Source organism: Alteromonas sp. ABD4_190, from assembly GCF_056160105.1.
Genome location: NZ_JBSWWN010000001.1, coordinates 3,630,256 through 3,860,941, shown reverse-complemented (window position 1 = coordinate 3,860,941; position 230,686 = coordinate 3,630,256). Strand labels below are relative to the sequence as shown.

General features: G+C 43.7%; 194 protein-coding genes, 10 tRNA genes and 2 pseudogenes (2 of these 206 running past the window's edge). 111 read left to right on the top strand and 95 right to left on the bottom strand.

What is annotated here, in order from left to right:
• The 7 genes from ACXAFM_RS16885 to ACXAFM_RS16855 all read left to right on the top strand — a co-directional run.
• On the top strand, nt 1-241 hold the end of the coding sequence (locus tag ACXAFM_RS16885; RefSeq protein ID WP_474835412.1) for a sulfite exporter TauE/SafE family protein. The gene continues 578 nt to the left of window position 1, outside the view; 241 of the gene's 819 nt are visible here — the last part of the coding sequence; its start codon lies beyond the left edge, outside the window; the stop codon is at nt 239-241.
• A gap of 10 nt (nt 242-251) precedes the next feature.
• A complete protein-coding gene (locus ACXAFM_RS16880) occupies nt 252-1,520 on the top strand; it encodes a pyridoxal-phosphate-dependent aminotransferase family protein (RefSeq protein WP_474835410.1) in 1,269 nt (422 codons plus the stop codon).
• Nucleotides 1,513-2,757 (top strand): allantoate amidohydrolase, encoded by a 1,245-nt coding sequence (locus ACXAFM_RS16875; RefSeq protein WP_474835409.1) that lies wholly within the window; start codon nt 1,513-1,515, stop codon nt 2,755-2,757. The genes ACXAFM_RS16880 and ACXAFM_RS16875 overlap by 8 nt, the downstream gene beginning before the upstream one ends.
• A gap of 36 nt (nt 2,758-2,793) precedes the next feature.
• Entirely contained in the window at nt 2,794-3,159 is a 366-nt protein-coding gene (locus tag ACXAFM_RS16870; RefSeq protein ID WP_179983035.1) for an AraC family ligand binding domain-containing protein, read from the top strand.
• 218 nt (nt 3,160-3,377) lie between these two features.
• Nucleotides 3,378-4,931, top strand: coding sequence for a uracil-xanthine permease family protein (locus ACXAFM_RS16865; RefSeq protein ID WP_474835407.1), 1,554 nt, complete (start codon nt 3,378-3,380; stop codon nt 4,929-4,931).
• Between the two features lie 243 nt (nt 4,932-5,174).
• The gene (locus tag ACXAFM_RS16860) at nt 5,175-7,592 is read left to right on the top strand and encodes a TonB-dependent siderophore receptor (RefSeq protein ID WP_474835405.1); all 2,418 of its coding nucleotides are present in this window, start codon (nt 5,175-5,177) and stop codon (nt 7,590-7,592) included.
• A 128-nt stretch (nt 7,593-7,720) separates the two neighbouring features.
• Complete coding sequence (locus ACXAFM_RS16855) at nt 7,721-8,887, top strand: purine nucleoside permease (RefSeq protein WP_474835403.1); 1,167 nt, start codon at nt 7,721-7,723, stop codon at nt 8,885-8,887.
• A gap of 191 nt (nt 8,888-9,078) precedes the next feature.
• Here ACXAFM_RS16855 and ACXAFM_RS16850 read toward each other — a convergent pair whose 3' ends face one another.
• The 3 genes from ACXAFM_RS16850 to ACXAFM_RS16840 all read right to left on the bottom strand — a co-directional run bounded on the left by ACXAFM_RS16850 (nt 9,079) and on the right by ACXAFM_RS16840 (nt 14,466).
• Nucleotides 9,079-11,082 carry an ATP-binding protein gene (locus ACXAFM_RS16850; RefSeq protein WP_474835401.1) on the bottom strand — a complete coding sequence of 668 codons (2,004 nt, stop codon included), beginning with the start codon at nt 11,080-11,082 and terminating at the stop codon, nt 9,079-9,081.
• 154 nt (nt 11,083-11,236) lie between these two features.
• Entirely contained in the window at nt 11,237-12,157 is a 921-nt protein-coding gene (locus tag ACXAFM_RS16845) for a diguanylate cyclase (RefSeq protein WP_474807488.1), read from the bottom strand.
• Between the two features lie 203 nt (nt 12,158-12,360).
• Complete coding sequence (locus ACXAFM_RS16840) at nt 12,361-14,466, bottom strand: two-component system response regulator (protein ID WP_474835399.1); 2,106 nt, start codon at nt 14,464-14,466, stop codon at nt 12,361-12,363.
• Nucleotides 14,467-14,653: 187 nt separating this feature from the next.
• On the opposite strand from ACXAFM_RS16840, the gene ACXAFM_RS16835 reads away from it, so the two are divergent.
• Nucleotides 14,654-15,016 carry an Hpt domain-containing protein gene (locus ACXAFM_RS16835; RefSeq protein ID WP_474835397.1) on the top strand — a complete coding sequence of 121 codons (363 nt, stop codon included), beginning with the start codon at nt 14,654-14,656 and terminating at the stop codon, nt 15,014-15,016.
• Between the two features lie 61 nt (nt 15,017-15,077).
• Here ACXAFM_RS16835 and ACXAFM_RS16830 read toward each other — a convergent pair whose 3' ends face one another.
• On the bottom strand, nt 15,078-16,079 hold the full coding sequence (locus ACXAFM_RS16830) for an adenosine deaminase (RefSeq protein WP_474835396.1): 1,002 nt from the start codon (nt 16,077-16,079) through the stop codon (nt 15,078-15,080).
• 324 nt (nt 16,080-16,403) lie between these two features.
• On the opposite strand from ACXAFM_RS16830, the gene ACXAFM_RS16825 reads away from it, so the two are divergent.
• Nucleotides 16,404-17,735 carry an NCS2 family permease gene (locus tag ACXAFM_RS16825; protein WP_474831085.1) on the top strand — a complete coding sequence of 444 codons (1,332 nt, stop codon included), beginning with the start codon at nt 16,404-16,406 and terminating at the stop codon, nt 17,733-17,735.
• Nucleotides 17,736-17,857: 122 nt separating this feature from the next.
• On the opposite strand, the gene ACXAFM_RS16820 is transcribed toward ACXAFM_RS16825, so the two are convergent.
• From ACXAFM_RS16820 to ACXAFM_RS16810, 3 genes are all read right to left on the bottom strand, one after another.
• The gene (locus ACXAFM_RS16820; RefSeq protein ID WP_474835394.1) at nt 17,858-18,115 is read right to left on the bottom strand and encodes a DUF3862 domain-containing protein; all 258 of its coding nucleotides are present in this window, start codon (nt 18,113-18,115) and stop codon (nt 17,858-17,860) included.
• A 100-nt stretch (nt 18,116-18,215) separates the two neighbouring features.
• Nucleotides 18,216-19,145, bottom strand: a complete 930-nt coding sequence (gene puuE / locus ACXAFM_RS16815) for an allantoinase PuuE (RefSeq protein WP_474831080.1) — start codon at nt 19,143-19,145, stop codon at nt 18,216-18,218.
• 1 nt (nt 19,146) lies between these two features.
• Nucleotides 19,147-19,791 carry a TetR family transcriptional regulator C-terminal domain-containing protein gene (locus ACXAFM_RS16810; protein WP_474831078.1) on the bottom strand — a complete coding sequence of 215 codons (645 nt, stop codon included), beginning with the start codon at nt 19,789-19,791 and terminating at the stop codon, nt 19,147-19,149.
• A 416-nt stretch (nt 19,792-20,207) separates the two neighbouring features.
• Between ACXAFM_RS16810 and xdhA the strand changes: the two genes are divergently transcribed.
• From xdhA to ACXAFM_RS16775, 7 genes are all read left to right on the top strand, one after another.
• The gene (xdhA, locus tag ACXAFM_RS16805; RefSeq protein WP_474835392.1) at nt 20,208-21,653 is read left to right on the top strand and encodes a xanthine dehydrogenase small subunit; all 1,446 of its coding nucleotides are present in this window, start codon (nt 20,208-20,210) and stop codon (nt 21,651-21,653) included.
• The gene (gene xdhB / locus ACXAFM_RS16800; protein WP_474835390.1) at nt 21,646-24,012 is read left to right on the top strand and encodes a xanthine dehydrogenase molybdopterin binding subunit; all 2,367 of its coding nucleotides are present in this window, start codon (nt 21,646-21,648) and stop codon (nt 24,010-24,012) included. The genes xdhA and xdhB overlap by 8 nt, the downstream gene beginning before the upstream one ends.
• Nucleotides 24,009-24,881, top strand: a complete 873-nt coding sequence (gene xdhC / locus ACXAFM_RS16795) for a xanthine dehydrogenase accessory protein XdhC (RefSeq protein ID WP_474835388.1) — start codon at nt 24,009-24,011, stop codon at nt 24,879-24,881. The genes xdhB and xdhC overlap by 4 nt, the downstream gene beginning before the upstream one ends.
• 42 nt (nt 24,882-24,923) lie before the next feature.
• A complete protein-coding gene (uraD, locus tag ACXAFM_RS16790) occupies nt 24,924-25,427 on the top strand; it encodes a 2-oxo-4-hydroxy-4-carboxy-5-ureidoimidazoline decarboxylase (protein ID WP_474831070.1) in 504 nt (167 codons plus the stop codon).
• A 78-nt stretch (nt 25,428-25,505) separates the two neighbouring features.
• Complete coding sequence (gene uraH, locus ACXAFM_RS16785; RefSeq protein WP_474831068.1) at nt 25,506-25,832, top strand: hydroxyisourate hydrolase; 327 nt, start codon at nt 25,506-25,508, stop codon at nt 25,830-25,832.
• 5 nt (nt 25,833-25,837) lie between these two features.
• Nucleotides 25,838-27,133: a guanine deaminase gene (gene guaD / locus ACXAFM_RS16780; RefSeq protein ID WP_474835386.1), complete on the top strand. Its 1,296-nt coding sequence runs from the start codon at nt 25,838-25,840 to the stop codon at nt 27,131-27,133.
• Between the two features lie 44 nt (nt 27,134-27,177).
• Nucleotides 27,178-28,458 carry a urate hydroxylase PuuD gene (locus tag ACXAFM_RS16775; protein WP_474835384.1) on the top strand — a complete coding sequence of 427 codons (1,281 nt, stop codon included), beginning with the start codon at nt 27,178-27,180 and terminating at the stop codon, nt 28,456-28,458.
• Between the two features lie 45 nt (nt 28,459-28,503).
• Here ACXAFM_RS16775 and ACXAFM_RS16770 read toward each other — a convergent pair whose 3' ends face one another.
• Nucleotides 28,504-29,793: a diguanylate cyclase gene (locus tag ACXAFM_RS16770; protein WP_474835382.1), complete on the bottom strand. Its 1,290-nt coding sequence runs from the start codon at nt 29,791-29,793 to the stop codon at nt 28,504-28,506.
• Nucleotides 29,794-30,092: 299 nt separating this feature from the next.
• Between ACXAFM_RS16770 and ACXAFM_RS16765 the strand changes: the two genes are divergently transcribed.
• Nucleotides 30,093-30,368, top strand: a complete 276-nt coding sequence (locus ACXAFM_RS16765) for a putative quinol monooxygenase (protein WP_474835380.1) — start codon at nt 30,093-30,095, stop codon at nt 30,366-30,368.
• A 95-nt stretch (nt 30,369-30,463) separates the two neighbouring features.
• On the opposite strand, the gene ACXAFM_RS16760 is transcribed toward ACXAFM_RS16765, so the two are convergent.
• A complete protein-coding gene (locus ACXAFM_RS16760) occupies nt 30,464-30,823 on the bottom strand; it encodes a winged helix-turn-helix transcriptional regulator (protein WP_474831058.1) in 360 nt (119 codons plus the stop codon).
• 232 nt (nt 30,824-31,055) lie between these two features.
• Here ACXAFM_RS16760 and ACXAFM_RS16755 point away from each other — a divergent pair, with 232 nt between their 5' ends.
• Nucleotides 31,056-31,547, top strand: a complete 492-nt coding sequence (locus ACXAFM_RS16755; protein WP_474831056.1) for a (2Fe-2S)-binding protein — start codon at nt 31,056-31,058, stop codon at nt 31,545-31,547.
• Entirely contained in the window at nt 31,544-33,841 is a 2,298-nt protein-coding gene (locus ACXAFM_RS16750; RefSeq protein ID WP_474835378.1) for a xanthine dehydrogenase family protein molybdopterin-binding subunit, read from the top strand. Before ACXAFM_RS16755 ends, ACXAFM_RS16750 begins: the two co-directional genes overlap by 4 nt.
• Nucleotides 33,842-33,947: 106 nt before the next feature.
• On the opposite strand, the gene ACXAFM_RS16745 is transcribed toward ACXAFM_RS16750, so the two are convergent.
• Entirely contained in the window at nt 33,948-34,442 is a 495-nt protein-coding gene (locus ACXAFM_RS16745; RefSeq protein WP_474835376.1) for an acyloxyacyl hydrolase, read from the bottom strand.
• A 231-nt stretch (nt 34,443-34,673) separates the two neighbouring features.
• On the opposite strand from ACXAFM_RS16745, the gene ACXAFM_RS16740 reads away from it, so the two are divergent.
• The 6 genes from ACXAFM_RS16740 to ACXAFM_RS16715 all read left to right on the top strand — a co-directional run bounded on the left by ACXAFM_RS16740 (nt 34,674) and on the right by ACXAFM_RS16715 (nt 45,151).
• A complete protein-coding gene (locus ACXAFM_RS16740) occupies nt 34,674-35,312 on the top strand; it encodes an NAD(P)H-dependent oxidoreductase (protein WP_474831050.1) in 639 nt (212 codons plus the stop codon).
• Between the two features lies 1 nt (nt 35,313).
• On the top strand, nt 35,314-37,263 hold the full coding sequence (locus ACXAFM_RS16735) for a monovalent cation:proton antiporter-2 (CPA2) family protein (protein WP_474835374.1): 1,950 nt from the start codon (nt 35,314-35,316) through the stop codon (nt 37,261-37,263).
• Between the two features lie 260 nt (nt 37,264-37,523).
• The gene (locus ACXAFM_RS16730; RefSeq protein ID WP_474835372.1) at nt 37,524-38,657 is read left to right on the top strand and encodes an efflux RND transporter periplasmic adaptor subunit; all 1,134 of its coding nucleotides are present in this window, start codon (nt 37,524-37,526) and stop codon (nt 38,655-38,657) included.
• Between the two features lie 3 nt (nt 38,658-38,660).
• On the top strand, nt 38,661-41,708 hold the full coding sequence (locus ACXAFM_RS16725) for an efflux RND transporter permease subunit (protein WP_474835370.1): 3,048 nt from the start codon (nt 38,661-38,663) through the stop codon (nt 41,706-41,708).
• Nucleotides 41,709-41,951: 243 nt separating this feature from the next.
• Entirely contained in the window at nt 41,952-43,025 is a 1,074-nt protein-coding gene (locus ACXAFM_RS16720; RefSeq protein ID WP_474835368.1) for an MBL fold metallo-hydrolase, read from the top strand.
• Nucleotides 43,026-43,216: 191 nt separating this feature from the next.
• Nucleotides 43,217-45,151: an EAL domain-containing protein gene (locus ACXAFM_RS16715; RefSeq protein ID WP_474831039.1), complete on the top strand. Its 1,935-nt coding sequence runs from the start codon at nt 43,217-43,219 to the stop codon at nt 45,149-45,151.
• A 103-nt stretch (nt 45,152-45,254) separates the two neighbouring features.
• Here ACXAFM_RS16715 and ACXAFM_RS16710 read toward each other — a convergent pair whose 3' ends face one another.
• The gene (locus ACXAFM_RS16710) at nt 45,255-46,979 is read right to left on the bottom strand and encodes a sensor domain-containing protein (protein WP_474831037.1); all 1,725 of its coding nucleotides are present in this window, start codon (nt 46,977-46,979) and stop codon (nt 45,255-45,257) included.
• 616 nt (nt 46,980-47,595) lie between these two features.
• Here ACXAFM_RS16710 and ACXAFM_RS16705 point away from each other — a divergent pair.
• From ACXAFM_RS16705 to ACXAFM_RS16695, 3 genes are all read left to right on the top strand, one after another.
• A complete protein-coding gene (locus ACXAFM_RS16705; RefSeq protein WP_474831035.1) occupies nt 47,596-48,237 on the top strand; it encodes a response regulator in 642 nt (213 codons plus the stop codon).
• Between the two features lie 18 nt (nt 48,238-48,255).
• Nucleotides 48,256-49,875 (top strand): ATP-binding protein, encoded by a 1,620-nt coding sequence (locus ACXAFM_RS16700; RefSeq protein ID WP_474831033.1) that lies wholly within the window; start codon nt 48,256-48,258, stop codon nt 49,873-49,875.
• Between the two features lie 342 nt (nt 49,876-50,217).
• A complete protein-coding gene (locus ACXAFM_RS16695) occupies nt 50,218-52,503 on the top strand; it encodes a carboxypeptidase-like regulatory domain-containing protein (protein ID WP_474835366.1) in 2,286 nt (761 codons plus the stop codon).
• 231 nt (nt 52,504-52,734) lie between these two features.
• Here the strand turns inward: ACXAFM_RS16695 and ACXAFM_RS16690 are convergent.
• The 3 genes from ACXAFM_RS16690 to ACXAFM_RS16680 all read right to left on the bottom strand — a co-directional run bounded on the left by ACXAFM_RS16690 (nt 52,735) and on the right by ACXAFM_RS16680 (nt 54,693).
• A tRNA-Val gene (locus tag ACXAFM_RS16690) sits at nt 52,735-52,811 on the bottom strand.
• 158 nt (nt 52,812-52,969) lie between these two features.
• The gene (locus tag ACXAFM_RS16685) at nt 52,970-54,043 is read right to left on the bottom strand and encodes a patatin-like phospholipase family protein (protein ID WP_474831029.1); all 1,074 of its coding nucleotides are present in this window, start codon (nt 54,041-54,043) and stop codon (nt 52,970-52,972) included.
• Between the two features lie 221 nt (nt 54,044-54,264).
• Nucleotides 54,265-54,693 carry a MarR family winged helix-turn-helix transcriptional regulator gene (locus ACXAFM_RS16680; protein ID WP_474831027.1) on the bottom strand — a complete coding sequence of 143 codons (429 nt, stop codon included), beginning with the start codon at nt 54,691-54,693 and terminating at the stop codon, nt 54,265-54,267.
• A 221-nt stretch (nt 54,694-54,914) separates the two neighbouring features.
• On the opposite strand from ACXAFM_RS16680, the gene hmgA reads away from it, so the two are divergent.
• Nucleotides 54,915-56,210 carry a homogentisate 1,2-dioxygenase gene (gene hmgA, locus ACXAFM_RS16675; RefSeq protein WP_474831025.1) on the top strand — a complete coding sequence of 432 codons (1,296 nt, stop codon included), beginning with the start codon at nt 54,915-54,917 and terminating at the stop codon, nt 56,208-56,210.
• A 292-nt stretch (nt 56,211-56,502) separates the two neighbouring features.
• A complete protein-coding gene (hppD, locus tag ACXAFM_RS16670; RefSeq protein ID WP_474831023.1) occupies nt 56,503-57,576 on the top strand; it encodes a 4-hydroxyphenylpyruvate dioxygenase in 1,074 nt (357 codons plus the stop codon).
• Between the two features lie 186 nt (nt 57,577-57,762).
• On the opposite strand, the gene ACXAFM_RS16665 is transcribed toward hppD, so the two are convergent.
• Complete coding sequence (locus tag ACXAFM_RS16665) at nt 57,763-58,128, bottom strand: VOC family protein (protein ID WP_474831021.1); 366 nt, start codon at nt 58,126-58,128, stop codon at nt 57,763-57,765.
• Nucleotides 58,129-58,610: 482 nt separating this feature from the next.
• Here ACXAFM_RS16665 and ACXAFM_RS16660 point away from each other — a divergent pair, with 482 nt between their 5' ends.
• The 6 genes from ACXAFM_RS16660 (at nt 58,611) to ACXAFM_RS16635 (ending at nt 62,195) form a co-directional block, all read left to right on the top strand.
• Nucleotides 58,611-59,000, top strand: coding sequence for an ACT domain-containing protein (locus ACXAFM_RS16660; RefSeq protein WP_474831019.1), 390 nt, complete (start codon nt 58,611-58,613; stop codon nt 58,998-59,000).
• Nucleotides 59,001-59,004: 4 nt separating this feature from the next.
• Nucleotides 59,005-59,505, top strand: coding sequence for a PTS sugar transporter subunit IIA (locus tag ACXAFM_RS16655; RefSeq protein ID WP_474831017.1), 501 nt, complete (start codon nt 59,005-59,007; stop codon nt 59,503-59,505).
• A 238-nt stretch (nt 59,506-59,743) separates the two neighbouring features.
• The gene (locus tag ACXAFM_RS16650) at nt 59,744-60,091 is read left to right on the top strand and encodes an ArsC family reductase (protein WP_474831015.1); all 348 of its coding nucleotides are present in this window, start codon (nt 59,744-59,746) and stop codon (nt 60,089-60,091) included.
• Nucleotides 60,085-61,221, top strand: a complete 1,137-nt coding sequence (dapE, locus tag ACXAFM_RS16645) for a succinyl-diaminopimelate desuccinylase (RefSeq protein WP_474831013.1) — start codon at nt 60,085-60,087, stop codon at nt 61,219-61,221. Before ACXAFM_RS16650 ends, dapE begins: the two co-directional genes overlap by 7 nt.
• A 9-nt stretch (nt 61,222-61,230) precedes the next feature.
• A complete protein-coding gene (locus ACXAFM_RS16640) occupies nt 61,231-61,935 on the top strand; it encodes a M15 family metallopeptidase (RefSeq protein WP_474835569.1) in 705 nt (234 codons plus the stop codon).
• The gene (locus tag ACXAFM_RS16635) at nt 61,932-62,195 is read left to right on the top strand and encodes a DUF2897 family protein (RefSeq protein ID WP_474835364.1); all 264 of its coding nucleotides are present in this window, start codon (nt 61,932-61,934) and stop codon (nt 62,193-62,195) included. Before ACXAFM_RS16640 ends, ACXAFM_RS16635 begins: the two co-directional genes overlap by 4 nt.
• Nucleotides 62,196-62,292: 97 nt before the next feature.
• Here ACXAFM_RS16635 and ACXAFM_RS16630 read toward each other — a convergent pair whose 3' ends face one another.
• From ACXAFM_RS16630 to seqA, 7 genes are all read right to left on the bottom strand, one after another.
• Nucleotides 62,293-62,619 carry a heavy metal-binding domain-containing protein gene (locus tag ACXAFM_RS16630; RefSeq protein WP_014949040.1) on the bottom strand — a complete coding sequence of 109 codons (327 nt, stop codon included), beginning with the start codon at nt 62,617-62,619 and terminating at the stop codon, nt 62,293-62,295.
• Between the two features lie 56 nt (nt 62,620-62,675).
• Nucleotides 62,676-63,086, bottom strand: coding sequence for an HIT domain-containing protein (locus tag ACXAFM_RS16625; RefSeq protein ID WP_474835362.1), 411 nt, complete (start codon nt 63,084-63,086; stop codon nt 62,676-62,678).
• Nucleotides 63,079-64,110 (bottom strand): succinylglutamate desuccinylase, encoded by a 1,032-nt coding sequence (gene astE / locus ACXAFM_RS16620; RefSeq protein WP_474835360.1) that lies wholly within the window; start codon nt 64,108-64,110, stop codon nt 63,079-63,081. The genes ACXAFM_RS16625 and astE overlap by 8 nt, the downstream gene beginning before the upstream one ends.
• Nucleotides 64,111-64,396: 286 nt before the next feature.
• A complete protein-coding gene (locus ACXAFM_RS16615; protein WP_474835358.1) occupies nt 64,397-65,701 on the bottom strand; it encodes a putative bifunctional diguanylate cyclase/phosphodiesterase in 1,305 nt (434 codons plus the stop codon).
• Between the two features lie 308 nt (nt 65,702-66,009).
• Complete coding sequence (locus ACXAFM_RS16610; protein ID WP_474835356.1) at nt 66,010-68,487, bottom strand: glycogen/starch/alpha-glucan phosphorylase; 2,478 nt, start codon at nt 68,485-68,487, stop codon at nt 66,010-66,012.
• 218 nt (nt 68,488-68,705) lie between these two features.
• Nucleotides 68,706-70,358 (bottom strand): phosphoglucomutase (alpha-D-glucose-1,6-bisphosphate-dependent), encoded by a 1,653-nt coding sequence (gene pgm, locus ACXAFM_RS16605; RefSeq protein ID WP_474835354.1) that lies wholly within the window; start codon nt 70,356-70,358, stop codon nt 68,706-68,708.
• Between the two features lie 45 nt (nt 70,359-70,403).
• On the bottom strand, nt 70,404-71,213 hold the full coding sequence (gene seqA, locus ACXAFM_RS16600; protein ID WP_474830998.1) for a replication initiation negative regulator SeqA: 810 nt from the start codon (nt 71,211-71,213) through the stop codon (nt 70,404-70,406).
• Nucleotides 71,214-71,446: 233 nt separating this feature from the next.
• Here seqA and ACXAFM_RS16595 point away from each other — a divergent pair, with 233 nt between their 5' ends.
• From ACXAFM_RS16595 to cynS, 6 genes are all read left to right on the top strand, one after another.
• Nucleotides 71,447-72,394, top strand: a complete 948-nt coding sequence (locus tag ACXAFM_RS16595) for an AAA family ATPase (protein WP_474835352.1) — start codon at nt 71,447-71,449, stop codon at nt 72,392-72,394.
• A gap of 36 nt (nt 72,395-72,430) precedes the next feature.
• Nucleotides 72,431-73,555: a DUF58 domain-containing protein gene (locus ACXAFM_RS16590; protein WP_474835350.1), complete on the top strand. Its 1,125-nt coding sequence runs from the start codon at nt 72,431-72,433 to the stop codon at nt 73,553-73,555.
• Between the two features lies 1 nt (nt 73,556).
• A complete protein-coding gene (locus tag ACXAFM_RS16585; protein WP_474835348.1) occupies nt 73,557-75,623 on the top strand; it encodes a transglutaminase TgpA family protein in 2,067 nt (688 codons plus the stop codon).
• A 493-nt stretch (nt 75,624-76,116) separates the two neighbouring features.
• Nucleotides 76,117-76,965, top strand: a complete 849-nt coding sequence (locus ACXAFM_RS16580; protein ID WP_179982984.1) for a formate/nitrite transporter family protein — start codon at nt 76,117-76,119, stop codon at nt 76,963-76,965.
• Between the two features lie 169 nt (nt 76,966-77,134).
• On the top strand, nt 77,135-79,012 hold the full coding sequence (locus tag ACXAFM_RS16575; RefSeq protein ID WP_474835346.1) for a bifunctional protein-serine/threonine kinase/phosphatase: 1,878 nt from the start codon (nt 77,135-77,137) through the stop codon (nt 79,010-79,012).
• An 18-nt stretch (nt 79,013-79,030) separates the two neighbouring features.
• A complete protein-coding gene (gene cynS, locus ACXAFM_RS16570) occupies nt 79,031-79,480 on the top strand; it encodes a cyanase (RefSeq protein ID WP_474830986.1) in 450 nt (149 codons plus the stop codon).
• 115 nt (nt 79,481-79,595) lie between these two features.
• Here cynS and fusA read toward each other — a convergent pair whose 3' ends face one another.
• The 5 genes from fusA to ACXAFM_RS16545 form a co-directional block, all read right to left on the bottom strand.
• The gene (fusA, locus tag ACXAFM_RS16565) at nt 79,596-81,683 is read right to left on the bottom strand and encodes an elongation factor G (RefSeq protein ID WP_474830984.1); all 2,088 of its coding nucleotides are present in this window, start codon (nt 81,681-81,683) and stop codon (nt 79,596-79,598) included.
• A gap of 183 nt (nt 81,684-81,866) precedes the next feature.
• Complete coding sequence (rlmM, locus tag ACXAFM_RS16560) at nt 81,867-82,964, bottom strand: 23S rRNA (cytidine(2498)-2'-O)-methyltransferase RlmM (RefSeq protein ID WP_474830982.1); 1,098 nt, start codon at nt 82,962-82,964, stop codon at nt 81,867-81,869.
• Complete coding sequence (locus tag ACXAFM_RS16555; protein WP_474835344.1) at nt 82,957-83,469, bottom strand: DUF423 domain-containing protein; 513 nt, start codon at nt 83,467-83,469, stop codon at nt 82,957-82,959. Before ACXAFM_RS16555 ends, rlmM begins: the two co-directional genes overlap by 8 nt.
• A 42-nt stretch (nt 83,470-83,511) precedes the next feature.
• Nucleotides 83,512-84,162 (bottom strand): alpha/beta family hydrolase, encoded by a 651-nt coding sequence (locus tag ACXAFM_RS16550; RefSeq protein WP_474835568.1) that lies wholly within the window; start codon nt 84,160-84,162, stop codon nt 83,512-83,514.
• A gap of 70 nt (nt 84,163-84,232) precedes the next feature.
• The gene (locus ACXAFM_RS16545; protein WP_474830978.1) at nt 84,233-85,135 is read right to left on the bottom strand and encodes a transcriptional regulator GcvA; all 903 of its coding nucleotides are present in this window, start codon (nt 85,133-85,135) and stop codon (nt 84,233-84,235) included.
• A gap of 216 nt (nt 85,136-85,351) precedes the next feature.
• Between ACXAFM_RS16545 and ACXAFM_RS16540 the strand changes: the two genes are divergently transcribed.
• Nucleotides 85,352-85,630, top strand: a complete 279-nt coding sequence (locus ACXAFM_RS16540) for a hypothetical protein (RefSeq protein WP_136781123.1) — start codon at nt 85,352-85,354, stop codon at nt 85,628-85,630.
• Between the two features lie 61 nt (nt 85,631-85,691).
• Here the strand turns inward: ACXAFM_RS16540 and kdsA are convergent, their stop codons facing one another.
• The 6 genes from kdsA to hemA all read right to left on the bottom strand — a co-directional run bounded on the left by kdsA (nt 85,692) and on the right by hemA (nt 92,158).
• Nucleotides 85,692-86,546: a 3-deoxy-8-phosphooctulonate synthase gene (kdsA, locus tag ACXAFM_RS16535; RefSeq protein WP_474835342.1), complete on the bottom strand. Its 855-nt coding sequence runs from the start codon at nt 86,544-86,546 to the stop codon at nt 85,692-85,694.
• A gap of 20 nt (nt 86,547-86,566) precedes the next feature.
• Nucleotides 86,567-86,932 carry a SirB2 family protein gene (locus ACXAFM_RS16530; protein ID WP_474830973.1) on the bottom strand — a complete coding sequence of 122 codons (366 nt, stop codon included), beginning with the start codon at nt 86,930-86,932 and terminating at the stop codon, nt 86,567-86,569.
• Between the two features lie 257 nt (nt 86,933-87,189).
• Nucleotides 87,190-88,755 (bottom strand): DUF3369 domain-containing protein, encoded by a 1,566-nt coding sequence (locus ACXAFM_RS16525; protein WP_474835340.1) that lies wholly within the window; start codon nt 88,753-88,755, stop codon nt 87,190-87,192.
• Nucleotides 88,756-88,906: 151 nt separating this feature from the next.
• Complete coding sequence (prmC, locus tag ACXAFM_RS16520; protein WP_474835338.1) at nt 88,907-89,746, bottom strand: peptide chain release factor N(5)-glutamine methyltransferase; 840 nt, start codon at nt 89,744-89,746, stop codon at nt 88,907-88,909.
• A gap of 36 nt (nt 89,747-89,782) precedes the next feature.
• Nucleotides 89,783-90,868, bottom strand: a complete 1,086-nt coding sequence (prfA, locus tag ACXAFM_RS16515; protein ID WP_474835336.1) for a peptide chain release factor 1 — start codon at nt 90,866-90,868, stop codon at nt 89,783-89,785.
• A gap of 15 nt (nt 90,869-90,883) precedes the next feature.
• Entirely contained in the window at nt 90,884-92,158 is a 1,275-nt protein-coding gene (hemA, locus tag ACXAFM_RS16510) for a glutamyl-tRNA reductase (RefSeq protein ID WP_474830965.1), read from the bottom strand.
• A gap of 131 nt (nt 92,159-92,289) precedes the next feature.
• On the opposite strand from hemA, the gene lolB reads away from it, so the two are divergent.
• From lolB to ACXAFM_RS16490, 4 genes are all read left to right on the top strand, one after another.
• Nucleotides 92,290-92,916 (top strand): lipoprotein insertase outer membrane protein LolB, encoded by a 627-nt coding sequence (lolB, locus tag ACXAFM_RS16505; protein ID WP_474835567.1) that lies wholly within the window; start codon nt 92,290-92,292, stop codon nt 92,914-92,916.
• Nucleotides 92,916-93,782 (top strand): 4-(cytidine 5'-diphospho)-2-C-methyl-D-erythritol kinase, encoded by an 867-nt coding sequence (ispE, locus tag ACXAFM_RS16500; RefSeq protein WP_474830961.1) that lies wholly within the window; start codon nt 92,916-92,918, stop codon nt 93,780-93,782. The genes lolB and ispE overlap by 1 nt, the downstream gene beginning before the upstream one ends.
• Nucleotides 93,783-93,815: 33 nt before the next feature.
• A tRNA-Gln gene (locus ACXAFM_RS16495) sits at nt 93,816-93,891 on the top strand.
• A gap of 33 nt (nt 93,892-93,924) precedes the next feature.
• Nucleotides 93,925-94,872 (top strand): ribose-phosphate pyrophosphokinase, encoded by a 948-nt coding sequence (locus tag ACXAFM_RS16490; protein ID WP_012517998.1) that lies wholly within the window; start codon nt 93,925-93,927, stop codon nt 94,870-94,872.
• Between the two features lie 75 nt (nt 94,873-94,947).
• Here the strand turns inward: ACXAFM_RS16490 and ACXAFM_RS16485 are convergent, their stop codons facing one another.
• Nucleotides 94,948-95,253, bottom strand: a complete 306-nt coding sequence (locus ACXAFM_RS16485) for a hypothetical protein (protein ID WP_474835334.1) — start codon at nt 95,251-95,253, stop codon at nt 94,948-94,950.
• Between the two features lie 606 nt (nt 95,254-95,859).
• Here ACXAFM_RS16485 and ACXAFM_RS16480 point away from each other — a divergent pair.
• The 15 genes from ACXAFM_RS16480 to ACXAFM_RS16410 all read left to right on the top strand — a co-directional run bounded on the left by ACXAFM_RS16480 (nt 95,860) and on the right by ACXAFM_RS16410 (nt 103,993).
• Nucleotides 95,860-96,315 (top strand): ribose-phosphate pyrophosphokinase, encoded by a 456-nt coding sequence (locus tag ACXAFM_RS16480; protein ID WP_474835332.1) that lies wholly within the window; start codon nt 95,860-95,862, stop codon nt 96,313-96,315.
• Between the two features lie 129 nt (nt 96,316-96,444).
• Nucleotides 96,445-97,446, top strand: a complete 1,002-nt coding sequence (ahr, locus tag ACXAFM_RS16475) for an NADPH-dependent aldehyde reductase Ahr (protein ID WP_474835330.1) — start codon at nt 96,445-96,447, stop codon at nt 97,444-97,446.
• Nucleotides 97,447-97,780: 334 nt separating this feature from the next.
• Nucleotides 97,781-98,413 carry a 50S ribosomal protein L25/general stress protein Ctc gene (locus ACXAFM_RS16470; RefSeq protein ID WP_474830953.1) on the top strand — a complete coding sequence of 211 codons (633 nt, stop codon included), beginning with the start codon at nt 97,781-97,783 and terminating at the stop codon, nt 98,411-98,413.
• A 5-nt stretch (nt 98,414-98,418) separates the two neighbouring features.
• Complete coding sequence (gene pth, locus ACXAFM_RS16465) at nt 98,419-99,000, top strand: aminoacyl-tRNA hydrolase (protein ID WP_025254772.1); 582 nt, start codon at nt 98,419-98,421, stop codon at nt 98,998-99,000.
• A gap of 41 nt (nt 99,001-99,041) precedes the next feature.
• Nucleotides 99,042-100,133, top strand: a complete 1,092-nt coding sequence (ychF, locus tag ACXAFM_RS16460; protein WP_118489665.1) for a redox-regulated ATPase YchF — start codon at nt 99,042-99,044, stop codon at nt 100,131-100,133.
• 124 nt (nt 100,134-100,257) lie between these two features.
• Entirely contained in the window at nt 100,258-101,271 is a 1,014-nt protein-coding gene (locus tag ACXAFM_RS16455; protein ID WP_474835328.1) for a peptidylprolyl isomerase, read from the top strand.
• A 171-nt stretch (nt 101,272-101,442) separates the two neighbouring features.
• Nucleotides 101,443-101,519 (top strand) — tRNA-Met (locus ACXAFM_RS16450).
• Between the two features lie 35 nt (nt 101,520-101,554).
• A tRNA-Leu gene (locus ACXAFM_RS16445) sits at nt 101,555-101,639 on the top strand.
• A gap of 4 nt (nt 101,640-101,643) precedes the next feature.
• Nucleotides 101,644-101,719: transfer RNA gene (locus tag ACXAFM_RS16440), tRNA-Gln, on the top strand.
• 35 nt (nt 101,720-101,754) lie between these two features.
• Nucleotides 101,755-101,839: transfer RNA gene (locus ACXAFM_RS16435), tRNA-Leu, on the top strand.
• A 2-nt stretch (nt 101,840-101,841) separates the two neighbouring features.
• Nucleotides 101,842-101,917, top strand: a tRNA-Gln gene (locus ACXAFM_RS16430).
• Between the two features lie 52 nt (nt 101,918-101,969).
• Nucleotides 101,970-102,046: transfer RNA gene (locus tag ACXAFM_RS16425), tRNA-Met, on the top strand.
• A 32-nt stretch (nt 102,047-102,078) separates the two neighbouring features.
• Nucleotides 102,079-102,163: transfer RNA gene (locus ACXAFM_RS16420), tRNA-Leu, on the top strand.
• Between the two features lie 4 nt (nt 102,164-102,167).
• A tRNA-Gln gene (locus ACXAFM_RS16415) sits at nt 102,168-102,243 on the top strand.
• Between the two features lie 343 nt (nt 102,244-102,586).
• Nucleotides 102,587-103,993, top strand: coding sequence for an alanine/glycine:cation symporter family protein (locus ACXAFM_RS16410; RefSeq protein WP_474835326.1), 1,407 nt, complete (start codon nt 102,587-102,589; stop codon nt 103,991-103,993).
• A gap of 186 nt (nt 103,994-104,179) precedes the next feature.
• Here the strand turns inward: ACXAFM_RS16410 and ACXAFM_RS16405 are convergent, their stop codons facing one another.
• Both ACXAFM_RS16405 and ACXAFM_RS16400 read right to left on the bottom strand, forming a co-directional pair.
• Nucleotides 104,180-104,836 (bottom strand): cupin domain-containing protein, encoded by a 657-nt coding sequence (locus ACXAFM_RS16405; protein ID WP_474835324.1) that lies wholly within the window; start codon nt 104,834-104,836, stop codon nt 104,180-104,182.
• A gap of 49 nt (nt 104,837-104,885) precedes the next feature.
• Nucleotides 104,886-105,506, bottom strand: coding sequence for a flavin reductase family protein (locus ACXAFM_RS16400; RefSeq protein WP_474835322.1), 621 nt, complete (start codon nt 105,504-105,506; stop codon nt 104,886-104,888).
• Nucleotides 105,507-105,598: 92 nt separating this feature from the next.
• On the opposite strand from ACXAFM_RS16400, the gene ACXAFM_RS16395 reads away from it, so the two are divergent.
• Nucleotides 105,599-106,192, top strand: coding sequence for an acyl-CoA thioesterase (locus ACXAFM_RS16395; RefSeq protein WP_474835320.1), 594 nt, complete (start codon nt 105,599-105,601; stop codon nt 106,190-106,192).
• A gap of 114 nt (nt 106,193-106,306) precedes the next feature.
• On the opposite strand, the gene ACXAFM_RS16390 is transcribed toward ACXAFM_RS16395, so the two are convergent.
• On the bottom strand, nt 106,307-106,618 hold the full coding sequence (locus tag ACXAFM_RS16390) for an Lrp/AsnC ligand binding domain-containing protein (protein ID WP_474835318.1): 312 nt from the start codon (nt 106,616-106,618) through the stop codon (nt 106,307-106,309).
• A 39-nt stretch (nt 106,619-106,657) separates the two neighbouring features.
• Nucleotides 106,658-106,789: pseudogene (locus tag ACXAFM_RS16385) on the bottom strand (Lrp/AsnC family transcriptional regulator); the annotation flags it as partial.
• 152 nt (nt 106,790-106,941) lie between these two features.
• Here ACXAFM_RS16385 and ACXAFM_RS16380 point away from each other — a divergent pair.
• The 3 genes from ACXAFM_RS16380 (at nt 106,942) to ACXAFM_RS16370 (ending at nt 111,047) form a co-directional block, all read left to right on the top strand.
• A complete protein-coding gene (locus ACXAFM_RS16380; RefSeq protein ID WP_474835316.1) occupies nt 106,942-108,285 on the top strand; it encodes a purine-cytosine permease family protein in 1,344 nt (447 codons plus the stop codon).
• Nucleotides 108,286-108,358: 73 nt separating this feature from the next.
• Nucleotides 108,359-109,942, top strand: coding sequence for an ROK family protein (locus tag ACXAFM_RS16375; RefSeq protein WP_474835314.1), 1,584 nt, complete (start codon nt 108,359-108,361; stop codon nt 109,940-109,942).
• A gap of 1 nt (nt 109,943) precedes the next feature.
• Nucleotides 109,944-111,047: a DUF917 domain-containing protein gene (locus tag ACXAFM_RS16370; protein ID WP_474835312.1), complete on the top strand. Its 1,104-nt coding sequence runs from the start codon at nt 109,944-109,946 to the stop codon at nt 111,045-111,047.
• Between the two features lie 100 nt (nt 111,048-111,147).
• Here the strand turns inward: ACXAFM_RS16370 and ACXAFM_RS16365 are convergent, their stop codons facing one another.
• Nucleotides 111,148-113,706, bottom strand: a complete 2,559-nt coding sequence (locus ACXAFM_RS16365; RefSeq protein ID WP_474835310.1) for a TonB-dependent receptor plug domain-containing protein — start codon at nt 113,704-113,706, stop codon at nt 111,148-111,150.
• A 416-nt stretch (nt 113,707-114,122) separates the two neighbouring features.
• Between ACXAFM_RS16365 and ACXAFM_RS16360 the strand changes: the two genes are divergently transcribed.
• Entirely contained in the window at nt 114,123-114,335 is a 213-nt protein-coding gene (locus tag ACXAFM_RS16360; RefSeq protein WP_474835308.1) for a hypothetical protein, read from the top strand.
• Between the two features lie 230 nt (nt 114,336-114,565).
• Here the strand turns inward: ACXAFM_RS16360 and ACXAFM_RS16355 are convergent.
• A pseudogene (locus ACXAFM_RS16355) lies at nt 114,566-114,961 on the bottom strand (IS110 family transposase); the annotation flags it as partial.
• A 170-nt stretch (nt 114,962-115,131) separates the two neighbouring features.
• Between ACXAFM_RS16355 and ACXAFM_RS16350 the strand changes: the two are divergent.
• Nucleotides 115,132-116,193, top strand: a complete 1,062-nt coding sequence (locus tag ACXAFM_RS16350) for an acyltransferase family protein (RefSeq protein ID WP_474835306.1) — start codon at nt 115,132-115,134, stop codon at nt 116,191-116,193.
• Between the two features lie 200 nt (nt 116,194-116,393).
• Here ACXAFM_RS16350 and ACXAFM_RS16345 read toward each other — a convergent pair whose 3' ends face one another.
• Nucleotides 116,394-116,636: a hypothetical protein gene (locus tag ACXAFM_RS16345; protein ID WP_474835304.1), complete on the bottom strand. Its 243-nt coding sequence runs from the start codon at nt 116,634-116,636 to the stop codon at nt 116,394-116,396.
• A 450-nt stretch (nt 116,637-117,086) separates the two neighbouring features.
• Nucleotides 117,087-117,296: a hypothetical protein gene (locus ACXAFM_RS16340; protein ID WP_474835302.1), complete on the bottom strand. Its 210-nt coding sequence runs from the start codon at nt 117,294-117,296 to the stop codon at nt 117,087-117,089.
• 456 nt (nt 117,297-117,752) lie between these two features.
• On the opposite strand from ACXAFM_RS16340, the gene ACXAFM_RS16335 reads away from it, so the two are divergent.
• Nucleotides 117,753-118,751, top strand: coding sequence for an acyltransferase family protein (locus ACXAFM_RS16335; protein WP_474835300.1), 999 nt, complete (start codon nt 117,753-117,755; stop codon nt 118,749-118,751).
• A 632-nt stretch (nt 118,752-119,383) separates the two neighbouring features.
• Nucleotides 119,384-122,185 carry a hypothetical protein gene (locus ACXAFM_RS16330; RefSeq protein ID WP_474835299.1) on the top strand — a complete coding sequence of 934 codons (2,802 nt, stop codon included), beginning with the start codon at nt 119,384-119,386 and terminating at the stop codon, nt 122,183-122,185.
• Nucleotides 122,186-122,259: 74 nt separating this feature from the next.
• Here ACXAFM_RS16330 and ACXAFM_RS16325 read toward each other — a convergent pair whose 3' ends face one another.
• The 14 genes from ACXAFM_RS16325 to ACXAFM_RS16260 form a co-directional block, all read right to left on the bottom strand.
• Nucleotides 122,260-122,964, bottom strand: a complete 705-nt coding sequence (locus tag ACXAFM_RS16325) for a glycosyltransferase family 25 protein (RefSeq protein WP_474835297.1) — start codon at nt 122,962-122,964, stop codon at nt 122,260-122,262.
• 6 nt (nt 122,965-122,970) lie between these two features.
• Nucleotides 122,971-124,188 carry a glycosyltransferase family 2 protein gene (locus tag ACXAFM_RS16320; protein WP_474835295.1) on the bottom strand — a complete coding sequence of 406 codons (1,218 nt, stop codon included), beginning with the start codon at nt 124,186-124,188 and terminating at the stop codon, nt 122,971-122,973.
• Nucleotides 124,182-125,405, bottom strand: coding sequence for a glycosyltransferase family 4 protein (locus ACXAFM_RS16315; protein WP_474835293.1), 1,224 nt, complete (start codon nt 125,403-125,405; stop codon nt 124,182-124,184). Before ACXAFM_RS16315 ends, ACXAFM_RS16320 begins: the two co-directional genes overlap by 7 nt.
• A gap of 43 nt (nt 125,406-125,448) precedes the next feature.
• Complete coding sequence (locus ACXAFM_RS16310) at nt 125,449-126,045, bottom strand: WecB/TagA/CpsF family glycosyltransferase (RefSeq protein ID WP_474835291.1); 597 nt, start codon at nt 126,043-126,045, stop codon at nt 125,449-125,451.
• A gap of 274 nt (nt 126,046-126,319) precedes the next feature.
• Complete coding sequence (locus tag ACXAFM_RS16305) at nt 126,320-127,621, bottom strand: hypothetical protein (protein WP_474835290.1); 1,302 nt, start codon at nt 127,619-127,621, stop codon at nt 126,320-126,322.
• 12 nt (nt 127,622-127,633) lie between these two features.
• Entirely contained in the window at nt 127,634-128,617 is a 984-nt protein-coding gene (locus ACXAFM_RS16300) for a glycosyltransferase family 2 protein (protein ID WP_474835288.1), read from the bottom strand.
• Nucleotides 128,618-128,620: 3 nt separating this feature from the next.
• The gene (locus ACXAFM_RS16295; RefSeq protein WP_474835286.1) at nt 128,621-129,130 is read right to left on the bottom strand and encodes a serine O-acetyltransferase; all 510 of its coding nucleotides are present in this window, start codon (nt 129,128-129,130) and stop codon (nt 128,621-128,623) included.
• Nucleotides 129,127-130,131, bottom strand: coding sequence for a glycosyltransferase family 2 protein (locus ACXAFM_RS16290; protein WP_474835284.1), 1,005 nt, complete (start codon nt 130,129-130,131; stop codon nt 129,127-129,129). The genes ACXAFM_RS16295 and ACXAFM_RS16290 overlap by 4 nt, the downstream gene beginning before the upstream one ends.
• Nucleotides 130,132-131,496, bottom strand: coding sequence for an oligosaccharide flippase family protein (locus ACXAFM_RS16285; RefSeq protein ID WP_474835282.1), 1,365 nt, complete (start codon nt 131,494-131,496; stop codon nt 130,132-130,134).
• A gap of 9 nt (nt 131,497-131,505) precedes the next feature.
• On the bottom strand, nt 131,506-132,465 hold the full coding sequence (locus ACXAFM_RS16280; protein WP_474835281.1) for an endonuclease/exonuclease/phosphatase family protein: 960 nt from the start codon (nt 132,463-132,465) through the stop codon (nt 131,506-131,508).
• 38 nt (nt 132,466-132,503) lie between these two features.
• Complete coding sequence (locus tag ACXAFM_RS16275) at nt 132,504-133,169, bottom strand: hypothetical protein (protein ID WP_474835279.1); 666 nt, start codon at nt 133,167-133,169, stop codon at nt 132,504-132,506.
• 40 nt (nt 133,170-133,209) lie between these two features.
• On the bottom strand, nt 133,210-135,414 hold the full coding sequence (locus ACXAFM_RS16270) for a GumC family protein (protein ID WP_474835277.1): 2,205 nt from the start codon (nt 135,412-135,414) through the stop codon (nt 133,210-133,212).
• Nucleotides 135,415-135,438: 24 nt separating this feature from the next.
• Nucleotides 135,439-135,924, bottom strand: a complete 486-nt coding sequence (locus ACXAFM_RS16265; protein WP_474835276.1) for a polysaccharide biosynthesis/export family protein — start codon at nt 135,922-135,924, stop codon at nt 135,439-135,441.
• 44 nt (nt 135,925-135,968) lie between these two features.
• A complete protein-coding gene (locus ACXAFM_RS16260) occupies nt 135,969-137,162 on the bottom strand; it encodes an outer membrane beta-barrel protein (RefSeq protein ID WP_474835274.1) in 1,194 nt (397 codons plus the stop codon).
• A 258-nt stretch (nt 137,163-137,420) separates the two neighbouring features.
• Here ACXAFM_RS16260 and ACXAFM_RS16255 point away from each other — a divergent pair, with 258 nt between their 5' ends.
• From ACXAFM_RS16255 to ACXAFM_RS16240, 4 genes are all read left to right on the top strand, one after another.
• Nucleotides 137,421-138,065, top strand: coding sequence for a transglutaminase-like cysteine peptidase (locus tag ACXAFM_RS16255; protein ID WP_474835272.1), 645 nt, complete (start codon nt 137,421-137,423; stop codon nt 138,063-138,065).
• Nucleotides 138,066-138,462: 397 nt separating this feature from the next.
• Nucleotides 138,463-139,071 (top strand): MYXO-CTERM sorting domain-containing protein, encoded by a 609-nt coding sequence (locus ACXAFM_RS16250; RefSeq protein ID WP_474835271.1) that lies wholly within the window; start codon nt 138,463-138,465, stop codon nt 139,069-139,071.
• 33 nt (nt 139,072-139,104) lie between these two features.
• Nucleotides 139,105-139,581 carry a hypothetical protein gene (locus ACXAFM_RS16245; RefSeq protein ID WP_474835269.1) on the top strand — a complete coding sequence of 159 codons (477 nt, stop codon included), beginning with the start codon at nt 139,105-139,107 and terminating at the stop codon, nt 139,579-139,581.
• Nucleotides 139,582-139,631: 50 nt separating this feature from the next.
• Nucleotides 139,632-140,978 (top strand): O-antigen ligase family protein, encoded by a 1,347-nt coding sequence (locus ACXAFM_RS16240; RefSeq protein ID WP_474835267.1) that lies wholly within the window; start codon nt 139,632-139,634, stop codon nt 140,976-140,978.
• A 53-nt stretch (nt 140,979-141,031) separates the two neighbouring features.
• Here the strand turns inward: ACXAFM_RS16240 and ACXAFM_RS16235 are convergent, their stop codons facing one another.
• The 3 genes from ACXAFM_RS16235 to ACXAFM_RS16225 form a co-directional block, all read right to left on the bottom strand.
• Nucleotides 141,032-142,432: an undecaprenyl-phosphate glucose phosphotransferase gene (locus tag ACXAFM_RS16235; RefSeq protein WP_474830882.1), complete on the bottom strand. Its 1,401-nt coding sequence runs from the start codon at nt 142,430-142,432 to the stop codon at nt 141,032-141,034.
• A 496-nt stretch (nt 142,433-142,928) separates the two neighbouring features.
• Nucleotides 142,929-143,651 (bottom strand): tyrosine-protein phosphatase, encoded by a 723-nt coding sequence (locus ACXAFM_RS16230; protein WP_474835265.1) that lies wholly within the window; start codon nt 143,649-143,651, stop codon nt 142,929-142,931.
• Nucleotides 143,652-143,992: 341 nt separating this feature from the next.
• A complete protein-coding gene (locus ACXAFM_RS16225; protein WP_474835263.1) occupies nt 143,993-144,163 on the bottom strand; it encodes a hypothetical protein in 171 nt (56 codons plus the stop codon).
• Nucleotides 144,164-144,347: 184 nt separating this feature from the next.
• Here ACXAFM_RS16225 and ACXAFM_RS16220 point away from each other — a divergent pair, with 184 nt between their 5' ends.
• On the top strand, nt 144,348-144,530 hold the full coding sequence (locus tag ACXAFM_RS16220) for a hypothetical protein (protein ID WP_474835261.1): 183 nt from the start codon (nt 144,348-144,350) through the stop codon (nt 144,528-144,530).
• A gap of 14 nt (nt 144,531-144,544) precedes the next feature.
• Nucleotides 144,545-145,018, top strand: coding sequence for a hypothetical protein (locus ACXAFM_RS16215; RefSeq protein ID WP_474835259.1), 474 nt, complete (start codon nt 144,545-144,547; stop codon nt 145,016-145,018).
• A gap of 109 nt (nt 145,019-145,127) precedes the next feature.
• Here ACXAFM_RS16215 and ACXAFM_RS16210 read toward each other — a convergent pair whose 3' ends face one another.
• Entirely contained in the window at nt 145,128-145,679 is a 552-nt protein-coding gene (locus ACXAFM_RS16210; protein WP_474835257.1) for a carboxymuconolactone decarboxylase family protein, read from the bottom strand.
• A gap of 152 nt (nt 145,680-145,831) precedes the next feature.
• Between ACXAFM_RS16210 and ACXAFM_RS16205 the strand changes: the two genes are divergently transcribed.
• A complete protein-coding gene (locus ACXAFM_RS16205; RefSeq protein WP_474835255.1) occupies nt 145,832-146,425 on the top strand; it encodes a TetR/AcrR family transcriptional regulator in 594 nt (197 codons plus the stop codon).
• On the opposite strand, the gene ACXAFM_RS16200 is transcribed toward ACXAFM_RS16205, so the two are convergent.
• From ACXAFM_RS16200 to ACXAFM_RS16190, 3 genes are read right to left on the bottom strand one after another with little or no spacing between them, the layout of a single operon-like run.
• Nucleotides 146,422-147,441: an acyltransferase family protein gene (locus tag ACXAFM_RS16200; protein ID WP_474835254.1), complete on the bottom strand. Its 1,020-nt coding sequence runs from the start codon at nt 147,439-147,441 to the stop codon at nt 146,422-146,424. The genes ACXAFM_RS16205 and ACXAFM_RS16200 overlap by 4 nt on opposite strands.
• Before the next feature lie 55 nt (nt 147,442-147,496).
• A complete protein-coding gene (locus ACXAFM_RS16195; protein ID WP_474835252.1) occupies nt 147,497-147,673 on the bottom strand; it encodes a hypothetical protein in 177 nt (58 codons plus the stop codon).
• On the bottom strand, nt 147,673-148,872 hold the full coding sequence (locus ACXAFM_RS16190) for an FAD-dependent monooxygenase (RefSeq protein ID WP_474835250.1): 1,200 nt from the start codon (nt 148,870-148,872) through the stop codon (nt 147,673-147,675). Before ACXAFM_RS16190 ends, ACXAFM_RS16195 begins: the two co-directional genes overlap by 1 nt.
• A gap of 307 nt (nt 148,873-149,179) precedes the next feature.
• On the opposite strand from ACXAFM_RS16190, the gene miaB reads away from it, so the two are divergent.
• The 5 genes from miaB to lnt all read left to right on the top strand — a co-directional run bounded on the left by miaB (nt 149,180) and on the right by lnt (nt 154,788).
• Entirely contained in the window at nt 149,180-150,613 is a 1,434-nt protein-coding gene (gene miaB, locus ACXAFM_RS16185; protein ID WP_474835566.1) for a tRNA (N6-isopentenyl adenosine(37)-C2)-methylthiotransferase MiaB, read from the top strand.
• A gap of 29 nt (nt 150,614-150,642) precedes the next feature.
• Nucleotides 150,643-151,725, top strand: coding sequence for a PhoH family protein (locus ACXAFM_RS16180; protein WP_474835248.1), 1,083 nt, complete (start codon nt 150,643-150,645; stop codon nt 151,723-151,725).
• Nucleotides 151,722-152,198, top strand: coding sequence for an rRNA maturation RNase YbeY (gene ybeY / locus ACXAFM_RS16175; protein WP_474835246.1), 477 nt, complete (start codon nt 151,722-151,724; stop codon nt 152,196-152,198). Before ACXAFM_RS16180 ends, ybeY begins: the two co-directional genes overlap by 4 nt.
• A gap of 116 nt (nt 152,199-152,314) precedes the next feature.
• Nucleotides 152,315-153,172 (top strand): CNNM family magnesium/cobalt transport protein CorC, encoded by an 858-nt coding sequence (corC, locus tag ACXAFM_RS16170; RefSeq protein WP_334059216.1) that lies wholly within the window; start codon nt 152,315-152,317, stop codon nt 153,170-153,172.
• 101 nt (nt 153,173-153,273) lie between these two features.
• A complete protein-coding gene (gene lnt / locus ACXAFM_RS16165) occupies nt 153,274-154,788 on the top strand; it encodes an apolipoprotein N-acyltransferase (RefSeq protein ID WP_474835245.1) in 1,515 nt (504 codons plus the stop codon).
• An 81-nt stretch (nt 154,789-154,869) separates the two neighbouring features.
• Here lnt and pta read toward each other — a convergent pair whose 3' ends face one another.
• Both pta and ACXAFM_RS16155 read right to left on the bottom strand, forming a co-directional pair.
• Nucleotides 154,870-157,008, bottom strand: coding sequence for a phosphate acetyltransferase (gene pta, locus ACXAFM_RS16160; protein WP_474835243.1), 2,139 nt, complete (start codon nt 157,006-157,008; stop codon nt 154,870-154,872).
• A gap of 50 nt (nt 157,009-157,058) precedes the next feature.
• On the bottom strand, nt 157,059-158,240 hold the full coding sequence (locus ACXAFM_RS16155) for an acetate kinase (RefSeq protein WP_474835241.1): 1,182 nt from the start codon (nt 158,238-158,240) through the stop codon (nt 157,059-157,061).
• Nucleotides 158,241-158,629: 389 nt separating this feature from the next.
• Here ACXAFM_RS16155 and ACXAFM_RS16150 point away from each other — a divergent pair, with 389 nt between their 5' ends.
• Entirely contained in the window at nt 158,630-159,079 is a 450-nt protein-coding gene (locus ACXAFM_RS16150) for an Hsp20 family protein (RefSeq protein ID WP_474835239.1), read from the top strand.
• Nucleotides 159,080-159,204: 125 nt separating this feature from the next.
• Here ACXAFM_RS16150 and ACXAFM_RS16145 read toward each other — a convergent pair whose 3' ends face one another.
• The 9 genes from ACXAFM_RS16145 to dapB all read right to left on the bottom strand — a co-directional run bounded on the left by ACXAFM_RS16145 (nt 159,205) and on the right by dapB (nt 169,310).
• Nucleotides 159,205-159,597 carry a DUF3224 domain-containing protein gene (locus ACXAFM_RS16145; protein ID WP_474835565.1) on the bottom strand — a complete coding sequence of 131 codons (393 nt, stop codon included), beginning with the start codon at nt 159,595-159,597 and terminating at the stop codon, nt 159,205-159,207.
• 93 nt (nt 159,598-159,690) lie between these two features.
• Nucleotides 159,691-160,230 (bottom strand): NUDIX domain-containing protein, encoded by a 540-nt coding sequence (locus tag ACXAFM_RS16140; RefSeq protein ID WP_474835238.1) that lies wholly within the window; start codon nt 160,228-160,230, stop codon nt 159,691-159,693.
• 71 nt (nt 160,231-160,301) lie between these two features.
• Entirely contained in the window at nt 160,302-160,496 is a 195-nt protein-coding gene (locus ACXAFM_RS16135) for a hypothetical protein (RefSeq protein ID WP_474835236.1), read from the bottom strand.
• Between the two features lie 568 nt (nt 160,497-161,064).
• Nucleotides 161,065-162,063, bottom strand: a complete 999-nt coding sequence (locus ACXAFM_RS16130; RefSeq protein WP_474835234.1) for a hypothetical protein — start codon at nt 162,061-162,063, stop codon at nt 161,065-161,067.
• Nucleotides 162,060-163,022, bottom strand: coding sequence for a hypothetical protein (locus ACXAFM_RS16125; RefSeq protein ID WP_474835232.1), 963 nt, complete (start codon nt 163,020-163,022; stop codon nt 162,060-162,062). Before ACXAFM_RS16125 ends, ACXAFM_RS16130 begins: the two co-directional genes overlap by 4 nt.
• Before the next feature lie 152 nt (nt 163,023-163,174).
• The gene (greA, locus tag ACXAFM_RS16120; protein WP_474830845.1) at nt 163,175-163,651 is read right to left on the bottom strand and encodes a transcription elongation factor GreA; all 477 of its coding nucleotides are present in this window, start codon (nt 163,649-163,651) and stop codon (nt 163,175-163,177) included.
• Nucleotides 163,652-163,768: 117 nt separating this feature from the next.
• Nucleotides 163,769-166,990, bottom strand: coding sequence for a carbamoyl-phosphate synthase large subunit (gene carB / locus ACXAFM_RS16115; protein ID WP_474835230.1), 3,222 nt, complete (start codon nt 166,988-166,990; stop codon nt 163,769-163,771).
• Between the two features lie 13 nt (nt 166,991-167,003).
• Nucleotides 167,004-168,134, bottom strand: a complete 1,131-nt coding sequence (carA, locus tag ACXAFM_RS16110) for a glutamine-hydrolyzing carbamoyl-phosphate synthase small subunit (RefSeq protein WP_474835228.1) — start codon at nt 168,132-168,134, stop codon at nt 167,004-167,006.
• 372 nt (nt 168,135-168,506) lie between these two features.
• Nucleotides 168,507-169,310, bottom strand: a complete 804-nt coding sequence (dapB, locus tag ACXAFM_RS16105; protein WP_474835226.1) for a 4-hydroxy-tetrahydrodipicolinate reductase — start codon at nt 169,308-169,310, stop codon at nt 168,507-168,509.
• Nucleotides 169,311-169,702: 392 nt separating this feature from the next.
• On the opposite strand from dapB, the gene ACXAFM_RS16100 reads away from it, so the two are divergent.
• Nucleotides 169,703-170,398 (top strand): cytochrome b/b6 domain-containing protein, encoded by a 696-nt coding sequence (locus ACXAFM_RS16100; RefSeq protein WP_474835564.1) that lies wholly within the window; start codon nt 169,703-169,705, stop codon nt 170,396-170,398.
• Nucleotides 170,399-170,599: 201 nt separating this feature from the next.
• Here the strand turns inward: ACXAFM_RS16100 and ACXAFM_RS16095 are convergent, their stop codons facing one another.
• The 6 genes from ACXAFM_RS16095 to grpE all read right to left on the bottom strand — a co-directional run bounded on the left by ACXAFM_RS16095 (nt 170,600) and on the right by grpE (nt 180,700).
• Nucleotides 170,600-172,504 carry a propionyl-CoA synthetase gene (locus tag ACXAFM_RS16095; protein ID WP_474835224.1) on the bottom strand — a complete coding sequence of 635 codons (1,905 nt, stop codon included), beginning with the start codon at nt 172,502-172,504 and terminating at the stop codon, nt 170,600-170,602.
• 201 nt (nt 172,505-172,705) lie between these two features.
• Complete coding sequence (locus ACXAFM_RS16090) at nt 172,706-175,282, bottom strand: EAL domain-containing protein (RefSeq protein ID WP_474835222.1); 2,577 nt, start codon at nt 175,280-175,282, stop codon at nt 172,706-172,708.
• A 478-nt stretch (nt 175,283-175,760) separates the two neighbouring features.
• Nucleotides 175,761-176,243, bottom strand: a complete 483-nt coding sequence (locus tag ACXAFM_RS16085) for a c-type cytochrome (RefSeq protein ID WP_269916228.1) — start codon at nt 176,241-176,243, stop codon at nt 175,761-175,763.
• Between the two features lie 435 nt (nt 176,244-176,678).
• The gene (gene dnaJ / locus ACXAFM_RS16080; RefSeq protein WP_015066791.1) at nt 176,679-177,812 is read right to left on the bottom strand and encodes a molecular chaperone DnaJ; all 1,134 of its coding nucleotides are present in this window, start codon (nt 177,810-177,812) and stop codon (nt 176,679-176,681) included.
• A 219-nt stretch (nt 177,813-178,031) separates the two neighbouring features.
• Nucleotides 178,032-179,960, bottom strand: coding sequence for a molecular chaperone DnaK (dnaK, locus tag ACXAFM_RS16075; RefSeq protein ID WP_334059203.1), 1,929 nt, complete (start codon nt 179,958-179,960; stop codon nt 178,032-178,034).
• Between the two features lie 116 nt (nt 179,961-180,076).
• The gene (gene grpE / locus ACXAFM_RS16070) at nt 180,077-180,700 is read right to left on the bottom strand and encodes a nucleotide exchange factor GrpE (protein WP_474807685.1); all 624 of its coding nucleotides are present in this window, start codon (nt 180,698-180,700) and stop codon (nt 180,077-180,079) included.
• A 372-nt stretch (nt 180,701-181,072) separates the two neighbouring features.
• On the opposite strand from grpE, the gene ACXAFM_RS16065 reads away from it, so the two are divergent.
• Together ACXAFM_RS16065 and ACXAFM_RS16060 are read left to right on the top strand one after the other, a co-directional pair.
• Nucleotides 181,073-182,176 carry an L-dopachrome tautomerase-related protein gene (locus tag ACXAFM_RS16065; protein WP_474835220.1) on the top strand — a complete coding sequence of 368 codons (1,104 nt, stop codon included), beginning with the start codon at nt 181,073-181,075 and terminating at the stop codon, nt 182,174-182,176.
• 127 nt (nt 182,177-182,303) lie between these two features.
• Nucleotides 182,304-182,813 carry a cupin domain-containing protein gene (locus ACXAFM_RS16060; protein WP_474835218.1) on the top strand — a complete coding sequence of 170 codons (510 nt, stop codon included), beginning with the start codon at nt 182,304-182,306 and terminating at the stop codon, nt 182,811-182,813.
• 10 nt (nt 182,814-182,823) lie between these two features.
• Here the strand turns inward: ACXAFM_RS16060 and ACXAFM_RS16055 are convergent, their stop codons facing one another.
• On the bottom strand, nt 182,824-183,726 hold the full coding sequence (locus tag ACXAFM_RS16055) for a tetratricopeptide repeat protein (protein ID WP_474835216.1): 903 nt from the start codon (nt 183,724-183,726) through the stop codon (nt 182,824-182,826).
• Nucleotides 183,727-183,972: 246 nt separating this feature from the next.
• Between ACXAFM_RS16055 and ACXAFM_RS16050 the strand changes: the two genes are divergently transcribed.
• Entirely contained in the window at nt 183,973-187,497 is a 3,525-nt protein-coding gene (locus ACXAFM_RS16050) for a PAS domain-containing hybrid sensor histidine kinase/response regulator (protein WP_474835214.1), read from the top strand.
• A gap of 133 nt (nt 187,498-187,630) precedes the next feature.
• On the opposite strand, the gene ACXAFM_RS16045 is transcribed toward ACXAFM_RS16050, so the two are convergent.
• The 3 genes from ACXAFM_RS16045 to ACXAFM_RS16035 all read right to left on the bottom strand — a co-directional run bounded on the left by ACXAFM_RS16045 (nt 187,631) and on the right by ACXAFM_RS16035 (nt 192,034).
• Nucleotides 187,631-188,524, bottom strand: coding sequence for an aspartyl protease family protein (locus ACXAFM_RS16045; RefSeq protein ID WP_474830820.1), 894 nt, complete (start codon nt 188,522-188,524; stop codon nt 187,631-187,633).
• Nucleotides 188,525-188,740: 216 nt separating this feature from the next.
• On the bottom strand, nt 188,741-189,409 hold the full coding sequence (locus tag ACXAFM_RS16040) for a response regulator (RefSeq protein WP_474835212.1): 669 nt from the start codon (nt 189,407-189,409) through the stop codon (nt 188,741-188,743).
• 246 nt (nt 189,410-189,655) lie between these two features.
• The gene (locus tag ACXAFM_RS16035) at nt 189,656-192,034 is read right to left on the bottom strand and encodes a TonB-dependent receptor (protein ID WP_474835210.1); all 2,379 of its coding nucleotides are present in this window, start codon (nt 192,032-192,034) and stop codon (nt 189,656-189,658) included.
• Between the two features lie 321 nt (nt 192,035-192,355).
• On the opposite strand from ACXAFM_RS16035, the gene ACXAFM_RS16030 reads away from it, so the two are divergent.
• From ACXAFM_RS16030 to ACXAFM_RS16015, 4 genes are all read left to right on the top strand, one after another.
• Nucleotides 192,356-193,651, top strand: coding sequence for a GntP family permease (locus ACXAFM_RS16030; protein ID WP_474835208.1), 1,296 nt, complete (start codon nt 192,356-192,358; stop codon nt 193,649-193,651).
• A 104-nt stretch (nt 193,652-193,755) separates the two neighbouring features.
• Nucleotides 193,756-195,177 carry an E22 family MetX-like putative esterase gene (locus ACXAFM_RS16025; protein WP_474835206.1) on the top strand — a complete coding sequence of 474 codons (1,422 nt, stop codon included), beginning with the start codon at nt 193,756-193,758 and terminating at the stop codon, nt 195,175-195,177.
• Nucleotides 195,174-196,244 (top strand): extracellular catalytic domain type 2 short-chain-length polyhydroxyalkanoate depolymerase, encoded by a 1,071-nt coding sequence (locus tag ACXAFM_RS16020; RefSeq protein ID WP_474835204.1) that lies wholly within the window; start codon nt 195,174-195,176, stop codon nt 196,242-196,244. The genes ACXAFM_RS16025 and ACXAFM_RS16020 overlap by 4 nt, the downstream gene beginning before the upstream one ends.
• Nucleotides 196,237-197,004 (top strand): 3-hydroxybutyrate dehydrogenase, encoded by a 768-nt coding sequence (locus tag ACXAFM_RS16015; RefSeq protein ID WP_474835202.1) that lies wholly within the window; start codon nt 196,237-196,239, stop codon nt 197,002-197,004. The genes ACXAFM_RS16020 and ACXAFM_RS16015 overlap by 8 nt, the downstream gene beginning before the upstream one ends.
• A gap of 106 nt (nt 197,005-197,110) precedes the next feature.
• Here the strand turns inward: ACXAFM_RS16015 and ACXAFM_RS16010 are convergent, their stop codons facing one another.
• Nucleotides 197,111-198,271: an iron-containing alcohol dehydrogenase gene (locus tag ACXAFM_RS16010; RefSeq protein ID WP_474835200.1), complete on the bottom strand. Its 1,161-nt coding sequence runs from the start codon at nt 198,269-198,271 to the stop codon at nt 197,111-197,113.
• Between the two features lie 236 nt (nt 198,272-198,507).
• Between ACXAFM_RS16010 and ACXAFM_RS16005 the strand changes: the two genes are divergently transcribed.
• The 6 genes from ACXAFM_RS16005 (at nt 198,508) to tmpT (ending at nt 205,911) form a co-directional block, all read left to right on the top strand.
• Nucleotides 198,508-200,850, top strand: coding sequence for a fatty acid cis/trans isomerase (locus tag ACXAFM_RS16005; protein ID WP_474835563.1), 2,343 nt, complete (start codon nt 198,508-198,510; stop codon nt 200,848-200,850).
• A 90-nt stretch (nt 200,851-200,940) separates the two neighbouring features.
• Entirely contained in the window at nt 200,941-201,816 is an 876-nt protein-coding gene (nadK, locus tag ACXAFM_RS16000) for an NAD(+) kinase (protein ID WP_014948959.1), read from the top strand.
• A 259-nt stretch (nt 201,817-202,075) separates the two neighbouring features.
• The gene (gene dps, locus ACXAFM_RS15995) at nt 202,076-202,585 is read left to right on the top strand and encodes a DNA starvation/stationary phase protection protein Dps (protein WP_014976104.1); all 510 of its coding nucleotides are present in this window, start codon (nt 202,076-202,078) and stop codon (nt 202,583-202,585) included.
• A gap of 403 nt (nt 202,586-202,988) precedes the next feature.
• Nucleotides 202,989-204,674, top strand: a complete 1,686-nt coding sequence (gene recN / locus ACXAFM_RS15990) for a DNA repair protein RecN (protein WP_474830805.1) — start codon at nt 202,989-202,991, stop codon at nt 204,672-204,674.
• Nucleotides 204,675-204,798: 124 nt separating this feature from the next.
• The gene (locus tag ACXAFM_RS15985; protein ID WP_474830803.1) at nt 204,799-205,155 is read left to right on the top strand and encodes an outer membrane protein assembly factor BamE; all 357 of its coding nucleotides are present in this window, start codon (nt 204,799-204,801) and stop codon (nt 205,153-205,155) included.
• Nucleotides 205,156-205,257: 102 nt separating this feature from the next.
• Entirely contained in the window at nt 205,258-205,911 is a 654-nt protein-coding gene (gene tmpT, locus ACXAFM_RS15980) for a thiopurine S-methyltransferase (protein ID WP_474835198.1), read from the top strand.
• A gap of 133 nt (nt 205,912-206,044) precedes the next feature.
• Here tmpT and ACXAFM_RS15975 read toward each other — a convergent pair whose 3' ends face one another.
• Both ACXAFM_RS15975 and ACXAFM_RS15970 read right to left on the bottom strand, forming a co-directional pair.
• Nucleotides 206,045-207,331 carry a DUF445 domain-containing protein gene (locus tag ACXAFM_RS15975; protein ID WP_474830799.1) on the bottom strand — a complete coding sequence of 429 codons (1,287 nt, stop codon included), beginning with the start codon at nt 207,329-207,331 and terminating at the stop codon, nt 206,045-206,047.
• A 12-nt stretch (nt 207,332-207,343) separates the two neighbouring features.
• Nucleotides 207,344-207,838 (bottom strand): arsenate reductase family protein, encoded by a 495-nt coding sequence (locus ACXAFM_RS15970; RefSeq protein ID WP_474830797.1) that lies wholly within the window; start codon nt 207,836-207,838, stop codon nt 207,344-207,346.
• A gap of 613 nt (nt 207,839-208,451) precedes the next feature.
• On the opposite strand from ACXAFM_RS15970, the gene ACXAFM_RS15965 reads away from it, so the two are divergent.
• Both ACXAFM_RS15965 and ACXAFM_RS15960 read left to right on the top strand, forming a co-directional pair.
• Nucleotides 208,452-209,123: a hypothetical protein gene (locus ACXAFM_RS15965; protein ID WP_474835196.1), complete on the top strand. Its 672-nt coding sequence runs from the start codon at nt 208,452-208,454 to the stop codon at nt 209,121-209,123.
• 41 nt (nt 209,124-209,164) lie between these two features.
• On the top strand, nt 209,165-209,737 hold the full coding sequence (locus ACXAFM_RS15960; protein ID WP_474835195.1) for a sugar O-acetyltransferase: 573 nt from the start codon (nt 209,165-209,167) through the stop codon (nt 209,735-209,737).
• A 311-nt stretch (nt 209,738-210,048) separates the two neighbouring features.
• Here ACXAFM_RS15960 and dkgB read toward each other — a convergent pair whose 3' ends face one another.
• The 6 genes from dkgB to ACXAFM_RS15930 form a co-directional block, all read right to left on the bottom strand.
• Nucleotides 210,049-210,852: a 2,5-didehydrogluconate reductase DkgB gene (dkgB, locus tag ACXAFM_RS15955; RefSeq protein WP_474830791.1), complete on the bottom strand. Its 804-nt coding sequence runs from the start codon at nt 210,850-210,852 to the stop codon at nt 210,049-210,051.
• Nucleotides 210,853-211,066: 214 nt separating this feature from the next.
• Nucleotides 211,067-211,963 (bottom strand): 23S rRNA pseudouridine(2605) synthase RluB, encoded by an 897-nt coding sequence (gene rluB, locus ACXAFM_RS15950; protein ID WP_136781075.1) that lies wholly within the window; start codon nt 211,961-211,963, stop codon nt 211,067-211,069.
• Nucleotides 211,964-212,003: 40 nt separating this feature from the next.
• The gene (scpB, locus tag ACXAFM_RS15945; protein ID WP_474807721.1) at nt 212,004-212,597 is read right to left on the bottom strand and encodes an SMC-Scp complex subunit ScpB; all 594 of its coding nucleotides are present in this window, start codon (nt 212,595-212,597) and stop codon (nt 212,004-212,006) included.
• Nucleotides 212,584-213,447 carry a segregation and condensation protein A gene (locus tag ACXAFM_RS15940; RefSeq protein ID WP_474835193.1) on the bottom strand — a complete coding sequence of 288 codons (864 nt, stop codon included), beginning with the start codon at nt 213,445-213,447 and terminating at the stop codon, nt 212,584-212,586. Before ACXAFM_RS15940 ends, scpB begins: the two co-directional genes overlap by 14 nt.
• A 221-nt stretch (nt 213,448-213,668) precedes the next feature.
• A complete protein-coding gene (locus ACXAFM_RS15935) occupies nt 213,669-214,289 on the bottom strand; it encodes an L-threonylcarbamoyladenylate synthase (protein WP_014948946.1) in 621 nt (206 codons plus the stop codon).
• Between the two features lie 240 nt (nt 214,290-214,529).
• A complete protein-coding gene (locus ACXAFM_RS15930; protein WP_474835191.1) occupies nt 214,530-215,387 on the bottom strand; it encodes a PHP domain-containing protein in 858 nt (285 codons plus the stop codon).
• Nucleotides 215,388-215,665: 278 nt separating this feature from the next.
• Between ACXAFM_RS15930 and ACXAFM_RS15925 the strand changes: the two genes are divergently transcribed.
• The 10 genes from ACXAFM_RS15925 to ACXAFM_RS15880 all read left to right on the top strand — a co-directional run bounded on the left by ACXAFM_RS15925 (nt 215,666) and on the right by ACXAFM_RS15880 (nt 225,491).
• Nucleotides 215,666-217,402: an anthranilate synthase component 1 gene (locus ACXAFM_RS15925; protein ID WP_474835189.1), complete on the top strand. Its 1,737-nt coding sequence runs from the start codon at nt 215,666-215,668 to the stop codon at nt 217,400-217,402.
• Nucleotides 217,399-218,031 (top strand): aminodeoxychorismate/anthranilate synthase component II, encoded by a 633-nt coding sequence (locus tag ACXAFM_RS15920; protein WP_474835187.1) that lies wholly within the window; start codon nt 217,399-217,401, stop codon nt 218,029-218,031. The genes ACXAFM_RS15925 and ACXAFM_RS15920 overlap by 4 nt, the downstream gene beginning before the upstream one ends.
• A complete protein-coding gene (gene trpD, locus ACXAFM_RS15915; protein WP_474835185.1) occupies nt 218,024-219,055 on the top strand; it encodes an anthranilate phosphoribosyltransferase in 1,032 nt (343 codons plus the stop codon). Before ACXAFM_RS15920 ends, trpD begins: the two co-directional genes overlap by 8 nt.
• Nucleotides 219,048-220,457, top strand: coding sequence for a bifunctional indole-3-glycerol-phosphate synthase TrpC/phosphoribosylanthranilate isomerase TrpF (gene trpCF / locus ACXAFM_RS15910; RefSeq protein ID WP_474830781.1), 1,410 nt, complete (start codon nt 219,048-219,050; stop codon nt 220,455-220,457). The genes trpD and trpCF overlap by 8 nt, the downstream gene beginning before the upstream one ends.
• Nucleotides 220,458-220,477: 20 nt before the next feature.
• Nucleotides 220,478-221,659 (top strand): tryptophan synthase subunit beta, encoded by a 1,182-nt coding sequence (gene trpB / locus ACXAFM_RS15905; protein WP_014976090.1) that lies wholly within the window; start codon nt 220,478-220,480, stop codon nt 221,657-221,659.
• Nucleotides 221,659-222,468, top strand: coding sequence for a tryptophan synthase subunit alpha (trpA, locus tag ACXAFM_RS15900; RefSeq protein ID WP_474830779.1), 810 nt, complete (start codon nt 221,659-221,661; stop codon nt 222,466-222,468). Before trpB ends, trpA begins: the two co-directional genes overlap by 1 nt.
• Before the next feature lie 4 nt (nt 222,469-222,472).
• Nucleotides 222,473-222,772, top strand: a complete 300-nt coding sequence (locus ACXAFM_RS15895) for a YciI family protein (protein WP_474830777.1) — start codon at nt 222,473-222,475, stop codon at nt 222,770-222,772.
• 445 nt (nt 222,773-223,217) lie between these two features.
• Nucleotides 223,218-223,487 carry a PepSY domain-containing protein gene (locus ACXAFM_RS15890; RefSeq protein ID WP_474830775.1) on the top strand — a complete coding sequence of 90 codons (270 nt, stop codon included), beginning with the start codon at nt 223,218-223,220 and terminating at the stop codon, nt 223,485-223,487.
• Between the two features lies 1 nt (nt 223,488).
• Nucleotides 223,489-224,163 (top strand): response regulator transcription factor, encoded by a 675-nt coding sequence (locus tag ACXAFM_RS15885; RefSeq protein WP_118489726.1) that lies wholly within the window; start codon nt 223,489-223,491, stop codon nt 224,161-224,163.
• Nucleotides 224,160-225,491, top strand: a complete 1,332-nt coding sequence (locus tag ACXAFM_RS15880; RefSeq protein ID WP_474830772.1) for an ATP-binding protein — start codon at nt 224,160-224,162, stop codon at nt 225,489-225,491. Before ACXAFM_RS15885 ends, ACXAFM_RS15880 begins: the two co-directional genes overlap by 4 nt.
• A gap of 381 nt (nt 225,492-225,872) precedes the next feature.
• Here ACXAFM_RS15880 and ACXAFM_RS15875 read toward each other — a convergent pair whose 3' ends face one another.
• Nucleotides 225,873-226,913: an AI-2E family transporter gene (locus tag ACXAFM_RS15875; protein WP_474830770.1), complete on the bottom strand. Its 1,041-nt coding sequence runs from the start codon at nt 226,911-226,913 to the stop codon at nt 225,873-225,875.
• A 73-nt stretch (nt 226,914-226,986) separates the two neighbouring features.
• Here ACXAFM_RS15875 and folX point away from each other — a divergent pair, with 73 nt between their 5' ends.
• Nucleotides 226,987-227,355 (top strand): dihydroneopterin triphosphate 2'-epimerase, encoded by a 369-nt coding sequence (folX, locus tag ACXAFM_RS15870; RefSeq protein ID WP_118489729.1) that lies wholly within the window; start codon nt 226,987-226,989, stop codon nt 227,353-227,355.
• A gap of 22 nt (nt 227,356-227,377) precedes the next feature.
• Nucleotides 227,378-228,274 (top strand): TIGR01777 family oxidoreductase, encoded by an 897-nt coding sequence (locus ACXAFM_RS15865; protein WP_474830768.1) that lies wholly within the window; start codon nt 227,378-227,380, stop codon nt 228,272-228,274.
• Between the two features lie 130 nt (nt 228,275-228,404).
• Here the strand turns inward: ACXAFM_RS15865 and ACXAFM_RS15860 are convergent, their stop codons facing one another.
• On the bottom strand, nt 228,405-230,686 hold the 3' portion of the coding sequence (locus ACXAFM_RS15860; protein ID WP_474830766.1) for an ABC transporter permease. The gene runs 241 nt beyond the window's last position; the window shows 2,282 of its 2,523 coding nt (coding positions 242-2,523); the start codon falls outside the window, past its right edge — the gene reads right to left on this strand; its stop codon occupies nt 228,405-228,407.

Sequence of the window (230,686 nt, the reverse complement as noted above, 5' to 3'; positions counted from 1 at the left end):
TATTTCGCTACCTGCGGCACTTACGTTGTTATTCGTAGGAACCACACCTGCTGACGCCCCCTTCGCAACATACGGCTACGTAAACTTGTTAGGTTTTGCCTGCATTGTTCCGCTAACGGTCTTGTTTGCACCAGTGGGCGCGACCATTGCCAACAAGCTAGACGCAGGTTTACTTAAGAAAATCTTCGCTGTTGTTCTCATCATCACTGGCTTGCGCATGCTAGCGCAAGTGCTTATCTAGGAGTGCCCCAATGTATAAAGAAGCGTCTACAAGTACTTTTGCGCCACTTAATCCACCACCTCGCTTGCTAATGGGCCCGGGCCCAATTAACTGCTACCCACGCGTACTAAGTGCTATGTCTACCCAGTTAGTGGGCCAGTACGACCCGGTGATGACTGGCTATATGAATGAGACAATGCAGCTTTATCGCGATGTTTTTAATACCAAAAACCAGCAAACCTTTTTGGTCGACGGTACATCGCGCGCGGGTATTGAAGCGGTTTTAGTATCGGCAATAGAGCCAGGCGACAAAGTCCTTGTACCTATCTTCGGGCGCTTCGGACATTTACTAGCTGAAATTGCAGAACGTGCCGACGCTGACGTACACACCATTGAAGTACCTTGGGGTGAAGTATTTACGCCTGAGCAAATTGAAGCGGCGGTAAAAGAAGTAAAGCCCAAGCTGCTTGCCATAGTACAGGGCGATACCTCTACTACAATGCTTCAACCGCTTGAGCATATTGGCGCCATTTGTGAGGCGAACGACGTCTTGTTTTATTGCGATGCAACGGCGTCAGTAGGTGGAAATCCACTGGATGTTGATGCATGGAAGTTAGATGCAGTATCAGTTGGCCTTCAAAAGTGCTTGGGCGGTCCATCAGGCAGTGCGCCTATTACCCTTAGCGACAAGTTTGTGAAAACCGTGCGAACTCGCCATCACGTTGAAGCCGGTATTCGCGATGCCCATCACGAGGCGGCGCGCGGCCCAAAGATTCGCTCTAACTACTTCGATTTACCCATGATCATGGATTACTGGGGCGAAGAGCGCTTAAACCACCATACCGAGGCGGCCAGTATGCTTTACTGTGCGCGTGAATGTGCGCGCGTGCATTTAGAGGAAGGTCAGCAAAACGTAATCGCTCGTCATAAAGTGGCTGGTGACGCTATGCTTGCCGGTATACAGGCTATGGGGCTTGAACCATTCGGTGACCTTAAGCACAAAATGTACAACGTGGTAGGTGTTCATATTCCCGATGGTGTTCACGGCGAAGAAGTACGCGAAACCCTACTGCTGCGCTTTAATATTGAAATCGGCACCAGCTTTGGACCGTTAAAAGGTAAGATTTGGCGCATTGGTACTATGGGCTACAACGCTAGAGAAGATGCCGTACTGCATACACTCCAATCGCTTGAAACCGTACTTCGCATGCAAGGGTTTGCGCTACCTGCGGGCAAAGGAGTAGACGCTGCACTTAGCGTTTATGCTGAGGCTAAAGCAACGGGAGTTGCGAATGGGTGAATTCGTAGAATTTACTGAACTAGCGACCCAGGTAATGGCAAGGTGCGAAACGTTAGGCACCTTAAGCCAAGACCCAACTTGCCTAGACAGGCGCTATTTAACCGAGCAGCACAAGCTTGCCAATCAACTGGCGTCTGGCTGGATGATTGAGGCAGGCATGACCACGTGGCAAGATGCCGTTGGCAACATTTGGGGGCGCTATACCTCAGGTGTGCCTAATGCACCGCGATTAATTCTAGGAAGTCACCTGGACACCGTGCCTAACGGCGGAAAGTACGACGGAATGCTGGGCGTAGTTGCTGCTATCTCGATGGTTGCTATGTTTGACGGCACACAAACTAAGTTCCCTTTCCACATCGACATTGTGGGTTTTTGTGATGAAGAAGGCACGCGTTTTGGCACCACGCTATTAGGTAGCCGTGCGCTAACCGGCAAATGGCAAGAGCAATGGCGTCACTTAAAAGATGAAAACGGTGTAAGCCTAGAGCAAGCCATGGCTAACTTTGGGCTTAGTTTCGATGCGGTTAACAGCGCGGCTATTTCCCCCACTGGTGTTCTGGGCTACTTAGAGCTTCACATTGAACAAGGCCCTGTTTTAGAGCAAGAAAACCTGCCTGTGGGTGTAGTAAGTGCTATTGCAGGTGCTAAGCGCTTTAACTTTACGGTAGAAGGTATGGCTGGACACGCCGGTACTGTGCCCATGTCTATGCGTCGTGACGCCCTATGCGCAAGTGCAGAAATGTTACTAGCGGTAGAGAGCATTAGCTTGCAACGCCCCGGCGTAGTGGCCACCGTAGGTAAGATTGAGAATGCACCAAACGGCGTAAATGTGATATCTGGTCGCACGCGATTTTCTCTTGATATTAGAAGCGAAGATGATGATTTACGCGATTCAGTATTGGCAGAAATATTGCAAAAATTTGATGGCATTGCGCAAGCTAGGCAGTTAACACTTACCCGCGAGCAAACCCATAGTGCGCCTGCGGTACATTGCGATAGCCAGTTGAAAGAAGCGCTAGTTCGCGGTGTTGAAGAAAGCGGTATAGCACCGCGAATTCTTGCTTCAGGTGCTGGTCATGATGCCATGGCTATAGCAGATATTTGCCCAGTAGCCATGCTCTTCACGCGCTGTAAGGGTGGTATAAGCCATCACCCAGCTGAGTCTATTACCCATGAGGATGTGGCTGCCAGTTTGTCGGTGCTTTATAAAACCATAGGCAAACTCAAGCACGCGTAATGTTCAAATCAGTACAGTCTTAAACAAGGGTCGATAATGAAAATAACAAGGATTTACAACGATGAAGCGGGCAAAAGCCACTTTGGCGAGGTTGAAATAGCGCTAAAAGACGGTGGTCCAATCGGTATGCTTTCAGAGAAATTTGGTGCAGATAAAATAATCTTTCGCGAGACACCTGCCGACTATGATTTCAAATGGCACCCTGCGCCCGCACGACAACTACTTTTCATTATAAAAGGTCGTGCGGAATTTACAGTATCAAACGGAGAACGCCATGTATTTGGGGCGGGCGACGTGCTGTTACTGGAAGATACCGAAGGTGAAGGCCACTGCTCACGTGCCATGTACAATGAAGTACGTCACTCAATCTTTGTCACGCTAGATGAAGGCGTTACGCTTTAAATTAAGCCTTCGAATCTCTCTTGAAAAAATGCGCTAATTTAGCGCATTTTTTTGTTTAAGCACCAAATTGGGGCTTACCCATTCATCCTTTTTATCCATCAAGATATAGGAATTATAAATTCATTATTAAAAACAGTGTGATACAGCGGCAATTACGAGCAGACCAATTGGTCAATATCTTGCAACCAATGAGCAACTGTCATCAAGAAAAATTGCTCATGTCTTCAAATCACAGCGAATTACTTTACGACTTACATGATAGCCCGGCCTTTCTTCCCTCTCTTACCGCGGCGTTCCAGCACTTATTAGCCAGCTTTGTTGGCGTTATTACACCAACACTTATCGTCACATCAACATTAGGTCTTACCGAATATACGCCTTACCTTATCAGCATGGCGCTGTTTGTCAGCGGCCTTGGCACAGCAATTCAAACAAAACGTATTGGACCAGTAGGCAGTGGCTTGGTAGCCATTCAAGGTACCAGCTTTGCGTTTATTAGCGCGCTAATTCTGGCGGGAAATCAAGTTAAAGCAAATGGCGGTACGGCCGAAGATATCTTAGCATTGCTGTTTGGACTTACTATGGCAGGTGCGCTTGTTGAGGTAGTGTTCAGTCTATTTGTAGATAAACTTAAGCGTATCATTACCCCTTTAACTACGGGTATTGTGATCACGGCCATAGGGCTTAGCTTGATCAATGTAGGTATGACAGACCTTGCAGGAGGTTTTCACGCTGCAGACTTTGCGAGTACTGACAACCTAGCGGTAGGCCTTGGTGTTTTGCTTGTTATTGTATTTTTAAACGCCTCACACAATCATTGGCTACGCTTAAGTGCTATTTTCATTGGCATGGCAATAGGTGCTACCTATGTTGGGTTCACAAAAGGTCTTGATTTTAGCGGCCTTGCCTCTTTATCTATTGTTGCTATTCCTACGCCGTTTGCGTTCGGCATCTCATTCGATATCAACCTGTTTTTACCCATTGCGCTAATCTACTTATTCAGTGCTATAGAAACAGCGGGCGATCTCACGGCAAACAGCCTTTTCTGCAAGCAACCTGTAAGCGGCCCAGTTTATTTTGCGCGGGTGAAGGGCGGTATTTTAGGTGACGGCGTCAACTCTTTACTTGCCGGCATGTTCAACACGTTTCCAAACACCACATTTGGCCAAAATAATGGAGTTATTCAGCTAACTGGCATTGCTAGCCGTAAAGTGGGCTTCTTTGTTGCTGCGCTGTTTGTTCTTATTGGCTGCTTTCCAATTGTGGGTGGTGTGCTGCAGGCTATTCCTAAGCCTGTTTTAGGCGGCGCAACATTAGTGATGTTTGCCATGGTTGCAGTAGGCGGCCTCAAACTTCTTGCCAGCTACGCCTTGGATAGACGCAGCAGTTTAGTTACGGCATGCGCCCTTGGTATGGCAATTGGGGTAATGATGGTACCCGAAGCCTTAGCCGAACTCCCTAATTGGCTTAAAAATATTCTCCTTTCCCCTGTTACATCAGCAGGACTTACGGCGGTCATTTTAGATTTAATGCTTCCCGGGAAAAAAGCCGCAAATGAGAAGTCAGAAATTTTAGCCGCCACCGGCAATCAACTTTCAGAAGGTAATGCGAGTGAAGCTTTGGATAACTCGGTAAAACCCGCTTCTTTAGAGGTAAGAAAGCGTACTAAAGAGAATCGCAATAACTCAGCGACTTCACCCCGTAAAGCGATATTAGGTATAAAGCAGCGCCAAGTACTTCGCCCTGCTCTTTATAGTGCAAAACCACGATAGAAATCACTGCAAAGGTGCAAAAATAAGAAAAACCTCACTCGTTAACATAATAATAACAATATAAGAACAACATTATATTTTTAAATCCATATAATTCAGCAACTTAAGAGCAGGTTAAAAGTTGACCAACTGGTTAGGAAGTTGGCACCCATCCTGCTAAACCTCTTGTATACAGCAAGGCGCAATAGAAATAGTGCGTTGACAAAGCCCTAAAAAAGGGCAACTAAAAATAATGAGGAAACCATGAAAAACACTACATTCAAATTATCTCCTCTTGCAAAAGCGTTTGCGATGACCACTGCGGTCGCGCTTTCGTCACAAGCTTTTGCTCAGGAAGATACAGAGGTACAAGAAAAAGACGTTGAGAAGATCCAAGTAACAGGTTCGCTTGGCAGTCTTCCAGGCCAAGACGTAGAGTCAGTATTTGGCTTTGGTAAATCTATTCTTGAAACACCCCGTTCAGCATCTACTATTTCTCAAGAGCAAATGGAACGTTTTAACGTTTCTGATATTGATGAACTAGTAGCGTTTGCGCCAGGCACGTTCACCCAGTCTTTCTTTGGTGTTGCTGGTTCACTTGACGTACGTGGTACACCGGGTGAAACATACTTCCGTGGCGTTAAGCGCCTAGATAACCCAGGTAACTACCCTACGCCTATCGGTGCTTCAAGCCGTATCGACATTGTACGTGGCCCTGCATCACCTATTTATGGCCCATCTAAAATTGGTGGTTATCTAAACTTTAACCCTAAATCTGCACGCGCTTCTGGCGGCCAGTACCTAGATGCACCTACTGGCGCATTGTCTTACACTACTGGTTCTTGGGATAAAAGCATCTTAACCGCAGAGGTTGGCGGCCCGACTAGCGTCGCTGGCAAAGAAATGGGTTACTACATATACGGCGAGCTAGAAAATTCAGACAGCTATTACGACAATACGCAAACTGACCAAACGGTATTACAAGCATCATTTAACATTGATGTTACCGACAACCTTCGCTTCGAGTTTGGTGGTATGTACCACGACTACGACGGCAACCAAGTTGCTGGTTGGAACCGTCTAACCCAAGAACTAGTTGACGATGGTACTTATATTACTGGTACGGCACAGCCACTGGATACGGATGGCGACGGCCAAATTAGCCACGAAGAGTACGGTGCTGTAAACATTGCCGGTGAAAGCTTTTTCTACGTTCCAGCATCTAGCTTTACGGATGACGAAGCAACAGCGTTAATGCAATTGCAAAATGTGGGCACAACAACCCTTAGTGGAAACCAAGTGTTGGTAGCGCCTGATGATCAGCTTGGTAACGAAGCCATTACGCTGTATTTTGACACGATTTACTACACGGATAACTGGGAAATCCGCAATCAGTTCTTCTATGATGCATACGACAACATTAACGAAAATGCTTACGGTTTCTCACAGTTCCACGACAGTTGGGTTATTGAAGACAAGCTAATTTTCGCTACAGAGTATGAAAACGACGGGCTACTAGCACAATTTCAATTCTCTCCTTCTGTTCGTTACACTGATTTCGAGCACGGTGATGATTTCACTTACGAATACTTCAACCGTCGCGACCTGACTATGCCATCTTCAGCATTGGATCGTCGTTTGTTATCTACCCGCTCAGGTAAGAACTTTGATAACTATGACGTAGGTAACTATCTAGATCTAGGTGTTGCTGCAATGACAGATTTAACTTGGGACTGGGGATTAAATCTAGTACTAGGTTTGCGTTACGACACGATTGATATTGAAAGTACATCACGTACCGACCTTCTGTTAGGAGCTACAGGTGATGAAACGCCAGTTTACGCTGAAGAGACAGTAGACGGATGGTCATGGAACGCGAGCCTTTCATACGAGTTCGAGTTTGGCCTTATTCCTTATGTAACCGCCGCAGAGCAAGCCACACTTGTTGCAGGTCAAGGTGCAGAAATTGGCGTTGGTCAACTTGGCGACGGCAGTGCGTTCGATACGTCTGAGCTCATCGAGTTTGGTGTAAAGGGCTCGCTGTTAGAAGACACATTGTATTTTGCGCTTTCATCGTTTGAACAGGAACGTACCGATTTTAACGCGCAAAACACGGTAACTAATAATACCACCAACAACAAAGGTACTGAGTTTGAACTTCGTTGGGTAGTAAACGACAACCTTGTTGTATCTGCAGGTTACACCAACATTAAGGTAATTAACCTTACAGCACTTGAAAATGGTAACCAGTTTGGTTTCTTGGGTGCTGAAGACTTAGTGAACCTTGAAGATCCTTCATTGATCTTCGGTGGTAACGTGATTGGTCTTAACCTTATCGGTGAAGGCTTTAATAATACAGATGGACGTAAAGCAGGTATCCCTGAAAACATCTATACGCTAACAGCGACTTATGATTTCCAAAATGGTTATGCGGCTAACGTAAGCGTGGTAGATGTTGAAGAAGTAGCATCAGGTTTCTCTGCTGCAGTGACACTACCAGCTTACACGCTAGTGAATGCTGGCTTATCTTATCAGGCTGAAGACTGGTCATTTAACTTAACCGTTAAAAACCTAACTGATGAACGTTATTTCCGTTCTAACTTCCCTGATCTATTCGGTAGCCAAATCGTTCTTCCTGAACTACCGCGTCACTTTAATGCTAAAGTTACTTACTCATTCTAAGTATGCTTAGCGTATGAATGGCATTACGCTTCCTATAATTCTTGGAAGCGCGATATCATCGTTCATTCAAATTACGTTTAATAAAGAGCTCAGCTTTTATATCTGGGCTCTTTTTTTAGGAGTATTTTATGCCTCTACCCTATTTCATTCACCACGTTTCACAGCAGCCGCTATTGAGTATTGCTAAAAAAAGCCGCAATTCTGCTTTTCGTAGATCGACTATATTGGCTGCTTTCATAGGCTTAGTCATAAGTTGTTTATCTACTCATGCTTACGCTAATGGCGAAGAAAAGCCGATGGAAGTTAAAGTGGTAGTGGTGAGTATGTTTGAAATTGGCGCTGATGAAGGCGACGCACCCGGCGAATTTCAGTTGTGGAAAGCCCGTCAAAACCTCACAACAAAATACCCACTGCCCCATGGCTTTCACGATGTGTATGCAAACACTGAAACGGGCGTAATTGGCATAGTAACGGGTATGGGCATTGCGCGTGCTTCAGCGGCAATAATGGCGCTAGGGCTCGACCCTCGTTTCGACTTGTCAAAAGCCTATTGGCTAGTAGCAGGCATCGCGGGTGTCGACCCAGCCGACAATACTATTGGAAGTGCTATTTGGACCGATTACGTTGTAGATGGTGACCTTGCACATCACATTGATGCAAGAGAAATTCCTTCACAGTGGCCAACAGGTTACTTTCCTCTTTTTACTCATGAACCTTATGAAAACGCCGAGTTAGTTGACGTAAATAACAGCCCAAATGGTGAGGTTTACACGCTTAACCTACCATTGGCAAAATGGGCCTATTCTCTTACAAAAGACACCAAGCTTTTAAACAATGAAGCAATGGATATGCTAAGAGCAAAATATACTCTCTCACCCAATGCAAAAGCACTTCCTAGTGTGTCTATGGGAGCACATTTATCTGCGTCTACTTTCTGGCACGGGGAAAAACTTAATACTTGGGCTAACGAATGGGTAGCTTACTGGACGCAAGGCAAAGGTAACTTCGTCACATCAGGCATGGAAGACTCTGCTACACTTCAAAGCTTAACGTATTTAGATAATGCTGGCTTGGTAGATAAAGATCGTTTGATGATTTTAAGAACGGCAAGTAATTTTACCATGCAACCGCCTTCGTTAAGTGCTGCGCAAAACTTGAAACTTGAAAGCTCTGGTGAAGGCTACGCTGCAATGGGCGCAGCGATTGAAGCTGCGTACAATGTTGGCTCTGGTGTTGTTAATGCTATTGTTGAGAACTGGGAATCTGCAAAACACACTATTCCCGTTTCTGACTAACAGTCAGAACGATTGATTTAAGTACAATATCTTAGTTGAAGTTAAATGAGTTGAAATTAATTAAGGTGTTATTAATCAAACCGCCAAATCTTGCTTATTATTAGTACTGCTAGCGTTAACACGGGTGTTTAGTCACCTGATTATTAGGGGCTTTTAAAAGCACTTCAAAACATTAAATAGCTCCTAAGCCACTAAGCCACTACAGATTTTGCATCTAGCGCTAACTTAAGCTGTGAAGTAACATCATTTTGTACAACGGGTTTTGCCAGAAAGTCTTGCATGCCCGCTTCGCTGCAACTGGATTTATCTTCAGCTGTGGTATTAGCAGTAACCGCGATAATTCGCCCATGCTTAGGAATTAACTCTTCTTGTAGTATAATTTTCGTTGCGCTTACGCCATCAAGCACCGGCATCGCACAGTCCATGAAAATAATATCGTATTTCTTGGCCCTTGCCATTTGTACCGCTACTTCACCGTTTTCAGCTTCATCAGGTATGTAATTGAACTTTTCTAGCATAGACCCTAAAACCAGACGGTTTATGTCATTGTCATCAACAACCAAAATATTTAACGGCACACTTAAAAGTTCAGAAGAAAGCGTTATCTCACCATTAGACGTTTCGTTTAGTGTTGCCATTTCAACTGGAATGGCAATGTCAAAGCAGGTTCCTTTGCCTACCGTCGAGCGCACCTCAAGTTCACCACCCATTTTTTCAACGAGTTGGCTCACAATGGAAAGTCCTAATCCGTTTCCATTGAGCTCTTCACAAGCACTGTCGGTATCGTTTTGGAACGGTCGGAACACCCGCGACAAAATGTCGTTGCTCATGCCTACCCCGGTGTCTTCGACTGAAGCCAGCAGAATAGGAACGTCGCCTTGATGTTTAAGCGTAACCTGTACTGAAATGTAGCCTTTTGCAGTGAACTTTACGGCATTCGACAATAAGTTGGTTATTACCTGACTTATCCTGGCCGCGTCACTATGCACATAGGTCTTTTCATCAAAAGACAGCACAGCATAGAAACGTACGCCCTTTTCTGCACATTTTGTTTTGAACACATCGACAATGTCTTCGCATAAAGAGCGAACACAGAAATCACTGTGCTTTAACGTAAATTCACCGTTTATAATCGACGTGTAATCCAGTACATCGTTGATAAGAGATAACAAACGATCCGCACTGTGTAATGCAATGTCAGCTTTTCTAATTCGAACGTTATCTTTTGTTTCAAATTTTATGGCCTGAAGCATTCCTGTGATGCCGTTCAGCGGTGTTTTTAACTCGTGGCTTATACGTGAAAGCAACATTCCACGCTCTCTAGATGCAGCTTCTGCTTCTTTACGTCGCGCGTCCAACTCTAACCTAAGTTGAACCGATTTATTAACGTTTTGACAGGTTCCAAACAAGCGAATGCATTTACCATGCTTCATCTCTGCCATACCGTGGGTTTCTATCCATACCGAATTTCCTTTTGCGGTTGTAAGCTCGAGGGTTGAGCTCCAAGGCTCCCCCGTCTCGGTGGTATGAGAAACAATGCGGCTTATTTCATCTCTATCAAACCCTTCTTTGTAGAAGTTAATTGCCGTTTCTAACGAGGGCATGTAGCTATCGTCTACTTCATGGATTATGCGAGTTTGAGATGACCATGTTAGCTCATTGGTAATAAGGTCGACTTCCCACGTACCAACATTCGCAACACTTTGTAGTTTTTCATAAAGTGTGTTTTGAGTTGATTCAGCTTTTTCAATATGAAACTTTTCCAAAGTAACGGACAACCATTCATCGAGTAACGCCACTTTGTCCAAGTTACTTGGCTGGTCTGGGCATGAATTGATGAACACTAGGCAGACCTGCCCACCGTCGAGATTGTGAACTTTGCCTCTTATGTATTTTTCCGCGTTGAAATAGGTGCTAAACCACTGTTTAAATGCAGTCGAACACTTAGCACTACTTATTGGAAAACAATTGTCTACTGGTGAACAATTTGCGTAAGAAGGGATTGATTTAAAATTGGGTGGATAAGCTGATGATGCTTTTACAAGAACGTTGACCGTGTCCTGGTCAAGATGCAAAAGTAAGCCTTGGAAAATGCCTAAAGAGTCACAACCACGTTGCACTAACTGAGAAAGCGATGCTTTTAGCTGCTCTTCCAGCTTTACATTCAAACTCGATTGCTCGTCGAAATAAACCATTGCTCGTAACCTAAGCCTCAAACGTGTACTAGAGGGGTACCATCCACTGCCATCACAAATTTAGCGAATAGTATGTCATTACACTAGATGATAGCGTGCAAGCAACACTTTCGACATTAAACAATAGGCTAGTTTATACGGCCTTTAGCAATGTTTAACCTTTTGCTTGATTTCGGCCTAATTCCTTAGCTTCAAACAAGGATACGTCAGCGTCTTCAATTAAGGCTGCAAGGTTGTCTTGCACAACTTCCGTTGCCTTCCAAACCGCAAAGCCTGCGCTGATAGAAACACGATTTTCGATGCCTTTTCCATGAGGTATTTTCGCTTTGGCTACTGCATCTACAAGCTGATTTGCCACGAGCTTTGCCCCTTGACGGTCGATATAAGGCAGGATAATTAAAAACTCTTCACCGCCGAAACGTATCACAGCATCTTTGGGTCGTTTCACTGTATCAGAGACTATCTGCGCCACTTTTTGAAGGCACAAGTCACCTTCAAGGTGCCCATAGGTATCGTTAAAGAGTTTGAAGTAATCGATGTCGAGCATTATTGCCCCTACCGATCCCTTGTCTCTGGCTACCTGCTTTATCAATAAAGGAATTTCCTTGGTCAGGTACATTCTATTGTAAAGGCCAGTTAGCTGGTCGTGAAACGTCATCATTTCAAGAAACTCAGTACGCAGCTTGTTTTGAAGGTGTGTTTTCACTCGGTGGGTTAGCGTTGACGCATTCACTGGCTTCATTACAAAATCAGATGCACCTACTTCCCAGCACGCGTTTTCACTTTCAATATCCATGGTAGACGTGACGAATATAACTGGAATATCTTTGGTATCAGGGGATGCTTTTAATGTTGCACACACCTCCAACCCACTGATATCAGGCATGTTCATGTCGAGTAAAACTAGATCGGGCAGCGCTTTGGCACAGTGGGAAATGGCATCGCTGCCAGATTCGACCGTCGTGCAATGAAACTCAGCTTCAAGTATAGATTGTAATAGCAATCGGCTCATTGGCTCGTCGTCGACAATAAGTACATTGCACTGTGAGTAGGGTTTGATTTCTTTTCTGTCCATCGTTTATTCTAATGCGGCCTGCTAGCCATACAAGCGATTTCGCATTGTAACATAAAGCTTTTTTAATAATTATAGTATTGCTTTACAGTCTAACACCTTAAAGAAAGATGTATATTGAAAAGGTTGAATTTAGATACGCTATAGGTATTAGGAAAAACACCTAACGATTTGAGGATTTACTGAGATGAGATAGCAGCCTTCAATCAGGCGACTTCTTCACTACCGATAAACTGTGCGAAAAAATCGTTAATGGCTATGGGACGACACATAAAATAGCCTTGACCTTGATGACAGCCTAGAGCTTTTAATCCATTGAAGTGTGATTGGGTTTCAATGCCCTCTGCTACAATAGTCAGCTCCAAGCTTAAGGCTAGATGTACGATAGCGGTGACAATATCGTGAGCTTGCTGCTCCTTATCCATATCAATAACAAAGGACCTGTCTATTTTTAACACGTTCAGTGGAAACTGACGTAGATAAGATAAACTTGAATATCCCGTACCAAAGTCATCAAGGGCTATGGTAACGCCTAGCGAGGTCAGCTTGTTTAGAATATCACGTGTTTGCTCAAAGTCGTGCATTAGCGCCGACTCGGTGACCTCAAGCTCTATTGAACTAGCCTCGATACCCGTTAATTGGATAATTTCTGAAACTTCATCCGCAAACCCTGGGTTCGCTAATTGTTTGGCAGCCACGTTCACCGCCACTTTAAAGTGCTTGCCTTGTTCATTGCAACGAGCAATGAACTCACAACTTTTCTGAAGCACCTGTTTACCGAGCTGGTGTATAAGTCCGGTTTCTTCGGCGAGGGGAATGAATTCGTCTGGCCCGATTACATTGCCGTTTTCATCGAACATTCTAACTAAACTTTCAGCGCTGAATACTTCGCCGCTATTAAAGTCGTATTTCGGCTGCAGATAGATAGCTAAACTGTTATTTTCAATTGCTTGTCTTAGCTTAATCTCCATTTCGACCCTGTGATGCATTGCTTGCTGTAAGTCTTTTGAGAAAAAGCTGAACGTGTCCTTCCCTTTAGATTTCGACCGATACATTGCGGAATCAGCATGTCGCATCATCTCTTCTGCATTAACTGCATCCTGCGGGTACAAGCTTATTCCTATGCTTAAACTCAACCTATGAGACTTCCCATCTATCTCAATCGGCTCTCTACCCGCCTGAAGACAGGCCATAGCAATACTATCTGCACTGAATCCAGACCCTATATCCGATAAAAGGCAAGCAAACTCGTCTCCGCCTACTCGAGCGAGTGTGGCGCTTTGACCTAATGTGTTTGCAAGGCGTTTGGCTACGGTTGCTATAACGAAATCGCCGACCTGATGCCCCAGGCTATCGTTGAGATATTTAAAGTTATCGATATCAATTAACAGTAGCGCGATGCTTTGCTTACTCGTAAAACTTCGCGCTATAGCCTGGACGATGCGGTCGTGAAGTAACACACGGTTGGGCAAACCTGTAAGCTGATCATGGTTGGTTAAGTGCGTCATCTTCACCGCCATTTCTACGGCTTCAGAAACATCCTGAAACACCATGACGGCTCCGTTTATTTTGCCCTCATCGTCGATAATCGGTGATGCGGTATCTTCAACCCTAAAAATTTGCTTATGTTTACTGACAAGGGTTGCGTTATACGACATTGCCACCGGGCGTTTTACTTCTAGCGCGTAAAGCGCCGGGTTTAACAGTGGTTCATGGTTTGATGCATCGCGCAGGTTCATTACTTCATCAATAGGCTTGCCTAAGGCATCCTGCACACTATATCCGGTAAGCCTTTGTGCCACAGGATTTATGAATGTGATATCACCCGCAGCGTTAATCGAAATTACGCCATCAGCTATAGATTTCAATGTAATAGCGAGTTGCTTTTTTTCAGCCTCGAGTTCTTGGTTAACTTTTTTCAATAAGGCTTTTTGAGACTGAAACGTGAGATGATTTCTCACCCTCATCCGACACATTTCTATATCAACGGGCTTTGAGATAAAGTCTATCGCCCCAAGCGACAGCGCACGATGCTCGTTTTCAGTATCGCTGTGAGAAGTGACAAAAATAACAGGAATTGAAGCCGTGCTTGGACATACTTTAAGTTGCTGACATACATCAAAACCTGAAAGCTCAGGCATGCTGATGTCTAAGACTATCAAATCAGGCTGATGTGACTGTATGACAGAGAATGCTGTTGCACTTTGTGAAACCGTAACGACTTCTGCTAAAGATTCTACCGCATTTTCCAGTAGCAAGAGTGTTGTTGGTTCATCGTCAATGATGACTACTTTTTTCGTCTCATTTTCCATGAGAATTACCACACTACATTATAAACTTCTTGTGTAGTATCGTCCTACATACGCAAAAAAACATTAACCTTTAGTCTATATTGGTTATTTTAAGTACAAATTTTAGGGTAACTCATTGACTATAATGCTTTTGGTGGCGCACAATTAATATACTATTAAACTCTATTTTAACTGCTTGGTGATAAGAATGGATACGTTACACTCGCATAAGACGCTTCCAACAGAACAATTATGGAATAGAGACGCTGCGCTAAGCAGGCTCGGCGGCAACGAAGGGTTACTAAACCGTATCGTTGAGATGTTTCTAGCTCAAATAACACAAAAACAAGAAGCCTTGCAAAAGGCCGCAACTGAGTTAGACGTCGATGCAGTAAAGTTCACAAGTCATGCGATGAAGGGTGTATCAGGGGATGTAGGGGCTGATACTATTCGAGAAAAAGCGTCATCTATTGAAAATAAAGCCAAGCAAGGTGATTTAAGTGATATAGATACAGATATAGAAGAATTAAACAGCTTAATCGAGCAAACCCTTATTGTTATGCAATCTTAAGGCGAAGCGAGCTTATTGAGATTTCCATTAATAAGCTCGCGCTATTGCTTTTGCAAGTCGCTTACATAGCCCCCATTACTTGCTTAATAAATGCGTTTTTCTTTTCTTCTGGTAAGAAACTCGCCTTAAAACTGTTTGCGGCCAGCACGCGAATCGTATCCTCATCTATGTTTAGCGACGTGTGAAGCGCTTCAAAGTTTTCATTCAAAAAACCACCAAAGTAGGTGGGGTCATCAGAGTTAACCGTCACTAATAAGCCAGCATCTAGCAGTTGCACGATATTGTGCTCTTTCATATCGTCAATCACACATAGCTTTAAGTTACTCAGGGGGCATACGGTAAGCGGTATTTGTTTTTCTTTTAACAGCGCCATGAGCGCCTGGTCTTCTTGGCAGCGTACGCCATGATCAATGCGGTCCACGTCAAGCAGTTCAATCGCTTCCCAAATATAAGATGCCGGTCCTTCTTCCCCTGCATGGGCAACAATTTTAAAGCCAAGGGACTTCGCTTTTTTGAAAACCCTCTCAAATTTAGACGGCGGGTGCCCTAACTCAGAACTATCAAGGCCAACCGCTGTAATATGCTGATAGTAAGGTTTTGCCGCTTCCAGTGTTTCGAAAGCTTCACTTTCGGGCAAATGCCTTAAGAAAGACATGATTAGATAACTAGTTATACCAAATTCACTTTCTGCTTTTTGTATAGCACGTAAAAAGCCAGGCATAAACACATCGAAACCCATTCCCCGCTCAGTATGGGTTTGAGGGTCAAACATGATTTCGGTATGAACGATATTTTCTTCAGCGCACCGAGATAAGTATTCCCACATCAACGTAAAGAAATCTTCTTCATCTCTTAATACCCCAGCCCCTGCGTAATAGAGGTCCAGAAAGCTTTGTAAATCTTTGAAGTTATAAGCGGCTTCAATCTCTTCCACGCTTGCGTAAGGAAGTGATACACTGTGCTTTTCAGCTAGGCGCCACATGAGTTCAGGCGTTAAGCTACCTTCTATATGCAGATGCAGTTCGGCCTTTGGTATGTTTTTAATTATTGATGACAGCGACATGGCCCCTCACTTATTTGCACCATAATAATGCGATGGCATTTAATTGGTGCGTAATAGTTTATCTTTAATGCTATCTGTAAACGAGTTCTATTGCTCATTTAGGTTTTTGTTTGCGGTTTTTTTAACATCATCTATGTTGTTTACTAACCGTTTGGCTGGCTTTGTGCTGCCTGGCTAGTGACCTTGAGTCACGCAATGGTTGTTGTTCAATCATTGTACTGAAATGTAAGTTAGCACAAAACACACCAACAAGTTGACTAATTGGTCAGTTTATTGCTTTCAAACGCACAAAACACTACATAAAACACAAACAGAGAACTCTAGATGTCCAACAACGTTATTGAACGGCTATTTAAGCTGCAGGAGCACGGTACAACGGTAAGAACTGAGATCATTGCAGGTCTTACTACGTTTGCGGCTATGTCTTATATCCTCGTGGTGAACCCGGGTATTTTGGGCCTTAGCGGCATGCCGGTAGAAGGTCTAATTACAGTGACAGCAGTCGCGGCCTGCATTGGCACATTAATGATGGCGTTGATGACTAACTACCCTATAGCACTAGCACCGGGTATGGGTTTAAACGCTTTTTTTGCTTTCACTATCTGTCTTGGCCGTGAAATTCCATGGGAAGCTGCACTAGGCATTGTGTTTTGGAACGGTATTCTCTTTTTAATTCTTTCACTTACTGGTGTTCGAACCAAAATCGCCGAGTCTATCCCGCCCTCTCTCAAGATAGGCGTTCAGTGCGGTATAGGCTTATTTATTGCCTTTATCGGCCTTAAGAATGCAGGTCTTATTGTTGATAACCCTGCGACATTTGTTCAGCTTGGCGACCTTTCAGAGCCTGCAGTGATGCTTGCCCTCGTTGGTATTATTTTCACTATCGTTCTTATGGTTAAACGCGTTACCGGCGCTATATTAATTTCTATCGTTACCCTTACTTTAATCGGTGCTTTTATCCCTACCGAAAGTGGAATGTTAACTGCTACACCATCCGCTGTTGTAGGCATGCCGGAATCTATGTCTAACACCTTTATGGCAATGGACTTCTGGTACCCTATCGACCATATTGCCGAGACATGGGACCTTATTTTCGCGCTTATGTTCGTGAACATGTTCGACACTATAGGCACATTAATTGGTGTTTCTCGCAAAGCTAACTTGTTAGACTCAAAAGGCAAGCTACCGAAAATTGGCCCAGCCATGACCGCTGATGCATCAGCAAGCATTGCTGGTGCCTTCGTAGGTACTTCACCAGTAACTAGCTATGTGGAATCAGCTACGGGCGTATCAGCGGGAGGACGAACAGGGCTTACCGCCGTTGTGGTTTCTGTCTGTTTCCTGTTGTCGCTTTTCCTTACGCCATTGATGAAAGTTATTCCGCTAATGGCTACTACTCCGGCATTACTAATGGTAGGTATTTTAATGATGGAGTCGATTCGTCAGGTTGATTTCGACGACTTAGGCGCCTTGGCCACAGCCTCTGTTGCGCTCATCGCTATGCCCCTAACCTTTAGCATAAGCGAAGGTATTGCCCTTGGTTTTATAACCTATGTGGGAATTAAAGTAGGTACAGGAAAATTTAAGGAAGTAACCCCGCTGACTTATGCATTGGCTATTGTTTTCTTACTAAGATACTTGCTAGATTTAAAATAATTTATCGGTGCGTAGGTACAATGTGGGCACTATTGCGCACAAAACCTTGGTTTAGATACAAAAAAGGTGGCTTTTAAGGCCACCTTTCTTTTTTTAATCAGCTATATAAACGAACTAAATGATTATTTTAAACCGTCATAAGTGAAAGTAACCGCTTTATCACCCATAAACACAATTTTTACGTGTTTGCTGTCTTCGTTACCCCACGTGCACGCCATGGCGCCCATAGTTTTGCCACAGTTATCAGCTGAACCAATGATTCCTTCAACTTCGTCCTGAGTCATTCCCATTTCTAATTTATCATAGTTTTCTTTAGTCAGCTTTGAGCATGCAGTGAGCGCTAGCGCCCCAAAAGCAATAATAGCTAGTTTTGTTTTCATAGTTTTGTCCTTTATTAAGTGAAGGCGGCAGTGCATCCGTTGGTTCACTTTCGTCTCTTCACTTTACTGTGCTTCAAATATAGTAGGCGTAATGTAAACGCTATGAACACGCCTTGTCACTACCATCTTTAGAATGAGTGGCCAACCAGTGACGAGCAATCTGTTCTCGCGTGGCTAACCACACTTTGTCATGTGATTTCACGTACTCGATGAAACGCTTAAGCGCAGCAAGCCTTGCAGGTCGGCCTACAATACGGTTGTGAAGACCAATAGAAAGCATTTTAGGCGCCTCTTCCCCTTCCTCGTACAGCACGTCAAACGCGTCTTTTAAATAGGTAAAGAACTGTTCACCACTGTTAAAACCTTGCGGTGTGGCAAAGCGCATATCGTTTGTGTCTAACGTGTAAGGCACCATAAGCAGCGGCTTACTGTAGTGGCAGTCGTAATATGGCAAATCGTCAGCATAAGAGTCAGCGCAATATAAAATATCGTCGCGCTCCGCTATTAACTTCAATGTGTTGGGACTGGTTCTTCCTGTGTACCATCCTACAGGTTTACTACCCGTTAACTGCTCGTGAAGAATAATGGCTTCATCTATTTGCTTGCGCTCATCTTCCTCGCTCATATCTTGGTAATGCACCCAGCGCATGGCGTGGCTGGCTATTTCCCAACCTGACTCCATCATAGCTTTAACAGCGTCAGGATGGCGCTGCATTGCCATGGTAACACCAAATACAGTTACAGGTATGTCGTACTTATTAAGTAGTCGATGTAAACGCCAAAAACCTGCACGACTGCCGTATTCGTAAATCGACTCCATGCTAAGGTGACGGTCTTTATAGGCTTGTGCACCTATAATTTCCGATAAGAATATTTCCGACGCCTCGTCGCCATGAAGCACGCAGTTTTCGCCGCCTTCTTCGTAGTTCAAGACAAACTGAACAGCTATTTTTGCTTTATTTGGCCAATTCGCGTGCGGTACATGTTCACCGTACCCAATGAGATCGCGAGGATAAACAGATTCACTCATACTAAACCTCGAAACTTTCAGGAACAGCCAGCCCACAGCCGCCTAGCACAAGCTTAACCACTTGTTTTGTGGCATCTTCAAAATCTGCTTTTGCCATTTTTTTTCCGCGCAGTCGGGTAATTTGAGCTGAAAAATCAGCGTAATGCTGGGTGCTTGCCCATATAGTGTAAAGCAAGTACTCACCCTCAACCGGGGGAAGTTTACCTGTTTTTACCCACGCTTCGATAACCTCAAGACGCCCCTTCATCCAAAGCGCATGCTCTTCATCAAAGTAGCCACTGAGGTTTTGTGCACCATTAATGATTTCCATAGCAAAAATCTTCGAAGCCATGGGATGCGTTCGGGATACTTCCATTTTTTCAGCTATGTAATTGGCAAGTACTTCGGCGGGGTCATCTTCTACCGTTGCTTTGTCAAAGCGGGAATTCCACAATGAAAGCGTCTCTTCCAATACCGCTACGTAAAGCTCCTGTTTCGTTTTGAAATAATACAAAACATTGGTTTTAGGTAGTCCTGCTTCGTCAGCAATCTTCTGTACTGCCGTACCTTTAAAACCAAACTGCGCAAAACATTTTTCAGCGGCTTGGAGTATTTTTCTTCTGTTCATAGCGCCAACGCCAGCGTCAGCGCTCTTTACCTTTATCATTATTATCTAAATTCCTTTGCAATCTACTTTGCAAGCGTACAGGCAGGATAAATGCTGCGTGCCTTTTCGATAGGTTAGCATTTATTGCCAACATGTTTCTATGCTCTTAAATCTCAGAGTTACCCACTGTCTGTGCTTCTTGCCGATGAAATAGGCCATTCGATAACACTAATTCTGCAATTACCTCAAAACCTAGCACGAATCTTGCCTTGTTACTCTTATAACAAATGTATTGCTTAGCAAAAACGTTTGGAAAATCGCTCTTCCACTTTTCCGACTAAATTTGCACAAAATCATGGCCTTTTATAACTCGGCCATTTTTTATAAGCAATAAATTGACCAAATGGTCTACTTTTATGATAAAAATACAGCTATATTAATGAATACAAGAATGAATATAACAAGAAGGTGTGAGTATGATTCGCTTTCTAATAAATAACGATGTTGTTGAATTAAACGAAGCGCGAGCCGACCTCACCCTTCTGCAATTTATACGGGAACATCGCAAGAAAACAGGCACTAAGGAAGGCTGTGCAGCAGGCGACTGTGGCGCGTGCACCGTAGTGCTTGTAGAGCCAGCATCATCTGATAACGTGACGAAACTGAAATACCGTACAGTAAATAGCTGCATCACGCTTATGAGCGCTGTACACGGTAAACAGCTATTGTTCGTAGAACATTTAAGCGATGGTAAACACTTACACCCTGTACAGCAGGCCTTGGTTGATTATCACGGCTCGCAGTGTGGCTTCTGCACACCAGGGTTTATCATGTCGATGTTTGCTCTATACCACAGCAATTCGAAACCAAACCGTGACGATGTGCTTCATGCTTTATCTGGCAACTTGTGCCGGTGTACTGGCTATCGCCCTATAATTGATGCAACACTGGCGGTGTGCGAACAAACACCTGATGATCAGTTCACGGCGCGCCAAGATACTACCCTTGCCACGTTATTATCGCTATCTGGGGAGAAGCCATCGGGTACAGGCAATATATACACGCCTACATCGCGAGAAGAGTTGAAAGCACTTATTAAGGCACATCCTGACGCGCAACTGGTTGCGGGAAGTACCGATTTAAGTTTGCAGTTCACTCAACAGTTAAAAGATGTGCAAACGCTTATCAGCGTCACGCATATCGATGCACTAAAACAATGCACCAAAAACGAGCATTCTCTTATTATTGGTGCAGCAGTTCCGCTCAATGATGCGGCTCCCCTTTTACTAAACGCATTTCCACAAGTCGCTGAACTGGTAACGCGCTTTGCGTCCCTACCTATTCGCAACCAAGCAACGATTGGCGGTAACGTGGCTAACGCTTCGCCTATTGGAGATATGCCGCCGTTATTACTCGCATTAAATGCCGTTCTCCATTTAGATAACGGCGATAGCGTTCGTACGATCCCAATCAGCACATTTTTCAAGGGCTATCGCGAAACCACGTTGGCAAAAGATGAATGGATAAGCGCGATAGAAATCCCTTTTTCGAACCCTAATCAGTCACTTGGCGCTTATAAAATTTCTAAGCGATTTGAAGATGATATATCGGCCGTATGCGCCGTATTTAATGTCACACTCGACAACGGTAAGGTCGAAGCCATTACAAGTGGCTTTGGTGGTGTAGCTGCCGTTCCATCGACCTGTGAGGCGTTGGAAAGCGTTTTAAAAGGTAAGCAATTCGCTAGCAAAGAATGTTTAACGTTAGGTAAACAAGTTTTATTCGATGCTTTCTCACCTATTGACGACGTGCGCGCTACCGCTGAATACCGCAAAGCCGTTTTAGCCAACCTTTGGCATCGCTTCTGGTTAGAAAACCAAACAGTAAACCAAATTGAAACACGGGTGGTGCAGCATGCGTAAGTTAATTGATGCCCCTAATCCTTTAGAAACAAATGGCGAACAAGGTGTTGTTCACGTTTCTAAAAAACACGAAAGTGCGACACGCCAGGTACAAGGTAGCGCTAATTACGTTGACGATGTCACTGAACCTAAAGGCACACTTTACGCAGCAGTAGGTGTAAGCCAATGTGCAAAAGGTACGATTGAATCGATTAATCTTGACGCTGTTCGCCAAAGCGATGGCGTTGTGGATGTCGTTACCATTGATGACGTACCCGGCCATAAAGATATTGGCCCTGTGTTTGAAGGCGACCCACTACTTGCGAACGGCGAAATCAAGTTCTTCGGTCAACCGGTGTTTGCAGTACTTGCCACTTCAGTAAACCTTGCCCGACAAGCTGCACTAAAAGGCAAAATAGAAGTAGACGAAGTTACACCTGTACTTACCGCAAAAGCTGCTCACCAGCAGCAAACGTTCGTGCGTCCCCTACACAGGTTTGGCCAGCATGCTGACCGCGTTGAAAGTACATTTGAAAATGCGCCCCACCGAGCACATGGTTCGCTAAGCATTGGCGGTCAGGAGCACATGTACCTTGAAGGGCAAGTGAGCCTTGCGATCCCTGATGAAGAAGATCGCATGAAAATCTACACATCTAGCCAGCACCCCAGTGAGGTGCAGAAACTCGTTGCCGAGGTACTTGATGTAAAATTGCACCGTGTAATGGTAGACATGCGACGAATGGGCGGTGGCTTCGGAGGAAAAGAAACCCAAGCAGCACAATGGGCCTGTATCGCGGCTTTACTGGCCTCGCGCAACCAGTGTGCAGTTAAGCTTCGTTTGCCGCGCTTCACCGATATGCATGTTACGGGTAAACGCCACCCTTTTGAAAATGAATTTGATGTAGCATTCGACGAAACAGGCAAAATTGAAGCCACTCGCATGACCATAAATGGCATTTGTGGGCACTCCCCTGACTTGTCAGACGCTATTGTAGATAGGGCCATGTTCCACGCGGATAACGGCTACTTCCTAGGCGATAGCGATATTGTCGGTCATAGACTACAAACCAATATGGTATCGCATACCGCTTATCGAGGTTTTGGCGGCCCGCAAGGCATGATCATGGCTGAAGCTATGATTGATAAAATTGCCCGCGCTATCGGCAGCGACCCGCTATCGGTAAGAAAACGTAATTTATATGGTCCGACTACAGGTAGTCTGACCCCCTATGGCATGAAGGTAGAACACAACCTTTTGCCCGATATGATTGCCGAGCTTGAAGAATCCGCTCAGTATTGGCAGCGCCGTGAAGCTATTGCAGCGTTTAATCGCGAGAGCCCGGTAATTAAGAAAGGTCTGGCACTAACGCCCGTTAAATTTGGTATTTCATTCACTGCTAAGCACTTAAACCAAGCGGGCGCTTTGGTACACATATACACCGACGGCAGTATTCAGGTGAATCATGGTGGTACTGAAATGGGCCAAGGGCTACATACCAAAATAGGCCAAATTGCGGCCAATGAATTCGGCCTAGACCTAGATATGATTGAGGTTACCGCAACACGCACGGATAAAGTACCGAACACCTCACCAACAGCGGCATCAAGTGGTACTGACATGAACGGAAAAGCCGTACAAAACGCGTGTATTACATTAAAAACTCGTTTGGCTGAATGCTACGCCAAAAGCTTAGGGTTAGAAGGCCGTGCTGGTGATGTGCAGTTTATCAATCAGCATGTTGTACTAGACGATAACAGCATTTCCTTTGCTGAACTGGTTCAACAAGCCTATTTTGCACGCGTATCACTGTCTTCAAGCGGTTTCTACAAAACCCCTAAGTTGCAGTACAACCGCGACACAGGCGAAGGCCGCCCGTTTTTCTACTTTGCTTACGGTGTGTCAATGAGCGAAGTGTCGGTGGATACGCTGACCGGTGAATACACGGTAGATAAGGTTAACGTTATTCACGATGTGGGCAATAGCCTTAACCCTGCAATTGATATTGGCCAAATTGAAGGCGCATTCATTCAAGGTATGGGCTGGCTTACCACCGAAGACCTAAAATGGAATGAGGCAGGCAAGCTGATAAGTGAAAACATGGCAACCTATAAAATTCCTGCAATAGGTGACACGCCCAAGGAATTTAACGTGAAGCTTTTTGGTAAAGAAAACGCTGAAGACAGCATTTACCACTCAAAAGCCGTGGGTGAGCCACCGTTTATGCTAGCAATTTCAGTGTGGTGTGCCCTAAAAGATGCAATATCTAGCCTATCTGGCTACACGATTGATCCGCAGCTAGATACACCAGCCACACCAGAACGCGTGTTAAAAGCAGTGACAACTATGCAGCAGTCAAATAGTCGAGGCGGTGCTGTATGACATCTTCGGATTCAAACTCATTTCGCGCAACGCATTGGCATGAAGGAATAGCCGAATGCCAAGCGCGCAATGAAGGCTACGTGCTGGTTACAGTAGTTGGAACGGCAGGCTCTACACCGCGTGAGCCAGGCAGTAAAATGGTGGTTACTGCTTCACAAAGCATCGATACCATTGGTGGCGGACATCTTGAGTTTGATGCTATCGACCGCGCCCGTAAATTTCTTGCTAAAGGCGAAGTGCATACCGAAGTTCATAGCTACCCGTTGAGCAGTTCTTTAGGGCAGTGTTGTGGTGGTGCGGTAAAAGTATTGTTTGACGTGTGTAACGTTCATCAGCAGCATATCGCCATCTTTGGTGCAGGTCATGTTGCAAAAGCACTGGTGCCTATTTTGGCTCAGTTACCCCTGCGAATTTCGTGGATAGACAATCGCGAAGACCTGTTTCCTTCGTCACTTCCAGCCAACGTACAAAAAGTGGTGGAAGAAGCGCCAGAGAGCGAGGTAAGGCACCTAGATGAAAACAGTTGGCTGATAATACTCACTCACGATCATCAGTTGGACTATCGCATTACGGAGCAGGCGTTAAAGCAGCCTTCTCTGCCTTTCGTTGGGTTAATAGGATCAGATACTAAAGCGAAGCGTTTTATTACCAAGCTGACTCATCGAGGGTTTGACGACAATGCGCTGTCAAGGCTGTTCACCCCTATTGGCAATCGAGATATTCCTGGAAAGCGCCCTGTTGAAGTTGCTGTTTCTATATCAGCACAAATAATTGAACGCCTTCATGCGGACAATGCAGCAGCGGCTTCAGAGACAAGTACTGAAAAAAATACTGACGCACGTACGGGTGCACACAAAACAACCTGCTAAAGAGCTGTAAAAAAGTGCAGCAAATAGAAAAGGATAACAGCAGTGACACTGACTGAACTAAATACACTAAGCGCTGAAGACGCATTTTCTTACTTTGAGCAATGCTGCGCGGCAAAAGCATGGATCTACCAAATGGTTGAAGCCCGCCCTTACAGCGATCAAGACGCCCTGGTTAATCAAGCAAAAGATGCTTGGGCAAAATGTAGCGATGATGACTACCTAGAAGCCTTTACGGCGCATCCTATGATTGGCGACGTAGACTCTTTACGTAAAAAGTTTGCCAATACTAAAGCTATTGCTGCTGGCGAACAATCAGGTACAGCGAGTGCGTCTGAAGCCGTTTTGCATCAACTAAAAGAAGCTAATCAGGCTTATTTAGATAAGCATGGGTTTATTTTTATTATCTGTGCCACCGGGCTTTCTGCGCAAACTATGCTGGAAGCTCTACAGGAAAGGCTGCCAAATACCACGCAGCAAGAAATATCCAATGCAGCCGCACAGCAAATAAAGATAACGCTTTTACGTATTAATAAAGCATTAGATTAATGCGGAGCGTTGTTGGCCGACCCGAGCGCTATGCCGCATAACAATAATGCGAATTGAATAAATTTTAAGGACTACAGTATGAATACGCTTTCAAGTCACATACTAGACACCACTTTGGGTAAGCCTGCACAAGGCATTGAACTTACCCTTACACTACCTGACGGCAGCACCCTTTCTGGTGAAACAGACAGTGATGGGCGCTTTAAAAACTGGGGCGTTGAGGATGGTTTTGATGCTGGGGTTTATACCTTGCGCTTTCACTGCAAGCCATACCTAACACAAACTCATGGCAGCAGTTTCTATCCACACATTGATATTACGTTTGAACTTGTTGAGAATGGCGGTCACTATCACGTACCACTTCTTATTTCTCCATTCGGTTTCAGCAGCTACAGGGGCAGCTAATAAACATGCAGCTTTTTCGTGCAAGCATTGCGCACTTTCCTAAACAAACCACACAATTTGATAATGACATTGTCATTTTTAAAGACGGTGGTTTGCTGGTAGATAACAAAGAAATAAAAGACATTGGCCCGTTTAGTGACCTAGCTGAACGTTACCCTGCCGCCACTGTCACTGATTTTTCGGGCAAGTGGATTTTACCAGGCTTAATAGATAGCCACCTGCATTATCCGCAAACCCAAAGTATTGCCCACTATGGCGAGCAGCTTTTAAGTTGGCTAGAAAACTACACGTTTCCCACTGAAATGCAGTTTGCCGATAGCGAACACGCCGACACCATCGCTAAGGTATTTTTAAACCAACTGCTAAAAAACGGCACCACCACAGGTTTTGTTTTTACTACCGTTCATAAAAGCAGTAGCGATGCGTTATTTAGCGCAGCCAGTGAGATTGATATGGCGATTGTAGCGGGCAAAGTATGTATGGATAGAAATTGCCCTAGCGCACTCAATGACTGCCCGTCTACAGCACAGGCTGACAGCGCAGCATTAATTGAGACTTGGCACAACAAAGGCCGTAACCGCTACGCGCTAACCCCTCGTTTTGCCCCTACCAGTACAGACGCCCAACTTGCTGCATTAGGTGAACTTGCCCAGCAGTATCCGGACGTTTTCATTCAAACCCACCTGTCTGAAAATTTAGACGAGATTGCATGGGTGAAAAGCTTATTCCCTAACGCTGACGGCTATCTAGATGTTTACGACAGCTACAACCTAGTGCGCGAGCGTGCAGTGTTTGGCCACGGTATTCACCTTACGCCTAACGAATGGGCGCGCCTTGGCGAGAGCGGCGCTACGGTTGCGTTTTGCCCTACGTCTAACTTGTTTTTAGGCAGCGGGCTTTTTGATATGACCGCAGCGCGTGCTAATAAAGTACATGTTGCCATGGCTACCGATGTGGGCGCTGGTACCACGTTCAACATGTTCAAGACCTATGGTGATGCATACAAGGTCAGTCAGTTGCGCAATGAGCCCATTAGCCCGTTGGAGGGGTTTTATCTTATGACCCAAGGCGCAGCAGTGGCCCATGCGCTTGACCATGAAATTGGTAACTTAAACCCCGGTTCTACCGCAGACTTTATCGTTGTAGAGCCAAGGTTCGATGAATTAACACGGTTGAGAATAAAAGAAGATGCCGACTTCGACGATGTGTTTTTCGCGTTGAGCATTTTAGGTGATGACCGCGCTATTGAGCAGACGTGGATAAGCGGTAACTGCCGCTACATCAAAGAAGATAAAGAGTAACAAGCTACTATAGGGCCAGCCGGCCCTAAATAAGGAGAATAATAATGCCGTGGCTAGATTGGATAAGTTTATTTGTACGTTGGTTTCACGTTGTGGCCGGTGTAGCTTGGATTGGCGCGTCGTTCTACTTCATATGGCTAGACAACAACTTGCGAACGCCACCTAAGTGGAAACAAGATAAAGGCATTAAAGGGGATTTATGGGCCATTCATGGCGGTGGCTTCTACGAGGTAGCCAAATACGCCTACGGACCAGAGAAAATGCCTGAAACATTACATTGGTTCAAATGGGAAGCCTATACAACTTGGTTATCAGGCTTTGCCCTTTTGATTATTGTTTATTACTTCGGTGCCAGCGCTTACCTTATTGATCCATCTGTCAACGCCATGTCGCCAGCTACGGCAATATCGTTAGGTTTGGGGTTAATCTTTGGTGGGCTTGCCATATACGAATTTGCATGTCGTAGCCCATTGGCCAAATACCCTCTTGCTTTTGGTATTGGGTTAGTTGCTCTAGTGTGCGTCGTTAGCTATCTGTCTACCCAGTGGTTTAGCGGTCGTGGTGCCTATATTCACGTGGGAGCCCTTATTGGCACTATCATGGCGGGTAATGTGTTTTTCAATATTATGCCAAACCAGCGCAAAATGGTGGCTGCCGTGGCTGACAAGAAAGATATAGACCCTTCATGGGGCGCAAGTGCCAAACTTCGCTCGGTGCACAATAACTACTTCACGCTGCCCCTGCTGTTTATTATGATTTCAAATCACTACCCCATGACCTATCAGCACCCGCAAAATTGGCTTGTACTTATTGCCATTATGGCCGCTGCCGCTTGGATACGTCATTTCTTTAACTTACGTCATGTGGGCACTACTAAACCAAGTATATTAGTCTCTGGTGCTGTCGCCATGCTCGGTATAGCACTATGGGTATCTTGGCCACAAACTTCTTCAATTCGACCGGTAAGTCATGATGACGCACTATCTTCTTCAACTATGAATTCGCAGTCGGCGAACCAACCTGAATTAAGCGCACCGGCAAGCGGGATAGCAAACGAAACTTCATCGGTAGTTAGTGACGAACGTGTGGCAAGTTTAATCACAACTCACTGTGTAAGCTGCCACTCGCGCACCCCCACCGACGAGATTTTCAAAGTAGCCCCGTTAGGCGTAGTCTTAGATTCATGGGAGGATATTGAGAGGTTCGCGCCACAAGTGGTTCGAAGAACCTCTGTGACTAAAGACATGCCATTTTTGAACAAGACAAAAATGACTGAAGAGGAAAGGCAAGTTATAGCTATTTGGTTTGCCCAGCGACAGCAGTAAAATGCGTTTAGCGATGTAGCAGGAGTTTCAGTATTAGCAGTTTCGCTACATCGCTGTATCTAGTTCGCTATCTATCGCTGTTACAACTTGCCCACATTGCTTTTTTTCATACATTACCCCATCTGCTCGGTCTAACCATTCCTGAACGGTGTTGATGCCCTCGTTCCACTGCACCCACCCAACGCTAAAGCTGATAGGAACGACACCTTTACCATCGATATCAATTTCGAATTTACTGTTTTTTATTCTGTCAAAAAATAAAGCTGTTTCGCCCTCATTAGTACCGTAGAGCAAAATGACAAACTCATCGCCACCGATACGGCCAAACCGGTCGCTATCTCGCAAAAGCGAGCCCATTACCTTAGAGAATTCAACTAATACTTTATCGCCTATCTTATGCCCATATTTATCATTAACTTCTTTAAACTTATCTAGGTCGACATAAACAAGGGTAGACGCTGTTTGGCCTCGCTCCATGCGAGAAATCTCGTCACTTAACTGACTAAATATCTCTCTTCTGTTGGCAAGCCCAGTAAGCGAATCAGTTTTTGAAAGATGCTCTAATTTAGTAACAGCGCTCATCAGAGCCTGCTGCTGAGTTTTCTCTTTTGTTATATCGTCTGCGGTACCTAAAATAAGCGACTGCATCTCTCTGTCGTCATAAATTAAACTGCCTCGGTCATGAAGGTATTTCACCTCGCCTTTCGCATCATAAATACGGTATTGGATATCCCAATTTTGCAATGGGCGCTGACTAAACTGTTTTAACACCCGCGCTTTATCATCTTCATGGACATGGTCGATAAAGCTCATAGGATTACAGTAGAGTTCGTATTCGTTGCGACCGAGAATCTTCTCATATCCATCATTGACATATTTCAGCGTAGTTAAATCCGGCGTCGCTACCCAAATGAAAGTTCTTTCCGAAAATGCGCTTACGATCTTACTGAACAAAGCGTCGATCTGGAAAAGCTCAGATTGAATACACTTTTTCTCATCAATATCCTCGACCACAGAAATAAAGTAGTCTGGGTTACCCCGCTGGTCTCTGACGAGGGAAACCGTCAGTTGGGCCCATACCTGCTCGCCGTCGCGCCTTAGGTAGCGCTTTTCCAACGAGTAGTTTTCAATATCCCCTTTTAAAAGGCTTTCTAGATATTCAAGATCCTCGTTAAGATAGCCAGGTGCTGTTAATTCCTGAAACGTGAGTTTTGTAAGCTCTTCACTTGAGTAACCTAAAAAATCACACAGGCATTTATTCACACGAATGAAGTTGCCATCCACACTGACGTGAGCGAGCCCCACTGGACAAGAGTAAAAGGTTTTTTCAAACATAGGGCACCGCCCCGAAAAATAATTGCATTCCGTCGCCTCAAAAAAAGTGATGCTTAACCCACAACAAGCTCAATATATACTTTAGTATAGGCAAGTATAGATTGAATTTATTTATTAGCTAATGAATATAACTAAGAAAAAGGCTTAGAGAATGTTTATCAACGCTATTATGAGCACGGCTAAATACATCAAAGAAGGCAGCGTGCCTCTTATCTGATAAAAAGGGCAAATTGGCGCTTACGGCTAACACAATAATTCTAACTTACTTATGTTGAGCGCTTTAGTATTAGGAGTCCAATGTGATCGAATTTTCAGTCATTATCTTTTCTAAGCCTCATCATCAAAACGCGCTGTCAGAAGCTCTAGCGCCTTTGGTCAAAGCTAGCCGCGCAGAAAAAGGCGCCGTAATGTACGATCTGCATTCATGCGAAGACGGTGTTTTTGTCATTACTGAGAAATGGGAATCTCAAGAAGCGCTTGATGCCCACGAGGTGACAGCGCACTTTGAAGCCTTTCAGGAGAAAGCGGGGGCCCTTGTCGACAAGGTGCTTAGGTTACCGATTGTGAAAGTTTAGAACTGCAACTCTAAGCGGTTGTGTTTCAAAACGGTGAACTGTAACGCTCACCGTATTCGTTATTCTGCCGTTATTCTGCGTTTTTAGATGAGGAATTAATCGTCTGTGTGCTCTTCAGACCAGATTCTTAGCTGTTCAAGAATATCTAACGCTGAGCGCCCGAAAGCGGTGAGACTGTAAGCAACCGCAATTGGACGAGAGTCGATAACGTTGCGGATCACCATGCCATTGTTTTCCAGCTCTTTAAGGCGCTGATCAACCATTTTCCGGCTGGCGCCGCCAAGCATTCTGCACAAATCATTAAACCTTACAGGTTCATCTTTGAGATGATAAATAATAGAACCCGTCCATTTTCCACCAATTAGGCGCATTCCACGCTCTATAGCACACGGCTCTGTGCACGTATTTAAAACGGTTTTTCTACCCTTAGCGTCTGTTTTTATCTCTGTTTTCATTGATGTCCTTTGAAAAAGCACCTAGTAACCAAAAGTAAACTAATTGCTTAGTTGAACAAGGTAACTAAACTATACCACATAAACTATTTTGGCTTACAGTCGTATACCTGTAATCAATTAGTCTACTTTATAAGTTAAAGGTTCACAAAAGACCAGGCAAACCAGACCGTTCAAACCAAGTCTTTACCTTGGCGAGAGCTATTTAGACTCTAACTTCACGGTGATGATTACCATGATTGAATTTACGTTAAATGGAAAAAAAGTGCAGACGGATGCTGCCTCAGATACCCCACTCGTGTGGGTAATTCGCGATGAATTTGGACTTAAAGGCACCAAGTTTGGCTGTGGCGTTGCCATGTGTGGTGTATGTACTGTTCATATTGACGGCAATGCTATTCGCTCTTGCTCTTATCCTGTTTCTCTCGTTAATGGTAAACAGGTTAATACGATAGAAAGCCTTAACAACGAGCACCCCTTACAATCGGCGTGGGTGGAAGAACAAGTGCCCCAATGCGGTTACTGTCAGTCCGGTCAAATAATGCAAGCTGCCACACTGCTTGATAGTAATCCTAATCCAAGCGAGCAGGATATCGTAAATCACATGAATGGTAATTATTGCCGTTGTATGGCCTATACTAGAATCAAAAAAGCGATTAAACGTGCCGCAACTTCTACTGTACAGCATTTCGACCCGAAGGCTTCCTCAAAAGGTGAAAACGCATGAGCATAAAAGACCTTTCCAAAGAGAAAAAAGACACCATTAACTTGTCTCGTCGCTCATTTATGGCCGGTTCTGTTAAAACGTCGCTTTTCATGGCGTTTGGCGCTTCGGCAATTCCATCTATTCTGTCAGCTAAAGAAGCCATTGAAAATAAATCGTTTTCACCTAACGTCTGGTTTGAAATGGATACACACGGCCGTGTAACAGTGAATATTGCCAAGGCTGAAATGGGACAACATGTAGGTACTGCTTTAGCGCGTATCTTAGCGGACGAACTAGAGTGTGAATGGGACAAAGTAGCAATTGTGCACGTAGATACTGACCCTAAGTGGGGTTACATGGTAACAGGTGGTTCATGGTCGGTTTTCCAAACCTACAAACCTATGTCGCAAGCAGGTGCAGCTGGACGCCAAGTGCTTCTTAACGCCGGCGCTAAGTTACTGGGCGTGCCGGTATCAGATTGTGAAGCTAACGCGGGTTTTGTTGTATCTGGCACGAAAAAGATAAGTTACGGTGACATTGTTGCAAATGGCAACATCGATAAGGTTTATTCGGCCGACGAATTAGAAAGTCTACCAATTAAACCTGGGAACAAAAAACACCTCATTGGTTTGGGTAACGAATATAAAGCTTTGGATATTCCACCAAAAACCAACGGCACCGCAGTTTACGGTATAGATGTTGAAGTAGACAACATGCTGTATGCCCGCCCCATTCTTCCGCCTACGCGCTATGGTAGTAAAGTCACTAAGGTAGACGACAGTCAAGCGAAATCGCTCCCTGGATATAGAGGCTATAAGGTACTAAGTGATCCATCGAGTACGATAGAAGGCTGGGTTGCTGTACTGGCTTCTGATTACCCGACGGCAATTAAAGCCATCGATAAAGTGAAGGTTAGCTATAACGCAGGTAAGACGGTGAACGTTAACGAAGCTGACATTCAAAAAGAGGGCGAGCGAATCTGCCGCGACCGAAGTGAAGGCACATTATTTGTCAATGAAGGAAATATTTTAAATGCTGAAAAGCAGGCGGCTGAATCAATTGAAGCAATGTATACCACAGCAACGGCTAGCCATTTTCAACTAGAGCCGCTTAACGCAATTGCTGAATTTAAAGAGGGTAAGTGGCATATTCACACGGGTAATCAATGGCAAGGCCTAACCCTTCCCGCTGTAGCTAAAGCGGCAGAAGTGCCTGATTCCGACGTCGTTATTCACCAATACTATCTTGGTGGAGGCTTTGGCCGCCGTTTGTTTGGTGACTGGATAATTCCAGCAGTGCTTACCGCGAAAGCGGCCGGGCAACCGGTTAAAATGCTGTTCATGCGCCCTGACGATACCATGTTCGACCAACCTCGCTCGGCGTCAACGTCGTTGTTCAACGCCTATTTCGACGACTCTGGGAATTTCACTGGTATGGAGCACGCACTTGCTGCGGGCTGGCCAACGCTGGCAATGGCACCGAGCTTTATGCCTGACGGAGTAGATGGGAAAGGAAAAGTTGACCCGTTTTCAGCTTCAGGGGCAGACCATTGGTACACCATGCAGCATCACCAAGCCCGAGTGATAAACAACAAAGTGGCGCAGGATACCTTCACACCGGGCTGGCTTCGCTCGGTGGGTCAAGGTTGGATAGTGTGGGGATTAGAAAGCTTTATCGATGAAGTGGCACATAAAGCTAACCAAAACCCCGTGGACTTTAGGTTGTCTATGCTTGACGGCAAAGGTAAGCAAGCGGGCAAAGCGCCTGAAAGCGTTGGTGGTGCCACTCGCCTTGCTCACACCCTGAGAAAGCTCAAGGACAAGACAGCTAACGTTGAACTAGGTGAGAACGAAGGTATTGGGTTTAGTGTAACTGCAGGACAAGAACGTACTATGCCCGCATGGCTTGCTACCGCAGCACATGTTCACGTAGATAAAAACAGTGGAAAAATCACGCTTAAAAAGTTGTGGGTGGTCGCAGACGCGGGAATTATCGTTCACCCCGATGGCGCTATGGCGCAAATGGAAGGCGCGTTGCTTTGGGGAACTAGCCTTGCGTTATTTGAACACAACGAAATTAAAGACGGCTATGTGGCGAAGAAAAACTTAACTACGTACCAACCACTTAGAATGAACGACGTACCAGATATGGACATTGAGTACATTGAAAGTAATGAATTTCCAGTGGGGTTGGGCGAGCCAGGGGTTATTGGCGTGGCACCAGCAGTAGGTAACGCTGTTTATAATGCTGTTGGCGTCAGACTGCGCCACTTACCCATGCTATCTAGCGACGTAAAAAAAGCACTTAACGCTTAAACCGTTAAACCACAAAGCAGAAGCAAAATTAAAAACAACCCGCACTTTAGCGGGTTGTTTTTATTTAAAAGAAGCGCATTGTGAACACGTTGCAGATAAAACATTATTAAAAAAGATAGTGAGCACTTAAAACTAATGACTCTGACCCCGGGTTTGTATCCCCTAGCCCACCGTTAGAGATATGACCGATTTCAGCTTGTATCGAAAATGAATCAGTGAGCTTATATTGCCCAGCAAGTGATGAATAAAACTCTATCGTGTCACCTAAGTTTTCAGACTCATCGACAATGCCCGCATGAAACGCAACCCGTACGGAAAAGTCGTTGTACTCATAGATATCTTTTGCCACACCGGCTGCGAAATAATGTTGACCTTGGTCTGCATTCACTAAAAGTACGGTAGGACGTAATCCGTAAAATGGCTCAAGCGGTTTGTGTATGTAAGCCACGTGCAGTGCGTAACGGTCTGCGTCATCAAACAGATTCCAAACGGCAGCCCCTGCTTTTAGTTCACTACCTTGAGGCAGAGCATGGGTGGATAGCGGCGCAAAAAAAGAAAGTAATGATAGTGCAAGTACGCGTGTTTTTAGTGATGTTTTCATGGTTATATGGTTCTAAGCAAAGTAAAAAAATAGTGTTCCGTCATAGCAATAATCCGTTTTCAAGTTCATAATGGTAATTAGGTTACTTTTTTCAACCTGATAAACATTGGTAACCTTATAACTTTGAAGAAATATTAATTCTGATTTGCTCTAAGCGTTTATGTTGCTTTATAAAGTAGAGTGGCAAGAAAAATTCTTAGAGACACAGGCAGTAAAGCTGAGTAGAGAAGTATGACCAACCTAAACGCCATAGAAGACACAAAACGAAGTAAGAAAGTACTGGTTCTTTTCGCTCACCCTGCGCAAACGCACTCTGAAGTGAACGTGCCGCTTTTTCATGAAGCTCAACTAAATAAGCACGTGACCGCCGTTGATTTGTATGCAGAATATCCAGATTTTAATATTGATATTGAACGGGAGCAGCAGCGTTTAGTCGACCACGATGTCATTGTTTTCCTGTTTCCGCTGTACTGGTATTCCACACCTTCCATTTTGAAAGAATGGCAAGATTTAGTATTGGAATATGGGTTCGCCTACGGCCATGAAGGTACTGCACTTAAAGATAAACTGTTTCTTTGTGCGTTAAGTGCGGGTGGCAAAGAGGAAGCCTATCAAACTGACGGTTTCAACCACTACACCATCAGGCAACTTCTTCAGCCTTTAGAGCAAATGGCCCAAATCACAAATATGACCTACATTGCCCCGTTTGCAATATTCGGCTCGCGTACCGCCCAAGAAGAGCATCGCCTTGTTGAACACAGAGGCAAGTGGGTAACCCTGCTTAAAAAGTTAACCACTAACACTCTCGATTTAGAAAAAGCAAAACACATCGAGAACCTCGCCGACCTTTGTACGGCGAAAGGAGATTAATGTGACGGGCTATTTCTTATATGCATTTATCTATCTGGTCGCCGCAGTAATTGCAGTACCCATTGCGAAGCGCCTTGGCTTAGGATCTGTTCTAGGCTATTTAATAGCCGGGCTTGTCATAGGCCCAATTTTTGGCTTAGTCGGCGATGAAACCGTCGCTATCCAGCATTTTGCTGAATTCGGTGTGGTCATGATGCTGTTTTTGGTTGGGCTAGAACTAGAGCCCCGCTCGCTATGGGCAATGAAGTCAAAACTTATGGGGTTGGGCGGTCTTCAGTTAGCGCTAACCACAGCGCTTATCACCGGCGTAGCCTTATTGCTTGATCAGCCTTTTAGCATTGCGCTCACAATAGGTCTTATTTTCGCCCTTTCTTCAACCGCCATCGTTTTACAAACATTGCAAGAAAAAGGGCTTCAAAAAACGGAAGGGGGTAAAAGCGCCTTTTCAGTTTTGCTGTTTCAGGATATCGCTGTAATTCCCATGCTTGCGCTTATTCCCCTTCTTGCCATACCTGAGTTGGTACAAGCAGGTAACGCGCACGGCGGCGATACAGGATCTCACGATAGCTTTAATTTAGTGGAAGGACTTGCACCCTGGGCTTCTGGTCTTGTGATCATTAACTCAATTGCCTTTTTGACCATTGGAGGACACTACTTAAGTCGCCCCTTATTTAAGTTTGTTGCCGCATCCGGGTTACGAGAAATTTTTACCGCAACAGCGCTTATGCTAATTATCGGGATTGCGGCGTTAATGGGGCTTGTGGGGCTGTCTCCTGCGCTCGGCGCATTTTTAGCCGGCGTTGTTTTAGCAAACAGTGAATTCAGGCATGAACTTGAAGCCAATATTGAGCCATTTAAAGGATTACTGTTAGGTTTGTTTTTTATAACAGTAGGCGCTGGCATTAACTTTTCTGTGCTCTCTGAGAGCCCGCTGTTAATCGCTGGACTAACTATTGCTGTTATGCTGGTTAAAGCTGCAGTGCTGTTTGTTATTGCCCTTATTTTTAAGATAAAAGGCACTAACAAGTGGCTATTCACACTAAGCCTTGCACAGGCGGGTGAATTTGGCTTTGTGCTGTTAAGTTTTGCCTCGCAGAACTACGTGCTGCCCAGCGACGTTATTTCTATTCTTTCCCTTGTGGTAGCCATTTCCATGTTCTTAACGCCGGGGCTATTCATTCTTTTCGACAAAGCCATTATCCCCCACTATAAAAACGTGAAGTCACAGCGAGCGGAAGACGCCATTGACGAAAAAGGCACCGTGGTGATTGCTGGTATTGGGCGCTTTGGCCAAATCGTTAATCGCCTTTTAGTGGCCAACGATGTAAATACCGTGGTGCTTGATATTCGCGCTGAGCAGATAGACCTTATCAGACGAATTGGCACCAAAGCCTATTTTGGCGATGCGTCCAAACCTGATATCTTGCATACCGCTGGCGCCCACGAAGCCGCTTTGTTGGTTATTGCCATCGACGATAGGGAAACTGCTGCAGAAATGGTGAAATACGCAAAGCACGCGCTTCCTAACACCAAAGTGCTAGCCCGAGCCTTTGACCGTGGTCATGGCTATCGCTTGCGCCAGTTGGGCGCAGATTTTGTCGTATCTGAAACCTACCACAGTGCCCTGGAAATGGGTGCAGAAGCATTGCGTTCGCTGAATATTCACCCCTTTCACGTTGAGCGACAAAAAATGGCCTACAAAAATATTGAGACTCAGCAAAACGACGTGCTTTATCACGCCTGGGCAGATGACGCTAGCGGCGAACGCGTTGATAACAATTACCTGAAGCTATTTATTGAACTAGAGTCGCTAATCGAAAATGCCCTAAAAGCAGATTTACACGACAAACATTCAAAGATGCGTGGTTGGACTCCACCGCCTAAAGGCTATGCTGAAAGCCTTGCACCCGATGAAAACCCAAATAGAAACCCAGATAAAAACAATACTTGATCGTGCCGAGCTGAATGCATTTCTTTGCGGATTTATATTTCGCATCGAATAAATCGGCCGAAAACCAATGCTTGGCGCATGTAAATGTGAATAAAAATCTGATCGAAAACGACAAATAACGCTATAACCTGTAAGAAGATTCAACTTAGCGTTAATTGATATTTGACCACACTTTTGCCGGTGTGGACGCGCGCGTTACTAAATTACCCATTGCGAAAATACAAATGGGAAGAAGTGGTCTATTTAAATGGAGAGTTACCATGTTGTCTGAAAAAAACCTCTTTCACAGCTTAGCCCTGCGCACTGTGGTTGCTATTGCTTCACTCGCTGGATTAAGCGCCTGTGAAGACGCACCTACTCCACCTAAAGCTGTATCATCAACACCGGTAACGCTTTATAACGTGCAGCATTCAGACGAGACCATTGCTAAATTCCCAGGGCAAGTAGAGGCGGCTGAATATTCAAACCTTTCGTTTCGCATTGGCGGCAAACTGCAAGAACTCAAAGTAAAAGCGGGCGAGGAAGTGTCCGAGAACCAGCTTATCGCACGACTTGATGACAGAGACGCAAAAGCACAGCTCGCCACAGCTCAGTCTCAGTTTGATGTGTCCTCTGCCATGTTTGAACGTATGGAAGCATCGGTTGAAAAAGGCGCGGTAAGCCGCTCTACGTTTGATGAGGCGAAAGCTAATTATTTAGCCGCTAAGGCCAACCTGACCAATGCGCAAGATCAGCTAAGTTATACCGAGCTTCGTGCACCTTTTGCGGGGCTCATTGCATCTGTGCCCGTTGAAAATTACCAAGTCATTGTACCGCAGCAAACCATCGCCGAGCTTCATATGCCGGGCGCTATTGACGTAACGTTTCAGTTGCCAGAGCAAAAAATGCGCATGATTGACCGCTCTAGAGCACGCGAAAACCGTACCTCGGAAATGGCATGGGTTACTTTTTCTGGCATGCCAGAAAAACGTTACGCTGCCATGTACAAAGACCACGAAAGCACCACGCGCCAGGGTGAGCTTAGCTACGAAGTTACGATCACCCTACCTGAACCCGACGATATCAATGTGCTTTCAGGCATGAGCGCTACCGTACTACTTGATATGTCGAAGTTAATTGAGTCTGATGCAAAGCTTTGGCTAGTGCCTTTTGGTGCGGTAGTCACTGATAATGCCAAGCCAGAAAAAGCCATTGTGTGGCGCTTCAAACCTGACAACGACAATGCTAAAAAAGGCACAGTCGAAGCAGTAGAAGTCGTGATATCACGCGGTATTTCTAACGGCCTGCTAGTAGAAGGCCCGCTAAACGACGATGATAGAATTGTTGCTGCAGGTGCACATCTTGTAAAAGAAGGCCAAGCAGTTACTGAGTGGACGAAAGAAGGAGGCCTGTAAATTATGGTCGAGTATTTTTTTCGTCAAAAAGTAATAAGCTGGATGGTTGCCATCATTTTAGGTGTGGGCGGCATCGTTACCTTTCTTGGCTTAGGTCAGCTAGAATTTCCCGAATTCACCATTAGAAATGCACTAGTTATAACCCAATACCCAGGCGCAACACCTGAACAAGTTGAAGAAGAAGTTACGCTCCAGCTTGAAAAAGCAATTCAGCGTATACCCAACGTAAAACGCGTAAGCTCAGTAAACATGTTGGGGTTATCGCAAATTACGGTGGAGCTTAAAAGTAGTGTTCAGGCTAAAGACCTAGAACAATACTGGGACAACTTGCGCCGTAAAGTGGGTGACGCACAGGCATCGCTGCCCCCCGGTACCAGTACCTCTATTGTAAATGACGATTTCGGCGATGTATTTGGGCTGCTGCTTACCCTTAAAAGTGAAGACTATTCCCTTAAGCAAATGGAAGACTTCGCTGATTTAATGCAGCGAGAAATTCAGCTTGTTGAGGGTGTTAAGAAAGTATCTATCGCCGGCACGGTAAGCGAACAAATTATTGTGTCTTTAGATCACGATAAAATGAAAACCCTTAATGTGTCTGCAGAATCCATTGCTGGCCTTTTAACCGCGCAAAACGTGGTGGGCAACGCAGGGTCGATTAAGGTTCAGGGCAAGCGCCTATCCATTCAGCCCACTGGCGAATTTGATAACCTAGAGGCGTTAGGCCAAGTAGTCATTGGCTCACCGGCTAGCGGCCTTATTCGCTTAACAGATATCGCGACTATTGAGCGCAAGCTTAACGATACCCCTTCTATTCTTTATCACAGTTCTGGCACTCCAGCTCTGTCTATTGGCGTGTCCTTCGCATCGGCGGTAAATGTGGTTGATGTAGGTAAGCGACTTAATACAAAAATTGCCGAGCTAGAGCAGCGTATGCCCCTTGGCATGAGCCTCAACACCGTTTACAACCAACCTACCGTGGTCGACGATTCTGTTACCGGCTTCTTGATTAACCTAGCTGAAGCCGTGGCCATTGTTATTTTCGTACTTCTGCTGTTTATGGGCTGGCGCAGTGGCGTGCTAATGGGGCTTATTCTTGTGCTCACCATTCTTGGCACCTTTATCTTAATGTCGGTAAAAGGTATTGAGCTGCAAAAAATATCGCTAGGTGCTCTTATCATTGCTTTAGGTATGTTGGTCGACAACGCCATCGTAGTAACCGAAGGCATGTTGATTGGTGTTAGAAAAGGGCAAACTAAGCTTCAGGCAGCAAAAGACGTGGTGTCTCAAAACGGTCTCCCCCTTCTTGGCGCTACAGTAATTGCTATTACCGCCTTTGCGCCAATTGGCCTTTCGCCAGATGCCACAGGTGAATTCGTTGGCTCTCTCTTCTGGGTACTGTGCTTCTCGCTTTTCTTAAGTTGGATCACCGCGCTAACCATTACGCCCTTCTTTTTCGACTTGTTATTTAAAACTGAAAAAGAACGCGGCAATCGTGAGGAAGATGACGATCCGTACAAAGGCATTATTTTTACGGTTTACAAACGTGTGCTAACTGCAGCTATCAATCACAGGTACATTACGATAGTACTGGTACTTGTTGCGCTGGTTGGCAGCATGGCATCGGGTAAATTCGTGAAAAATGCGTTTTTCCCAGATTCATCCACACCGCTTTTCTTTGTAGATTTGTGGCTGCCCGAAGGAAGCGACATCTTAACGACAGAGCAAACTATACGGCGCTTAGAAAGCAACGTGTTAAGCATGGAGGATATCGCCAACGTGACCAGCGTTATAGGCGGTGGTGCACAGCGCCTTACCCTAACCTATGCGCCAGAAGACCGATACGCCAGTTATGGCCAGCTTATTGTTGAAACTAATACGGTTGAGTCTCGTGATGCTCGAATGCGAGAAATTATCGAGCTGGTGCGGCAAGACTTCCCCAATGTGCAATACAAAGTAAAAGCACTGCAAGTAGGCCCCTCTGCAAAAGCGGCGATAGAAGCGAGAATTTACGGGCCAGAGCCTGAAGTTTTGCGTGAGATCAGCAGCGACATAGAAGCCATATTTCAAGCAGAGGAAACCATGGACAGCGTGCGTTTGTCGTGGAGCAACAAAGTGCCATTTGTTGAACCTGTGTTTCTGGAGGAACAAGCCAGACGTATCGGCGTAACTCGAGATGCCGTTCACACCGCGTTTCTGCTTAACAACGAAGGGGAAACTGTTGGCCTTTACCGCGAAGGGAGCGATTTAATACCCATTGTCATGCGTAACGATCCAAACCAGCGCTATGACATAGACAACCTTGCCTCACTCAACGTGTGGAGCCAAGAGCAAGGTAAATACATAAGTATGGCTGATGTTATCAGCAATGTGGATGTATCGCTTGATAACCCTATCATCAAACGCCGCAACCGGGTACGTATGCTGGCGGTTTATGCTGAGCCCATGCCTTTATCCGGAGAAACGGCAGCGAGCGTGCAAGCGAAAGTTCGCCCTCTTGTAGAAGAGCTTAAATTGCCTGATGGCTATCGTATTGAATGGGGCGGCGAATACGAAACCTCAACCGAAGCGCAAAGCGCCCTCTTCGCCAGCATGCCTATTGGTATATTGGGTATGTTCATTATCACCGTATTGCTATTTGGCAAGCTTCGCCAAGCTTTAGCGATATGGGGCATAATACCACTTACTACCATCGGCATTATTGGTGGCTTGGTACTGGTTGGTGCACCTTTTACTTTTATGGCGCTGCTGGGCAGCTTAAGCCTTATCGGTATGGTGCTTAAAAACGGGATCGTATTGATGGAAGAAATAAACGTACAGGCAAAAGGTAATAGTGGCGCGTTTGAAGCGGTTGTTACCGCATCAGTATCTCGTGTACGTCCCGTTTCAATGGCAGCCATCACTACCATATTGGGTATGATCCCGCTGTTTTCTGACGCGTTCTTCGCGTCAATGGCGGTCGTCATTGTATTTGGTCTGACCGTCGCCACCGTGCTTACACTACTTATACTGCCTGTGCTGCACTGTACGTTCCACGGTATTAGGTCTGAATAAAAAAGTACGTACAACAAATTCGATTAGTTGTGCGCTAGTTCGTGTAGGTAGCACAAAAACGGTGAAGACCTAATATTGTTAATAGCCAGCATGAGGAGTATCTATTCATGCTGGCTGCACAATATCGCTTACCTGCAATCTATCCTTCTTAACAAATCTACACCCACCAGTTTACTTTTAACCAAATTAGTCTATTATTAGTAAACTACACTGTGCAGTATACTTTTAATTTAAGGTGAGCGCATGCCCGTTACTATTCGCAAACACTTTCTTGTTGGAGTTTTATTTATGACATCTTTCTGTGGTTCTTCAAACAGCCTTGCTGCGAGCGCGTCACAACCTGAAAAATTTACTAATACTCATATTGAATATAAAACGACGTGGCGAGACATGTGGAAAGTCACCAAGGCGTACTTTCGCGACAACAGAGATGCCGCAACACCAACGTTTGATATACCCGTGTCGACACTTACACCTCAAATGCTTGACGCAGTCGCAGAAGATAGCGTGATAAAGCTAGGCCACTCTACTACCCTACTGAAACTTTCTGAGCGCTATATATTGATCGATCCGGTTTTCAGTGAGCGCGCGTCTCCCGTTCAATGGGCGGGACCCAAACGTTTCCACCAAGCACCAATTTCACTGGAAGACCTTCCTAAATTAGATGCCGTTATCATAAGTCACGACCATTATGACCATTTAGATAAGGGCAGCATTGAAGTACTAAAAAACAAAGTCGACGTGTTTATTACACCGTTACGAGTAGGCAATCATTTACGTGACTGGGGCGTAGATGCAAACAAAATTGTTGAGTTGGATTGGTGGCAAAACACAGGGGTTAGAGATATTGAAATCATAGCGACCCCCTCCCAGCATTTCTCTGGGCGAGGTTTATTTGATAAAGATGAAACCCTTTGGGCAAGTTGGGTTATAAAATCGTCGAACACTAACATCTTTTACAGCGGTGACTCGGGCTATTTTGAAGGCTTCAAAGCAATAGGCGACAAGTACGGTCCGTTCGATTTATCTATGATTGAAACTGGCGCATACAACGAATTGTGGTCTGACATTCACATGCTGCCTGAAGAAAGCTTGCAAGCGCATATCGATATTCAAGCCAGTGTCATGATGCCTGTACACAACAGTACCTTTGATTTGGCGCTGCATAACTGGAATGAGCCTCTTATCAAAATAACGAAGCTTGCTGGCGCAAAAGAAGTCCCTGTAAGCATTCCTATTTTTGGCGAAATCGTGCCAATAAAGCAGTCAGGTGAAGTATCCAATAAGGTATGGTGGCTAGATGAAGATGATACTTAACGTTTAAAAAGTGTTCATTTCTGCTCGCTTAACTTCATGTTTTGCTATACATTTATGGATAGATTGTATAAATAGCACTCACACACTTTCTAGGCTACAATGCGCATGGGCGACACTTACCGCAATCAAGCTCGGATCAAACCATCAATGCGTAAATGTAATTTATCGGTTAAAGGAGTTAACTGTAAATAATGAAGCTATCTAGTCGGACTAATCTGGGTATTGTAACCCTTTTACTTTTAGCATTTACTGCCTTATCTGTTGTCGAGTTACGAGAACTACAAACTCGCACGGCTGAAGCAGTCTCGCTCTTGGCCGAAAGAAGCGCTGTAAGTTACAACAAGGCCGTTGATAACTTTTCTTACGAATCAACTCAAGCAGAAACATTAGTTTTTAACACTCTTTTAGAGAGCGCTGTAGCACAGCCATACATATCTGCTGCATCGATAACGAATGCAAACGGTGATGAAATAGCGAAAAAAGAAACAGTATCGAATACTGCACTCCCAGTTTGGTATTCACTGATAGATACAGAAGATAATTTTCATAAGCGGATATCGTTGGGAGATAGTGGCAACAAACTTTCATTAACTTCGAGTAAGCAAGAAATTGCCACTGAATTTTTTATTACATTGATAAAAAATGGCGCTTTATTTTTAGCGCTTTCGTTTCTTATCTCATTGTTCGTTGTTTTTATTAATAGAAAAGTAAAACAACCTGTCGAAGATACAACTAAAAAACTTAACGAAATTAGCAGCCTTAACTTTACGTCACCTGAAGTTAGCTTGACTAGTGAAGATTTTAGGCCCCTTGTAGAAGCAGCCAATTCTCTTGCGAATACTTTGGCCTCGCGATTTGAAGAGCTCAAGCGCCAATCTGAGCTCTACAAAAAAGAAGCAAGTAAGGACCCTCTTACTATGCTGGCGAATAGAGGTGCTTTTGAGCGCCATATGCGCGCCTTATTAAATGAAAACGCAAACTCTCAAGAAAAAGAACTCATCATTGTAAGGCTAGCCCAACTTGGCAGCATAAATACCAAATTAGGAATGGTAAATGGCGACAACTATGTAAAAGCAATAGCGCACATACTTGTTGAAGAAACCAAGAACAACCATAACATTCGCTTTGTCTTTAGGTTGTCTGGCGGCGACTTTGCGCTTGTAAGTGAGGCAATGGAGAACGACTCCCGAGAAGTTATCCTTACAAATATTCTTAAGCAATGTGCTAGCGCCTCTCCGATGAAGGATGGCACAAAAGCAGCGTACATGGGTATTGCACGATTCACAGGAAGTATGTCTATGCAGCAGGTAATGGAGAGCGTGGACAGCGCGCTTGTTGCTGCATCTAAAACTCAGCGCGGCTGGCAATTAGCTTCCGAAATATCAAAAGTTCACAGCAACGCTAAATGGCGTGAACAACTCAACTATATTTTGTCTAAGCAGTATGCCGACATTATGATTCAGCCTGTAATGGACTTAAGTCAAAATGTCTCTGCTTATTATGAAGCATCAGGAAGGTTCAAAGACAAAAACACGAGTGAAGTCATTCCGATGGCGCAGCTTATCCCCGCTTCTGAGCGACTGGATTTAATCCCGCAAATAGATAAGCTTGTTATAAGTATTGTATTGAAAAAGTTGGGCGCTACTTCTCAGCACGTGGCCATAAACATAAGCATGACCTCAATTGCCAACGCAGAATTCAGAGAGTGGTTAGTTTCAGAAGTTTCGAAACGCAAAGCGTTAAGCAATAGGTTGCTTTTTGAAGTAGAAGATGCTGCGTTAATTCAGCACAGAGAATCCGCAGAGTCACTCTGTCGACAGTTGATTAGCCATGGTAGTCGTATCACCATTGAGCGCTTTGGTGATAACTTTGCTTCTCTATCCGGCCTTCGAGCAATACAACCTCAGTTTGTCAAACTCTCTGGTCGATTGACTCAGGGCATTCACACAAATAAAGACAACCAGCTGTTTGTTTCAAGTCTTGTCAGTATAGCGAAAGGCTTGAATATAAAAGTGATAGCGGAAATGGTTGAGACTGAAGCAGAATCAGTGGCCCTGAACAAGTTAGGCGTTGCTCATCAGCAAGGGTATTATTTTGCGAAGCCAGCGATGTGGAACGTTTATTAACGCTAAGGCTGTTTTAAAATTTTTGGAAGAGGTATTTAGCGGAACACGAACTAACTCGCTAAATACCAAGTTGAAAGGAATATTACGCGTCGCTTCAAACCTTTCAATGTTGCGCTTTGTAAAGCATTTCCAGCACATTTGCACTTATCGGTTTTGAATACAAAAAACCTTGCACAAACTCTACGTTTAACGATTTACAGTAATTTGACTGACTTTCTGTTTCAACACCTTCTACAACAATCTTTAAATCAAGCTTTTGGCCAACGTTTACAATGGCTTCCATTAATGCACTATCGTACTCATTTTCCGGTGCACCCTTTAGAAAAGAACGGTCGATTTTTAGATGCGTTACTGGAAATTCTTTCAAATAACTCAACGACGAATAGCCTGTGCCAAAGTCGTCTAGGGAAATTTCTACGCCTAAGTCTCGTTGCCTTTTAAGGTTTGCTAATATAGTGCTGTCGGATTTAATTAGTACGTTTTCAGTAAGCTCTAAACCAATATCTTTAGGCAACAAATTGTATTCGTCGCGACAAGCAGCTAGGCACTCGAAATACGAGCTTTTTTCTAGTTCTTTGCCCGATACGTTTATATCGATACGAATTTCAATCCCCTTTTGCTTCCACGCCCGCGCCTGTTGGCATGCTTTTCTAAGCACGCATTTTCCTATATCGCCTATCAAGTCACTACGCTCTGCAATAGAAATAAAGACATCAGGGGGCGCAGCTTTGGTTTTATCTACTGGGCACCACCTAAGCAATGCTTCACATGAAGAAAACTTACCGGTCTTAACATCAACTTGAGGCTGAAATACTAGCTCAAATTCATCATTGCGCAGCGATTCCCTTAAATTCGCGGTAATGTTTCTTTGCTCTCGAAGCCGCTGACTTAAAGCATTGGTGAAAAAATGGTATCTGTTACGGCCTTCGGCCTTCGCCTGGTACATAGCTGCGTCGGCATGTTTTAGAAGGTCGTCAATCGTATCGCCATCACGGGGATACAAGCTAATGCCAATGCTAGAGGTAATATGAACATTTTCAGTACTTAGCGCAAAGCTCTCACGAAAACACGCGGACAGGGTTTTCGCGATTTCCTCACACCTATTTTCGCTGCTTACATCGATAGCCAAGTAAACGAACTCGTCTCCGCCAAACCGGGCTAGTACGCCATTAGCGTTGTCAATGCAGCCTGACAAGCGCTTGGCAACTGATTTTAGAAGTTCATCACCCCAAGTATGCCCTAGGGTATCGTTAACCTCTTTAAACATATCTAAGTCGATAAAGAACAACGCAAAACCTGTGTTAGAAGACTTTGCATCTTCAATAACAGAGGTTAAACACTGTTCTAACGCGCGTCTGTTGGGTAAATTCGTAAGTAAATCAGTGCACGCCATTCGTTCCAGTTCTTGGCGTATCTCGTGCTGTTCCGTTAAATCAATATCAACGCAGTACATCTCAGGCGAATCAGTACCTTGCTTCAACATTACGTGAGAAGAGAATACGTGGATGGGCTTCCCGCCCTTTTTCCTCAACACCAATTCATCCGAGGGAATAGGCTCGTCAAACTCAACCCAGCGCTTGTGAAGCTTGATAACCTCATCGCGCATAAAGTTTGGGATAATGAGATCTTCAAGCTTTTTACCCAGCGCCTCGGCTTCGCTGTAGCCATAGATAATTTCGCTTGATTTATTCCAGTAAATCACCTTTCGATGCTTGTCATACCCTTGCACAGACACTTTTGGAAGCGCACTGATAAGCTCGAGGAACCGCCTTTCGGCAGCACCGTGTTGTCCAAACAACAAGGGTCCTTCATATCTCTGCAAGCTCATCGTACTCCCGTAACCACTTCTTAAGTACTCAGCGTTCGAAAAAATTAACAGCACTATTTTAGTGTAGTCTAAAACCAACAATTAAATGGTCTTATATGACGAAATACCGAACACGGATGAATAAATAAATTGTGTAACTGCCAACACACCGCATCGCGCAATAGCACATGTAGGATAAGTCAAAGATTGTTACAATTTACCTCCCAATAGAAAAAAGTTCTGTTGAAAACTATGGTTATTTAACCTTAAGTTTCAGTTAATAACATTTCCTTGGTCCTTTCACATTCGACGAACGAAACGACCGAATTAAACTTAGCTGACATTACCTCAAATTACTTTTTATCAACGGCGACTAACTATAGTTAATTTTGGCATTAAAAGATAAGAGCAGCTCTTATCTGGTTTTACTTAGTAGCTGTATTAACTTTAAGAAATGGTGTTGCACACTGAATATGAAAAAGAGTAGCAAATTCAATAGCCATACATCACTGCTGCAGCGAAATATGTGGTAAAGGACCAGGAAAATACTTTGCTAATGTGGAACACTTGCATTAAACCGTAGTTCATAAACTTTTAACTCAGCGTAAATAATTGTAATCCACAAAAAGGAAGCTTCATGACCGTAATAAAAATAGCGCTCGTTGAAGACCATGAATTGGTTCGCGAAGGCTTTGAACATCTAATTTTGAGCGGAACAGGATTTGAGGTGGTATATTCAACAGGCAGCGCAGAGAAACTGCTCTCATCGCTTGAGAATTTACGTTTTGATTTATTAATATCCGATATCGCACTACCCGGTATTGACGGAATTGCACTTGCGAAAAAGGTTAGAAAATCACAGCCAGATGCCAAGATAATTTTACTGAGTATGTATGAATCCATTTATTATGTTGACCGTGCCAAGAGTAACGGTGTAGACGGTTATATACCAAAACGGCAAGCAGCTGGATTACTACTTGAGGCAATTAATTCTGTGATGCGTGGGGAAGTATTCTTCGATGAAGCACTTGAGGGAAACTCCTCTTATTCTAAAGAAGCATACAAAAAGTATGAGGCTTTAACTCAACGCGAAAAAGAAATATTTATCAACTTGGCTAAAGGAATACCAATTAAAAAAATCGCTGCGGGCTTTGGTATAGCACCCAAGACGGTGCATGCCCACAAAGCCAAATTATTTGAGAAGCTCGAAATATATGACGATTTCTCTACAACGCGGCTAGCACTTAAATTGGGCCTTATTGATGCTATTAATTTATAAGAGCCAAGTAATAGTAAGATGCATAAATTAATCCCTATCGCAAAAAATCTCTCAAAAATTTTAATGCTATGCATAATAAGCTTTGCGATAGCTTATTTCTCAATGGATTGGGTATTTGACTACACCTTATTCGAAGGGACAGCCGCTTGGTATTTTCCTATTGGGTTTCAATTATTAGCATTAGCACTAACGCCCCTCAGACACTGGTTGTTTATAATCATTTCAATGCAGGTCGGTTTATTTTTTCATGTTAGTGTTACAGATGGAAGTACCCTATGGGAGGCGTTCAATTTCAGAGATACTTTGTTCATCTGGACAATCCCAATTACTGGCTTGTTTTATATAAAAATCAAGAAAATACCTATTAGACTTGACTCTCTAAAGTCGGCTGTGGCGCTCCTTTTCGCTGGCTTACTAATGCGTCTCTCTCGGTTCGTATATTACTTTTACATTAACCATAGTAGCACTTTGTATGGAGATACTCCGGCAGAACATAAATTTGAACTATTTTCTATTCACATAACTAGCGGTTTTGTCGCAATATTTGTGGTGCTTATCATTGGATTTACCTTTTTACACTTCAGCGAGCATTGGCGTCGATATCAAAAGATGGAGAGGGTCAAAGTTTTCTTAGCAATTGCTTTTTTGGCTTTTGTGACCGTCCTATTATATGTATATCAACCAGCTTCATTGTATATACTTAAAATGGTCGCTTTTATACCTGTCGTATGGTTTGCCTATCGCTTTGGATGGCTTGGCACGATGCTCTGCACCAGCAGTCTTATAGCTATGATGTTGATTAAAGCCTATCAAGCTCCAGACGATATTTTATTGAGTTTTCAACCATACATTATCAGCTACGCTCTTGTCGCAATTTTTGTTGGTTGCCTTGTTGAGGAAAATCGTCAGTATAGACAATCTATCAACATTAAGAATGAGGAATTGACAGCTTCAAACAGGTCATTAGTGAAACTCAACGAGCGTCATTTAGAGCTTTTAAAGGAAGTGCAAAATGTTCAAGAAAAAGAAAGAAAAATGCTCGCTACTGCGCTGCACGATGAACTAGGTCAAAATATAACCGCATTTCAAGTCTCATTGCAAGCGTCTAAAAATAAGCTCAACAACATCGATACCCGTATATTCAAGACTTTGCAGAAAAGTTCAGAGACCATTTATAGCAGCATTTATGACTTGTTGCACTGGCTACACCCTCGCGTATTAAATGACCAAGGGTTGGAGCATGCTATTACTGGAGACTATTTTAAGCAAAAGCTTAGTGTGGCTGGGATAAACTATAGCGCAACTGTCTCTGGCGAGGTGGATAGGCTTGATGAAAGCCAGACGGTTGCCATATTCAGGATACTTCAAGAGGCCATCACGAATACAATAAAACACGCTAATGCAAGTAAAATGACTGTTAAACTGCGTGTTACGGATTCTGATGTTTTTCTCAAAGTTCAAGACGATGGTAAAGGATGCAGCCACACTAACAATACATTCCCGATTAGTGGTTTCGGGTTGTACGGAATCGCTGAGCGTGTCGAAGCACTCGGCGGTAGAGTAAGCTTCGAATCCAAAATTGGTTTTATCTTAAAAGTCGAATTTCCTAAGTATTCAAACAAATTCACTCAAACTTAGGCATGCTTATGCTTGAGTCAAATCGGGTTTTGTCGTCTATCAATACGCTGTATTTTGCTAAAAAGTGAACCATACGCTCTAAGTAACTATTTCGCTGACAACGCGAATTTTTACCTGATGGTGTTTAATGTTGTTATTTCCATTCCGCGATCTATCGTGGCTCTCCCCCAAAAAACTTCAGTATTCAAAAACTAGGAATTATTCCTATAAAACTATATCAAGAAACAAACTAACCTAGCGTTGAGTGGAGGATAGGCCCTTTAAATGCCTTCACAAGTAAAACCTTTTTACTTCTACCACTTAAAGCTTTGAATATTTATTGGAATGAACAAGGAATATTAAGTGTCACAACACATTTGTTATTTAACTGTTTTATTGTGTATTTTTATCGCTGGCTGTGGAGGCGGTGAAGCTAATTCACTTAGTGAAGATGCCAATCGAAATTCACCAAGTTCTCCCCAAGAAGGAGCTTACGATATACGCGGAACTGCAACGCTTGACAAAGAGCTTGTAGCTATTACCTTTAGCCCTATTCAGTCTCCCATCGAAAGCCTGATTAGAAACTCTCGGACACTTTCATTACATGCTGTCAACTCAGTTACGAACGCACTTATACCCACTGCACACGCAGACACTATGGTGCCGAACACAAAAACAAGTTTAAGAGAGATATTGTGCTATGAAAAATTTAACATCAAAGACATGGTTAGCGACATCGACATCGATGTTAACGGAATAGTTGATTCAAATATATCAGGTGACGACAACCTTCCTTTTAAAAACATCATCTCAAATAGCGCCGGAAAATCCGAAGCACAACTTATAGAAGAAGGCCAATTTGGGAACACTTTTCTGCTCGACCTACATAAAGGACTAGTATTAGACAAGCCAAGCAGCAATGGCGTAATCCTAAACCAATCCTCTATAGAGCGGATCGCTGTACATAATATAGACACTAACGGTGACGATATAGCGGACGTTAATGTTATAGACTTTCCTAAAAAGCAACCAAGTAATATAAAAGTTCTAAACTTTGACAGTGATTACGACGGCTTAGCAGATATAAATATTGATAGTAATGGTGATTACATTGCAGATACAAATATAGATGAAGATAACGACTGTAGTGCAGACTACTCGCTTCTAGACCTCTCTGGTAAAATACCAGCAGCTCTTGCCGAAGTATTAGTTCTCGATTCACAGACCCTGCTGCCCGTAGCAAGTACTGAAACTGATGAAGAAGGGATATATACATTGTCAGATTTAAAGCCTGGCCAATACTTTATTAAGATCATCGCAAGTTTTGGTGGTAAAAATTATGGCAATATAGAGTTTGTAAATTTAACAGAAGACACTGAAATTCCTGACTTACCGCTGACAATACACCCGAAATTAATAAAAAGCGAAGAACCTGATTTTTACAATTTAGAGACAGACGAAAAAGTAACGCTAACTTACAAGCAGTTCTTTTTTGAACCTAGCAGAAGAAACCTTTATATCAACTCACTACTTTCTCAGCAACCCGTTGATGTGGGCAACCCAGACACATTGTCCATTGCCCTACAACCGACAAGCGACCCCAGCATCCAGGTAATCGAATATGATCTCCATATAGAACAGGGCTCGTGTGAGTTAAGTCTAAATAATCTACCTTTTGGTTCGATTACTGCTCCTACGTGCCAACGTAGACGCCAAGAACTTGGCTTGCCGCAGAAAAATAACGAAATATACAGAATAAAGTTCTTTTATATTGTAACCAATGAAGATGGTCGTCATGGCTTCTTATATACAGGTGAAACAGATGACATCTTAAACGGCAGAGAAACGGAACATGATATTCGATTTGGTGTAAGCGCAACAAACTCGGGTTGGATTGAGCCAGATGGAGTTAATTTAGATAAGGTTGATTATATAGTCGTTAATGATTCAACGTTTCAATCAATTCAGTACCGCACTAATTTTATTACTTATGAATCAGAATCACCGGTAGCCCCTTTAGACATAACAATTTTTTTGAAAGACAAACTTAAGTCTGATGATGCTGTTGTTAAATACACGGTGCAAGATCCTCGTTCTTGCCCAGAATATACAAATGTCAACGACTTAGAGATGCTAAGTGATCAAAGCGTAAAATTGACCGTCCCACTCAAATGTTTTCCACCCGACTATTATGACTACAATGTAATACTTAGTTTATGCGAGAAAAATCCTTCGAGCAGTGACGACAGCGAATGCTTAGTCGCCACTACGGATGAGTTTGGTTTTACTTATAGACCTGAAAGAATTGAAAAGCCACCAATTCTTAAAGATGTATTTGTGAACGGTCTCAATGTATATAGCCCATCCGCAATTGTTAGGCCAAATGATAACGCCGCATTTTCAGTTGATGTTGATGATCCAAATAACTTATCAACCGAATGGAGAATATGCTTTGTTACTGAGGAAGGATGCACAGATTGGACGTCCACGGATCAGGAAATCTACTCTCTATTTACAGAAGATAATATTGGTGCGAAATCCTCGTTTTCCTTACAAATCAAGAATAATGACGGTGTTAAGTTCAGAAAATCCTACAATGAAGAAATTGACCTTATTGTCCGAAGATCAGTCAAGGTAAGTCAAATATAAAGTTATTGTTATGTCCGCTTTCCTCTGAACTGAGATAGAACCGTTAAGGCGGTTGTATTTGCTGGGAAGCGGGCACTTACCCAATGCAAGAAAACATGTTATTTGTAACTTCACTTTGCTAAAAGTTTATGGAAAAGCCACATAAAACCGATTAATTCAATGCTGACAATGAGTTAGGAAGCTTAGATATTTTTAGAATGGGGCTAAAAAAATTTTTAGAGGAGAAATAAGTGGTGCGTCTACCCTGATTCGAACAGGGGACCTCTACCATGTCAAGGTAGCGCTCTAACCAACTGAGCTATAGACGCATATAGAATTGTGTTGCACCTGATAGGTTGGCGAATGCCAAGCAACGGCGCGTATAATACTTAGCACGAGCGTTACCTGCAAGTAAAACTTATCAAATGATGATTCAAGTGACTAATTTGACAGCAATTAGCCACTTTACTCAACAATCCCGGTTAATTTAAACCATTTTAAATGGAAGCGGCTTAATAGCATCTACTAAGGTTCCGTCGCTTACTGCACGCATAAAATATTCACCCAACCTGTCGGTTTCTTTTAACACCGTTTGCCAATATTTAATGCGCGTTTCGGCATCGAGCACTTCAAAATCTTTTCTGTCTGGAATTTTGCTGTAAGGCAAGTTTGCTACAAAAGAAGCTGAAGGTACTAGCATTACAACGTTATCGTAGCTCGAACGGTGAGGAACCCTACCCTTCAAGCCTTTATCAAACCATCCCGGGATAGGCTTATCGTAAAAATGCGGGTACAGCACTAATCCGTCATCCGGTCCGAACGACAGATCAAAGTGGTAGTCGATAATACCACCATCGCGATACATACCTGCAGGCGCACCTTCAATTTCCGGTACGCCTTCTATCACAATAGGAATTGAACCCGATGCAAGTAATGCTGTGTATATATTTCCCTGTGTTAGCTCATGGTATTTGGTAGGAAGCTTGTAGGGGTCGTTAATGGCAAAGTCCGTATTCGGAGTGGAAAAGACATAACGTGTGTATAAGCGCGACAAATTTTTGCGATTGACCGTGTTAGCCGCTGCGCTCATAGCTAAGCCCGAAAGCTGCCTGAATTTACTTTCAAAGCGGGTAGCCCCCAAACACTTAGCAACGATAAGGTGGGCTTTGAAGCGAGAGTTAGACAGCACCTCTTGCTTGCCTACTTCATTTACCATTTCTTTCAACAAGTCTTCAGCTTTAGCAGTGATTTCTCTCGGTGTTGGTTTTTCACTGTACGTAGTTGTCGAGTAAGACGTCGCTAGGCGGTTTATGGCAGCCAACGGGTCGTCTTGAACAGCGCAAATTGCACGAAACGCACCTGCTGATGAGCCTATAACATGTACTTGATGGTCAATATTGGCAAACCATTCCGGAAATAGCACGCGGTCTAAGCCCGCAAGTGAAAACCATTTAGGGCCGCCAGAAGCCCCCAAAAAATAACTAAACAACTCTGGCGTAAACCCGTTTCTCATTATGGTTTCACGTGCTTTTTTACCTGCGTATATGTCTAGAGGTACCACTCAATTTCCTTGCTAAGTTTTTTGAATACAGCTTTATTGCAAGCTCTGACTAATAGCGATTGTTGAATATTTATAAAGCAATAAGCCATGATGAATAGACGTAAAAGCTGCACCGTTTGATTAGTTCAGAAGAATTTAACAGTTAAAGGGGTAAAAGTAACCTTTATGGCGATATCCTCATATCTGCTCAGACCAGATTTATCAAGGACTTAACCCGAGTTTTAAGGCCTGAGTGCTTCTATCACTTTTAGAAATATTTGGTACTCATCATCAGTGATATTTTCTAATCGTTTACTTTGCCAGCGCATGATTTTTGGTAACAAAGTTTGGTAAATTTGCTCCCCTTTTATTGACAGTGAAATAAAGGCGGCGCGTTTGTCATCTTCACAGGAACGTTTGTGGATAGCGTCTCGTTTCACCAGTCGCTCTAGTGCTCGTGAAACTTGAACCTTATCAAGGCGTGTTGCCATAGCGAGTTCTTTTGCCGTCATAGACGGCTCTCGCGCACTATCATTAGTAGCACCTAATGTGGCGAGGATACGCCACTCTGAATTGGTAAGCTTATATTCAGCATATTCGTTTGCTAGCGACTCACTTAGCTCGCTTGCTAGCATCGTCACCTTATAGGCAAGCATCTCTTCTAGCTTCATGTGCTATTTCCTTTTTATAAAAGTAAGCCAGTCAACGCCTATCATTAGCAGTGTAAAGTTAGCGTACCGGAGTCTGCTTTGCTCTTATCCCGCCCGCTTTATACCTATTATTGATTTACATTTCATTTACCACTAGCCTAAAACACATAGTTTCATTTGCAACTACTTTATTGTTGGTTTAGGAGCAGATCCCAACACTGGTCCCGCCTATTGGAGCGTATATGGATAACTTGACTTATTTAACGGGCTTTAACAACGAGCACGAAACAGAGGCGTTGCCTGGTGCCCTTCCTAAAGGCCAGTTCAGCCCACAAAAAGTGAATTATAAGCTTTACGCTGAACAGTTTAGCAGTACTGCATTTACTGCCCCACGAGCAGAAAACCGCCGCAGCTGGACGTATCGCCTGCGTCCATCTATCGCAATGGGCGACTTTGAAAAAATTGATAATGGCCTAGTGAGAACAGCCCCAGAGACTGATGTTCATTGCCCTCCGAATGTTCTTAGGTGGGACCCTGTGCCATTACCGGAGAAAGACATTGATTTTGTAGATTCGCTTATCACCATTGCCACTAACGGAGACGCCAAGAAGCAAGTGGGTATGGGCATTCACTGCTACAGTGCCAATACCAATATGCAAAATCGTGTTTTCTACTCATCCGACGGTGAAATGCTGATTGTCCCTCAGCTAGGTGACATGCTGCTCACCACTGAGTTTGGCAGGCTCAACCTTTCTGTAGGTGAAATAGCGGTTATTCCTCGTGGTGTTCGTTTTGCGGTTAATCCTACTAACGGGCCAATTCGCGGTTATATATGCGAAAACTACGGTCATCCTTTTGTGCTGCCAGAGCGCGGCCCGGTAGGCGCGAATGGCTACGCGAACCAACGTGACTTCTGCTACCCCACGGCTTGGTTTGAAGATAATGAGACGCCTCACACTTTGGTAAACAAATTCTGTGGAAATTTGTTCGAAGCAAAACTCGATCACTCTCCTTTTGATGTAGTGGCTTGGGTAGGCAATTCTGCGCCTTACAAATACGATCTTTCTCGTTTCAATGTAATGAATACTGTAAGTTTCGACCACCCTGACCCGTCGATATTTACCGTGCTTACCTCACCATCTGAACTGGAAGGTACGGCGAACGTTGACTTCGTTATTTTTCCTCCGAGGTGGATGGTTGCTGAAAATACCTTTCGCCCGCCGTATTACCACAGAAATATTATGAGTGAATTTATGGGGCTTATCGAAGGTACGTACGATGCAAAAGAACATGGCTTCGTGCCGGGCGGCATGAGTCTTCACAACTGTATGACGCCTCATGGACCTGAAGCTGAAGTTTTCGAAAAAGCGTCTAACGCTGAATTAGCCCCCCAGCGCTACGAAAACACATTGGCATTTATGCTCGAGTCTCGCTATGCCATTGCGCCAACGGAGTTCGCTTTAAACAGTGATATCCGTCAACGAGACTATCTGGCATGCTGGAAAGGTCTTAAAAAGTACTATGACGGTGAAAAATAAGCACCATGAGATTAGCAACGTTACGCGTACTCACACCTAAACGAGTACTTGTACCGATTTTTGAACACTACTGACAATCATCTCTTTTGCTTAATGGTATTTATTTTCAATAAGTTAGGGGAAGCAAGCTTTCCCTAACTCAGCTCAACATTCACAGGTGAAAATAAAACGTTACAGCTTTGCTTTCCATACCCAGAATCCTTGAACTCGACACCTATTGCTTGCTTTTTCACTGCGCCCTTACAATCAGGTAACAATTATAAAATACCATTTACGTTGAGGATGTATCGCTATGGCTGATTTGTTTGAAAACCCAATTGGTTTAGATGGGTTTGAATTCCTAGAGTTCACTGCGCCAGAAAAAGGCATACTAGAGCCTATCTTTGAAGCGATGGGCTTTACGCTTGTTGCACGCCACAAGTCAAAAGACGTTGAACTATGGCGTCAGGGCGACATCAACCTGTTGAGTAACTACGAGAAAAACTGCCATGCAGGCTACTATGCTGAAGAGCACGGTCCTTCTGCGTGTGGCATGGCTTTTCGCGTTAAAGATTCACAGCATGCTTATAAGGAAGTGCTTGCCCGCGGTGCACAGCCTATGGACACCCACACCGGCCCAATGGAGTTGAAACTCCCTGCAATAAAGGGCATTGGTGGCGCAATGCTGTACCTCATAGACCGTTATGAAGGCGAGAACACTATCTATGATATCGATTTCAACTGGATTGAAGGGGTAGATCGCCACCCTGAAGGCTGTGGATTCCATACTCTCGACCACCTTACCCATAATGTGTATCGCGGTCGCATGGATTTCTGGGCAGGATTTTACGAAAAGCTATTTAATTTCAGAGAAATCCGTTACTTCGATATTAAAGGTGAATATACCGGCCTACTATCGAAAGCCATGACGGCGCCAGACGGTAAAATTCGTATTCCGTTAAATGAAGAAGCGGTTGGTGGTGGCGGCCAAATTGAAGAATTCTTAATGAAATACAACGGTGAAGGTATCCAACATATCGCTTTCGCTTGTGACGATTTGGTAGCGTGCTTAGATAAGCTGAAAGCGAAAGGCATGAAGTTTATGACGCCTCCACCAAATACCTACTACGACATGCTTGAAGAGCGTCTTCCTGGGCACGGCGAAAACGTAGATGAGCTACAAAAACGTGGCATTCTATTAGACGGCACTACAGAAAATGGTGAGCCTCGACTACTACTTCAGATATTTTCTGAAACCGTTTTCGGCCCGGTATTCTTTGAATTTATTCAGCGCAAGCAGGATGAAGGCTTTGGAGAAGGTAACTTTAAAGCCCTGTTTGAATCTATTGAACGAGACCAAGTTAACCGCGGTGTGCTAAACAAGTAGCCCCGACACAAAAAAGTAACCCCAGGCGTACGAGCGCGTAACGCTTAGCAAGTAATCCCGTCGCGCTAGGTGAGCTAAATCGCTTAGTAGCCTATCGAAAAAAGCAGCGAGTAACGCTACACGCTGCTTTTTAATTTTTCGCTTTTAGAGCGCTATTTCTAATCGTGGTGATTTTTTAATCCCTGCTCAGCTTTGTGCTTTTTCATAAAGCGCACAAGCCGCACCACTTGGGTCAGTAATCACACAGAAGCTGTCTTTGCCATGGTGGCGTATGTCACCTACCTGCCTTCCACCCTTTTCAATAGCCGCATTTAAAGCTAACTCGAGATTTTCCACCGTGAAATAGTTAATCCACCCGCCTGGGTACTGCGCATTAACGCCCTTCTTATGACAAATACCGCCTACTGGTGTTCCGTCGGGTTTCATCATAACGTAATCATTGTAGCCGCCCATATCAATGGGTTCTTTCTTCCAGCCCATCACCGCTTCGTAAAAGCTGACAAGTTCGTCCGCATTTTCTACCGTTATATCGCACCATGAAGAATCTGACATAGTCTTTCCTTATCTCTTGTAATATTCAAGGGCTATTGATCTTTGTCAACAAAGGTCAAGGCTTGTTAATAACCGTTGCATAACCGACTGTGCCACCTTAATAAAGCTTTGTTAACTAGTAATTTACTTGTTACGCAAAAACTCAATCTTTGCATACGCACGATCTTGATCAGTTTAGTGATTTATTGATGGTGAATTTTTTCAAAAGACATCTATTGTCAAGCTAAGAAATTACAAAATTACCAAACATTTTTTATTTTAGTTGTAGACATGGCCTGTGGAAAATGCTTGTGAAATTGAGAATGTTATCCACTGAACATTGTTTGTACAGTTTATTTATTTCTTTATTTACAATGAGTTACAGCAAAGCCCCAAACTACTCAACAAACTTATCCACAGATTAAGTGGATAACACGTAGCACTTAATCACAGTTAATGGTTTAATGTGAATATCTTCGAAGTTATCTTTTTTTCGGTTTCTCATGCCCAAACAAACACTTTTAGTCAGAGAATCTTTATTTACAATTCACAGCCTGGATCCTGAAACCAATATCCCTGCATCTGTGCTAAATAGTCCCCTTTTTTTCTTAGGTAAAACAGAAGATGAATTATCTATTGTTGTGCCTGACTCGGTAGATGTAGCGTCACTGGATAGTGATGAAGGTTGGCGCGCACTTGAACTGTTAGGGCCTTTACACTTATCTATGGTAGGGATAATGGCCCAAATTGGAGAAGTGTTAGCATCAGCAAAAGTGGCCATATTCGTGGTATCAACCTTCGATACTGACTTCTTTTTAGTAAAAGACAACAAACTAAAAGATGCCATTAGTGCGCTTAAGAAAGCTGGCTACTCGGTAAGTGAGGACGTCTAATACCGTGAACGCTAAGCAACTACAGTACGCTCCAGATAGTTTTGCCAAGCAGTTTGCAACTGTAAGTCCGTTTTCAGGGCAAGTGGTTTCACTATCACACATTGACGATCCTTATTATAAAAGCGGCCTTATGGGGCCTGGGGCAGCGGTAAGCTCTACGTCAAATACAATAGTCTCGCCTTTTGCCGGAAGAGTACTAAGCGTTTCGCCGTTAGACTACGCTATCGATGTACAGTCTAGCGCGGGCCTCAAGTGCAAGATTAAATATGGTGGCGATACTAGTCATCTGCATGGTGCACAGTTCGTCTGTTCGCTAAAACGAGGCGATGAAATTAAGCCTAAGCAAGTACTTTTTACTGTGAATGCTGCATGGCTGAAACAACGTGGTGTAATCAACACATGTGCGCTAACCCTGCTTAACGCCCAAGCGCTTATCGGTGTATTGCCTACCCACCAAAAATTTGTAGAAGCCGGTGAGGATACACTTCTAACGCTATATCTATAACGTTATCCTCGACCTAAACACAGGCTTTCACCTTCAAAAATCATCGCAAGTGAGTTTATCAACGTATTAACAGCTTGTATGATGTAGCACATTGAAAAAAAAGATGTACAGGCGCACTCTTTTCGGGCTATTGCGGTTTTCTATTTCCTCTAGCTCTTCGAAACAGCGCCACATAATGGCACTGTTCTAACCAGCGTCAATAATTTACAAACAACAAAGTAGTACGGAATAAATCACCATGAGTACAATCCTTTATGGGATCCCAAACTGTGACACCATCAAAAAAGCGAAAAAATGGTTAGCAGATAACGATATCTCGTTCACCTTTCACGACTACCGTAAAGATGGTATCGACAACGATTTCCTTGTACGCGCTGAGTCTGAGCTTGGCTGGGAATCCATGTTAAATAAACGTGGAACCACCTACCGCCAGCTAGAAGAGCAGGAGAAAGCAAACTTAGATAAAGAAAAAGCGCTGGCCTTGTTAGAACTCCACCCAGCTATGGTTAAACGCCCTATTCTTTTTCACGACAATGCTTTTCACATCGGTTTTAAGCCTGCACAGTATGAGGAAATATTTTGTTAAACGATTCTGTTATTAAAATTGCTAAGCAACTCATAAACCGTCGCTCTGTAACGCCAGAAGATGCAGGCTGCCAAGAGGCCATGGGCGAGTTTTTAGGCGCACTGGGGTTTAATAATGAAACAATGGTGTTTGAAGACACCACTAACCTTTGGTCTCGCCGAGGTAAAGAAGGCCCCGTATTTTGTTTTGCTGGTCATACTGATGTGGTACCAAGCGGCCCAGAGTCGGCTTGGAAAACACCACCTTTCACTGCGACAGAAGTTGATGGCTATTTGCATGGTCGCGGCGCTGCCGACATGAAAGGCAGCCTTGCCGCTATGCTTGTAGCCACCCGTGAATTTGTGAACAAGTACCCAGATCACAAGGGAAGTATCGCCTACCTTATTACGAGCGACGAAGAAGGCCCGTTTATTAACGGTACTACTCGCGTTATCGACACCCTAGAAGCGCGAAATGAAAAGATTGACTGGTGTATTGTTGGTGAACCCTCTTCAACAGACGAAGTGGGTGATATTGTCAAAAATGGTCGTAGAGGCTCATTAACGGGTGATTTAGTTGTGAAGGGCGTTCAGGGCCATGTTGCCTACCCTCATCTAGCAAATAACCCTGTGCACAGCGCCATGGCGGCCCTTGATGAATTAGCAAAGTCACACTGGGATAACGGTAACGACTTCTTCCCGCCCACTAGCTTTCAGGTTTCAAATATTCACGCAGGTACAGGGGCAGGTAATGTAATACCAGGCGAACTTCACGTTTGCTTCAACTTCCGCTTTTCAACAGAAGTGACCGACCAACTTCTTATTGAACGTGTCACCGCTATTTTAGACGCCCACGACTTTGAGTACGAGATAAACTGGACCTTTAATGGACAACCATTTTTGACCGATACAGGCGCGCTATTAGAAGCAACCCAAGGTGCTATTGCTGCAGTTAAAGGCACACCTACGGTACTCTCTACCGCAGGCGGTACATCCGATGGCCGTTTTATTGCGCCTACGGGAGCACAAGTTATAGAGCTAGGCCCGGTTAATGCCACTATCCACAAAATTGACGAGTGCGTAAAAATGGCTGACCTTGAACAGCTTGCTGATATGTACTTCGGTATCTTAGAACGCTTATTGGCTAAATAGCCCTTATTGTTGTTCATGAATCAGATACCGCAACAAGCATGGCTAGGCCAGCACAACGACTACCTTGTAGATGCTGGCAATGGCCATAGGCTTCATCAAGACGTTATTTCGCCCTTTCTTGCTATGCAAGATGCGGCGCACAATGACGGTATAGACTTACATTTAGTCAGTAGTTTTCGAGATTTTGATAGGCAAACCGTCATTTTTAACCGTAAATGGACGGGGCAGGCGCAACTTCTTGATGTTAATGGCACAGCACTTCCTTTCGAAACACTAAGTGACGATGAAAAACTGCACGCTATTTTGACCTGGTCTGCGCTACCTGGCGGCAGTCGTCATCATTGGGGCACCGATATTGACGTTTATGACAGAGCTGCTGTACACAAGTGGGACGGCAACTTTAACCTTGTAGAAAGCGAATACCTTACAGGCGGCCCCTGCCACAACCTTTCCTGTTGGTTAGCTGATCATATGGAACAGTTCGGTTTCTACCGTCCTTTCTCAGTCAATAGTGGCGGCGTGGCCGTTGAACCTTGGCATTTGAGTTTTAAAAGCGCAGCAAGCACCTTTGAAAAAGCCAGAAACCTAGACGGTTTTACACAAGCCATTGAACAAAGCGATATAGAAGGTAAATCGTGTATTTTGCCGCAGCTACCTAGCTTGTATAATCGCTACGTATTGAACAAAGGGCTGTCGCCTACGGAATTTTTATGAGTACTACCTGGGTCATCATCGTTATTGTTTTAGTATTGGGCGTGGTTATAGGAAACATCACGCTACTTAAATACAGCGCTAAGTTTAAATTCCCTACCCCCTCTAAGCCTTATGATGATGACAAAAGCGGTGACGAGTACGTCACCCCCAATAGAGACACTAGCCACTCACATGCCGAGACTGAAACATCCGGCGACCATGCTTCGTCGACACAAGCACACAATGATAGTGGTGACAGCAACAAGAAAACCGTGAAATAGCTTTTTCATTTAAGTCCATTATCGCTAGTTTGCTCGATGTAGAACTGATGAACGTTAATTCACTAAAGTCTGTGCGCAAAAAAGCGCGCTTCTTAGCTTATAAAGGCGTCGTTTTTACTGCAGTACCGCTAATGCTCACCATTAGCATGCTGCCTTTATCACCAATGACTTGATAGTCTAGGTCTATTCCAACTACAGCGTTTGCGCCCATGCTTCTTGCTTCATGTTCTAGTTCGGTAAACGCTAACTTGCGCGCAGTGGTAAGCTCTTCTTCATAAGACCCTGAACGCCCACCCACGATATCGCGAATAGACGCGAAGAGATCTTTGAACACATTTGCGCCCATTACGGCCTCGCCTACAACAATGCCGTAATAAGCCTCAATTTTGTGACCTTCTAAGGTTGGGGTAGTTGAAACAATCATGCGTAACTCCTTTTAATTTGAACTGTTTATTTGTCGCTATTTAGGACAAACGTCCTTTAGCTGTTATCTTTAAACCACTGCTGAATAGACTTAACAAGCGCCTGTGCATTGTTGGAATCATAAGCCACAGCGGGCTGATTGCCCCAAACAGGTTTTGGCCATGCGCAATCGTTTTCAAAACGTGCAACGTGGTGAACGTGGAGCTGTCTTACCACGTTACCTAGTGCTGCCACGTTAAGTTTAAGCGGTGAAAACAAGGCCTGCATGACTTTTGATGTCAATGCAGACTCTTTAAGTAAAGTAATCTGCTCTTCTTCTGACAAATCGATAATTTCCGTAATATCATTTTTCATCGGTACTAAAATAAGCCACGGAAACTGACTATCATTCATCAACAGTACACGACACAGCGAAAGATCACAGACAAAAAATGTATCATTGTGTAAACGGCTATCAAGTTTAAACATCTAGCTTATCCAACGTAGTAGGCACAACCGTTAACAAAGCGCGTTGTCCAATGGCCACTTTTGCATTTGGAAAAACAATGGCTTCGCCGTCCTGCTCTGCTATGTACTCTTTACCCGGTTCAGAAGCCAATACCGTGCCTTTAGGGTAGTCAGTGAAGTTGGGCGTATCGTCATCGAAATGAAGCGTAAACTGTTCTTCGTTTCGGTTTATAACTTGGTTCACGCGATAAATATCAAGGTCATCCATATCAACTGTAGGCGCGTACTCGGTTTGAGTAATTAGCTGCGTTATCGCTTGTTTCGCATCTTCAAATCGACGCATATCGTTTTGCCCAAATGGACGCACTTTGCCAAGTTCAACGGTAAACGCGTGGGCGTTGTATTGATATGACGAGAAGTAGCTAAAGGTGGTTGTAGAGCTTTCCGACAGCAATATGGTTTTTACCCCACACGCCGCAAGGAAGGCTAGTTGCCCTTTGCTATGAACTCTGTCGTGAAGATAAGGATATACTGCAAACTTTTCATTTTTCGAAGCGCGAATTGCCGTGTGTAAGTCGTAGTGATAACGGGTGCCTTCAGCCGCTTCAAAGAAAGACGCCACCGCCTCTTCTAGCTGCTTAGCACGCACACGTTCAGCGTTCACTAAACCCTCGCCAGTTGAGTGCGCCCCGCTAAACAATCGGTTCATGTTCTCTTCAACGAAACGCTCTGCAATATCCATCGCGGGCAGGTTGCCAAATAAAAATAAAACATCATGTGCAGGCCTTATGTTCCCTGTAAGGATCCCCTTAACCAATTCATCACAGATTTCGATAGGCGCAGTTTCATTACCGTGAACACCACAGGACAAGACTATGCGCTTGTTTGGCGTAGAGGTAGGCTGTACAGAGAAACTAATGATGCCAGGCGCAATGATACGAACGTCAGTGCCATTGGCTAGCGTGAATTGGTGAGCGCGTTCGAATAACTCGGGTTGACGGCGCGAAAGTGTTAAAAATTGGCCGTTTTCGATAAGTTCTTGCATAAGTGTGAGCTTTGTTGACTTTGTCTAATCTCGAATAACTTAAGTGTACCGAGACAGTCTATCAAAATCACCTTATCTCAGGGTTTTATTGCGCTAGGCTGTAACTAATAAATAACGCTTTTCTGCACTAGTCGCGATATTCTACAAGACTACGCAGTTTCTTTAGTACTAAGGGGGTAGCAATACTTAACCTAATTAGGCGCCCCAAAATAAAAAACTAGAAACAAAGACGCAATAAAGTACAAAGCTACTGAGGTTAATTACGATTGGCTAGCGGTGGTAGTAGCTAGGCTTGGGCCCTTCTTGGCGAACTACCGACAATGATTTCTTGCTGAATAAGTTGCACGAATTCAGTAAAAGGTATAGCACGCGAGAATAAATACCCCTGACCTTGAGAGACCCCGACCTCTCGAAGAATGTGAAGCTGCTCTACGGTTTCTATGCCCTCAGCAACCACACAACAATTCTTAGCTTGGCCTATTACTTTCGCCGCCTCAATAATCGCCCTATTAACCGGGTGTGCTTCTAATTCCATCACGAAGGATTTATCTATTTTCAGGGCATCGATATCTAGGTCGCGAATATAAGCAAGGTTGGAATATCCCTTGCCGAAGTCATCTACTGATATGGCCACACCTAGACTTCTCAACTCATCTAATTGTTTTTTCACCATTAGTGAATTGGATAGTGCTACATCTTCCGTGAGTTCTAATTCAATAAGAGACAGCGGTAAACCATAGGTGTCGCTTAACATTTTCAGTGTAGGTATTAACTGATTGTCATAAAGCTGAGTAGGTGAAATGTTTACTGACAGAACGATAGGCAATTTAAACACATCGAGTTCAGCAAGGGCCTTAAATGCTTGCTCTAACGTCCAGTAACCCAGTTCATTCATCATGTTGTATGACTCTGCGGCTTCAATTAATGGCCCAGGAAACAATACGCCATCAAGAGGATGGTTCCAACGTAACAAGCACTCACCACCCACCACTTCGAGGGTATTCAAATCAACCTTAGGTTGGTAATAAAGCTCAAGTTCATTTTGAGCCAGCGCGCGTTTTAAATCAGCTTTTAGCGCAAGACTTCTGCCTGTATCAGATTTGTCCGATTTATTGAGCGCGAAGTAATTTTCGTACTTATTTTCTTTTGCCTGCTTCAATGCAGACTCTGCTCGAGATACAAAAGCGGTGATATCAAACTCATCGTTTTCGCCGCACACTACGCCCACATTGAAATCGGCGATAAATGCCGTGCCATCATAATGCATAGGTGTTTTAAAATGTTCTACAAGGCGCTCGAACATTTGTCGCATCACAGCTTCTTTATTTTCGTTGGGAAAAACGATTCCAAATACATCGCCGCTTATTCGGCCAATAAGCACATGTTCCCCAAAAAGATGTTGTATACGGTTGGCTATCTCAAGCAAAAAACGGTCGCCGATGTGAATACCTAGACTTGTTGTTACATCTGAAAAACGCACAACATCAACCAGCATCAAAGAAATAGATGTGCTTTGAGACGCTTGTTTTAAGACGCTATCGATAAAGGCATAGCGATTGGGAATGGTTGCCAGTGATGTGTGTTGGCTCATGATGTTTTCCTTCCGCATTACGCTTCTAGGCAATAAAAACAACTACTTATATAAAACCATGACGTCGCGCAAGGCGCAATACTGGTAACGTATTATTCTGCATACCATCTTATACTTTTGTAAAACATAATTCTAAATATGCCTAATATAGCATGTCACCTTTTCTGGCCGTTGTAACAAATGTTTAAGCTATTTTAATCAAGTAAAGCATGTCAATGTTAATTTAAGTAAAACTACAGGCTTTTTTTAAAGATAATAAAAACCCGGCAAGCTTAACACTGCCGGGCTTTTTCTTTGCTGTTTTGCGACTAGCTTTCTATCTTACACGGTGAAAGTTTCCAAACGCGCTCTACGTAGTCACGAATTGAGCGGTCTGAAGTGAACTTACCCATCTTAGCTGTGTTGATAATCGCCATTTCTGCCCAGCGCTCTTTATCGCGATATGCAGCATCAACGGCTATTTGCGCGTCAGAATAGGCGCGGAAATCCGCTAGTACCATGTACGGGTCACCGTTATCAAGTAAGCTTTGCTTAATTGACACCAGTGCACCTGGTTTACCTGGCGTAAAGTAATCCGTTTCTAACCAATCCAGCACAGCTTTAATTTCTGGATCTTTATAGTAGTAGTCATGTGGGTTATAGCCTTTCGCTTTAAGCTCGTTCACTTCTTCTACTGTAAGTCCGAAGATAAAGATGTTGTCATCGCCTACTTCTTCAGCAATTTCAACGTTTGCACCATCAAGTGTACCAATAGTTACCGCACCGTTCAGTGCAAGCTTCATATTACCGGTTCCTGATGCCTCTTTACCTGCCGTACTGATTTGCTCAGATACGTCTGCCGCTGGAATCATTTTTTCAGCGAGTGATACACGGTAGTTTGGTAAGAATGCTACTTTAATCTTGTTATTTACGCGCGGATCGTTGTTGATCTTATCCGCTACCTTGTTAATAGCGAAGATAATATCTTTCGCAAGCTTGTAACCCGGTGCGGCTTTAGCACCAAACACAAATACACGTGGATGCATATCGTAATCAGGGTTTTCAAGAATACGACGGTACAACGCCATAATATTTAGTAGTGCTAAGTGCTGACGCTTATACTCGTGCAATCGCTTAATTTGCACATCGAAAATGGCGTTAACGTCTACTTCTATATCAAGTGACTTGCGAATTTCCTCTGCTAGCAGCTCTTTGTTCTCAAGCTTCACTTTCATGAATTGCTTTTGGAACGTTTTGTTGCTTGCGAATTTTGCCAAGCCCTGCAGCTTGTCTAAATCACGCGGCCAATCTTCACCAATTTTCTTGTCAATAAGCTTAGACAGCCCTGGGTTACACGCTTTCAACCAGCGGCGTGGTGTAATACCGTTGGTTACGTTAGTTAGCTTACCTGGATACAGTTCATCGAACTCTGGGAACAGAGACGACTTAACAAGACGAGAGTGCATTTCTGCCACACCGTTCACTGCAAACGAGCCGATTACCGACAGGTGGCCCATACGAACCATCTTCTCGTTACCTTCTTCAATGATTGAAAGCTTAGCTTTCATGGCATTGTCGCCAGGCCACTTCTTATCAACCTCAGCCATAAAGCGGTGGTTAATTTCATAAATGATTTCTAGATGACGAGGAAGAATTTTCTCAATCATGCGCGCTGGCCACTTTTCTAGCGCTTCTGGTAGCAAGGTATGGTTGGTATATGCAAATACTTTTGTACAAATCCCCCACGCTTCGTCCCAGCCTAACTCGGCGCGATCCACAAGAATACGCATTAATTCTGGTATCGAAATAGCTGGGTGCGTGTCGTTTAGCTGAATAACAACCTGATCGGCGAAACGGCTCCAATCGTCACCATGAGCACGCTTGTAACGACGGATAATGTCTTTAAGCGAGCACGAGCAGAAGAAGTACTGCTGAATAAGGCGAAGCTCTTTACCCGCTTCGGTCTCATCGTTTGGATAAAGTACTTTTGAAATCGTTTCAGCTGATACATTTTCACGCTGTGCATCAACGTAACCACCAGCATTGAATACGTCCCAATTGAAGTAGTCAGACGCTTCTGACTGCCACAACCGCAGTACGTTTACGGTTTTACCTTCGTAGCCTACAACCGGAATGTCCCACGGCACACCTTTTACAATTGAGCCAGGGTGCCATTCTTTAAGCACACGACCATTTTCGCCGTATTTTGTTTCTACATAACCATAAAGCGATACTTCTTGAATAGATTCTGGACGGCAAATTTCCCACGGGTTACCGTAATCACGCCAGCTGTCTGGACGCTCGATTTGTGCACCGCTTTTAATTTCTTGGCGGAACAAGCCGTGTTCGTAGTGAATACCATAGCCAATAGCAGGCAACTCCATGGTCGCTAGCGAGTCAATAAAACACGCTGCCAGTCGGCCAAGGCCACCATTACCTAGCGCCATATCAGGCTCTTCTTCAAGAATGTCTGAAATTTCAACACCTAGCTCTTTCAGTGCGCCACCCGCAACATCGAACAATCCGAAGTTTTGCAGGTTGTTTGAAAGCAAACGGCCCATAAGGAATTCAGCCGAGAAATAATGGACGGCGCGGGTGTCGTTCAGGTAATGACTTTTCTGGGTTTTGCGCAACCCTTCAAGTACTTGTTCTTGAATTGCAGCGCACGTTGCTTTCCACCAAGCGTGATTGTTTGCTTTGTTTTCGTCGGTGCCTAGCGTGCAGTGTAAGTGTTTGATAACCGCCGCTTTGAATGCAGCCTTATCGATCACAGGAGAGGTTTGCGTCTTGGTCGCTTTTGCGTTCATTTTGCGTCTCACTCTTAAGTAGAAGCGGTGTTTACACACCAAAAGTGTAATTTAATTACAGAATAACTTCAGAATATGACATCAATATAACAGCGCTTAAACGATTATGTTGTAATAATTTTGTTAAAATTACAAAAAAACGCATGAATTCGTATGCATTCATGCGTTTTTTAACATCTTATTTACACAATAAAATAAAAGACGGTTTATTTTTATACTTACTTTATGATTTTACCAACTAAAGCTTCGGCTTCAGCAATTAAATCCTGTAAGTGGCTTTCACCTTTAAAGCTTTCCGCATAAATCTTATAAATTTGTTCGGTGCCCGATGGACGCGCTGCGAACCAGCCGTTTTCTGTTGACACTTTAACACCACCAATGGCCGCGTTATTACCTGGAGCGTGAGTTTGCACAGAAGTGATAGACTCACCTGCTAACGTATCGCTAGTAACTACCGATGCATCCATCGCTGAAAGTTTCTGCTTTTGCTCTAAGGTTGCTGCTACGTCAACACGGCTATATACCGGTGCTGCAAATTTTTCCGTTAGCGCTTTGTAGTGCTCGCCCGGATCTTTGCCTGTAACGGCTAGAATTTCTGCTGCCAACAAGCAGAGAATAAAGCCGTCTTTATCTGTAGCCCAAGTGCTTCCATTGCGCTCAAGAAAAATTCCGCCCGCACTTTCTTCACCAGCGAAACCAATAGTGCTGTTAGATAGACCACCTACAAACCATTTGAAGCCAACAGGCATTTCAGCCAGCGGCTTACCTAGGCTATTCGCTACGCGGTCAATCATGCTGCTAGATACAAGTGTCTTGCCGATATTTAAGTCACTTGGCCAGTCTGGACGATGGGTATAAAGGTAATTAATCGCCACGGCCAAATAGTGATTAGGGTTCATCAGCCCTGCACTTTTGCACACGATACCATGACGGTCGAAATCCGGGTCGTTGCCCCATGCTAAATCGAAGTTGTCTTTTAGCTCGATTAACCCTGCCATGGCGTAAGCAGATGAACAATCCATGCGAAGCTTGCCGTCTTTGTCGCGGCGCATGAAACCAAATTGAGGGTCGACAGCATCGTTAACCACTGTGATGTTTAACCCATATTTTTCAGAAATACGCGACCAGTAGCCTACCCCGGCGCCACCAAGAGGGTCAGTGCCTAGTTTTAAGTTCGCTTTTGCAATCGCGTCCATATCAATAACTTTAGCTAAGTCTTCGATATAAGGTTCCATAAAGTCTTCTTCACGAACCAGTTTACGCTCGGTAGCTTGGCGAATATCAATGCGCTGAACATCTTTGTTGCCATCAGCAATTAACGTGTTCGCACGCTCTTGAATTTGCTTAGTTACATCACTGTCGGCTGGACCACCGTGCGGCGGGTTGTATTTAAACCCACCGTCTGAAGGAGGATTATGAGAAGGCGTAATAACAATTCCATCAGCCTTGTCTGTATTGCCAGCGCGATTATAACGAATGATAGTGCGGGAAATAACAGGCGTTGGCGTATAGCCCATGCTCTCGTTATCTGAACGTTGCACCACAACATCTACGCCGTTGGCACATAAAACTTCTATGGCAGTGATCATGGCCGGTTCAGATAACGCGTGGGTATCTTTTCCAACATATAACGGGCCGTTGATACCTTCCTGCTTGCGGTATTCTACCAAAGCTTGGCAAATTGCACCGATGTGAGTGTCAGTAAAGGTAGCGTTTGACGCCGTGCCTCGGTGGCCAGAAGTACCGAAAGACACCGCCTGGCCCGGATCGTTAATATCCGGTTTGTAGCTGTAATACTGGCTCACTAACTGGGGTACGTTAATGAGCTGTTCTTTAGCTGCATGCTTTCCAGCCTGCGGATGTAATGCCATGAAAAAGTCCTTATTTAGAAGTTTCGTTATTTGTTGCTTGGCTTGCTATTTACCTTCTGAAGAGAAACGCGCGACGACGGTTTCAATTACATCAGCTTGATAACCTAGGTTACGCAAAACTTGTTCCAGCATATTCGTTTTCTTGGCAGTATTGTTATTTGTCACTACCCAGAACGGGCTATCTGGGATAGCTTTCGGATTAGTGCTGCTGCCGTTTTCAAGTAACGCTTCCTTACTTGTCGCAAAGTAAGTTCGGTTTTTGCCCTTAATGCTTTCAACGCGCGCAAAGTTTTCTGCATTAAGCTTGTGCGCTGCACTTAAAACAAACAAGAATTGATCAACCCGTTTAGTAAAGGTGCTTAATGCATCTTTTGACACGGCATCCAAAATGTCTCGCTTGGTGTGGGCTTCGTTTGAAAGTGATGTTTCAGTAGCTGCCGATGGCTTTTTCGCTGCTTTGGTACCTGCGGATGTTTTTGCTACAGCAGTTTTTGCAGGCGTGGCCTTCGCAGGAGCTTTCTTCGCCGCGGCTCTATTTACCGATGCTTTATTCGCCGTTGACCTTACCGAAGCGCTAGCCTCTTTTGTAGCAGTTTTGGCTAATGGTGCTTTAGGCTCCACTTCTGCTTCTACCGCCGAGCTTGGTTTACTTATCGACTCTGTAACGTCTGCACTTTTTGTTTCGCTTGTTTTTGCAGGCGTCGATGAAGCTTCACTAGGCTCTGAGCCCTGCGATACCGCCCCATCTTCAGGTAAAAGTAAACGTCTTAAAATTTGCGATGCACTCTCACCAATATGCTTAGTCTGGCTGGCGATGAAGGCATATAAATCGTCATCTATTTCAATGCTTTTCATAACTACTTCCTTTTTAAGAGGCACCATTATAGACAACACAGTTAAACTACGCAGCACTTAATAGCAGATGTTTTGAGGAATCGTGAATATTAAATGTTGAACAGACCGATTGCATACCAACGTATAAAATTTCAAAGTTATAGTAATAGAAAGCGATACACTATCGCTGCTACTATGGTAACGAGCTAAACGTCTACTATGACAAAGTATTTTTAAATAAAAGTGACAAATCTATGCGCCAAGATATTAATCGTGTTCAGCAAGCTCTTAGTCAAAAAATTATTGGAAAAGAGCACCAACTGAAACTCGCCATCACATGTTTACTGGCCAACGGTCACCTGTTAATCGAAGACTTGCCAGGAATGGGAAAAACGACCCTCTCGCATGCACTTTCGCAGGTTTTTGGCCTCCATTATTCGCGCATTCAGTTCACATCAGACTTGCTTCCCTCCGACATGCTGGGTGTTAATATTTTTCATAGTCACGAGCAAGACGAAGATAAACGTTTTACGTTTAGACACGGCCCTATTTTTAGCCAAGTGGTATTGGCCGACGAGTTAAATAGGGCAAGTCCCAAAACCCAGAGTGCCCTGTTAGAAGCAATGGAAGAACGTCAGGTAAGTATCGACGGTGTAACACACGCGCTGCCTACGCCGTTTTTTGTTATCGCAACGCAAAACCCTAGCTATCAGTCGGGTACTTATCCGCTTCCAGAATCGCAGTTAGATCGCTTTTTTATGCGTATCTCTTTAGGCTACCCAGCGTGGGAAGCAGAGAAGGCGATGCTCATGCAAGAAGATGCTTCGGCCCCCCTAAACCAAATGTTAGATGAAACAAATTTGCGAAAAATGCAAAACGATGTCTCTGCCATTCACACCAGCGACGCCATTCTTCACTATATACTGCGATTGGTTGGCGAAAGCAGACAGAGCAGTGATTTTCCCAACCCGCTTTCACCTAGAGCCAGTCGAGCCTTACTTCAGGGCGCAAAAGCATGGGCATACGTTTCTGGTAGAGATTATGTAACACCCGAGGATGTGCAAGCCGTGTTCGTGGCAATTACCGCCCATAGGCTAACATTGTCTTCGCATCACGTCGCTCAAGGGCAGCAGAGCCACGCTTTCGATGGGGAGAAGCTAAGTCAAAAATTGCTTGATAGCGTCGACCCACTGGCAGCCTAGTATCTATGAGCTCCAGGAGTATTAGAGGTGCGTAAAGTGTCAGCAACTTTTCTCAACTACTTTCGGCGTCGACTATCAGCATGGTTAGATAAGCGCGTGCCGGCTTCTCAGGAGCACCATTTAAACTTGAACAGTATTTTCATATTGCCAAGTGGATTTGGCTGGTCTTTTATTATTTTGTCGCTGTGCTTGTTTTTACTTGGTACTAACTATCAAAACAACTTGATGTTACTGCTTAGCTATTTGTGTTTGAGCATTATGCTGCTAACACTTTTTTATACGCATCAAAACTTTGCGCGGCTAGCACTTAAAGCCCTCCCCCCTAATTCGTTTCACTGTAACCAAAATGGTGAAGTTCAACTTCAGGTTATTCCCCATTTGAGCGCGCAGATGAAATGTTGCAATGGAGTACTATCAATAAAATGGCTCAATGTGGTAAGGAACACAGATACTCAATTTGACTATATCCATGGTGGGAGTAAAACTTCAGCCCAACAGCAAAGCTACAACTTTTCATTAAACAAAGATTCCAGCTCGCAAAAACAAACGCTGAATATACCGCTTCGGATATCTAGCCGTGGCCGGTTTACTCTAGGTCGAATGACTATCGCTTGTGATTTTCCGCTTGGGCTTTATAGATGTTGGACTCACCTTGATTTCGATCAGGAAGTCATGGTGTATGCAAAGCCTCAAGAAGGCCCCATTACTATCGATAAACTGGCTAGTCACAATGAATCAACAAGTGTAAGCCAAATAAATGCGCCAGACAGTAACGAAGATTTTTATGGGCTGAACGATTACGAAATTGGACAGCCACTTAATCGCGTATCTTGGAAACATGTGGCTAAAAATGGGAATTGGGTCTCAAAATCATTTTCTTCACAACAAAGTGAAAGTTTTGTGCTTTCAATGCCGTCAAGCGTCAATGTGGAAACTGCTGTTTCAGCGCTAACCCACGCCACATTGTTATGGACGAGTGAAGGCCGCGTGTTTGGAATACAATACAAAGGGCTGAACATCTCGCCTGACCAAGGTACAAACCACATGCATGAATGCCTTAGTGCGCTTGCTTGTTTCAACCTCCCACCTTTTTCAGCCACAGCTGCTGTTAACGTACCAGTTTCAATATCTACCAGACAGAAAAAAACAGGCGGCCAGTAACATGAATGATGTTTTGCTAAATCGCCTGTCACAACTTTCTGTTTTTAGGAGCGCACTAAGCCAGCCTAATTCAATGGCAATACTCGTGCTTAGCCTTGCGTTTTCACTAATTCTATTTACGTTAACTGCGCCTCTAATGTTATGGGTACTGATGTTAGGTGGGTGCGCTGTTATTGTGAGAATTGCAGGCCTTAGTACGCTGCAAAAGTTACCAACCTCTCGTACGGTTAATTTACTTGCTGTACTCGCCATGTTCGCCTTGTCTTGGTTCGGCTTGTCGGTAGGTCTGCTGGACAGCATGATCAATTTACTGGCGGTAGCGAGCGCACTCAAAGTTATGCAGGTAGAAAAGAAACGAGATTTTCACCTGCTGATATGCACTTGTCTATTTTTGATTGGTTGCGGTTTTATTTCCTCACTCAGCGTATTTGCATGGGTTGGCTACACCGGAATATTAGCGCTGCTGTTAATCGCCACCGCCCTGTATCACGGCGCTGGCTTTCCTATCGCGCAATGCGCCAAATTTGTCGCGGTGCTTATTGTTCAAGCCCTACCTATTGCGCTGCTGTTGTTTTTATTGTTACCTCAACTCCCCCCGCTTTGGCAAATGCCTACATCAAAGTCAACAGAAACAGGGCTCTCCGATACAGTAACACCAGGTGATATAGCGTCGCTTGCCAGTTCCTCTGACTTAGCATTCAGTGCTACGTTTGACAATGTCAGTGAGATCCCAAGTGCACAATCTAGGTACTGGCGCGCAATGACACTAGAACACTTCGACGGGAAAACCTGGTCTATTAGCGATAAGCGCAAGCAAGCAGAACAACAGTTGGCGTTCCTAGATAGAGAGACACCGTTATCCTTGTTGGCTGAAAACGGTAGCTCTCAGGTAATAGACTATCAATTGATTGTTGAGCCCACGCAACAAACATGGCTATTTGCTTTAGAACCGTCGTCTCCCAACAACCGCGAAAATAACATTTCTGTAAGCACGCTTTTTGATTACACCTTGCGTGCAAATACCCCTATCTCAAGTAAAAAAGCCTTTTATTTACGCTACTTTCCAGGCGCCCAAATCACCAATGGAATTGGAGACTTTGAATCGCAGCTGAATCTTCAACTATCCACAAATGGTAATCTTAAAGCTAGAGAGTGGGGGCAAGCACTGGCGAAGCAATATACAAACATGCAAGCGCGAGTGCACGCAGTAATGCGAGAATTCAGTCAAGGTGGTTTCCGCTACACCCTGTCTCCAAACGCTATGCCTGTAGATCCAATTGATAATTTCTTGTTCGAGCAACGCGCTGGATTTTGCGCGCATTATGCAGGTGCAATGGTATATGTCCTTCGTGCAGCCGGGGTGCCTGCAAGAATGGTAACTGGCTATCAAGGCGGGAGTGCACTTAACGACAACGTGCTTCAAATAAGACAATACGATGCCCATGCATGGGTAGAAGCGTTAATTAATGGTGTGTGGGTGCGTTTCGACCCTACAAGTATGGTGGCGCCATCACGCTTAACCTTTGGTCTTGAACAAGCACTAGAAGAACTAGGGGAATCACGTCAAACAACTATTTTGCGCGAAATTGGCAATTCTGCTTTATTTGCTACCCTGCAAGGCTGGTTTCAGCAACTAGACTATTCATGGAGCAAATGGGTGCTGGGCTTTGATAATGCAGCCCAGACCAATATGCTCGAGGAGCTATTAGGCGCACTGACTCCGCAAAAAATGCGTGCAGTATTTTTATCGGCGCTTGGGCTAATTGGGCTCATATTAGCGCTATACTTTTTACCCAAAAAACAAACGAGCCACTTGTCGCCTTCTTATCGCATATTACTAAAAGCGATAAAACTTGTAGAAACAAAGACTGGGGTACATAGAGATAATAAAACCTTATCAGCCTATATTAATGAAACCAGCGCTTTTTTATCCCCGCATGCAGCTAAGGCCTTTAAACAACTGTGTGAGCTATTTGAACATGAGCATTATGCAAAGAGGAATCAAGGTTCTGATAGACATGTAGCCATGAAGCTTCAATTAAAAACACTCAAACAGTCACTCAAATAAAGAGCCTGGCTAAAAGCGTTAGTGTGCTTGTGAAATAGATAGCGACATTGCACCTTAAACATTCACGAACCCACCTTTTTAGTGCAAATGGCTGATATTTTCACCGAGGCCACTTTTCACCCTGCCAAAAAAATAACATTAACATTTTGTTTTATATGATTTTTTCGACACCATTGTTAATTTTTCATCTGTTGGCACTTTTTTGGCTACTCTTTTGTTGTTTTAAAACCATAGATAGTAAAAGTTCGAAGCGATGGCTGCTATGAATTATTGCTTAAGAACTTTAGTGTACAAAGGCGTACACATACATAGCGTTTTAAAAAATTACATCAGATAGCTACTACAATGCACAATTTTTGGACAAAGGCGTCCCCAGTTCTCTCTAACGAGAGTGCTGCGGACGCCTTTTTTTGATCTGCAAGAGCGCATGTAGATGGCTAACTTTCGGAACACAACTGGCAACTTATTAATAACGACAACGTGAGGTGAAACCATGGCTTATCTTCTCCCCGCTGAGTTTGCGACCAAAATGGTAGATGCAGGTGAAGCGAAGATTTATATGTCTACACGAGATACTCTAATACGCGCTTATATGGCAGGTGCAATTTTGGCACTCGCTGCCGTTTTTGCAATTACCATAGCCGTTCAAACTGGCATTTTCCTGCTAGGGGCCGTGCTCTTCCCAGTTGGCTTTTGTATGCTTTACCTTATGGGTTTCGACCTTTTAACCGGCGTGTTTGTATTAACGCCGCTAGCATGGCTTGCTCAGCGCCCAGGGGTTACGCCAAAACAGATATTGAGAAACTGGGGCTTAGTCTTTTTAGGTAACTTCGGCGGTGCTCTGACCGTTGCCTTTATGATGTCGTTTATTTTTACCATGGGATACAACGTAGATGGCGGCGCGATTGCGACCAAGGTTGCCAGTATTGGCGAAGCCCGAACGTTAGGCTATGCAGAGCATGGCGCAGCCGGCTGGTTCACCATTTTCATCCGCGGCATGCTATGTAACTGGATGGTGTCACTAGGTGTTGTAGGAGCGATGATCTCAACCCACGTAAGCGGTAAGGTGTTGGCTATGTGGATGCCCATCATGCTGTTCTTCTTCATGGGTTTTGAACACTCTGTGGTAAATATGTTCCTTTTCCCATTTGGTCTTATCATGGGCGGTGATTTCTCTGTTATGGATTACTTCATCTGGAATGAAATTCCAACAGCATTAGGCAACTTGGTAGGCGGCTTAGCATTTACCGGCCTTACGCTTTATACCACCCATGTGAAGACATTGCCAAAACGTACAATCCCTGTTGATAAAGCAGCGGCATCTCAAACGCTACCTATCTAATCAAGCTATTTATCTAAACCGCCATCACGACATGAAGCTTTATATTAAGTCGTGATGGCAACATTCTTTCCTATTTTAAAGTAAGTCGATAGCCCAATGTCCAGGTAACAAGGTAACAAGGTAACAAGGTAACAAGGTAACAAGGTAACAAGGTAACAAGCCATTGAATATGAATAAGCAAGCAGCGCTACAAACATCGAACTACTCGCTACCTTGCACACTTTCAGTAAGTGCTTTTTCAACACCTGGCGTTAAAGACATAAACCAAGATGCTTACACCTACCATGTGTCTTCTAATGAGCTAACTCAAAGTAGTATTTTTGTGGTTGCTGACGGTGTCAGCAGTAGCACGGTAAGCCAGGTTGCCAGCGATTTTGCTACCCGTCAGTTTATTAAGCTGTTTAGCATAGCGCCTGAACAATGGACGGTTAAAACCCGTGCCGAAACCATTATCAAAGAAATTAATGCACTACTTTATACCCGAACGCAGAAAAGCGCTTTTTGCTACACCCCAGAAAAAGGCTATGTGTGCACACTTTCGGTAGCAATCGTAACTGGTAATCACCTAGACGTATTTCACGTTGGAGATAGCCAAATTCAGGTTGTTACAAGCGACGCTAAAGACCCTATTTTGCTGACGCGTGCTCACCGACAAGCATCAGATAGTGAACCTTCGCAAACTTACCTTGCTAATGCGTTGGGCGTGAAAGCAAACATCGATATTGACCATACTGCATTAACTATAACCTCACCAAGTACCATTGCGATAAGTACCGACGGCGTTTATGAATTCGTCGCGCTGCCGAGCATACTCAATAAAATAAATAATGCCAATACGCTATCTGAAAACCAAGCTGCATTAGTTGTACACGAGGCGTTTAACAATGGAAGCGACGATAACCTCACCCTTCTACTTATAAAAGTCGAGTTCGGTGACGTTAATGGTAGTGGTGATATTGATGGTGAACAAAGCTTGATCTCGGCTGTTGCAGATATAGATAGCAACTGTCACGGCGTATCTAATGCAGTCGGCTATAACGATGGTAAATTACCACCAAAGACTACCGGCGAGTTAGCGTTTGCCGAACTTAAAACTGGTGATGAAATAGATGGCTTTAAATTAGAGCGACAGCTCTATACCTCTGCGCGAAGCCATGTGTTTATCGCCTCGCGACGCAGTTCATCCGTTGCAAACCCAAATGATACTGTGGTTGTAAAAACACCAGCCACTGACTTTTCTCAATCACAGGAAATGTTAAACGGTTTTCTAATAGAGAATTGGTTTTTAAGGCGGGTCGACTCACCCCATATTGTAAAAAGCCCCACTTTTACGGAGTTGGGTTATCAAAACACACCCACAGCCTTTTACAGCGTGAGTAGCTATGTGCAAGGGCAGACCTTGGCACAGTGGTCTATTGATAACCCTACACCTTCATTAGAGCAAGTTAGGAATATTGTTGAGCAGGTCAGCAATGGATTACAGGCAATGCATCGCCAGGGCATTCTTCACAGGGATATACGCCCCGACAATATTATCATCAGCGAACACGGTCATTGTACCCTTATCGACCTCGGGTCAGCAGCCCTAAAAAATGCCCCTAGCCTTTATAGTGATTCGCCTATTCCTGGCGCAGCACTCTTTGCTGCACCAGAATACTTTTTAGGAAACGTAGGCAGCGAGCGCTCAGATTTATTTTCCTTAGCCGTACTCACTTACTACCTTTTATGTGGTCGTTATCCCTACCACACTAAGCTTGCCCACTGTCGCACTTTTGCTGAACAGAAAAAACTAAAATATGAGACGGCGTTAGATCCTAAACGTCCAATACCTTCTTGGGTTGATAGTGCGCTAAAACGTGCTTTACACATAAACCCTGACAAACGCTACTCTTCGCTTTCAGAGTTTATTTACTCGCTGCGCTACCCTAATCCTTCAGAGCACACAACGTATCAGCCCTTAGTAAAACGCCATCCACTTTTTGTCTACAAAACACTAATACTGGTCCTTATTTTTAGCAACCTAATAACGCTCATTTTATTTAATTAACCCGTTGAGGAACTACTAATGATTACATCAAGAACACAAGTTACCGACATGATCCAATCAGCCAAAATTCTAAAAGGCATAAAGTGGAGTCAGATAGCTGAAGTTGTTGGCCAGTCAAAAGAATGGAGTACCGCAGCCTGTTTAGGTCAGATGGCCATGACAAAACAACAAGCAGAAGCGGTAGGCGAATTACTTGGGCTTACCGACGAAGCGATTGCGTGGCTTCAAATCGTACCTTACAAAGGCTCATTACCCACAGAAGTACCTACCGACCCGCTTATTTATCGCTGGTATGAACTCGTAAATGTATATGGCACTACCTTAAAAGAACTTATTCATGAAGAGTTTGGCGATGGCATCATGAGTGCCATTGATTTTTCGATGGATTTACAGCGTGAGAACGATCCTAAAGGCGACCGCGTTAGCGTAGTTATGTCTGGGAAGTTTTTGCCGTACAAAATGTACTAAAGCCATTTACTAGAGCCCTGCGCTGTTGGCATAAAAAAAGCCGGTCGAATGACCGGCTTTTTGTATTTCTTGAAGCGTTAGCTAGCACAAGCCAGCTAACGTTCGCAAAGGCTAATTACTTAGCAGCTTTACGTGCTTTCGCTTCTTCAATTACTTTGTCAGCTACGTTCTGAGGACATGCTGAGTAGTGGCTGAATTCCATAGAGAACTGACCACGACCAGATGTAATAGTACGTAGGTGACCGATGTAACCAAACATCTCAGATAGAGGTACGTCAGCCTTGATGCGAACGCCAGTAGCGCCAGCTTCTTGGTCTTTGATCATACCACGACGACGGTTAAGGTCACCGATTACGTCACCAACATTGTCTTCTGGGCTGAATACGTCAACTTTCATCACAGGCTCAAGAATTTGAGGACCTGCTTTTGGCATTGACTGACGGAATGCACCTTTAGCTGCAATTTCGAACGCGATTGCTGATGAGTCAACTGCGTGGAAACCACCGTCGTATAGCTCAACTTCAACGTCTAGTACTGGGTAACCAGCTAGAGGACCTACTTCCATCATACCTGCGAAACCTTTTTCGATTGCAGGGAAGAATTCTTTAGGTACGTTACCGCCAACAACAGTAGATGTGAACTTGAAGCCAGAGTTAGTTTCGCCTGGCTTGATGCGGTAATCAATCTTACCGAACTGACCAGAACCACCAGACTGCTTCTTGTGCGTGTAGCTGTCTTCAACAGGTAGCGTGATAGTTTCACGGTATGCAACCTGTGGCTGACCAACTTCTAGCTCAACGCCGTAAGTACGCTTCAAGATGTCTACTTTGATATCAAGGTGAAGCTCACCCATACCTTTAAGGATGGTTTCGCCTGAATCTTCGTCAGTTTCAACTTGGAAAGATGGATCTTCTGCTACTAGTTTACCGATAGCGATAGACATCTTTTCGTTAGCGCCTTTGTCTTTTGGCTTAACAGCAATCGAGATTACTGGCTCAGGGAAGATCATTGGCTCTAGTGTACAAGGGTTCTTCGGATCACATAGTGTGTGACCAGTTTGAACATTCTTCATACCAACAACAGCTAGGATATCACCAGCTTGTGCAGAAGTAAGTTCAGTACGTTCGTCAGCGTGCATCTCAACCATACGGCCGATACGCTCAGTCTTACCAGTTGCACTGTTAAGAATAGTGTCGCCTTTGTTTAGTTTACCAGAGTAGATACGGATAAACGTAAGGGCACCGAAGCGGTCGTCCATGATTTTGAACGCAAGCGCACGGAATGGCTCGTCAACAGATACTGTTGCAACTTCGCCAGTAGGCTCACCAGTCTCTTCATCTGTAAGAGGCTGTGGGTCTACTTCTGTTGGAGAAGGTAGGAAGTCGATAACTGCGTCAAGAACTAGCTGAATACCTTTGTTCTTAAATGCAGAACCACAGTATGTTGGGAAGAACGCTAGGTCACGAGTACCCTTACGGATACAACGCTTGATGTCTTCTAGAGACGGCTCTTCGCCATCCATGTAAGCCATCATTAGGTCGTCGTCTTGCTCAACAGCAGTTTCGATTAGTTGCTCACGGTATTCGTTAGCTTTCTCAACCATATCTTCTGGGATATCTACTACTTCGTAGTTCTCAGGAAGGCCTGAGTCGTCCCAGATATATGCTTTCATGTCTAGAAGGTTTACAACACCTTTAAACTCGTCTTCGATACCGATTGGAAGTGTCATTACTAGTGGGTTAGCAGCAAGTACTTTCTTAACTTGGCCAACAACACGGTAGAAGTCTGCACCCATACGGTCTAGTTTGTTAACGAAAATACAGCGTGCAACGCCAGATTCGTTAGCATAACGCCAGTTAGTTTCTGACTGAGGCTCAACACCGCCAGAACCACAGAATACACCGATACCGCCGTCTAGTACTTTAAGTGAACGATATACTTCAACTGTAAAGTCAACGTGTCCCGGAGTATCGATGATGTTCATGCGATGATCTTTCCAGAAACAGGTTGTTGCCGCTGACTGGATGGTAATACCACGCTCAGCTTCCTGCTCCATGAAGTCAGTTGTTGATTCACCATCGTGAACCTCACCAGTTTTATGGATTTTACCAGTAAGCTTCAAGATACGTTCTGTTGTGGTAGTTTTACCCGCGTCTACGTGGGCGAAAATACCAATGTTTCTGTATAAAGATAAGTCTGACATTAGTTCACTTTCATTGGTTCAGAGTAAAAAAACGGCTGGATTATAAAGGATTTCTATACCAGATTTACACCTTTTTTAGCATAAACCTTAAATTCGCTTGTCAAAATCCGCGCCAGCATCAATTCTTTTCTATAAGTATCAATAACTTAATATGTTATGACACTTTTTTGAAAAATAACAAAATCACACCTCATCAGCTGAAGTGCGAACAATTGTTACTGTAACTTCATCTCTGTCGTGGTAGAGATGCCTAACCTTAACCGCGAATGCATCATCTAAGGCATTTAAACGGCTATTTAGCAACGCCATGGCTTCGACTACAGTTTCATAGCGTTGTTTCATAGGTAGCTTTAAGTTAAAAATGGCGTGGGTCGCCCAGTGCTTGACCAGCCAATCCCCCATCAATTTCGCTACTCTATCGGGTTGCTCTATCATATCACAGACAAGCAGATCGACGCGACCAAATTGTGGTCGATAAGTAAACCCGTCTGCTGCGTGATGTTCAACCAACCCGGTACTCATTAAACTATCGGCAACCAGTCCATTATCGATAGCTTCCACATACATGCCGCGCTTCACCAATTGATAGGTCCAGCCGCCAGGGCACGCCCCTAAGTCAACCGCACGACCACCGCTTCGAAGTACTTTTGTTTGCTGAGTGGCACTCAGCATGTTTACAAGTGCATCTTCGAGTTTAAGCGTAGACCGGCTAGGCGCATCACTAGGAAATTTCAATCGGCAGATACCCAAGTGATCACGACTTGCGTGGCTAGGTAATGTATAGCCAATATGACAAATTTCAAATGACTCAAAGAAAATATGCAGCTTAGGTTTACCTAAATTTTCTTTTGCAGTGAGCCACCCCGCCTTCCTTAACGCTTGGCGAAGAGGTACGGTAAATTTACGGCAAAACTTAGCGAGGGTTTTCCCATCTTCGGTATCAGGGTACTCCACGTCGATGGCACCAAATATAGAGAACGGCTTTTCTACTTCTTTTAGTGCTTCAAGTACCTGCCCCACTCTATCTTCTTTTTCCACTTCAGTTAACGTGGCAAAAACGGCCACTAACTGGCGAGGAAAGATGCTGTCGTGAACAGTAAACTGAGTAATGGTTTGCTCTAATTGCGAAGCATCGTATAAATGGTAGTGCACAAAGCCACTATTTTTCTTTGACACAGGATAACCGTAGCACTGAGCTTCACCGTATCTCGACGTGAGCTCATTCGCCGTGTCATTTTCATACCCCGGCCGGCAATAGCCTAAAATACTAGCATTAGACATTACCTGCTCCTTTGTTTTTGTCCGTTATTTCGGCTTGCGCCATGTGTTTAGCATTTGTCCGGTCTAAATTAGATAAGTTTTGCTGTGCGCTTTCGTTCTCTTTATATCGTCCCACAAGCAAACCAATCATTAATAAAGTCCACCCAGTGATAAAGAATAGACCGCCCAATGGGGTAACTGGACCAAACCATTTAATACCGCTGATGGCGAGCGCATATAAACTTCCACTAAACAATACCGTACCGGTAACAAAACAAAACGCCGCGCGATTAACCCACTTCGATGAGACATAAGCAGACAGAGCGGGCAATAGTATCAAAGCTAACGCGTGATACATTTGGTAGCGCACACCTATTTCAAATGTATTGAGTTGCTGTGCACTTAATATACTTTTTAAACCATGTGCGCCAAACGCGCCTAGCACAACCGCTAAGCCTGCAAGCGCCACTCCAATGACAAGATAAGGTTTAGCAAGGCTAGTAGGCTTAAGTTTTTCGTTACTCATTAATTTAATCGTTCGCTTTCATTTCAAATGTTGTTTTGAATATCAACTAGACAGATTGCGGGTTATGAACGCCGCAGTTAATTCAGCAGCTTTAACAATATGCTCTTGTTGGGTTTTACCACTGGCCTTTCTTGGTTTGAAGCTGTGGTCACCGTCTTCTAAAAATACGCACTCAATAGTTGATGGTAGCGCGTAGTTCTTTTCACCACTTTCAATCTCATTTCTAGTACCAAAAGTATCTCTTTCCCCCTGGATAATAAGCAGAGGTTTCGCTGCTGTTAGCAAGTGTTCTGTGCGGGTTTTCTCCGGCTTACCCGGGGGGTGAAATGGGTAGCCCAGCGCTATTGCGCCTTTTACGTTACTTATACCTTCATACACCATGGTGGCCATTCGCCCGCCCATAGATTTTCCGCCGATGAACACAGGTAAGTTATGCAGGACACTGTTATCTTTACTGCAGGTTTCAATTACCGCAGTAAAGTGTGACATGAGTTTGTCGGCCTTATCAGGAGGTCTGCGCTTACCAGTAGCTTTAATGGTTTGCATATAAGGGAAATTGAAGAGCACCGTAGATATGTTTTGAGCAACAAGTTCGTTTGCCATGTCTTGCATGAACTCATGCTCTTTACCCGCACCAGCGCCGTGCCCAAGTATTAAGCATGCAACGGGTGATTTGGCATCGTGCACTTCCATATCGAAAACAACGTCATTTGCACACGTTTGTGTATTGGTTTGCGTATTACTTTCTTTTAATTTAGCCATACTACAACAAATCCTCTTGCTCAGCTTCAACCAGCGCTAAGATCCAGTCTCTAAATGCTGCAATCTTTCCTAATTCAGCCTGTGACTCTTCACATACTAGATAAAACGCATCGCGACTCTCTACCCGTTCTTCAAACGGCATAACTAGCCTTCCCGCTTCAATTTCTGGCCTAGCGAGTACTGTGTTACCCAAGGCAATGCCTTGACCAAGTGCCGCTGCCTGTAAAACTAGCATGGAGTGACTGAACACCGGGCCTTGGTTAACATTTACGCCAATTACACCCACGTGCTTCAACCAATTTTTCCACGCAGTACGGCTTAAGTCGTGAAGCAACACGTGGTGTCGTAAGTCAGACAAACTAGAAAGAGGCTTAGGTCCTTGAAAAAGCATAGGTGAACATAGCGGCGTTAAAAACTCTCGGTGCAGCTGATCAGCCTGTAGCCCTGCCCAGCGGCCTTTACCGTAATATATGGCAACGTCCACATCGTCTTCTAAGAAACCTTCGTCGAAATCTACGGCTTTTATGCGTACGTCAATATCTGGATGGGCCAAACTAAATTTATGAATACGGGGTACCAACCATTGGCTAGCGAAACTCGGTGGCATAGCTACCGTGATAGCACCTTTACTGCCCTTCGCAAGTAGCCTTTCTGTCGCGTCTTGTAAGTTTTTGAAGATATCTTTTAACTCCAAGAAATACGCCTGCCCTTCTTCGGTAAGAAGCAAAGTTCTATTTCTTCGAAGAAATAACTTCATGGATAAGAAATCTTCAAGCGCTTTTATTTGATGACTCACCGCTGCTTGAGTAACAAACAGTTCATCAGCTGCCTTGGTAAAGCTCAAATGGCGCGCGGCCGCTTCAAACGACTTTAAGGCATTAAGAGGGGGTAAACGTCGATGCATAGTTTGTTTTGAATCCAGTGTGACCGAAGCATGACAAATTCATTAGTTTTTCTAATGACAACCCATACTTTTACTCGTTTTATTTTTCACCACCAGCTGACTATAATTTACCCGAAATTAAGAAAGAGTATTTAATTTCAGTACATTATGATGATTAAATGTTAATCATTTTAACATTCATCAACAAATTTTTAATTATTTTTATTAGGTGTGAAAATGAAAAAATTACTTTTAGCTAGCGTTTCTGTAATGGCTTTCGCAAGTGCTGCTGCAAATGCTAACGCACAACCAGAAAAGATCAATCTACAATCGTTAATCAATACTGCAATGACAAGCGTAAAAATGGCTGAAGTATTGCCAGAAAACGATGCTCACATTGTTGTTAAAAAGCAATCAAAGGCGATTTTAGCTGAAGAGATCCAAGTTCAGCTTCACAAAAACTTATTAGCAATGGCAAAAGGTGAAGAGCGCGTAAACGTTTCTGAAGCGGAATAAGCAACTCACACACCTGATACGCATGCCGGTGCTAGCACCGGCATACGCCATCAATACATGCTTAGGTATTGCTTGTATCTAACGCGTCAAAACCTTTCACTAACTCGTCTAATGCTTTCATCTGCTGTAAATAAGGCTCTAATTTAGCCAACGGTAATGCACAAGGGCCGTCACACAAAGCTTCATCAGGGTTAGGGTGTGCTTCAATGAATAAGCCTGCTAAACCTAACGCCATACCACTTCTTGCTAGCTGTGCCGCTTGCGCTCTACGACCGTCTGCAGACGTAGCACGGCCACCAGGCATTTGAAGTGCGTGAGTCGCATCAAATATTACCGGAGCGTATTCTTTCATAGCGTCCATACCTAACATATCTACAACTAAGTTGTTGTAGCCAAAGCAACTGCCGCGCTCGCATAGAATAACGTTGTCGTTACCTGCTTCACCTAGCTTTCCAATAATATGGCGCATTTCATGTGGTGCTAAGAACTGAGGTTTCTTTACGTTAATTACGGCACCTGTTTTTGCCATTGCAACAACAAGGTCGGTTTGGCGTGCTAAAAAGGCAGGTAACTGAATAACGTCAACCACTTCGGCGACAGGTGCCGCTTGATAGGGTTCGTGTACATCTGTGATAAGTGGAACGTTAAAGGTCGACTTAATTTCTTCAAAAATACGCAGCCCTTCTTCCATGCCAGGCCCACGGTAAGAAGTCACCGATGAACGGTTCGCTTTATCAAATGACGCTTTGAAAACGTACGGAATATTAAGCTTTTGCGTTACTTCAACATAGTGCTCAGCAATACGCATAGCAAGTTCGCGAGACTCTAGTACGTTCATGCCGCCGAACAGAACGAACGGCAAGTGATTGGCAACCTCGACGTTACCTACATTAATAATCTGTTTAGATTCAGACATTATTTATTTCCAATTAAATCTTAAAAAAGAGGTTGTTTGGTTACAGCAACCATGGCCGTTGCCATAAGCACAACAAGTGCTGCAACGAAAAAGCTCCATTTGCCTAACGCGGTTTTGGCTTTTTTCAATGCAAATAATCCAAACACGATGTACAACACTACACCGATAACTTTGAATGTAAGCCAGGCATTAACCAAAGGATATTGAGATAAAATGAAGCATAGCCAGATTGCACTGGCCAACAGCACGGTATCAATGATATGAGGGAGAATTTTAACCCATTTTTTGCTGAGTGCTGTTGCGTCGAATTGGCTCCAAATAAACCGAAAGACAAAGAATAAAATGCTTAAGCCAACGGCGGTTAAATGAAGGTGTTTTGCCATCATGTACATAGTATTTTCCTATTCTTATTAGATATTAAGGCAGCTTCTAGCTACTTTAGCACATGAGCTAACTAGCAAGTTTAACAACTCAACGTCTTTTTCGCTGTGCTGTAGCAAAATGAAGTTCAATAACCTAAATATACTGGCTTTGAATTCAAAAAAAACAGGTGCCTTTGAGCACCTGTTTTCTTTCAACTTTTTTAGCGCATAAAACCTTATTGTAACGCATAACCCATCGTAAATAACGGGGCAACGCGTTATTACTTTGCATCAGGATATTGAGCTTGTATTGCTAGAAAGGCTGGAAGGTCGTTTAGCAAACACTGGACTAAATTCGGGTCAAAGTGCTTACCACTTTCCTCTTTTAATACCGTCTCAACCTTGTCAACTGTCCATGCTGGCTTATAAGGCCGTGCGTTTAATAGCGCATCAAATACATCAACCAAGGTCGCGATACGGCTTTTTATATCAATTTCTTCGCCTTTAAGCCCATCGGGATACCCTTTCCCATCCCAGCGCTCGTGGTGTTGCTTCGCTAACATTGCTGCAAGCTGAATTGTGGGCCGGCTTGAATCTCGCAAAATTTGATACCCAAATTCAGCGTGCTGACGTATTTTAAACACTTCTTCTTCAGTTAACGGTGTCGTTTTGTGCAAAATAGACTTTGGCACTATAGACGTACCAATATCATGGAGTGGTATGGCAAGACGCAGTGCGTGAGTATCTTGCTCGTCTAGCCCGACCTTTTCCGCCAACAGTTGCGCCATTTCAACCATTCTTGTGAGGTTATTTGACGCATTTGATTCATGCTCTAATGCTCGACCTAAGCGCTCAATAATTTCCTTTTGCGTCGCTTCAACATCAACGGTTTTAAGAACATTGTCAAAAGCCAGTTGAACACTGTCTGAAAAGCGCTTTACCAGATGGCGATCATTATCACCAATTCTTCTGGGCAAGCCCGACAAATACAACAGTGCACCGTCGTGCGTTTTGCTGTTGCAGTAAGCCACCACGTGATCTTCTGCATATACAATCTGTTTATCGCGCATTGCCTGTGCACATAGTGCATATTCTTCTGCACTAATCGCATCTTTTAGTGGTACACCTTCTTTACTGGCATATTCGCCATTACCAGCAAAAACATATAATTCGTCGTCACCCAGCGTGTTGTTGCTGGTATTAATAGTGCGCGATGTAGTTGCTACCGCAGTAGTAATATAAGCAGCGTCCTTTGAACAGCCCAAAATAGATGCAAGCTGTTGAATGATGCCCTGCATGAATTTTTCGAGAGAACGTGAAGAAAACAAATCAACAGATGCATCAATGATCTTTTCAAGACCGCGCCTGTTTTCTTCTATAACAATAATATCGCGATAAGAGCGCAGAGCAGCAATAATAACAGTGAATAGTTTTTGTGCAGTTAGTTCGGTTTTAGATTTATAGTCATTGATGTCGTAGTTAATGATGACATCTTTTTCTGGCGCTTGGCCGGGTTGACCGGTGCGTAAAATAATGCGAGTGAAGTGATTATCGAGTTCGTTGCGAATGTAGTCTGCCACTTGAAGGCCGGCATCATCGGTTTCCATGACTACATCGAGCAACACAACTGCTATATCGTCATGGGTTTTAAAAATAGATTTGGCTTCCTCACCGCTATAGGCACTTACGAACTCTAATGTTTTACCATTTAAGCTAAAGTCATTTAGCGCCAACTTGGTAACGGCGTGCACTTCAGGTTCATCATCAACGATAAGTACTTTCCAGCTACCCAGATCATCCACTTCATTTTCATCGTCGTCTTCTGCGAAAAGAAAGTCATCGTTCATCTGGTACGTCCTGTCCTGTAAGAGATTGTTTAAATTGGCGCTTTTTAGTCTTCTTTGATGCTAGATAAATACTAATGCAAAACTAAATATAAGCAAGTTTGCAACTAAAAATCGGTACTACAGGTTGTTTGATTTTTTAGGTGGTTTCGACCTACTGCCACTGCCCTAGCGTTACACGGTCGTTGTCGCCGTAGTCCTTAACGGTTTTGACGTTCGCAAATCCCGCGTCTGCGAGCAAAGCGTTAACTGCCGGCCCTTGGTCAAAACCGTGTTCGAAGGCTAACAAAGCCCCTTTATTGAGATATTCAGGCGCATTCTTGATGATGTGTTTTATATCGTCCAAGCCATCGTGACCCGAGGTTAAGGCTGTTTTCGGTTCAAAACGCACATCGCCTTCGTCAAGATATGGGCTGGCTTCTTCGATATAAGGTGGGTTTGAAACAATAATGTCGAAGGTTTGACCTGCCAGTGCGCTAAACCAATCACTTTGCACAAAGCGGGCATTGGTTAAGTTGTTAGCTTGTGCATTGCGAGTAGCAAGTTTTACCGCTCCCTGCTGGAAGTCCACACCAGTAACTGACGCTTCAGGTAATTCGCTTGCTAACGCCAGAGCAATAGCGCCCGTGCCTGTTCCTAAGTCGCAGATTGATAGAGGATGAGCTAGATGTTCATTGGCCCAGTTAAGCACTTGCTCAACCAGCACTTCAGTATCAGGGCGCGGTATTAAAGTATCCGGTGAGGTAAATAGTGATAAGGTCCAGAAATCGCGCTTGCCGATAATATAAGCAACAGGCTCACCCCGCCTTCTTTTTGCCACTGCAGCTGCAAACTGGGTCTGCTCAGTGTCATCCAGGCTTTTATCTGGCCATGTGAACAAATAGGTTTGAGACTTACCTAGAATATTTGCCAGCATAACTTTGGCATCAACAGAGGGTGACTCACCACCCTCTAGTTGTTCAACCGCCCATGCTAGGGCGTCATCTATTCGCATTATCTTTTTTAACGCTATTTTTGCTGCAAGACGAATTTACTCGTCAGAAAGCGAGGCTAACAAGTCAGCCTGATGTTCTTGCAAAATCGGATCGACGAGCTGTTTTAGATCCCCTTCTATTACTTCATCTAAACGATAGATAGTTAGGTTGATACGGTGATCAGTAACGCGACCTTGCGGGAAGTTGTAAGTGCGAATACGCTCTGAACGGTCACCACTACCGACTAAGCTCTTACGGGTAGAAGCTTCTTCAGCCGCGCGCTTTTCTTCTTCAATTTGGTTTAAACGCGCTTGAAGTACTGACATAGCTTTAGCACGGTTTTTGTGCTGTGAACGTTCGTCCTGACACTCTACAACCAAGCCTGTTGGCAAGTGAGTAATACGAATAGCAGAGTCAGTTTTGTTAACGTGCTGACCACCTGCGCCCGATGCACGGAAGGTATCGATACGAAGCTCAGCCGGGTTGATTTCGATAGCTTCAGACTCAGGGATTTCAGGCAATACTGCAACAGTACATGCAGAGGTGTGAATACGACCCTGTGATTCGGTTTCTGGTACACGCTGTACGCGGTGACCGCCCGACTCGAACTTGAGCACACCATAAACGCCATCACCACTAACGTTAGCAACCACCTCTTTATAGCCGCCATGTTCACTTTCGTTGGCATTCACCAACTCAACACGCCAACCGCGGCTTTCTGCGTAACGGCTATACATACGGAATAAATCGCCTGCAAATATTGCCGCTTCGTCACCACCGGCCCCTGCGCGAATTTCTAAGAAGCAGTTGTTGTCATCGTTAGGATCTTTTGGCAGAAGTAACACCTGAAGCTCAGTTTCAAGGCGCTCAATTTCTGCCTTAGCTTCTTTCATCTCTTCTTGTGCCATTTCACGCATTTCAGCATCGTCTTCGTTCAGCATTTCCTGTGCTGAACTTAAGTTTTCTTGCGCTTGCTGGTATGCATTAAAGCCAGTAACGACATCTTCTAGCTGACTGAACTCTTTTGACAAGTTGCGAAACTTCTCTTGGTCGCCGATAACATCAGGGTCACCGAGTAACGCCTGAACTTCTTCGAAACGCTCGACTAAGTGTTCGAGTTTCCTAACTACCGACTCTTTCATATGCTTCTTATTACCTTATTTATTATTGTCTGACGAAAAATCAGATAAATCTAATGCCTGTCCCATCCAACGGCTTAACGCCGGGTCATCGTGCATGGCAGCTTCGCGTAACGCGAGGGTTGTTGAATGCAACAGCGTATTGGTTAGTTTATACGCCATTTCTTCTAATACCGCTTCGGCATTTTTACCTTCCGCTAATTGCGCTTTGGCTTTTTCCACAATATCGTCACGCTGCGCCATGCCTTTCTGGCGATACTGTCTTACTAAATCTATGGATTGCTGCGACTGTTTCCATGTCATATAGTCGCCAGCTTGCTTGTCGATAAGCTTTTCCGCTTCTTTTGCAGCTTGCTCGCGGTTTTCTAAATTCTTTTGAACAATATGTTGTAAGTCATCGACGGTGTAAAGATAGGCATCCCCTAGCTCGTTTACTTCTGACTCTATATCTCGCGGTACTGCCAAATCGACCAAAAACATAGGCATGTTTCTGCGCTGTTTAAGCGCTTTTTCCACCATGCCTTTGCCAATTAAGGGCAGTTGGCTAGCGGTAGAGCTTATCACGATATCAAAATCTTTTAAGTGCTCTGGTACTTGCGACAAGGTAAACACGCTTGCATCTAGCGTTTCGGCTAAAGCCTCTGCTCTGGCTACCGTTCTGTTTGCTACGGCTAAACAGCTTACCCCCTGCTCTTTCAAATGCTGAGCAACTAACTCAATAGTTTCACCAGCACCTACTAGAAGCACAGAACGCTTAGGTAATTCGGCGAAGATATGCTTGGCAAGCTGCACGGCGGCGTAAGCCACGCTTACAGCGTTTGCCCCGATATCAGTTTCACTGCGAACGCGTTTCGCTACTGAAAAAGTATGTTGGAACAACTTATCAAACTCGCTGCTCACCATTCCCGAATGCTTAGCATCGCCAAACGCCTGCTTTACTTGCCCTAGTATCTGAGGCTCACCTAAAATAAGTGAATCAAGGCCACTGGCTACGCGCATAATATGCTTTACCGCTTCGTCTTGCGCGAGCACATAGCTGTTACTAGCAATCTCTTCTACATCTAAGTGGTGAAAGTCACTTAGCCATTGTAGAAGCTTTTGACCCGTATCGTCCTGCGTGTTGACGTAAAGTTCGGTGCGGTTACAGGTCGATACAATGACAGACTCGTCTATGCCGTTCAGCTTTTTTAAACTCGCAAGCGCTTCTACCAGAGAATCTGGTGTAAAGGCCACTTTTTCGCGAAGTGCTACTGGAGCTGTTTTGTGGTTAATACCAAGGGCGAGTAAAGTCATTAAAATCTGTGCTGGCAACGTCGGAGCGGCATTGTACGAAAAACCCAAAATGATTGAAAGTGTTGGTGAAACTGTGTTCCCATAATGTCACAACTAAATGTGTCTTATTTTTATACGGGTATGTTGCCTTGATGATTCGCTTATTTTCCTTATTGTTTGCCGTTTGCTTTTTATTAAGTGCATGTACGACCGCTCCGAAAGGCCCAGAAAATGCGGTAAACCTTACCGCACAACTCGAAAAAGTGGCTGAAGTCCACCAATGGCAAATGCGAGGAAAAATTGCCTTTCGCCGAGGAAAAGAAGCGGCCAGCCTAAATTTAGTCTGGAAAAACGATTCCGGCGATTTCGATTTTCGATTAACAAATTTCTTAGGAGTAAGTCTAGTTAATCTAAACGTGAACAAAAACCAGTCAGTATTAGAGGCTGACGGCGAAACATACGTTGATGCCCTACCGGAACCACTTATTTATCAGATTACGGGAATGGTAATTCCGGTTAAACCACTGTTGTCTTGGGTAAAAGGTTTACCGCTAGACGGTGACAAATTCACCCTAACTGAAAAAGGGTTGGTTAATACCCTAGAGAGCTATTGCCAAGGTTGCCGCAATTGGCAAGTCGCTTATGGCAACTACGGTAGTGTTGAGCTAGATGATGGCACATCTGTATGGCTGCCTCACAGCATAACGCTTACTCAAAACGAAACGCCGGAAATGCCTCAAACTCAGCTTAAAATTAAAATTTATCAGTGGACTCTGTAGTGAACGCACCTGAATCAACGCAAAAAGATTGGTGGCCTTCCCCTGCCAAACTAAACCTGTTTTTACACATTCTTGGCCGCTACGACAACGGCTATCACCAGCTTCAAAGTCTGTTTCAAATGCTGGATTACGGCGATGCGCTCGCCTTTGACATAAGCACAGGCGATACAAGTATTCGCATGGAAACACCACTGGATGGCGTACCAGACGATGACAATTTAATTGTAAAAGCAGCACGACTGCTGGCAACAAAAACAGAATGTAATAAAGGTGCCGTTATTTCGCTAGACAAGCGCCTTCCTATGGGAGGCGGCATTGGGGGCGGTTCATCTAATGCAGCAACAACCCTAGTTGCGCTTAATCATTTATGGAACACGGGGCTAAGTGAAGATGAACTGGCTGAACTTGGGTTATCTTTAGGCGCTGACGTACCTATTTTTGTGCGAGGCCTTACAGCATTTGCAGGAGGTGTGGGAGAAGAGATAACGCCCGCACCTCAAAAAGAAGTGTACTATCTTGTGGCAAACCCTAATGTGCATGTGAGTACGGCTGAAGTGTTTACTTCTCCCGATTTACCCAGAAATACACCAGCGATGCGTTGGGAAGACTATAAATTTGAAAAAACTTGGAATGATTGTCAGCAATTAGTCGCGAATCGCTATCCTGAAGTTGCAAAATTATTACAGTGGTTGGTACACTACGCACCGTCGCGAATGACGGGCACAGGTGCTTGCGTATTTGCCACTTTTTCTGACTACACTTTAGCCAAGCAGGTTAAGGCTCAAATGCCTGAAGCCTGGCAGAGTTTTGTCGCAAAAGGTGTGAATCGCTCACCACTATTAGACAAATTAGAACAACAAAAATAGCGTGTACGCCACATCGGACAAGAACTTAAAAATTGGGGTATAGCCAAGTTGGTAAGGCAGCGGGTTTTGATCCCGCCATTCGTAGGTTCGAGTCCTGCTACCCCAGCCAAACCTCTTTTATCAACGCACTGAGGAACCACTTGTGCCAGATATGAAGCTCTTTGCAGGTAATGCCGTACCAGAACTTGCCCAGAAAGTTGCCGATCGCCTCTATACCAAACTTGGAAATGCCAAAGTTGGCCGTTTTAGTGACGGTGAAATCAGCGTAGAAATTCATGAAAACGTCCGTGGCTCGGACGTTTTTATTATCCAGTCTACGTGTGCGCCTACTAACGATAACCTTATGGAACTTATTGTGATGATCGACGCACTACGTCGCGCATCAGCTGGTCGTATTACAGCAGTAATTCCTTACTTTGGTTATGCACGCCAAGACCGTCGTGTTCGTTCAGCTAGGGTGCCAATTACTGCGAAAGTAGTAGCTGACTTCCTGTCTAACGTTGGTGTTGACCGCGTACTTACTATCGACCTACACGCCGAACAGATTCAAGGTTTCTTTGATGTTCCGGTGGATAACGCATTCGGTACCCCTATCCTTCTTGCTGACATGGTAAGACGTGACTTTGCCGACCCTGTAGTCGTCTCTCCTGACATTGGTGGTGTTGTGCGTGCACGTGCTACTGCAAAACTACTTAACGACACCGACCTTGCTATTATCGATAAACGTCGCCCTAAAGCGAACGTGGCTCAGGTAATGAACATTATTGGTGACGTTAAAGACAGAGACTGCATTATTGTTGATGACATGATTGATACAGGCGGTACGCTTGCAAAAGCAGCAGAAGCGCTTAAAGCACATGGTGCTCGCCGTGTTTATGCTTACGCGACTCACGCTATTTTTTCGGGTAACGCTGCAAACAACCTTAAAGAGTCTGTTATCGACGAGATTATCGTTACTGACTCAATTCCATTAAGTGCGGATATGAAGCAAATCGGAAAAGTAAAACAGCTTACTTTATCTGAGATGCTTGCTGAAACCATTCGTCGCATTAGCAACGAAGAGTCTATTTCAGCAATGTTTGAGTACTAACTCACACTAAAAAGCGAGTGAGACAATGCATTTCAATAGCATTGTTTCACTCGCTTCTTTTATACGAAGTATTGATTAATTATCAATTTCGTCTTCTTCGTCTTCGGGCATGTCTACGTCTACAACAGGTACTTCAACTTCCTTAGTCTCTGTTCTCACATCAACATCTACCGTATCGACGTCATACTCAGGCAACTCTCCGCCCTCAACGTCAACGTCTGGCATTTGCCCATCATCGGTTTTCTTTACTTCATACTCAGGAAGCTCACCAGACTCAACGTCAACATTAGGCATTTCGCCATCTTCAGTCTTGTTCACGTCGCATGCACTTGCCGCTAGTGCCAAGCTCGATACTGCAAAAATTTTAGTTAAGTGCTTCATTTTCTCTCCTTAAAAACGTTGCTTTTGATAATCCCCACATAAATTTATGGAGGTTACCCTCGCTGTGTAATACATCGATTGTGGGCTAGATGAATAAAACCCGCTCGCTGTTATTACATAAGTCAATAGTTATGAAGCAGGGTCTGTGCCAACTGACTTGAAACGTCTTTTTAGCCAAATGTGTGAAACTATTATGAAATCTATTTCACTCTTAGTGGTTAAGAAAAAGCGAGACTCTATCCACAATGCTAAATCCTAAGGCGAACATTATCAGATACCTATTAAACAGCGGCTTAGGTTCACTTAATAAACTTTTCGCAGGTAGGTTTTAATAGATTAGATAAAGCCTAAACTTTTCTCCGAAAATTCCTCTCGTTTTTGAAAAGCAAATACATTGTTCCCATAGACAGACTGCAAGTATTTGTTTAATGATGTAAAAAATATGTATAGGTTTCTGCGTTTTTTGTAGAAATTACTTAAACACCATGGAAGACTGTTAAGCAAAGCTTTAATCGGTAGAAGCCAAAAATTATGCACTGCTGCACACTTGGCTCAAGTGAGCGCTAACCATCAAACACTGCTCTTGTTTAATAGAGGAACATAAGAATGAAAAACAATCGACTAAAACTCGCACTCATATTCACTTCTGCACTTACACTTATCGCTTGCTCTTCAGAAGAAGAGACTAAGGACGTCACAATGGTAGATAAAGAAACGCAAATGGAAACCAAAACGGAATCTATGCCTAAAGAATTGGTTGCAGAGCCTGTTACACAGGCTGAAGCAGTTGAAGATAATGTCAAAGGCGAAGTGACCATGAAAGGCAGCATTATATACAAAGACCTAGAAGGCGGTTTCTATGCATTTATCGCCGAAAGCGGCGACCGTTATACGTTGCATGGCCTAGACGAAACTTATCAAAAGAATGGACTTGTTGTTGAATTAGAAGGCACACCTAAACCAGATATGATGACCTTCACCCAATTCGGCACCGTACTTCAAGTGTCAAGCGTTAAGGTGCTTGATACCAGCAAAGTTATTGATAACCTTCAAACACAATGATCATGCTTTACGCGAAATAAGTAGCAAATAACACATTTATCTAAATTACATAATTTGTGTTTTTAAGCAGCGAATAACTTTTGCTCTCGCGCTAGTGGTACATACCAAGACTTAAAAGGATGATCATTGATGATTAATGCATATGCAGCTAAAGAAGCAGGCGGAAAGCTGGAAAAGTTTCAGTACGACCCCGGCGAGCTTGCCTCGCATGACGTTGAAATAGATGTTGAAAGTTGTGGTATCTGCCACAGTGATTTAAGCATGCTCGACAATGAATGGGGCATGACCGAGTACCCTTTTGTGCCGGGTCACGAGGTGGTAGGTACTGTTTGTCAAGTGGGCAAACATGTCACCTCTCTTAAAGTAGGGCAGCGTGTGGGTCTCGGTTGGCATTCAGCCTATTGCAATAGCTGTAGAACCTGCGAGGAAGGCGATCACAATCTTTGTGCTGACGCGACTATGACTATCGGTGGTCGCCACGGCGGATTTGCAGATAAAGTGCGCGCCCAAGCCCGTGCAGTTATTCCCCTTCCTGATACAATCGACAGCACAAAAGCAGGTCCTCTGTTTTGCGGCGGCATTACTGTATTCAACCCTCTTGTTCAGTTTGGCATTAGCCCAGCGAGTGAAGTTGGAGTTATCGGTATTGGTGGTCTAGGGCACCTGGCTTTGCAGTTTTTAAACGCGTGGGGATGTAAAGTAGTCGCGTTTACTTCAAGCGAATCTAAGCAAAAGGAAGCGTTAGAGCTAGGTGCATCAGATACTATTAATAGTCGTGATGAAAACGAGATAAAGAAAGCACGCGGTCGCTTCGACCTGATTATTTCAACCGTTAATGTAAAGCTAGACTGGAACCTGTATCTATCTGCATTGGCGCCGAAGGGTCGACTTCACTTTGTTGGAGCTACCCTTGAGCCTCTTGATATAGGTGCGTTTAATTTAATTGGTGGTCAAAAAAGCGTATCAGGTTCACCTGTAGGTAGCCCAGCAACCATCAAAACCATGCTAGATTTCGCAGCCCAGCATAATATTGAACCCGTTACCGAAACTTTTAAGTTTGATAATGTAAATGACGCTATTGACCGGTTACGAGAAGGCAAAGCCCATTACAGGGTTGTGCTGACCAAATAAGCGATAACGCTTAAGACTTCAACATCCAATAGTGAAACCAGAGTAGATAGCTCGGATGGAAATCTGTCTATACTTTTCTTGATTAAAGTAAAAACGCGCTTTTGCGCGTTTTTAATTTTAGTTGTGCCAATTTTATATTTACTCTCTTCGATTTTAATCTGTGTTGGCAATTGTATGTTGTAGTAGGTGGTGTTAGAATTCGCCGCCCTTGAATTTTGGGTTGATGATTTATTGTGCGCATGAAAGTATTTTCAAACGTGATAAGCATCAAATTACAGTGGGTTTTGGTCGCAAAAACCCACATCATTAGACTTATATTTTTTGGAGACAGACAATGTCTGAAGCAAATTTCAAACTAGATGCTTCTGTTCGTACAGACCTAGGGAAAGGTGCGAGCCGCCGCCTACGTCGCGAAGATAAGCTTCCTGGTATCATCTACGGTGGTGAAGAAGCACCAGTTTCTATCACACTAGATCACAACAAAGTAAACAACTCTGCTGACTTTGAAGCGTTTTACTCTCACGTTCTTGAACTAAACCTTGACGGTAAAGTTGTTGAAGTTCTAGTTAAAGACATGCAGCGTCACCCGTACAAGCCAAAGATCATGCACATTGACTTCCAACGTGTTATCGCTGGTCAAGACGTTCACACTAACGTTCCAATTCACTTCGTAAACGAAGAAGCTTCTGCTGCTGTTAAAGCTGGCGGTATCGCAGAGCACCACGTAACTGAAATCGAAGTTACTTGTCAGCCTAAAGATCTTCCTGAGTTCATCGAAGTAGATATGGCTGGTGTTGAGATGGGTCAAACGCTACACCTTTCTGACCTAACTCTTCCGGCTGGCGTTGCTTCAGTAGAACTTGCTAAGAACGACGAAGCTCACGACCTAGCAGTTGTGACTGTTAAGCCTGCTCCTAAAGCGGCTGATGCAGAAGAAGACGGCGAAGAAGAAGCTTCAGAGGAATAATCCTCTTGGCTGATATCCGCCTAATCGTGGGCCTGGGTAATCCAGGCCCCGAATATGAAAATACCCGACACAATGCCGGTGAATGGTTTCTCAACCAACTTGCCGACACCTACAACGCCCCGCTAAAACCAGAAACCAAATTCTTCGGTAAAACTGCTCGCATAACTATTGCTGGCAAAGATGTCCGTTTGCTCTACCCCACTACGTTTATGAATAAAAGTGGACAAGCCGTAGCAGCACTGGCTAATTTTTACCGCATAGAACCAGAACAAATATTAGTAGCGTTTGACGAATTAGATTTACCCCCCGGCGTAGCAAAATACAAAGTGGGTGGAAGTTCTAGTCAAAACGGCGTACGTGACATTGTGGCTAAAATGGGTAACAACAAGAATTTTTTGCGTTTGCGTATAGGTATTGGTCATCCGGGTCATAAAAGCCGAGTAACCGGCCATGTTCTTGGTAAGCCACCAGCAGATGAAAAGGCAGCTATTGAAAGCGCCGTTGATGAAGCGGTACGCTGTACCGAAATTTTGCTGAAAGAAGACCTTAAGCAAGCACAAAACAGGTTGCACTCTCACAAAGGGTAAACCTAGCCAGTTTTCACTTTTCCAAACTAAGGATCCATGCCATGGGTTTTAAATGCGGTATTGTTGGCCTACCAAACGTAGGTAAATCAACACTTTTCAATGCATTAACAAAAGCAGGTATTGAAGCGGCAAACTTCCCGTTTTGTACTATTGAGCCAAACACAGGTGTAGTACCTGTGCCAGATCTTCGTTTGGACAAGTTGGCTGAAATCGTAAATCCACAACGCGTTATTCCTACTACCATGGAGTTCGTAGACATTGCTGGCTTGGTAGAAGGTGCCTCTAAAGGTGAAGGTTTAGGAAACAAATTCCTAGCTAACATCCGTGAAACCGACGCTATCGGTCACGTGGTTCGCTGCTTCGACGATGAAAACATTGTTCACGTTGCAGGTCGCGTTAGCCCTAAAGATGACATTGACGTTATTAATACCGAGCTTGCGCTATCTGATTTAGAAACCACAGAAAAAGCACTACACCGTGTAGCAAAACGCGCCAAAGGCGGCGACGCTGACGCTAAGTACGAAATGAAAGTGCTGGAGAAGATTAAGCCGCACCTAGATGAAGGCTTATTGCTTCGTTCACTTGAGCTTAGCAAAGAAGAACTTGCAGCAATCAGCTACATGAACATGCTTACTCTTAAGCCAACCATGTACATTGCTAACGTGAATGAAGACGGCTTTGAAAACAACCCGTACCTTGACCAGGTAAAAGAAATTGCAGCAGGCGAGAATGCTACGGTAGTAGCAGTTTGTGCATCTATTGAGTCTGATATTGCAGAGCTTGAAGATGACGAGCGCGAAGAATTCATGCAGGACATGGGCTTAGAAGAACCTGGTCTTAACCGCGTAATTCGTGCCGGTTATAACTTGCTAACGCTTCAAACCTACTTTACTGCCGGTGTTAAAGAAGTACGTGCATGGACCTTCCCAGAAGGTTCAACAGCGCCACAAGCCGCGGGTAAAATTCACACCGACTTCGAAAAAGGCTTTATTCGCGCTGAAATAGTCAGCTACGACCACTTTGTGGAGTTTAACGGCGAACAAGGTGCTAAAGATGCAGGTAAATGGCGTCTTGAAGGTAAAGACTATATCGTTAAAGATGGCGACGTTATCCACTTCCGCTTTAACGTATAATTTCTAACTCAGAAACTAGCACTGTTTACTAAAGCCACCGCAAGGTGGCTTTTTTGTTTGCGGTAAACAATTGTGAAGCGTTCATAGGGCTGATATAACTGACAAAAAACTAACGGCTTCTATAATGATTCTAAAACAGCTTAGCAATTTACAACCGTTCGCGTTATTGCAAAATAAGTCGCAACGAGACACACAGCTAAAAAACCGACAACCCCTTTTTAAAGCCTTGGTTAGAACGTTATGTTTACTAGGTTTTACTAGTTTTTCCATTGCCAATGAAACTCAGATTAAAGCGGAAAACACACAATCTAGTATCAGCGGCGGCGAAATAGCGCCAACGTTGGTAAGCAATGCCGACAGTTGGTATCAGGTACCCCAAGCTAATACGGTAACCTTCAAAACCGCACATGGCGACGTGGTTATTGCACTTCACCCTACCCTTGCGCCAAAACATGTGGCCAGGTTCAAAGCCCTTATAGACGCAGGCTTTTATAACGAGCAAGCGTTTTATCGTGTAGTAGATGGCTTTGTCGCACAGGCAGGCAGTAATGATACTCACGACGCAACACAATTTCCGTCAACACTGCTTAAGCCAATAAGCGCTGAATTTACTCTGCCACTTAACAGCAATGTAAACGTCGTTGAATCTAAAGATATGTTTGCACCTAATACTGGCTTTTTAGACGGGTTCCCAATGGGTATAGATAAAAGCCGTAAAGAAATGTGGGGGCTTCACTGCCCTGGTGTTGTGGCGTTTGCTCGCAATAGCGAGAAAGATACCGCCAGTACCGAGTTTTATATTGTAATTGGGCAAGCACCACGACATTTAGATAGAAATATGTCGGTGGTAGGTCGTGTAGTAAAAGGTATGGCGTTACTTCAAAAGTTGCCTAGAGGCAATATGGATACGGGCGGCGTTTTAGATGACATTACACAAGAAAGCAAAATTAAGCAGGCTTTTGTACATAATGGCAACTCAACGCCTTTCTTTTTACAAACGCCACATCATGAAGAATACAAAAAGCGGGCTAATACGGGAAGAAACCTAGATAACCCGTTTTTTCATGACAATACCTACGGCCCACGCCCAATTGACGTGTGTTATTACCAAACAAAAGCCAGTGACAAAGCTTGGTAAATGCGTACTTTCCCCCTTGCAAGTTGTTCAAATTCACGGCTTTTTGTGCGTATTTCGCCCTAATGCGCACACTTAATGAGCATTTAAAAAAAGTTAGTAAAAAAGGGGTTGACGGTTGCCAGTCATATACGCATAATACGCGCCACTTCCTGAGAGGGAAGAGAATAGCAAGGCTACGTAGCTCAGTTGGTTAGAGCACATCACTCATAATGATGGGGTCGCAAGTTCGAATCTCGCCGTAGCCACCAATTCTCACATATCTCTTTTAGGAAAGTCTAGCTGCGCGGAAGTGGTGGAATTGGTAGACACGCTGGATTTAGGTTCCAGTGCTTCACGGCGTGAGAGTTCAAGTCTCTCCTTCCGCACCACGACTGGGGTATAGCCAAGTTGGTAAGGCAGCGGGTTTTGATCCCGCCATTCATAGGTTCGAGTCCTGTTACCCCAGCCATTCTTTTTTGAATGACTATTATAGCTAGCGTCTACGCGGAAGTGGTGGAATTGGTAGACACGCTGGATTTAGGTTCCAGTGCTTCACGGCGTGAGAGTTCAAGTCTCTCCTTCCGCACCATTTGGGGTATAGCCAAGTTGGTAAGGCAGCGGGTTTTGATCCCGCCATTCATAGGTTCGAGTCCTGTTACCCCAGCCAAATTCTTGAGAAGCCGCTCATTGAGCGGCTTTTTATTGAAGATAAAAGTTAAGGCTACGTAGCTCAGTTGGTTAGAGCACATCACTCATAATGATGGGGTCGCAAGTTCGAATCTCGCCGTAGCCACCAACTTTTACATTCCTTAATTGGAAGTCTACATTGCGGAAGTGGTGGAATTGGTAGACACGCTGGATTTAGGTTCCAGTGCTTCACGGCGTGAGAGTTCAAGTCTCTCCTTCCGCACCAATATTGGGGTATAGCCAAGTTGGTAAGGCAGCGGGTTTTGATCCCGCCATTCATAGGTTCGAGTCCTGTTACCCCAGCCATATTCTTGAAAAAGCCGCTCTTTTGAGCGGCTTTTTTGTTTGTGTTTACCCTTTCTAAAAAGTGCTGATAGATTTTAGTTATAAACACCACGCCCTTTCCCTTCTAAATGAATAAATTTGCTATATGCGAGCATAAAACGTCATAGTTTCAGTACGTTTTCATTGTCCAATCATTTAATTGTCGTGCTAGTATTGGTTCTTTATCGATATAGCTCGGCTTATTCTAAGGTTTAGCAGATCTGTGTTTGCCCAAACCGAAGCGTTTGTTCTGACAACGCACCTGTCATGTTCAGTTCATTTTTACAGTCCGAGTAACTATTAAAACAATAACGAAGGAAAGTGCGTGATAAACGAATTCGTTTCATTAGTTAACAATATTCTGTGGGGAGACGGCCAGGTACTTATTATCATGCTATTGGCATGTGGTATTTGGTTTACCGTAAAACTAGGCGGTGTACAGCTTAGACACTTCGGCCATATGTTTAGCCTGCTTAAAGGCAGTAACACCTCGACTAAAGACGGCATAAGTTCATTCCAAGCCTTATGTACCAGTTTATCGGCTCGTGTAGGCACGGGTAACTTAGCTGGCGTTGCGGTAGCTATATCGCTAGGCGGTGCCGGCGCTATATTTTGGATGTGGATGATTGCCCTTCTCGGTATGGCCACCGGCTTTGCTGAAAGTGTATTAGGTCAGCTATATAAAGTACGTGACGAAAACGGCGAGTTCCGTGGCGGCCCTGCGTACTATATCAAGCAAGGTTTAAACAAAACTTGGCTAGCCGTTGCTTTCTCGCTGTGTTTGTTCTTTGGCTACGGTTTCGTTTTCAGTGCCGTTCAAGCTAATACCATTACCGATGCGTTAAACAATGCGTACTCCTTCCCTACTGAATATGTTGGCCTAGCCATTATTGCCTTAGCAGCGTTAATTGTTGTGGGTGGACTTAAAAGCATCGCCCGCTTTGCCGAGTTTGTGGTTCCTTTCATGGGGATTGGCTACGTGCTAGTAGCGCTTGCCATTACCTTCATTAATATTTCAGAACTGCCAGCCATGCTGCTTGATATCGTGAAGTCGGCATTTGGTTTACAAGAAGCGGGGGCTGGTGCACTAGGCGCTGCCATTAAAAATGGTATTCAACGCGGCCTTTATTCAAATGAAGCGGGCAGCGGCTCTGTACCACACGCAGCGGCAAGTGCTGTTCCAAACCCTAACCACCCGGTTTCTCAAGGTTACATTCAGATGCTAGGCGTTTTCTTAGATACCCTAGTACTTTGTACGTCTACTGCCTTTATCATTCTACTTGCTGGCGGTTCAAGTTCTGATCAAATGGAAGGCATACGCTTAACTCAAGATGCGATGAGTAGCCACCTAGGCGAAGGTGGTACCGACTTTGTGGCAGCCGCCATCAGCTTATTTGCATTCACATCTGTAGTTGCAAACTACGCCTATGGCGAAAGTAACTTGCACATGTTCAAGCTAGATAACAAATTAGGCCGCTTGGTCTACACAGTTGGCTATTTAGGCATGATTTACTGGGGCGCACAGGCAGCGTTACCTCAGGTATGGGCCATGGCCGATATGGCGTTAGGTTTAATGACCGTTATTAACATCATCGCTATTGTATGGATGACACCTACCATTGTTTCTATCAGCAAAGACTACTTTAAGAAAAAAGACAGTGGCGCAAACATGGAATACAAAGCGGGCGACTGTGAAATACAGGGTAAGTCAGAAGATGGTATTTGGGATTAAACCTTTCTTTTACTGAGAGACGGAAATTCTTTCAAAACCAACAAGTAAAATTAAACAAGTCAGTTTTGACACGAAAGGCTAACCTCGCGTTAGCCTTTCTTATATCTGGCCCTTAAGTATCGCAAGCAAGTTGTCTTTACGGTATTAAAAACCAACGCTTAAGTTTAGAAACAAAGCGATAACAACCTACAACGCCACAGGCAAATGCCCTGTCTTTACCCAAATCACTGTTTCGTCGTCAACGTATGGATGATGCTGGCTCATATGCGGGCTTCTAATCCATGTGCCTTTTGGGTATTCACCGTGTTCGTCTTTAAACGTACCCGACAGCACGAAAATTTCTTCGCCACCAAAATGTTTGTGAGGCTTAAATACCTCACCCACTGGCCACTTAACTAAGGCAACGTGTTCATGCTCGAAATTGTGAAGCGGCATCACTTCTAAACCGCCCTGCCCTTGTAGCCATTCTGCAGTATTAGTGTTCACCCGAACCTCAGCCAGATCGCGCTTATCAAACTGATTCAGCTTCACTAAAATCACACAGCCTTCTTTGCTAAACGGGCTGTGTTTGCTGCCAGGAGGGTTACGAAGGTAAGTACCTGCAGGGTAATCTCCATGCTCATCGGAGAAGACGCCTTCAAGCACCAAAATTTCTTCACCATAAGGGTGGCTATGCTGTTTAAAGCTAGCGCCAGGCTCGTACCTCACTACGCTAGTTGTGTGGCCCGACTCTTTCGCTTCACGCTCTAACGGCTTTCGCCATACCGTAGACGATGGTGATGCTTGCCACTCTTGCAACTGCGTATTTATAGCCAAGCGTTCATCAAAGTTCATATTTAACATCTAGGTCACCAATGAGGATTAAGTTTTGCCGATACTCTATTAAAGACCGTTACTCAGGTCTTAGCATTTCGAAAAAGTTCTCTTGGGATATAGTGTAGTAATCACCACGTCCTCCGCCACGTGAAACTGGCGCACTTTTTAGCGTGCTATAAACACCGTTTTCAATAAGCGACTTGTCAATGTGTACGCCCACCACTTCGCCCATAATGAACCAACTATTCACCTCATCGCCTGAGGCTGACTTTAGCTGCACGACGTCGGTAAGCTTACACTCCATGCTGACCTTACTTGCTTTTACGCGAGGAACCTGCACAATTTCACTGTCAATAGTTTGCAGCCCTGCATGGTCGAACTCGCTTTCTTCTGGTGCTAAAGGTTTGCTTGTTGTATTCATTGCATCAACCAAATCTTCCGATACCAAATTCCAGCAAAACTCACTGGTTTCCTGCACGTTTACCAAAGTGTCTTTTTTACTGCCTACAACAGAGAACCCGATAATAGGTGGCGTATAGTTCAAGGCGTTAAAGAAGCTATAAGGGGCAAGGTTTAACACGCCCGCTTTTGATTTTGTAGAAATCCAGCCAATAGGACGTGGCGCAATAATGGCGTTAAACGGGTCGTGAGCCAGGCCATGACCTTCTTTTGGTTGATAAAAATGCGTTTGTGTCAAAACCATTCCTTACTTTTTATGGTAGGGTGAAACTAATAGTGATATGAACGCTTAAATGGCTCTTTTCAAGAGCTAAAAATTAAAGGTTGTTTATGACTGCACGTAGTGTTGAGTTTTCAAGAACAAGACTCACTGAGTTAATGGTGCCTTCTTTCGCTAACTTTGGCGGCAAGGTGCATGGTGGTGTTATTTTATCCCTAATGGATAAAGTTGCGTACGCGTGTGCAAGTAAGCACGCTGGCGCTTATTGCGTGACCGTCACGGTTGATGGGGTGGAGTTCTTACAGCCTGTTGAGGTTGGCGATTTACTTCATCTAGATGCAACGGTTCATTACGTGGGCAATACATCGTTGGTTGTGGGAATAAAAGTCACAACGGAAAACATTAAAACGAATGAAGTTAAGCACACCAACAATAGCTTTTTCACCATGGTTGCCAAAGATGATAACGGCACACCAGTATCTGTGCCTGAATTAGAACTCACGAACCACCATGAAATGCGCAATTTTGTAACGGCTATCCGCCGCAGTAAAATTCGCAAAGAAGCACAGGTCAAGCTTCAACGTGATTACGACGCTTTCATTCCCAAAGAGGATTTTGCGCTTATAGATGCCCATCGATGTACAATTAGTTTTGAAAGAGATAGCGCTTTTGATAAAACCAATTCTCATTGTGATGGTGAGTAAATAGATGACTCGGCGCCCGTGTATGTGAGTTACATCGCCGTTAAAAGGCATATTGGAGCACGGGCGAGTTACTACTTAGGCATTAATAGCGTTATATCTTATGGGCGGAAATCGTTAGTCAATCCATTTCAGTTTTTCCAGAGGGTACCCCAAGTACCACTTAGTACGCTCTAGCACTGGGCGGATAACAATTCGATTTATCCCCAAATTTGGATCGTCAGATAAACTGTCGCACATTTGCTTAAGTGCGTTGTAGTTAGGGAAACAGGTGAATGAAATATAATCAACGTCACCGCTCATTCTCAAGCAGTCCATAAATTCAGGAATGCCTTGCAATGCTTTTTCAAACTTTCGCCGCTGCTGCGCTGTATTGCTTTTAAGATAAAACTCTACGTATGCCAACACATGCTCACAGATACGATCCAAATCCATCTCGGTATGAAAATTAAAAAAGTATCCTGCTTCCTGCAGTGCTTTCTTTCGTTGAAAGCATGCGCTTGCCGACAAGCCAACACGATCTGCTAATTCTTGATTAGAAATATCTGCGTATTTATGAATGGTAGCTAGAATTTTTTTATTGTACTCATCTAGCTTAATGGTCTTTTTGGCGATGCGATGTCTCCTACCAAATTTATCTTTTGTTTTGCGACTGTACTTAAAAAGAAAGTTTTTGAAAAGCGCTAAACATCCGTCAGAAATTCACTGTTAACTCACTTACACTAGGTTTTCTTTTCATCAGAGCAGAAGATATGGAACCACCATACGACACATCACAACAAGACATTGAAGGCGACGCATTAGTTTCATGGCCAAGAGTTGCTGCCGTGTCAGCTATGGTGTCATTTTCAATACCGACATTTATGACTGGCATAGAGCTATTCGCATTACTTTCTTGGCAACAAACTGTAATAACACTGCTTATAGGAGGTATGCTGCTCACCCTCGTTGGCGGGTTAATGGGTTCTATCGGCGCTATAACGCGTAAAAACTCTTACATGCTCGTTCGGGTAGCCTTTGGTAGTTTGGGGGCTCAAATCCTCAATTTACTTTTTGCCGTTTCACTGGTGGGCTGGTTTGGCTTAAATTTAGACTTATTTTCATCGTCTGTTGCCGCCATTTTAAATCACGACACTTCAGAGCTCCCCCTTACCATAGGCATAGAAGCTATTGTGGGCATACTGATGATACTTACCACCATGTATGGATTTAACGTCATCAACCGTTTGTCGGTAGTTCTGGTGCCTATCATGATGGCCGTAAGTGCCATTCTTTTGTATCAGTCTCTTACAACTACCTCTTTTGGACACTTTACCAATGATATGAGCCAAGCCCAAAGCTCTATTAGTCAAGGGGTCAGCCTTATTGTCGGAGTGATTATTATTGGTGCCATTATATTGCCTGATATTACTCGCTTTAGTCGTCAGCGTAGAGGCGGTGTATATACCGCATTTTGGTCATATTTAATTGCTCAAAGCGCCGTAATTGTTATTGCCGGCTTCGCCGCTTATGCGCTTGAAGCGAACAATATACTTGATGTATTGCTGGCTTTGGGAATAGGAAGCTGGTCACTGCTTATCATTGTCGCAGGCAGCTGGATTTTAAATGCGTTGAACCTTTACAGCGCGGAGCTTGCGGTCAATGCAAGCTTGCCCCGCTTAAAACAAAAACTTGTGGCTATTGGTTTAGGTGTGGTGGGCATGTTCGCCGCTTTTGCTAATATTCTCGAAATATTCGTGTTGTTCTTATCCGTTCTAACAGCCGTGTTTATTCCTGTGGCCGGTATAATCGCCGTAGACTTTTTTGTGCTAAATAAAAGCGCGTATTTTGTGAAACTAAATTCTGATTCACACCATTCTACCTCTTTTTCTTCTGAACAAATGTCATCCGATGCGCAAAACCTTAACCATTCCAACCACAAAAGCGCGTTAATAGCTTGGGCAGTAGGTGCGGGAATTGCCGGCTATGACTTGTTCGAGCCGATCTCCCTTGTTACAGGGGTTGCCGCGTTAGACGCAATTTTAGTCAGTGCGATATTACACTTTGTTGTTTGTTCAGGCTTACGCTTGCTTGCAGTTAGGCGAGTTCAACTATGAATTTAGATGACATAACACAACCTGTAATTATCTGCTTTCTTACTACTTCATCTTACCATTTTGAGGCACACTTATGCGTATAGGCATTGATGTTGGCGGTACACATACTGATGCTGTACTACTCGACAATGAGACGATTTTAGCCACTAACAAGTCATTAACGACTGCAGACGTGGCAAGCGGAATTATAGATAGCCTTAACGCCCTCCTTAACAAGGCATCGGTATCTGCAAACAGTATTAATGCGGTAATGATTGGTACAACGCAATTTACTAACGCTATCGTAGAACGTCGCCAGTTATCTAACATTGCTGTTATTCGCTTAGCCCTTCCTAGCGGAAAAGGCTGCCCCCCTATGATTGAGTGGCCTGAAGATTTGGTCAACGCCATAAACCCCAGTATTTACGAATGTCATGGTGGCTACTTGTACGACGGCAACCCTGTTGCGGATATCGATATTCAAGAAATAGAAGCCGTCATTGCTGATATTAAACAAAAAGAGATTAAGTCGGTTGCGATTGCTTCGGCATTTTCAACAATGAACGCTGAACCAGAATTGCTGGTAGCTAAACTTATACGTACAGCAATTCCCGATTGTGAAATCACCTTGTCGCACCAAATTGGTAGCATTGGCCTGCTTGAGCGAGAAAATGCCGCCATCTTAAATGCGACGTTACGCCCATTTGCTCAATCTGTGGTTAATGCATTTGAAAACGCGTTGACGAAGCATGCCTTTAACTGCCCATTTTTTATTAGCCAGAACGACGGAACACTCATGAATGCCGACTTCGTGCGAGCGTATCCGGCTCTTACTTTTGCATCTGGGCCCACAAACTCACTCAGAGGCGCCTACAAACTTACCGGCAAAGAAAACGCTATCGTCGTAGATATTGGCGGCACCACATCAGATATTGGTGTTCTACAAAACGGGTTTCCGAGGGAGTCAAACCGAATTATAAAAGTAGGCGGGGTGCGAACGAATTTTCGCATGCCTGATATTAATGCTGTAGGGCTTGGTGGCGGAAGTATTGTACGAGATGAAGGCAAGCGCATTGGGCCAGATTCCTGTGGGCACAAGTTGGTAGACGAGGCATTGATATTTAACGGCAACACCTTAACTACCACAGACATTATTGTTGCCAGTGGCCATGCAGACATTGGTGATAGTGAGAAAGTGAAGCATGTAACCAGTGACGTCATCCAAAGCGCCATAACAACCATGCGTGATACCTTGAATTATCACATTGAAATGATGAAACCCGACGACAAACCAGTACCGGTAATTTTAGTGGGTGGAGGAGCCGTGTTGATACAAGGCGACTTACCTGCTGCCAGCGAAGTTATTCGGCCCGTAAACGCTGGTGTAGCTAATGCCATCGGCGCTGCTATCGCGCAAATTGGCGGGGAAGCTGAAAGCATGTTGTCGTACCGTGCAATGTCACGCGACGACGCAATAAAAGGTGTAACTCAGCTTGCCATAGACAAAGCTGTTACCGCTGGTGCCGACAAAACCACAGTACGTACTATCGATATAGAAGAAATAGAGGTGCCTTACATGGAAGGTGATATGCGACGTGTAAGAGTGAAAGTGGTGGGTGACATCGCCACTGATGACGCTAGTGTCAAAACCGCTGAACACCACACAGGAGCCTACTAACATGCAGCGTAATTCATACGTAACGATAGACGATTTAGACGCGCTAAGTATGGGCTCAGTTTTTCTGGCAACCGGTGGCGGTGGTGACCCCTACTTGCCCATGCTCTTAGCTAAGCAAGCTTTATTAGAATACGGCCCGGTATCCCTTGTCGCGCCTGATGAGTTAAACAGTGAAGACTACGTGGTAGCACTTGGCGCCGTTGGTGCGCCCACGGTCAGCCTAGAACTGCTGCCCTCTATTGATGAGGCTGGAGACACACTTCGTGCATTTGAAAAGCATACCAGCAAAAAAGTAAATGCCATTGCATCGTTTGAAATTGGTGGAGGAAACTCACTGTTGCCGCTTGTGGCCGCCGCCGGTGCCGGCATTCCCATGATAGATGGTGATGGTATGGGCCGCGCTTTACCCGAAGCGCAAATGATGACCTATGCTATTGCAGGCGCAAAGCCGACCCCTGCGGTAGCACGAGATTACGCAGGGAACACAGCTGCGTTTTCGACATCAGATACAACAACTTATGAGCGCCATATTAGAAGCTTTTCTATGGCGGCTGGCGGCATGATAACCGCGGCAGAGCACCCGATGTCAGGCGCGTTTGTTAAAACAGCGATTATTCCTCACACTGTTTCGTTCGCCATAAATTTGGGCAAGGTGCTGATAAAGCATCGAGGTCACGTTCAACAAATGATGCCACATTTGAAAGCGTGCTTTGAGAAATCAGTTTACGGGCAGTGCAAACTGCTATTTGAAGGTAAGATCACCGATAAAAGTGTAGCTATTGTTGGAGGGTACGACGTTGGTGAGCTTACTGTAGCGGGCTTTAGTGGCGAACCTCCCGTGACCGTAAACATCAAAAATGAATATCTGGTTGCAAAACAAAGCGACAAGGTGTTAGCAAGTGTTCCCGACTTGATCGTACTTGTAGATATTGAAACTAGCGAACCTATTAATGCTGAACGCATAAAATACGGACAACGGGTAGCAATTATTGCCGTGGAATGCCCAGCGTTTTACAAATCGGAACGAGCCCTTGCGGCGGTTTCGCCCAGAGCCTTCGGTTTTGATTTTGACTATGTTGCGCTGTCTGAAAAACAAACATTTTAAGTATTAATACAAAAAGCCCCTGATAGATGATGTATTCACCTACCAGGGGCTTTTTCATTGCAGTTTACTTCTTTTTTCAAGCCGTATTATTACGCCTTAATTAAAAGCTATAAGACACTTTTCCGTAAACGAAACGGCCAGTAAAACCGTAAGGCGAGAAGCCAGAATATGAAAATAAACGAGAGAATGTAGTTACATCATCTACCAAATCTCGGGTTGGTTCTGGGTATACATCAAAGATATTGTTAGCACCTACAGAAACCGTTAGCCCTTCTGTTAGCGCAATGCGAACATCCAAGTCGGTTATCCATTCTGATGGAATAATTTCGTTGCGTGCTTCAATGGACGACGGGTCCTCCACTTCACCGTAACGCGTGGTACGTAATGTTGTTGTATAACGGTCGTAATTCCACGTAACACCTAAGTTCAATTTGCTGTCTGGTGACGCTGTTTCAAAACGTCGAAGCTCCACATCGCTGAACAGGTTGTCTTGGTCGAACCCAGCATTTTGCAGCACGTCAGGCGCATCTAGAATGTCTGTCACTTCGTTGTCATTAAAGTTCGCACCCGCATTAAAGTTAAACGCACCGTAATCTGCCGTATTCAAGGTGTAAGTAGACACGATGTCGACACCTTCAGTGCGCGAGTTGATAGCGTTTAGGAAGAAGCGTGCACGGTTTGCACCAGTACCCTCTAGCAAGGCCTCTATCGCGTCACCAGATAGGTTATTCGACAACACAATACGGTCGTCGATATCAATGCGGTAGAAATCTACGGTCAAGTTGAAGTCGGCATTTGGTGAGTAGGTGAAACCTGCGCTGTAGTTATTAGACTCTTCCGCATCTAGGCCTGGGCTACCTAAGGCTTGCGCTACATCGCTTGATGGGGCGAACGTACCGGTTTCTGTCGGTTCTCCATCAACAAAAACAGTGGCAATAGAGGTAAAGAACTGCTGCTGAAGAGACGGCGCTCTAAAGCCTGTTGATACCGACGCACGAAGGGCAAAAGCATCGCTTAGCGTTACACGGTGCGACATTTTCCAGTTAAACGTGCTGCCAAAGTCAGAATAATCTTCATAGCGACCAGCCACCGCTACATTCCAGTTCTCAACCACATCAGCTTCTAAATCAACATAAAAGCTGTAGTTGTGACGGCTATTGTCACCTGCAGACTCTGGGGTAAAGCCAGGGAATACCTGAGAGCCAGCGGCGCCAAATGGCCCATCAACCGGGTCTGTCAAAGCTCCACCTGGCCCGAAGGTACCTTGAATGTAAGAGTTTTCTTCACCAGCAGTTATTTCGTAGCTTTCATGACGGTATTCTGCGCCCATCGCAAAGTTCATTTCACTGTAAAACAGCCCTGTATCGACAAGACGAGACGCGTCTGCGTTGATTATAGTCGTATCATATTCAAGGGTACCCGCGTCGAATTCGGTCTGGCTTGTTGGGCCAAGTGACGTATTAAGTGTGTTAACTACGCCGTATTCTAGTTCGTTACCACCGTGAGTTAACGATAGGTCGTAATTCCAGACATCCCCATAGCCTTTAATTCCAGCGATAAGCGACATATCGGTAATATCGGTTTGAATAGAAGGTAAGAAGCCATCTTCATAAATCTCAACGATATTGCGTGAGTCTTGTGCACGACGGTAAAAACCACTACCAAGAGAGTCTCGCGTGCTATAGCCAGCAGTAGTATAAAACTCAACGCTGTCAGTTAGCGCTTTACCTGCGTTAATAAACAGCGCGTAGTCTTCTACCTCGCCGTTGCCGTAAACATGGTTGTAGCGGTTTACGGTGAGTTCACGTGGGTCTAGATTACCCTCTGCATCGCGGGCATAGTTTTCTCGCTGATCGTAGTCAGCACGATTTGCCTGGCCGCGGTCACGGTATTCTGCTGAAACATTAACAAAGCCGTCATCGCCCCACTCAAACCCCATGTTACCGCGAAGGGTAAAGGTTTGACCGTCGGTTACCTCTCGGTCACTGCCTTCTTCAAAGGCTAAATTGCCGTCAGCGCCAATGCTTACCCCTTCAAGGTTTGGTACACCGTCCATCGTTGTTACGTTTGCGCCGTAAGTTGCCGACACTTCGCCACCTTCGACCGCGTCTTTCAACACAATATTAATTACGCCGGCGATAGCGTCTGACCCGTATTGCGCCGCAGCACCGTCGCGCAAAACTTCAATACGTTTAATCGCATTTGCTGGAATAGCATTCAAATCTACCGCAGAAGAACCACGGCCAACCGAACCGTTAAGGTTAAGCAGCGCGGAAGTATGACGACGCTTTCCGTTTACCAGCACCAGCGTGTGATCTGGCGCTAGACCGCGAAGTTGGGCCGGGCGAACGTGGTCTGTGCCGTCGGTAATAGACGGTTGAGGAAAGTTAAAGCTAGGCAGTAACTGATTTAAAATCATGTTGGTTTCAGTTAGGCCCGTTGCTTCTATCGAAGACGCATCAATAATATCAATAGGAACGGGAGAGTCATTGACAGTACGGCCAACCCGGCGAGAGCCTACAATTTGAATTTGCTCAATGTCTGCTTCAAGGGCAGACTGCTGCTGAGCAAGTAATGAAGAAGAAAAGGCAGTTCCTGCCACTGCGCTTGCAATTATTGAAAGCTTAAAAGCCATGACTCCATGTTTTGCTTGTTGCATAGTGATAATTCCTGAGTATGAGTGTGTAGTTTGTTTATGATGGCCTGTAAAAATCAGTCATAAAAATTCGTACAAGGTACGCGCAAGCCTGAAGAGACAGTGACAAAAACTGTCTGAGAAAAGTTATTATTTTTAGGCGATTAATTGAGTGGACACATCACAAAGTGGTTGTAACGCGTTCTGCTCACCAGTCACTCTTTTGAATTTTTTGCTAATATTGCTTTGAACTTTCGGGTGAAGTAAATCACAAAATGTAGGCGTAAAACAATACTAAAGTAGTAATACATTATTCTGAAAATAATAGATGGCGTTTACCTACACTTATTGTATTCACATATCATTTGTGAACCACATACCTTTATTAGTCATACAAAAGCTATATGACTGCCACTCCTTTGTAGCGAAGCGAACACAAAGTGAAAAAACAAAAACAGACAAGAGAAGTTATCATAATGGAAACACAATCTTCAGTTCACCTTTCTTGCTTAATTGAAGCTATCGCCCTGGCGAAACACGAACAATGCGAAACCCGCGATGAGCTAAAGGCACTGCTGGAGCAAAAAGGATATAAAAATACAGTTGCTTCGCATGCCGTGGGGGAAATTTCGTACATAAATTTAAATATGTAACTATTTCATATTCCCACTTACTGGCTCACTTGAAGCTAATGACGCAGCTTTACTGGAACCAGCGGAAAGAGAAGAAGTCTGCTAGGTATCATAATGGCGTTAGTTAAGCGTTCGGCTTAGTTTTTGTGCATAATTTAAACTTTTTGTAGCTGCAACGTACGTTTTAATGCCAAGCACACACTAAAGAAGATGGAGAGATCGAACATTGGTGGACTACTGACACCTGCTATAATTGCTAACTCGCGTAATCGTTGAATTGATTGGAATTGTTGTTGCTCAACACTCATACCGTTCATAAAAGACACTTCAAGTAAAAATAAGGTCTGTGCGATTGCCAATGCATCATTCTCATCTGTTTTTTGGTATTGCCTAACAGCTTTAACCAATTTAGCAACAATTAGTCGAGCATCATGACAAGCTTTAAACCCTTGTTGATACCAGTAATTTGAAGTAGAGCAAGCTTAAAACGCTCCAGTGACAGGTTTAGGTTTAGATTTAGATTTAGCTAACCAAAGTGAAAATTCATCGGTACTCAAAGCTATATTAGACGTAACTTTTTTTCCGTGTAGTGTGCAAACCTGAATTATATTTTTTGCTAAATCCACGCCTACTTTAGTATGATACATACTCAGGACTTTCTTTAATATTCTTTTGTATGGTAACAAAAATATTACCCTAAACCCTAAGTACGGGGGAGTCCAATTATCTCGCAGGGACGCATACACGCTAGGCGGATTCGCCATTATGCCCTGCGCCTCTTATTTAAAAGTTAGGTATATCAAGGAAGCTCTACTAGATGAAAAAAGAACGAAACCTGAATTATGACTTAATAAGGTTGGTAGGGTTGCTAATCATAATGATTGCTCATGCATCACCACCTGGTTGGTTATTTCAGCTAAGGAACTTCGGAACTCCGTTACTGGTTGTTGGATCAGGCCTTACATATGCATTGATTTTTTCATCAACATTAGTTGATATTAAGGCGTTTTATTTTAAGCGACTTAAAAGGTTGATAATTCCTGCATGGATATTTCTTACATTTTTCTTTCTTTTTTATGTTGGGGTATCTGAAGCTAGTGGTAAAGAATATCCTTTTAGCCAAAATCAAATACTTGGTTCTTATCTTTTTATGGGGGGGATTGGCTTTGTTTGGGTTTTTAAAATTTATTTAATGTTATCATTGCTAACCCCTTTGGCGGTATATTTAAACAATCGCGTTAAAAATAATTTACACTACTTTGGTGGTTTGATAGCAATATATTGCGGTTATGAGCTATTAAATCACATGGTGCAGCCTTATTTGTCGGGTGTAGCCTACACCTTATTTAATTCAGTTTTTTTTATTTTATTGCCATATTCAATATTGTATTTCTTTTCTTTTAGAATGGCTAGTTTGACAAGAGTGAATATTCTTGCTTGCTCTTTGTTTTCTTTTTTTCTTTTCTTAACTTTGGCTTATTTTAAATACACTGAGACAGGCTCATTCGTTGCCACCCAAAATTTCAAATACCCGCCAACAATTTATTATCTTTCGTACGCGTTTTTTGCACTGACCATGGTTTATCTTTTCATGACTAAGCTAAATTTAGTAAATAAACAAATGATTAATATGGTAACTTGGCTTTCGTCAAATTCTCTATGGGTTTACTTGTGGCACATTTTTGCGTTTTATGTATGGAAGTATTTAGCACCAAACCCAGCGGGGGATATGGGTCTTTTTCTTACTAAAACGGCCTTTTTGTTTGGCGCTGGCATTTTTCTTACAATGCTCCAAAATAAAGCTGTTTTGTCGATTTCGATGAAAAGCCAGTTATTCAAACAAAGGCTCGCACCGTTGTTGTCTAGCAATAATACCTAACAAGGCCATTAAACAGCTCCCAACGGTCGCTGGAGAGTTGCCCCTATGAAAGTAGACACCTAACCAAATATCAGGTAGGTGCAAAACGGGTCGTTGAATATTCACTGGAATTTAAAATTCGGGTGGTTAAATTGACGCTCGCATTAGATGTTAAAGCGAAGGATATTGCGGACAGTGAAGCCCTGTACACCATCTTGATACTACTTTTTCAGTTTATCAGCATAAAATGCTACAGGTGACGTTGTCGTTTGGTTGGGTGGTATCTCGCCAAAGACAGTGGCCAGTTGTGTGTCATCAGGTAGCTCGCTATCCAATTCAAGCCAGCCATGTTTCCATGCAATACGCTTAATCGCTTTAACTTTATTGCGACCAGCAATACCACTGTCAGCAATGGCTCGATTGGAATCGCCCATTCGAATGAGGAAGTGGACAGTACATTTCAAATCTCCGGTTTAGTTGAACAGTAGTTTGAGGGGAAAAATCAAGTCAAAGTGGATCTATTTCGCCGCCTATTAGTTGGATCGATTAACAAGTCCCAACGACGCAGACCCCGCCCGGCCATTCTTAAACCCGCTGCCATTGCCGACATGTTGATAAAGGGCACTGGCGATAATTAGCCCCACTCCGAGAATACACTGTAGGCGCTTACACACTTCGTGATGGCTTAATTGTTTAATTTGCTGTATACAGTAGTCTAGATGTTCACCTAGCGCTACAAGCTTCTAATAGCGACGTTCCAACAGTGCAGTGAATAAATCACTCAAACCATTTTCTACCTCCGGTCAAACAACTCAGGCTGCGATTTATAAACATGGCTTATGCCTACTGGAAGCACTACTCCATACCCATTGAGTAATCCTCGAACTTCATTGCTGTTGACGGTTCTATCCCGCTCACTCTTCTTCCGCATTACATGTAAGGTATGAATGTCCTGCCGGGTTTGAATTTTTCGTCCGCACAAACTGTACCTCAGGGCGCACTACCGTTTCGGTGATAGCCAAAGCGTCATTGAAATCTGTTTTATTGCCTCGTACATTACATACGGCTTTACCTGATGCCCATGCTTCGCCATTTCTCTTGCCCATTAATGTGCGCAGACACATGACTCAATACCTACCAGGCAAGGTGAAAGCGCACTAAAAAATGCAGTATCTGGCTTCGTCTTAGCATCTTTTTGCGAACAATTTTGCCTGCCCGATTACAGCACACCACGTGACTCAAGCTTTGTGCTAAATCCAGCCCAACCGTTGTAATCTTCACCTTGGTCTCCTCTCCTTATTAACTTGAAAGCTCAATCCCAAGTTTGGCACATTGGGGTTTCGTTTGAGGGAGGAGACCATTCCATCGTTGATCTTTGCGGGCCGTATCCTAATTAACCCTCATCGGTAACCATATAAATGCCAAGTGCTTTGCCCCCTAATTTGCATACAGCTTTACGACCCGATTACACTACTACTGTAACTCTTATAGTGTCATACTTTCGTCATGGGGCTTTTCACCTCATACAAAATCAAATAGACTATAAACGAGAAATCAATTGGACAGTCAGGGAAGACGTAATGCGTAACAATACACATAATCGAATAGTTAAATCGTCTATGCTCGATACTATTATCGTAATGCGTGCTTGGGCAACTTTGTGTGTTGTTATATTCCATGCGGGGATTGAACCATTGAGGGGCGGCGCAGCATTACTGCTATTGTTAGCTGGCTATAGCCACTCAAAATTTAGATTAAAAAAACAACTTAATGAATCGATATTCTACTTTTTGCCAGCCTTCATACTGAAAGTCTTGGTGCCTTTTTGGTTAGTAATCGTTGGATATAATTTATTAAAAGGCAACCACATTGATATCACAAACATTTTATTAATTGGCAATAACATTGGCGGTACGGATCATCATAGTCCTTTTGGTATTTGGTTCATTCAGGCTTTATTGCAATCTCTATTAGTGTTTTCTTTCCCTTTATTAATTCCTAAGATTAGATTTTGGGCTTCTGAAAATCCAAATTTTTACGTCTACATATTACTATTTATTGCTTGCACCTTGAGAGTCTTAGATAGTTCGCTTGGTTGGGGCCACCAAGCACAACTAAATGGCGAACAGTTTTCCTATGCATTCTGGTTGTTTGCTTTAGGGGCTTCTATTGCACGCACTAAAACCTCACTGGGGAAAAACCTAATGACTATTTTGTTGTTAATACTCCCTATTGTTTTCTACTTCGATGACTGGCCCAGAGTCTTGAGCGTTATGGTTGGTGGAGTAATAGCGTTGTGGATTGACAAGATCATGATACCTAAGTTCTGTATCCCAGTTGTTCAACGAATAAGGAATTCAAGTTTATTTATTTATATGCTTCACCCTAGGGCCCCCATTGATAGCTATACCGCATCTTGGCATATCGATTTACTGAGAATCAGTATTGGAGTAATCATTGGAATTATCGGCCAATCTGTGTATACATATTTGCTTAAATACGCAAAAAAACTTTACTCGAATATACGGCACATAATAGAGCGAAAAATCGACACTAATAGTAAAGACTATATAAGTTGAACTGAAAGTAGCATTTGAAATGCCGCAAAAATTTATAATTTCACATCTATTATAAACTGAGTGTTAATTCAATCTTGTATATCAAAGTCTAGTGTTCATCGGTCGATAATAAGTAACTAAGTCAGAATCTTTAAGAGTAAGAGTGTTGCAGCTTAACACTTGCGGCAATAAACCACCATTTTCAGCAGTGAAAGAAAATTCTTTAACGTATGTATTTGTAAGCTCTATAGTTAACTTTCCACTTATTGGCACAACTTTTAGCGCTCGGTAATCTCCACATTCAATTTATAGGTTGACTGTGTCACGTCGTTACCTTTTAGCTAATAAGAAGCAGACATGTAGTTTTCTAGATATTTAGTAAAACACCAACATGTTGAATTAATATTAAAACAGCACATATCTACAGCACTGGGCTCTTTTAATGCTGAAACTTTACTCTTAATTTACTCTAGGCTTTCAAGCCAGACTTAAAGCTGTATTTTTTAAAGAAGTAGCGAATTGTTGCATTAGATTTTATATTTCCTCTGTCGAGCACAGTTGTATTTAAGGTTTTTCGTTACCTACCAGATTGTAGTGACATTAGCCTGTCATTCTATCTCGTTACATGTTTAAAACCTCAAATAGGTAAGGATATGCATAAATTTAACACGACAAATATCTTAATATTACTTTTATGCAAAATAGTAAGTTTTAGCGCTTTCTGTGCAACGTTTGAAATAAAAGAGAATATTGTCAGGAAAGACGTTTCAGCATTTTCTGCCACTATTGATAAATTTGGAAACGGTGCCAAGCTCTCTGGCGGTGGCTCTTTTGAGCCCACTGTTTTTCGTACACAGTTTTTAGTGAGCAAAGTTATTAATAGTCGAATTTACTTAAATAAAAACCATATTACTCACTACGACTCGTGGAAAGAAGGTGCTTTAGATAACGCAGAAGTAGAAATTTTGCGTATAGATAGCGAGCAGTTTATAAGTGTAGGGAAATCTTTTATAAGTGAAGGTGGACATAAAGCTAGCGGATGGTGGCAGCAACTTAACCACCGGGTTATCCCCTCTACCACGTTAGAATTCGATCTATCTATTCCAAAACCGTCAAAACTAAACGCCCCATATTACTACATGGTCAAAACAATAGACTCGCAAAATAGGCTCTCCGCCCCATCTTCGTTTGTAGTAAATATCCCAACAGAGCACCGAGAACCTTTACTCAACTTAAAAGAAGCAGAGAAACTAAAGGTAGAAATCGAATCCTCCACAATAAGCGCGCCATCGAATGTTCGAATAACTTCATCTAATCAGGGTAGAAAGATTTTAAAATGGGACGGTGTTCGGGGCGCTAAAGCGTATGCTATATATCGCTCAGATTATTCGCCAAAAAATCACAATGGGTTTTATATAACTATTAAAGACAACTCACTAAATGTTAAAGCGGGTGATTTGATAATACTCCGAAAAAAATTCTATCAAATAGATAGACAGCAACTTATAAGCAATCGTGTCTGGGAAGATTTCAATACTGAGAGAGCATTTAGGCAACAGCTCTTGTCTACTTTTAGTAATGATGAAGGCGCTGCTAAGTGGAGTCTAGAAAAGCACCAATCTACTTCCCCTGTAACAGCGAGTGGTGAAACGTATCTGGCTGCACAAGTGGAAAAAAATGGGCCGCTTACCGTGGGGAAATATAACTACTCTGGCACACAGCAAAAATGGTATGAAGTACTGAATCCATTAAAAAACTATGTATTCAGTGTATGGTTAAGAGGCGACTCTAATTTAACAGCAACCATTCACCTGCCTAACGAGAGTAAGTCACTAGCGTTAACATCAAAATGGACCAAACACGAAATACTATTTACTACCCCCGAGCTCTATAAAGACAAAAAGCCACGAATAATTAAGCTTACGGTGGAGGGTGAAGGAAGAGTAAATATAGATAATTTCCAACTGTATCGGGACGACGCGGCCTATCAAGCGTTTCTTCCAGAAGATCTGTCTGAATTGAAAAAATCAGGTCTGAAATACCTAAGGACCCACGGCTTCATTAAAACGTTTTTTAACACTTACAATCTTGAACAGATTACTAATAGCGCCGGTTTAGCCACAACTTCATATGGCAATACTCTTGTACAAACACTTGATAATTTTGAAAAAGCAAACGTAAATCCATGGCTTCAAATTGAACCACACTTTAGTAGTGAAGAATGGCTTGGTTTACTGGAATATATAGCAGCTCCTTATGAGCCAGGAGTCGATTCTAAATCTTCTAAACCTTGGGCTTATAAGCGTTTTCAACAGGGTAGACCAAAACCATTCATAGACTCCTTCGACAGTATTATCCTTGAACTTGGAAACGAAACTTGGAATTCAATGTTTAGCCCTTGGACATTTAAACCCATGACCGATGCAAAAAACAATACGAGATATAGCGCGGCCCAAGTTTACGGTTTATATCAGGAATATATATTAGGCATTCTGTCTTCCAGCCCTTACTGGAAGTATGCAAGCAACAAAATAAAAGTAGCTATCGGCGGATGGGCAATCAATAATTACGGCCAAGTAGCAGCGGCTATGTCGCCCTCTTCAAATATCATTACTGTTGCCGAATATATAGGTGGTTGGGATCAAGATGAGCCCTTAGTTGCCGATAATATTGCAAGCTATAATTCTATCTTATCATCTGCGCCGCAAGTTGCTGCAAGACGTGCTAAAGAACATATGAGCAGAGCAGCAAATTTAATCAAAAAAAATCAATCGTCATTAATAATGGGCACCTATGAAGCTGGGCCGGGTTATCAGATGAATGGTTTAAATAACGCGAAAGTAAGTCAAAAGCAGTATGCAGAACAAGAAAAAGTAATGAAAAGTGTAGCTGCGGCAACAGCGACAGCAGATACATTTTTAACTCAGCTTCGCGCAGGATATGAAATTCAAACCTTTTTTAAGTTTGCACGGGGTGACTTCTGGAGTTCACATCAGAAATGGTATCAGGGCGGCAATGCCCACACTGCTTGGGAGATCTTATCGTTTATCAATAACGAAGGTAGTGGACTCGGTAGTCTACTCCAGGTTAATCCTCTCGAAGTGAGAACTCAAAGTTTACCTTCGATAGGTAGAAGAGACAGCTTGAACAACATGCCGGAGCAAGACATCTACCCGTTTCTTAACAATAAAAAGCTGACAGTAATTGTTATTGACCGCCATGTTTCTCAAAACGATAACATCAACGACACGGTCCACGTTAAACTGCCGCAAGGGAAATGGAAAATTACAGAAAAATGGGGGTTCAAGGGTACTTACATGTCGACTAACCTTGATTCGGAACGGACTCGCTTTGTAAAAACAAACCTTAATATTAACATACCCGATTCCAATGAATTTTCAGACAGCATATCTGATGGAAGTGTAAATGCCTTCGTTTTAGAGAAAGTTAACTGATTTTTAAAGAGTGAGATAGACAGCCGTAAAACGCTTTAAATAAAAGTTGGTTATCTATATCACACTATTTACGCCTAAGATTTAAACCGCCGCATTACATTCATCACTGGTTCAAGACACGTAAGCCTGTCAAACAGTTTTGGAGTTATATCGCTTCTAGAAGAACGCTGATAACCCAAGTATGGATTTACTACTTTAGTTTTTAAATGAGGGTTTCTCATTCGAAACATATTAAAGGCAGCATCGTAATACATAGCTCCTCCTTCCACATGACCTGACTCTCGCTGCCTAACTAAGTCTAAATATTCTACAAAAGGCTCGAAAAAGCTTTTTTTATACATAACAAAATGAGACCCGATTGTTGCATCCGTATGACTGATTTCTGATATTGCGTACGAAGTTTTACACTCCTTCATGTTGCATGTACCACCCATTAATACATCCCATTCAAAAGTTTCTAGTTTAGGCACTAGCCACTCGCTTACTTCCTCGAAATTACTCGTTAGAGTTAAATCATCTTCAAGCATGATGATTTTTTCACAGCCATCATTCAAAGCTTTTTTGAGCAAGTTCATATGGCTAATTAAGCTACCTTTAGCACCTTGAGTAGGCCAACCATCCCATTGACTCGGCTTGTGCCCTTCAAAAAATTCAATTTTATTTTTAGTTAATGATACTCCTAAAAAATTAAACTCTTTATTTAAGGCTAGTCTACGATCACTTCTTTCTGGCAAGTTTAGAATGAGTGTTTTGTCAAAGTATCCAAACAATGAGTTCATGGTTTTTTAATTTCCTTCGTTTTCTTTTTGAACTTTATCTCTAGTAGTTTTATCCCAGTTAGCCGTTTGACCGATTACAAAGCGTTTGTAAACAGAGAATTTAGAAAAGCAAAAGCCTAAAAGCAACGAGAAGTCCTTAACTCCAATTAACTTCTGCCCCCTGAATACCCAAACAAAAAACACGACTAAAAGAGTAAGTAAGAAAGAAAAAAAACAAAGCAAGAACAATGTTTTAATTGTAAACATTACATACAGGGTAAAACCTAAGCAAAGTAGCAAAGCTTGAAGAATAAAAAGACTCACCAGAGGTGGAACCGCGGTATCCAACAAAAGAAAGAATGACCTGAGGTCCCTGCGTACCGCGCATTTAAGTAGTTGTGCTGGAACTTTGGTGATTGTTGCCAAATGGCCATGTTCCCAGCGGTTCCGTTGCTCATCCAACCCCTTCTGATTTTCAGGAAAATAGCTTTCGACTTGTGCTTCTTGGCAAAAATGAACTGGTTTGCCTGTTAAAGAAAGGTTTATTCCAAGCTCTAAATCTTCAACTATTGAACCAGAAGCAAATTCGAGCCCTTTGAATATATCAATTGGAAAGGCGATACCTGAGCCTTGAATATGTGCAGTTCCAGCCAATACTTTTAGCCCAACTGCCCTGATAGCGTTTTTAACCCACCATGTAAACTGTGGCACTAACGTTTTCGGTGAACCATGCTTGGATTGCATTAAGTATCGCGCCTGGCAAACTTGCTTTCTATCATATGTAATTTTTTTCAGCCTTTCTAAGCTGTCATCAGTAAAAAAACAATCTGCGTCAAAAATAATTACCACATCTACATCTAAGTTTTCACAAACCCAATCTTTACCGTGCTGTAACGCATACCCTTTGCCTTTTTTGACATCATTAAACCGTTCAGTTACCTGAACTCCAAACGATTCACAGATCATTCTTGTATTATCCGTGCAATTATCTGCAACAACGACAACGACATCATTTTCTGTTTTATGACTATTTAACTGTGCAAGTGTCTCACCAATTGTATCTTCTTCGTTATGGGCAGGTATTAGTATCGCACTTTTTATATTATGACTATCGTTAGAAGGTAACGTTGTAGTGTTTTCAAACTCACGATAACTGATAGCACCTACTATTAACTCTACTGCTAGAAAGCAAGATATAACGAAAATGGGTACGCCAACAATTAGTCCAATGAAAAGTATCAACACTTCCTTAATTCCCCTACAAAGGTTTTGACTTTTTCGCTTTCTTTAGCTGAAGAATGTTCTAGTTTAACCCTTCTAAAACCTTCATTTGTCAATTTTGACACTTCGTTATGAGGTAATTGGCTAAATCGTTTTATGCCATCGGATATAGCATTTTTACAACCTGGCACAATTAACAATCCTGACTCGCCATCTTCTATCAACTCTGGAATTCCATTGATATGAGTTGTTAACACAGGTACCTTTAAGGCCAAGGCTTCCATGATAGCGACTGGAAGCCCTTCAGCAAAACTTGGCAATACCATTAAAGATGCACTTGTTAAAAGTTCTCTGATGGTTTTGGAATCGACCCACCCTGTTATTGTTACATGTTGGCCTAATTGATGTTGTGAGATGAAGGATTCCATATCACTACGTAATTCGCCGTCGCCAGCGAACGTCAAGTGAAGAGGTATTCCAGATTTAATTAAATCTGGCAGAGCTTCTAAAAGTAGCATTGGGCCTTTTTGTTCACAAAGCCTACCGATACACAGCAGCTGTAGTGCATCATTGTTAGTAGAGCGTTCAATCGTATCTACTTCACGATTGAAGAATATATCTCCAAGGCCACAATGCACAATTTTTATTTTGGCCCAATGCTTATAATCTACCCATCGGTATAGCTGGCTTTGGCAATACTTAGTTATTGCAAACACTAAACTGGCACGTTCAATTTTTTCTTTTAAATTAATTCCGTATGGGCGATCAAACTCTTCAGGACCATGAACAGTGAAACTAAATGGAATATCAGTTAGCATTGATGCATACATAGCTATATCGGTAGAGTTTGTCCCAAAATGAGCATGAATATGATCGCTTTTTTCTTTCGTGACCTGACTTGCTAGCAACATACCTTCCGCTAAGTAAAACAAGCTTTTTATAACACCTGTATCAGAATTCCAACCTAGCCTTAGCGATAACAAAAAGCAGTTGAAGAAATTTTTGATTGAGAATAATCCAACAAGAAAAAGAGTTTGGATTATTTTTAACTTCCCTACTTCCAATAAATAATGTGTTTTATTTTTTTCTTGAAAATCTGGATTATTTTCAGCTATTTCACCATCTTTATGAATAGCTACCCTATCAACAACAACACCTAGCTCTTCAAGGCCTTGAATTTCGTTACGGATAAAAGTGTGGCTGACTTTTGGGTAATGGTTTACAAAATACGTTATTTTCATTATTTACTGCTATCCAACGTTTCTTTTTTCGAAGCGCATTTAATTACAAATCTTGGTTCTCATTTTCTGAAAGCATTACTGCAAATAGGAACATAGGAATGCCCAAAACATAACGCTTAAATAACCTTCTCGGCTCCTTAAATAACCTATAGCACCACTCCATTCCGAGGTTTCTAAGTATTTTAGGTGCACGAGGAAAGCGCTCTGCATAAAAATCGAGAATGGCACCGCCACATATTAGTACAGCTGAACCTTCATACCCCGATGCTTTAAATTCTTCACAAAAAACCTCTTGTTTTGGCATCCCCATACCCAACAATATAATATCGGGTTGCACTTCATTAATTTTTGAAAACACATCTTGATTTGATTGAAAACCGTCAATTGCACAAACTATGTTTATGTTTTGAGACTTCAACTTTTCAACGGCTTTAGAAAGGTATGGTTCCGCGGTACCAACGCACATTACGCGCTTTTCGTTATGCTGGCTTAAAATTCTGGGAATAAGGTCGGTACCGTTAGCATTAAAACCAAAAGGAAGAGAGTAAGCTTTCATCATTAATTTAACGCCGATCCCATCACGAAAAACTAGGTTTGATTTCATTAAAGCTTGGGAGAACTCTGTTTTTTGTTGTGCCATTAAACATGCGTGCGCATTTACAAATGAAACAACGCTTATACCTTTTTTGGCGAACAGGTCACTGACTAGTGTTAATGCATGGCGTGGTGAGTCAACAACGTCGATAGCTTTTGCTATGTTTTTCATATTAGTCCCTTAACACGAAGCTGGTTTATTTTAAATTATACTTTTAACCTATACGTATACTTTTACACTATTTTCAGCCTAATTACACCGTTAAAGTTACTTTAAACTCAATACTCATTAAAAATATTACGTGAAGTAATTACAGGGTTTATTTTTTCAAGCTAGCTATGAGAATCGCTCCCCCAAACAACCACATCCAAGAATGTGTTAAAGATGAATTTGGAATTTGATCGATCATCATTATTGCTGGAAATAAACCAAAGAGTGAATTCAGCTTCATTTGTACAGAATCTTTATGCTTGTTGATATAAGTGACTCCTGAAAAAAGCAGGAAGTTAAGTGTTGCGTAAATAACGCCAAAGCTCATAGTCCAGGCAATCCATGTGCCATCTACTATAGTGTTATACAACATCATCCGAGAGCCACCGTTTCCAATAAGAAAGTTATTTCCTAAATAGTCTAAAAGAATTGTTTCGTTTGAAAACCGGAAATATAACGATTGCGCACGTTCAGCGTTAAACCCTATTAAGTAATCGTTAATAATTTCGTAAGGAAGCAACCCGAAAAAGGATATATAAGGATAAAGAATAACAACTGAAACTAATACATTGCTGGCTAAGAAACGTAAGGGGCTTCTGAAAGAAAATGCCATTATTGCACACAGCAATGCCATGACAATGGCAGACACAGACTTCAATAAAATGATAAATATAAAAAACAGCAACAAAAGCGCTAAATTCACCCTTTGGTTTATAAAGAATACCTTTGCTTTATATAGAATTGATAAGGCGATAAAGCCAGCCAGATAAATATTAGAAGTTAAAAGGCCATGCCCCAAGAAAACAACAGCTCTGAAGCCGCCATCTCGTATTTGCTGAGCGAAAGAATGTGGATGATAGCCATACACCCAATTATGAAGCTGAGGACTTAGCCTAAGTTCAAGAAGTACCAACGGAGCATAAATCAATAAGGACCATATCAACAATTGGAAAAGCCTAAAAACGTCTTTATTCGATTGTGTAATATTCACTGCGATAATAAATGGAAGAATACGCAGGTATGCTAACAAAGAGTTAGAGAATCCATCGTGGAGAGTGAGCGATGGTAACCAAAATGCACCATTAAATATTGGTGAAAGATTGAAGAACACATTAATGAACGGGATAGCGACAACAATGCCAATGACAACTTTTAGCCAACGGTATTGGGTAAAAAAGTGAAACTTTTTCTTTTTAAGAATAAGGATTGAAATAAGAGCACTAATATTAGGAATACTATCCTTATCAAGTGGTGGAAGTAATGGAAGGTCTAATCCTGCTTTTAACGGTAAAATGAAATAACCGCCTACAATTGTAACGAAGGTAGCGTTTACAGTATCTAGCTTTAGATAAGCTAAAATTGCAATTAAAGGCCAAGAAAAAAGTACTAAATAAGGAATAACGTCATACATCTAACAAAACCCCTATTTGTACTCAATTAGCAAGTTTTGCTTGCCTTTGATTTTATTCGTAAAAAAGCGAAGCATACCTTTAAACTCTGCAAGCTTACACAGCATTGTTAACTGTGCTCTTATTGCACCTATGCCGGGCGAACTGCTTTCATAGCTTCTGCGTAATTTAGTAAATTGGAATAGCCCAACTGCGGTTAACAGAATAAATAAATATATACTGATAAAAGGCGATAATAGAAGGCTTCCGGGGTAAATTGCCCCCCATATCAATATACTTTTCATTGCGCCTAGCTCATATTTTTCACTTGAAGTGCCATAGCGCCAAAAACCTTCGGTAGCTGCATGACCATACCGCTCCGCACGCTTCCACCACTGCGAAAACTTAGTTAACGCTGCATCGTGATATGTCATATCTGCGTCTATGCGCTTTATCTTCCAGGCTCTTTGTCGCAACCGGTAACACAATTCAGGTTCTTCGCCTGCTATCACAGCGCCATTGAAGCCGCCTTCTTTTACAAATGCCGACGCGCGGTATAAAGCATCACCGCCACAGGCTTTGTTGTAGCCAATAGGTGTATTCCATTCTAGGTCTATAAGTGCATTGTATGTGCTGCTTTGGGGGTTAATTTCTTTTCTTCTTCCACAAACAACGGCCACGTCTTGCTCTTTTTCTAGCACTTCGATGGCGCTTGCTAACCAATTTGGTGCAATTTGGCAATCACCGTCTACAAATTGAATATAGGTTAAATTGGGGTTATGTTTTAAAAGATAGTCAACCCCTGCATTTCTAGCACGAGCTGCGGTAAAAGGCACCGAGGTGTCGAGTTCTACAATACCTACGCCCGCCTCTTCTGCTACCTGAACACTGCCATCTGTAGAGCCCGAATCTACATAAACAAAGGTAAATGCTTGCGTTACTTTTGAAAAAGACTCAACACATTTTTTAAAACGCTCGCCTTCGTTACGACCAATTGCCACTATGCCCAATGTGCTCATTTTTTACTTCCCTGTAAGCGGCCGTGCTGGAATTCCAACTACAGTAAGGTTACTTTCAATATCTTTTACTACTACAGAATTTGCGCCAATTTGCACATTGTTACCAACTCTTATACTGCCAAGTAGTTTAGCGCCCGCACCTACATTAACGTTGTTACCTAATTTAGGGCAGTCGTATGGTCGGTCTAGGCTTTTATTGCCTAGGGTGCATCCTTGTCGAATAATACACCCATCGCCTATTTCAACATTGCCGTGCACCACAATATTGCCTTGATGTTCAATGATGACTTTTCTACCCAGTTTTACCGAATAAGGCAGCTCGATACCGTAAACATTGCGGCAGCGTAAATACCATATTCTGTAAATGATGGAAAAAGGAATGCGCAGCAACTTGGGCTTAATACCCATACGCCACTGGCCAAACCTGGCACATGCTAAGGCCTGAAAGCCAGGTTTAAACCACTGCTTACCATTGCACTCCCAATCTTCACGAATTTGTTTTAATAAACTCATTTGGGTTTTGGTGCCTCGACAATAGGTAGCTTACGCCCTTTGCGTAATGCCGACTCGGCCAAAAAGTCTTTTAGGAAATGTATGGGCCTGTGTGGGTCTTGTTTTCTAAGTTTTTTAATTAGCAAACCTAATGCACTACCTAGTAATTCAGCAATGTCAATTACACACGTTTTTATAAAACCCTGGTATTTAAGAAAGTAGCGACGTCTTGCTTGAAACCAATATGCAGGGCGGCGCTTTAGCCAGGCTTTATCACTTGTAATGCCTGAACTAGCCCCCACAAGATGTACTATGCGAGCTTCTGGCACATACCATAATGGGAAGCCATGAACTTTCAGTCTATGGCAGTAATCAACATCTTCAAAATAAGTCCAAAAGCCATGATCAAGAAGCCCAACCTCTCTTATTGCTTTTCGGGATACCATTAAGCTTGCGCCGGCAACCCAATCTACAATGGCTGGCGATGTTGGCTGCTCAGGGGCCACTTGTTTCGATGCAAACATGCTCGAAACAGGGCCAAAATTAACAGCTTCGGCCAATTCACTTCTAAATGAAAAAAAACGAAACGCTGAGTGCTGTAACGTACCATCTGGATACTCTAATCTGCTGCTACATGCATGTACTTGTTGAGTATTCATAAACCCTACAAGCTTCTGTAATGCGCCAGGCCGTACTATAGTGTCATTATTTAAAAGAAATACGTAGCTGTGTTCATCTTTAGCGTTCGGTGCCTTTTGAAGTGCTTCATGAATAAGCAAATTATTTCCACCGGAAAAGCCGGTGTTGTCTTCACTTACTCTAAACTTAACCCAGCCTTCCCAATTGTTATCTTTTATTGCTTTATCTAAAACGCTGGCGGAATCGTCGCCACTGCCATTCTCGCAAAGCCATACAGTAAAGTTAGAAAATGCGTCACGCTCAGCTTCTAAAGACTGTATGCATTCAATGGTTAACTGAGGCTGACGAAAGTTAACCATAATGATATCTACGTACCCTTCCATTTATTGTAACTCCATTACTTTTATTAACCCTTCAGAATACAAATACACACAAAGTAGTGCGGCACTTGCCAAAGCTAGTGCAATTAAGAGTTCATAAGATAATTTTATAATGTGTATTGTGCCTTTTGTCGTTAACGTTAGAAAATATGTTACTAGCCCAGAGACAAACACAGCTGCAGATACGCCTAGCACTCCATGTTCTTTAACCCAAAATAAACCAAGCAAAATAAGTAGTGTCGCTTTTAGCGCATTTAGTGCTGCGTATTCTAAACTTCTGCCTTCAACTAGTAGTTTATTTTGCGTAACCATTAGCAGCATTTCTGGCAATATAGAGAACAGAACCACTAGGCTAATGTAACCCGCTAATGCATAGCGTTCGTCGTAAAGTATTTGAAAGAAGAACGGGGAAATAAACATAAGCGCAATTACCGCCGCAGCGTTACCCGTTAATACGGTATATCGCCCTCTTAAAATAGCGCTTCTGTTGGCGCCATTTCGGTGCATTTCACTAAAAAGAGGAAGAAGCACTTTATTATTTAAAATTTGGCAAACGGTAAAAGGCAGCATGGCTAAAACCAACGCTACAGTGTAAATACCGAATGTGTGACCGCTTAAGTACTTACCTAATATGAATACGTTTGCTTGTTGCGCCAAAAAGCCACATGCAGAGGCCAGCATTATCCACTTTCCAAACGATAGTAACTCTTGCACTGCTGGTGAGTGCAGTTCGAACGTATTGTTGCTACCAGGCAAATACAATCGATACAGAACTAACCGAATAATGTCACCCGTTACCGTTCCTACAACAAATATCAGTGCGTTTTTATAATAAAAGGCAAGCATGACTGATATAACCATTCCAACTACTTGGCCAACTAGTTGAAAACAGGTTACCTTGAATAAGTTCATCTCTCGGCTTGCTAAAATAACCTTGATAGGAAACATGCCGTTTACCAACAGCGTCAGGCCTGAAAGTGGTATAAGATAAGTTAATTCTGGCCGTTCATAAAAGTTAGCTAACGGAAATGCTATTCCTATGGTAAGTAGCCAAAGCAAAGAGTTTCTAATCAGCTGAACAGTCCAGGCCGTGTTAATAAACCTTGGATCTGCGGTATTTTTACTTCGTACAATTGACGGCGCTAGCCCAACGTCGGAAAACATTACCAAACCTTGAAGTACCACCTGCACAATAGCCATTACCCCAAATACTTCTGGGAACAACAAGCGCGTTAAAATAAGATTAGAAGCTAACCTAACCCCTTGAGATGTTGCATGGCCTAAAATCGTCCACAAACTGCCCCGCATAGCTCGCGCTTTAGTAGAGTCAGCCTTCATGTAGAATTGCACTTTGTTCACTAGCGACATCAAACTGCGTTACCCCTTAGCGCTTAGCGAAAATGTAGTTTCCATGGGGTAATGGTCCGACCCATAGCTGCTTTCATGAATAACGGTTTCTGCACTATTTAGGCCTTTATAGAATATGTAATCTATTTGCAGTAATGGGCCAAACGTTCCTAAGCGCCTTGCTTCACCCGGCCAGGTAGACCGCCTAGTAAACATGCCACTATCAAGCTGCGCTTGCTTGAAATGCTTACGCATAAGCATTATCGACTCGTTAAACGGCGTAGCGTTAAAATCGCCTGCAACAATGGTTGGTAAATCTAACGCTTGCTCAAGTTTAACCATTCGCTTGGCTTGAGCAATTTGGCTGTCTGCCGTGCGTGTTATCGCTTTTAAAGCATGAACATTAACCACAGCAATAGGTACTTCGTTTACGTTAACTTCAACAAACGCTTTACCTTCAACCGTTTTCGCTACCAATGGAAATTTAGAAAATGTTGCCAACGACGGCTTTTCAGGGTGAATAGCATACTTACAATATTCTTTTACTTTAGGGAATGCCGCTAAGAAAGCAGGTAAATCCCATATTTCTTGCACCTGAATAACATCGTATTTAGTACAGTCGATAACGTTAGCAACTTCAGCATAATTTAAGTTGTGCGACATTTTGCTAAACGTGATGAAGGTAAACTTCTGCTCGTCTGCGTTAGGAGTTAACGGCGCATCTAGCCCCGTGTATAAATTTATACTTGGTACTACAAAAGGAATGATAAATGAAGGCATGCAAATTATTATTGCCACCCATTTAAACCGTGAAGCTTTAAGCAGATAGAATAACAGTGCAGCTAGTGCAATTGAAACGTAAGGCACCAGTTGACCAAAGAAGTTTAAAAATTTAAACGCAATAACGCTGTCGTCAAAGATACCGACCAAGCTCCAGGCTGCCAGTAAAATCAATAACAAAAAAAGAAATGCTTTAACCACCGTTAGCATTACCCATATCCCTTGGTAAATATTCGGTTTGTGCGCTGTTAAGCCTTACAGCCACCGAATCGCGTTTGAATATTGTTGATTCGAACCAAATTACAAAAGAACGTTTTTTCACCTATCACCAATGCATAATCGTATACATTTTTAAATCTGGCGTAGTCGGTAACGTTGTTCATTTGTTTAATGGCTATTTCGATATCGCTTTTTGAAAAATCTCGCCAGTGTTTAAGCAACAAAAACACAATTTCTTTAGCAACGTATTCGTCTTTACCGCCATAGTTATTTGCCATAGAAACAGCATGAGAAAACTCACTATCGAATTCCCCCAATTTAGCTTTAACGCGAAATATATCCGCCCATGTTCTTGGCCAGGCAATACGTTGCTCGGCAGAGGCACGATATAGCGCGAGCGCTTTTAATAAGTACGCCTTTTTCTGCTTAGCATCGCTTTCTACAAACGCGCGTTTTTCGAAATACGTGCCCGCTGTTACCATGTAGTGAGGATGATTAGGGTGAAGCGCCATCATAGTTTTTATGTTTGCTTCTAGCCCTTCATCATCGGCAATCTGAAACACCGCAGTATCGGTATACGAATTAAGCTTATTCGTTACCTTAAAATAAAATACGTTTGCGGCGCCCCAGCGATAAGCAAAAATAATTACTACAACACATACAATTGATAGCAAAATCTTAGCGATATACTTCATTGCGTTAGCCTTACCCTATTACCGCATGAGAAAACAGTTTCTACTGTTTTTCATCAGAGTAACCATAGTAATCGTAGTAACCAGAGTATTCGTCGCCCTGCTTACTCACATCGGCGGCATTTAATATCACCCCTTCTATTACAGCGCCCGACTCTCGTAGTCTTCGAACTGCCGTCTTAACCACTTGCTTTTTAGTTGAGTCGGCTTTAACCACGAAGATTACACTGTCGACAACTTTTGCTAGCACTAAGGTATCGCTCACCGCTTGACAAGGTGCAGAGTCGATAACTATTTTAGTGTATTTGTGCTTAAGCTTTTCTAGAAGTTTAGCGAATTTATCGCCTGCGAATAGTTCTAATGCGTTGTGTGCATAGTGCCCTGCTGGTAATAAATCTATGCCCGACTCGTTATCTTTAACAATGCAGCCTTCTACATCCATATCGGTGTTAAGCACATCACTAAGACCTTGTTGATACGCAGGTAAACCAAAACGTTTAGCTAATGAAGGTTTGCGTAAGTCGGCATCGATAAGTAAAACCTTATCCATTTGCCCAAAGCTAAACGCCAAGTTTACCGACGTAGTCGACTTACCTTCACTAGGCACAGCAGATGTTACCAATGTAACCATGGTATTGTTGTCTAGCTGGCCTAGCATATGACCGGTTCGAATGGTTTTTATTGCTTCGCTAAACGAACGATATTCTTTATCGAAGTAAATATGCAAAGGAAGCGTTTGGTTACGTTTTACTTTGATCTTGGGCACCACACCCATGAACTTCGCCTCTAGCTCTTCTTCTACTTCAACTGAACGTCGGAAAGTATTGTTGAGGAAAGTAAGTAAAATAACCACAAAACACGCAAAGCACGCACTCACAATAAGCGCTACGGCCAACAATTTAGCTTTAGCTGGTTTAATTGGGTAAAGCGGCGCTTTAGCCACATCTATAAAGCGAGCATTTTCTTCGTTAAAGTCACTGGTAATATCAAGCTCTTTGAAGCGTTTGCTTATCAACTCGTTTAATTCTGTTAGCCTTGCCACATTGGCGGTTAGCTTTTTAAGTTCAGTTTCTTTACCCGTACCGCTTACAAAGTCACTTTCAACAGTGTTAAGTTCATTTTTAAGGCTTTGCTCTGTTTGCTTTAAGTTACTAAGTTTTTGCTTTAAATCGACCATTTCGGTTTTAACACGTTCTGCAAGTTTAGCTTGTAGTTGTTTAAGCTCGGTATCGGCAGCAATATACTTCGGGTGCTTAGGCCCATACCTACGGCTTACTTCATTGAACGTTGTTTCTGCTGCAAGCTCCGCCCTGCTTAGGTCTTGAATAGCCGCGCTTTCGTTAAACTGGCTTAAAATACCGGTTTCTAGCACTTCTGCAGATTGAGTTTGGTTTAATATATTTTCTAAACGTATACGCTCACTGCGTACTTCTAATAGCCTTTCATTTAGGTTTTTCAGCGTATCCTGATTTAACGCTTGCATACCACCGTCTAAAGACACGATGTTTTCTTGTTGAATAAACGCTTGTAGTTCTGCCTCTGCCAACGCTAACTCTTCAGATACGGTTAAACCGCGCTGCTGCAACCATTCAATAGCTTTGTCGGTTTGCTGCATTTTTGCACTTAAAAAGCTGTCGATGTATGCTTCACCCAAAGCATTTACCACATCGGCCGCTAGTTGCGGATCTTCTGCCTGAAAACTTATATTAACTAACTGCGTCAATGCGACAGGTTTTATAGTAATACCTTCTCTATACCATTTTAACGCACGCTGTAGCTTGATATCTTCTTCAGATATTGCACTTTGCGCTTTGTCTTCTGGTGCGCCAACAAACTCTTTAACCGATGTTTTAATAATATTAAGCATCGATGTCTTATCAGCTTTTTCAGGCTTAGCATCGTCACTATTCAAGGCTACCAAATTTAGCTTGTTGATAACTTCTAACGCCAATGATTCAGATTGTAAAATTCCGAACTGGGTTTTCAAATATTCACGGGCGCCCATGTCCATGCCAGGCGCAGCATTACTTGAAACAGGAGTGGCGTTTTCTTTTTTGATGTACAGGGTAGCTTTGGCTTCGTAAATAGACGGCAAACGCAAAATTAAAAGCGCGGCAATAATAGTAACGCCCGCAGAAAAGGTCATAATTTTCCACTTACTTCGCCACAGCGCTTTAACAAAAAGCCCTATATCGAGTTGTTTTTCGTCGGTACTATTAAAGTCATTATTGGTTGTTATTCTGTTCATTACTAAATCTACTTCCTGTACCTTTTAGAAAAAGCTCTGTTTTACTGTTACCACATCACCTGGTTGCAGTAATTCGTCCATGCCTACATCTTGAAAAAGCTGAACACTGCCGCTTTGCAGCTTACGTTTAAGCTCAATACCATTTAAAGAGCCGCGTTCTGTTAAGCCCCCTGCAATAGCAATGGCTTGTGAAAGTGTTAACCCAGGCTGATATGGGTAATTTTTTGGCGACTGTACCTCTCCCAAAATATAGAAAGGTCGGTACTCAATAACATTTACGTCTACCTCGGGCTTCAGTAAATAGTCACCTATTAAGCCACCATAAATGAGCATGCGCACTTCTTCTGTTGTGTGGCCAGCTACCTTGATCTCTCCTAAAAACGGGTAAAGTACTTTTCCTGAAGTGCTTATCTTTGTATCGAAGGTTAAATCTGGCTCGCCGTGAACGCGAATACTAATGGTGTCGCCAGTATCAAGAACATAATCATTGCTTTGGGCATAAGAATTCAAGCAGAACGCCATACACAAAACGGTTAATGTTAGACGAAAAATACTCATAGCTGTGCTGTAACTCCAATGCTTAATTGTTGGTTATCGTAGTCAAAAAGAGGTTGATTTGAACTGTTAACTAGGAAGCGAAGCTGGGTATTAAACACCAACCATTTCGTTAAAGCCCGGTTGAAAGAGGTATAAACGTAGTGCTGTTTATCGTTACGTGACGATCCCTGTTCATCGCGTTTCTGGAAATCATAACCCACTTGAGTTGTGGTATGCTGCGACCAACTGTGACTCCAGTTAATGTCGAACGACGTGGTTAACGTAGCGTCATTGTCTGCAACGCCTTCTACGGTTCGTCTGCTTACACTTGTAGTCACTATCGAATAGGTTTTGGGAGACCATTCTACCTGAGCGTCTACCGCTAAGCTTGTTATATCATTTCTGCTTGAATCTTCGAACGACCTGTTCTCGATACCTATTTTAAATTTACCTGTTGTTTTGGCTAAGCCTTCCCAAATTGCGCCAAGCAAAAACGTAGTTGTGTCGGCATTTCTCGTCGGTGTACCAACTACTTCGTCTTTGTAATCGATAACACTGTGAGTGATGTCTGCGCTAAAATAAGTAACGTTGCCTGGACGATAGTAAAACCAAGCACTGGTATCGACTGTACTTCTATTGAATTGACGTGAAAACTCGTCGAAATTTGAATAATCAATTGAGTTAAAACCCACGCTAGAACCAAACTGCGCTCTCGCTGCTAAGCTTCCGAACTCATAAGAAATTAATGCGTTGCTACTTGAAAACTCGAGCACTTCATCAAACCGGTCTAGTTGAAATCGCGTTTGCTGAGAACCCCGCTTTTGATGCCCAAAGGTTTGGTCGAAGTTCCAATTAAACCGATGCCTACTGGTTGGCTCCCACCCGCCGTTATATTTAATGAAAAAGTCAGCGTAATCGTCTTCACTGCTGGTCGAGTATTTAGCAATATCTGAAGAGAATTGTATTTGATGTGCAGTTTCGCCGGGCGTGGCGGTAAATAACACAGAAGGCGAGACCTGCCAGTAGAATGAGTCAATCTCATTAGTATCGGTTAGCGCAATGTTACTTTCATAACCGCTACCAATGTAGACAGATGGAGCGATCACTGCGCCGTTATCTAGCTTAATACCGTTACTTTCTTGCGCCTTTAACGTTGTGATAAACAAAACTGACAACAAAGAGAGTGTTAATGTGTGATACAGCCTGTTCATTGTGCTCCCTGCAATTCGTACTTTCCACGTTCTTTTGTAATTTTATTACAAGCTTGCTATATGTTAACTAAATTTCGCGTCAACACTATGACATTTTTCGTTTTTTTTCGCTGACTTGAATTAACAGCTTGAATTAAGACGCATTTTATTCGCTAATTATGCTAAAGCTTTATTGCGTTTATCAATATATTAAACTAAAGCATTTATCGTTCCAACTGTTGGTCTACTATTCTAGCCCTTATATTTGAGCATATTCTGATGAAACTGTGGCGTGTATCTTTACTTTTAACAATACTTATTTGCTGCCAATCATGTGGCTCGACCTCAGTACCCCCACAGGCTGATGAATATAACGTTAGAAACGACGAAACCGTTGCCACTCAGGTAAAAAATGTACTGCAAAACCTTGGCCATCTATCGGAATGGCAAAAGGTTACAAGGGTAAATCAGTGGGTTAATAACCAACTTCAACAAGGTACCGACCTTCAAATTTGGCAGGTAGAAGATTATTGGGCCTCGCCCCTAGAGGCATTAAAAAAAGGAGCAGCGGATTGCGAAGACTATGCGGTTGCTAAGTATTTTCTGCTTATAGAGGCCGGCGTTAAGCCGTCTAAACTTGTGCTAAGCCATGTTGATTATAAATACCAAGAAGCCCCGCATATGGTATTGATTTATGAGAACATTGAAGATAAGGGCTTCTATGTATTAGATAATATTGTGAGCGAAATAAAGCCTTCGTTTTTAAGACAGGATTTAACCTATAAATACAGTTTTAACGCTACAACGCTTCTCACAGGAAGGCCACCCACTTTTTCTGCCGTTAGCGGTAGTGATCCAAACCAAATAAAAGTGTGGGCTGAGTTACTTCAGAAATGGGAATATGAAAAGGCGCTTCTAGACTAGCCTTCCAACGAACTGCCTGACAATAGTGCGCCAAATGCACCGCAACAGTGCGCAACATTTAAAACCCCCACTCAATTTAACAACTTAGCAACATACTGACTATTAACTCGGTGTCTATATTTTTTACACCTTAACAACTAAAAGCCCAAAAACCACCATCAACCACACCGTAAAATATTGATTAATAGCAAATAAAATATTGCGGCACAATTTTAGCATGCAGCCAAAACGCTATGTAAAATAACAACACAGTAGCAAGCGGAACGATTTGTGCTTCAGATTTACTCGATGTGTCATGACAGTGGAAGTGATGTAGTGCTGGAATGCATTTAGGGTATCGAGCTGTAAATCCCCAAATATTGATTGTGGAAAATTGATGGACAAAGGATCCCATACAATGAAGAAAATTCTCGCATTTTTGGCTTGTGCATTATGCGCTGCTTCAGCAAACGCTGCGTTTATAAGCTTACCAGACGGTTCAACTCCTAGCGCTCCGCAAGTTGAATTTGAAGGCAGTTACTACAGCGGCGCTTTAAACATTAATCGCGACATCCGCGTACTTACCCAGTTTCAGCTTTCTGCATTAGACCGAAGCACTGACGACCTGAATGGCGATGGCCTCTTATCAGTGAAGTTTGCGTACTACCTATATGACGCGGCAGCCCCTGTATTCATTGCATGGGATACCATTTCTGACAATGCAGTTACATGGGACGAAATCGAAGCCAGCCAAGCTGCTGATGATGGAAATAACGAAGTTACTTTCGATAGCTTTTTTAAAGAAATTGTTAGCGGCCCATACAGCACTGCTAGAAAAGCTGCTGACGGTGAAGCAGATTACTTAGTGTTAGCCCTAGTTGAAGATGCGTTTTACATTGGCCCTCAGTACTGGGGTTTGGATTTAATAGACCCGCCACCACCGGTATCTAGCGTTTCTACTCCAGCAACACTAGGTTTACTTTCTTTATCTGTGTTCGGCCTTTTAATGCGCCGTCGTAAGAACTAAGATACTTGCTATTAGCGACTTAAGGATTAGCCAATGAAAAAACTCTCTTTAGCAATTGCCGTGGCAGCGTGCTTAAGCACTTCAGCCTTCGCGATAGACATGCAAGTAGCATCACAGAAAGTAAGCGAAAGCCAACTGCTAGTTGAAACAAATTTATTATCGCAAGAAGAAGCGCCAGCTTACTTTGACATGGTGTCGGCTCAACTTGCTGCATCAGAAGATAAAGACGCGTTTATCACGGCTTTATTTAAAAATAACGCATCGCAAGCCAATGTGGTTTACGCCATTGCCAAGGCTAATGGCTACAACGATGACTACCTTATTGCTAAAGCGTTAAGCGAAGGTGTAGACCCTGCGGTAATGCTAGAGCCAACGGCGTTTGCACTTATACTGCCACCACCTCCACCACCTCCTGGCGGTGGCACGGGCGGCGGTGACATTCCACCACCACCACCACCAAGCACAGGCGGTGGCTCTGGAAGCGGTGGCGTGAGCATTTCAGGCAACTAAAACTGTTAGGAAATAAAAAGGCTCGCAAGAGCCTTTTTTTATGGAATTTTATGCAGTCGGTTATTTATAGTTCGTTTCCGCGCCTTGCGTTTTACACACTGCTTAGCGCATTATTTATTCTACCCATTCCTTTAGGCTCGAACAGACCATGGGCTTGGAGTATTTTTGAAGTTTTAATAAGCCTAACCACGCTTCTCTGCGTTTTTGGCATACCTTCGCAGTCTCTGCTTTCACGTTTGAAGCCCTATGCAATACTATTGGCACTATTTTGTTTAACACAGGTTTATGTGGCAATACAGCTTATAAATATTGGCGGCGTGAGCATTACGATAGACGCTACGCAAACACAAATCTCGCTTGTTAAAGGCATAAGCTATTGCTTGTTTATTTGTTGTAGTGCTTGGCTACTAGACTCGCCAAAACGGCTAAAACAATTCGTGCTTTGTATTATTGGCGCTGTATTTCTTCAAGCGCTTTATGCCGTATATCTGCAATTTTCAGGCATAACGCTAACGCCAATTTTTGGATATGAAATATATGAACGGGCTAACGGCAGCTTTGTTTATCACAATCATTTGGCTAATTACTTACTAATGGGTGGTGCGCTTGCCATTGGCCTTTTAATCAGTCAGTTAAAAAGACAAAGCAAAAGCGAACAAAGCTTTAAGCGTTTATTTATAGGTGCTATGGAAGCAATGATGAGCTCTAAATGGCTTATTCGCGTTGCTATTATTACTATTGTTGTAGCACTAATACTTACCCGTAGCCGTATGGGAAATAGCGCGTTCTTTATTAGTTTACTCGCTACATCGGTACTCGCTTTAGTATTGATGAAAAAGCCACCGCCTATGCTCAAGTGGCTAATTGTAAGTTTGGTAGTGGTTGATGTGGCCATTGTAGGGGCTATGTTTGGTGTTGATAAAATTAAAGAGCGTATTGACACTACATCTTTTGAAGGTGAAACAAGAGACGATGTGGTCACCATGAGCCTACCTTTAATAGAAGATACATGGCTTACAGGCACTGGTGCTGGTACTTTTTACACTGCCTTTCCAAAATACCACACGCAAACTATTCATTTGCACTATGATCACGCCCACAATGAATATTTACAGTTTCTAATTGAGTACGGAATAGTTGGCACTTTGCTTTTAGGTGTTGCGGTTTTATACGCTCTGTATAGCGCCATAACGGCTCTAAGAACTAGAAGCGACCCAACTGCACAAGGGCTTGCCTTTGGCGCTTTGATGGCTATGGTAGCCATGCTCATTCATATATCCGTTGACTTTCCGCTGCAGGCCACCGCTAATGCAGTTACTTTTATTGCAGTATTAGTGATTGCCATTAAATGCAAAGAACGCAAAAGCAAAAGCCGAAGGCTAGTAAAAGTTAAATGACTTTCAGATACAAAAAAAGCAGCCTTAGCTGCTTTTTTTGTATTATCTTTCGCTTAATAGGCGTTCTTGTTAACGAACCCTTTGAACAAAGTAAACAATACTATTTTAAAATCTAACCAAAGCGACCAGTTTTTAATGTATTCAAGGTCGTACTCAACGCGTTTTTGCATTTTATCCAGAGTATCGGTTTCACCTCTCCAGCCATTAACCTGTGCCCACCCGGTTATACCTGGTTTGATTCTATGACGAAGCATATAGTACTCAACTTTCTTACGATACGCCTCGTTGTGAGCTACAGCGTGTGGCCTAGGCCCAACTACTGACATATGCCCCTGTAATACATTAATAAATTGAGGCAGTTCGTCTAATGAGGTACGTCGAAGAAATGCACCTACCTTTGTAATTCGAGCATCATTCTTTGTAGCTTGCGTTACAGCATCTCCGTTTTCAGTAACGGTCATACTGCGAAACTTCCATACTTTAATTTTCTTACCATCCATTCCGTATCGGTTTTGTTTGAAAATTACAGGCCCTTTTGAAGTTAACTTTACTGCAGCTGCAATAATTAGCATGGGAACAGAAATAATGGCCAGAATAACTGAGGCCAGCAGAATATCTTCCACACGCTTCAAAAAGTTCATCGCCCCTTTCATCGGTGAATCGAAGACGCTAACTGTTTGCATATCGCCTACGTTACAGATACGAGAGTGAAGTAGGTTATATACAAAGAAATTGGGAACCAAATGAACCTGAGCTTTAGTGTCACCTAAAACGCGCAGCACCTGTTCAATTCGCTTGTTTGCGGTCATAGGTAGTGCGATAAAAACAGTATCGACTTTATCTGTTTCTACAGCTTGGTAAAGGTTTGAGATATTTCCGTTTAGCGATACTTCACGCGGCAGCTCTAGACGCGATGGCGCTCGGTCGTCATATACACCAACAATGTTGTACCCCGCTTCCGGTGTACTCTGGATCTCTTGGATTAATGCTAGCGTAGTTTCGTTGGCACCTATAATCGCTACAGATCGACTATTACGACCATTTTTTCGCGCAATAAATAACACATATCTAAATGCAATTCGCCAAGAACAAGACAGTGCCCAACTTGCGAAGAACCAAAGTGAGATAGTTATTCGAGAGTAGTCTTCCGTTGTTTTAGATATAAACATCCAAGCTACTACGGCGCCAACCATAAGAACATGACTTATTGAGGTTACAAATAAAATCTCTTTGCTGGTGCCCGTTCGCCACGAACGGTATAACCAAAGCATTTCAGCGCTAAAAAGGAACGCTACACACGCAATTACGCCAATTAAATAGTAATGTAAATTCAACTCGATGCCGTATAAGTGTGCAACAGCGATTAGCGATACTTGAATAAACAAAAGATCTAGAAAGCGAAAGAGTACCGCAAACTGGTTTATATTATTTCGGACGAAGCCTTTCTTACCCATGAGCATTTCCTTGCAAACATAGTAAAGGTTGGGAATATCATTATTTTATTGCTAGCTTCGCTTGCTTCTTAATGGCTAGGTTGACCGCTAACAATAGTTGGAGATTTTAATCTCCTAGAGTTGTAAGCAAAAATTAATCCATTATTCATTGGCTTACTCTATTTAATAACCAGTCACGTTATGCAAACCAGAAAGCAACATTGTGGCAACATAATTCACAAAACTATCGAGCTATATGCGTATTTTTATATAAAAAAGCACTGCTTCTGCGGTGTTGCGTGTAATTGTTTATATACAGCGGGGAAAAGTTAATTTCATACTAGAATTCAATATGGAAAAATCTTTGACGCTTCAAAGCTTTATACGAGCTTACTATTTTATGACCCCAATGCTATTAATACAAAAAAGCCTTGAAATAACAGATGGATAAAACACAAAAATCGAGAGAGACATTATTAAGATAAACAGAAAGGTTGTAAAAAAACTAGACAAATGTCTAAGCAGTAATACCGATCATTTTAGCTGGCGTGATTCGAAAGAGAGTGTTGGCAATGTCTTCAGTCTGTTGACTAGCCACAACTTCGTAAGCGTCTTTCATATCATTAGGTCGGCGCTTTATATCGTGGGTGTCCGAAGCCACCATATCAATAAACCCTGCTTCTAACATGCTTATCGAGATATCTTGTACATGCTCTCCAAATCGGCCAGTAATTGCACCTGCGGTGACTTGAAATTTACAGCCTAAGTTTCGCAGCCAATTTACCTTTTCAGGCCGTTGCCATATATCACGATTTCTTTCAGGGTGTGGAATAAGCGGTTGAACGTTATTAGCTAAACACCACCTTATCAACTGCTCGGTTCCCGCTGGAATATGACTGTGGGGGAGCTCTAGCAAAACGACACTCTTGCCATCCAGTTCCCCCAAAAATGGAAGTTCACCCCTTCTTATCCATACGGGCACCATCTCACTGAGCCTTATTTCTGCTGCCCACGAAATAGTAAGTGGAATTTCGCTTTGTGTTAGCGCCGACTGAAAAGACTCGAACGCTTGGCTGATGGTATCTCTAGTATTATCAAACGTTCCGCTGTGGATATGGGGAGTACACACCATATGAGTAACACCTACGTCCGCGGCTTGGCGCGCCATAGCTAACGCCATTTCAACAGAGCGAGCACCGTCGTCGATTCCGGGTAAAATGTGACTGTGAACATCTATCATTATTACAACTACTTCCCTAAAAATTGGGATTATTTTTTTTAATCACTTACTAATGATATCACTTAACGGTTGTAAAGGCAGAGATTTTAAACAAGGCAGGAACTGTTGAGATGATGAATATAGGGAAAACATTACACAAATAACGTAATGTTATTTGTGTAATGGTGTTTCAATTGAAAGCGTAAATTATGCTTTTTTAAGCTTTTTCTTTAGCTTTTTTAGTTTGCTTTCTTGCTTAGCAATTTTTGCTTTAGCTACTTTCATCTCTTTTTTGATTTCTTTTTTCTTAGCCATTTTTATATCCTTAGTTTCTTCTGTAGTGTATCGCTGGTTAACAGCATTTATTCTTCATTGTGTTCTTCAATGAACTCACGAATAAAGCGTCTTACTTCGCGAGCCGCAGACGTATCTAAAGAATCGCAAAGCGCAATAAATTGCGCTCTTTCTTCGTCATTAATTCGAATAATCATCTGACTATTCTTTTTCTTCTTTTTATTGTTTTTTTCAGACATCTCGACCGCTTTCATAGGTAAGAAGCACCAATTCGAATCATAAATGTATATTCAATGTATATACATTTCAAGGTTAACAATGAACTTTTCTTGATTTTTTTCATAAAAAAGTCACATAAACGTCACATGAGTGACTTGAGTATTAGACAAAGTTGTTCAGTCAACGCAACAAAATGAGAAGTATATGACACAGGCACAATCAACAACTCACCTATCTTGTTTCATTGAAGCTATTGCACTTGCCAAGCACACAAAATGTGCATCACGAGATGACTTAAAAGCCCTGCTTCAACAAAAAGGTTATGAAGAAATAGTTGCTCTTAATACTGCTGAAGAGCTTGAGCCTCAGCTACCAATCGCCTCATAAGTCAGCTGGTTAAAATGACCCGTTTCATACCCCATGGCGAAGTGTATGTTCACCGGGAAGATCGCATACTCATTATTGAAGGACACGGACCTTGGAATGTAGAAGCGCTTCAACATTCAACTAACCAAGCTAAGTCGATACTAGAAGAGCTAAGAGGCGCACCTTGGGGAGTAATGGCAACCATTTATGGCGAGCCGAACCATGTACCTGATGCAGAAACGCACCTCATTCAGCTTGTAAAAAAAGATATAGAGAATGGCAGAGTCGGCACCGCACTCCTTGTAGAAAAATCAAATTCGCCCAGTTTCGCCACGCAGCATTTCGGCAGTATCTATCAACGCGCTGGAGATAAAATTGAAGTGTTTAACAACAAAGCGGCCGCTAAACTTTGGCTACTGGAAACCATTCAGTTAGCGCAGTCAAACTTGGAAAAGTCCAGTGAAGGAAAATGTCATGCTTTCTGCGATTCTAATTTATATATTTTTTAGTGCGGGACTACTGGCGGTTCTACAATGCCTGTATTTGTACAAAAAGCCCTTTATCGGTAAATAGAAGGGGGAAACAAAAGCTGAGCTTTTATTTCCCCGATAAAACCTTTTATTTAGGTGACCACTCGAATTTTTTAAATGGCTCATCTACCGGAGTCTCGGCTAAGTGGTTGGTATAGTTACTCATCACTTTTTGTGCCAGAATAAGAATAATTTCAAGTAGTTGCTGATGTTGGTAGCCAGCACTGTAGAATGCATCTAGCTGCGCACTATCAACATTGCCTCGTCCGCGAGTTACAGCTAGCACAGTTTCTTTTAGCGTATTCAATTTACTGTCAGACAATGTTTCATCGTTGCGTAACTCTTCAATTAAGTCATCACTTACTTTCATGCTTTTGGCAATGCCGGTATGCGCGGGTACACAGTAATGGCAAGCGTGTTCAACGTTAACGGCCTGCCATACTACAGTTAGCTCTTCTGCGTTAAACGATGTTTCTTGCGCTAGCTTGTGTAGCACCTGATAACCTTCGAGTAGCGTTGGCGCTTCTGCCATTACCGCATGCAAGTTAGGCAGCATACCAAATGCGCTTACAGAATTATCGATTAGTGGCTTTGCTGCTTCTGGCGCTGTCTCTTTGGTATGTAATTTAAAATCGCTCATATCACTCTCCTATTGATGTGACTAGAAACTAAAGTAACTCTTTTAGTTACTCTTACCTTTTTGAAGTGGAATTAATAATAGGTTTACTTGAACGATCGTTCAAGCGATAATTGAACACATGTTCAAAATATTCACGTATAAGGTATGCAGCTATGAAATATGACCACGATGACATTATTGAAAAAGCCACTACGCTTTTTTGGCAACGAGGCTTTCAGGCGGCGGGTATGCGGGATATTCAGCAGGCATTGGACATGCGCCCTGGCAGCATATATGCCCGCTTCCAAAGTAAAGAGGGCCTATTCAAGCTGGTTGTGGAATATTATGCTAAAAACAGTGCTGAGCGATTAAAGCAAGTAGCTGATTCTGACTCTCCCTTAACAGCACTTAGAGATTTTTTTGAAATAGCACTTACAGGGCCAGATGAAAAGCGCTACATGCGACAGTGCCTTCTTGTTAAGTCTATTGCAGAGCTAGATATTATTGGCGATATCGCAAAGAAAGCGGTGCTTGAAAGTATGCAAACCCTTAAAGCTGGGTTTAAAGAGATAGTTGAAAATGGTGTAGACAAAGGCGAGTTACCAAAACATACACCACCTGAACTTGCGGCTGAATGGTTACAAAACCAGTTTGTTGGCTTACGGGCGTTTGCATTAATGCAAGAAGACATCGCCCCTATTAAAACTATGATCGGCAAAGTTTTGTTGGACTTACATGGTAAATGGCCATTAGACAAGCCGCATTAGCGGCTGGTGTTTCTTAACAAGTCACTTAAAGGCGCACTGAAAACGTAAGAAATGTTGTACTTTTCGACGACTCTCACCGCCACAAGAGGTAAACCAATACCTGCTGCAATCCCTATCAGTAGATGTATTTCTGTTGACGTTATTCCAAACAACTTCACGAGAACAATTCTAGCTCCGCTGCCCGCTATTATATGCATAAGATAGATTGCCATTGATGAGGAACCTATTACAATCAACCACTTAATTGAACGCGCAGTAAGAAAAACCGATAACGAACAAATAAACGTAATAGACGTTAAGGCAAGAAAAAGTGAGTAACTGCCTTTGTCGGAATAAACTAAATTTTGGTTTACGTGAAAATCGTATTGCGCAAAAAGAGTTAAGATCAAACTTCCCCATAGCACATGAGTGTGACCGACAAGATTCTTGAAATTGCACTTTGAAGCCAAAATACCAAAAACAAAAAATACATAGTGTTCTGCAATAAAATGGAGTGGTAACGGATATGTAACTTGCTTACTCGTAACATAAAGCAGTGCGGAAGCGATAAAAAGGGGGAGTGTATGACGCTTTGAAACTGCCGAAAAATAAACGCTACTCAACAAAAATAGTAAAAATAGCGTATACAGAAACCAAAATTGCGCGTAGGGCTCCCAAAACGTTAAAACCTGCTCTAAAGACTTGTGATTGTTGGTAAATGACGAAAGCGATACGTTCAATCCCCCCTGAATAAGCGTCCATAAAACGTACGGATAAAGGATCGTATCTATTTTGTTAAATGTCAGCCCTAGCGCTTTATACTTTTCAAAAGATTTTAAAAAAAAGAGCCCAGAAAGAAAGAAGAATAAAGGCATATGGAAACTGTAAATGATACTGTCAATTAGTACATAGATTTCACTATCCAATCCAATATTAGAAGCGTTTACCCCTCTTGCTACATGGCCATAAACAACCAGTATAATGCCAATCGCTTTGGCAACATCTACCCAAGATGCTCTATTTAATACATTCGCCAAGGACTTTTTCTTATTTATTCAGTTCAACAATAATAGGTTAACAATAATGCTTTCACTAAGAGAACAGCAAACGCAATAATTGAGCAACAAGCAGTATTCCCATCAACGGCCAAATCCACTTCGCCCATTTGGCCGCATCTTCATTACTGATACGCATTTTAGACCGCTCAATAAGTGGCACTATCAGCGCTAACGCGCCGAATAGCACAACTAGTAAAATTAACACTTCCATTATCGTAATCCTATCGCATATTTAAGCACTTGTTGTTTAGCAGGATCTATGCGCTGCGCCACAGAAAGCAGCTGGTTTCTTACCCATTTAATGGGGGCAATATCGTTACTAAACAAGGTATAAAACCCATCCATTGCGCTCATCATTACCAAGTTATCTCGCTTTCGTGGCCTTTCATAGTTCCTGATAAGCCTTTGAGAAAATACTTTATCGGTTAGCGACAATGCGTTGTTGCTACCGAATGGCTTGAATTCAGCACACACAGAAAGGAATGCTTCTACATCTTTAAAACCTAAATTAACGCCCTGCCCGGCAAGCGGGTTGATGGTGTGTGCTGCATCACCAATTAACACGCAACAGCCTTTCACATAGTGATTAGCATGAGAACGGGTAAGCGGAAAAACCGCTTTGTCTACAACAGAAAAGCTGTTGCCATTTTTGGTTAATTCATTAGGAAAGGTTTTAAGAATTTCACTTTCTAGTTGGCTCGCTTTTAAACTTTTAATCCGTTTGAGTTCGTCGGGCGAGTCATACCAAACTAGCGAGGCATAGTTATCGAACATTGGCAAAAAGGCTTTGGGGCCGCTCGATGTAAACTGTTGCCAGGTAACGGGCTCAACGGGTTTGTCTATTTTGATAGTGATGCCCATTGCCTGTTGCGCGTACTGCCAACCTGTGGTGCCAATACCGGCCGCTTTTCTTACCTGAGAGTTTGCGCCATCTGCGCCAATTAGCCACTTAGCATCTATCGTTCTGCCGCTAGAAAGCATAACGGAAGCAGTATTTGCTAATTGAATATCTTGCACTGTGTGGCCACTAATAAGCTCAACGTTGTCATACTGTTTTAGTGCTTCGTGGCATCCCAACTGCAACAAACGGTTTTCTACAAAGAAACCCAGCTGAGCCATGTCGATACTTTTTGCGGTAAAGTCTGTTCTATGGGCAGGGTCGTCCCACACGCTTAGGCCGGTGTAAGGTTTAACGCGCATGGCCGCTATGTGTTCCCAAGCGCCAAGGGCTTTTAAAAGCGTAACCGACGCCTCGCTGATGGCAGAAACCCTTAAGTCAGGGCCGTCCTCGGGGTTAAAAGATGCGGGTAGATACGGCTCTATCACTGCTACCTTAAACTGTTGTTGGGCAAGTCCCAAGGCTAGCGCAGCCCCCACCATACCGCCGCCATTTATACAAAAATCGACCATTTACTCTCCTTAAAACACGCACTTGCATTATGTCTTAAAACACAAAGCGCTGTGAAGTAAAACGTAGAACAGGCTTGGCTTAGATCAATTCTTCACGAATCGTCGTAAGACACTGGGAATATGCCTGCATAACAGGTAAAATATGCGGCTATTTTGAACATCTTCCTGTAACTGACATTTCCGATGCTTTCTGCATGGGCACTCTAAAGGCGCTATGCAGAATAACATTCTGGTAGACACCTTAGCTAAACAAAAGGTGATACTGCATTCACTTACAGGAACACTAACAGGTTATCGAATAGTTGTTATGACTAAAAAGCTGTATATCAAAACCTGGGGCTGCCAAATGAACGAGTACGACTCGGAGAAAATGGCAGACTTACTAGACTCAACGCATGGCTACAGTGCTGCTGAAAGTGCTGAAGAGGCTGATGTTATTTTGCTTAACACCTGCTCTATTCGCGAAAAGGCGCAAGAGAAGGTTTTCCACCAACTTGGTCGCTGGAAAACGTTAAAGCAAGACAAGCCTGAACTTATTATCGGTGTAGGCGGCTGTGTGGCTTCACAAGAAGGCGATACCATACGCCAGCGCGCACCTTTTGTAGACTTGGTATTTGGCCCACAAACACTGCACCGTTTGCCTGAAATGATCAACGAACTTCAGGGCGGCGCAAAGTCAGTCATTGACGTAAGCTTCCCGGAAATTGAAAAGTTTGACCGTTTGCCTGAGCCACGTGCTGAAGGACCAACGGCATTCGTTTCTATTATGGAAGGCTGTTCAAAATACTGCACATTCTGCGTAGTGCCTTACACACGTGGTGAAGAAGTAAGCCGCCCTGTTGACGACGTACTGCTTGAAATTGCGCAGCTTGCAGGTCAAGGCGTACGTGAAGTAAATCTTCTAGGTCAAAACGTTAACGCATATCGCGGTGAAAATTACGACGGTACAATTTGTCGTTTCTCTGAATTGCTTGAATTGGTAGCGGCCATCGACGGTATCGACAGAATCCGTTACACCACATCTCACCCGGTTGAATTTACTGACGACATTATTGATGCATACGCGTCTATTCCTGAGTTAGTTGACCACCTGCACTTACCTATTCAAAGCGGCTCCGACCGTATATTGAACTTGATGAAGCGTGGCCATACGGCAATTGAATATAAGTCGAAAATGCGTAAGCTGAAAAAGATTCGCCCGAACATTAGCTTGTCGAGCGACTTCATCATTGGTTTCCCTGGCGAAACCGATGCCGATTTTGAAGCCACCATGGATTTGATTCAGGCTGTGGATTACGACCTTAGCTTCAGCTTTATTTACAGTGCTCGCCCAGGTACACCTGCTGCCGATGCAGTGGATGATGTAAGTGAAGAAACTAAGAAGCAACGTCTTCACTTATTACAGCAGCGTATTACGCAGCAAGCCCTTCGTATTGCGCGTCACATGGTTGGCACTGAGCAACGAATTTTGGTTGAAGGCCCGTCTAAGAAAAACCCAATGGAGCTTTCTGGACGTACTGAAAACAACCGCGTAGTAAACTTTGAAGGCACTCCAGATATGATTGGCGAATTCGTTGATGTAAACATCACAGACGTATTTACCAATTCACTACGTGGTGAAGTTGTACGCAGAGAAAGCGAAATGGGCTTGCGTGTTGCCGTTTCGCCCCAATCTATCATGGCAAAGCATCAGGCGGATTTGCCTGATGAGCTTGGCGTGGGTCAATTTAACCCAGCCTAGATACATTTTATAGCGAGGAAAAAAGTAGCTTGAGTACATTGGTTAGTAACGAATTTGAATTAGAACCGGCAGATAGCAAACGTTTGTCGAGTTTATGTGGCCCCTTTGATGACAACATTAAACAAATTGAGCGCAGGTTAGGCGTAGAGATTACCTACCGGAATAACGCGTTTAAGGTGTTGGGTGAACCGCAGCAAATAAAAAGTGCCAGCGAATTACTTAAGCTTCTTTATATAGAAACTCAGCCTATTAAGGGCCGTATTCCTGAGCTAGAAGCAGAACAAGTTCATCTCGCCATTCAAGAAGCCCGCGTTATCGAAAAAGACGCAACTGGCGGCTATGGCAAAGAAGTGAATATTAAAACCAAGCGCGGTGTTATTAAGCCGCGTAACCCTAATCAAGCGCAATATGTGGCGAACATTGTAAACCACGACATTACCTTTGGTATTGGACCTGCCGGTACGGGTAAAACCTACCTAGCCGTTGCCGCTGCTGTGGACGCACTTGAACGCCAAGAAATTCGCCGTATTTTGCTTACCCGCCCTGCAGTTGAGGCCGGCGAAAAGCTCGGTTTCTTGCCCGGCGACCTTTCACAAAAAGTAGACCCGTACCTTCGTCCGCTTTACGACGCTCTGTTTGAAATGCTGGGCTTCGAGAAAGTCGAAAAGCTAATGGAGCGCAACGTGATTGAGGTTGCGCCGTTAGCCTATATGCGTGGCCGAACACTAAACGACGCCTTTATTATTTTGGACGAAAGCCAAAATACAACGGTAGAGCAAATGAAAATGTTCTTAACCCGTATTGGCTTTAATTCGAAAGCAGTGATCACCGGTGACATCACGCAGGTAGACTTACCTCGCGGTGCAAAGTCAGGTCTACGCCACGCTATTGAAGTATTAAGCGAAGTGGATGATATTTCTTTCAACTTCTTCAACGCTGAAGACGTGGTGCGCCACCCTGTGGTTGCGCGTATTGTAAGAGCATATGAAGTGCACGACGCTGAACAAGAGCGTCTTCGCAAAGAACGTAAAGAAGAAGCGTTGCGACTTCAACGAGAACAGGCTTCTCAAAACGATAGCGCGACACAAACGAAAGACGACAACGCATCGTGACCGCCATTATTGATGTACAGCAAGCGTTTGAAGGTGACGAAGCTATGTTGTCGGCCATTCCCTCACCTTCAGAACTTGAGCGTTGGGCTAATGCTGTGCTCAAGTATGAAGGCTTAAGTGATCAAGAAGTGACTATCCGCTTTACTGACGAAGCCGAAAGTCAAAGCCTTAACTACGAGTACAGAGGGAAAGATAAGCCCACGAATGTTTTGTCTTTTCCATTTGAGGCACCTCCAGGCATTGAAATAAACCTATTAGGCGACCTTGTTATTTGCGCCCCCGTTATTAGCCGTGAAGCTGAAGAGCAAAGAAAACAAGTGAGCGACCACTACGCGCATATGACGGTTCACGGGCTATTGCATTTAATGGGTTACGACCATATTGACGATGCCGAGGCCGAGGAAATGGAAAGCAAAGAGATTGATATTCTTGCAAGTCTTGGCATTAATAACCCCTACGAAGTTAGTAACTAACAAACAACCATAAACTGTTGTTATAAAAGCACTTTAACACTTAATAACAATAAAACATTGACGACCAGCACGAACCATTTTAACGTTGGCGTTGACCTAACAATTAAACGGACATTATGAGCGACGATAACCCTCACTCTACCAACGGCTCCTCAGGCAAGAGTTGGTTAGATAAACTAAAAAATTCGATTTCTGGCGAGCCGAAAAGTAAAGAAGAGTTAGTATCGGTTATTACTGATGCTGAACAAAACGAAATTATTGACCCACAAACCCGAGAAATGATTGAAGGGGTTATTGGGGTAAATGAAATGCGAGTGAGAGATATTATGATCCCTCGCGCTCAAATGACCACTATCGATGTAGAGAAGAAAGTAGAAGAATTTCTACCTTTAATGCTTGAATCTGCTCACTCCCGTTTCCCCGTTATTAGTGAAGATAAAGACCATATCGAAGGTATTTTGCTTGCAAAAGACCTTTTGGCTTTTGCTTTTAACGCAGAAAAAGAGTTCAATTTAAAAGATATACTGCGCCCTGCGGTTATTGTTCCAGAGAGCAAACGCGTGGACGTTCTGCTTAAAGAATTCCGCCAACAGCGCTACCACATGGCTATTGTTGTAGACGAATACGGCGGCGTGTCCGGCCTGGTAACAATCGAAGATATTCTCGAGATCATCGTGGGTGAAATTGAAGATGAGTACGATACCGAAGAAGATGGTACCGATGATATTCGTCCTTTAAATAAGTCGACCTACTCGGTTAAAGCGTTAACCCCAGTGGATGATTTTAACGAGTTTTTTGAAACCAAGTTCAGCGAAGAAGAAGCGGACACTATTGGCGGCATTGTGCTAAAAGCCTTTGGCCATATGCCTGAAACCAATGACGAAATCACCATCGGCGATGTTCAGTTCAAAGTGACTAACTCTGATAAACGCCGACTTATTCAACTAAAGGTTTCAGTGCCTTCATTGGAATAGAAACATCGTCACAATAACGTTTATTTCAGCATAGGGTAGCGCGAATTTTTAAGCGCTTACCCTGTGAATACAAAACCTTCAATCACCATCAGATGACTTCTATGCTGAAACGGTTTATCCCTCACTTTCTTCTTCTGCTAAGCGGTGCTAGTTTAACGCTGGCTTTTGCCCCATTTAATATGTGGCTCTTAACTATTCCTGCCCTCGCACTTGCTATACGTCAAGTTATCAAGCTGAAGCATCGCCCATTTTTAGCCGGATGGTTATTTGGCGCAGGCTGGTTTGGGGCTGGAATAAGTTGGGTACACGTAAGTATCGCCGACTTTGGTGGCCTTCCTCTAATTGCCTCTGTCGCACTCATGGCATTGCTATGCGGTTATTTAGCGTTATACCCTGCCCTTGCCACGAAATTCACCGCCAAGTATTTTTCACCTCAGCTATGGCCCATGGCACTGCCTTTTTTCTGGGTTGTGGCGGAGTGGCTTAGAAGCTGGATGTTAAGTGGCTTTCCGTGGTTATCTTTAGGCTATAGCCAGCTAGATAGTCCTCTGTCTGGCTTTGCGCCTGTTATTGGTGAAACAGGAATAAGCGCTCTTATCGTTATTAGCGCTAGCCTATTTGCGCTGATTCACAATAGGCGAACCTTCGCTAACGCAGTATTGGTTGCGCTGTGTTTATTTATTAGTGGCTACCTGCTTAAACTGCATAGTTGGGTTGAGCCCAAAAAGACCTACTCGGTAGGTATGGCGCAAGGTAATATTGCGCAAAGTTTGCGATGGGTGCCAGAGCAAGATGGCCCTACTATGGACACCTATTGGAAACTAACCGAAAGCTTGTGGGATAACGACCTCATCATTTGGCCGGAGGCCGCGGTTCCCAAGCTTGAGCCATTGGCCCAGCCTTACCTTGCTAAAGTTAATGAAAGAGCCTTTCAAGAAGACACGGCACTTATAACTGGTATTGTAAATTATAATTGGGAAACAGACGAAGCGTGGAATAACCTTATCGTGCTTGGTAAACGCACGCCAGATGCTACATACCCTGATTATCAATATTTTCACAACAACCGGTTTTCCAAGCACCACCTATTACCTGTAGGAGAGTTTGTGCCTTTTGAAGATTGGCTTCGTCCCCTCGCCCCCCTATTCGACTTACCTATGTCGTCGTTTTCTCGCGGTGATTATCAGCAAGCCAACCTCGAAGCTAATGGCATTCACTTAGCGCCCGCTATCTGTTTTGAAATTGCGTTTCCTCACCAAGTGATGGCAAATGTGTATGAAGATACAGACATGATCATTACAGTAAGTAACGACGCGTGGTTTGGGCACTCCCACGGCCCAGCTCAGCATTTGCAAATAGCGCAAATGCGCGCCCTTGAGTTGGGGCGCCCCGTCGTTAGAGCTACAAACAATGGCATAACGGCTTTTATCAACCATAAAGGTGAAGTAACAGCTCGTCTGCCGCAATTTATAGCAGGTAATATTTCAGCGTCAGTTGTTGCAACTCGCGGTTTTACACCTTATTACCACCTTCAAGAGATAGGTGTTTGGTTGTTAGTATTATTGCTTTTTATCATCGCAATTATACTTAAAAGAGCCCATAACAACCCGAAGTAACCCCTTAAAGTATAAAAAACGGCGCCTTACATTTGGCGCCGCTCTCATTTAGTTTTTGTGGATTAGATGCACAAATTTTTGTTAATTGCCCGCCGCCTGGATAGCGGTAAGGGCAATGGTAAATACAATGTCATCCACTAACGCACCTCGGCTTAAATCGTTGACTGGCTTTCTCATGCCCTGCAGCATTGGGCCAATACACACCAAGTCGAAGCTACGCTGCACCGCTTTATAAGTGGTGTTACCTGTGTTTAGGTCTGGGAAAACAAACACGTTTGCTTTACCGGCAACCGGGCTGTTTGGTGCCTTGCTCTTACCTACACTTTCAATGGCTGCAGCATCGTATTGAAGCGGGCCGTCGATAAGTAAATCGGGGCGTAGCTCTTGCGCAATTTTAGTAGCCTCACGCACTTTCTCTACATCGCTACCAGCACCTGACGAGCCTGTACTGTAACTTATCATAGCTACCCGTGGTTCAATGCCAAACATCTGCGCCGATTCGGCAGACTGAATCGCTATGTCGGCTAGCTGCTGAGCGTTGGGGTCAGGGTTGATGGCACAGTCGCCGTAAACCAAAACTTGATCTGGCAACAGCATGAAAAATACAGACGATACTAGTGATGCATTTTCCGCCGTTTTAATAAGCTGGAGTGCCGGGCGAATTGTATTAGCCGTGGTATTTACCGCGCCAGAGACTAGGCCATCCACATCGTCTTGCTGAAGCATCATTGTGCCTAAAGTTACATTATCTTCCAGTAACTCTTTTGCAACCACTTCAGTAACACCTTTGTGACCGCGCAGAGCCACTAAACCTTCAACGTAGTCATCTTTTATCTCACTAGGAGAAAGTATTTCTACGCCGTCGCTCAGTACCACACCTTGCTGCTCTGCTACTCGGCGTATTTCTGTTTCATCACCAATAAGTACCGGGCGCGCTAAACCACGCTTAGCACAGATCGAGGCCGCTACAACGGTTCTTGGTTCATTGCCTTCTGGCAGCACTATGCGTTTGTTTACCTGCCTTGCGCGGTTGGTAAGATAGAAACGGAATGCTGATGGCGAAAGCTTTTTCTGGCGAGATACTTTTTGGGTTAGTGAATTCACCCAGCTTGCATCTAAGCTTTCTGCCGTATGCACCATCACCTTTTCGATACGTTGGCTGTCATCAACCGGCACTTCTTGGTTAAAAGCGTGAAGTGCCTGCGCTGTTTGCCATGTATTTGAATTTACCAACATTACTGGCAGGCCTGTTTCCATGGCTTGACTACATAATGCCATAATATTTTCATCGGGCTGGTAGCCACCGGTAAGCAAGAGCGCGCCTAGCTTAGTACCGTTTAACGCAGCCAAACAGCACGACACAAACACATCACCGCGGTCGCCTGACATCACTAGTAACGCACCTGGCTTGAGTGTGTGTGTCATATTGTGAATTTCTCGGGCGCAAAACGTAACGCTGCTTAGTCGACGCTCTGCTAGTTCACCCTCGTTAAGTAAGGTGGCATTTAGGTGCTTCGCAACGTCCGTTGCACGTGGCGAAACGAGGTCAGCACTCCAATCAATAGTACCAAGAAGGGTTAACCCTCTTTTGAAAATAGGCAAATCACGCAGTGCCTGCGTACGCTCTTCATCGTGCTCTGGCGCTTCTATTGCACCGATATCGGCACGAAGCCGACCGTGTTCATCAAAAGGCGCGTTAACCTTGTTGAAGATACAACCAACCACTTTTTGACTTTTATGACCGCCATAGGTATCAACAACTATTTCAAGGCGGTGATTAATATCTGTTGTCGACTCGTTGCCAGGCACCGCCACAAAAACGATATCGGCATCTAGAGCACGGCTAATTTCTAAATTCAAACGCTCCGCATAGGGATGATGACGGGTTGTCACCAGCCCTTCTATAACGGTTACTGCATCTTGAACGCTCTTTTCTTCAAATCGCTCAATAATTTCTTCTAAAAGCTCATCAGTATTATCACTGCTGATCATGCGCTCTACGTACTCAAGCTCGAAAGGCTCAATAGGAGAGACACTGGCGTGATGGGCAATGATCGCTGTAGAGCGCTCTTCCCCATTGTCACCCTTTCTAGGCTGGGCAACTGGTTTGAAAAAGTTAAGCTTTATACCTTGTTCTTCTATTGCGCGAACAAGGCCCATGCTGACCGTGGTAAGGCCCACACTAGTGCCTACGGGGATCAACATAATTCTGCGAGACATAATTACTCCTGCTATTGCTAACGTTTCACCGTTGGCGTTGCTAGTTGAATTTACGCGAAGGTCGCAGCTTCAGCTGCAATTACCCATTCTTCATTAGTAGGGACGACATAAACAGAGGTTGATGCTTTATCAGTAGAAATTTTTCCACCTTGCCCAAATCGCGCGTCAGTATTTCTCTGCTCATCAAGGCGAATACCAAAGTGAGCGAAATATTCCATTGTCTTTTCTCGAATGAGCGACGAGTTTTCACCGATGCCACCTGTAAAGACAATAGCGTCTAACGTTGGCACAGCTACCATGTAACCTGCTATGTATTTAGCTAGGCGATAGCAAAAAATTTCTATTGCCAATAGTGCGCCTTCGTGACCTTCAAGTGCAGCATCTTCGAGGGTTCTGCAGTCGTTGCTAAGCTCTGAAATACCGAGCAAACCAGACTCTTTGTTTAATAAGTCGCTGATTTCATCTGCGGTTTTACCAAGCTTTTTCTGTAGCGTACCGGGCAAGCTAGGGTCTAAGTCACCACATCGCGTGCCCATCACTAGCCCTTCTAAAGGAATGAAACCAAGGCTAGTATCGACCGCCTGCCCCTTTTCAATGGCTGACACGCTGCAGCCGTTGCCTAAGTGCGCACTGATTATGCTGGTGTCTGAAACTGGCTTTTCAAGAATTTTCGCCATGCTATCAAGTATGAACTTATGGCTGGTTCCGTGAAAACCGTAGCGTCTAATACCGTGCTCGCGATAAAGCGACATAGGCAGTGCATAAATAAAGGCTTTTTGCGGAAGTGTTTGAAAAAATGAAGTATCGAATACCACAACATGAGGCAAGTTTGGATATGCTGCCTGAGCGGTTACAATGCCTTTAAGGTTTGCCATATTGTGAAGCGGTGCCATGCTCGCATAATCTTCGATTGCTTCAAGCACGCTGTCATCTACAAGGGCAGCACCTTTAAACTTTTCTCCGCCGTGTACAACACGATGACCAATGGCAATAGGCTGTACGCCTGTACTTGCAATAACCTCAGAGATAGCGTTGAGCGCTTCGGTATGACCTGCATTCTCAGAAAGTACACGTTTCTCCTTTTTACCATTTAGTTTAAAAGATAAACTTGCATCTTTATTGCCTAACGCTTCAGCAATACCAGAGAGACCAGCTTCACCAGTATCAGCGTCGATAATGGCAAACTTTACTGAAGAGCTGCCACAATTTAAAACGATAACTTCTTTTTTCATTTTCGTAATTTCAATTAAAGTAGTAAGACATTTTGTTAAACCAATTGTAGCATTTCTAAGCAATTAGAGGGGTTAAACAAATGCTAAATGTTTTATAAAAATTATCGCATGCTCTTATTTTATATAGGGTTTTATGGAAAATTTTCGCTAGGTTACCGCACCTCACTCTTACTTAGAAAATAATTATCCCCATAATAACCATAAATTTCAGCAACTTACCCATTACTAGCAATTATTTTATAAAATAATTCAACTTTCTTTCTTGAAAAGTATTTGGGCCATTCCTATATATGATTTGTCGGCGCTGAAGAGTCAGGTCGACGAAACCGCCGCCGCAGAGTCGGGGCATTTAAATTTTAAACATATTGCTTAATTTTGAGGATATGACTATGCGTACTATCGATCTATCTCCACTTTACCGTTCATTCATTGGTTCTGACCACTTAGCATCTCTTATTGATGCAGCATCTCGCGCAGAGAAACAGAGCACCTATCCGCCGTACAACATCGAGTTACTTGGCGATGACAAGTATCGCGTGACTATGGCAATTGCGGGCTTCAGTAAAGACGATGTGTCAATCCAGGTTGAAGAGAATACATTAACTATTACTGGAACTAAGAAAACGGAAGCGGAAAGCAAGGAAAGTAACGAACGTAAGTTCTTACATAAAGGCATCTCAGAGCGTAACTTTGAGCGTAAATTCCAGCTAGGCGACCATGTGAAAGTGTTGGCAGCAGATATGGAAAATGGTCTATTACACATCGATATGGAGCGAGTCATTCCTGAAGCCAAGAAGCCACGCCAAATAGAAATTGGTTCTCGTTTGCTTGAGAATTAATACATAGTTTCTTGGTTTGTTTCCCAACTTTTAGCGGCGCCGCTCGGCGCCGTTTTTTTTGCTTTGGAAAGCTGCAAGAATACACACTCTGCTGACCTAAATCTCGCTACTTAGCCATTGACGGCTTAGACATCATCAACTTCAAGTGTGTAATTAGCTTTACCCGACTCACCGGACGTAAAGCTACCTCGGAAGGTTTTACCTGTAAGCTCTCCCGTAGCACTACCTTCAATAGATACGAATTCGCTACTGGCGATACCGTTTTCAAATTTACCGTTATGCTGAAGAGTAACGGTACCACGAGAACCATTTATCACCCCGACAAAGGTTTCAAAACCCGAAAATTTAGCAGTCAATTGAGATTGATAAGACATCAAGAACTCAACACTCGACTCGCCGCTCATATCACCTGTATAGACCTGCTTAATGCTGGCATGAGATATCTTTATTCCCTCTGACCTTTCACTCAGAGTGTCTTCGTCCCATTGTGTAATGGAAAAACTTCCTTCTATTGCCATAAATATCTCTTTTATTATTAGTCCCATGGTAAGGTTTCCATAAACTAACTTCTAAAGCTGCAAGAAGGCAACCTGAAAATTGTAACTGTTGGTTTAAATAATCCCCTTAAGCATGGCCAAACCTAAAGCATTACAAGTACTAGCATCTTTTATCTCTCCATTGATAACTTTTTCCTTCAAGGCAGTTAAGGAAAGCGGAACAACCTGCAAGTCTTCTTCTTCAACATCTAGTTTTTGTTCGCCTTGGGTCAAACCTTTAGCCACGTATATATGGTACCCCTGATTACAAAAGCCGTATGCAAGATATTGAAAGCCTACATATTCCATTGATTCAGCAGTTAAGCCTGTTTCTTCTTTAAGCTCACCTTTTGCAAGCTCTACTGGATCAGCGTTGGGGTTGCTCTCCCATGCCCCTTGGGGGAGCTCAAGCTGTCGTTCTTTGATGGTATAGCGGTACTGCTCAACCATATACACGGTATCGCCTTCAATCGGCAAAATAATGGCAAAGTCTGGCTTTTCAACCACGCCATAAATACCGTCGCTTCCACTACTGCGACGAATTTTGTCTTCTCTTACGCGAAGCCATTTGTTTTCATAAACTACTTTTGAATCTAACGTTTCAATATCTGACATCCTATTCCTCGTCACTTTGCGCAAGTATTTAATTACGTTACTCGATTAACATAGTGAGCAATGAAAACTGCTCAGTCAATTGTGAAATTAGCGATAGTTCGGCTGAGAACCAAATTATTCTCTTTCATTGAATTGGACAGGTCTGATAACGCCCGTGCTAACTCGACTTCGTGATTTACAGCAGTTTCAACGTCAACAATATCTTTTGCTACTTCTTGTGTTGTGACTGACTGCTGCTCTGCCGCCGCAGACATATTGTTGGCCATTAACTCAACGTTAGATGCCGCGTCTTTTATCTTTCTAGCGGTTTCTCGCCCCCTCCGGTAATTTCACAAATTTGTCTGATCTGAAAGTGTGTTAATTGCTTTGCATATACTACTGATATTAATCAGGTGTTTATTTACAATTTAGAAAACTTCAGCGTGGTACTTGCTACGTAACCTGCTGTTAGTCCGCACTCTACTGCGCGATGGTGCGCAATCGACTACTTAGCAGTAATTAAAATTGTGATTCGAATATTGACTGAAGCTATATTCACAATATGTCTATTAACCCCTTGATTTCTTTAAAAGGTAAGTACGAAAAACTTTATAAAATAATATCTACATCGACTTAGACGGCTATAGTATTGAAAATCGTCAATACAAGCACACCGTTGAAATTCCATTAAATTGTACTACTCGATATACGCGATGAGAAAAGATTCATTTCCCATTACTTACTAATAAATAAACAATAAGTCTCGGTATCGAGGGCAATGGAATAAGCACAAACCGACAATCTACCCAGTATCTCGCTAAGCAGTTACTTATAGCCCAAATTCCACCGCGGAACCTAAACCAATTTTGAAATTTCAATTATTTTTTGCAGATACTCATCTACTAGAGCACCAATTATCCACGATAGCGGAACTGAAAATACGATAGCGATAGTTTTCATACCCTGCGGAATATCAATCGCCCATTCAGAAACAGTAGAAATTTTCTGCTTTGAATTAATCAACGAGCTCAATTTTCGCAGTCGAACAGGATCATCAGTCAAGCGCCTTCTATTTTGCTCGTTAAGTAAAAATAACTTCTTGATTGAATCATTAATGCGCAATATTGCGAGGGACTTTTTCTTTGAAATACATCGTTGCACTTTATGTACTGGAAGAAATAGAAAATAAGTAAGTACTATAAAAACGCCCGATACAATTACTCTATCAATTATCGGCACGTCAGTACCCAGCCAAAAAATAGGAATTAAGCTAAGTGACAGTGCACTTATAACCGCATTGGAAATAACTAAGTCAGACAAATGCTTAAACTTTTCAATTCCAAAAAGGTCAATCAAACCTTCATTCAAAAAATGCGATAAGGCAAAGCGAGTTACAAATAGCAGGCACAAAAGCGTACAAATAGCATAACGCCAAAATAAAAGACCTAGAATGCCCAGATACCACGACAAGGGTTCTGACTCCAAGGATAATAATTTTTCTGATAACAGATATACAAGTGTGACCAGCCCTCCTCCAAACCAGCTATACTTGCGCAATTTTGCAAAACCGTTTTGTAATTGAAAGGTCATAACTTGGTGTTTCATTTCACCGGGATATTTACTTAGGAAGTCACTAAAGCACTTAACTGAACGTTGGTATAGATACCTATTGGCATAGATAAAAAATACAATCATTAATCCAAACGCGAGTGCTGCATTTCGCTGTCTTATCCCGAGTGGAGTTTCTAATCGTGTTAAGTCAAATGCACCAAAATAATGTGCTCCTGTAAGAATACCTATGCCCGTAAAAATACAGATTGTAAGTATCGAAACTTGCCGCAGTGCCTCTTTCATAAAACCACCTTGATCAACTGACTCATAAGACCTGCGCCTGTCCACGACAGCATTGGTAGTAAAATTAAAGCGAGTATTTTAAGTGTAAACGGAAGCGTTAATGGCCAGCTTGGCGCCCGTTCAATTTCGGTTCGCACAGTTAACAGGTCTGAAATAAACTGAAGACGATTATCATCATCGACTAAACGCCTACTAGCACTAAAACGCTTCTCTGGTGACATTTCAATTTTCAAGCTGTCGTTAATTCTAGCAAGCGTCAATGAGCGTCGTTTGTCTACGACATTATGCGCCTCCAAAATAGGTTGAAACAAAATTAGAACAATTAGAAAAGAAATTACCGACAACAACACGGCATCAGTAATAGGAACCTGTACAAATAAAAACGTTATTGAATAAATAGCTAGAAAAATCGACGCCAGACAAAAGTTATGCAATACCAACTTACACAATGGCATCAGCCTTTCCATTTCAAATAGCCTTATTCTGAAATGCTTTTGCAAGTGACGCTTGATGAAACGTAGCACGATGATATTTGAGGTGAACAATGACAATCCTGAAAGCCACATTGGAATTGCTTGCAGAAGTAAGAATAAACGCTTGGGATTCTCTGTAATCCTATCGGCGATGCCTTGTGAAAACACGTACCCACTCGCGACTGCTATTGCAAGAACGAGAATATAGGGCGATGCCTTAAGCAACTGATTAAGTAAGGTAATTCGTATAGTTTCAACCAATCTCAACCTTGATTTTTTTCTTCGATGAGAGATCAGAAAAGATAAATATACTGCTGAACTATCGAGTGTTTTGTAAGATGCCCACAATGCGAAGGCCACCAAAATAGGAGCCGTTAGTGCGGTACCTGCGTCTCTAGCGGCCAGTGAAGTAACCTCATGGCCGAACGAGATAAAACCAAGATAGTAATTAATGCTCAGCACGATTAGCAGATATAATGCAGGCAATAGAAAGTGTGCTTTGTACAAACGTCCTTGTTGTAGCATATTCGGCGATATTGAATGTTGACCACTGCGTACATTATTTATACAGCAACACTACAATTTACACAAACAAAAACGCCGAGCATGTACTCGGCGCTTTTAAGTATTTTTGTTAATTAAATATATTCAACTTCTATGATTTCAACTTCAACAGCACCCGCTGGCGTTTGAATAGTCACGGTATCATCAAGCTCTTTGCCGATAAGACCGCGAGCAATAGGAGAGTTAACTGAAATCAAGTTATTCTTAATATCAGCTTCGTCGTCACCAACAATACGATAAGTGGTTTCTTCATCGGTAACAACGTTAAGAATGGTTACGGTAGTACCGAAAATAACCTTACCGGTATTTTCCATTTTAGTAACGTCGATGATCTGTGCGTTTGAAAGCTTGCCTTCAATATCTTGAATGCGGCCTTCACAGAAGCTTTGCTGTTCACGGGCAGCGTGATATTCAGCGTTTTCTTTCAAATCACCATGCTCACGTGCTTCGGCAATAGACTCGATAATACGTGGGCGTGTTTTTGTTTTTAGCTCATTTAATTCGTCACGCAGCATTTGAGCGCCGCGCGCTGTCATTGGATACTGACTCATGAATACCGTCTCACTTAGCTAGTAATTTAAACAGAAAAGTGCGCCGCGAAGGCGCACTTTTTATTGGTTCACACAAATGTAATATTGCTAGGATACCTCGTATCCTAGCGTATGTCATTAGTGTTTGAGTCTAGCGTGTAGTTCTTGAACTGATGCCACTTTATTGCGGTCATCGGCAGACTTAGCACGGATAGTTGCAAACGCAGCGTTCATTGTCGTGGTGTAAGTCACCTTATTCACCAAGGCTTCACGACGAATGTATACTGAGTCTGTGATGGCTTGGCGACCTTCTGTTGTGTTGATCAAGTAAGCGTATTCGCCGTTCTTGATAGCATCAACAATGTTAGGACGACCTTCAGACATCTTGTTTACTACTGTGCTCATGATACCCGCATCGTAAAGCTCGGTAGCCGTACCGCGGGTAGCTTCAATGCTAAAGCCCGCTTCAACCAACGCTTTTGCCAGAGCAATCATACGAGGCTTGTCGGTATCGCGTACTGATATAAGCGCTTTACCTTGCTTAGGCAGTGGCGCACCCGCACCTAAGTTAGCCTTCGCATAGGCTTCTTCGAAGGTATCACCAACGCCCATGACTTCACCCGTAGAGCGCATTTCTGGGCCTAACAGTGGGTCAACACCTTGGAACTTAGCAAAAGGAAGCACCACTTCTTTCACAGAGTAGAACGGAGGAATAACTTCTTCTGTTATCCCCTGTTCGACTAGGCTGACGCCAGCCATTGCACGTGCTGCTACTTTAGCAAGTGGAATACCCGTTGCTTTAGATACAAACGGCACGGTACGTGCTGCACGAGGGTTGACCTCGATGAGGTATACTTCACCGTCTTTAATCGCAAACTGTGTATTCATTAGACCGACTACGCCAAGTTCAAGCGCCATGGCTTTAACTTGCTCGCGCATGACATCCTGAATCTCTTTAGATAGCGAGTGCGGAGGCAATGAACATGCAGAGTCACCAGAGTGAACACCCGCTTGTTCAATGTGTTCCATGATACCGCCAATGACTACGTCTTTGCCATCGCAGATAGCGTCGATATCAACTTCGATAGCATCATCTAGGAAACGGTCTAGCAACACTGGTGCGTCGTTAGACACTTTAACCGCTTCGTTTAGGTAACGCTTAAGGTCTTTGATGTCATACACGATTTCCATTGCACGACCGCCTAGCACATAGCTTGGACGAACAACCAGCGGGAAGCCAATCTCTTCAGCCATAGTTAGCGCTTGCTCAACATTCGTTACCGTGGCATTTGCAGGCTGCTTAAGGTTAAGCTTGTTCACCATTTGCTGGAAGCGCTCACGGTCTTCGGCACGGTCAATCGCTTCTGGTGAGGTACCGATTACCGGAACACCGGCTGCCTCTAGTGCACGCGCAAGTTTAAGTGGCGTTTGGCCACCATACTGCACGATAACGCCTTTCGGCTGCTCTTTAGCAACGATTTCAAGTACATCTTCCAGCGTTACTGGCTCGAAGTACAGACGGTCTGATGTGTCGTAGTCGGTTGAAACCGTTTCAGGGTTACAGTTAACCATAATGGTCTCGTAACCATCTTCACGCATTGAAAGCGCCGCGTGCACACAGCAGTAGTCGAACTCGATACCTTGACCAATGCGATTTGGACCGCCGCCCAATACCATAATCTTATCTTTGTCTGTAGGCGCTGCTTCACACTCTTCGTCATACGTTGAGTACATGTAAGCTGTGCTGGTAGAGAACTCTGCTGCACAAGTATCTACACGCTTGTAGACAGGAGAAATACCAAACCCGCGACGAGTTTCACGAATATCGCTTTCTGCCACTTTGGTTAGTTCAGCAAGACGCGCATCTGAGAAACCTTTACGCTTGAGTGCACGCATAAAGTCAGCATCAATACCCGGTAAGCCAAGCTCAGCCACTTTTGCTTCAAGAAGGATAAGGTCTTCAAGCTGCACTAAGTACCAACGGTCGATGTTGGTAAGGTTGAATACTTCTTCAACCGTCATGCCCATACGGAATGCATCACCGATGTACCAAATTCGCTCTGCGCCAGGTTGACGAAGTTCGTAAACCACTTTATTGCGTGATTCAGGGTCTTCAAGGTCGACCATAGGGTTCAAACCTGAAGCGCCTACTTCAAGACCGCGAAGGGCTTTTTGAAGTGATTCCTGCTGGTTACGACCAATAGCCATTACCTCACCTACCGACTTCATCTGGGTAGTTAGACGGTCGTTAGCACCGGCAAACTTTTCAAAGTTGAAGCGTGGGATCTTAGTCACTACGTAGTCGATAGACGGCTCGAACGACGCTGGCGTTAAGCCACCTGTAATATCATTTGCTAATTCGTCTAGCGTGTAACCTACCGCAAGTTTTGCCGCTACTTTCGCAATTGGGAAGCCCGTTGCTTTAGAAGCAAGCGCAGATGAACGCGATACGCGAGGATTCATTTCGATGATAACTACACGACCTGTTTTCGGGTCTACACCGAACTGTACGTTTGAACCACCGGTTTCAACACCAATCTCACGCAGTACAGCCATAGCGGCATTACGCATCAGTTGGAATTCTTTGTCAGTCAGGGTTTGCGCTGGAGCAACGGTGATGGAGTCACCCGTGTGCACGCCCATAGGGTCGAAGTTTTCGATAGTACATACAATAATGCAGTTGTCCGCTTTATCTCGTACTACTTCCATTTCGTACTCTTTCCAGCCAAGCAAGGATTCATCGATAAGAAGCTCGTTGGTAGGAGAAAGATCAAGGCCGCGGTGACAAATTTCATTGAACTCGTCAATGTTGTACGCGATACCGCCGCCGGTTCCACCCATGGTGAAAGACGGACGAATAATACAAGGGAAGCCGATTCGGCTTAACACATCGTGCGCTTCATCCATAGTGTGCGCAATTTCCGCACGTGGACACTCAAGGCCAATGTTTTTCATCGCTTTATCGAAACGTTCGCGGTTTTCTGCTTTATCGATAGCGTCTGCCGTAGCACCGATAAGCTCGCAGCCGAACTCTTCAAGTACGCCGTGCTTGTCTAGCTCTAGCGCACAGTTAAGCGCAGTTTGTCCACCCATTGTAGGTAAGATGGCATCTGGACGTTCTTTTTCGATGATCTTGCGAACCACTTCCCAGTGAATAGGCTCGATGTAAGTCGCATCTGCCATTTCTGGGTCGGTCATAATGGTTGCTGGGTTAGAGTTAACCAAAATAACACGGTAGCCTTCTTCTCGAAGGGCTTTACACGCTTGCGCGCCTGAATAATCGAATTCACAAGCCTGGCCGATAACAATAGGGCCAGCACCAATGATAAGAATACTTTTTATGTCGGTACGTTTTGGCATAGTTGGCTAATTCCTACTGCTTGTGTTGTTCAATAAGTTCGATGAAGTGGTCGAATAACGGCGCCGCTTCATGAGGACCTGGACTGGCTTCAGGGTGACCCTGGAAGCTAAACGCAGGCTTGTCGGTGCGATGAATACCTTGCAACGACTTGTCGAACAACGAAATGTGAGTTACTTCTAGGTTATCTGGCAAGCTAGACTCATCAACAGCAAAACCGTGGTTTTGGCTAGTGATCATAACTACATTGCGCTTAAGGTCTTTAACCGGGTGGTTTGCCCCGTGGTGACCAAACTTCATCTTAACTGTCTTCGCACCACTTGCGATAGCAAGCAGCTGGTGACCAAGACAAATACCAAATACTGGCGTACCGGTTTCGACGATAGTTTTGATTGCGGTTACTGCATAGTCACATGGCTCTGGGTCTCCCGGGCCATTTGACAAAAATACACCGTCAGGATTCATGGCTAGTACGTCTTCAGCAGGCGTTTGCGCTGGTACTAACGTAACTTTACAACCGCGGTCAGCTAGCATGCGAAGAATATTATTTTTAACACCGTAGTCGTAAGCAACAACGTGATATTTGAACTCACTTGGTGTTACGTAGCCTTTGCCAAGTACCCAACTGCCTTCCGTCCATGTTTTAGGCTCAGTAATGCTCACTACTTTTGCCAAATCCATGCCTTTAAGGCCAGGGAAAGCTTTTGCTTGCGCTAGTGCGCTAGACTCGTCTAATTCATCTGAGCAAATAATGCAGCCATTTTGTGCACCTTTGTCTCGCAAGATACGCGTTAAGCGACGTGTATCAATGTCGGCAATACCCACAACGCCTTTCGCTTTAAGGTATTCAGACAAAGTTTGCTGTTGACGAAAGTTACTAGCAACAAGAGGTAGGTCACGGATGATTAGACCTTTCGACCAGATTTTATCTGCTTCGACGTCTTCTTCGTTAGTGCCGGTGTTGCCAATGTGTGGATAAGTAAGGGTGATGAGTTGTTCAGCGTAGGATGGGTCGGTGAGAATTTCTTGATAGCCGGTCATGGAAGTATTAAAAACGACTTCCCCAACGGCGGAGCCTGTAGCGCCTATCGCCGTACCTTTAAAAACAGAACCATCCTCTAACACCAAAAGGGCAGAATTAGCCAAGTCAACCTCCAGATTAAGGATAACTATGTGTTTGTGCAGTTTTCTGCACAAACCCCACAAAAAACGGGAGTTATTGATAACAATACATCCCGTTTTACGATCTTTGCAGCTAATAAAACCGCACTCTTCAGCCATTTTAGTGGCTTCAGAATACGAAATTCTGGCAAATTCCGGCGAGTATACATCACTGACCGAAAATGGCAAATTTATTTGTAATAATTTACTAAAATAACGCTTTTACCACCTTTTTTGCGCAGAACCACCGAAAGTGCGGCTTATTGCTCATTTAAAGTGCAACTTTAGTTTAACACTTTAATAACGCGTTGGAGTTTGCATGCTTTTAAGCTTTAGCACGCTAGTATCCAAAAACGCCTATAGCTTTAAATCAAGTACATCAACCATGGAGTATAGACCAGGTTGTTTTCCATACAACCACTTTGCTGCATGCACAGCACCTTTTGCGAATGTAAGGCGACTCGACGCTTTATGCGTGATCTCTAAACGCTCACCAATGTCTGCAAACAGTGCGGTATGTTCGCCAACAATGTCCCCGGCGCGAACTGTTGCAAAGCCAATGGTGCCTTGATCCCGTTCAGGCTCTTTTCCTTCTCTGCCGTATACAGCACAGGTTTTTAAATCACGACCTAATTCGTCGGCAATAGCCTCACCGATAGCCATAGCGGTGCCTGAAGGCGCATCTTGTTTAAACCTGTGGTGTGCTTCGGTAATTTCGATATCAGCGGTTTCACCTAATACGCTAGCCGCTTGACGAACTAGCGAAAGCATTAAATTCACGCCCACACTATAATTAGCAGCGAATACAATAGGAATGTGCTTTGCCGCTTCATCTAAAGCTGCTAACTGTGCATCGTTTAAACCGGTAGTACCGATTACAACAGGCATTTTGTTTTTTACGCACCACGCCAAATTACTTTCAATCACCGATGGTAAAGTAAAGTCGATCATTACATCCGCGTCGTTGCCACTCAAATTCGAAAGTGCAGTGCAATCGATGTCTTTTTTACCAATTCCGGCCAGCTCACCTACATTTAGGCCAATCCAAGGCGAATCATCGCGTACTGTAGCAACGCTAAGCTCAGCATTTTCACTTAAATCCAACGCTTCAACTAATACGCGCCCCATACGCCCGTTGGCGCCAAATAATCCTACTTTCATTTTATAGCTTTACACTTTTATTAACCTTCAACTATCAGGCATTTTGCCAAATGCAGGTACTATTGCAATGTGAGATTCATATTAAATACGCATAATTAGAAACCAATCGCCCCCACTCCCCTTTCGCTTAACTAAATTACTCGAAATACAATGTACAAAAATATTGGTTCAAACTTCATCTGGTCAGCAATAGGTTAACTATTTGCGGGTTTGTACTTGGTCGGTTTTAAGATAAAACATAATATTATGTGGTTGGACTTTCTTGTGTTAACCGGCAAATTGGGAGACGCTATGGCTTAGATTTAATGACCTAGGTCTATTCAACTTTCTAAACACTTTTTGATGTGTACTTAAGCTAAACAGACCTCCACAAAGCGTGAAATAAAATGACGATGCAGAAAACCCTTGTTTGGGACCTACCCACCCGCCTATTTCATTGGCTGATTGTCGCGAGCCTAATAGCCCAATATGCCACCGTTGAATGGCTTGAAAACAAAGTGCAGTGGCATTTCTACATAGGGTATTTCACCTTATTTCTTATTGTGTTCCGCCTTATATGGGGAGTAGTTGGTACCAGACACGCTAGGTTCAGTAACTTCGTTACTGGCCCTAAAAAGGTTTTTAGCTATGTAAAAACGCTTTTTAACAGACAGTCAGAGCCTGCTATTGGGCACAACCCACTAGGCGGCTGGTTTGTTATTGCTATGCTGGTGCTCTTGGCTATACAAGCCGTATCTGGGCTATTTATGACAGACGATATTTTCTTAGACGGTCCTTATCGACAGTTAGCCAGTGAAGAAACATTGAGTTTGATGAACACCCTACACCACCTTGCGTTTGATGCATTACTTTATGTCATTGCATTGCATATAGGCGCAGTTATTTTTTACAGCGTATATAAAAAGCAAAAATTGGTTCCCGCCATGGTGCACGGTAGTAAAGACTCGATAAATGAATCAAAAACTGCAGGTATCGCGGACTCTCGTCTGTTACGCGCACTTGTTGTGGCGATTATTGCTGCGGCCTTCGTTTATGTGGCAATTGAAGTCTATCCACCAGAGCCACAAGTAAACGAATATTATTACTGAGCTACACCGCGATCTTTTTCACTCATCGCTTAACGATTGGCAGGTCTATAACGAGCGCGCCATTTAAAACCATAAAGGGGCAATCGCCCCTTTATTGATGAAAGAAAATGCCATAGGAAACTGCGTTTAACGTTCTCCGCTTTGGTCTTCTCTAGCATTCTCGCTTATAGCCTTCACGCCTTTTTGACGCTTGCTGCAACATCATATGGCAGCCGGTTCACGAACTAGCCCTTTATCTCGCATTATCGATTCTATTTCTTCTACGCTTGACGGGTCATCGATAGTTGAAGGGACGGCGACAGTTTCGTTGGCGGCGATCTGACGCAGTAGTTTTCGAAGTATTTTACCTGACCGGGTTTTCGGTAGACGATTCACCACAATCGCTCGCTTAAAGCAGGCTACTGGGCCAATTTTATCGCGAACTCGCTGAATTAAGTCTTGCTCTAGCGTTTTTTCATCTACATTCACACCATCTTTTAGTAGAACTAGCCCGACCGGTAGTTGTCCTTTCAGTGCATCATTAATCCCTATCACACTGCACTCGGCAATATCTGGATGCGCCGCAAGCACTTCTTCCATTTCACCGGTAGACAAGCGGTGACCGGCAACATTTATAACATCATCGGTGCGACCCATAATAAATACGTAACCTTCTTCATCTACATATCCGTTGTCGCCAGTACTATAGTACCCCTCAAATTCGCGTAAGTAGCCATCGACGAACCGTTGATGGTCTTGCCATATCGTTGTTAAGCAACCTGGGGGAAGTGGTAGTTGAATGGCAATAGCGCCTTTATCACCTGTTGTTTGCTGTATATCGGGCCCTTTTAACACCTTAACGTTAAAGCCTGGTGTTGGCACACTGGACGAACCCGGTTTTGTCTGCATTGGTTCAAGCCCCATAGGGTTTGAGCAGATAGGCCAGCCAGTTTCGGTTTGCCACCAGTGATCAATAATGGGTACACCCACTTTCTCGCTCGCCCAGTAATAAGTTGGAGGGTCAAGTCGCTCACCCGCCATAAATAAGGTACGTAAACTCGACGTGTCGTATTTGGATAAAAACGTGCCTTCGGGGTCGGCTTTTCTAATTGCTCGAAACGCAGTGGGTGCAGCAAAAAGTACATTTATCTTGTGCGATTCTATCATTCGCCAAAACGATCCTGCATCAGGGGTGCCAATCGGCTTACCCTCGTACATTACGGTTGTAGCGCCTTTGATGAGAGGGGCGTAGACAATATAGGAATGGCCCACCACCCAACCTACATCAGAGGCAGCCCAGAATACGTCGTCCTCGCTCGTACCGTATACGGCGCCCATTGAATAGTGTAATGCGACCGCATGACCGCCGTTATCTCGAACCACACCTTTAGGCTTACCAGTTGTGCCTGAAGTATAAAGAATGTAAAGAGGGTCAGTTGCATCAACGGCGACGGGAGAGGCAGGCTCGCTATTTTCAACCAGAGTATGCCAGTCGTAATCAGTTTCTTTGTTTAGCTCTGCAGTTAACTGTTCTCGCTGAAACAAAACGCATGCCGTAGGCTTATGCTCTGATATATCTACCGCCTCATCTACAAGGGGCTTATAGGGCAAAACTTTACTGCCCTCTATGCCGCAGGACGCTGTAACAATAGCCACTGGCTTCGCATCATCTATTCTTACAGCAAGCTCATTTGCTGCAAAACCGCCAAATACCACTGAATGCACCGCCCCTAATCGAGCACATGCAAGCATTGCGATTGCCGCCTGAGGGATCATTGGCATATAGATAATAACGCGATCGCCTTTCTTAACACCTAGGCGAGACAAGCCCCCGGCAAACTGTGCAACATCAGTAAGTAATTCGTTGTAGGTAAAGTGCTGGGTAGTTTGAGTAACAGGTGAGTCGTAGATAAGTGCGGTTTTATCACCACGGCCATTATTAACGTGATGGTCCAGTGCTAGGTAACTGGTGTTGAGCTGCCCTCCTCTAAACCAGTCATAGTAACCACTATCTGTTTTTTGGCATCCCTTCTCTGGCGGTTGAAACCACGCTATTTTGCGAGCTTGTTCCAACCAAAAATTATCTGGATGTTTGGTAGAGGCAATGTATTCGTTTTTATAAGTCATATCCATGTCCTGATTAGGGTGTATATCTACCCTACTTCAGTTCAATCAGACCTGCTTATAAGACTTATGGCGTAGGCCAACTAACAATTTGATTTACATTAACTTAAACTCAAAGAAACATTTTCAAATAGCGTAAAATTTCTAGTGAGTAGCCAAACGAGCGCTGATTTAAACGTATTTAATATTTTTCCCCACTAGCAACTAGTTCTGAGCATCGACGAATTTATCGCGCCAATCACCTATGCTCATCGGCTTATCTAAGTAATAACCCTGAAAAGCGCTACATCCACACGCCTTTGCTTCCTTTAATTGCCCTGTGGTTTCTATACCTTCTGCCACAGTATCGAGTTTTAGCGCTCTTGCCATGTTGCAAATATTTGTAACGAGCACGTTTTTCTCTTTCGAATCTTCTATTGCTTCAATAAAAACTTTATCAAATTTGAGCTCATTAATCGGAAGCGCTTGAAGTGAGCTAAGATTTGAGTCACCAATACCAAAGTCATCAATAGATAAACTAAACCCTTGTTGGGCTAAATCTCTAACTCGGCGCTGTATTATGTTAACGCCTTTTATCAAAGCGCCTTCTGTCAATTCAAGTTTTAGACCCTTGTGTGGCACCCTCCACCTATTCACTATTGCTACAAATTTGCTGACAAAGTCAGCCCGCGCTAAATGCTTCGCACTTATATTGATTGATAGCTTAGTGTTTATACTCTTCTCGTGGCATTCGCTTAATAATTTACAAGCTTCATTACAAACCCATAATCCAATGTCGGCAATAAAATCGTTCTGCTCAGCAATGGGGATAAACTCCGCCGGCGTAACAACGCCAAGGTGAGGATGGTTCCATCTAAGCAACACTTCAGAGCTTACTAAGTTTCCACTACTACAATATTGAGGCTGAAGCTCAACGAATAACTCATTGTTGGCAATAGCTCTATTTAAGGAATGCTTTATATAGTTATAGCGGTCTATGTCGCTACCATCGATATGTAAATAAGTGTGCTCTCTCTCATCGTCTAAATAAACAATATCTTCATTGAAGGCCTTTCTAGACAATAGCTCTTTTATTTTTTTGAAGGAAAAGTACTTTATGGGGATAGCACAGCTCACTGTCTTGGTTTCGATAGCCAGTGAACTGTTGTGTAGAGTGATAGGGGCCAACACGTTATCTCTGAGATAATGGGCACACTGCTTAGCCACATTTTTCGCTGTATGGTCGTCCTTAAAATAATTTTCTAAGTGAAGAACAAAGTTGCCGCGATCGTATTTAAATACTCTCACTTCAAGCTGCCTATTGACGTCAAAAGCACGCACAAAGCGACTAGCTAATATACGCAGAATGTAGTCAACTGTGGGTTCTCCAAACGCGTCTTCATACTCTTTAACATTGACAATGCTAACCCGAATAAACACAGATAGCGCTTTCTCAGACGATGCTAATGCAGCTTTATCTAAAAGGTATTGCTCGAAATGATAAAAGTTAGAAAGTCCCGTCAAAGGGTCTGTTAACGCTAATTGTTTAAAGCGGTCTACTTCAAAATGCAAGTTTGAAACGGTGCGAATGCTTATAATAACCAAGTCTTGGTTATGTACCGTGCATGCTTTTAAACTTACATCGCACGCTATTCTCTTACCGTTTTTGTGACGTATGCACTCGTTTATGGTCTCAACCTTACAGCAACGTGCAACGCCTTCGTCTAAATTTAACAAGTAGGAAGGCCCGTCACTATTTTGAACCTTCGTCGCTAGAAGCTTGATATCTTGCCCTATTAACTCTTCCGGCTGAAACCCCAATACATAGATAACCTGTTCGTTTGCCGACAGTATGGTGCCATTCTTATCAATGCTGAGAACCACGCTATCAACAGCATTTAAGATACTTGTTAGATAGTCTGTATAATTATGTTGTGAATCAGAAAGTCTCTGAGTTTCTGTTTCATCCTGCACGACACCATATAAGCGAGTAAGTTTTAAGCCAAAATTAGTCTGACGCTCAACCTGTAAAAATACGGTTAGCTTTATATTTCTAGTTCGCCCTTGTTTATCGGAAATAGTGAGATGCTTTGCAAAGTGCCTTTGTTTCTTAATCGCTTTGAGAATTCGTTGTTTAAGGTTATCTCTGTCTTCAAATGAAATAACTTCGAGCACATCTTGTAGGTTAACGCTTTTTGTATGCAGCAGTCCCAGCAGGCTTTTCATTATTTGAGTTGAAGAAAACGCGCCGGTGAACCTGTCTATTTGCCACGCCCCTACTTTTGAAATAGCGCTTACCTCTTCAAGGAGTGACAATTGCTCTGACAACTTATCTGAATAAGGGTGCCTAGCAAGTTCATAGAGGTAGTTTAATTCGACCTTCTGGCGCAGAATATCCACGTAAGTATGTTGGTGTGCATTTAAGTTGCTGTTTCTCACAAATGTAAGCACAACCCCCAACACGTCATTTTGCATATCTCTTACCGACGCCACAACGACATATTGTTCACGAAAATGCTTGAGTGATTGGGGTAAGGTGAATTCTCTTGCCGGTAATGGTGCGCTCATCGGTGTTAGAGGCAGCATGAGTAGTGTATGGGGCGGGAAAACGATGTGATGTGATTCAATTTCTGAGTGCTCACTATCGCTTGCAATAACGGTGGCGCGGCCACTGTTTGGGTTTATCGAAACCAATAATATACAAGGTGACTCTATTTTATCCCTATTTTCAGTTAATAACGCAGAAATACTATTCTGCGTTGTGCGCATTGTGGAAAGCATGCGCTCACTGCGTAAATCCATCTAACTAGGTCCTCGAGAACAATAATACTCGCATACAAAAGCACCTCCCCCATTGATTTAACCAGATGGGTAGAGTGTTGTTTGCGCTTTTGCGCTTCGTTATTTTCCAACAGTGACACGTTACCTTATTAGTAAATGCTGTTTTAATACATTTGTAGGTAAGATATTTATCATGAATATGAGTTATTAATATGTTGGTTTTTCATTCACAAACATAGACAAAAATTGTACAAACTTCCAGCATTTTGTAGTTATGGGGAGGTAAAAAAGATTAAGCCGAAGAGGCGAAATAAAGAGTGAGGAAGTTAACGTTTGCTACTTACCGAAGATTTATAAAACAATTATTAGAATATTTTCAAGCCTCAGCACGCCTATCGAAAGGTTAGAGGTTGAAAAAGTAGGTGTTAACAGAATAGATGATGAGAGAACAAGTGCTGTTGAGCAGTGATAGAACACTGACGTCAACAGCACCTAAAATTTAGTCTTTTTTGTAGTCATCGTGGCAAGACTTACAGCTTGCACCGATTTTACCTATAGCACCGCGATACGCGCTCTCGTCACCTGCATCCACTGCAGCCTGTAGACCTTGTGCGGCCGTTTTAAGTGCCATCACTTTCTTTTCTACATCTGAGAAGTTTTCCCAAATTTCATCCTTCGCACCGGTCTCTACGTCAAACTTACGCGTGTCGACAGCAAGATAGTCACCCATCATATCGGCAAGTTGCTCAAGACGCACAGCGTTAGTCTGCATTACGCTTTCGTCAAAAGGTAGCGCACCTTTTGCCATACCACCCAATGGGCCCATGTTACTACGAACTAACTGAAAAACCGCCTGGCGGTACTGAGTTGCTGCTTTAGCGTGCTTTTCAGAAGAAGCTTCAGTTACTTCAGCTAACGCTGAACCTGAAATTACTGCGCCGACGGTAGCTGCTACAATCATCGCTTTATTGAATAGTCTCATGCCTGTTCCCTTTTTTTAATTACTGGTTATCTACTTTTACGTTTGCAGATATTTTACCTTTTACTTATAAGCCTATCGTGACGAATAGTTCGTTTTAGCGCAAGAAATTTAACGGTGAACAAACGCTTTCAAGGGATTAGCCGCGCGTAAATTTGGTTTTAACGAATAGACGAACTACAAAGGGACACCCACTTACTTCACCTTCACAAAGTACAGGTTTGGACAGTCACTCGCCCTACTCTCACAAAGTACAGTTTCGGACAGTCACTCGCCCTACTCTCACAAAGCAAAGTACAGTTTCGGACAGACACTCAATATTATCTCGTTTACAGATTAAAGCCATCCGAACAAACTGTAGGTTCGGGGAAAGAGGCACTCAGATACAAAAACGCCCTCATAAATGAGGGCGTTTGAACTTTGATTGAAGCAAAGAAACTAGTTGGTTAAGTCATCAAAGAATTTTTTAACGCCGTCGAAGAAGCCTTGCGCTTTAGGGCTGTGCTTGCTTGACGCTTTGCCCATAGACTCTTCTAACTCTTGCAATAGCTCTTTTTGGCGCGACGATAAGTTAACTGGTGTCTCAACCACAACTTTACACATTAAGTCGCCCATGGCGCCGCTTCGAACAGACTTAACGCCTTTGCCGCGTAATCGGAACATACGGCCGGTCTGCGTTTCAGCGCTAATTTTCAGCTTAACTTTACCGTCCAAAGTAGGAACTTCTAACTCGCCACCAAGGGCTGCTGTAGTAAAGCTTAGCGGTACTTCGCAATACAGGTTGTTGCCGTCGCGTTGGAAGATGTCGTGTTCACGAACATGCACTTGAACGTACAGGTCACCTGCTGGCGCACCGTTTTCACCCGCTTCGCCTTCGCCAGAAAGACGAATACGATCGCCTGTGTCTACGCCTGCAGGGATCTTAACATTAAGAGTCTTAGTCTTTTCTTTGCGACCATGACCGTGACAGCTGTTACAAGGATCTTCAATAATCTTGCCCTTGCCTGAACAAGTCGGACAGGTTTGCTGTACAGCAAAGAAACCTTGGCGCATTTGAACCTGACCGTTGCCGTGGCAGGTTGGACAGGTTTTAGGTGAAGAACCTTTTTTCGCGCCTGAGCCGTCGCACACGTCACATTCGACCAGCGTAGGTACGCGAATATCAACGCTCTTACCGCGAACTGCTTCTTCTAAACTTAGCTCTAGGTTGTAACGTAAGTCTGAACCTTGACGAGCACGCGACTGACGTCCACCGCGACCACCGCCGCCAAAGATATCACCAAAAACATCGCCAAAGATATCGCCGAAGTCGGCACCACCACCGAAGCCGCCGCCACCGCGGTTTGGATCAACACCTGCGTGGCCGTATTGGTCGTATGCTGCACGCTTCTGCGAATCTGACAGAATTTCGTAGGCTTCCTGGATTTCTTTAAACTTATCTTCCAGGCCTTTATCGCCTTGCGTACGGTCAGGGTGATATTTCATCGCAAGCTTTTTATACGCTTTTTTAATTTCACGTTCGCCCGCGCTTTTATCTACCCCGAGTACTTCGTAGTAGTCTCGTTTCGACATATCGTTTACATATCCTACTTTTTTGTCGACAAGAATGTAATGCTTGTCGAATCTACATCTGACTGTTGTGAAAATAACCTGATTAGGTTTTTAATAACGCTAGGCCATTTAAACCAAGCTATTTACACCAAGTTATTTACACAACAAAGGCGCAACAAGAATATCCTGTTGCGCCTGAACTGCTTACACAGCCCGGCGCGCCGGGCTAATCACAACAGTTTACTTTTTGTCGTCGTCTTTCACTTCTTCAAATTCTGCGTCAACAACGTCATCGTTTGCTTGACCAGAAGAAGCTTGCTGCTCAGCGCCTTCAGCGCCACCAGCTGCTGCTTGTTGAGCTTGCGCCGCTTCCATCAGCTTGCTAGACGCTTGAATAAGTTCTTGCGTTTTCGCTTCGATTTCTGCTTTGTCTTCACCTTTAGATGCAGTTTCTAGCGCAGTAAGGGCCTCTTCGATTGGCGCTTTGTCTTCTGCACTTAGTGCATCGCCAACTTCTTCAAGCTGCTTACGTGTAGCGTGAACCATACCATCAGCTTGGTTGCGCGCTTGAATTAGCTCTTCAAACTTCGCATCAGCTTCTTTGTTCGCTTCCGCGTCAGCTACCATTTTTTCTACTTCTTCATCGCTCAGGCCTGAAGAAGCTTTAATGGTGATCTTCTGCTCTTTACCTGTGTCTTTATCTTTCGCAGACACGTGTAGGATACCGTCAGCATCTAGGTCGAAGGTAACTTCGATTTGCGGTACACCGCGCGCTGCTGGGCGAATACCTTCAAGGTTAAACTGACCAAGAGACTTGTTGCCGCTTGATTGCTTACGCTCACCTTGTAGTACGTGTACTGTTACCGCAGACTGGTTGTCTTCCGCTGTAGAGAACGTTTGCGACTTCTTAGTAGGAATCGTCGTGTTTTTCTCGATAAGCGCAGTCATTACGCCACCCATTGTCTCGATACCTAGAGACAGAGGCGTAACGTCTAGAAGTAGTACGTCTTTAACATCACCAGAAAGTACACCACCTTGGATTGCCGCACCTACTGCTACCGCTTCATCAGGGTTAACGTCTTTGCGTGGCTCTTTGCCGAAGAACTCAGTTACATACTTCTGTACAAGCGGCATACGCGTTTGACCACCAACAAGGATGATGTCGTTGATGTCGCCTACAGATAGATCTGAGTCAGCTAGAGCTTGTTTAAGTGGGTTAAGCGAGTTTTTCACTAGGTCTTCAACCAAAGACTCAAGTTTCGCACGAGTTAGCTTAATCGCTAAGTGCTTAGGACCTGTTGCATCAGCCGTGATGTAAGGCAGGTTAACTTCTGTCTGTTGTGAAGAAGAAAGTTCGATTTTCGCTTTTTCACCGGCTTCTTTAAGACGCTGCATTGCAAGCGGGTCTTTACGTAGGTCGATGCCTTGATCTTTCTTAAACTCTTCAACTAGGTAGTTGATAACACGGTTATCGAAGTCTTCACCACCAAGGTGCGTGTCACCGTTAGTCGCTAGTACTTCAAACGTGTGCTCGCCGTCTACCTCATCGATTTCGATGATAGAGATATCGAAGGTACCACCACCTAAGTCGTAAACTGCAACAACGTTGTCGCCTTGCTTTTTGTCCATGCCGTAGGCAAGAGCAGCAGCTGTCGGCTCGTTAATGATACGCTTAACTTCAAGACCTGCGATGCGGCCCGCATCTTTAGTTGCTTGACGCTGAGAATCGTTAAAGTAAGCAGGAACAGTAATTACTGCACCAGTTACTTCTTCGCCAAGGTAGTCTTCAGCGGTCTTTTTCATTTTCTTAAGTACTTCAGCAGAAACCTGAGGAGGCGCCATTTTTTCGCCTTTAGCTTCTACCCACGCATCACCGTTATCAGCACCTACGATTTTGAAAGGCATGATGTCGATGTCGCGCTGCACTTCTTTATCTTGAAAACGGCGACCAATTAGACGCTTGATAGCGAATAGCGTGTTTTCAGGGTTAGTTACCGCCTGACGCTTCGCTGATTGACCTACAAGTGTTTCACCATCGTTTGTGTATGCGATGATTGAAGGTGTTGTACGATCGCCTTCCGCGTTTTCAATTACGCGAGGTTTGTCGCCGTCTAGAACTGCGACACATGAATTCGTTGTACCTAAGTCGATACCAATGATTCTACCCATTTCGTGTCTCCGAATGATTTTCTTAATACTGTACTTTTAGTGGGGTTATTCCCCGTCTTTTCAATAGATGCCAGTAAAAAAACTGACATTTTTGTGTGTTCGTCGCAAAAAGCGTCTTAGGCCTGCGTATCCACACCGTCGCTTGGTGCACGCGATACCATAACCATGGCAGGGCGTAGCAAACGACCATTAATTTGATAACCTTTCTGCATCACAGCCATTACTGTATTTGGCTCGTGGTCTGCACTTTCTTGCATCGACATAGCTTGATGCAAATCAGGGTTAAAGGTTTCACCCTGCGGATCAATAAGGCTTAATCCAAATTTCTCAATAGTGCTTAAGAAAGTTTTGTGGGTCATTTCCACACCTTCTAAAAGCGGCTTCACAGCTTCATTGTCACCATCAGTCATTTCGATAGCGCGCTCTAAGTTGTCGATAACCGGAAGCAATTCGCCAGCAAAACGTTCAAGCGCAAATTTACGCGCTTTTTCTACTTCGCCTTCAGCGCGACGACGTGCGTTATCAGCATCTGCGCGCGCTCGAAGTACACCATCCTGCTGTTCTTTAATGGTGGCTTGCGCCTCAGAAAGTGCGGTTTCTAGTTCGTAAATGCGCTGCGCATTTTCGTCTAGCTCTACACCTTCTGCTTCTGATGCTTCTACCTGCGCTTCATCAGCATTAATTACAGTCTCATCTACTGTATTTTCTTGTTCTGCCTGCACGTCGCGATTATCGCTCATGCCTACCTCCAAACGTTTTTCTTAATTAGGCGATGCCCAATAACATTAAAATTACTGGGAATAACTTCGTTGCGCTTAGTTATGGGGCTAGTTTTAAGGTGATCAAGGGTATCCACAATAATTTTGTGGTCGATTTTAAAAAATACTGAGAAATTTTAGTTTTAATATAAAAACTACTTCGGACTTTAAGTGATGTGTTTAAAACGAAGCGTCTTGAATTCTCGCTTCCCACCTTTATTATCAAATAATTTTTGATAAAGATTCAAAAACAAGCCTGTTACTGTTTGCAAATTATATCTCTACACTTCTCCTGCCAGTCGCAATTGAGCTGTACCGACTTTTTTACCCCGTACCAAAAATTGGAGAAGAGAGATGATCAAATTAAAGCAACTTGTTATCGCTACCACTGTTGGGTTAAGCATGTTAAACGGCGTGGCCTTCGCTGCTACTGAAGTAGGCCCATTAGAGCCTGTCACCACATTTGAAGACGCAAGAGGCGCAGGTATTACCATTACTCCGTCTGGCCGATTACTCATTAGTATGCACCCGCTTGATAATCCAAAGCTAAAGATTGTTGAGGTAATGGCTAATGGCTCTAAACAACCCTTCCCTAATTTAGATTGGGCAGATGGCCCAGAAACTGGTGATGTGGGCTTTAGTGCCGTTATTGGTATACACAGCGATAGTCAAGGCATTGTATGGATGCTAGACATGGGAAGTGAAACCTCACCAGCCAAACTCGTTGCGTGGGATAGCAATGAAAATGCTCTGCTTAAAACCATTGAACTTGATAGCAAAGCACTTAAAGCAAATTCGTTTGTTCAAGACTTTGTTATTGATGAAAAGCACAACAAAATTTATATAGCAGACATGACATTTGGCAACTTTGCTGGTGCAACAAAGCCGGCAATTATTGTCGTAGACACCGAGACGGGCGAATCTAAGCGCGTATTAGAAAGCGCTTCTTATCTTATGCCTGAAGATAGAGAACTTGTTATTGAAGCATCGCTACTTGCCTCTAAAACCGATGATGGTAAGCCAAACCCGCTTAAATTTGGTTTAAATCCAATAGCCTTAGACCCAGCCTCTGACACGCTTTACTTTGGCGCGTTCACTGGCACCAAAATTTATCAAATATCAACATCCGCTATTAGCGACACGTCACTATCAGACAATGAACTAGAGGAATCTATCCAGGTATTTGGCCCCAAAAACCCGAGTGACGGTATTGCACTAGCGCCAGGAGGTGGTGTGTTAGCCACCGATTTAGAAAATAACGCGGTTGGGTTAACAACTAAGGGAAAGTATCAAACGCTTATTCAAGATAAGCGCCTGTCTTGGCCCGATAGCCTTGCAACAAGCAACGGTTATGTTTACGTCACTCAAGATCAGCTGCATCAGCACCCAGCTTTCAGCCAAGGGCTAGGTAATGCCAAGCCCCCCTATGTGCTTTATCGCTTCCGCTTTGAGCAATAAATACAGCTAGAGAATTAAACCTATTCTCCCTATTTATCCTTAATCATCACTAATCACACCTAATCATCTCGGAGGGGGGCAATCAGCCCCTCACTTTTACTAATAACTGAATTTATGTGAGGAAATAATGAAAAGAGCGTTTGGTCTTGTAACCCTTTTACCTCTTAGCTTGCTAGTCTCTCTTTCTGCCACCGCAGTAATCGAAAAACCATTAACAACAGAGGATAAGCAAATATCGGCAGCGCCCGGCAAAGGTGTGATAAATGATGTAAATAGCCACTTGGTATCTCAAGCAGTTTTATTCAATTTAGCAGAGCAACCTAAAGAAAGTGTGACCGACAAATTAACCCGTCAGTATTTTCACGGTAACGAATCTACATTTGTTCGCTGGGATGCCAAAAAAGGCGCTAAAGTTCCGCTTCACAAACATCCTAACGAACAAGTCACCTGGCTTTTGCAAGGAAAAGCGACGGTATTTTCCGATGGAAAAAAATACATAATGAAAGCAGGTGATATCATGGTCTTTCCAGCAAACGTACCTCATGAATTTCACTTTACAGAAGACGCAGTAGATATCGATTTTTTCGTACCTGCACGTCAGGATTGGATTGACGGCACTGCTGACTACATTAAATAGTTAAACTGGCTTACCTAGCACCTATCGACCAAAACGTTTTGCTTCGGATAGCGCCACTGTCCATTATCACGCAGCTAGGTTCGCCCGCTTTGCAACCGTTACCTTTTATCCGGCTTCCCGTTTGTCCGTGGTTTCGTCTTAGTTCCGCCAACATCAAAGCATGAATATCAACCATATTGGTACTAATTCCAGTAACCGTGATGGTTTCGATATCGCTATCAAGGCCGGAGTTTTGCTGTGAATTATCACTAATTTGTTCAACAACGGGTTGCCCATTTAACTGTTGTAGTAGCTCAACAGAATTGGCGTATTTACCCGACGCTGGAAATGCTAATAACGTTTTCGCTTTCACCATATCTTTTTCTACAAACTCTCCAGTGATATGAAGGATCGCTAGTAAATAGTTGGCAAGGTAACTCATTCCCTCTTTAACTTCCGCTTCTAGGAATGTGATTGCGGTCTCTTTTTCTTTTTGCGTCGATGCTTTATCAGAAAAGACGAGTACGGCATACTCCTCTGCGGTTCTATTAACGCCTTGATCTGCAGCAAACTTCATCATTCGCTTAGCTTCGGCCATATTCTTCTGTGTACCAATGCCCTGTGCAGCCATCCCCGCAGCTTGTCGGTAAGCTGGCAGGAAGCCCTGTTTGGCAGATTTATCAAAATAATAATAGGCGTTTTCCAAATCTGTTTTTACCCCAGATTCAGGATTCATAAAGATGTGGCCAAGAGAGAAGCTGGTTTGCTCATGACCTCTGGAAGACAAAGCTCGAAGTGTATTCAGTTTAGCAAGTGAACAATCTTCGTCTGCACATTCAGGCTGATTCGGGATAGCCCATACAGATGCAGATAACATAGTTGAAATTAGTAGTGTGATTCGCAGAAAACGCGTGCTTGCTGAATTTTGTTTCATTAAATTCCCTTTTATTATTTCGGTGACTGGCTAAAACCGCTTATGTTTGCATCCTATTACTCAAAAAGACGGCGACCTTGCATAAAAAACGTACCACTTATGGTTCAAATTGCAAACAATTAATCCTGTGATAGTGGTTGTGTAGTAACAGAAGATACCTCGCATGTGAAAACTATGTTAATGTAAATAAACAAAAAAACGCGCTTTCAATATGCTATTAAATACGTTCAATCACACGGAATACCTATGCTAAGTATATGGACGGTTGGCGCTATCGTCGGTTTCTACCTTCTTGCGCTTTTTGCCTTGGCATTTTGGGGCGACAGGCATTTACGCGATAATCGGCAGCACCCTGTGCTTTATAGCCTAGGACTTGGCGTACACTGTACATCTTGGGCTTTCTTCGGCACCACGTCGCAGGCTGCCCAATATGGCTGGGCAGTTATTCCCACCTATTTAGGCATTATGCTCACCATGGCATTTGCCTTTCCTGTAGTGCTTCATATAAGTCGATTATGCCAGCAGCACAACATTAGTTCGCTAGCTGACCTCATCTCACTCAAGTACCAACACTCTCATTTAATTGCCGCTCTTATCACTTTGCTATGCTTTTTTGGCGTTGTGCCCTATATAGCTTTGCAGTTAGACGCCATTACGAAATCCATAAATTTGCTCACCGCAGAGCCACAATCAAGCACACCTTGGTTGAGCATTTACGTAGCAAGTTTACTGGCCATCTTTGCCATAACCTTCGGCACGCGCACGCTAAACTTGACCGAAAAACACCCTGGGTTACTTCTAACCATTGCTTTCGAGTCGGTGATTAAGCTTGTGGCGCTTTTGGCAGTAGGTGTTTTTGTTTGCTTCTTTTTATTCGATGGCGTCTTAGATTTAGTTTCTAACGCCTCGTCAAATGACAGTGCCAGGGATGTCATTTACGCTGATAGCGCACCCTGGGTTTATGCATCACATGTAGTTCTTGGCGTTTGTTCCATGTTCGTACTACCTAGGCAATTTCATATGAATTTTGTCGAGCAAAATGGTGAGAGCGAACTTCGTACTGCAAGGTGGTTGTTCCCACTCTATCTACTCGGTATGACGTTGTTTGTTATCCCCATCGCCCTTGCCGGCAAAATGCTGCTTCCATCAACAACAAGTTCAGATGCCTACGTACTCGCCCTGCCCTTATCGACCGAAAACATCGCCCTTTCCGGCTTTGCTTTTATTGGGGGGTTATCGGCTACCACCAGCATGGTAATTGTAGCTACCTTAGCCCTCGGAATCATGATTTCCAATAATTTGGTCACGCCACTTTGGCTAAAGGCGCGACTGAAAACGTCACCTAACCGCTCTATGGAGCCGAGCAACATTCTTTCAATCCGGCGGCTTACCGTTTTAATCGTACTTAGCATCGCACTTTGGTATCACTTAAATATTAGCCAAGCTGCGCCTTTGGTGAAAAGCGGCGTAATTGCCATTGCTTTATTGGGGCAATCTATGCCTGCACTTATGTTTGGTATTTACTGGCAACGGAGTACGAAAACTGCAGCTATTTGCGCATTGCTAGTGGGCTTTATTTGTTGGGCTGTATTTCTGCTCTACCCCAGTTTAATGTCTAGCTACTATTTTGACCCAGTACCTACTGACCAAGCTTTAGGCCTTGGATTTGCTTATTCATTAATGGCCAACTGCATAACCTTTATTGCAGTAGCGCTGATCACATCAAAACGTGGTGCTAACGAGAATAATGTAGAAACACCACATGACGGTGCTCCTCATCTACTGGTAAAAGTCCGTGATTTAATAGCGCTTACCGAACGTGTTCTTGATACCAGTACTCACAGTCAACTTGTGCAGCAGCTTTCTGTGGATGTTAACCGCGCCTCGAGTAGCGGATATGCCAGTCAGGCTCTTATTGACAGAGTGAATAAGCTGCTTGCCGCCCAAGTAGGAGCACCGAGTGCGCGAATTTTATTGGGCGCCATTGCAGATACCGGCAGTGATAGCTTGCCCGAATTGGTTGATTGGGTAGAAGAAGCGTCCCAATCATTTCAATTCAACCACGAAGTACTTCAGTCATCGGTACAAAACATCGAACAGGGTATTAGTGTACTTGATGACAAACTGCAGCTATTGGCATGGAACGAGCGCTATGTGGAACTTTTCGCCTACCCCAAAGGCTTTTTGAAAGCAGGCATGTCTATTACCGAAATACTCAATTTCAACGCCAAACGAGGCTTATTTAGCCCCTCATCAATTGATAAGCGAGTGAGCTATATGCGTGAGGGTACCCGCCACAAGCATATTCGCAAGCAGCCTGACGGAAAAGTTATAGAGCTAAATGGTGCCCCGCTCCCTGGCGGCGGCTATGTAACCACTTATAGCGATATTACTGAGTACATGGCAATACAAAAAGAACTAGAAAGCGCAAAAGAAGACTTAGAAGAAAGGGTCGCGCTACGCACTGCCGAATTAGAAGACGCAAAACGCCAAGCTGATAAAGCTAATGAGAGTAAAACCAAATTTTTGGCAGCCGCCGGGCACGACCTCATGCAGCCCTTCAATGCCGCGACACTGTTTGCCAGTATGCTAAGTAAAAAAACACAGGGCAGCGAGCTGGCTGTGCTATCAGAGGGCGTCGTAAATTCGCTGGATAATGCGCAAAGTTTACTTTCGATGCTGCTTGATATTACCAAATTAGATGCTGGCGTATTAACACCCCAAAAGACCGCGTTTCCCATCGATGAAATGCTGTCATCGCTGGTACAAGAGTTCGGTGTTATTGCCAAGCAGAAAGGTATTGAGCTGAGGTATATACCGAGCGCAGTGATAATCTATTCAGACAAAGTTCTATTGCGCCGGGTGATTCAAAACTTGCTGTCCAACGCAGTGCGTTACACATCAAAGGGCAGCATACTAGTAGGCGTTAGACGCGCTCACGGTTCAGACGCAGAACCAACCATAAAGCTTTGCGTATATGATACAGGTTCTGGTATTGCACCTAATCAACAACATGAGATTTTTAGCGAATTTCACCAACTTGAAAGCAATAATAAAGGCGAAGGGATTGGTTTAGGCCTAACTATTGTGGATAAGATATGCCGACTACTAGGTCATAAAGTCGGACTGGCTTCATCGCCGAATCAAGGAAGCTGTTTTAGTGTGGCGATTTCCAGAGTAAATCAAAGCGAATGCTTGTTATCTACTGTGCGTCCAAGCAGCACTACTTATGCTGATACCCTAACAAAAAACTCGGTGTTACCAGTTGACTCACCAAATAGGCCAAATAATCCCGCAAATGTTGTAGAACGTGCCTTTAGTAGCAAATCGCCTCCTATCAATTCGCGCCCCCATAATACATCACCGCTAAATTCAACGAGTAAAAATGATAACGCATTTTTGAAGAACACGCGTTTTCTGCTTGTAGAAAATGACGAGCAAGTAGCAAATGCAATGTGCACTCTACTTCAAGACTGGGGAGGAAGTACGACATTGATAGCGAGCGGAACAGAGGCATCAAGTATTTCGCACCAACACTTTGATGTGCTCATTGCCGATTATCACCTAAATTATGGTGAAACCGGTTTTGACGTTTCAGCAATACTTTCTGAAAATAAAGTGAGTTTTACCTTGAAGGTTTTGGTCACAGCCAACAGAAGTAATGACATAAGAGAAGAAGCGGCAGAGCAGCAATTTAGCTATCTGCCAAAACCTTTAAAGCCAGCAGCATTTAAGCGGCTTCTTAAACAGTCATTATCTCTTCACCATTAACCCTCCGCTAACCCAATAGCGCAGAGGACGCGTCGCATACGTGGGTTTTAACTCCCAACATTGACTACGTAAAAAGAGTTGATGAAGTACGTATACGTTTCACTTTTCTTAACAAGCCATAGGTATATTTTTGTTATTGAGGTAAATCGATATGAAGCCTGCCATATCGATAATCTAATGTAACAACAAAATCTTTTAGCAGGTCGTAACCGATAAGCCCCACGACTCTTTTTCCACCTATACGGCTGCCCGTTCTCTCGTACTGACTTTCTAAGTTAGTGGTTTGCCCTTCTGCTGGAAAGCTCACCTTGACGTCGCTAATTTCAAAGGGTCCAAACTTTACTAAATCAGATGTGGCAAATTCATTTACGCCTGAGCTATTGGCACCAAATGACATGCTTGTGCCCTCCACTTTTTCAAGTAACCCCGCTTTAGATGCAGCGCGGCGATCAACTAGTATTGTGCCAGCATTGCCGGTGTCTATGCGAAGCCATAGTGGTACGCCGTTAATTTCAATTTGTGCGATAGGCATACCGCTGCCTTTTTGTGTTGTCGCCGGAACGTTAGCTGCTTCCGTCATATCGACAGAGTCTCGAGTTACAAGGCGAATTTTCTTCTTAGGGTAGTCTAATTGCACAACAAAACTATTGAAGAATCCCGCTCCTAACAGCATGCCGTTAGAATGATGGCCGAGGTTGATCTCAACCAATGAGTCTAATTCAAATGTGGTTCCAAAAATTTCGACGTTCACATTATTGTAAGCCGTTCTTTTTTCGACCCCGTAGACCCCCTTCACGTTTACCGGCCTGCCTTTACTGAACTCTAAATTATGCTTTCTTATAAAGGCACGATTGATGCTATTTATTTGTGCTCCTGAATCTAGCATTACCCGAGATTCGATGCCGTCAATGGTGACTGGAAGAAAAACATGGCCGTTATCTAATGTGAAATCAGCCCACTGAGTAACTGCTCCAGAAGCTTGGCAAGAAGAAAGCAAAAGAAAAATTAAAAATGAAAAGCGCTTCATGAGTATCCCTTTTGTTTTATTAAAATTTTCCTAAACTGTTACGCGAGCACAAATCATAAAAAGCCCGACTCTGTGAGGCAAATCGCTGCGTAAAAAGTTGAACACATGTTAATGGATGAGGTTTTCTAGTCAATATTCGGCAAAAATGCTCGCTACATCGTGGAAATATCTCTAGTGAAATACACCGGTTTAGGTAATTAACTATCTAGAGTCAAACTAACTTAAGTGCATTGCATTTTTGAACGCAATGCCGGCCTTGGTTCTGTTAATAACACCAAGCTTTCTCAATACTGCAGATACATGCTGTTTAACGGTGGACTCAGAAATGGCCAGTTCGTAAGCAATCTGCTTGTTAAGCAAGCCGTCTGATACCATTCGCAATACTTTAAGTTGGTGAGGGGTAAGTTGCTTTAGTCGGTTTGTGAAATCATCTTGGTCAGAGCGATTATTCAAGCTGGATGCAGAGGCATTTGGTATCGTGGCCGAAGCTATGTGAACAGTAGGCGGGACCCAAGTTTCACCGTCTAACACCGTATTTACCGCGTCAATAATGCAATCGACCGAAGCTGATTTGGGTATGAAACCACTTGCGCCTAACGCAAACGATTTTGCCATAACATCAGGCTCTTCTTGTGCGGTAATAACAACCACAAGTACATCAGGATAGAGCGCATGTACCTCAGCAAGGCCATTTAACCCTTCATTGCCTGGCATAGTGAGATCTAAAAAAAGCAGATCGATGTCGTCATTTTCTTCAAGACTAGTGAGCGTATCGGGGAACGTGGAGGTTTCTACAAGTTCGATATGCTCCACACTAGCTAACGCATGGCACATCGCAGCCCTGAACAGAGGATGATCGTCAGCAATCAAGATTTTCACAGACATAATGCTATCAACTTGTAACTACCTTGTTAATCAACATACTACCACGCCGGTAAAAAAAGGTTAATCTTATTGGCGTATCTGTTATTGGCGCATTTGTTATTGAGTAAGGGGCTCCGCACCACGCCCTTCACTGCTCGACATATCCGCCGGCCAACACAATCGAAAGAGGTCGAGCAAAAGTGAGCACGCCTAAGCGCACTGGCCTAGGCGTGTAACGTGTTGTAAATCTTCTTCAGAACATACCGTTTAGAATCGATAACCTACCGTAAGGTGAACTGTACGTGGGTCACCGTAATAACCAATAAGTGTAGTATCGCCACCAAGGCCCGGACCAAAGTTACCTTCATCGTCTTGCGTAACAAAGTCATAACCACCAACCAGATACTCTTCATCGGTCAGGTTTTTGACGTGTAGTCCAGCATACCAGTCGCCTTCCACACTTTCCCAACGCGCGCTTAAGTTCACCATACCATAGGCATCTTGTTGAATAAGATCGCTGGTTTCAAAGATAAGGTAATCATCGCGATAGTAGTAGTTGGCGTTGAAGGTAATATCCCCAAAACTCGTTTCTAGTAGGTAGTTAGCATTAAGATTAAAGGTGTTCTCAGGTGTACTCGCTAGGCCAATCAACGGAGGAATGGCATTGTTTTTCTTAATTTCAAAATCAATATAGCCGTAAGCAGCGTCAAACTGAAGGTTATCGGTGGCCACCCACGTCATCTCCAACTCGGCGCCTTTTGCGGCCGTTTCTGCTGCGTTGCGCAGTCGCTGATCTAGGGCTGTTGGATCAGATAAATCCCCTTCTACACCAATATACTGACGATCTTTGTGGTCGTATGAGAACAATGTGATATTCATACGAAGTGCGTCGGTTAAGTCGCTCTTCACACCCACTTCGAAGCTGTCAACGACTTCTGGTTCAACACCAGGCTCGTTAGTCTGAGCACGAGGGTTAAACGTGCCCGATTTAAAGCCTTGTGAATAGCTCGCGAAGAACATGGTATCGCGGTCCATTTGATACTCAACGCCCACTCGCGGGGTAAAGCGCGACCAACTCTCTACCGCAGGCGCATCTAACACTTCATCGCCATCAGTGTCTGTCCCAAGCACTTGAGGCACTAGTTGCCCGTCGGGACGCACGTACCCATCAATCCAGTCGGTATAAGGATAAACATTGGCGAATACCAAACCGTTATTTACAAAAGCCGTCTTCTCTTCATCGGTGTATCGGGCACCAAGTGAAAGCGATAGCTTGTCGGTAACGTCGTAATTCATTTGTGCGTAAGCAGCCCAGCTTTCTGAGTTATTGCAGCCTGTCACTTCTCGCGTCAATCCAGAAGCTCCAAGCGCTTGCCCTAACACACCCAAAATTGCATCAAAATTACCGCAGCTCTCACCATCGTAAAAATAAAGCCCTGATACTAAGCTAAATGCGTTCCCGGTATAGTTCGCTTGAATCTCGTGAGTATCATTACTGTCGTCATATTCTGCCGGTACATCAAAAATAGGCAGGGGCGTATTGTCAAAATCAATGTTGGTAGGTGAATAACTTTCTCTGTGTGAGCCAATATATTTAAGCTCTAAATCATCATTCACTTGGTATCGTGCCAGCCAGTTATAACCTTCTAACTCGACTTTATTCCATGTAGGTAAACTGGTGTAAGAATCGAAAACCGAATCAGGCACGGGCGCATCAGTTAAAATACTTGGAATTAAACGGTAGCCGCCTTTCGCATTTGACGTGTCTTCGGTCTTATCCCAGCCAATACGGAAAAACAAATCTTCACTCGGATGAACTTCTAGCGTTACACGGGCTGCCCAAAGATCTTTGTTATAATTCTCTTTATCTTGATTGGGCAACGCGCTTACCAGATATTCGCCGAAGCCGTCGCGGTTTAAGTTGGCATAACCCACGCCTAGATACACAGTGTCTTCAATCAATGGTATTTGACCTGTCACTTTGATATCCCGCTGGCTGTAGCTACCTACCGTAGCTTCAACGTTCATCTGCGTATCGCCGGTCATTTCCTTCGTAACATATTTAACCGCGCCACCAATCGTATTCTTTCCGTAAAGCGTCCCCTGCGGGCCACGTAACACCTCAATACGCTGTACGTCTAACAAATCAAGTACGGCTCCTTGTGGGCGAGCAATATAAACATCATCAACATAAATACCCACGCCTGGCTCATAGCCCCAAAGCGGGTCTTGTTGACCCAATCCGCGAATAAATGCCGTCAAAGTGGAATTGGTACCGCGACTGGTTTGTAGCGTAGTGTTTGGTGAAAACTGCTGCACTTCAGTCAGCACGCTAATCCCTTTTTCGCCAAGTTCAACCGCACCAATAGACGTGATAGCTACCGGCGTCTCCTGTAGCGACTCTACAGTTTTTCGCGCTGTCACCTCGATGCGTTCTAATTTTCCTTTTTGCGCTTCGGCATCGGCATCAGCTTGACTATCCTGAGCAAATACTGGCGCGGTGCTTAAAACGCTAGCCACCGCTAGGGCACAAAGACTGCGCATGGGGAGCTTAACTGAAGCGCTTTTGTGTTCTACTGTGCTAACAGCAGCTGAATGTGATTGGTAGGGGGAAACCAAGCCATTTGTGTGTATTGATTGAGACATAGTGAGTCCTTGTTGTTCTAAATTTTAGGGCCTGTTGAGCTTTGCTGTACCTCAAATGCTGTTCTTCAAAGATCAGCAGGCTCACGTCACTGTCGAATGTATTGCCTACGGTCAAAATCACTTTAGTTAATTAATTGTTAATAGTATGTAGTACCATCGTACTATGGGATTTTGATAAAAGTAACGTCAAACTTTGTATCTGTTATGAACGCTTTTTATCTGATTTGTATACACTTTATAGTTTTGGGTGTAGGCAAATCTTTAATCGACTTAACTGTTTCGGATCATCTGCGGTCACAGATTTTTTAAGGAATGATAACTATGTTAAGTATGATTGGCTTAGTAGGCGGTCTGTTGTTGCTTATTGTTTTGACAATACGCGGAATGAACCTCTTTATTGCTGCACCTTTGTGTGCCCTTGTGGTTGCCATCACCAACAATATTGGCGTGTTCACTGGCGACGTGAATTTCGTTCAAACCTATATGAGTGGCTTCTCTGGCTTTATCGCCTCTTGGTTTTTTATGTTTTTACTTGGTGCGTTATTCGGTAAATTCATGGAAGACACAGGGGCAGCAGATGCTGTTTCTCGCTGGATCATCACCAAAATCGGTTACAAACGCGCAGTATTAGCTGTTGTGCTAGCTTGCGCTATTTTGACCTACGGTGGTGTTAGCGTGTTTGTGGTAGCGTTTTCTGTTTACCCAATGGCGGTAAGTTTGTTTAAAGATGCCAATTTACCCCGTCGCTTCATACCAGCAGCCATGGCATTTGGGTCGGTAACATTTACGATGACTTCGGCGGGTTCACCGGAAATCCAGAACTGGATCCCTATAAAGTATTTAGGTACCTCACCTTTTGCCGCGTGGGAAGTTAGCCTTGTCGTCGCCATTTTCATGGCATGCTTCGGCTACTGGTGGCTGGCTAAGATGATCAGAAAAGCCGTTAATAACGGTGAGGTGTTTGAAGCCAGAGCAAGCGACCCTGAAATACGAGAAAGAGCGTTACCCCACCCGCTTACCGGTATTGTGCCCTTGGTCGTGGTGTTAGTCATTTCGTTTCTATTCCATGAAGAACTCGCTCAGCTTGCACTTATTTTGGCGTTAGGCGGCGGCGTACTGTGTTTGCTGGCTATTAACTTCAAACATTTTCACAGTTTACCTGTTGCCATAAATGCGGGTACTACCGGGGCATTGATTGCCATAGGTAACACCGCCGCTGTTGTAGGGTTTGGGTCCATTGCAAAAAACACTGAAGCGTTTCAAACAACAGTAGCGCTTATGACCCAAATTCCTGGTAACGAGCTTATTGGTGCCGCCATTGCCGTAAGCGTGATTGCAGGATTAACAGGAAGTGCATCTGGCGGACAAGCCATTGCCTTACCCTTGGTGGCTCCGCATTATCTTGACCAAGGCGTAGAGCCAGAGCAGCTACATAGAATTGTATCTATATCTTCAGGCGCACTAGATTCGCTACCTCACAACGGCTATGTGGTTACTACCATACGCGCCATTTGTAACGAAACCCATCAGGCTGCCTACTGGGCGGTTGGTGCGCTAACTGTTGTGGTGCCAGTTATTGGTTTGGCGATGGCAATTGGCTTGTTTAGCTTTATGTAGCATTAGTCAAAGCCAACGATATGGCCGAAGGCCGCACGATATATAAGTCACTCTAGTAAAACATTGCCATTTAAAAATGCGGTCTGAGAAAAGGACAAGAAAGTATGAATTGGAAAAAGACGCTTACTTCCACGTTAGTGTGGAATAAGAGCAAAGGCACCAATAAGCTATTGAAACAGCCGGGCTCACAACGAGTGCAGAAACCGTTAGCATTAGCAAATTTGGTTGAGGTGTTTTTAGTTAAAAAGCAGCGCTCATTGGTAGGATTATTTGCCACGCTAATGTTGACGGTACATTGCCAGGGCATTGCTGGCGAACTCGAAGATACATCGCCATTGCTCAGTTCTTCAAAAGCACCTACTTCTGAGCCCGTTGCTTCCTTGCCAAGCGCTTCGCTGATGGTAAAAAAACGCGCTTTTGAAATGCCACATTTCACAACTTTTGGTGGTAAACAAATTAAAAACGTAAAAGTTGGCTGGGAGGCGTACGGAACACTCAATGATGCTAAGAGTAACGTTATACTGATTACTCACTATTTTTCTGGATCTTCTCATGCCGCTGGAAAGTACGATGATAACGATTCAGCGCCAGGCTACTGGGATAGTATTATCGGCCCCGGCAAGGCGATTGATACAGACCGCTTTTATGTAATAAGCGTTGATACGCTGGCCAATCTAAATGCTTACGACCCACACGTTATTACAACCGGTCCTACGTCAATAAATCCAGATACAGGCAAACCCTATGGCTTAGACTTTCCCGTCGTGACAATACGTGACTTTGTAAATGTTCAAAAAGCACTTCTTGAAAGCTTAGGTATTAGCAAACTGTATGCGGTTATTGGGCCTTCTATGGGCTCTATGCAGGCTATCGATTGGGCGAGCGCTTACCCAGACTGGGTTGAACGTATGATTTCAGTTATCGGCGCAGGTCAAAGCGATGCATGGACTACCGCGGCATTGGAACACTGGGCAACGCCAATCACTCTAGATAAAAACTGGAATAACGGCGCTTATTCCAAAGAGCAAGCGCCCCTTAATGGCTTAGCTGCCTCGCTCATGTTAATTACGCAAAATGCCCTTACCCCTTCCTTTTTTAACCAAACCGGCAACACGTTAGGGTATAAAAGTGTTGAGTCGGCGCCGCTTAATGACATACGTCAATCACACAGTATTGTGAACTGGCTGCGTGAGCGAGCAAAGACCCGGGCAAAATCCATGGACGCAAACCACCTTTTATACTTGGTTCGAGCTTGCCAGCTCTTCGTTGCTGGGCATCAAGGTAATCTTGAGCAAGGGCTGGCGTCGATAAAGGCGAAAACGCTGTTTATTCCAGCCCAAACTGATTTGCTACTTATGCCCTACTTATCGCAAAGTGCACACCAAGGTTTAACTTCAATGAATAACGACACCACATTGGTTACGCTAAATGGCAAATTAGGTCACTTAGAAGGCGTGACCAATGTATCCGCTCAAGCTCAGGCTATTCGCCAATTTTTGGAAAATGATAAGGCAGCAATGCAATGATAAAATCTACCCCCTTTTTACGCCACGCGCTTTGTCTGTCTGTATTAAGCGCACTTGCCGTTAGCGTACCGGTATTCGGTAACGAGTCATCTGCGCAAGACGCGCTCCCTTCACTCACCATTGATTTAACGAACGTTACCGTATCTGGCTTATCGTCAGGCGGTTACATGGCAACACAATTTCAATTAGCACACAGCGACTGGGTAAAAGGCGTTGGCGTTATTGCTGGTGGTCCGTACTTCTGTGCACAAGGTGATATAACCACTGCCCTGGCACAGTGCGTGAACAAGGTAGAGGGAGAAATTAACCTTGAAGCGTTGAATGAAAAAGCCAAACAGTATGAAACTGAGGGAAAGATTGCGTCGCTTTCCAATATGAAAGACGCAAAAGTCTGGCTTTTTCACGGTACGCAAGACACCAGAGTGATTGCACCAGTGAGCGATTTATTATTTGAGCAATACAAATTGTGGACAGACACACAAAATATTGCCTATATCAATGACAAACCCATGGCACACCTCTTTCCCACCAAAAACAATGGGGTTAACTGCATGAAATCAGAGAGCCCCTTTATTGGAAACTGTGATTACGATGCAGCAGGTGCCATGCTCTCTCATCTCGTTGAAGATGTTTCGACACCCGACGAGTCACTGTCAGGGCAAATTCATTCAATTGATCAGCAAAAAATAGCGGGTGGCGATGCAAAAACATTAGCAAGTGAAGGCTTTGTGTATGTGCCTGAAAGCTGTGCACAAGGCGAGCCGTGCAGAGCCCATATTAGTTTCCACGGCTGTAACCAGTATGCCGATGCCGTTGGCGATGCCTACACTACCCAAACAGGGCTTAATGAATGGGCTGATGACAACAATATTGTTGTGCTTTATCCGCAAACTAAAAAGTCGTTATTCATGCCGTTAAATCCACAAGGCTGTTGGGATTGGTGGGGCTATGCCTCTGACGATTACGCCAACAGGAACGGCGCACAAATAAACGCAGTGAAACAGCTGCTGTTTTCATTAAATAGTGCACCTTCATTAAATAAATCAAACGGAAGTAACAATGAGTAAGCGAACGATATTTATCACGGGGGGAGCAAGCGGTATTGGCTTTGGTATAGCAGAGTCAATGATGAAACAAGGGCATCATGTGATCATTGCCGACATAAACGAGCAAGCGGCAAAAGAAGCTGTAACTAAACTTGCTCATTTAGACGGCTCGGCCAGCGCAGTAGCGGTAGATGTGTGCGATGCAGAGCAAGTCGCAGCGCTACCTGAGGTACTAGGGAAACATACCGTTGATGTGCTTATAAACAATGCTGGTATTCAGCACGTTTCACGCATCGAAGACTTCCCTGCAGATAAGTGGCAGCAGCTTATAAATATCATGCTTGTTGGCCCAGCTCTTTTAACCCAAGCGTTTTTACCTGCCATGCGTAAGCAAAATTACGGGCGCATTATTAATGTAGGCTCTATTCACTCGTTGGTAGCCTCGCCCTATAAATCTGCTTATGTAGCGGCGAAGCACGGGCTGTTAGGGTTTGCAAAAACCATCGCTCTTGAAACGGGTGACTGTGATGTAACAATTAACACTCTCTGCCCTGCGTATGTTAAAACGCCCTTGGTAGAACAACAAATTACAGCACAGGCGAAAGAGAATAACCTCACCGAGGAAGAGGTAATAACAAAAATCATGCTAGAACCCATGCCTAAAAAACAGTTTGTTAGCGTTGAAGAGCTTGCAGATACCGCAAGCTTCTTAATGTCACCCAGTGCTCGCAATATAACTGGGCAAACCATGGTACTTGATGGGGGCTGGACGGCACGATAGTTGACTGTGCCTATAGCACTTTACTATTGGTAGTTGTAGCGTGCCGTTTCGTATTAAAAAGACTGCAATAAGCAGTCTTTTTTCGTTTAATGTTTTCGCAAAAGCGCTATTCCCAAAGCGATACGTAGATGGCAACCATTTCTTCAATGGTAGGGATGCGTGGATTATTACCGGGAGAACCTGATGCCAAAGCTTGTTCAGCCATTGTTGAAGTCGCTGCAAAAAATGCCTCTTTATCAATACCGAAGTCGGCAGGCGTAGGCACCTGCAAATCTGCATTGAGCGCTTTTAGTTCGTCGATAAGCTTTTGATTCGCCACCTCATCTGAGTCACTTTGCGTAGCAACACCCATGGCGCGAGCACATTGTGCATAACGCACTGAGGCACTTGGAATAGAAAAGGCGGTAACCGCGGGCAACAACATGGCGTTAGACAAGCCGTGAGGCACATGAAAGGCTGCGCCTATGGGTCGGCTCATTCCATGAACAAGGGCCACTGACGCATTTGAAAAAGCAATACCCGCGAGCGTTGAGCCCAGCATCATTGATTCTCTTGCCGTTTCATTTGTTGGATCTGCAAATACAGTGCGTAGATTAGGCGCAATTAACGCCATGGCTGATAACGCCTGTGCATCACTGTAAAGATTGGCTTTGCGGCTAACAAACGCTTCAATAGCGTGAGTAAGCGCATCTATGCCTGTATCGGCTGTTACGCGGGCAGGCAAACTTTGCGTTAATGAATAATCGACTAAGGCTGCCGTTGGCATAAACCCTAAACCAACACACAACATTTTTTCTGTGGTATCTTCGTCGGTGATAATGGTAAACCGGGTTGCTTCTGAGCCCGTTCCCGCTGTTGTGGGAATAGCAATGATCGGCAGTCCCGCGTCATCTACAACCCGCGGGAATTTGTAGTCTCGCATTTCGCCGCCGTATTTGCCCAATATGGCAATGGCTTTTGCGCTATCGATGGGGCTTCCGCCACCTAAAGCAATGATGCTGTCATAAGCTTGGGTTTTGAAGGCGTCTACTCCACGATCAATAGACCTCACCGTGGGTTCTGGCACCGTATCTGAGAATACATCGGCGCTTATTCCTGCCTCTTCCAGCACTTGCACCATGGCAGCGCTATATCCCAATTCAACCATCACCTTATCGGTAACCAATAATGGCTTGCTACAGTTAAGGCCTTTGAGCGTTTCAGCTACCCGCTGACTCGCGCCCTTCCCTATGTGCATCACTCTAGGCAAAATAATTTGATGAGACATGCTTCCCTCCTATGGTTGCTTTTCACCAGCATACCTTCCGACATGCCTAAAGCAATGGCAATGTAAAAATAATGTTACCGCCCCACTACCTCTCCAGCTTTCCTCCAAATAGATACAAATGCGTGGTTGTTTCCATTGCCAAGCGTTAATGGTTAATTATTAACATCACCGTACGTGAAATGAGTGATAAACTGATTAGAACTTTTCTGTGGACTACGATTATGAAGAAACTCGGTATGATTTCGTTGCTGATAGCAATTATCGCTATAGCGATATGGCAATGGCCGAAACCTGACGCTCCTTTACTTTCATCAAACAACGTCATGCCCGCCATGGAGAATTTGCCCGACAATTTCTTTGATACACAAGTAAACCCAGTACTAACGCAGCGCTGTGTTGTCTGCCACGCCTGCTACGATGCGCCATGCCAACTAAAAATGTCATCTCCAGAAGGTATAGCCAGAGGTGCTAACAAAGAAAAAGTCTATGAAGGAACACGACTCACCGCTGCCCAACCCAATAGAATGTTTCTCGACGCCCACAACGTAGACGCATGGCGAGAGCGTGGCTTTTTCGACGTGCTAGAATCGAAAGAAAAACCTAACACTTCGCCGACCCAATCTTCGGTGCTAGCACAAATGCTTTTGCTAAAAAAACAGCACCCTTTGCCCAACACCGCTCATTTAGGTGACAGTTTCGATATAAGCTTAAATCGACAAAACCAATGCCCAACAATAGATGAAATGGGCGGGTACATAGCAGGCCAGCCCCTGGGAGGCATGCCCTACGCACTGCCAGCCCTGTCGGATGCAGAGCACACTACACTCATTCAGTGGTTAAACCATGGTGCGCCGTTACCTTTACCCAAAGCGCTCTCACAAGAGCTGAATGAGAACATAACTGATTTGGAAGTGTGGCTTAATGGGGATAGCAATGAGATGCAGCTTTCCGCACGCTATATTTACGAACACTTGTTTACGTCTCACCTCTATTTCGAAGATATTTCAGAAAAAGGTAAAACGCCTCAGTTTTTTAATCTAGTGCGCTCACGTACACCCCCCGGACAAGCGTTAGATATTATTGCTACTCGCAGACCCTTCGACGATCCAGAGGTCGAGCGCGTTTACTATCGTCTACAGCCAGTGCATTCAACTATTGTGAGTAAAACACATCAAGCGTACGCCATTAATAAAACACTGATGGATAAATGGCAATCGTGGTTTGTCGACGCAGAATTTTCTGTAGAAACATTGCCATCATACAAACCCCAAGTGGCGGCCAACCCATTAACGGCCTTTACCTTATTGCCAGTAGAAAGTCGTTATCGATTTATGCTTGAGCGTGCGCAAAACACCATCATGGGTTATATCAAAGGTCCCGTGTGCAGAGGCCAAGTCGCGCTTAACGTCATTAACGATCGATTCTGGGTGTTCTTTGTCGACCCAGACATTGCAGCATCTGAGAAAGTGAATGCTTTTTACGCTTCTCAAAAAGAAAACCTTCACCTTCCCGCTGAAAAAGATAGCTCAGCCCTTGCGGTAAACTGGGTTAAATACGCAAAGCGCCAAGGCGAATATATGCGTGCAAGAACCACCTTTTTGAACAATGAATTCAAAAATGAAGAGCATTTGAGTGTGTCGAGTATATGGGATGGCGACGGCGATAATACTAATGCCAGCTTAACCGTATTTCGTCATTTCGATAATGCCACAGTTGTTAAGGGGATGGTTGGCCAGCCCACTAAAACAGCATGGGTGATTGACTATGCCTTGTTAGAGCGCATTCACTATTTGCTTGTGGCTGGCTTTGATGTTTACGGCAATTATGGCCATCAGTTATTGACCCGTTTGTACATGGATTTCTTGCGCATGGAAGGTGAATCGAACTTCCTTAATCTACTTCCTCCAACTACCCGCCATGACCTTCTCGACGATTGGTATCAAAATGCAAGCCCTGAACTTACCGATTATTTGGAAGGTGATATCAACAGTTTCGAACAACCTTCTGGCATAGCGTTCGAAACAGATAATCCTCAACAAGAACTTTATCAATTGTTATCGCAATACTTGGCTAAAGTTCAACCGAATGCCTCAACCTACAATGAACGTTTGCTATCAGTTGAACAGTTCCAAGCATTAAAGCGCTTAGATTCGCTTCCTGCTCAACAAGCGACGTTGATGCCTGAAACTACCATGATTGTGATTCAAGACGACAAGAACCCAGACAACATTGATGTGTTCACTGCCCTTAGAAATAGCGCGCATTACAATGTAAATAGCCTATTTGAAGAAGAGGAAAACCGGGAGCCTTCTAAAGATTCAATCACGCTAGTTCATGGTTTGTTGGGCAGTTACCCTGACGCATTCTGGTATATCAATGCCTCAGAAATAACGTCTTCGATTGAGAAGCTTAAGTCCATTAAAAGCGAAGCCGATTACAAAGCCTTGCTCGACGATGTTGGCATGCGCCGAACCAACCCTAACTTTTGGGCGTTTAGTGATAAATTAATGCAATGGTCTAGCGAGCGCTACCCTATTGAAGGCGGTCTTCTCGACTATAATCGGTTAGAAGATCGCTAAACCTTGCGCTGTGTGCCGTTTAACGCTTTTCTTTTGCAAAAAACCTGTGCTAATGTCCAACCATTGGAAATGAAAGGACATTAGCATTCCATGCCCTATCAAACCGTTGCTTTAATTGGAAAACCTCAGCACGCTGCAACCCACGACAGCCTGAACATTCTTGCCGAATATTTATTGGCAAAAGGCTGTAAATTATTGGTTGAGGAAAGTATTGCTGAAGAACTTGAAACCGAAAACTTCAAAAGCTGTAACCTTGTCACTATTGGCAAAGAGGCTGACCTCGCCGTTGTGGTAGGCGGTGACGGCAGCATGCTTGGTGCAGCACGTGTGCTCGCTCGCTTTGACATTCACGTTGTCGGTGTAAACCGCGGAAACCTCGGCTTTTTAACCGACATTCACCCTGATGATATCGTTCAACAACTTGACCTTATCTTTAACGGTGAATGCGTAGTAGAAGAGCGCTTCTTACTTGAAGTAGAAGTTTATCGACACGAAAAACTTAAAAGTAACAACTCTGCTGTAAACGAAGTGGTACTTCACCACGGAAAAGTTGCCCATATGATGGAATTTGAAATTTACATCGATGAGCAATTTGTATTCAGTCAGCGCAGCGACGGATTAATAGTAGCCACACCTACAGGTTCAACGGCTTACTCTTTATCAGCGGGCGGCCCTATTATTATGCCCAAGCTAGATGCACTTACGTTGGTACCCATGTTTCCTCACACACTTAGCAGCCGTCCAATCGTTGTTGATGCTGACAGTCAGGTATCGATGAAAGTATCAAAGGTTAATAGTGACTCGCTACAAGTGAGTTGCGATAGCCATATTGTTCTGCCGGTGCTACCTGGCGATGAAATTCGAATAAACAAAAGCGTAGACAAACTCCATCTTGTTCACCCTAAGGGCTACAGCTACTTCAATGTACTTCGTAAAAAGTTAGGTTGGGGTAGTAAGCTTTACTAACCTCCCTGCTCCATTTAGTTGATTCCATGTGCATTTATTACATAAGCCTGTAGCATTTTCTTGATTGCTACAGGCTTGAAAAATAAAGATTTTTTAATCTTCTCTAATTTCCTTAACGAAAACCAAGACTTATAGAAATATAAGTTTTCGGCATACCTGTTGCACCTATCATAACAAGTCGTCAGCACAAGGTCTTTGTTATTTGGCCTAAATGATGTTTCGCATCCCGCTGACTTATTTGCGTTCAATAGGAGATATCATGAGTAACACCAATATCAAATTTACAGCCCCTGGAATGGATAACGATGCAGCTGCCAAAACAATCAAGGTATTGGATCAGCGATTGGTTGCACTATTAGATTTACAGTTAACGTTGAAGCACATTCATTGGAATGTAGTAGGACCAAATTTTATTGGCGTGCATGAGATGTTGGATCCGCAGGTAGATGCGGTACGCGAAATGACCGACACAATTGCAGAGCGAATTGCCACGTTAGGTGGCGTACCAAAAGGTACACCGAAAGCCATTGTTGAAGGTCGCAGCTGGAACGATTATGAGTTGGGTAAAGGTTTAGTACTTGACCACCTTAAGGCGCTGGATGCCGTATATGACGGTGTAAATGGTGACCATAGAAAAGCGTTAGAGCTTTTAGGTGAAATTGACCCAGTATCAGAAGATATGATTACTGGCCAACTGGCAGACTTAGAACAGTTTCAGTGGTTTGTGCGCGCACACATTGAGTCTGGCAGCGGTGAATTGCAGCAATAGCCTCTAATCATTGAATTTTATACACTAATCTAACTATCTATAGTTAGAATTTCAAAGGAGAGCTTAGGCTCTCCTTTTTGCTGTTTGGTTTATTAAAAGCTTTAGTGCAGTCAACGTATTGGACTACTCACCATTTTATAGACAGGCTTTTAGCTATCAAATTTCACGTAGATTAGTACTGTATAAATTTCTGTAAAGCACGCATTTCCATTGTTTCACATCTTCAGGTTACTCATAACATCACAAAAGTCGCTAAACTTATGATATTGATTTTATGAGTTTTGTTAGCATCCCCCTCCATTTTAACGCAATTTTTTCCCGACTTAGCTTTACACAGCCAAAATACTGTATATATTATCAGTTACTGTATATATCATCATGTTCAACTTTTTCGAGTGTGGTTATGTTAGCGCATCTTTCTATTTCTAATTTTGCTGTTGTAAAACAATTATCGGTTCAACTGGAAAACGGGCTTACTGCAATCACGGGTGAAACCGGTGCGGGTAAATCAATTGCTATTGATGCGTTAAGCTTGTGCTTAGGTGAACGTGCCGACGCAAATGCCGTGCGAAAAGGTAGTGCAAAAGCGGAAATCATTGCTCACTTTTCTTTAAACGGCAATGTATTAGCTAAAGCCTTCCTCGATGAACATGAGCTCACCTCAGATGAAGATGAGAATAGCTGCTTTATTCGCAGAGTTATTTCAAAGGAAGGCCGTTCAAAAGCTTTTATCAACGGTATTCCCGCCTCACTTCAGCAGTTAAAAGGTTTAGGCCAGTTTTTGTTGGCCATTCACGGTCAAAATACTCACCTACAGCTGCTGAAAGAAGACCATCAAAGAGAATTAGTTGATGGTTACGCTAAGCACAACGACATATTAGTGCAAGTTAGAGAAACCTACTCTCTTTGGCGTGATAAGCAACGCACATTAAAGGCGCTTCAAGAACAAGCCCAGCAGCGCGAAGACAGAATTCAGCTACTAACTTATCAGGTTCAAGAACTTGATGAATTCGCCATTGAAGAGGGTGAATTTGAGGAGTTAGAAATAGAGCACAAACGCCTTAGTAACGGGCAAAGCCTTTTAGAGCAAGCACAGACCAGCGTATATAACTTATATGAAAGCGATGAAGGCAACGCACTGTCAGTTATACAAAGCAGTATTGAACGTTTAGGCGAATTAGAGGCGCACGACGCTAGTTTAACGCCAATCATTACAATGCTTAATGATGCAGCAATTCAAGTAGAAGAAGCTGCGGGAGAGCTGCGTAGCTACTGCGATCACTTAGAGATTGACCCACTTCGCTTACAGCAAGTTGAGGCGCGCTATGCGAAGGCGATGGAACTTGCCCGTAAACATACTGTGATGCCAGAAGGACTTTATCAGCATCACCAAGAGCTAGCCGCCGAATTCAATGCTTTATCGGAACAGGAAACACTGTTAGGTACGCTTGAAGGCGAAGTAGAAGAAGCACGAGCAACGTATTTAACCGCGACCAAAGCGCTTTCTGAGAGCAGGCAACGTGCTGCTGGTAAGCTAAGCGAAGATATTGAAGTGCAAATTCGCCAAATGAATATGCCCCACGCAAAAGTGGATATTCAGATTCAATACGACGAACTTAAGAAGCCGGTGAGCACAGGTCTAGATACCGTAGAATTTAAAGTGTCTACCAACCCTGGTCAAGATGCAGACAAATTAGAAAAAGTCGTATCAGGTGGTGAACTTTCTCGTATAGGACTGGCTATTCAGGTTATCGCGAGCGGCCATCACGCTACCCCTACTATGATTTTCGATGAAGTCGATACGGGCATTAGCGGCCCAACAGCATCAATCGTTGGCGGACTTTTACGTAAATTAGGTAAACAATCGCAAGTAATGTGTGTTACCCATCTACCTCAAGTAGCGGCACAGGCACATAATCAATTGTTTGTTACCAAGCTTACCGACGGGGAAAGTACTGAAACCCAGATGTTGGCGCTGACTAAGCAAGACAGGATCGATGAGCTTGCAAGACTGTTAGCCGGTGATAAAGTAACCAAATCGGCGCTAGCGAATGCAAAAGAACTGCTTAAAAGCGCAGCATCGAACTAAAATGCAGTTGATTGGTCATAGTTGTCAATGTAGCATGCCTTCGCGCTTGCAATAAAACAGTCTCGAAATTCGCTTTAGCGAAGTTCATTGACACTAACAAAGGCAATACTGGACAAATTAACGCATGAAGTTGCAACACCTATTAGTAATTCTTGGTATCACACTAACATCAACCGCTTGCTCGAACTGGATTTATAGAATCGACGTTCCTCAAGGAAACTTCCTTGATCAAAGAGATGTGGAAAAGCTGCGCGTTGGAATGACAAAAGAACAAGTTATTTATGTACTAGGTAACCCTGTTGTTCAAGACTCATTCGACGATGATACTTGGTACTACGTTTACGATATGAAGCGCGGTATGAAAAAGCGTGGTGAAGATTTTCAAAAGCAAATGGTGATTAACTTTGTAGACAACAAAGTGACAACGGTTGAAGGTGACTTCGAGTTATCTGAAGACTTCAATACACCGCTTGATGACTAATTTTGTTTAAAAGGTAGCGTTTCTCGCTACCTTTTTTGTTTCTAATACCCTTCATAAAAACGCCTGTTTTTTAGATATATCGCTTACCTACTTGAGGTTTATATGGAACATAGTTTTTGGCACAGTAAATGGCAAAAGAACGAGATTGGATTTCACGAACCTGAAGGGAATGCACTTCTGGTAAAGTATGCGTCTTTTCTGGTTGGCGACGATATTCCTAGCACATCTTTAAAGCGCATTTTTGTACCATTATGTGGAAAGACGCGTGATATTGGTTGGTTACTCTCCAAGGGTTGTGAAGTGGTTGGTGCTGAGCTAAGCGAAGTGGCTATTATACAGCTGTTTGAAGAGTTAGGTGTAGAGCCTACCGTTACCACTACTTCCAACGGTAAAGTTTACGCTAAAGACGGTTTAACCATTTACGTAGGTGATATCTTTAAACTTACATCAAGCGACTTAGGTGACGTTACGGGCATTTACGATAGAGCCGCTTTAGTCGCGCTGCCTAGCCCGCTTCGCGAGCAATATGCTGCGCATTTAACGGCCATTACTCAATGTGCCCCCCAGCTAATCATTTCTTTCGAGTATGACCAGAATGAAATGGCCGGCCCTCCCTTTAGCGTAAACGAAAAAACCGTTGATTCACTCTACGCTGGCGACTACGACATTAAAAGGTTAGAGCGCTCTGTGCTTGAAGGCGGTTTGAAAGGCAAAGTAGACGCTGATAATTTGGTATTTGCACTAACGGCGAAGTAGACTTTTTTTAGATTCGTTTCCAATACAAAGCGTTTAAATGGTTGCTTTATTGTTTGCGTTTTAGCGCTGATTACCAGAGACACTTAAGCTATTCATACCCACACCTGCTAATGCGACTTGCTTAAATAAATGACTAGAGGCCAAGCAGTGCCTCTATGCCAAACAATATTGCACCTATCAACCCGCCTACAATCGTGCCGTTTATGCGAACTTTTTGAAGATCGCGGCCAATATTCAACTCTACCTGCTCAGCCATTTCACGTTCATCCCAACTATTGATGGTGTCGCGAATGTGACGGGTTAGAAATTCAGCCAACTCAGGCGCCATGTATTTAGCCGCTTCCCCGATATGTTTATTGAAAGCCTTTGCTAATTCACTATCTTGCGTCAACGTGGTGCCCAAATCTTTTAGAAGACCTGACGCTTTTGTTTCTGCTTTACCATTTTGCTCTTCAAGAGACCTTAAAAGCCATTGATGAAACTTGGCCCATGATTGCTGAACATACGCGTTTAACGCTGGGTCACTAATAATTTTTTCCCGATAGCTGTTTACCTTTTTCTCCATTAACGGGCTGTGCTGTAGTTCGTAAAGAAATTCGTGTACTTGCTCATCAAATGCATGGCGAATGGGGTGATGCTCATCTTCGTATACATCTTCCAAAATACTTGAAACCGCTTTAACAGCAATGAGTGCCCCCTGCTCGCTTAGCCAACTAGACGGCAATAGCTTTTCAATACGACTGTATTCGGTTTTTAGCCAGACTACTAACGTATCTGCTATGTAGATTTGGGTTTCTGGCTCTGCAAGCAGTGAGGCCAATTTCCCTAACACCCTATCAAGCACTACCTGATGCTGGCGATCTTTCGTAACGGCGCTTAACGAGGTTGCCATCAATTGCCTAAGATCAAGTTGGTTAATGCCCTTCTGTGCGGTTTTAGCGATAAACGCTTTCACAGGTTTGTCATCGAGCACGCGAAGAACGCCTGCAAAAGCATCGCATAGAAAGCGACTTAAACGAGTAGCGTTCCTATCTTGTGACAACCACCTTCCCGCGCCCTTTGCAGGGTCACTGTCCCGAATTAGCTTTTCTATTGCTTCGGGATGAAAGAACTTTTCTTTAACGAACAATGACAGATTATTAGCAATAACAGACTTGTTACTAGCCACGATATTGGTGTGCGGAATGGGGTACTTCGCTGGAATTGGCTTAAATAATGCCGTCACTGCAAACCAGTCAGCTAGACCACCGATGAGCGCCGCCTCACTAGCCATCTTAATAAGCCCCAACCACCATGCTCCTTGCAAGTTTGGATAAAACTTAGGAAGTAAAACTGTTAAAACAAATACACTTGCGGCAAAGATCAAACAGGCCAATGCAAGCCTTTTAGCCTTATTCAATTGCGTGTACTTGTCCTGCATAAACTACTCCGTTTAAATTACTCGTTTACCATCTTGGTCTATAAGTGGTGTTCCGTCTTCTTTAGCAAAAGGGCCTTGTGGCCATACAGGCAAAATATCCAGTACAGCTTCACTTGGACGGCATAACTTCACTGTTTCTTTCGCGTTATCAGAATAGGAATTACCTTCAACTATCCCAAGAGGTAAAGAAACTGCTTTTTCGTGTTCATCTTTGGGAATGCAAACAATAGGCCTATTCACTAAGATGGGATGTTCCAGCATCAATTCAAAGATGATTTCGTTACTCACTGTTTCATCAAGTAACCCTAATTCAGCAGCAGGCGACTTTGTTGTGCGAAGCGCTTGTCGAGGGTTAAGGTTAGCTGCATTCAATAAATAAGTTAGTTGTTCACGTTCCCACCCAACACGTAAATACTCAATAACCTGCACCTCATACCCAGCGGCCTTGATCACCGCCAGTACATTCCTAGACGTGCCGCACTCTGGGTTGTGATAAATCTTTATCATCGCCATCTAACCTCACTAAAAAGTAAAAACCATATATACCAACATACTATTAAAATTCGAGGACAGACACTCGCAAAGGCTAATACCTTGCCTGTACTCGTTGGACACACACTCAAATAGCTACCTGTACTTCTTAGACACACACTTAAAAAACGGCTTGTGACCAAATACAATTCGAGGACGGACAATCACATAGGCTAAAACCCACCCTGTCCTCACTGGACACACACTCAAATTCCTACCTGTACTTCTTGGACACACACTCAAAAAAGCAGCTTGTAACCAAAAAGATGTATTCACATTGAGTGTCTGTCCATTCCTCTAAATAATTTCTTCAAGCGAGTGTCTGTCCCCTTCTGAGCTTAGGGCCATGTGGTGGAGAATGGTCAAATTCGCCATCCGGTGGCAGATGAAACTATAAAATTAGTTATTACACCATTGAGCCAGTTCCCCCCTTTAGCATATTAAACTAACCCTCTGATTTTAAATGCTTTTTAAGAGTGGCATGATACGTGATATGTATTTCATAAATGCACAACAAAATTTGTGTTTGATATCAAAACCGTTAAAGCGTGTTATTAAGTATTTATGAAACAATCAAGGATAAAAGAATATGAAAAAGTCTATTATTGCTAGTGCAGCTATGTTGCTTTCAGCCTCTTTGCTTACTGGCTGCGTTATCCATGTTGGCGACGCTAGCGCATTAGAAGGCAGCGATTTCAGTTCTATTCTAGGCAACATTGACATAGCTGAAGGGAAACACGCTGGCGATATTTCTTCTGTTAATGGCAATGTGGAAATTAGCGATCATGGTGGCGCGGATGAAGTCAGCATCGTTAACGGCAATCTTGAAATGGGTAGCCATGTGTCTGTCCGAAATATCGACATTGTAAATGGCGATGTAAGTGCAACTTCACACCTCAGTGTGCTTAAGAGTGTAGAGACCGTGAATGGAAATGTTACGCTTCCTACGCAAAGTACAATTGGCGGTAGCGTTGAAACAGTGAATGGAGACATAACAGCCGTTGATACAACCATTGAAAAACACATCAAAACACTCAACGGCGATATTACTTTGTCTGGCTCTTCTCACGTTTTAGGCGATATCGTATATAAGGAAAGTGAAAGCTCTTGGGGCAAGAAATCAGATAACAAACCTACCCTATCGATTAGTGCATCGGTTACTGTGGACGGCAGCATTGTTTTGCACCGCCCTGTAAATTTAGATATTGAGAGCGATGAACTAAAGCAAAAAGTCGTTGTAAGCTACGGCGGTGCAAAGTAACGTAGCCGCTTTAACAACAAAGCTCAATGTTTCGGAAATACATGACTGAACATGAAAAAATGCTCGCTGGCGATTTATATTACCCGTCAGACAAAACTTTAACGGCGTTGCGTAAGCAATGCCGTATTCAATTAGACGAGCTTAATGCAACTTGTCAAAGTGACCACAAAAAGCGTACTAGATTGCTAAAACAATTGTTTGGCAGCACAGGAAAAAGACTATACATCGAGTCTTCGTTTAAATGCGATTACGGCGAAAATATCCACGTTGGCGAAAACTTTTATGCCAATTTTAATTGTGTCATTTTGGATGCGGCAAAGGTGACGATTGGTGACAACTGTATGATTGCGCCTCAAGTAGGGCTTTATACAGCCACCCACCCTATAGACCCCGCGCAAAGAGCAACAGGTATAGAGTTCGCCAAGCCTATTACTCTCGGCAATAACTGCTGGATTGGTGGGATGGCCGTGATAAACCCTGGTGTGACATTGGGTGATAATGTGGTTGTGGCTTCTGGCGCGGTGGTAACCAGATCTTTTGGAGATAACCTAGTCATAGGCGGTAACCCAGCCAAAGTAATCAAAGAGATTGAACCCGTCGCTCAAAGTGTTTAACGATTTAGCCGATGCCTTTATGAATGGAAGCTTTTATGAATGAAAGCTTTATAAATTAAGCTTATGTAAACGGCATTTTTTTGAACAAAGCTTTTCTGAAAAAGGCCTTTTTCAACGAACTCACCATTCCCCTAATCACTGAGTCAATTTTATTTGCTGAAATAAGAAGTGTTAAAAGGCCGCGGATGTAACCAATAAAGCGGCCTTAAATTGATGTCGAATACAACGAAACAAGACAAGGTTAGTAAACTTACGCTAGCCTTATTCACCGTATTATATACACCCTAACAAAATGCTAGCTTTGTTAAGCCTTAATCCCAGCTGGGCGCAAAATCGGGGTTAACAATACGTTCGCCATTATCCAGGTCGTCAATAAGAATAAGCTCTTCTTCACTAAGTTTAACACCACCATAAGCTAAATTTTCCGCTAGGTGTAATTCACTGGTTGATGAAGGAATCGCGTAAATGTGACGTTTTTCCATCCACGCCAATACCACTTGCGCCGGCGTAGCATTATGGTCTTGAGCAATGTTTAAAAGCGTTCCGTCTTTCATTACTTTTCCAACAGCAAACGGCATATACGCGGTAGCTCTAATGCCTTTTTCCTTGCCAGCTTCCACAACTTTTTTGTTTTGCATGAAAGGATGAATTTCAATTTGATTGGTGTAAATTTCGCCTTCACCTAAAATTTCTTCAGCCTTGTTTAACAAATCGATAGTGAAATTAGATACCCCTATATGACGCGTAAGTCCTAGCTCTTTCGCCTTGGCAAGATTGCCTAAGTAACTCTCTAGTGAAATATCATTTCCTGGATACGGCCAATGAATGAGAAGTAAATCTACATACTCTAGCTTCAGCTTTTCTAAGCTTTCGTGAACACTGGGTATAAAGTGACCGTCGCCCAAAGATTCGTGCCACACTTTAGTGGTAACGAATAATTCGCTTCTATCTAGCCCGCTTGTTTTTATGGCATCGCCAACTTCAGCTTCGTTATCATAGATTTGTGCGGTATCGATGTGCCTAAACCCTACTTTTAGGGCTTTACTTACTGATTCACGGGCCTCATCACCTTTTAACCGAAACGTTCCCATTCCTAGTTGAGGCATGTCTTTCATAACAATCTCCTATTCCGTGTGCCTTTAACTACTTGACGTAGCTGATTCGTCATTTCCTACGCCACGGTTTGAAAAGAAGATCGAAACGCGCTTAATGATTAATAGGGTTAATTAGGCAACTCTGGTTGTTATTGGACTTGTATCAAACACTGGTATAAAAAAGCCGCTAGCATTTGCTCGCGGCCTTAAGTATTCACATAGATATCGATAAATACTATTTACGTTTGCCTGGACGTCCAGCACGTTTATTCAAGCCTTGCTGCTTACGCACTTTATGCTTTTTAACCGAACGGCGCATGCGACTTAAGCGGGCGTGGTCAAGTTTACCCTGGCGTACATTAACCATAGTTTGCGTTTCATCCGGCAGTTGAACATGGCTACGAAGGGCATTCACATCTTCTAGACCTAGCTCTACCCACGCCCCTTGCGGTAGGCGCTTTTGCAGTTCGATTGGACCATACTTCACGCGGATCAAACGGCTGACTTGAACGCCTTGCGATTCCCAAAGACGACGAACTTCTCGGTTACGCCCTTCTTTCAACGTCACATTGTACCAACGGTTCATGCTTTCATCTTCAGCATGCTGCGGCGTAGGCGCTCCTGAAATTGTCAGGAACTTTGCTTCGCCGTCTTCCAGCTCTACACCTTTTTGAAGGGTATGTAGCGTTTTGCCCGTTACCTCACCGAATACACGCACTGCGTACTCGCGTTCTACTTCGCACTTAGGGTGCATTAAGCGGTTGGCCAGTTCACCATCGTTGGTGAATAACAGCAGGCCACTGGTGTTCATGTCTAGACGACCAACGGTGATCCAGCGCCCTAATCGAATGGCGGGAAGGCGGTCAAATACCGTATCGCGACCTTCAGGGTCGTGACGGCTACACAATTCACCTTCGGGTTTGTTGTACATCAACACACGGCAAATTGGCTGTTCTGTCTGGCGAGATAACAAATGACCATCAACACGAATTTGTGCGGTGTGATCGACTCTATCTCCTAATGTTGCTTTGGTGCCATCGACCGATACTCGGCCTTCTTCAATCCAACGTTCCATTTCTCGTCGCGAGCCTAGCCCTTGGTTAGCCAGTACTTTTTGCAACTTTTCAGTCATGGGTTTTCACTCTTTAATTGCTTGTTTACGGTCGCACGGTCTATTCGGACGGTGCCTCATTTAACACCTTAAGCGGCGAGTCTGACGCAACGCTTTCAGCCATGTTTTCGAAAACGTCAGCATTGGGCAAATCGCTCAACGACGTCATCGAAAAATAGTCCAAAAAGCCTTTGGTAGTTGCATAAAGCGCTGGTCGCCCAGGCACTTCTTTGTGACCTACTACCTTTACCCAGTCTCGTTCTGTGAGTGTCTTTATAATATTACTGCTTACCGCCACGCCCCTGACCTGCTCTATTTCTCCGCGGGTTATAGGTTGACGATAGGCAATGAGTGCCAAGGTTTCGAGCATTGCTCTAGAATACTTTGGCGCATTTTCCTGCCACAATTTGCTTAACCACGGGCTTAACGCATCTAACGATTGAAAGCGATAGCCACTTGCTACTTCCACCAATTGAATGCCTCTTGGCTGATAGTCTAACTTTAGTTCGTTAATCACCTTACTCAAGGTTCTATCAGCGACGGTAAACTCATTAAGTACCGTTTCTTTTAAATGCTGCTTTGAAATAGGTTTATCAGCAACAAATATTGCTGCCTCTACCAATTGTTTAAGCTGCGCCGTGTTAATTTTCTTCATGGGCACCTAATTTTACATGAATTTTTGCATAAGGACCTGCCTGAATGCATAAAATTAGCTGTTCTTTTACTAATTCTAAAATTGCTAAGAAGCAAACCACCACGCCAGCTTTACCTTCTTCAACCGTAAATAGGCGTTCAAGCGGCGTATATTCTGTTGTTGTGAGTAACGATAAGATGAGTGACATACGCTCTCGCGTACTCAGTGCTTCCCTTGCAATGGTATGGTGTTCAAACGCTTCGGCGCGTTTCATGGCCGCACTGAACGCCAATACAATTTCGGCTAAAGACACGTCGGGCTCAATGCGAATTGGCGCCACATTCTCACTTAGTTCAACGTGAGTGGTGAAAATATCCCGTTCAAGTCTAGGCTGAATATCTAAATCTTCTGCCGCTTGCTTTACTAGCTCGTATTCTTTTAATCGGCGAATAAGCTCTGCGCGAGGGTCTTCTTCTTCGTCAGAATCGTCACTGCGTTTAGGCAATAGAAGCCTGGACTTAATTTCTGCCAATATGGCTGCCATCAGCAAGTACTCTGCCGCCAGCTCTAATTTTAGCGACATCATGGCATCCACATATTCCATATACTGCTTGGTAACATCAGCGATGGGCAGTGTGGTGATATCAAACTTTTGTTTTCTAATCAGATAAAGTAGTAAGTCGAGCGGCCCTTCGAAGGTTTCTAATATGACCTCTAGCGCATCGGGGGGAATGAAAAGATCTTCAGGCTTTTCAATTAGCGCTTCACCATTAATAAACGCAAGTGGCAACGGCTGCTGAACAGGTGTCGCAAGCCCCTTCTCAACTGAGACCTCGTTATTGTTATTATTTTCTTCAACAAGCTCTGACACAGTTCCACAACCGTTTTTACGCGCTAACAAAGCGGCGATTATTGATATTATTATTTACGCGTTCATGCAAGAGCCTGTTGTGCGTTGCTGTACACCAACGCACAACAGGCCTTAGAAACTTAGCTTACGGTTTCCTACTATAACTTTCACCTACAACAAGCAAAAGAAACTATTTAAAATAGGCTATTTAGAACAACCTGTTCAAAAAACAGTCAAAAAAGTTACTCAAAGGGAGACGGATCGCCCGTGCCATGTCGCACAATTACTGGCGTGTCTTCCGACAAATCAACCACGGTAGTGGGCTGCTCACCAATGTAACCACCGTGAATAATAAGCCCTACTTGCTTTTCTAAGTTGTCGCGAATGACATCTGGGTCTGATTCAGCCATGGTGTTACCTGGCAAAATCAAAGACGTAGACATCAACGGCTCTCCCAGCTCTTCCAATAATGCAAGTGCAATGGCGTTATCGGGCACGCGAATTCCAATGGTTTTACGTTTAGGGTTTTGCAAACGCTTTGGTACTTCGCGGGTCGCTTTCAACACGAAGGTGTAACGCCCTGGTGTGTTGTTTTTAATTTGCCTGAACGCCGTATTGTCTACCTTCGCGTAAATTGATAGCTCAGACATGTCTCGACACATTAAGGTAAAGTTGTGATCTTTATCGATTTGACGAATACGACATAGCTGCTCAAGCGCCTTTTTATCTTCCATTTGGCAACCTATGGCGTAGCCTGAGTCTGTCGGATACACCACCACTGCACCCTCTCGAATTAACTCACAAGCCTGACTAATTAGGCGTTTTTGCGGGTTGTCGGGGTGCACATAGAAAAATTGACTCATAATTACTTCCTTTTCTTAAACGCGCAGAACGATACTACTTTGCCTACGGGATAAGTGTCTGTCCACTTATTAAGCTTGCTGGTTGGAGCTCGTTGGTAAAACTCGCTGGTTAAATTAGCTTTTGGGCTTTTTACTAACCAAATCTCGGCATTTTAATTAGCTTTAGCGCTCATTAACCGTACGCGAACCATTTGCCTTACCTTGCCCATTTATACCGAGAGCGTTGCAAATTAGATTTCCTTAGCTCTCGGCCATCTGCCCTTCAAATTGTTTCCAATTATGCCATACGGGTGTGAGCTTACTGCTAATGCCGAGGTTCTTACCAAGCTCAGTCCAACGAGACGGAAAGTGAAAATCAGAGCCCGCCGATGCTAGTAACTGATGGGTTTGTGCAAGCTCATTAATAAGCTCTTGTTTGGTTTTATTGATACCTGGAAATGCAGTTTCAATGGCATCGCCACCAGCTTGTTCGAACAAGGCCACCAAACGCCGTAGCCACTTCGCTGTCATATCATAATGAGCAGGGTGAGCCAGTACTGCTTGTCCACCTGCATCGTGTATCCACTCGATAGCCGTTTCGATACTTGGCCACTCTGCTTTAACTGCAGCTCGTTTGCCTTTGCCAAGATACTTCTTAAACGCGGCGTCCATACTTGGCACACCGTAGTTGTTTACTAATACGCGCGCAAAGTGCGCCCGTGTCACCTGGCCAACGCCCGCTAGCGCTTTTGCTCGCGTTAGAACACCTTCAACCCCACACTTTTCGAGCTTATCAGCAATTTTTTCAGCTCGGGCTTCTCGGGTTTGAGACTGGCCTTGCAGCCGCTCAAGAAACGTTGGGCAGTGTCTGTCCACATTTAATCCAACTACATGGATATCGAAACTGTGCCAAGTGGTGGAAATTTCAACACCATCAATAATAGTTAATGCACGTTTTTGCTTCGATTGGGTAGCATGTGCTTCTTCTAAACCAGCGACGGTATCGTGGTCGGTAACGGCAAGCGCATCCACCTGCATGGTGTGTGCGCGAAGGATTAATTCTTCTGGCGTTAAGTGGCCATCAGAGAATTTTGTATGACTATGTAGATCTATTTTCAATGTCTTATGCAAATTTTAGGTTGACACAAACGGCAATTTGTTTTCTTCTATACACACAAAGTATACGTACTAACGGCTTCAAATCCTATTGAAGTTTGGAAAAACAACGAGTAATTCATGCATTCATACAATATTTCAACAGCAATGACAGTTGCAGCTTGGTGGTGGCACTCCCTAACTTAACGGGCGGTGTGCACTGTAGTGCGTGAATGAATACACATAAAGGCCCGTTTATACGGGCCTTTTTTTTGTCTTTTTGCAGTTGGAGAGTAGCAAAAATGAGTTTAGCGGAACTGGGGATTTCCCCAGGTAAGGTAGAGACAATTGAGCAGGTGGGACACTATGTCGATGATCCACTTGCCGCGTTTGCCCACCTTTGTGGCAATAAAAATAACGCATTGCTTTTAGAGTCGGCAGAAATTGATTCTAAAGACGATTTACAAAGCTTGTTAATGGTTGACGCAGCACTGCGCATGGAATGCCGGGGCAACCGCGTTGAAGTGAAAGCACTGACAGGCAACGGCGCTTCAGTGTTACCTTTATTTGTTGACCACGCCCCTGAAGGCCTACATATCAAAGAAAGGACAGACACTTCAATCACCTTAATATGCGATGAAGCCGACGGTGAACTTGACGAAGACAGCCGCTTAAAGGCCGCAAGCGTAATGGACGCGCTTCGCATTGTTATCAATAAGATAACGCCAATTCGCCAACATCCCCACGCGGTTTTCTTAGGCGGTGTATTTGCCTACGACATGCTAGCAGGCTTTGAAAAATTACCCGATGTTGCAGAAGGTGAAAATGACTGCCCAGACTTTGTGTTTTACTTGGCAGAGACCTTAATTACCGTTGACCACCAAACCCGCGAGACACATTTAATTGGCAGTGTTTTTAGTGGACAAGACGTTGCCCAGCAATACTTTGCCATTGCTCAGCGCTTAGAAGCCATTCATCAGCAGCTACACGATATGCCCGCTGAGCCAGTGCTAGTAGGTGCAAATACAGCAAAGATTGCTGATGTAGAAAGTGAAGCACAAAGCGGACAGTCACTAGTTTCCGACTCAGAAAACTCAAGCGAAACCGAAAACGGACAGTCACTTTCTTCTTTTGACCCAAGCGTCGAAGTAAGTGTTGATTTAAGTGATGAACAGTTTTGCAACCATGTGCTGGACTTAAAACAGCACATTTTAGCCGGCGACATTTTTCAGGTTGTGCCCTCGCGCACATTCTCTCTCCCCTGCCCGTCGCCACTACTTGCTTACGCTAAACTTAAAGAATCAAACCCAAGCCCTTACATGTTTTACATGCAAGATGCCACTTTCAGTATATTTGGTGCCTCTCCTGAATCAGCGCTTAAATACGAAAGAGAAAGCAATCAGGTAGAGATCTACCCAATTGCCGGTACCCGTCCACGTGGCAAGCGCCCTGATGGCAGTATCGACAGAGATTTAGACAGCCGTATTGAGCTTAACCTTCGCGAAGACACCAAAGAAAAGTCTGAGCATATCATGCTGGTTGATCTGGCTCGTAATGATGTTGCAAAGGTAAGTCGTCCAGGTACGCGCTATGTGAAAGACTTGCTTAAAGTCGACCGTTACTCTCATGTGATGCACTTAGTATCGCGCGTAGTTGGCCAATTGCGTGACGACCTAGATCCACTGCACGCTTATCAAGCCTGCATGAATATGGGCACCCTAGTTGGCGCACCAAAAGTAAGCGCAGCAACGTTAATTCGCGAAGTAGAGAAAAAACGCCGCGGCAGTTATGGCGGCGCGGTTGGCTACTTGAACGGTCAAGGCGATATGGATACTTGTATAGTCATTCGCTCAGCGTTTGTGAAAAACGGCACGGCTTATATTCAAGCGGGTGCAGGCGTGGTCTATGACTCGGTTCCACAAGCTGAAGCTGATGAAACCCGCGCTAAGGCACAAGCGGTGATTGGTGCAGTAAAAGCTGCACTTCAAGAAGAAGCTGAAAGTATCAACGTTGCATTAAATGAAGGAGGCAACGCATGAATCAGCAAGTGACCACCCTATTTTTGCTCGACAATGTAGACTCATTTACCTACAACCTTGTGGACGAACTGCGTACCTTAAACTTAGATATCAAGGTGTATCGCAACACGGTTTCAGCAGATGCTTTGTTTGAAAGAATGCAGGAACAAGCAACGAAAGGCCCTGTGCTTCTTATGCTGTCGCCAGGTCCAGGGGCACCCAGTGAAGCGGGCTGTATGCCTGAGCTACTTAAAAAGGTACACGGCGTGTTCCCCGTTATTGGAATTTGCTTAGGACACCAAGCCATTGTTGAGCATTACGGCGGTAATGTAGGCCGTGCAACTCAGGTTATGCACGGTAAGTCATCAGCAATCACCCATTCTGAAGACGCTATGTTCAAAGGCCTACAGCAGCCCTTACATGTAGCACGATACCACTCTTTAGTGGCACATTCATTGCCTGAAAACCTTACTGTTTGCGCATCTACAATAAACGACGACGGAAGCGAAGCCGTAATGGCAGTTTACAATAGCGAAGATCGCATGTTGGGTTTTCAGTTTCACCCAGAATCTATTTTAACAGCCCACGGCAGTTTGCTGTTAAAGCAAAGTATTGACTATTTAACGTTACAGGGAGCGAACCATGCTTAACGCAGGCCCTCTACTAGAACAAATTATGCTGCGCGAATCACTGTCGCAAACCGAGGCATACAGCTTGTTTAACAGCATCATGCACGGTGAGCAAAGCGAGGTGATGATTGCTTCAGTGCTGACTGCGCTGAAAATGAAAAAAGAATCACCTGGCGAGATTGCGGGTGCAGCGAGTGCCATGGTTGCCAACGCACTGCCCTTCCCCACACCGTCTTATGAGTTTGCAGATATCGTTGGTACAGGCGGAGATGGCCACAACACCATTAATATTTCCAGTGCAGCCGGTGTAGTTGCCGCATCTTGTGGCGTGAAGGTGGCGAAACACGGTAATCGCAGTGTATCGAGTAAGTCTGGCTCTGCTGACTTGTTTCGCCAGTTTGGTCTTAATTTAGAAATTAGCCCAGAAACAGCACGCAAGTGCTTAGATGAAGCAAATTTCACATTTCTTTTTGCACCAGTTTATCACGCCGGTATGCGCCACGCAGCCCCCGTGCGCGCTGCGATCAAGACCAGGACCTTGTTTAATATACTGGGGCCGCTGGCAAACCCGGCGGGTCCAACTCACGGCGTTTTCGGCGTATACTCGCCTGAACTGCTTGAACCTTACGCAAAAACCCTTATGCTGCTTGGCCAACACCGCGCAATGATAGTGCATGGTGATGGCTTGGATGAACTGGCGCTTCACGGCGAATCAATGATTTACGACCTTGAGCATGGCGATATTCGCAAGCTTACCGTTACCGCCGAAGACTTCGGTTTACCTCATTATCCTCTTTCTGCGATTGAAGGCGGTGAACCTGAAGAAAACAGACAATTTGTTGAAGCAGCGCTAAACGGCGAAGGTAAAGAGGCGCACCGTGCCGCTATCGCTATGAACTGCGGGGCACTGTTGAAAGTAACCGGCAAAGCCTCAACCTTCAAAGAAGGGGCTGAAATTGCGATGAACGCTATGGCCGAAGGGTTACCCATGCAGTTATTAACGAAGGTTGCCAAAATTACTCAGGAGGTAAGCACGAATGGCTAATGTGCTTGAGAAAATTGTTGCAGACAAACGAGAAGAAGTGGCCGCACGCAAAGAAGCACTGCCGCTAGAAAGCTTCAAGGCGAATCTAGTTCCTTCCGAAAAGAGTTTATTTGCCGCACTTAGTGAGCCAAACGCAGGCTTTATCTTCGAATGCAAAAAAGCATCGCCTTCAAAAGGCCTTATTCGAGAGAATTTCGATTTAGACGAGATCTTAGCAGCTTACACGCCTTATGCTGCCGGTATTTCTGTGCTGACAGACGAGAAGTACTTCCAAGGTAAATTTGAGTACTTAGCTTATGTCACTGAGCGTGTTGCTCAGCCTGTGCTTAACAAAGATTTCTTAGTTGATACCTATCAAGTGTATTTAGCCCGTCACTACAATGCTGACGCAGTGCTATTAATGCTTAGTGTGCTAAATGATGGCGAATATCGCGAGTTGGCAAGCGTTGCCAATGCTCTGTCATTAGACATTCTTACCGAAGTAAGTAATGAAGAAGAAATGGAGCGCGCTATTGCCCTTGAAGCCAACATCATTGGTATCAATAATCGCAACTTACGCGACCTTTCTACCGATTTAGCCACCACAGAACGCCTTGTGCCCATGCTTGAAAAAGCCACGCACGACTACGTGGTTATTTCAGAGTCGGGCATTTACACACACCAAGATGTGCTTCGTTTAGCGCCTGTATCCCAAGGCTTTTTGGTGGGCAGTGCGTTAATGGCCGAGGCTGACCTTCCGCGCGCAGTGAAAACGTTAGTGAATGGCGCAGTTAAAGTGTGCGGACTTACCAACCCCGAACAAGCGCAAATGGCGTTTGATAAAGGCGCAAGCTTTTGCGGGCTTATCTTCGCCGAAAAATCGCCTCGCTGTGTGAGCGAAGCACAGGCTTTGACCATAACGCAAGGCGTTGACGGTGCATTTGTAGGCGTGTTTGTTAATCACGACATTGATGAAGTGGCTTCACTCGCCGCCTCGCTTAACCTTTTTGCCGTACAGCTACACGGTAGCGAAGATGACGCTTACATTTCAGCGCTTGCTGCCAAGCTTCCAGAAGGTTGTGAAATTTGGAAAGTCGAAGGTGTAAAAGCAACCTCTTCTGACGCACTACCAGACGCAGTGGACAGACACTTAAAAAATAGCCTTGTAAGCCGTGTTCTTCTGGATTGCCAAGTAGGCGATGCAAAAGGCGGTACAGGCGAAGCCTTCAATTGGCAGTTATTAAATGATATCGAAGCGAAGCATAAGTTAGTGCTTGCTGGCGGTATTAACGCCCAGAATGTTGCAGAAGCTATTGCAACCGGCTGTGGTGCTATTGATGTAAATTCAGGTGTAGAAACCGCACCCGGCGTGAAAAGTGAAGAAAAACTCGATGCGCTTTTTGCCATTTGCCGCCGTTACTAATTTAAATACAGGACAACGTAATGAACCAGTTAGATACAAAATTTGGCGAATTTGGTGGCATGTACGTGCCCGAGCTACTTATTCCAGCACTAGACCAACTGGAAAAAGCATTTTTAGATGCCAAGGACGACCCAACATTTAACGAAGAGTTTTTATCTCTGTTAAAAGATTATGCCGGTCGCCCCACATCAATGACGTTAACTCGCAATCTAGTAAGTAACCCGAAGGTAAAATTATACCTAAAGCGTGAAGACTTGCTTCACGGTGGCGCACACAAAACTAACCAGGTGTTGGGCCAAGCGCTACTTACCAAGCGCATGGGTAAAAAAGAAGTTATCGCCGAAACTGGAGCAGGCCAACACGGTGTTGCCACCGCGTTAGCATGTGCACTATTGGGGCTAAAAGCACGTATTTATATGGGTGCGAAAGACGTTGAACGTCAAGCGCCTAACGTGTTCCGTATGAAGCTTATGGGCGCAGAGGTTATTCCTGTAAACGCAGGCTCAGGTACCCTTAAAGACGCCGTAAACGAAGCCATGCGCGACTGGTCAGCGAACTATGATAAAGCGCACTATTTGTTAGGCACAGCCGCGGGCCCACACCCGTTCCCTACTATTGTTCGTGAATATCACCGTATGATTGGTGAAGAAACTCGTGCACAAATTATGGAAAAAGAAGGTCGCTTACCTGACGCCGTAGTGGCATGTGTGGGCGGAGGCTCAAATGCTATCGGTATGTTTGCAGACTTTATCGATGAGCCATCTGTACGCTTAGTGGGCGTTGAGCCTGCGGGTAAAGGTGTGCACACCAAAGAGCACGGCGCCACTATCGTGACGGGTACAAAAGGTATTCTTCACGGCGCGTACACCTTCATCATGCAAGACAAAGAAGGCCAGATTGAAGAAAGCTACTCAGTATCTGCTGGTCTCGACTACCCTGCTGTTGGCCCTCAGCATGCTTATCTTCACGACATTGGCCGAGCGGAATACGTTGCCGCTACCGACGAAGAAGCGCTGAATGCATTCCAATTGCTTGCAAGAAAAGAAGGTATTATTCCAGCCCTTGAATCGTCGCATGCTTTAGCGCACGCACTTAATATGGCTGATGAAGCGGAAGAAGAAACCATCATCGTAGTTAACTTATCAGGTCGTGGCGACAAAGATTTAGCGCACGTTATCAATATTTTAGGGGACGATTTATAATGGATAGATATGCACAAATGTTTGCGGGCCTTAATGAGAAAAACCAGGGCGCATTCGTACCGTTCGTTATGGTTGGCGACCCTGATTTAGCGCAATCTGAAGCCATTATTTGTAAGTTAATTGAAAGCGGTGCTGACGCACTTGAGTTAGGTATACCTTACTCTGACCCCATTGCTGATGGCCCTACTATCCAAGCTTCAGCCATTCGCGCTTTAGGTAATAAGGTGACGGTAGCCGATTGCTTGGGTGTTATTGCACGTGTTCGCGCAAAATATCCTAATGTGCCTATCGGCTTGCTACTTTATAGCAACTTGGTAATGGCCCAGGGTATCGAGAACTTTTACAACAAGGCGCAGGATGCAGGCGTTGACTCAATTTTGGTTGCCGACGTTCCTATTCGCGAAGCGGCACCTTTTCAAAAAGTAGCCGAAGCCACTGGCATTTCACAAATTCTGATTGCGCCACCTAATGCAACCGATGAAACCATGGAAAAAATTGGGGAATACTCGAAAGGTTACACGTATTTGCTGGGTCGTGCGGGCGTTACTGGCGCAGAAACGGCGGCAAATGTTCCTGCTTCAGAGCTTATTGAGCGCTTGAATAAACATAAAGCAGCACCAGCATTGTTAGGCTTTGGTATTTCTACACCGGAACAGGTTAAATCTGCTATTGACGCTGGAGCCGCTGGCGCAATTTCAGGCTCGGCGACAGTGAATATTATCGCAGCCAATTTATCGGACAGTCACAAAATGCTAAGCGAGCTCGGCAGCTTTGTTGAGAGCATGAAAGCAGCTACGGCAAAAGGATAAACGTATGCTATATATGATTTGTGCAACCGATGTAGTGGACAGTCTAGAAAAACGCCTTGCTGCACGCCCTGCTCACCTTGAACGTTTAAATGCGTTAAAAGATGCAGGCCGTTTAGTCATCGCAGGCCCCTTCCCTGCTGTTGATAGCCCAGATCCTGGCCCAGCCGGCTTCACTGGTTCGCTAGTAGTAGCAGAGTTTGATTCACTAGAAGCTGCTCAAGCATGGGCAGACGCTGACCCGTACATCGAAGCAGGTGTTTATGAAAATGTTGTGGTTAAACCTTACAAAAAGGTTCTGCCTTAGTTTTTAGCTAAACGCTATGTAGTAAACAGCGATAAATAACGAAGCCCCTTAAGACCGAATAGCTCCGGTTTTAAGGGGCTTTTTTTGCTTTAACAGTAATAAAGCTAGCTCTTGAAGCTAACTTTGGACAGACACTCATTTGCTAGTCTACTGACTGATGTGAAGCCAATTATGAAGCCAATTATGGACAGACACTTATTTACTAAATAGTCCCTGGTGGACAGACACTCTAATTACAAACCTGCTACTTATGCACATTCATAATTAGAGTGTCTGTCCACTATATATCAGACGCTAAACCCTCTTTTGTAAATGCTATTTACTTAAGGCTTATATACAGTTTTTAATCCTCAAGGTAGACTAAACTCAATTCAGAATGGGTTCAGTTAACCAAGTTATACTTATCTTTAGTTTCGCCTTAGTGGGATAATAATTGTGAGGTTGTATGGCATCATCGCTTCGTGTTGCAGTAGTTTGTTTAGTGTTAGCCACGTCTAGCATAGCGCCGGCTTGGGCGTTGCAAGGCTCTGGGAGCGATATATCAAAAAGCGAAGCTGCAGAGCGAGCACGCACTGCCGCAAATGGACGCGTTTTAAAAGTTGAAAAAACCTCAAAAAATTACCGTGTTAAAGTCCTCAAAAAGTCTGGACGAGTAGTATCGGTAGATGTAGACAAACGTTCCGGCAAGGTAAAAACAAGCAAAGATAAGGACTAACATGCGCATTTTGGTAGCGGAAGACGACAGCAGATTATTAACTCAACTTGATGCACTGCTTCAACAAAACGGTTACAGCGTAGATTTAGCTGATAACGGCGAACATGCGCTTTTTCTTATTAAAGAATATAGCTATGACTTGGCTATCGTCGACATTGGTATGCCAAAACTTGACGGCTTTGAGGTTATAAGAAAAGCTCGCCAAGCTGACATTGCATGTCCCATACTCATTCTAACAGCGAGAGATCGTTGGCAAGAAAAAGTAGAAGGGCTTGATGCAGGTGCTGATGACTACCTCACTAAGCCTTTTCACAACGAAGAACTACTTGCTCGGACAAAAGCCCTCATTCGACGAGCTTCAGGTCAAGCAAACCCTACCATTCAGTTCGGTCCTATTTCGCTAGATACAGTAAGCGAAGAACTATCGTTAAACGGTGAGGCCCTAGACTTAACCGCGTATGAATACAAAGTTATGGAGTACCTTATGCTTAATCCGCAAAAGGTCATCTCCAAAACAGAGTTAACCGAACATATTTACGACCAAGATTTTGATTTAGACAGCAATGTCATTGAAGTTTTTGTAGGAAGACTGCGCAAAAAATTAGACCCATCAGGTGAATTGAAGCCGATCGAAACACTTCGGGGTAGAGGTTACAGGATAAATAGAAGTCTATGAGGCAGTTGTCGCTTCGTTTGCGAAGTATTTTTCTAGCGATAGTTCTACTTGCATTTTTTGCACCTTTCACTGTTGTCATTTTGGACGAGGCTTATACCGATAGCCTTACACAAGCTAAGATGAGCGAACTTAGGTTGATGAACTTAGGGCTGTTATCTGCTTTTGAGTTAGACGGCGACATGCCTTACATGCCTGAAATTTTATACGAAGAACAGCTTAATCTGCCTGGCTCTGGTTATCTTGGCGTTATCGTATTTCGAGATGAAGTGATTTGGCAATCAGCTTCCGCCCTTGAGTATACCTTTTCTCCTCCCGCAATAAACGTCGCCGTAGGCAACGAGTTGTTCTTGGAGTCCTATACACCCGCATTTGAGGAAGAGTCCCAATTTTTTGTATATGCCTTTACTGCTGAGTTTGCATCAAGCAGAGATTTTGAGCCGGTAAGGTTTTATATATTTAATAACAAAGCACTGTTTGAAGCTGAGCGGAATACTTTCTTGAGCACGACGTGGCAATGGATAGTCACCCTCTGTATTGCGCTTTTAGTTTTTATTATCATAGGCATAAGCTTAGTTCTTCTACCTGTTAGAAAGCTAATTGACGAAATTTCACAAACGTCTAGCGGTAACAAGCGCGAGTTAGAATCGCGATACCCAGTCGAATTCGATTCTTTAAAAGAGTCTATTAACGGATTGCTTCAAACTGAAGCGGCACAAAGAGCAAGATACAAAAACAGCTTAGGTGACCTAGCACATAGCTTGAAAACACCACTTGCAGTAGCTTCGGGGAACAGTAATTTGCCAACCGAAGTAAAGGAGTCGCTTCAACAAATTGACAAAATTATTAAACGCCAACTGAAAAGAGCGAGTGCAGGAAAATCTGGTTGGCAACAAGCTATTGATGTTTTGCCAGTATTGCACAAACTTGCCGATGCTATGGACAAAGTTTATCAAGACAAAGCCCTAACCATTGAATTTGATATGGATGACAATATCCAGTTCAAAGGGGACGAAACAGATTTGATGGAGCTTTGCGGTAATCTGTTAGATAACGCATGCAAAGCGGCTCAAGATAGAATAGTTATATCTGCAGAAACAAGTGAGGGTTGGCTTACAATCAATGTTGAAGACGACGGGCCAGGTATTCCTGACGACAAAAAAGTACTTTTACTAGAGCGAGGAACTCGTCTTGACACCTACACTGAAGGCCACGGAATTGGAATGGCCTTGGCCACAGACCTAGTTTCTATCTACGAAGGTAGAATGCTTATCAAAGACAGCGCGCTTGGCGGCGCTCGTATCGTTATTCAGTTTCCAAATCACGATTAATAGTATAAAGGCCCACAGGCTAACTCGTAAATCAGTGAGCCTTTAATGACTAAAAGCGAGCCTAAAAGTGGACACACACTTTATTTTTCTCAAAGAGCCTGATATCGGGCAGACACTTTTTAAATTTATCGTTTAGCTATTCGGCATTAAGGTTGCTAAAAACATTTGAGTGTCTGTCCCTTTTAAAGCTTTCTCTTTAAAGCTTTATGGGCCAATAGCTTGTAACGGACCGTCACTTTCTTTAAAAAAGTGTCTGTCCTCTACAGTACTTTGCACAAGTCCAAGCGAGTGTCTGTCCACTACCTATTGCTCTAAAGTACTTTGCGCAAATCCGAGCAAGTGTCTGTCCACTATCTATTGATGCGCTATATCACCCCTGTTTTACGAAGTAGACTTTTCACCTTCACTTGATAACAACACCGCAAGCCACTTACTTTCTTCGCGAGATTCAAGCGCTATTTTTACTACCATGGTTAACGGTACCGATAGTAGCATTCCAACGGTGCCCAGTAACCAACCCCAAAATATCAATGATAAGAATACCACAAGTGTAGAGAGTCCCATGCCTTTACCCATTAATCTTGGTTCGACCATATTACCCATGATGGTATTTACAAGCACAAAACCGAGGGCCGCGAAGCCTGCTGAGGCCGGGCCAAGTTGAACAAACGCGATTAATACTGCTGGCACTGCCGCAATAATAGAACCAATGTTTGGAATAAAGTTGAGCATGAAGGCCAAGACGGCCCATAACATGAAGTGGTCTACTCCTAGCACGTAAAGCCAAACGCCAATTATCAAACCCGTACCTAAACTAACCACCGTTTTTATCGCTAAGTAGCTATTTACAGAACGTATAAATTTGTCGATATGCTTTAGCTTCATGCCAGGGTCTGCGAGTGCGATATGGAAACGGCGAGGAATGCTATCTGCTTCAAAGAGCATAAAAATGACAGTCAAAAGAATTAGGAATAAGTTAGAAAGCACGCCACCCATTCCGCTGATAAAATTTGTAGCCACGGACATAGCCGTTGCTGGGTCAAGGTGAGAAGCAATCAGCTCTCTATTGATGTGAATGTTAAATTCAGCCAACTTGGACACAACCCAGGCAAACTCTGTATCAAGCTTACTTCTATATTCTGGCAAATTTTCTCGAAACTCGGTCATAGACTGGCCTACTAAGCCAGCTAAAAGAAAACCAAAAACAACGATAAGCAGTATAACAAAAGTGATGGAGAGCCATTTGGGGACGCCGAAATTAGAGGTCCAGCGTATTATTGGGCTACACGCGATCGCTATAAAAATAGAAAGAAAAAACGGTACCATTATAGTACTGGCGGCTTTGATACCAGCCATTACCACTACTAAACATGCTAAAACGATTAGAATTTTTGCTGTTGGCGAGCGTAGTTCCATTGACATTTTGTGCTACATTCCTGACTGAAACGACAACACTTTACAACGACTTATAAACAACTACAAACAAGAGACTTCAATGAACTTTAATCTTGCCACTATTAAAATTAAAAACTTAAGACTACGCACATACATTGGCATCAATGAAGATGAAATAAAAAACAAGCAGGACGTTGTTGTTAACGTGAAAATTGATTATGACGCTGAAAAGGCGACAAACACTGACGATATGAGTGACGCGTTAAACTATAAAACGATTACTAAGGCAATTATCAAACTCGTCGAAGACAACCGTTTCTCCCTTTTAGAAAAGCTTACCGCTGATGTGTTAAGTATTGCGTCGGAACACTCTTCGGTACGTTACGCCGAGGTTGAAGTTGATAAACCACACGCTCTTAGATTTTCTGATTCAGTGTCGCTGACGCTGTCTTGCAATAAGTCGGGATAGGTCATACCTCAAGGAGCCAACTGTGAACATTCTTTTGACTGGTGGTACGGGGCTGATTGGCGGTGAATTTATTCGCCAATATTCAGATAAGCACTCATTCACTGTGATTTCTCGCGATATTACAAAGGCAAAGGATAAATTAGGTAATCGCGTTGATATTGTAGAAAGCATCGCTTCGATAAAAAACTTCGAGAACTTCGATGCTGTTATTAATTTAGCCGGTGAACCTATCGCCGACAAACGCTGGACAGACACTCAAAAGAAAAGGATTTGCGACAGCCGTTGGGATATTACTGCTGAATTAGTATCTAAAATAAACAGCTGTGAAACACCACCATCAGTTTTCCTATCTGGTTCTGCAATTGGTTACTACGGCAGCCAAGGTGACAGGCTTATTACCGAAGATACTTCTCCTCACAATGAGTTCACCCATGATTTATGCGCAAAATGGGAAGCTATTGCTCAAGGCGTAGATCAAACGAAAACTCGTGTGGTTACGCTTCGTACTGGCGTGGTGCTTACTGCGAAAGGCGGAGCGCTTGGAAAAATGGCACTACCGTTTAAATTAGGGGCCGGAGGAACACTAGGTAGCGGAACTCAGTACTTGGCTTGGATCCACTTACAGGACATGGTTCGTGCTATCTCTTTTTTGTTAGATGATAGTGCTTGTACCGGTGCGTTTAATTTAACCGCTCCGGAGCCTGTTACGAACAAGGTGTTCTCTAAAACTCTTGCGAAAGTGCTGGGTCGCCCTTGCCTTTTTAACGTACCTAGCTTCGTTATGAAAATAGCAATGGGCGAGTCATCAAAGATGATATTAGAAGGACAACGGGTCATTCCTAAAAATCTCACCACCGCCGGCTTCAAATTTGAGCACCCTTCTATCGACGAGGCGTTGAACGAGATCTACAGCGACTGATTTTATAGCCAATAGTTCTCGGGGATTGTGGACAGACACTCAATTTAAAAAGAGAGTGTCTGTCCAACCGCCTTTGTCCACTCGCCTTACTTTATTTAATAAAGTGACTGTCCAAACCATAAATGTAGACTCAAACCATATTTCTTAGCATCTGACCAGTATTAAGTGTAAGCAGTCGATAGCAACCAAACGCTCCTAGTATGCCCACAACAATGGCGCCGACGCTCGGTGCTATAGCCCAGTACTCAGGATGCAAACTCGCTTCCATTTGAAAAACTGTGGTTTGCAGTAAGTACAGACTTAATTCGTTGGCCATAGCAGCCATGAAGCCTGCGACTACACCAATAATAACAAACTCGAAAATCACGCTTTTCCTTATTAAACCACCCTTAGCACCAAGTGTGCGAAGTATGGCTATTTCCTGTTTACGTTCATCCATACTCGCCTGTACCTGAGCAATCAATACTAGACTTCCCGCCATTAAAACCAGTACCAAAATAAATTCAACGGCGACAGAAACCTGGTCCACAATCTCTCGAAGCTGGTTTATTCGAGCGTCTACATCAAACATTGTGATCGACGCAAACGGCTTTAATAGGTTCGTTAACTCAGCCTTCCTATCAGTGGGCAGATAAAAACTAGTGATATACGTTGGGCTAAACGCAGCCATCGCGTCTGGATGAATAACAAAAAAGAAATTGGGCTGCATGGTCTGCCAGTTAACGGTACGAATACTCGTTACTTTCGTTTCAACAATTTCGCTTCCCACATTAAAAGTAAGCCTATCACCCATTTCAATATTTAATCTTTCAGCAACACCTTCTTCAACAGAAACTGGGAACCACCCTTCGCTGTATTGTGTCTCCACATTTCCATGCCAATTCCCTTCAATAATCTCGTTTTCTTTTTGTAACGAATTACTCCACGTCAGGTTTGCTTCTCTGCCTAAACCTCTTCGGCCTTCTCGATTCGGCTCATCTTCTTTAGAAACCTCGGTATTTACCCCTTCTCCATTTACCGAAACAAATCGGCCTCGAATGACAGGATAAAACTCTTCAATCTTTACGCCATTGTCAGCGAAGTGTCTGTCCAACTCGGGTTGAATATCCGGCGTAATGTTAATTAAGAAGTAATTCGGTGTACCTTCGGGCAATTGCGAGCGCCATTGCGAAACCATATCGTTGCGCATTACCAGCACCACTAAAAGCAACATAATGGTGACGGAAAAGCTAATTAGCTGCACACTGTTGTCCATCGCACGGCGCTTGATACGAGCCCATGCCAACTGCCACGCCCCCATTCTGCCACTGCCCAGCTTGCGGCCAATAGCTATCAATATATACGTTGCTCCAAGTAGCCCAAGAACAAGCGCTGCACCAGACACGAATAAAATTGCGCTAATTTTGAGGTCGCGGCTGTACATCCACATCAATAAGAATATCGCGCCGCCAGAAGCGACAAACTGAATGCTTCTGGAACGTAGATTCGCCGAGATATCTTTTCTCAATACGCGAAGCGGGGGTACTGAAAATAACTGTAATAGAGGATACAAAGAAAAGAGCAAAGCGCATGTAGCACCCGTAGCAACGGCAATTAAAAGCGGGCGCCAATGCCATACGTCAAGAGACACATCCACTCTATCAGCTACCAGAGAAACCACCATTTGCTGACCGATAAAACCAATAATGAGACCAATTAAAATACCAAGTGCGGTAATAAATAAGATTTGAAACAAGTACACTTTTCGGATTGTGCTACTTGTTGCACCTAGGGTCTTCATTATTGCCACGGGGTCAAAATGACGCTGAGCATAACGCTGAGCAGCAACGGCAATGGAAACGGCCGCTAATACTATTGCTAACAAACTTGCCAACAAAAAATAGCGCTCAGCACTTGCGACAGAACGCCCTATAGCTGACTCGTCATCTTCGACTGTCCGCCACGAGTGTAAGTCGTCATTTAATTGAGGCAATAACCAATTGTTGAAACTTTCGATATCACCTGTGTCGCCCGCAAAAAAGCCAACATAACGAGCGCGACTTCCCGGACCAGTAATGGAGGTTTTATCTAAATCTCTTAAATTGATTAGTGCGATTGGGTCGGTGTTAAATACGCTGAAGCCTGCATCTGGAATATCTACCAACACATGCGTTACGGTAAAAGTGCCATCGCCAATTTCGATATTATCGCCAATAGAAAGCCCTAAACTCTGGAAAAGCCGAGACTGTACCCAGGCTTCACCCGGCTGTGGTAATGCTGCGGTTGCGCGTTTTTCTCCGAAAGGCTGATTGGTGATATTGACTGTCCCTTTAAGGGGATAAGCGTTGTTCACTGCTCGCAAATCGACAAGCGACATCTCGTCGCCTTTAAACACCATTGAACGTGTTGCCACCTGTTTTGCCGTCGCAAGGC

Coding starts and splice junctions, on each gene's coding strand:
- ACXAFM_RS16880 (WP_474835410.1), top strand. CDS start 252: ATGTATAAAGAAGCGTCTACAAGTACTTTTGCGCCACTTAATCCACCA.
- ACXAFM_RS16875 (WP_474835409.1), top strand. CDS start 1,513: ATGGGTGAATTCGTAGAATTTACTGAACTAGCGACCCAGGTAATGGCA.
- ACXAFM_RS16870 (WP_179983035.1), top strand. CDS start 2,794: ATGAAAATAACAAGGATTTACAACGATGAAGCGGGCAAAAGCCACTTT.
- ACXAFM_RS16865 (WP_474835407.1), top strand. CDS start 3,378: ATGTCTTCAAATCACAGCGAATTACTTTACGACTTACATGATAGCCCG.
- ACXAFM_RS16860 (WP_474835405.1), top strand. CDS start 5,175: ATGAAAAACACTACATTCAAATTATCTCCTCTTGCAAAAGCGTTTGCG.
- ACXAFM_RS16855 (WP_474835403.1), top strand. CDS start 7,721: ATGCCTCTACCCTATTTCATTCACCACGTTTCACAGCAGCCGCTATTG.
- ACXAFM_RS16850 (WP_474835401.1), bottom strand. CDS start 11,082: ATGGTTTATTTCGACGAGCAATCGAGTTTGAATGTAAAGCTGGAAGAG.
- ACXAFM_RS16845 (WP_474807488.1), bottom strand. CDS start 12,157: ATGGACAGAAAAGAAATCAAACCCTACTCACAGTGCAATGTACTTATT.
- ACXAFM_RS16840 (WP_474835399.1), bottom strand. CDS start 14,466: ATGGAAAATGAGACGAAAAAAGTAGTCATCATTGACGATGAACCAACA.
- ACXAFM_RS16835 (WP_474835397.1), top strand. CDS start 14,654: ATGGATACGTTACACTCGCATAAGACGCTTCCAACAGAACAATTATGG.
- ACXAFM_RS16830 (WP_474835396.1), bottom strand. CDS start 16,079: ATGTCGCTGTCATCAATAATTAAAAACATACCAAAGGCCGAACTGCAT.
- ACXAFM_RS16825 (WP_474831085.1), top strand. CDS start 16,404: ATGTCCAACAACGTTATTGAACGGCTATTTAAGCTGCAGGAGCACGGT.
- ACXAFM_RS16820 (WP_474835394.1), bottom strand. CDS start 18,115: ATGAAAACAAAACTAGCTATTATTGCTTTTGGGGCGCTAGCGCTCACT.
- puuE (WP_474831080.1), bottom strand. CDS start 19,145: ATGAGTGAATCTGTTTATCCTCGCGATCTCATTGGGTACGGTGAACAT.
- ACXAFM_RS16810 (WP_474831078.1), bottom strand. CDS start 19,791: ATGATAAAGGTAAAGAGCGCTGACGCTGGCGTTGGCGCTATGAACAGA.
- xdhA (WP_474835392.1), top strand. CDS start 20,208: ATGATTCGCTTTCTAATAAATAACGATGTTGTTGAATTAAACGAAGCG.
- xdhB (WP_474835390.1), top strand. CDS start 21,646: ATGCGTAAGTTAATTGATGCCCCTAATCCTTTAGAAACAAATGGCGAA.
- xdhC (WP_474835388.1), top strand. CDS start 24,009: ATGACATCTTCGGATTCAAACTCATTTCGCGCAACGCATTGGCATGAA.
- uraH (WP_474831068.1), top strand. CDS start 25,506: ATGAATACGCTTTCAAGTCACATACTAGACACCACTTTGGGTAAGCCT.
- guaD (WP_474835386.1), top strand. CDS start 25,838: ATGCAGCTTTTTCGTGCAAGCATTGCGCACTTTCCTAAACAAACCACA.
- ACXAFM_RS16775 (WP_474835384.1), top strand. CDS start 27,178: ATGCCGTGGCTAGATTGGATAAGTTTATTTGTACGTTGGTTTCACGTT.
- ACXAFM_RS16770 (WP_474835382.1), bottom strand. CDS start 29,793: ATGTTTGAAAAAACCTTTTACTCTTGTCCAGTGGGGCTCGCTCACGTC.
- ACXAFM_RS16760 (WP_474831058.1), bottom strand. CDS start 30,823: ATGAAAACAGAGATAAAAACAGACGCTAAGGGTAGAAAAACCGTTTTA.
- ACXAFM_RS16755 (WP_474831056.1), top strand. CDS start 31,056: ATGATTGAATTTACGTTAAATGGAAAAAAAGTGCAGACGGATGCTGCC.
- ACXAFM_RS16750 (WP_474835378.1), top strand. CDS start 31,544: ATGAGCATAAAAGACCTTTCCAAAGAGAAAAAAGACACCATTAACTTG.
- ACXAFM_RS16745 (WP_474835376.1), bottom strand. CDS start 34,442: ATGAAAACATCACTAAAAACACGCGTACTTGCACTATCATTACTTTCT.
- ACXAFM_RS16740 (WP_474831050.1), top strand. CDS start 34,674: ATGACCAACCTAAACGCCATAGAAGACACAAAACGAAGTAAGAAAGTA.
- ACXAFM_RS16730 (WP_474835372.1), top strand. CDS start 37,524: ATGTTGTCTGAAAAAAACCTCTTTCACAGCTTAGCCCTGCGCACTGTG.
- ACXAFM_RS16725 (WP_474835370.1), top strand. CDS start 38,661: ATGGTCGAGTATTTTTTTCGTCAAAAAGTAATAAGCTGGATGGTTGCC.
- ACXAFM_RS16720 (WP_474835368.1), top strand. CDS start 41,952: ATGCCCGTTACTATTCGCAAACACTTTCTTGTTGGAGTTTTATTTATG.
- ACXAFM_RS16715 (WP_474831039.1), top strand. CDS start 43,217: ATGAAGCTATCTAGTCGGACTAATCTGGGTATTGTAACCCTTTTACTT.
- ACXAFM_RS16710 (WP_474831037.1), bottom strand. CDS start 46,979: ATGAGCTTGCAGAGATATGAAGGACCCTTGTTGTTTGGACAACACGGT.
- ACXAFM_RS16705 (WP_474831035.1), top strand. CDS start 47,596: ATGACCGTAATAAAAATAGCGCTCGTTGAAGACCATGAATTGGTTCGC.
- ACXAFM_RS16700 (WP_474831033.1), top strand. CDS start 48,256: ATGCATAAATTAATCCCTATCGCAAAAAATCTCTCAAAAATTTTAATG.
- ACXAFM_RS16680 (WP_474831027.1), bottom strand. CDS start 54,693: ATGAAGCTAGAAGAGATGCTTGCCTATAAGGTGACGATGCTAGCAAGC.
- hmgA (WP_474831025.1), top strand. CDS start 54,915: ATGGATAACTTGACTTATTTAACGGGCTTTAACAACGAGCACGAAACA.
- hppD (WP_474831023.1), top strand. CDS start 56,503: ATGGCTGATTTGTTTGAAAACCCAATTGGTTTAGATGGGTTTGAATTC.
- ACXAFM_RS16665 (WP_474831021.1), bottom strand. CDS start 58,128: ATGTCAGATTCTTCATGGTGCGATATAACGGTAGAAAATGCGGACGAA.
- ACXAFM_RS16660 (WP_474831019.1), top strand. CDS start 58,611: ATGCCCAAACAAACACTTTTAGTCAGAGAATCTTTATTTACAATTCAC.
- ACXAFM_RS16650 (WP_474831015.1), top strand. CDS start 59,744: ATGAGTACAATCCTTTATGGGATCCCAAACTGTGACACCATCAAAAAA.
- ACXAFM_RS16635 (WP_474835364.1), top strand. CDS start 61,932: ATGAGTACTACCTGGGTCATCATCGTTATTGTTTTAGTATTGGGCGTG.
- ACXAFM_RS16630 (WP_014949040.1), bottom strand. CDS start 62,619: ATGATTGTTTCAACTACCCCAACCTTAGAAGGTCACAAAATTGAGGCT.
- ACXAFM_RS16625 (WP_474835362.1), bottom strand. CDS start 63,086: ATGTTTAAACTTGATAGCCGTTTACACAATGATACATTTTTTGTCTGT.
- astE (WP_474835360.1), bottom strand. CDS start 64,110: ATGCAAGAACTTATCGAAAACGGCCAATTTTTAACACTTTCGCGCCGT.
- ACXAFM_RS16615 (WP_474835358.1), bottom strand. CDS start 65,701: ATGAGCCAACACACATCACTGGCAACCATTCCCAATCGCTATGCCTTT.
- ACXAFM_RS16610 (WP_474835356.1), bottom strand. CDS start 68,487: ATGAACGCAAAAGCGACCAAGACGCAAACCTCTCCTGTGATCGATAAG.
- pgm (WP_474835354.1), bottom strand. CDS start 70,358: ATGGCATTACATCCGCAGGCTGGAAAGCATGCAGCTAAAGAACAGCTC.
- seqA (WP_474830998.1), bottom strand. CDS start 71,213: ATGAAAAGCATTGAAATAGATGACGATTTATATGCCTTCATCGCCAGC.
- ACXAFM_RS16595 (WP_474835352.1), top strand. CDS start 71,447: ATGCGCCAAGATATTAATCGTGTTCAGCAAGCTCTTAGTCAAAAAATT.
- ACXAFM_RS16585 (WP_474835348.1), top strand. CDS start 73,557: ATGAATGATGTTTTGCTAAATCGCCTGTCACAACTTTCTGTTTTTAGG.
- ACXAFM_RS16580 (WP_179982984.1), top strand. CDS start 76,117: ATGGCTTATCTTCTCCCCGCTGAGTTTGCGACCAAAATGGTAGATGCA.
- ACXAFM_RS16575 (WP_474835346.1), top strand. CDS start 77,135: ATGAATAAGCAAGCAGCGCTACAAACATCGAACTACTCGCTACCTTGC.
- cynS (WP_474830986.1), top strand. CDS start 79,031: ATGATTACATCAAGAACACAAGTTACCGACATGATCCAATCAGCCAAA.
- fusA (WP_474830984.1), bottom strand. CDS start 81,683: ATGTCAGACTTATCTTTATACAGAAACATTGGTATTTTCGCCCACGTA.
- rlmM (WP_474830982.1), bottom strand. CDS start 82,964: ATGTCTAATGCTAGTATTTTAGGCTATTGCCGGCCGGGGTATGAAAAT.
- ACXAFM_RS16555 (WP_474835344.1), bottom strand. CDS start 83,469: ATGAGTAACGAAAAACTTAAGCCTACTAGCCTTGCTAAACCTTATCTT.
- ACXAFM_RS16550 (WP_474835568.1), bottom strand. CDS start 84,162: ATGGAAGTGCACGATGCCAAATCACCCGTTGCATGCTTAATACTTGGG.
- ACXAFM_RS16545 (WP_474830978.1), bottom strand. CDS start 85,135: ATGCATCGACGTTTACCCCCTCTTAATGCCTTAAAGTCGTTTGAAGCG.
- ACXAFM_RS16540 (WP_136781123.1), top strand. CDS start 85,352: ATGAAAAAATTACTTTTAGCTAGCGTTTCTGTAATGGCTTTCGCAAGT.
- kdsA (WP_474835342.1), bottom strand. CDS start 86,546: ATGTCTGAATCTAAACAGATTATTAATGTAGGTAACGTCGAGGTTGCC.
- ACXAFM_RS16530 (WP_474830973.1), bottom strand. CDS start 86,932: ATGATGGCAAAACACCTTCATTTAACCGCCGTTGGCTTAAGCATTTTA.
- ACXAFM_RS16525 (WP_474835340.1), bottom strand. CDS start 88,755: ATGAACGATGACTTTCTTTTCGCAGAAGACGACGATGAAAATGAAGTG.
- prmC (WP_474835338.1), bottom strand. CDS start 89,746: ATGCGAATAGATGACGCCCTAGCATGGGCGGTTGAACAACTAGAGGGT.
- prfA (WP_474835336.1), bottom strand. CDS start 90,868: ATGAAAGAGTCGGTAGTTAGGAAACTCGAACACTTAGTCGAGCGTTTC.
- hemA (WP_474830965.1), bottom strand. CDS start 92,158: ATGACTTTACTCGCCCTTGGTATTAACCACAAAACAGCTCCAGTAGCA.
- lolB (WP_474835567.1), top strand. CDS start 92,290: ATGATTCGCTTATTTTCCTTATTGTTTGCCGTTTGCTTTTTATTAAGT.
- ACXAFM_RS16485 (WP_474835334.1), bottom strand. CDS start 95,253: ATGAAGCACTTAACTAAAATTTTTGCAGTATCGAGCTTGGCACTAGCG.
- ACXAFM_RS16480 (WP_474835332.1), top strand. CDS start 95,860: ATGAAAAACAATCGACTAAAACTCGCACTCATATTCACTTCTGCACTT.
- ahr (WP_474835330.1), top strand. CDS start 96,445: ATGATTAATGCATATGCAGCTAAAGAAGCAGGCGGAAAGCTGGAAAAG.
- ACXAFM_RS16470 (WP_474830953.1), top strand. CDS start 97,781: ATGTCTGAAGCAAATTTCAAACTAGATGCTTCTGTTCGTACAGACCTA.
- ychF (WP_118489665.1), top strand. CDS start 99,042: ATGGGTTTTAAATGCGGTATTGTTGGCCTACCAAACGTAGGTAAATCA.
- ACXAFM_RS16455 (WP_474835328.1), top strand. CDS start 100,258: ATGATTCTAAAACAGCTTAGCAATTTACAACCGTTCGCGTTATTGCAA.
- ACXAFM_RS16405 (WP_474835324.1), bottom strand. CDS start 104,836: ATGTTAAATATGAACTTTGATGAACGCTTGGCTATAAATACGCAGTTG.
- ACXAFM_RS16395 (WP_474835320.1), top strand. CDS start 105,599: ATGACTGCACGTAGTGTTGAGTTTTCAAGAACAAGACTCACTGAGTTA.
- ACXAFM_RS16380 (WP_474835316.1), top strand. CDS start 106,942: ATGGAACCACCATACGACACATCACAACAAGACATTGAAGGCGACGCA.
- ACXAFM_RS16375 (WP_474835314.1), top strand. CDS start 108,359: ATGCGTATAGGCATTGATGTTGGCGGTACACATACTGATGCTGTACTA.
- ACXAFM_RS16370 (WP_474835312.1), top strand. CDS start 109,944: ATGCAGCGTAATTCATACGTAACGATAGACGATTTAGACGCGCTAAGT.
- ACXAFM_RS16365 (WP_474835310.1), bottom strand. CDS start 113,706: ATGCAACAAGCAAAACATGGAGTCATGGCTTTTAAGCTTTCAATAATT.
- ACXAFM_RS16350 (WP_474835306.1), top strand. CDS start 115,132: ATGAAAAAAGAACGAAACCTGAATTATGACTTAATAAGGTTGGTAGGG.
- ACXAFM_RS16340 (WP_474835302.1), bottom strand. CDS start 117,296: ATGTGTCTGCGCACATTAATGGGCAAGAGAAATGGCGAAGCATGGGCA.
- ACXAFM_RS16335 (WP_474835300.1), top strand. CDS start 117,753: ATGCGTAACAATACACATAATCGAATAGTTAAATCGTCTATGCTCGAT.
- ACXAFM_RS16330 (WP_474835299.1), top strand. CDS start 119,384: ATGCATAAATTTAACACGACAAATATCTTAATATTACTTTTATGCAAA.
- ACXAFM_RS16325 (WP_474835297.1), bottom strand. CDS start 122,964: ATGAACTCATTGTTTGGATACTTTGACAAAACACTCATTCTAAACTTG.
- ACXAFM_RS16315 (WP_474835293.1), bottom strand. CDS start 125,405: ATGAAAATAACGTATTTTGTAAACCATTACCCAAAAGTCAGCCACACT.
- ACXAFM_RS16310 (WP_474835291.1), bottom strand. CDS start 126,045: ATGGCACAACAAAAAACAGAGTTCTCCCAAGCTTTAATGAAATCAAAC.
- ACXAFM_RS16305 (WP_474835290.1), bottom strand. CDS start 127,621: ATGTATGACGTTATTCCTTATTTAGTACTTTTTTCTTGGCCTTTAATT.
- ACXAFM_RS16300 (WP_474835288.1), bottom strand. CDS start 128,617: ATGAGCACATTGGGCATAGTGGCAATTGGTCGTAACGAAGGCGAGCGT.
- ACXAFM_RS16295 (WP_474835286.1), bottom strand. CDS start 129,130: ATGAGTTTATTAAAACAAATTCGTGAAGATTGGGAGTGCAATGGTAAG.
- ACXAFM_RS16290 (WP_474835284.1), bottom strand. CDS start 130,131: ATGGAAGGGTACGTAGATATCATTATGGTTAACTTTCGTCAGCCTCAG.
- ACXAFM_RS16285 (WP_474835282.1), bottom strand. CDS start 131,496: ATGTCGCTAGTGAACAAAGTGCAATTCTACATGAAGGCTGACTCTACT.
- ACXAFM_RS16280 (WP_474835281.1), bottom strand. CDS start 132,465: ATGCTAACGGTGGTTAAAGCATTTCTTTTTTTGTTATTGATTTTACTG.
- ACXAFM_RS16275 (WP_474835279.1), bottom strand. CDS start 133,169: ATGAAGTATATCGCTAAGATTTTGCTATCAATTGTATGTGTTGTAGTA.
- ACXAFM_RS16270 (WP_474835277.1), bottom strand. CDS start 135,414: ATGAACAGAATAACAACCAATAATGACTTTAATAGTACCGACGAAAAA.
- ACXAFM_RS16260 (WP_474835274.1), bottom strand. CDS start 137,162: ATGAACAGGCTGTATCACACATTAACACTCTCTTTGTTGTCAGTTTTG.
- ACXAFM_RS16255 (WP_474835272.1), top strand. CDS start 137,421: ATGAAACTGTGGCGTGTATCTTTACTTTTAACAATACTTATTTGCTGC.
- ACXAFM_RS16250 (WP_474835271.1), top strand. CDS start 138,463: ATGAAGAAAATTCTCGCATTTTTGGCTTGTGCATTATGCGCTGCTTCA.
- ACXAFM_RS16245 (WP_474835269.1), top strand. CDS start 139,105: ATGAAAAAACTCTCTTTAGCAATTGCCGTGGCAGCGTGCTTAAGCACT.
- ACXAFM_RS16240 (WP_474835267.1), top strand. CDS start 139,632: ATGCAGTCGGTTATTTATAGTTCGTTTCCGCGCCTTGCGTTTTACACA.
- ACXAFM_RS16235 (WP_474830882.1), bottom strand. CDS start 142,432: ATGGGTAAGAAAGGCTTCGTCCGAAATAATATAAACCAGTTTGCGGTA.
- ACXAFM_RS16230 (WP_474835265.1), bottom strand. CDS start 143,651: ATGATAGATGTTCACAGTCACATTTTACCCGGAATCGACGACGGTGCT.
- ACXAFM_RS16225 (WP_474835263.1), bottom strand. CDS start 144,163: ATGTCTGAAAAAAACAATAAAAAGAAGAAAAAGAATAGTCAGATGATT.
- ACXAFM_RS16220 (WP_474835261.1), top strand. CDS start 144,348: ATGACACAGGCACAATCAACAACTCACCTATCTTGTTTCATTGAAGCT.
- ACXAFM_RS16215 (WP_474835259.1), top strand. CDS start 144,545: ATGACCCGTTTCATACCCCATGGCGAAGTGTATGTTCACCGGGAAGAT.
- ACXAFM_RS16210 (WP_474835257.1), bottom strand. CDS start 145,679: ATGAGCGATTTTAAATTACATACCAAAGAGACAGCGCCAGAAGCAGCA.
- ACXAFM_RS16205 (WP_474835255.1), top strand. CDS start 145,832: ATGAAATATGACCACGATGACATTATTGAAAAAGCCACTACGCTTTTT.
- ACXAFM_RS16195 (WP_474835252.1), bottom strand. CDS start 147,673: ATGGAAGTGTTAATTTTACTAGTTGTGCTATTCGGCGCGTTAGCGCTG.
- ACXAFM_RS16190 (WP_474835250.1), bottom strand. CDS start 148,872: ATGGTCGATTTTTGTATAAATGGCGGCGGTATGGTGGGGGCTGCGCTA.
- miaB (WP_474835566.1), top strand. CDS start 149,180: ATGACTAAAAAGCTGTATATCAAAACCTGGGGCTGCCAAATGAACGAG.
- corC (WP_334059216.1), top strand. CDS start 152,315: ATGAGCGACGATAACCCTCACTCTACCAACGGCTCCTCAGGCAAGAGT.
- lnt (WP_474835245.1), top strand. CDS start 153,274: ATGCTGAAACGGTTTATCCCTCACTTTCTTCTTCTGCTAAGCGGTGCT.
- pta (WP_474835243.1), bottom strand. CDS start 157,008: ATGTCTCGCAGAATTATGTTGATCCCCGTAGGCACTAGTGTGGGCCTT.
- ACXAFM_RS16155 (WP_474835241.1), bottom strand. CDS start 158,240: ATGAAAAAAGAAGTTATCGTTTTAAATTGTGGCAGCTCTTCAGTAAAG.
- ACXAFM_RS16150 (WP_474835239.1), top strand. CDS start 158,630: ATGCGTACTATCGATCTATCTCCACTTTACCGTTCATTCATTGGTTCT.
- ACXAFM_RS16145 (WP_474835565.1), bottom strand. CDS start 159,597: ATGGCAATAGAAGGAAGTTTTTCCATTACACAATGGGACGAAGACACT.
- ACXAFM_RS16140 (WP_474835238.1), bottom strand. CDS start 160,230: ATGTCAGATATTGAAACGTTAGATTCAAAAGTAGTTTATGAAAACAAA.
- ACXAFM_RS16135 (WP_474835236.1), bottom strand. CDS start 160,496: ATGGCCAACAATATGTCTGCGGCGGCAGAGCAGCAGTCAGTCACAACA.
- ACXAFM_RS16130 (WP_474835234.1), bottom strand. CDS start 162,063: ATGAAAGAGGCACTGCGGCAAGTTTCGATACTTACAATCTGTATTTTT.
- greA (WP_474830845.1), bottom strand. CDS start 163,651: ATGAGTCAGTATCCAATGACAGCGCGCGGCGCTCAAATGCTGCGTGAC.
- carB (WP_474835230.1), bottom strand. CDS start 166,990: ATGCCAAAACGTACCGACATAAAAAGTATTCTTATCATTGGTGCTGGC.
- dapB (WP_474835226.1), bottom strand. CDS start 169,310: ATGAAAGTAGGATTATTTGGCGCCAACGGGCGTATGGGGCGCGTATTA.
- ACXAFM_RS16100 (WP_474835564.1), top strand. CDS start 169,703: ATGCAGAAAACCCTTGTTTGGGACCTACCCACCCGCCTATTTCATTGG.
- ACXAFM_RS16095 (WP_474835224.1), bottom strand. CDS start 172,504: ATGACTTATAAAAACGAATACATTGCCTCTACCAAACATCCAGATAAT.
- ACXAFM_RS16090 (WP_474835222.1), bottom strand. CDS start 175,282: ATGGATTTACGCAGTGAGCGCATGCTTTCCACAATGCGCACAACGCAG.
- ACXAFM_RS16085 (WP_269916228.1), bottom strand. CDS start 176,243: ATGAGACTATTCAATAAAGCGATGATTGTAGCAGCTACCGTCGGCGCA.
- dnaJ (WP_015066791.1), bottom strand. CDS start 177,812: ATGTCGAAACGAGACTACTACGAAGTACTCGGGGTAGATAAAAGCGCG.
- dnaK (WP_334059203.1), bottom strand. CDS start 179,960: ATGGGTAGAATCATTGGTATCGACTTAGGTACAACGAATTCATGTGTC.
- grpE (WP_474807685.1), bottom strand. CDS start 180,700: ATGAGCGATAATCGCGACGTGCAGGCAGAACAAGAAAATACAGTAGAT.
- ACXAFM_RS16065 (WP_474835220.1), top strand. CDS start 181,073: ATGATCAAATTAAAGCAACTTGTTATCGCTACCACTGTTGGGTTAAGC.
- ACXAFM_RS16060 (WP_474835218.1), top strand. CDS start 182,304: ATGAAAAGAGCGTTTGGTCTTGTAACCCTTTTACCTCTTAGCTTGCTA.
- ACXAFM_RS16055 (WP_474835216.1), bottom strand. CDS start 183,726: ATGAAACAAAATTCAGCAAGCACGCGTTTTCTGCGAATCACACTACTA.
- ACXAFM_RS16050 (WP_474835214.1), top strand. CDS start 183,973: ATGCTAAGTATATGGACGGTTGGCGCTATCGTCGGTTTCTACCTTCTT.
- ACXAFM_RS16045 (WP_474830820.1), bottom strand. CDS start 188,524: ATGAAGCGCTTTTCATTTTTAATTTTTCTTTTGCTTTCTTCTTGCCAA.
- ACXAFM_RS16040 (WP_474835212.1), bottom strand. CDS start 189,409: ATGTCTGTGAAAATCTTGATTGCTGACGATCATCCTCTGTTCAGGGCT.
- ACXAFM_RS16035 (WP_474835210.1), bottom strand. CDS start 192,034: ATGTCTCAATCAATACACACAAATGGCTTGGTTTCCCCCTACCAATCA.
- ACXAFM_RS16030 (WP_474835208.1), top strand. CDS start 192,356: ATGTTAAGTATGATTGGCTTAGTAGGCGGTCTGTTGTTGCTTATTGTT.
- ACXAFM_RS16025 (WP_474835206.1), top strand. CDS start 193,756: ATGAATTGGAAAAAGACGCTTACTTCCACGTTAGTGTGGAATAAGAGC.
- ACXAFM_RS16020 (WP_474835204.1), top strand. CDS start 195,174: ATGATAAAATCTACCCCCTTTTTACGCCACGCGCTTTGTCTGTCTGTA.
- ACXAFM_RS16015 (WP_474835202.1), top strand. CDS start 196,237: ATGAGTAAGCGAACGATATTTATCACGGGGGGAGCAAGCGGTATTGGC.
- ACXAFM_RS16010 (WP_474835200.1), bottom strand. CDS start 198,271: ATGTCTCATCAAATTATTTTGCCTAGAGTGATGCACATAGGGAAGGGC.
- ACXAFM_RS16005 (WP_474835563.1), top strand. CDS start 198,508: ATGATTTCGTTGCTGATAGCAATTATCGCTATAGCGATATGGCAATGG.
- nadK (WP_014948959.1), top strand. CDS start 200,941: ATGCCCTATCAAACCGTTGCTTTAATTGGAAAACCTCAGCACGCTGCA.
- dps (WP_014976104.1), top strand. CDS start 202,076: ATGAGTAACACCAATATCAAATTTACAGCCCCTGGAATGGATAACGAT.
- recN (WP_474830805.1), top strand. CDS start 202,989: ATGTTAGCGCATCTTTCTATTTCTAATTTTGCTGTTGTAAAACAATTA.
- ACXAFM_RS15985 (WP_474830803.1), top strand. CDS start 204,799: ATGAAGTTGCAACACCTATTAGTAATTCTTGGTATCACACTAACATCA.
- tmpT (WP_474835198.1), top strand. CDS start 205,258: ATGGAACATAGTTTTTGGCACAGTAAATGGCAAAAGAACGAGATTGGA.
- ACXAFM_RS15975 (WP_474830799.1), bottom strand. CDS start 207,331: ATGCAGGACAAGTACACGCAATTGAATAAGGCTAAAAGGCTTGCATTG.
- ACXAFM_RS15970 (WP_474830797.1), bottom strand. CDS start 207,838: ATGATAAAGATTTATCACAACCCAGAGTGCGGCACGTCTAGGAATGTA.
- ACXAFM_RS15965 (WP_474835196.1), top strand. CDS start 208,452: ATGAAAAAGTCTATTATTGCTAGTGCAGCTATGTTGCTTTCAGCCTCT.
- ACXAFM_RS15960 (WP_474835195.1), top strand. CDS start 209,165: ATGACTGAACATGAAAAAATGCTCGCTGGCGATTTATATTACCCGTCA.
- dkgB (WP_474830791.1), bottom strand. CDS start 210,852: ATGAAAGACATGCCTCAACTAGGAATGGGAACGTTTCGGTTAAAAGGT.
- rluB (WP_136781075.1), bottom strand. CDS start 211,963: ATGACTGAAAAGTTGCAAAAAGTACTGGCTAACCAAGGGCTAGGCTCG.
- scpB (WP_474807721.1), bottom strand. CDS start 212,597: ATGAAGAAAATTAACACGGCGCAGCTTAAACAATTGGTAGAGGCAGCA.
- ACXAFM_RS15935 (WP_014948946.1), bottom strand. CDS start 214,289: ATGAGTCAATTTTTCTATGTGCACCCCGACAACCCGCAAAAACGCCTA.
- ACXAFM_RS15925 (WP_474835189.1), top strand. CDS start 215,666: ATGAGTTTAGCGGAACTGGGGATTTCCCCAGGTAAGGTAGAGACAATT.
- ACXAFM_RS15920 (WP_474835187.1), top strand. CDS start 217,399: ATGAATCAGCAAGTGACCACCCTATTTTTGCTCGACAATGTAGACTCA.
- trpD (WP_474835185.1), top strand. CDS start 218,024: ATGCTTAACGCAGGCCCTCTACTAGAACAAATTATGCTGCGCGAATCA.
- trpCF (WP_474830781.1), top strand. CDS start 219,048: ATGGCTAATGTGCTTGAGAAAATTGTTGCAGACAAACGAGAAGAAGTG.
- trpB (WP_014976090.1), top strand. CDS start 220,478: ATGAACCAGTTAGATACAAAATTTGGCGAATTTGGTGGCATGTACGTG.
- trpA (WP_474830779.1), top strand. CDS start 221,659: ATGGATAGATATGCACAAATGTTTGCGGGCCTTAATGAGAAAAACCAG.
- ACXAFM_RS15895 (WP_474830777.1), top strand. CDS start 222,473: ATGCTATATATGATTTGTGCAACCGATGTAGTGGACAGTCTAGAAAAA.
- ACXAFM_RS15890 (WP_474830775.1), top strand. CDS start 223,218: ATGGCATCATCGCTTCGTGTTGCAGTAGTTTGTTTAGTGTTAGCCACG.
- ACXAFM_RS15885 (WP_118489726.1), top strand. CDS start 223,489: ATGCGCATTTTGGTAGCGGAAGACGACAGCAGATTATTAACTCAACTT.
- ACXAFM_RS15880 (WP_474830772.1), top strand. CDS start 224,160: ATGAGGCAGTTGTCGCTTCGTTTGCGAAGTATTTTTCTAGCGATAGTT.
- ACXAFM_RS15875 (WP_474830770.1), bottom strand. CDS start 226,913: ATGTCAATGGAACTACGCTCGCCAACAGCAAAAATTCTAATCGTTTTA.
- folX (WP_118489729.1), top strand. CDS start 226,987: ATGAACTTTAATCTTGCCACTATTAAAATTAAAAACTTAAGACTACGC.